The sequence below is a fragment of the Pseudomonas sp. USHLN015 genome, from assembly GCF_037153275.1.
GTDB lineage: Bacteria > Pseudomonadota > Gammaproteobacteria > Pseudomonadales > Pseudomonadaceae > Metapseudomonas > Metapseudomonas tohonis.
Window position 1 is genome coordinate 1 of sequence record NZ_JBBCKP010000006.1, and the last position, 225,794, is coordinate 225,794.

Here is a 225,794-nt window from a genome sequence, read left to right on the forward strand (position 1 = left end):
TGTTCCTGGTCAGCCTGATCAAGCAGGGCCTGACCGGCAAGGACGCCGACGCCGCCCTGGGCCGCGCCGGCATCACCGTGAACAAGAACGCCGTGCCCAACGACCCGCAATCGCCCTTCGTCACCTCCGCGTGCGCATCGGCACCCCGGCCATCACCACCCGTGGCTTCAAGGAAGAGCAGAGCGTCGCGCTGGCCGGCTGGATCTGCGACATCCTCGACCACCTCGGCGACGCCGATGTCGAGGCCCAGGTCGCCAGGCAGGTGGCGGGCCTCTGCGCCGATTTCCCCGTCTATCGCGGCTGATCCCGGCCCGGACGCAAGGCGGCCCCAGGGCCGCCTTTTTCATGCCCCGTGCGCAACGCCGGGCACCTCTCGACAGCCGCGCATCCATGAGGGAGACTCAACTTCCTTCCGCCCGCCACGAATTTCATTCATAGAGCCGCCATCATGCTGGAACTGCGCCATCTCAAGACCCTGCACGCCCTGCGCGAAGCCGACAGCCTGGTGGAGGCCGCCGAGCGCCTGCACCTCACCCAGTCGGCCCTCTCCCACCAGTTCAAGGAGCTGGAGGAGCGCCTCGGCATGCAGCTGTTCGTGCGCAAGACCAAGCCGGTGCGCTTCACCAGCGCCGGCCTGCGCCTGCTGCAACTGGCCGACTCGCTGCTGCCACAGCTGCGTGCCGCCGAGCGCGACATCGCGCGGCTGGCCGGCGGCACTGCCGGTCGCCTGCACATGGCCATCGAATGCCACAGCTGCTTCCAGTGGCTGATGCCGACCATCGACCAGTTCCGCGACGCCTGGCCGGAAGTGGAGCTGGACCTGGCCTCGGGCTTCTCCTTCGCCCCGCTGCCGGCCCTGGCCCGGGGCGACCTCGACCTGGTGGTGACCGCCGACCCCATCGACCTGCCCGGCATCACCTACGTGCCGTTGTTCACCTATGAGGCCCTGCTGGCCGTGGCCAACCAGCACCCTCTCGCGAGCAGGCCCCACGTGGTGCCCGAGGACCTGGAGACGGAAACCCTGATCACCTACCCGGTGGAACGCGACCGCCTGGACATCTTCACCCGCTTCCTCGAACCCGCCGACATCGAACCCGCCCAGGTGCGCACCTCGGAACTCACGGTGATGATGATGCAGCTGGTCGCCAGCGGCCGTGGCGTGTGCTGCCTGCCCAACTGGGCCCTGCACGAATACAGCTCGCGCGGCTACGTCACCGCCAAGCGCCTCGGCGAGAAATCCCTCTACGCCACCCTCCATGCCGCCATCCGCTCGGACATGCTCGACGCCCCCTTCATGCGCGACTTCCTCCTCACCGCCAAGGACACCTCCTTCGCCACCCTCGAAGGCGTCAGCGCCGCACGCTAAAGCCCCCGTTGGGCGAGCTCATTCGCCCAACGTTGCGGCACCTACCCACCCAACCTGTGGGAGCGAATTCATTCGCGAAGGAGCCGCAGGCTTCACCCGCCCCTCCCCCACAAGCACAACCCTGTAGGGGCGACTTCAGTCGCCAAGCGGTGCACAGCACCGCCACAAGCTTCGCGAGCAGAGCTCGCTCCTACCAAGTGGCACTTGCCAGTCCTGTGGGAGCGAATTCATTCGCGAAGGAGCCGTAGGCTTCACCCGCCCCACCCCCACAAGCACAACCCTGTAGGGGCGACTTCAGTCGCCAAGCGGTGCACAGCACCGCCACAAGCTTCGCGAGCAGAGCTCGCTCCTACCAAGTGGCACTTGCCAGTCCTGTGGGAGCGAATTCATTCGCGATGGCCCTCTCCAGCGCCAAGAACCGACAGGCAATCCTCCGGCCTGCTTTCGCGAATGAATTCGCTCCCACGACATCCCCGGCCTGCCCGTAGCCCGGGCTTCAGCCCGGGGAGGCAACAGCCGCTCAGAACAACGCCAGGCTGTAGCTCAGGATCACCCGATTCTCGTCCACGCCCCGGCCCACGCTGGTGCGGTAGACGGAATTGCGCCAGGTCAGCCCCAGATCCTTGAGCGGGCCGCTCTGCACCACATACTTGATGTCGGTGTCGCGCTCCCATCCGTCCACCGAGCGACCGTCACCCAGTTCACCATCCCGGGCCTTGAAATAGCGGGTCATCAGCGACAGGCCCGGCACGCCAAGGGCAGCGAAGTCGCAGTCGTAGCGCAGTTGCCAGGAGCGCTCGCCACGCTCGGCGAAGTCGTAGTACTGGCCGAAGTTCACCAGGTAGGCATCAGCCCCCTGTACATAGGGGAAGGCGGTACGGCCACTCATGCGCTGCAGACCCAGGCCCAGTGCATGGCCATCGTGGCGACGGTAGGTGATCAGGCCACCGACCGAGCGGTTGTCGATCTCGCGGCGCCAGCCGGTGCCGGCATCGCGGCTGTCGAACAGGCGCAGGTCCAGCTCCAGGCGGTCCTCGCCCAGGGGCACGCGGCCCTTGAGGCCGAAGAAGTCCTGGCGGTAGATGTCCTCCAGTTCGGCATGGTGGTAGCTCAGCGTCCAGCCGGGGCGTGCCTCCCAATCGAAGCCGGCCAGATCCAGATGCCCGGCACGGGGCCCGGCGGTGAAGCGCTTGTTGCGGTTGTACAGGGCCAGGTCGCTGCGCCCGCCCTCGTTGCGCTGGCTCACCTCGTCCAGCCGCGCCAGGGTGAAGCCCAGGCCCTCCCATTCGCGGGATTCCACCAGGCCGCCATGGAAGGTCTGCGGGAACAGCCGGCCATTGTTCGGCTGCAGGGTGGGCAGCCTGGGCACCAGGGCGCCGAGTTTCAGTTCGCTGCGCGAGACCCGGGCCTTGAGGGTGCCGTCGATCCGGCCGTAGTCATCGGCGGCGCGGCCATCGTCCTGCACCGCCAGCAACCCGGTGCCGGCGCGGCCCTTGCCGGAATCCAGCTTCAGCCCCAGGCGCCCCATGGCGTCGAGGCCGAAACCGACGGTGCCTGTGGTGTAGCCGGAGCGGTAGTCGAGGAGGAAGCCCTGGGCCCATTCCTCGTGCAGCGAGTCGCCCGCGCCCTCACGGAAATCGCGGTTCATATAGAAGTTGCGCATCTGCAGAGTGGCGCTGGAGCCCTCGATGAAACCATCGGCGGCCAGGGCCCAGGGGGCCGCGCCGCCCAGCAGCAGGGCAATAAGTGCAGCGGGGTGTTTCTTGTTGTTATGCATGGTGCTCTCCAAGGCTCGGGCGCGCCGGCTGGCGCGCCCTCCATCACGAAGCGCTCAGGTGCGCTCCAGGACCACGGCCACGCCCTGGCCCCGCCCCACACAGAGGCTGACCACGGCGTAGCGCAGGTTCTTGCGTTGCAGGGTGCGGCAGGCGGTCAGCGCCAGGCGCGCGCGAAGCAGTCATCACCGGCATCAGCAGGCCGCCGGCCAGGTCATCCGGGCGGACCTGGGCCAGGGCACCGCCGTGGCGGCCGAAAGGCGTGCGCAGGCCGCCATAGATATAGGCATCGAGCATCAGCGTTCTCCCTGGAAAGATGCATCGGTATGCAGGAGGGACAGGCCCAGCCGCGCGCGACGGCGCAGCCAGGGGCTGGGGCGGTAGCGCGGATCACCGCTGAGGGCATGCAGGCGCTGGAGGATCGACAGCACCCGCGCCGGCCCCAAGTGGTCGCCCCAGGCCAGCGGGCCCTGTGGATAACCGAGGCCCAGGCGCACGGCCAGGTCGATATCGGTGGGTGCGGCGATGCCTTGCTGGGCGATGTCGCAGGCCAGGTTGACGATGCCGGCCAGGGTGCGCTGGACCACGAAGCCCGCGCTGTCGCGGATCACCGTGACCCTGGCGCCATCGGCCGCGAACAACGCCCGCGCGGCTCCAAGGCAGTCCGCCCGGGTGGCGGGCGTTGGCATCAGGCAGCGGTGCGAGGCCAGCTCCGCCAGGGCGTCGAAGGCCACCACGCGCGTGGGGTCGAGCTCGAAGCGCAGCGCCGCCTCGGTGGCATCCAGGCCCAGGGGCGCGAGCAGGCAGAGCGCTTCGGCGGAAGGCCGCGCGCCCTCCTCCAGCTCCGCGCCCAGTCCGCTCAGCCAGGGGCGCAATATCGCGGCGTCGAAGCCCTCGTCCAGCCCCAGCCACACCGGCATCCGCGGGCCGATGGCGCACGGTTGCGGAACCGGCTCGGCAACCGCCGGATAGCGATGGAAACCATGCCCGCTCTTGCGTCCCAGATAGCCGGCGGCCAGGCGCTGGCGCAGCAGCGGGTGCGGGCGGTAGCGCGGTTCCTCGTAGAACTGCCGGTAGATGGATTCCATCACCGGCACGCCGACATCCAGCCCCACCAGGTCCATCAGCTCGAAAGGCCCCATGGGGAAACCCGCGCCATCGCGCAACAAGGCGTCCACCTCGGCGGGCCCCGTCACGCCCTCGGCGAGGATGCGCAACGCTTCGGTGCCATAGGCACGGCCCGCGTGGTTGACCAGGAAGCCCGGCGAGTCCTGCGCCCGCACCGGCTCGTGCCCCAGCTGCCGCACCAGCGCCAGCAGGCGTTCGACGACGGTCCCACGGGTCGCCAGGCCGGGGATGACCTCCACCAGGCGCATGCGCGGCACGGGGTTGAAGAAGTGCAGCCCGGCGACCCGCCCGGGGTCGTCGCAGGCCGAGGCGATGGCGGTGATCGACAGCGACGAAGTGTTGCTGGCGAGAATCGCCTCGCCCTCCAGCAGCGCCTCCAACTGGCGGAACAGCGCCTGCTTGGCGGCCAGGTCCTCGACTATCGCCTCGACCACCAACTGGCAGCCGACCAGGCCCTGCAGCGTTTCCACCGGCCGCAGTGCCGCCCTGGACTGCTCCAGCTGCGTGTCGCTGACCCGGCCCTTGTCCCGCTGTTTCTCCAGCGCGGCGACGATGCGCTCCCGGGCCTGTGCCGAGGCGCCAGGGCGTGCGTCATGCAGGCGCACCTGCAAGCCCGCGCTGGCCGCCAGCTGGGCGATGCCCTGGCCCATGGCGCCGCAGCCGACCACACCGAGCCGGGTGATCTCGAACCCGTTCATCGGCCCCGGTACTCCGGCTCGCGCTTCTCGAGAAAGGCGCGCATGCCCTCCTTCTGGTCATGGCTGTCGAACAGCAACTGGAACGCCTGGCGCTCGAGCAGCAACGCGCTTTCCAGGGGCAGGTCGGCGCCATCACGGACCACCGCCTTGATCTGCGCCACGGCCAGCGCCGGCAGGCGGGCGATCTCCCCGGCCAGCGCCAGCGCGCGGGGCAGTGCGTCCTCCTCCGCCACCTCGCTGGCCAGGCCCATCGCCAGGGCCTCCTCGGCCCCCACCAGGCAGCCGGTCAGCAGCAGGCGCAGGGCCTGGTACTTGCCCACCGCGCGCACCAGGCGCTGGGTGCCGCCGGCGCCGGGCATGATGCCCAGGCGCACCTCGGGCTGGCCGAAGCGCGCCGTGGCGCCGGCGACGATCAGGTCGGCATGCAGGGCCAGCTCGCAGCCGCCACCCAGGGCCAGGCCGTTGACCGCCGCGATGATCGGCTTGCGGCATTGCGCCAGGGCCTGCCAGTAGCGCTCCACGCGCCGTTGCTGGACCTGCAGCGGGCCGGCTTCCACCAGTTCGCCGAGGTCCGCTCCGGCGGCGAACACGGTGGGGCCGCCGCTGATGACGATGACCCGCACCGACGGGTCCTCGTCCAGCCCCTGCACCGTCTCGGCCAGGGTGCGACGCAACGCCAGGTCCAGGGCATTGCGCAGCGCCGGTCGATCGAGGGTGAGCAGGACGATGCCGGCGCCGGGGTGTTCGAGCCGCAGCGGCGGCTCCGGGCAAAAGCGTTCTTCATGGACCGTCATGACGATCTCCGTTGTGTCCTGTCTGCGGGGAAGCGGGAGGTGCGTCAGCCGCGCACGATCCCGCGTTGGATCAGGTCGTCGACCTGACCGGCGTCCAGGCCGAGGCCCTCGAGCAGCTCGCGGCTGTGCTGGCCCAGGCCCGGTGGCGGGCTGCGGTACTGCGCCGGGGTGCGCGAAAGCTTCACCGGCGAGGCGACACCGCGGTAATCACCCAGCTCCACCAGCATTTCCCGGTGGCGGGTGTGCGGATGGGCGATGGCCTGGTCCACAGTCACCACCGCGCCGCAAGGCACGCCCAGGCGGATCAGCGCCTCGGTCAGGGACGGGCCGTCGTGGCTGGCGAGATGGCCTTCGAGTGCCGTCTTCAGCGCCTGGCGGTGCACCGAGCGACTGCCGTTGTCGGCGAAGCGCGGGTCGTCCAGCAGGGCCTCGGCGCCCAGGTGCTCGCAGAGCCGGGCGAACTGGCGGTCGTTGCCCACGGCGAGGAAGATCGGCTCGCCGCCGGTGCGGTAGCTGTCGTAGGGGGCGATGTTGGGGTGGGCGTTGCCGCTGCGCGGGGTCACCCGGCCCGAGCCGAAGTAGTTGGGCAGGTGCGGGTGCAGGAGCGACAGGCCGCAGTCGTAGAGGGTGATGTCCACGGACTGCCCGCGCCCGCTGCGCTGCCGCTCGTGCAGCGCGAGGAGGATGCCGGCCAGGGCGTTGAGCCCGGTGGCCATGTCCACCACCGGCAGGCCGACCCGCAGCGGCCCGCCGTCGGCCTCGCCGTTCACGCTCATCAGGCCGGCCATGGCCTGGATCGCCGCGTCGTAGCCGGGCAGCCCGCCGAGCGGGCCGTCGGCGCCGAAGCCGGAGACCGCGCAGTGGATCAGCCGGGGAAAGCGCTCGGCCAGCACCTCGGCATAGCCGATGCCCCAGCGCTCCAGGGTGCCGGGCTTGAAGTTCTCCAGCAGCACGTCGGCGCCTTCCAGCAGGCGCAGCAGCAGCTGGCGGCCCTCGGGCTGGGCGAGGTCCACCACCAGTCCCTTCTTGTTGCGGTTGATGCCACGGAAATAGGAAGCCGTGTCGCCCTCGAAGGGCGGGCCCCAGCCCCGGGTCTCGTCACCGGCCGGGGGTTCCAGCTTGATCACCTCGGCGCCGTGGTCGGCCAGGGCCTGGGAGCAGTAGGGGCCACCCAGGACGCGGCTGAGGTCGAGAACGCGGATGCCGTGCAAGGCGCCCCGAGGGGCTGTCGTTGTGGTCATGGTCAGGGCTCCGCGATCAGTGGGGCAGCAGGCGCAGGGCGTCGTCCAGGCTAAGCGGGCCTTCGGCCAGCAGGGCCGGCAGCAGCGCATCGCCGGCATCCGCCTCGGCCGCCAGGGGGTCGCGGGGCAGCACGCGGTGGCGCAGCACCAGCAAGGCCAGGGCCAGGCGCCGGTGGTTGGGGGCCAGGCGCGCGCCCTCCCAGGCCAGGGCGATGGCCGTGGCGATGTGATAGAGCGCGCTGCCGGCCTGGCGCACCTGCTGGTGGCGGCGGGCCTCGGCGACCTCGGCCATCAGCGCGACGGCCTTGTCCAGGCTGCTGCGCAGCAGCGCATCGGCGGCGGCAGGCAGGGCCGCCTCATCGAGCAGGCCGCGCAGGTGGCGGGCCAGGGGCTCCAGGGCGCCTTCGCGGGTCACGGCGCGGGCGATGTCCAGCGCCACGATGTTGCTGGTGCCCTCCCAGATCGAGCCCAGGTGGGCGTCGCGCACCAGGCGGGCGTCGCTCCATTCCTCGATGTAGCCGACGCCACCGCGCACCTCCATGGCGTCGCCGGTGGCACGGCGGGCATCACGGCAGGCGCGGAACTTGATCAGCGGGGTGAGGATGCGCACGCACTGCTGCGCCTCGCGGTCGCCGGCATCGGCACGGGGCAGCAGGGTGGCGATCTGCATGAACAGGGAACGCGCCTGCTCGGCGGGCAGCATCAGCTTGAGCAACTGGCGCTGCATCAGCGGCATGTCCACCAGGCGCTTGCCGAAGGCCTGGCGCTGGCGGGCGACGAACAGCGCCTCGTTGAGCCCCCGGCGCATCAGCCCGGCGGCCCGCACGCCGTTGGACAGGCGCGACATGTTGACCATGTCGGCCATCTGCTGGAAGCCGCGTCCGACCTCGCCGATCAGGTAGGCGGTGGCGCCTTCCAGGGTGATCTCGCCGCTGGCCATGGAGCGGGTGCCGAGCTTGTCCTTCAGGCGCACGATGCGGTACGCGTTGCGGCTGCCATCGGGCCGGTGCCTGGGCAGCAGGAACAGGCTGACGCCTGCCATGCCCTCGGGGGCGTCCTCGGGCCGGGCGAGCACCATGGCGAGGTCGGCGTCGGGGTTGGAGCAGAACCACTTGTCGCCGTGCAGGGTCCAGGCCCCGTCCTTCTGCCGCGCCACGGTGCGGATGCGCGCCACGTCGGAGCCGGCGGCCTGCTCGGTCATGAACATGGCGCCCTGGTAGAGGCTGTCGAAGTCCCGCGAGGTGAGGCTCGGCAGGTAGCGCTCCACCAGCTCCGGTGCGCCGTACTTGCGCAGGGTGCGAGTGAGGGAGTCGGTCATGCTCACCGGGCAGCAGAGGCCGAACTCGGCCTGCACGAACAGGTAGGTCAGCGCGTACTTGACCAGCGGCGGCGGGCCGTCGGCCACGTGGCTCATGGAGGCCAGGCCCAGCTCGGCGTAGGCCACCCGCTCCAGGGCCACGTAGTCAGGGTGCTTGAGGATGCGCTGGCGGTCCTCGCCGCGCCGGGTGCGGCTGGCCAGCACCGGCGGGTTCTTGTCCGCCGAGAGCGCCAGGGTGTCCAGCTCGCCGCCGGCGCGTGCGCCAAGCGCCTGCAGGCGCGGCAGCCAGGGCGCCAGGACCGCCGGCGGCAGGTAGAGGGACAGCAGGCGGGCGAGCTCGGGGTCGACGTCGAACAGGTTCATCCCACTGCTGTCGGGGATGTTCAGTTCATCGATGACGGGGCGTTCGATCAGGGCGTTCATGGCGTCACTCCTTCGTGTCGTGCGCCGAGACTAAGAAGCCCTACGATAAGTATCCAATAGAATAAAAAGCCCATACGATAAGAAAATCATATCGTTGAAGGGAGCACCGGATGGACCTCAAGCAGCTTCGCTACTTCATCGCCGTCGCCGAGGAACTGCACTTCGGCCGCGCCGCCGCGCGCCTGTTCATCTCCCAGCCGGCGCTCTCCTTCGACATCAAGAAGCTGGAGGAGCAGTTGGGCGTGCAACTGCTGGCGCGCACCAACAAATCGGTGAAGCTCACCGCCCCCGGCCAGGTGCTGCTGGAGGAGGCCCGCAGCCTGCTGCAACAGGCCGAGCAGGCTCGGCGCCTGACGTTGCGCTCGGCCCAGGGTGCGCTGGGCCGGCTGCGCGTGGGGTTCGTCAGCTCGATGCTCTATCGCGGCCTGCCGGCGGCGGTGAGCGGCTTCGAGGCGGAGCACCCGGGCATGGAGGTGGTGCTGCAGGAGATGAACAGCGCCGAGCAGGCCCTGGCGCTGCAGCGCGGGCAGATCGACATCGGCTTCATCCATCGCGGCCCCCTGGCGGCAGGGCTGCGCTCCGAGGCCCTGCTGGCCGAACCCTTCCTCTGCTGCCTGCCGCCCGGGCATCCCCTGGCGGGTGCTGAGCGCATCGACCTGGCCGAACTGCGCGACGATCCGTTCATCCTCTTCCCGCGACCGGCGGCGCCGCACTACCACGACCTGATCATCGCCTGCTGCGTGGGGGCCGGCTTCAGCCCGCAGATCCGCCACGAGGCCCGGCTGTGGCAGACCATCGTCGCCATGGTGGCGCAGGGCATGGGCGTCGCGCTGTTGCCGGCGTCCCTGTGCCGCGCCTGGCCGGGTGTCGTCGGCGTCCCCCTGCAGCAGGAAGGCGCACTGTCGGAAATCCATGCCCTGCTCGGCGAGGAGAACGCCCCCGAGGCGGCACACGCCTTCCTCGCACGCCTGCAACGGCAACTGGCAGGCGACGATACGGATTCCGTTATCGCGCCATAAGAACAAACGACTATTGATTTGCCGCCCGCGCTCCTAGACTCCGGCTCGACTCGAGTCTCAAGCCATGCGCCAGCCCGCCCCGCCACGCCCCTTGCCTCTGTCGGCGGGGTGGCCGCTGGTTCGCCAGATAAAAACAACAAGAGAGGTGGAGTCCATGAACCACGCCCTGCACCCGGACGAACGGGAACAGCATCGCAAGGCCCGCAAGGCGGGCATCGCTTCCTTCATCGGCACCACCATCGAGTGGTACGACTTCTACATCTACGGCCTGGCCGCCGCACTGGTCTTCGGCAAGGTGTTCTTCCCCGCCGACATGGACCCGGGCGTCGCCACCCTGCTGTCCTTCGCCACGCTCTGGTCCGGCTTCATCGCCCGGCCCCTGGGCGGCATCATCTTCGGCCACCTGGGCGACCGCATCGGCCGCAAGACCACCCTGGTGATCACCCTGGTGATGATGGGCCTGGCCACCACCGGCATCGGCCTGCTGCCCACCTATGCGCAGATCGGCGTCTGGGCGCCGGTGACGCTGGTGTGCCTGCGGGTGCTGCAGGGCATCGCCGTCGGCGGCGAGTGGGGTGGCGCCATCCTCATCGCCAGCGAGAGCGCGCCCAAGGGCAAGGGCATCCTCTACGCCGCCTTCGCCCAGCAGGGCTCGCCCACCGGCAACCTGCTGGCGACCCTGGCCTTCTTCGCCCTGAGCAGCCTGCCGATGCCGGACTTCCTGCAATGGGGCTGGCGCATTCCCTTCCTGCTTTCGGCGGCGCTGGTGATCGTCGGCATGGTGATCCGCCTGACCCTGGAAGAGTCGGCGGACATGCAGCGGCTGATGCGCGAGAAGAAGACCGCCAAGCTGCCGATCCTCGAAGTGCTGCGCAAGCACTGGCTGGTGGTGCTGCTGGGCGCGGGGACGCTGCCGGTGATCCACGTCACCTACTTCAAGAGCACCTTCGCCCTGTCCTGGGCCACCAAGACCCTGGGCTACAGCCAGAGCACCTTCCTCAGCATCATCGTCATCGCGCTGGTGGTGCAGTTCATCAGCCAGCCCATCGGCGCGCTGCTGACCACCCGCATCGACATGCGCAAGGCGGTGGCGATCATGGTGCTGCCGGAGTTCATCCTGATGCCGGCGATGTTCTTCGCCGTGGAGACCAACGTGTACTGGATCGCCGCCGTCGGCATGTGCCTGGCGACCATCCCCCACGCCATGTTCTACGGCGCCATCGGCGGCATCCTGGCCCGCGCCTTCCCCACCCGGGTGCGCTACTCCGGCCTGTCGCTGGCCTACCAGCTGTGCTCCCTGCTGGTGGGCGGCGGCACCCCGCTGCTGGCCCAGTGGATCCTCAATTCCACCGGCAGCATCGTCGGCGTGGCCATCGCCTCGGCGTTCTATGCGGTGGTGTCGCTGGTCTGCACCCTGGCCCTGCTGCGCATCACCGGCCACCACGCCAGCGAACTCTCCACCGCCGAGCGGGACAATGGCGAACCGGATGCCCAGGCCGAGCCCCGCAGCACCATCGGCCAGACCAACCCGGCCTGACTCTCCCCCCAAACCCGCGTGCACGCCACGCGGGTTGCACCCGCCCTGCAGCGGCACAGACCCGTGTAGGGGCGAATTCATTCGCCCAGCAGTGCGCAGCACTGCCAGAAGCTTCGCGAGCAGAGCTCGCTCCTACAACAACCCGCACGCCCCTACAACGATCCCCGGCCGCCCACCCGTAGCCCGGGCTTCAGCCCGGGACCGCGCGGCCCATGCGCCGCTCGTGCTCGATCAGCCAGCGCTTGCGCCACAGCCCACCGCCGTAGCCGGTGAGGGAGCCGTCGGAGCCGATGATGCGGTGGCAGGGGATGACGATGGCGATCTGGTTGGTGCCGTTGGCACGGGCGACGGCGCGTACCGACGAGGGCGAGCCGATGGCGCGGGCCAGGTCGGCGTAGCTGCAGGTGACGCCGAAGGGAATCTCGCGCAGGGCCTGCCACACACTGCGGGTGAAGGCCGAGGCGCCCATGGCCAGCGGCGTGGCGAAGACCACCGGCTCGCCGGCGAAGTAGCGCGAGAGCTCCGCCTCGATCTGGTCGATGGGGGCGAAGCGGCCGAAGCCGATGCGGGTGCCGGTGAGCTTCTGCAGGTTCTTCAGCTCGTTGGCCAGCGCCGGCCGGTCGAAGAACTCCAGCAGGTGCAGGGACTGCGCATCCGCCACGGCCAGCATCACGCCAAGGGGCGTTTCCAGCCAGTCGGCCTTGAGCAGCTCACGCCCGCGCAGGTGCGACGGCGGTTCGCCCAGCAGGCGGGTGAAGGCGCTGCGGAAGCCGCTGTCGGAGTCGAAGCTGGCGGTCACCTGGGCGTCCACCACCCGTGCCCCGGCGGACAGCTGCGCCAGGCCCTGGCCGATGCGGCGCAGGCGGGCCATTTCCAGGAAGGTCACGCCGAAATGGCGCTTGAAGGCACGGCGCACCGTGGAGGGGTCGTGGCCGAGGGCGACGAGGTCGCCTTCCAGCCAGCGCCTCTCCTGGTCCTGCTCCAGCAGCGCGACCAGCTCCTTGACCAGCGGCTCCCGGGCGCCCACCTGGTCCAGCGGGCGGCAGCGCAGGCAGGGCCGGAAACCCGCCTCGACACAGGCCTTGATGCTGCCGAAGAACACCGAGTTCTCCCGCTTGGGCTTGCGCGCGGCGCAGGTCAGGCGGCAGAACACCCCGGTGCTCTTGACCCCGACGAAGGCAAAGCCCTCATAGGCCGGGTCGCGCTCCAGCAGCGCCTGGTAGAGGGTCTCGTCATCGGGTAGCGAATCGAACAGCGGGGCATCCATGGCCGGCTCCGGAACCGTGGGAAAAAGAGCGCCCACTTTATGCCAGGAAACCGTCCTTTGCCGCCTCGGATCGGGCGTCCATTCCACGGGGCGAGCGAGCAGGATACCCGCCCTCCCCGACGCGGCCGTCAGGCCTCTTCGAAGTGCAACTCCGGCGGCTGGCGACGGAAGCCGCCGGTGAGCCAGGCGAGGTAGATCACCCCCAGGGCCAGCCAGGACAGGCCGAGGATGATCGCCAGGTGGTCGAGGCTGATCATCAGCCACAGGGTGGAGACCATGCCGATCAGCGGGCAGACCACGAACAGCAGCGCCTCGCGCGGGCCGCGCCGATCGCTGCGCAGCCAGTAGTGGAAGATCACCGAGAGGTTCACCAGGCTGAAGGCCAGGAAGGCGCCGAAGTTGATGAAGGAGGTGGAGGTGGTCACGTCCATCTTCAGCGCCAGCAGGGCCACCACGCCGCACAGCACGATGCTGCCCACCGGGGTGCCGAAGCGTTCGCTGAGGCGGCCGAACAGGGATTGCGGCAGCACGCCGTCGCGGCCCATGGCGAACAGCAGGCGCGAGGCGCTGGCCTGGGCGGAGAGGCCCGAGGTGAACTGGCCGACGATCAGGCCGATGAGGAACACCGAGACGAACACATCGCCGCCGATGTTGCGGGCGATCTCGTAGGCCGCCGAGTCCGCGCTCTGGAACTCGATGGACGGGTGCGCCAGCTGCACGAAGTAGGAGGTGGCGATGAAGATCAGCCCGCCGATCAGGGTGATCAGCAGGATCGCTTTGGGAATGGTCCGGCGCGGGTCACGGGTCTCTTCGGTGAGGGTGCTCACCGCATCGAAGCCGAGGAAGGAGTAGCAGGCGATGGCCGCGCCACTCATCACCAGCGGCAGGTTCAGGCCCTCGCCGACGAAGGGCGCCAGGGACCACAGCGGCTTGCTCGCATCGCCCAGCACGTAGTGCACGCAGAGCGCGACGAAGGCCAGCAGCACCAGGAACTGCACCAGCATCAGCGCGCCGTTGACGGTCTTGGCCAGCTTGAGCCCGACCACGTTGATGGCCGTGGTGACGCCGATGAAGGCCAGCACCCAGAGCGCCTGGGGCACGTCGGGGAAGGCCGAGTGCAGGTAGGCCGCGCCGATCAGCCAGATGGCCATGGGCAGGAACAGGTAGTCCAGCAGCACCGCCCAGCCGGCGAGGAAGCCCAGCTTGGGGCTGATGGATTTGCGCACGTAGGTGTAGGCCGAGCCGGCCACCGGGAAGGCGGCGGCCATCCGCGCGTAGCTCAGCGCGGTGAACAGCATGGCCAGGGACGCGGCCACGTAGGCGGCGGGCACCAGGCCCTGGGTGACGTCGGCGAGGATGCCGAAGGTGCCGAGGACGATGATCGGGGTCATGTACGCGATGCCGAACAGCACCACGGACCCCAGCGACAGGGTGCGCTGAAGACGAGCCATTACTGCTACTCCGAATTGTTGATTGTTATGGCAGAGCCGAAGTCGGCGAAGGTGGAGCGACCGCGTCCCTGGGGATGCGGCTACGCGGGCGCCTCGGGGGCGCCCGTCGAATCGGGATCAGGGGATCAGCAGCTCGCGGCGGCCGTCGGCGTGCTCGCGCATCTCGCCCGGCAGCACCATGCGGCGGTCGTCGAGGTAGCGGTAGTCGCTGCGGGCGGCGGCGATCTGGCCGAGGTCCAGCTCGATGATCTGCCGGCACTCCTCGCGCCCGGCCTCCAGCAGCAGGCGGCCGAAGGGGTCGACCACGGCGCTGCCACCGGCGAATACCAGGTCGCCATCCCCCTCGCCCACGCGGTTCACCATCACGGCGAAGGCCTGGTTCTCCATGGCGCGGCCCATGATGGCGGTGCGGTGGGTGGGGCCGTAGGGGTCCATGTTGCCGTTGGTGACGATGATCAGCTCGGCGCCGAGCTGACCGAGGGCGCGGGCGCTCTCGGGGAACTCGATGTCGAAGCAGATCAGCAGGCCCACGCGCACGCCCTTGTACAGGCAGGTGGCGTAGCGGTCGCCGGGGGTGAAGATGCCGCGGTCGGAGGCCCACAGGTGGGTCTTGCGGTACGTCAGGGCGATGCCTTCGGGGGTGATCAGCAGCGTGGTGTTGTAGTAGGTGCCGGCGTCGTTCTCGGCGATGCCGATGGCCACGGCGACGTCGCGCTCGCGGACGGCGCGCTGCACGGCCTGGACGGTGGGGCCATCCAGCGGTTCGGCGACGGCGGCGATGTTCTCGGCGGTGGGGAAGCCCATCAGGTGGGTCTCCGGGAACACCACCAGGTCGGTGTCGGTGGCGCAGGCGGCGATGGCTTCCAGGGCGCGGGCGAGGTTGTGGGCGGTATCGCCGTCACGACCGGCCAACTGGACGAGTTCGACCTTCATGGGGACTCCTGTTTCTTGTCGTTGCACGAGACCTGCTGGCGCAAACCGGTCAGAATGCGCGCTGCGTCGGTCCCGGTGTTCGCGCAGTATGGAACCGCCGGCGCCTTCGGTGAAATCACGCCCGCGTGGTAACCCATCAGGGGTAGAAGCATGACGTTGAGCCTGCAGGACATCGCCTGGCACCGCTCGGTGGGGCAACTGATCGAGTCGCTGGACGCCCCGGGTTTCTGGGTGGCGCTGGTGCGCACCCTCGGCCAGTACGTGCCCCATGACAGTTGGGTGGCGCTGCTGTTCAGCGAAGGCCGGCCCCTGGTGTGCGCCGAATGCCCCGGCGAGGACGGCGAGCCGGACCTGCTGTTCCAGGACTACCTGGACGGCCTCTACCTGCTGGACCCCTTCTACATCCACAGCCGCGAAAGCAACCGTGGCGGCCTGCTGCGCCTGGCCGACGTGGCGCCGGAATGCTTCGAGCAGACCGACTACTACCAGCGCTACCACCGACTCAACGTGGTGACCGACGAGTTGCAGTTCAACGTGCCGCTAGAGGGCGGGCGCACCCTGTGCCTGTCCCTCGGCTCGCGCCAGGCCTTCACCCCCGAGCAGATCGCCCTGCTGAGCCTGGTGGAACCCTGGGTGGTGGGGCTGATGCGCCAGCGCCTGGCCTTCGAGGCCGAACGCCTGGCCAGCACCCCGCAACCGGCGCCGAACTGGGAGGTGCAGCTGGACCAGGTGGGCCAGCAGGTGGAAAGCGCCCTCACCGCCCGCGAGCTGGAGGTCGCCCGGCTGATGCTCAGCGGCTGCTCCAGCAAGGAAGTGGCGCGCAAGCTGGCCATCTCGGCGGAGACGGTGAAGGTCCACCGCAAGCACATCTACGCCAAGCTTGGGATCAAGTCGCAGTCGGAGCTGTTCTCGCTGTTCCTCAAGGCGCAGCGGGGGTAAACCGCAGGAGCGAGGGGAGCGCTGCGCGCTCCTTGGCGAATGAATTCGCCCCTACAGATACCGTGCCCCGTGGGAGCGAATTCATTCGCGATCAAGCCAGGCGCCACCAAGCTTCGCGGTTGAAACCGCTCCCACAAACAGCGTCGGCGGCCCTTGCCGGGCGTAGGGTGGACCGCGCTTCATCGGTCCACCGTCGGGGCCAACCGCAACACGGATGGTGGACGTAAAAGCGACGTCCACCCAACCCGGCTACAGACATCGTGCCCTGTGGGAGCGACTTCATTCGCGGCCAAGCCAGGCGCCACCAAACTTCGCGGTTGAAACCGCTCCCACAGGGAGCAGGCACAGTCCCCGTAGGATGGGATGAGCTCGGCGAATCCCATGCGGCCAGCACGGGCTACCCGGGCTGAAGCCCGGGCTACGGGGCCTTAGCGGAGTTTTTCCAGCATCTGGTAGTACCACATGCCCACGGCGAGCATCGGGTTGCCGAACACGTCGCCCATGGGGACCTTGATGTGCGAGCAGTCGGCGAAGGTGTCGTAGTGGCCGAGGCTGCCGGTCATGGCCTGGGCCATGATCTCGCCCATGATGTGGGTGGTGGCGATGCCGTGGCCGGAATAGCCCTGGCAGTACCAGACGTTGGGCGAGAGCTTGCCCAGCTGCGGGATGCGGTTGATGACGATGCCCATGGCGCAGCTCCACTGGTAATCGATCTCGATGCCCTTGAGCGCGGGGAAGGTGCGTTCGATGGCCGGGCGCAGCTCGCCGGCGATGTCCCGCGAGTCACGCCCGGAGTAGTTGGCGCCACCGCCCAGCAGCAGGCGCTTGTCGGCGGTGAGGCGGTAGTAGTCGAGCACGAAGCGGCAGTCGTAGACGGCCAGGTCCTGGGGGTTGATGCGCTCCGCCAGCTCGCCCAGCGGGCGGGTGGTGACGATGCCGCCCATGGCCGGGAATATCATGCCCTTGAGCTTCTTCGGTTCCAGCTTGTGGTAGACGTCGCCGGCCAGCAGCACCTGGCGGGCGTTGATGCGGCCCTGGGCGGTGACCACCGCCGGGCGCTCGCCGTGGATGATCTCCAGCACCTCGGAGTGCTCGAAGATCATCGCCCCCAGGCTCTCGGCCGCGCGGGCCTCGCCGATGCACAGGTTGAGCGGGTGCAGGTGCATGTTGCGGGTGTTCTTCAGCGCGCCCAGGTACAGGTCGCTCTCCAGGTGCTGGCGCACGCCGGCGGCGTCGAGCAGGGTCACGTCGTCGCCCATGCCCCGGCGCTGGGCCTCCTCGAAGGATTCGCGCAGCTCGTCGATATGGGCGGGCTTCATCGCCGCATGCAGGTGGCCGTGCTTGAGGTCGCAGGCGATGCCGTACTTCTCCACCCGGCTCTTGATGATCGCGTGGCCGCGCCAGCGCAGGTGCCAGATGAAGTCGTCCACCTCCGCCCCCAGGCGCTTGCGCATCTGCTTGCGCATGGCGCCGTCGCCCGAGAGGCTGCCGGTGACCTGGCCGCCGTTGCGGCCGGTGGCGCCCCAGCCGATCTTCTTCGCTTCCACCAGGGCGACCTTGAGGCCGCGCTCGGCCAGCTCGACGGCGGTGGCGACACCGGTGAAGCCGCCGCCGATGATCACCACGTCGGCCTCCACCGTGCCCTGCAGGGTGGGGTAGTCGGTTTCGGCATTGAGGGTGGCGGTGTAGTAGGAGGCGCAGCGCTCGGCGCTGGGCGTGGTCTTCAGTGCGACGTTCATCTTGGTTTCCTGCGAGGCCCTCGGGGGCCCTCTCCGTACGAATCTGTTTACCGGGCCCCTGCACTCGCAGGGACGACGGGCCGGGCGCTGCCGCGGGATCAGGCCTGGTTCAGGTACCAGCGCCAGTCCTGCTCGCCGACCTCGGCCATGAACTGGCGGTACTCGGCGCGCTTCACCGCGAGGTAGACGCCGAGGAACTCCGCGCCCAGGGCCTCGCGGGCCCAGCCGGAGTTCTCCAGGGCCTGCAGCGCGGTCAGCCAGTCGGTCGGCAGCAGCTCCTTGGCCTGTGCATAACCGTTGCCCTCGATCGGTTCGCCCGGGTCGATCTCGTCGCGGATGCCGCGATGGATGGCGGCGAGGATGGCGGCCGCCGCGAGGTAGGGGTTGGCGTCGGCACCGCAGATGCGGTGTTCGATGTGGCGGGTATAGGCCGGGCCACCGGGCACGCGCAGGCTGACGGTGCGGTTGTCCACACCCCAGGTCGGCGCCAGGGGCGCGTAGCTGTTGGCCTGGAAGCGGCGGTAGGAGTTGGCGTTGGGGCAGAACAGCAGCAGCGAATCGAGCAGCGAGGCAAGCATGCCGCCCACGGCCAGGCGCAGTTGCGGGGTGCCGGCCGGGTCTTCGCTGGCGAACAGGTTGCGGCCCTCGGCGTCGGCCAGGCTGACATGCATGTGCATGCCGGTGCCGGCCAGGTGATCGAAGGGCTTGGCCATGAAGCAGGCCTGCATGCCATGGGCATTGGCCACGCCCTTGACCAGGCGCTTGTAGCGCACGGCCTGGTCCATGGCCTCCAGCGCGTCACCGTGTTCCAGGGTGATCTCCACCTGGCCGGGCGCGTATTCGGAAATGGCGGTGCGGGCGGGAATGCCCTGGGCCTTGCAGGCGGCATAGAGGTCGGCGAGGAAAGGCTCGATCTGTTCCAGCTCGCGCAGGCCGTAGACCTGGGTGGTGCGCGGGCGACGACCGTCGCCGTCCAGCGCCGGTTGCGGGCGGCCCTGGGCATCGGGCTTCTGGTCCAGCAGGTAGAACTCCAGCTCACAGGCCATCACGGGGTGGAAGCCGTCGGCCTTGAGGCGCTCGATCACCTCGATCAGCACGTGGCGCGGGTCGGCGATGGCGGCGGGCATGCCTTCGCTCGGGTGCATGCTGACCTGCACGGCGGCGGTGGGCATGCGACGCCAGGGCAGGCGCACCAGGCTGCCGGCCAGCGGGTAGGCGCGGCAGTCGATGTCGCCCACGTCCCAGACCAGGCCGGAGTTCTCCACATCGTCGCCATTGAGGGTGAGGCCGAGAATGGTGCTCGGCAGCGGCCGGCCGCTCTTGTACACGGCGAGCAGCTCGTCACGGTGCAGCAGCTTGCCCCGTGGCACGCCATTGGCGTCGAGGATGAACAGCTCGAAGGCGTCGATATCGGGGTTCTGGTCGAGAAAGTCTCGGGCTTCCTGCTCTGTGGCGAATTTCATCTGGCTCTCTTCAGCGCCGCATCGGGCGCACGTGATGATCCCGGGCAAGGCCATGCAAACACTGTGCAGGCGTGCGTTCGGGAGCGGGTCGTCGCGTGACGGACGGCGGCCAGGGGAGTGGCCGGTCCGGAATCAGAAGGGAGCAGCGTCCGGCGGGCGCGCGTGGCGGCAGTGCCAGAGGGCCCAGAAGGCCAGTTCGAGGGGAAGGGAGACGCTGGGCTGGCCCGGCCACCGACGCTCGCACCCAATACCGTGCCCCGCCGGTGCGGCGAGGGGCTCGGAGGGTGCGATCAGCGACGGGGGAAAACCCATTGAAAGAGGCCTGGATATGGAATGGCACGAGCCTCGCACGCCACGATGGGTGCTTAAAATCCAGTTTTTTCTATCTTTGGTTAATCAGGTGCTAAACAAATGAACGGCGGGATTCGCGGAGGCCCGGTGCACGTGTGGGAGCGGTTGCAACCGCGAAAACCCAGGCACCGAGCCCGATCGCGAATGAATTCGCCCCCACGAAAGAGCAGGCGGGACTCAGTCGTCGTCCTGCGCGCCCTTCATGGATTCGTAGACCTCCACGGCGTCGATCTGCAGCTCGTCAGCCAGCTCCAGCACGCGGGCCACGTCCTGCTTGTAGACCAGCACGGCCTGGAGGACGTCGTCTTCCATCGGGTCGCTGAAGCCCACCAGAACGTAGCCGCCCTTTTCCGGGTAGAGAGCGCTGAGCTGGACCTGGATGCGGTGCATGGCACGCAGCGGGTCGACCTTCTTCAGCTGCTTGGGCTGGATGTTGAAGCTCACCTCGGGACCGAAGGAGGCGATGATCTGCGCCAGCAGGTCCGGGTAGTCGTCGGCATGGAAGAGCACGGTCTCCGGCAGGCTGCCGACCACCACCCATTCGCCCAGGGGGATGGTGAAGCTGTCGTCGTAGTTGATGTCCGGGTTGGCGGCGAGGAAGGCCTCGGGATCGGCATAGGCCTGGGCGGCTTCGTCGGCGATCTTGTCGATTTCCTCATCCGACATGCAGCCCGAGCTGATTTTGGTGATGAGTTCGATCAGCTGCGTTTTCATCTGGAAAGGGTCCTGCGGGTGGGAAACAAGGCGTGAAGGATATAGGCAAGTCACCTTGCCGGCCATGCGAGCCCGGCTCGTCGCGCCCACAAAAAAGCCCGTCGCGAGGACGGGCTCTTGTGCAGCGGTCGCGGATCAGGCGCGCAGCTTGCCGCGCCAGTCCATCAGGCTGCGCCACAGGCAGACGCCGACGAAGTAGGCCGAGGACAGGCCCCAGAGGGCGACCATCATGGACTTCAGGTCAGGGTACTGGATGATCAGGAACATGCTGCTGAGCATCCACACGAAGGTCACGGTGATGTTCAGCGGCATCAGCTTGCGCACGCGGAAGGGGTGCAGGAACTTCAGCTTGGTCAGCGTCAGCGCGGCCAGCACGCAGATGATCGCGAAGCTCGCCACCGGCGGCAGGTCGATCAAGTACAGGTACAGCGCCACCACGTTCCAGGCGGCCGGGAAGCCGACGAAGTAGTTGTCGCTGCTCTTCATGTTCAGGTTGCAGAAGCAGAACAGCGACGACACCAGGATCAGGCTCACGGTGGGCAGCACGGTGTAGTCGGGCAGCGGCACGTAGCGGTAGATGAAGAGCGCGGGGATGAATACGTAGGTCAGGTAGTCGATGACCAGGTCGAGGGTGGAACCATCGAAGTTCGGCAGCATGGTGCTGGTCTGGACCTTGCGCGCGAAGCTGCCGTCCAGGCCGTCCACCAGCAGGGCGGCGCCGAGCCAGAGCAGGCAGTCGCGGGGCTGGTTGTCGAACAGAGCGAGGATGGCCATCAGGGCCAGTACCACGCCGGTGGCGGTCACGCCATGAGCGGACCAGGCCTTGGCCTTGTTGACCGTATTGATTTGAGTGGACACGTGCGTCTCTATTCCGCTGAGTGGGTGACGATAATCCGTAGACAACTGGATTTTCTTACGCGTTCATCAGATAACACTGACGAAGATGCGCACAATGCCGAAAATTCTACTCGTTGCGCTACTAATTCGCTGCTAGGCCATTCACAAGCGACGGCGATTTCCTCTGCCAAGCGCCCCGTTCCTTCCAGCCGCACGGCTCTGCAATGGGCTTCGGGCCCGGTGGCACCGCTTATCGTATCGGTCCACGTCCGTCCCCGTCGGCTTGCATCGGCCGCCGACGCGCTGCACCCTAGCGACCTTTCCCACAGCCCCCGCTACCGGCATGAACCAGGCCCCCGACCCTTCGCGCTGCCCGCTCTGCGGCCTGACCAACGACTGCGCCGAATCATCCGCCAGCGGCCAGCCCTGCTGGTGCTTGCACACCCCGATCGACCCCGAGGCGTTGCGCCGCATCCCGCTGGACGCCCAGGGCAAGGCCTGCCTCTGCCCCCGCTGCGCCGGCCTGCTGACGCCCGAAGAGCCGACCTGATGCGCCTCGACCGCCTGCTCGGCAACCTTCCCGACCTCAACCGCCAGGCCGCGCGCCTGCAACTGGCCACCGGGCACGTGCGGGTCAACGGCGTCGTGGCCACCGACGGCAGCCTCGAAGTGCGGGTGTTCGACCGCGTCACCCTCGACGAACGCGAAGTGCAGCCCGGCAAGCCGGCGCGCTACTTCATGCTGCACAAGCCCGCCGGCTGGGTCAGTGCCACCGAGCACCCCGAACACCCCACGGTGCTCGACCTGCTCGAGGAGCCCGACAAGCACGAGCTGCACCTGGGCGGGCGCCTCGACCTCACCACAACCGGGCTGCTGCTGATCACCAACGATGGCCTCTGGTCGCGCCGCCTCACCCTGCCGCAGACCAAGCAGCCCAAGGTCTACTACGTGGAAACCGAGCAGGAGATCGACCCGGCCTGCATCGACGCCTTCGCCCAGGGCCTCTACTTCGCCTACGAGGACCTCACCACCCGCCCCGCGCAGCTGGAGATCCTCGCCCCCCGCGCAGCGCGGCTGACCTTGCACGAAGGCCGCTACCACCAGGTCAAGCGCATGTTCGGCCACTTCCGGAACAAGGTGCTGCGCCTGCACCGCGAGAGCATGGGCGCCCTGCCCCTCGACCCGGCCCTGCAACCCGGGCAGTACCGCGCCCTGACGACGGAAGAGATCGCCCTCTTCTGAGCGCACACGGCCGGCCGCCAGCGAACTGCAACGCCCACCGCGCCAACGGCTCGGAACGTGACCGGAAACGGTGCTCCGGCGGCCGGGCGCGTAACAGAGCGGCAGCCTTTTCTTCGCAACCCGACGGGCTGCACGGAAAAAGTGCCGATTCGTGCTTGCGGGGGTCATGGGTGTCTGCTTGAATTCAAACCGTAGGTCAGAGTGTGACCAATGAGTCATTCCAGCCTTCCAAGCGATCCGCAACACCCCGGCCTCACCCGCCGACATAGGTTTCCTGCCTGGTCAAAGTGCACTTCCGGCCCCTGCAAAGGGCGCTGGCAGCCCCGCTCTTTTTCGACCTAAGTTATTGAAAAATAAATAATTCCAAAAAAACCGCCTGACATTCTCTTGTCATCTCCAGGCGTTTATCTGACTGCCCGAATGCTCCGCGAACGAAGCTCCTCGCCTCGTCCGCACGACCCACTTGCGCCAGGAGGAAACGACATGAGGGCACAGACCCAGGTCGTCACGATCGACAGGAAGTACAAGGTACACACGGAGTTCTACGGCAACCCTCAAGCCAGCCGCACGATCATTCTGGTCAACGGCTCGCTGGCCACCACAGCCTCGTTCGCGCAAACGGTGAAGTACCTGCAACCGCAGTTCAACGTGGTGCTCTACGACCAGCCCTACGCCGGCCGCTCCAAGCCCCACAACGACCACAGCCGGCCGATCACCAAGGAAACCGAGGCGGAGATCCTCCTCGAACTCATCGAGCACTACCAGGCGGACTACCTCTCGTCCTTCTCCTGGGGCGGCGTCGCCACCCTGCTCGCCCTCGGCCAGAGCCCAGCGCGGATCAAGAAGGCGGTGATCAACTCCTTCTCGCCGATCCTCAACGAGCCGATGCTCGACTACATGAAGAACGGCATGAACTACCTGCAGGCCGTGGATCGCGAGAACGTCGGCGCCCTGGTCAACGACACCATCGGCCGCTACCTGCCGACGCTGTTCAAGCGTTTCAACCACAAGCACGTCGCCAGCCTCGACGAGCACGAATACCGCCAGATGCACTTCCACATCCGCCAGGTGCTGTCGCTGGACGCCAACTGCTACGTCGATTGCCTCAAGGCGGTGGATATCCCGCTGCTGTTCATCAACGGCGAGCACGATGTCTACACATCCCCCAAGGACGCCAGGCTGTTCGCCGAGCACGTGCGTGATTGCCAGTTCGCCACCATCCGCAACGCCGGCCACTTCATCGACATCGAACACAAGGCCGGCTGGCTGCAGACCCAGCAGGTGTTGCTGGGCTTCCTCAACGCCCCCGCCAGCACCCAGCAACCACGTCACCTGCAACCGCAGCCCACCCAGGCGATGGCCGTCTGACCGCCCCGCGCAGGCCCCCGCAACGGGGGCTTCCACCACCCGTCGTCGAGAAGAGGCGTGCATCAAGTGCATGACCGGGCTTCATTTCGGCCAAGGCTTCTGGTAAAAAGGCGGCCTTGAAAGCGGGCGTCGTATAATGGCATTACCTGAGCTTCCCAAGCTCATGACGAGGGTTCGATTCCCTTCGCCCGCTCCAGACATAGAAAGGCCCGCAGTCTCATCGAGATGCGGGCCTTTTGCTTTCCAGCTCCCGTAGGTTGGCGCCGAGCGCAGCGAGGCCCAACGGCTCATTGGCATAATCTGCCAATCCTCCATACAGTGGCCCACTCCCCCTCTTGGAGTCGATGCCATGCCTACCCGAAACGTGGTGCTCAGCGACCACCAGCACGAATTTGTCGAACGCCTGGTGCAATCCGGTCGCTATCAGAACGCGAGCGAGGTGGTGCGCGAAGGGCTGCGCCTTATCGAGGAGCGTGAGCGCCTGGAAGCAGCCAAGCTCGATGTGCTCCAGCAGGCGGCCCGTAAAGGTCGGGAAGATATCGCGGCGGGTCGTTACCTGGATGTGGAAGATGCCCAGCTCGAAGACATCATCGGCCAGCTTGGCCAGCAGGCCGCTCGACGCAAGCAAGACTGATGGCCCGGTACCGTTTATCCAAAGCCGCGCAAGCCGACATCCTCGACATTTTGGCCTGGACGGACGAGCAGTTCGGCGAGATTGCACGCCAGCGCTATCAGGCCCTGATCGTTGCCGGCCTGCGTGATGTCGCATCAGCCCCGAACCAGGCCGGCAGCGCGGAACGACCGGAGCTCGGCGACGGCGTTCGCTCCTGGCATCTACGACTGAGTCGCGAACGGGGCCGCACAGCGTCGGGCATCGTGCGCAATCCCCGGCACTTCCTTATCTACCGGCAAGAGGCGGACAGGATCGTGATCGACCGGGTTCTACACGATGTGATGGAGCTCTCGCGTCACCTGCCTGTCGAGTAGGCTGGCTGATATCCCCATGTTGGGCTTCGCACGCTCAGCACCAACCTACGGTGATCACCGTGCGCAGCCCGCCCTTCACTCCGGCGCCGCCCCCGCCCTCGCCTTCCGCCCTTCCAGCTTGGTCCGGTACATCGCGTTGTCCGCATGCAGCATCAGCGCCTCGGCGGTGGTGCCGTCCTGGGGGTAGATGCTCAGGCCGATGCTGGCGCCGATCTCCAGGGGGCGGCCCTTGATGGCTACGGGGTCGGCCAGGGCGATGAGGATCTTGTGCACGATGGCGCTGGCGGCCGCGGCGATGTCCGGGCCCTGGATCAGTACCACGAATTCGTCGCCGCCCAGCCGGGCGACCAAGTCGCCACTGCGTACGGCGCCGCGCAGGCGCCGGGCGACGACGATCAGCACTTCATCGCCCACCGAGTGGCCCATGTCGTCGTTGATCTTCTTGAAGTCGTCGAGGTCGATGAACAGCACCGCCAGCTCGTCGCCGCCTTCGCCCACGGTGCAGATGGCGCGCTGCAACTGCTGGAAGAACTGCCGCCGGTTGGGCAGGTCGGTGAGCGAGTCGTGGTCGGCCAGGTGCCGCAGCTCCTGCTGGTTGCGGCTCATCATTTCCATGTGCGACTTCAGTTCGCGCCGCATCAGGTCGAAGCCGCGGGCCAGCACGCCGATCTCGTCCTTGCGGGCGATGGGCAGCGCGACGTCGTGCATGTGCTCGGTCTGGAAGCTGCGCGCCGCGTGGCTGAGCATCTGCAGCGGCCGGGTCAGGGCGCGGGAGAAGAGCACCGCCAGCACCAGGGCCAGCACGCTGAACACCAGCACCATCTGGATGATGCTGCGCCCCAGTGAGCGCCCGCTGCCGAGCACGTCCTCCAGCGGGCGCGACAGGCCGAGCACGACGAACTGCTCCTCCCCGTTGAGGCCGAACGGCTTGCGCACGAAGGCCATGATCTTGCCCTCGGCCCGGGTCGGCGCATCCAGGCCGTTGACCAGCACGCTGGGTGCCTGGCGGCTCAGCAGCTGCTGGGTATCGGCAAAGCTGTCCTGGATGAGGATGCGCCGCCCCTTGTCGAATCCGAAGGCCATCGCCGGTACGGGGTGCACGAGGAAGTCGCCCCACTGGTTGGCCAGGTACAGCTGGTGCCCCTGCGGCAGGTCCGCCTCCAGCTGTTCGAGGAAGCGCTTGAGGTCGACGTTGATGACCACCACCCCCTGCACCACCCCGTCCTTTCCGGCCACGGGCGTGGCCACGCGCAGGGTCGGGGCGCCGTCGGCCGAATGGGCGCCGCGCTCGTGGTTGACCGTGATGGGCGCGAGGTACACCTGCCCCGGCTTGAGCAGCAGCGTTTCGAACACGTAGGGGAAATGGCCCTTCTCCTGCAGCAGCAAGCCGTCCACCTCGATCATTCGCTGGCCGTCGCGATCGAAGCGGATCACCTCGATGCCATGGTCCTGGCGGCTGATCAGGCGCACCTGGGAATACTGCGGATGCAGGCGCATCACCGTGGCGAAGACACCGGCCAGGTGCGGCTTGGCACCGGTATCGCCCGGTTGCGAACCGAGGCTGGCGACCAACGCGCTGGAAGGCATGTCGGCCAGGGTCAGGGCGTCCGCGTCGATGTCGCTCAGCAACGAGGACAGGCGCTGGCCGAGCAGCTCGGTGGAGGTCAGCAGGTTGCCTTCGGCCTCCTTGACCAGCAGCGCCTGGTTGGCCGAATAGGAGAAATAGCCGGTGATCCCCGAGGAGAGGATGCCGATGCAGGCGAGCAGGATCGACAGCTTGACGGTCAGGCCCATGCGCATGGCTAGAACCTCTCCTCCCGGTCACCGGACACGATGCGGCTCCACAGCGCCTCGCGGCGCCCCACGTCCTCAACCGGCTGCAGCCAGATGAGCCGCGCATCCCCGGCCGGCTCCGTGGGCACCTCACTGGTGTTGGCCAGGCCCTGCCGCTCGCTCAGCAGCCTGCCAACCCGGGGTTCGAGCATGTAGTCGATCCAGGCCAGTGCCAGTTCGCGATTGGTGGCGGTGCGCGTCATGGCCCAGCAGTCCAGCCAGGCGATGGCCCCCTCGTCGGGGATCACATAGCCCACGTCGGCCCCCGCCTGGCGCAGCTGCGTCACCTGCTGCATGCCGTAGTTGGCGAACAGCAGCGCCGCCTTGTGTCGCAGGAAGAGGTCGGTCGCCTCCTCCGGCAGGCTGTAGTACGCCAGCAGGTTGCGGCGCAGGGCCACCAGTTGCCCGGTCACCCGGCGGAAGTCATCGGCCCGCAGGTGGAAGGGGTCGGCCAGCCCCAGCGTCAACGCGGTGAAGGAGAAGTTGTGCTGCGCGCTGTTGAAGGCCAGCACCTTGCCCTGGTAGCGCGGGTTCCACATCTCCGCCATCGAGCGCGGCGGCACCGGCACCTGCTGGCGGTCGTAGATCAGCCCCATCGCCGCGTAGGTGAAAGGGACCGCATACACCTGCCCTTCGCGGATCAGCCCTTCGATGGATTCAAGGTCCTGGAAGCGCGGCAACTGATGGCGGGTGTTGGGCAGGCGGGCGAGGTCCAGCGGTTGCAGCATGCCGTTGTGGTAGTAGCGCTGGATCTCGGCGGTGTTGGCGGCGAGCACGTCGAACAGCTCGCCGTCCTGCGCGTGCAGCTTGTCCCAGAGCGATTCGTCGGAATCCACCAGGGTCACCACCACCTTCACCTGGTGCTGCTGCTCGAACGTCTTCACCACATCCGCATCGGCGTAGCCCGGCCAGGCCAGCACGTGCAATACCTCACCGTCCGCCGCCGAGGCCGGCAACGTGGTGCACAAGGCACAAAGAACCCAGAACCAACAGAGTCCGCGCATATCCCCGCCCTGGACGGAATTCGAAGGATGAAACGATTCCGAAGCATGAATCGACAGCACCCGCCCAGGCGTCCTCGCACCGGAACGGGAGTTGCCCCTCGAACCTGACAAAACCGGGCGACCGGCCTGCTCGCCCTGGCCGGATTGGAACCGTCGCTTCGGATTACTCCACAGCATAGCGATGGCGCATGGCGTTTTGCTGGGAGATATGGCCAAAAGCCGCCATCGGCACGGAGGATCGGACAAACGGAGAGCAACGACACCCCAGCAGCACCGTGCAGGTCGCATCCCGGCCCTGTGATCGCCATGACGGGGCACGAGGATCGGGCAACGATGGGACGTCCGTACCCGCTTCATGCCCGGCGGCACAGGCGCACAGGCTGGCGATTCCTCTGCCACCGACTTGGTGGCTAAATAGGCCCCCTGTGAACGCCACCGACCAGGCCGCGCGTCCAACCCGTCGCACACGCATTGAAACGAGGACCGTCATGAAAACCGGTTTTGCACGCCTCATCTCCTCCCAGCCCCAGCAGCGCCCGGGGGTGGACGCATGATCGAAGTCACCGAAGTCCCCATTGCCGAGCTGCGCGCCGCGCTCGAATCCGGCCGTACCACAGCCGTCGAACTGGTCCAGGCCTACTTCGCCCGCATCGACGCCTACGACGGGCAGGACACCGCCACCGCCCTCAACGCCGTGGTCGTGCGCAACCCCGAGGCCCTGGAAGAGGCGCGCGCCTCCGACGCCCGTCGTGCCAAGGGCGAAACCCTCGGCCCGCTGGACGGCATCCCCTACACCGCCAAGGACAGCTACCTGGTGAAAGGCCTCACCGCCGCCTCCGGCAGCCCGGCCTTCGCCGAACTGGTCGCCCAGCGCGACGCCTTCACCATCGAACGCCTGCGCGCCGCCGGAGCCATCTGCCTGGGCAAGACCAACATGCCGCCCATGGCCAATGGCGGCATGCAGCGTGGGGTCTACGGCCGGGCGGAAAGCCCCTATAACGCCGCCTACCTCACCGCGCCCTTCGCCTCCGGCTCCTCCAACGGCGCCGGCACCGCCACGGCCGCGAGCTTCGCCGCCTTCGGCCTGGCCGAGGAGACCTGGTCGAGCGGCCGCGGCCCCGCCTCCAACAACGGCCTGTGCGCCTACACGCCGTCTCGCGGGGTGATCTCCGTGCGCGGCAACTGGCCGCTGACGCCGACCATGGACGTCGTCGTGCCCTACGCCCGCACCATGGCGGACCTGCTCGAAGTGCTCGACGTGGTGGTCGCCGATGATGCCGACACCCGTGGCGACCTGTGGCGCCTGCAGCCCTGGGTGCCGATCCCCGCCGCCTCCAGCGTGCGCCCCGCCTCCTACCTGGAGCTGGCGGCGAAGCCCGAGGCGCTGGCCGGCAAGCGCCTCGGCGTGCCGCGCATGTTCATCAACGCCGACCCGGAGGCGGGCACCAGCGAAGCCCCCGGCATCGGCGGCCCGACCGGCCAGCGCATCAACACCCGCGCCTCGGTGATCGACCTGTGGAACGCCGCCCGCCAGGCCCTCGAAGCCGCCGGCGCCGAGGTGATCGAGGTCGACTTCCCCCTGGTCTCCAACTGCGAGGGCGACCGCCCCGGCGCACCCACCGTGTTCAACCGCGGGCTGGTGTCCAGGGAGTTCCTCCACCACGAGCTCTGGGACCTCTCCGCCTGGGCCTTCGACGACTTCCTCCGCGCCAACGGCGACCCCAGGCTCAACCGCCTGGTGGACGTCGACGGGCCGAAGATCTTCCCCCACGACCCTGGCACCCTGCCCAACCGCGAGGGCGACCTGGCGGCGGGCATGGACGAATACGTGAAGATGGCCGAGCGCGGCATCACGCCGTGGGACCAGATCCCCACCCTGCCCGACGGCCTGCGCGGCCTGGAGCAGACCCGCCGCATCGACCTCGAAGAATGGATGGACCGCCTGGGGCTCGACGCCGTGCTGTTCCCCACCGTCGCCGATGTGGGCCCGGCCGACGCCGACGTGAACCCTGACTCCGCCGACATCGCCTGGAGCAACGGCGTCTGGGTCGCCAACGGCAACCTCGCCATCCGCCACCTGGGCGTGCCCACGGTCACCGTACCCATGGGCGTGATGGCCGACATCGGCATGCCCGTCGGCCTGACCTTCGCCGGTCGCGCCTACGACGACTCGACGCTGCTGCGCCTCGCCTCGGCCTACGAGGCCACCGGCAGCAAACGCCTGGTTCCGCCGCGCACCCCGCCGCTGGCCCGCAACTGATGGAACGGCGGGATCGGGCTGCACGCACCGATCCCGCCCCTCATCGCGAAGGCACTTGCCCCAGGCCCGGCCCTGGAGTACCAATCAGGTCCGCCACGGGGATACGCACATGGACTTACTGGATCGCTACAAGGGATGCCTGCTCGGCCTGGCCAGCGGTGACGCCGTCGGCACCACCCTCGAATTCTTCCCGCCCGGCACCTTCAAGCCCATCGCCGACATGAACGGCGGTGGCCCCTTCGCCCTGGCGCCGGGCCAATGGACCGACGACACCTCGATGGCCCTCTGCCTCGCCGAAAGCCTGCTGGAGAAGAACGGCTTCGACGCCGCCGACCAGATGACCCGCTACCTCAACTGGTGGCAATGGGGCTACTGGAGCTCCACCGGGCAATGCTTCGACATCGGCACCACCATCCGCGAGGCGCTGACCCGCTTCCAGCAAACCGGCGATCCCCTCGCCGGCTCCAGCGAACCGGACACCGCCGGCAACGGCTCGCTGATGCGCCTCGCCCCGGTGGTGATGTACTACTTCCCCCGCCAGGAGGACGTCGCCCACTTCGCCCAGCAGAGTTCGCGCACCACCCACGGCGCCGCCGAAGCCATCGAAGCCTGCAAGCTCCTGGCCCAGGTCATCGCCAATGCCCTGGCCGGCAAGTCCCGCGACCAACTGCTCGACGCCTCCCCCGTCCTCTACCTGCAACCGGCCATCCGCGACCTGGCCGAGGGCAGCTTCATCGGCAAGCCTCGCGAGCAGATACGCGGCACGGGCTATTGCGTCGCCTCGCTGGAAGCCGCGCTCTGGTGCTTCTGGTCCACCGACTCCTTCGAAGCCGCCGTGCTCGAAGCCGCCAACCTGGGTGACGACGCCGACACCACCGCCGCCATCGTCGGCCAGGTCGCCGGCGCCTATTACGGCAAGCCCGGCATCCCGGCCAGGTGGCTCGGCAAGCTGCACCAGGGGGATGAGATCGAGAAGATTGCAGAAGGGTTGTATCGGGCGGCGATCAGCCGCGCTTAGGAGCGCTCAGCGTCCAGCCGACCATGGCTGTGGTAGTTGATGAAGTCGTACATGGCCGGGCTGAGTTCTTCCTGCGCAACGACACGCCAGAACCGCTTCTCTCCCAGCACAGGTACAAGCCGCTTGATGAGTTCCTGCGCAGCGTTGTGGTTGCCTTTGTGCAACCAGTGCACGAGAAGGCTTTCGCTTTCCTGCCTGGAAAGCCTCGCCCCCTGAACCAACAGGAGCGTAAAGCGGAAATTCAACGGCCAAAGCTGTTTGAGGAATTCCAGTTTTTCCGTACTGGGCAGCTCCGCCAACCAGCGCCGGACATGCTTGTCCGTCGCTGCATTTCTTTTCGCCACCTGTTCCGGTGTGTAAAGAGGCTCGTTCAAATGCATCTCCTTGGGCACAACGGAGTGAGGCTGTCCTATTTCCTGGACTCAGGGCAAGCCATGGAATCCCCCGGCTTGAGCACGAACGTCGGATAGGCCTCGAAATCATCGCCATTGCTGAAGGTGGTGGTCTGGGTCTCGTAGCCCCGGCTCTTCACGCACCAGTTCCAGAAGAACTCCTGCGCGCCGTGGATCACGAAGAACTCGAGGCGGAAATCCTTCACCTTGTAGAAGGTCGCGAGGCCCGCCGGGTCGGTCATCGCCGTCGCCCTGAACTGCTCACGGCCGTATGGATAGGCGCTGCTGATCAACACCACCTCCGCCGACTCCAGCGGCTGGCCCTGCTCGTTGTGCACCTGTGCCTCGGCATAGGGCTGGAGGGTCTTGTAGACGGGGACGCAGGCGCAGAGGGTGGTGAAAGCGATGGCTGTAAGCAGGCTTTTCATCCACTTAAGATCCATTCGAAGGCGTACCTTTGACACAGCGTTCCAAAGTAATAACAGTCGTCCGACGAGAAAAATGAGCTAGCGATGTACTTAGTAGAAATAAACCAAAACCGCCCCGACTTCAGGGTATTCATCGACCTGCTCTACGGTGCGAGGCGCAATGTCGATACGGATGGCGACGCCAACCCCGTCTACAGCCGAACCTGGACGCATCTCTACCTGGCGGATCGCGAGAGCGACGCCCCTCCAGTGGATATCTCTGAACTGGAAGGGCGACCCGGCGTCTACGTGGTGGAGTCTGAGTCCGAGCGCCTCATGCAGCTATGTGCGCTTTACCTGTTCATGAAATGCGGTAGCTCGCTGGTCCAGAACTCACACGCGCTTACGGTTGATGAAATCTCGGCACTCAAGGCTCGGTATAGCTTGGAGTTATCCCGAGCGGACGCAGCGTTGTGGCATGCCTCATCTGCTGATCTCCCATACCCAAACAGTAGATAACCATGCGCTGGCTCACGATTCCGGCATCGGCCCTTTTCGGCATCAGTTGTCTACAAGGCTCTGACTTTCTTCAGTAAGGCGAAACTGCGTGCACAGTTCGTCCGCTCCCTTGGCGAGACTTGGAGCTGCTGTGGTGGGCTCAAGCCCACCCTACGGCTGTGTCATCACGACGCCGCTTCCTTCGTCCCCTTCCCGTTGCGCTCCCGCCATTGATCCATCACGCGCTTGGCATTTTCCGCGCAGTCCATGCCTTCGGGCTTGCCCTCGATGCTGGCGATGGTCTGCAAGAGGCGTTCGCGGCTTTGCGCCAGGCGCTGCTGGACGATCTCTATCTCCGTGACCTTGGCCCGCAGGCCTGCCAGCAGGCGGTCATGGTCACCGATGCGCAGGTCGGCGCCGGGCATCAGGCTGCGCATCTCCTCCAGGCTGAAGCCCGCCTGTTGGCCGCAGCCGATGATTTCCAGCACGTGCAGGGTCTCTTCCGGGTAGTCGCGGTAGCCATTGCCCAGGCGCTGGGCGCGGATCAGCCCGCTGGCCTCGTAGAAGCGGATGCGCGAGGCGGCGAGGCCGCTGCGCTTGGCGAGTTCGCCGATTTTCATTTTCCGGGTGCTCCTCTATTGACCTTGAAGTTGACTTTAACCTTAGCCTTTGCGACGACACAGCCCCCGCCGCGCGCCGCTCAAACCCGAGCCGACGACCGGCCCCCACCCGGAGAGCCCCATGTCGCCCTTCCAGCCCCTGCAACTGCCCAATGGCACCGCCATCCCCAACCGCATCGCCAAGGCGGCGATGGAGGAAAACCTCGCCCACCCGGACCAGACCCCATCCGACGAGCTGCTGCGTCTCTACCGCGCCTGGGCGGAGGGCGGCGCCGGCCTGCTGCTGACCGGCAACGTGATGGTGGACGCCCGCGCCATGACCGGCCCCGGCGGCGTGGTGCTGGAGGAAGGCCAGAAGCTGGAGCGCTTCCGCGAATGGGCGCGCATCGGCCGTGCCCAGGGCGCGCAGTTCTGGATGCAGATCAACCACCCCGGCCGGCAGATGCAGGCCAACCTCGGCCAGCCCACGGTCGCCCCCTCCGCCGTGGCGCTGGAGATGGGCGGACTGTCGAAGATGTTCCCGGTGCCCAAGCCGCTGGACGAGGCGGAGATCGCCGCGCTGATCCAGCGCTTCGCCCGCACCGCGGTGCTCGCCGAGCAGGCCGGCTTCACCGGCGTGCAGGTCCACGCCGCCCACGGTTACCTGCTGAGCCAGTTCCTCTCGCCCCTGAGCAACCGCCGCGAAGACCGCTGGGGCGGCTCGCTGGAGAACCGCGCGCGCTTCCTGCTGGAGGTGGTGAAGGCGGTGCGTGCCCAGGTTTCGCCCGGTTTCTGCGTGACGGTGAAACTCAACTCGGCTGACTTCCAGCGCGGCGGCTTCGAGCCGAGCGACGCGCGCCAGGTGGTGCTCTGGCTCAATGAACTGGACGTCGACCTGGTGGAGCTTTCCGGCGGCAGCTACGAGGCGCCGGCCATGCAGGGCGACGCCCGTGACGGCCGCACCCTCGCCCGTGAAGCCTATTTCCTCGAGTTCGCCCAGGAGATCGCCGCCATCGCGCGCATGCCGGTGATGGTCACCGGCGGCATCCGCCGGCTGCCGGTGGTGGAACAGGTGCTCGCCAGCGGCGTGGCCATGGCCGGCATCGGCACCGCCCTGGCCGTCGACCCCGCCCTGCCCCGCCGCTGGCGCAACGGCGAGACGAGGGCCAGCGCCGAACTGCCGCCGATCCGCTGGAAGCGCAAGGCCCTGGCCGCGCTGGCCTACATGGCCCTGGTGAAACTCCAGATGCGCCGGCTGGCCGCCGGCAGCCAGCCGGACCCGAACGCATCGCCACTCAAGGCGCTGCTGAACGAGCAATGGAAAACCCTGGGCCGCACGCGCCAGTACAAGAAGCAGATGAGCAAGCGCGCCTGATCGCCGGTCAGTGGGCCCCCGCGTTCGCGAGGGTGACGGAGCGAGTGAGGAAGTTTGCAGAACCTGTCATTCCTGCGAACGCGAGGGTCCACTGAATGATTCGTGGCGCGGGCAGTGCGTAGGGTGGAGGTCGCTTGCGACCTCCACCGGCGCTGCCACGTCGGGCCTTGCGGGTGGGCGGGTTGCGGCGAGAAAGGTGCGGAAGCCGAGTTCGACGCCGGTGCGCAGCGCCTCGGGGTCCAGTTGGCCGTGCCGTTCTTCCAGGCGCCGCAGGAAGCCGGGCCAGAGTGGCAGGCCGTCACCGTGGCCCAGGTAGCACAGTGCGGTGGCGGCGCCCGGCCAGCCGGCCTGGCGGACTCGGCTGGCGAGCAGGCGGGAGCCGAGGCGCGAGCCTTCGAGCACATAGGCCAGGCCCCAGAGCGTGCCGGCGTCCGCCGTCAGCACCACGGCGGCGGTTTCCGGGATGGGCAGGTGCAAGGCTTGCAGGTCGCGGCACAGGGCTTCGCGGCGGCGGCGTTGCGGCCAGTCGTCCAGCAGCCGCTCGATGCCCGCCGCCTCCATGGCCGGTTCCAGCGCCAGGAGGGCGCGGGCGTGGGCCTGGAGAAAATCGCCATAGCCGCTGCGGCTTTCCAGGCAGAAGGCCGAATAGGCGCAATCGACCCGCGCGTGCCAATGGGCGCCCGCGTCCCGCAGGAACTGGCGAAGGCTCATGCGACGTGACGCTTCAGGGCGGCGCTGAGCTTGGTGGCCAGCTCGTCGTCACGGAAGGGCTTTTGCACGATCACGCTGTCGCTCACGTCCAGGTCGTCCAGTTCGGCGTAGCCGGTGATGTACAGCACCGGCAGCGCCGGGTAGCGCTGCCGGGCCTGGCGCGCGAGCTCGGCACCGTTGAGGCTGGGCATGGCGAAGTCGGTCAGCAGCAGGTCGACGCCCTCGTCGAGCAGTTCCAGCGCGCGGGCACCGCTTTGCGCTTCGCGCACCCGGTAGCCGAGCGCATCGAGCAGGGAGGCGGTCACTTCGCGCACGTTGTCATCGTCGTCCACGAGCAGGATGGTGCGCTGCGGCCCCTCCAGCGGCGGCTCGGCAGGCAGATGCAGCTCGGCCGGCGCCTCGCCGGCATCCGTCTGGATGCAGGGCAGGAAGACCTTGACCGTGGTGCCCTGCCCCTCGCAGGTCTCGATGCTGACGCCGCCGCCGGACTGCTTGGCGAAGCCGAACACCTGGGCCAGGCCGAGCCCGGAACCCTTGCCCACCTCCTTGGTGGTGAAGAACGGCTCGAAGGCCTTGGCCAGCACCTCATCGCCCATGCCACTGCCCGTATCGGTGATCGCCAGCACCACGTAGGGGCCGGGCTCAGGATCTTCCGGGCGTTGCGGCGCCTGGCTGACGACCTGGTTGGAGGTGCTCAGGCGCAGGGTGCCGCCGGCGGGCATCGCATCGCGTGCGTTGATCGCCAGGTTGAGGATGATCATCTCGGTCTGGGTCGGGTCGACCAGCGCGCGCCACAGGTCGGGCGCGGTATCGGTGTCGATCCAGATGGAGCCGCCGAGGGTGCGCTGCAGCATGTCGAGCAGGCCGCGCACCGTGTCGTTGAGGTTCACCTCCACCGGTTCCAGACGCTGGCGCCGGGCGAAAGCGAGCAACTGGCCGGTGAGCTTGGCACCCCGCTCGCCGGCCTCCTTGATGTTCTGCAGGCGGCCCTGGGAGCGCTCGAAGTTGCCGCGCGCCAGGTCACGTTCGAGGAAGGTAGTGCTGGCCAGGATCACCGTCAGCAGGTTGTTGAAGTCATGGGCCACGCCGGCGGTGAGCTGGCCGACCGCTTCCAGGCGCTGCAGCTGCTGCAGCGCCGCCTCGACGCGCTCGCGCTCGCGGATCTGCTCGCGAAGCTGGGCGTTGGCGCTGGCCAGCTCGTCCATCACCGCGCGCTCGCTGGTGATGTCGCGCACGGCGGCGTACATCAGCCCTTCGTCGGGAACGATGGTCCAGGACAGCCAGCGGTACTCCCCGTCCTTGTGGCGCATGCGGTTGACGAAACGCGTGGAGACGTTGCCGTTGGCGATGCTCTCGGCCTCGCGCAGGGTGGCGTCGATGTCGTCCGGGTGGATCAGTTGCCAGAGCTGCACGCGGGTCAGCTGCTGGCGGGTGAGCCCGAGGGTTTCCTCCCAGGCCGGGTTGAGGGCGATGGGCGTCATGTCGAAGCGCAGCACCGCCAGCAGCTCGCGGGACAGCTCCCAGGTGCGGTCGCGCTCGCGGGTGCGCCGCTCGACACGCTCGCCGAGCATCTCGTTGAGGCGTTGCAGGGCTTCGGTGGCGTACTTCTGCTCGCTGATGTCCTGCAGCACGCCGATGAAGCGCACGCAGCGGCCTTCCTCGAAGAAGGCGCGGCCGCTGGTCTGCACCCAGCGCTCGCGGCCGCCGGGCAGCTGCAGGCGGTATTCGGCCTGGTAGTCGTTGCCGCTGTCGTTGGACAGCGCCTCGTTCATCCGGCGCTCCAGCAGCGGCCGGTCCTTCGGGTGGCAGCGATCGAGGAAGGTGCGCAGGCTGATCTCGGCATCCTGCGGCAGTTCGTAGAGCGCCTTGCAGCGCTCGTCCCAGATCACCCGGTCATCCTCGGGCTGGTAGTCCCACATGCCCATGCGTGCCGAGTCGATGGCCAGGCGCGCACGCACCTCGACCTCCATCAGCGCCTCTTCGGCCATGAGCCGGCGCTTGCGCTCGTGCACCTCGGCGAGCGCGCGGGTCACCGCCTTGGGCAGCAGGCTGAGGTTCTGCTTGAGCACATAGTCGATGGCGCCCTGGCGCATCATCTCCACCGCGTGCTCTTCGCCGAAGACGCCGGAGAGGAAGATGAATGGCGTTTTCGGGGCCAGGCGCCGCGCCACTTCCAGGGCCTGGGCGCCCGAGGAACCGGGGAGGATGAAGTCGCAGAGGATCAGGTCGTACTGGGTGCGCAGCAGCGCTTCCTCGACGCCCCGATGGTTGTAGACCAGGGTGGACTCCACCAGCAGGCCGCTACGCTCCAGGGTCAGCAGGGCCAACTCGGCATCGCGCGAACTGTCTTCGACTAACAGCAGGTTCAAAGGCTTTTGCGGCATGGACAGTCGTCGTCATTCCCTGTTGCCCGGCGATCGGCGGCCGGGGCGTGGCTGTGGTCGCGGCTCAGGAGCCCGGGCGGCGCTGGAGGCGCAGCGAGCCGGGCGGCGGTTCGTTGAGCACGGCCCAGAAGATGCCCAGGTCGGAGATCGCCGCGACGAATTCCTTGAATTCGACCGGCTTCACCACATAGGCGTTCACTCCCAGCTCGTAGGCGCGCTGCAGGTCGGGCTCCTCCCGCGAGGAGGTGAGCATGACGATGGGGATGCTGCGCAGCTCAGGGGTGTCGCGCACGGCCTTGAGAACCTCCAGGCCGTCGATCTTCGGCAGCTTGAGGTCCAGCAGCATCACCGCCGGGTTGCCGTCGGCGCGCTGGGCGTGCTCGTTGCGGCGGAACAGGTAATCCAGCGCCTCGGCACCGTCGCGCAGGACGATCACGTCGTTGGCCAGCTGGCTGCGTTCCAGGGCCACGAGGGTCAGCTCAAGGTCCCGGGGGTTGTCTTCGATCAGCAGGATGGGTTTGAGCATCATCGATCCTCATGCATTCCTTGACGGTACTTCCAGCCCACGCAGGGGCAGTGAGAAAAAGAAAGTGGCGCCTTCGTCGACCCGGCCTTCGGCCCACACACGGCCATCGTGGCGCTCGATGATGCGACGCACGCTGGCCAGGCCGATGCCGGTGCCTTCGAACTCCTCCATGCGGTGCAGGCGCTGGAACACACCGAACAGCTTGCCGGCGTATTCCATGTCGAAGCCCACGCCGTTGTCGCTCACGGCGACAATCACCTCGTCGCCCTCGAACCGCGCGCTCACCTCGATGATCGCGGGGTTGCGGTCGCGGCTGTACTTGACGGCGTTGGCCAGCAGGTTGCGCATCGCCAGGTGAAGGAATGCGGCGTCGGCGATTATCACCGGCAGGCCGTCCATTCGCCATTCGATTCGGCGCCCTTCCACGTCCGGTGCCATCTCGTTGCGGATGGCTTCCACCAGCGCCTGCAGGTCGACATCGGAGAAGCGCAGCGCCGCACGGCCCATCTGCGAGAAGCTCAGCAGGTTGTCCACCAGGGTGCCGGCGAAACGCGCCGACTCGCCGATGTGATCGAGAAAACGCAGGCCACGTTCCGACAGCCGCCCGCCCTCGAACTCCCCCAGCAGCTCGGCGTAGCCGGCGATGTGCCGCAGCGGGGCGCGCAGGTCGTGGGAAACGCTGTAGGAGAAGGCTTCCAGCTCCTTGTTGGATTTCTTCAGCTCGCCCGCCAGCTGCGCCATCTCCTCGGCCTTGCGCAGGACGATGCCGAGCACCGCCGAACGCAGTTCGGTCACACCCTCGATCTCCAGCGGATCCCAGGGCGCGCAGAAGCCCTTCACCGTTTCCTGCCAACGCTCGAAGCTGTTGCGGGGGTTGAGCGCGCCCCCCGGGCCGATGCTTTTCTCCGGCCTGCCCGCCCATTCGACGGTGCGCACCTGCTCGGGGCGGAACCACAGCAGGTAGTGGGAATGGATCTTCGAGATGGCCACCGCCAGCACGCCACCTGCGTGCGCGGCCAGCTCGGGGAGCTCGTCGATGTCGCGGCCGACGTTGTCGGTGTGGAACACCTCCGGTCCGCCGCGCTTGGCCAGCCAGTGCACCAGGGCGTTGACCTGCGCACGAGGCGGTGTCTGCCCCACCAGGTCGCAGTCGGCCGCGGAAATGATCGCCGCGCCACTGGCCCGGGCGAAGTCGAGCAGGGCATCGGGCAGGGCCAGCAGGCCGGCGGCAACGCTGTCGCGATCAGCCATGGCCGAAAGCAGGCGCACGATGTGCTGGCGCAGGCCGAGCAGGCGCTGGGTCTGGCCGTGTGCCTCGCGGGTCTCGATCTGCAGCGACAGCACGCTGCCCAGCAGCTCGCAGGCGGTGCGCGTCTGGAAGCCTACCGCGCGAGGCCGCTCGTCATGGCAGGAGATCAGGCCCCAGAGCTGGCCGCGCACGACGATGGAAATCGACATCGACGCCAGGGTGCCCATGTTGCGCATGTACTGCAGGTGCACCGGGGAGACGCTGCGCAGGGCCGAGAAGCTGAGATCAAGCGGCTTGCCGCTCAGCGGGTTGTCCTGGGGTCGCAGGGGCGAAGGCCGGTAGTTGGCGTCCTCGATCACGCGGATGCGGTTGGCGCAATAGAGCGCACGGGCCTGCTGGGGGATGTCCGAGGCGGGGAAGCACAGGCCGAGGTAGCGCGGGTAGCCGGGGTCGGCCTCCTCCGCCAGCACCAGGCCGTTGCCTTCGGCGTCGAAGGAATAGGCCTTGACCCGGCCGAAACCGGTGACGCGCTTGACCTCCTCCACCGCGCGCCGGCAGAGCGCCTCGACGCTGTCGGACTCCTGCAGGCGGCTGATGAAGCTGCGCACCAGCGGGTAGAAATTGCCGTAGGCGGTGACTATGTCGCTGACCGGCTCGAACTCCGCGATCAACACGCCGTCCCAGCGGTGCGCCATCATCGCGATCGGCTGGCCCGCACGGCTGCCGATGGCGAAATGCACGTCGCCGACATGGAAGGGATTGGTCTCGTCGTCCGCCAGGGTGGCCAGGCGTGCCAGCAACGGCGGCACATCCGCCAGCAACTCATCGAGGTGGCGGCCGAGCAGGTCCTCGACCGCCAGCCCCAACCACTCGCGCACATTCTCGCTGGCCTGCACGACGCGGCCAGCGGCCTCGTCGAACACCAGCATGAAGCCGTGCGGCTGGATGCTGCCGGGGATGTGGATGGGCTCCCGGGCGCAGTTCTCGCTCGCGTTGGCCAAGGCCTCGTCGCTGTCGCTGGTTATCAAGAACGATCTCCTTCGATGCACCACTGCCGACCCTCGCAAGGGTGAGCGCCGAATATTCGGCACCCTGCAGCCACGCATTCCATTGATGTCAGGGAGGCGAAACCGCCGGTGTCTGCCATCGACCAGGTCGACGGCCAGCGGGATTGATCGCCTCGCTTATCATGAAGGATTGAACGCCTGGAACGTGAAAAATTCCCAAAAACTCATTCGCTTCCAGCGACGGAAGGTCAGCGGTACCGCCGATCACCGGGGACCGGCGGCCGCTGCAATCAGCCTGCGACGGCGCGACGGCCAGCCATGCGCTCCAGCTTGCGACGCTCGACCAGGGTCTTGGCGGCGGTCATCTGGATCGGGCCGCCGGTGAAGGTCGGCAGGTCACGGCTCAGCCAGATGTTGCCTTCGCCTTTCCAGGTCACCTCGCCGGAGGCCAGCTTCATCTCGCGCATCACATCGCGAATCAGCCCGCGCACGCGCTCCTTGCAGAACACGGCATCGCTCTGGATGGCCTTGCTCATGGTCGTCTCGCCCTGCTTGCCGAGGGTGAGCAGCAGCATGCCGTCGGGCCGGGGGCGGATGGAAACCTCGTAGCCGGGGAATGCGTCGAAGAATTCTTTGATGGCGATCTGCATTGTTCTGCTCCCTGATATTTTTCTTTGAGCTCTTCCCATTGCACCCGCTGTGCCAGTTGAGCCATACGAAAAAAATCATACAAATCAGATAGTTGAATCTTATAGCCATCAAAGTGCTACTTGCATATTGCACGATGCCACCGACCGAGCCTTGCAATCTGCACTGAACTTTTGGAGGGGCAGCCACGTTTCGCTCGAACCAGCGGCCGAGAACGCGGTCGTCCCTTGCGCTGGCAGGAGGGGGAAGCGGTGCCCAGGTGAGCGCCGCCGTTGCGTCATTCGACGGGGTACAGCCTTCTCGCCGCACCGGGCGAATGGCCGAACCAGCGGCGGAAGGCGCGGTGGAACGTGCTCACATCCTTGAAACCCAAGGCCTCGCTGATCGCCTGCAGCGGCACGCCGTCACGCACCTGCTGCAGGGCCAGGCGACTGCGCTCCTGCTCCAGCAGCGCGGTGAAGCTGGTGCCCTGCTCGCGCAGACGCCGGTAGAGTGTCGGCCGGCTGAGGTGCAGGGCGGCGCAGAGCGCCTCGATGCCCGGGCCGCTGACGAGATCGGCGCGGATCATCAGGCGTACGCGCTCGGCCAGGTCGCCCTCGGCCCGCAGCTGCTCCAGGGCCGCCTGCGCACGCGCCTCCAGCAACGCCTTGAGGTAGGGGTTGGCGCTGCGGACCGGGCTGGCCACCTGCTCGCGCGACAGGTACACGCGGTTCGCCACGCAGCCGAACTGCACGGCGGTGCCGAACGCCTCGGCGAAGTGCGCGGCATGGGCCGGACGCGGACAGGCGAATTCGACCCGCTGCGGCACGAAGTCCTCCCCGGCCAGCTCCCGCCCCCAGCGCACCAGCGCCGCCAGGCTGCGCTCCACCGCCGCCTGTGGATAACCGCGCCCGGCGACGAACTCCAGTTCGAGGCACAGGCCGCCCTGTGCATCGCGTGCGCTCCAGCGTTCGGACGGGTTCATCAGCACGCCATGGCGCAGGAAGGTCGACAGCGCCTCGCCCACCGATGCGCACTGGAACAGCAGGCTGGCCAGCAGGCCACGCCGCTCGGGGTTGAAGGCCTGCCCGATCAGCAGGCCGACCTGCGGCAACGCCGAGGTGCTCGCCGCCAACTGCCACAACCCCAGCAACAGGCCCTCGTCCAGGCGCTGCTCCTGCAACGGCGCGGCAGGATCGCAACGCTCCAGCAGCACCTCGCGGGACAGGCCGGCCACCACCAGCTGCGCCGCCTTGACGGCGCCCAGTTGCAGCAGCAGGTCATGCAGGTCGAGCACCGCCAGGGCGGAGACGCGGGTTGGGCTCATGGCAGGCATTCCTTTTTCCTGAACGGACAGTAACCGCTCAACCGCAGGCACCGCCAGCGGCTGCGGTCGAGCGCCTCACGCCGCCTCGGCACGTATCGCGGCCTGCACCCGGGGCCGCTCTGAGATGCGCGCACGGAAGGCCGCGAGCGCCGGCCAGTGCGCCAGGTCGATGGCGAAGAAATCCACCCAGCCGAGCACGGTGAACAGGTAGGCGTCGGCCACGCCGAAGCGGTTGCCCAGCAGGTAGTCGGCCTGGCCCAGCGTGGCTTCCAGGTAGTCGAAGCGCTTGAACAGACGCGCGCGGAAGATCGCCTTCACCTCCTCCGGGATCGCCGCGTTGAACAGCGGGCTCATGCCGGCGTGGATTTCCCCGGAGATGAAGTTCAGCCACTCCTGCAGGCGCACCCGCTGCAGCGTGCCGTTGGCCGGCGCGAGCCCCGCCTCCGGGCGCAGGTCGGCCAGGTACTGGACGATGGCGGTGCCTTCGGTGAGCACCTCGCCATTGTCCAGCTCCAGCGCGGCGACATAGCCCTTGGGGTTGATGGCGAGGAAGTCGTCGCCGTGCTCGGTGAGCTTGGTGCGGTTATCCACACGGACCGCCTCGAACGGCAGGCCCAGCTCCAGCAGCACGATATGCGGCGACAGCGAACAGGTACGGGGGGCGTAGTACAGCTTCATGGCGACTCCTTGCTCAGGCCACCTCCACGATGGAGGCGCGGCAGGAGTATCGACGCAGCGGTTCTCTTTTTGAAGAAGGGAGAAATCTGTAGCTTAGGTACACAAAATATACCTGGAGCCCCCATGAAGAAGAACGTATCCGGCTGCTCGGTCGAGGAAGCCATGCACCTGCTCGGCGGGCGCTGGCGCCTGCTGCTGGTGTCCTACCTGCTGGATGGCCCCAAGCGCTTCAACGACCTGCGCCGCGACATCCCGCACATCTCCCAGCGCATGCTCACCCTCGACCTTCGCGCCCTCGAAGAAGCCGGCATGGTGCTGCGCACCGTCTACCCGGAAGTGCCGGTGCGGGTGCAATACCAGCTCACCGAAGACGGCCAGCGCCTGCGCAAGGTGGTGGAGGTGATCAAGGAATTCGGCCTCTGGCTCAAGGCCCGGCACACGACCGACGCCCCCCAACCGTAGGGTGGACGACGCTTCACCCGTCCACCATTCGCGCCCTCATGCTGCACAGGTTGTAGCCCGGCTTCAGCCCGGGGATGCAGGCAACTCTGCTCCCGGGCTGAAGCCCGGGCTACGCGGCCACAAGCATTCGTACCCACATGAAGCACCGCTGGTGGAGGTGAAGAGCGACCTCCACCCTACACACAGACCAGTTCCGTGCGGGGGATCAGTTCTTCACCCAGTTCTCGAAGCGCTGCTCCAGCTCGCCGTGGGCGGCCCAGAACTTCACGCTCATCGGCAGGGCGCCGCTGATGTTCTGCGGGGCGGTGGGCAGGGTGGCGGCGATGGCGGGGTCGATCATGGCGATCGCCTTGTTGTTCACCGGGGCGTAGGAGATGCCCTCGGCGAAGGCCTTCTGCCGCTCCGGCTGGGTGGTGAAGGTGACGAAGGTCCTGGCCAGGTCGCCCTTCCACGAGCCCTTGGGCAGGGCCCAGTAGTCGAAGTCGTAGATGCTGCCGGTCCAGACCATGGCCAGGGAGCGGGTTTCCTTCTGCGCGGTGGCGATACGGCCGTTGTAGGCGGCGCTCATGGCCACCTTGCCGTCCTGCAGGGCGCGCACCGGTTCGGCGCCGGCCTTCCACCAGAGGACGCTGGACTTGATCTCGTCGAGCTTGCGGAAGGCGCGTTCGACCCCGGCCGGGGTGTCCAGCACCTGGTAGACGTCCTGCGGTGCGACGCCGTCGGCCATCAGGGCGAACTCCAGGTTGTACTTGGCGCCATGGCGCAGGCCGCGCTTGCCCGGGTACTTGCGCAGGTCCCAGAAATCGCCCCAGCCGGTGGGTGCGTTCTTGATCTTCGCCGAATCGTAGGCGAGCACCGTGGACCAGACGAAGATACCGACGCCGCAGGGCTGGAGCGTGCCGGGCACGAAGTCGGCGGGGTTGCCAAGCAGGGCCGGGTCGAGCTTCTCGAACAGCCCCTCCTCGCAGCCGCGGGCCAGTTCCGGTGCTTCCATCTCCACCACGTCCCAGGTCACGTGGCTGAGTTCGACCATGTGCTTGAGCTTGTCGAGGTCGCCGTTGTACGAGCCGTGCACCACGGCGTTGCCGGTGCTCGCCTTGAAGGGCTTGAAGAAGGCCTCCTTCTGCACATCCTTGTTGGCGCCACCGAAGGTGATCACGGTGACGAAGTCCGCCGAGGCGGGCAGGCTGGCGCAGGCCAGGAGAAGACCGAGGGCACGTCGTACAGCAACATCCATGGAGCATTCCTTATTGTCGATTGGCGGTGTGGCCACGGGTCGACCGTGGCGCTGCCCGGATTCTCACAGTGCCCCTTGGTTGCCAGGTGCGCGGCAGCGACATGACGCTGCCTCCCACCGCCCCTGGCAGGCACCGGGTCCGGATCTGCCGCACAGTCTGAACGCAACGCGCGTCACACATATTGCTTTCCGTCACAGTGGCGATCGCTTCACAGGCTCTGGGACGAGCGTTTCAGGTTATCGGGGACGGCCGTTTCACCCGCGCGGACGATTGCAACCGAACGCCATGTCGATTGAAACCAGGCGCCATGCCCTCCCGGCCCGGGCGGCCCTAGCATCGGGTCATCACCCCATGAGGAGTTGCCGCATGTCCCGCCACCGCATCGAATCCCTCGGCGCCCTGCGCACGCTGATCGCCGAACCGCCCGCCCTGATGAAGAAGCGCCTGCAACCGGTGATCGACCCCCACTGCCTGACGCTCATCCGCAACGCCAGTGTCTGCGCCGTCGGCCTGGCCGGTGCCGACAGCGACATCGCCTTCCTCGACCTGCAGAGTACGCCGGTGATCCTGGCCGAAGGCAAGCGCATCCGGCTGGCCTGGCCCGCCGCCCTGCCCCTGAAGGAGTACGGGGCCTCCAGGGCCTGCAGCCTGCTCTTCATCCTGCCGGGCATCGGCTTCGCCCTGCGTGCCAACGGTCGCGGCCAGCCGCTGCGGGAAAAGGCCGGCACCTGCCTGGAGTTCGAGGCCGACGCCCTGTTCCTGCATTGCTCGCGGGCCATGGTGCGCGCGGACTTCTGGACCGCGCGGGAAGACCCGGGCGGCTGGCCGGCGGAACGCGGCGAAGGGGCGTTGTCACAGGCCGCGCGGGCCTTCCTCGCCCGCTCGCCCTACCTGCTGATGCTGACCCGCAACGCCGAGGGGGCCACCGAGCTCTCGCCCCGGGGCGACCCGGAAGGCTTCATCGGGCTCATCGACCCGCAGCGGCTGCTGATCCCCGAACGCCCGGGCAACAAGGTGGCGGTGTCGCTCAGCAACATCCTCGCCTGCGACGAACTGAAGCTGGCCTTCCTGCTGCCGGGCTCGGCAACGGTGCTCAGCGTCACCGGCCGCGCGCAGGTGAGCGCCGACCCGCAGCTGCTCGGCCCGCTCTCGGTGAACGGCAAGGCCCCGGTGCTGGGCACCCTGGTGGAGGTGGAGCGCTTCGCCTTCGTCGAGGCGCCCGAGCTGGTCGACGCCGGCCTGTGGCGCGCGGAAACCCACCTGGCGCCGACGGCCATCCCCTCCTTCCCGAAGATGCTCGCCGAGCACATGAACGGCACCGGCCTGCTGGGCAAGGCCACCACCCTGGTGGTGGATGCGGTGGTCAGGCACGACCTCAAGCACCTCTATTGACGGGCCTTCCAGCCGCCCGACGCGTCATGTCGCCTTATTGGACATATCCATGCACCTGACCTATACCCAAGGCTCCCTCCCGTCAGGTGCATCGCCATGAAGCGCTCCATCGACCACGTCCGCTGGGACCTCGCCCAGCGCTACCGGCTCATCGAAACCGTGGCCTGGTGGGAAGGCCGGCTGACCACCAACCACCTGATGCAGAGCTTCGGCATCAGCCGCCAGCAGGCCTCCAAGGACATCAACGCCTACCTCAACGAGCACGCGCCGAAGAACCTGGTCTACGACAAGCACCTCAAGGGCTACAAACCCGGCAAGGGCTTCCGCCCGCTGTTCATCGACGGCAGCGCCAGCGCCTATTTGCACCTGCTGGACCAGAACCGCGAGCGCTCGCCGCACATCGAGGGCCTGGCCCTGGCCTACGCCCACACCGAGGTGCTGCGGGTGCCGGACCGCAGCATCCGCCCCGAGGTGTTGCGCCCCATCCTCCAGGCCTGCCGCGAAGGCCTGCGCCTGGAAACCGAGTACGTATCCCTGGCCCACCCGGAATCGGAGATCCGCGTCATCGCCCCGCACACCCTGGTGTTCACCGGCATGCGTTGGCATGTGCGCGCCTACTGCGAGAAGAACCGCGACTACCGCGACTTCGTGCTCAGCCGCTTCCGTGGCGAGCCGGACCTGATGGACGAGTCCGCCCAGGGCCGCGACGCGGACGAAGGCTGGATGACGGCGGTGGAGGTGATCCTCGCCCCCGATGGACGGCTGAAGCCCGCGCAGCAGGCGATCATCGAGGCGGACTACGGCATGCAGGACGGCCAGTTGGTCATCCACAGCCGCGGCGCCCTGGTGCAATACGTGCTGCAGCGCTACCAGATCGATCCGAACAAGGTGCAGGCCAAGCCGGTGGCGCAACAGATCGTGGTCGCCAACCTGGAAGAACTCGGCCGCTGGCTCTACAGCTGAGCATTCTTTCCCGGGCTGAAGCCCGGGGGGCACCCTCTAGCCTGGGCTTCAGCCCAGGGCCTTCCCCTGCACAGCCAACAGCCCGGAATAAAGCTCAGGCCGCCGGTCGCCATGCACATCGTTGCGGGCGCTGATGCGCTTGTCCCGCGCAGCGCCCAGGTCCAGCTCCGCCAGCAGCAGTTGCTCGCCCCCCTCGCCCGCCGGCCCGGCTTGTGGATAACCGTCGGCATCGACGATCACCGAGCCCTCCACCCAGTCCACGCCCCGCTCATGGCCGTGGCGATCGCAGGCGGCGATGGTCATCCGGTTCACCGCCGCATCGGCCTGCACCCGCACCACTTCCCCAGGGCGCTCGGCGACCGGGCGCGGGCCCCGTGGCCAGTTCACCGGCGCACAGAGCAACTGGGCACCGGCCAGCGCGGGCAGGCGCACCCATTCGGGGAACTCGAGGTCGTAGCAGATCATCACCGCGAGGCGCCCGAAGGCCGTGTCCACCACCGGGGGCGGGGCATCGCCGGGCGTGAAGATCGCCTTCTCGCCATCCCACAGGTGCGCCTTGCGGTACACCGCGCGCACCCCGCTGGCATCCACCAGCGCCGCGCTGTTGGCCAGGGTGCCGTCATCGCGCAATTCGCAGAAGCCGCCCACCAGCACGATGCCCAGCTCGGCGGCCAGGGCCGTCCACAGCGTGATGCCGGGGCCGTCCAGCGGCTCGGCCAGGGCCCGGGCCTCGGCAGGGTCGCGGAACAGGTAACCGCTCTGCACCAGCTCCGGCAGCACCACCACCTGCGCGCCCAGGCTCGCCGCCCGGCGGGTGACGCGCTCGACGAGCGCACGGTTGAACGCCAGCTCGCCAATGCGCGGGGCGACCTGGCAGCAGGCCACGTTAACCTTCATCGTCGTCATGCCAGCGGCCCTCCTCGCTCCAGTTGTTGCTGATCCGCTTCCGCCAACCGGCGCTCGGCGGCCAGGTCCAGCTTCCGGGCCAGCAGCCAGTAGCTCAGGCCGGACACCGGCAGGCCCACCGCGAAGGCGATGTCCGCACCGCCCAGGGCGGCCGTGGCGGGGCCGGTCCAGAAACCCAGCGCCATGAACGGCACCATCGCCAGCAGCCCGAGCCCATAGGCCAGCAGCCCGGCGACCGACCAGCCGCGATAGAGGCCCTGCGGGTTGAAGATCTCGCTGATCGCGTAGTGCCCGCGCCGCACCAGGTAGAAGTCCACCAGGTTGACCGCCGTCCAGGGCACCAGGAAGTACAGCATCAGCAGGACGAAGGTGTTGAAGCTGCCCAGGTAGCTCTCGGGGATCAGCCGCGCCACCACCAGCACGATGAGGGCGATCACGCCGATGCCGGCCACCCGCAGGCGCAAGGTCGGCTTCACCCGGGCGAAGGCGTCGATGGCGCTGAGGCTGGTGAGCATCGCGCCATAGCAGTTCACCGCCATGATGCCCACCAGTGCCGGCACGGCGATGAGCACGGTGAAGGTGCCGAAGCCCGCGAACAGCCGGTTGCCGATCTCGCGGATGCTGCCGATGGCGTCCGGCGCCGGCAGGGCCGAGGCGATGAAGGCCCCCAGGGACATCAGCCACAGCGCCGAGCCGCCGGCGCCGAGATAGGTCCAGAAGATCACCCGGCGCGGCGGCGTATCGTGGGGCAGGTAGCGCGAATAGTCCGAGACGTACACCGAGTAGCTGATCTGGTAGCCGGCCGCCGCCGAGAGCTGCACCAGGAACGCGCTCCAGGAGAACCCCGCCGGCGCCAGGGCCGCATCGGCCTGCAGCTCGGTGACGGCGAAGAGGGTGAGCACGCCGAACACCGCGATCATCAGGTAGGTCAGCCAGCGCTGCACGGTGTGCAGCAGGTCGTGCCCGACGATCGCCAGCAGCACCGCCAGGCCCACCAGCAGCACGTACCAGGGCATGCGCGCGCCGAGCAGCACGGTGTTGATCGCATCGGTGGCGAGGATGACGTTGAACACGTTGAAACCGATGTACACGCCGACCACCGCGATGAAGGGCACCACCGCGCCGCGCAGGCCGAACTGCGCCCGCGACTGGATCATCTGCGGCAGCCCCATGCGCGGCCCCTGGTTGGCGTGGAAGGCCATGAAGAAGGTGCCGATAGCTACGCCTATGAGGATCGCCAGCATCGACGGCAAGGCCCCCAGCCCCAGGGCCGGCCCGGTGAAACCGGTGACCAGGGTGGTGAGCACGAAATTGCCGGTGAACCAGAACGGCCCCTGGTGCCAGACCTTGCCGTGGCGCTCGCTGCGCGGCACGTAGTCGATGGAGCGCACCTCGATCTTAGGGCGCGGTGCTTGGGTGTGCGGGGTGTTGTCCATGTGAATGCCTCATCCGGAACGTGAAGGCGCAACGCCGGGTGGCGCGCGGTGAAGGTCACGGGTTGCGGATCAGGCAGGCGGGATGTCGCAGGAGATGGGCAGGTGGTCCATGGGGTGCCTCGGCTTGTTGTAGTCGTTATGGCGCCGACTCTAGCCAAGGGTGACGCGGGGAAACATATGACAAATCAAATACTTGGTTGATGAATCTGGCAACTATCGTGGTGGCCGGCCCGGAGCGCCACGGCGGCGCCCCGGGCCTGCGTTCAGCCTTGCTGGCTTTCCATGTAGCGGATCAGCAACGCCTCCAGCGCCTCGTCCATCTGCTGCCTGTAAGCGTCGAAGCCATCACGGGCGAAGTCATCCAGCTTGCGGCTCAGCCCCAGCGCTTCCTCCTTGCTGGCGAACTGTGTCTCCACGGCCCGGTAGATGGCGAAGGTGAAGTTGCCGGCCAGGTCCTCCAGGTCGCCATTGGCGATGTTCATGCCCATGCGCCGGCAAGTGAGCTGGAAGTCCTTCATCTGTTCGGATTCGGCGACCTGCTCCATGGGTCGGGCCACGCTGCGCAGGGTCTTGCGTCCACCTTCCACGCCCTGCTGCACATAAGGAACGATCAGCGCGCTGAGCAGAGGGTAGAGCAGCTCGGCGGTCTGGTCCTCGTCGAAGCCGGCCTGCTCGCGCAGCATGTGGCTCATCGAGGCAATGGCGTAGCCTAGCCCCAACAGCGTGGTTTCGTCACTGGCCAGTGCCGCCTGCTCGTTGCCGCTCAACGCCTCGCCCAGGGCACGGGCGACGAAGCGCGGCACCTGCATGGCGCCGGCCAGCACGCCCATGCCGAACTGAATGGTATGGAACTGCTCCAGCCCTTGCTGGAATTCCTCGCTGTCGCGTTGCCGGGCGCTGGCGCTGCGGGCGTGGGCCTGGAACTGCTCGAGGTACTGCTGCCCCTCCTCCAGCTTCTGGTTGAACAGCGAAGAGCGCTGGATCGGTGTCGGTTCGCTGCGCCTGGCGAAGCTGGACAGGCTCTTCGCCGAGCCGGGGCTCGCCGGCTCCGGCGCCTCCAGCAGTTCGCCCTGCAGTTCCGGGCCAATGACGCGGTCGATGATCTTGTCGCGGTTGCTGATCATGAACTGCACGAACACCTGCTCCCTCAGCGCCAGGCGCACCACGCTCGGCAGGAAGGCATAGAGGTACACCGCGAACTTCTCAATGTTCTCGTCGTTGCGCAGGGCGGCGAGGGAAGCTTCGCCGGTCTTTTCCTTGAGTAGCGGGATGATCTTCGATTTGTTCTGCTCGATGGCGTTGGCGATGAAGCCGAACAACTTCTCGCTGGCCCTGGAGTCCTTGCCCTTGGCGTCCTCCGCCACGACCTCCGGCTGCGCCTCGGCCAGGGCCTGCACCGCCGGCACCGACATGCTCTGCTCCACCTCGCTGGACAGCTGCACCTGCTGCTCGACGGCGGGCGCGGCCACGCTCACCGGTGCCGCAACCGCCTTGGCCGCCGGCGCGGGCTGATCGGCAAGCTGGCCCTGCAAGTCCTGCAGGCAGTCGTTGATGGTGTCGAAGAAGTCCCCCAGCTCGGCCTCGCCCAGTTGGGTCAGTTGGGCGATCTCGCGCTGGTTGACGAAGACCTTGCGCTTGCTGATGGCGATGCCGGTGAGGAATTTCCAGAAGAACAGGCGCGGCGAATCCATCATCATCTTCATGGCGATCCGCGTATCGCCGATCAGCATCCCCTCCTTGGCGCCACCGAACAGGGTGTCGTCGACCAGCACGATCACCTCGTCCGCCGTCATGCCGTTGCCATAGGACGCCAGGGCCGCCTGCAGCTTCTTCGGCGGAATGTTCGGCGCTACGAAGACCTTGTCGGACTCGATACGCAAGGCGCACTCGCGCACGTAACCGATCAGCACCGCCAACTGCTCGGCCGGCAATTCCCCGGTGGCCTTCGGCGCTGCCTCCACCGGCGCGGCAAGCGGCTTGCCGGGCGCATCGGCCTGCCCGCCCAGCCACTCGGCCAGCACCTCGAAGCAAGCGGTCAGGTCACGCTTGTCGGGCATGTTGAATTTCAGCACGTCACGGCCGTTGACGAAGGCGCGCTGGTCGCGGGACTGGACCAGCTTGATCTCGATGAACAGGTACTCGGTGGGCTCCGCGAAGGGCTCGCGGAAGAGGAGACGGTCGGAACAGATCAGGCAGCCATCCTTGCCGCTGCCGAACATGGTGTTGTCGATCAGGGCCACGACCTCACGCGGATCACCCCTGAACTTGAATGCCTCGATGGCGTTGCTCAGCAGCTTGGGAGGAATCCCCGGGGCCAGGTGGATGCGGCTGCAACTGCTGAAATTCTTCTGCCGGTAGAACTCGACCAACGACATACAACGTCTCCTTCAGGTCCTTGAAGCCCACGTTTCCCGTGGGCATCGACAACGCCCGCCAGGCACTCGCCATCCCGTAAAGCCCGAGATAGAGCGCCCGAAATCTTGATTCAGAAATGCACAAGAACATCAGACTGCCTGGATGGCCATCATCGCGACATTATCCGTTAGTCCCCTGGCGGGTAAAGCATTGTCAGGTTTGGCTGATGACACTCCATAGCGACATGTAGCCAGCCGCGAGTCTTTTCTTACATGTCCATTTCGTTGTCATATGGCCTCATCACCACACCACCGACGCAAAGGGAATTGCCATGAGCGTGATCATCGAGAGCCAGCCATTGCAGCCCCTGGAGCCCGTGCTCCGCACCTGGGTCGAATGCGTCAGGCAGTACGTCGCCGTCTGGGGCGGTGAGGACCTGCCCTACTGGTACAACGAGCAGTCCAACGTCAGCGTGCTCTGTGGCGCTGCCTGGCGCGCGGGCTGGACCGCGCTGGAGGAATACCAGGTGGGCAGGATCGGTGACGAGGCCGAATACGGCGCGGGGCGCAACGACCTGTATATCGCCAACGACGAGCACGGTTTCTGCATCGAAGCCAAGGTGGCCTACCTGGAAATCACCGACCTGACCGCTGCGGGCACCTTGCTGGCGGCCCGCTGCGCACTGGCGACAGCCGATGCGCGCTCGGCGGATATCGAGGGCCACAAGGTCGGTGCGGTTTTCGCCATCCCCTATCGCCAGGGCGCGCAGGCGAGCCAGGAAGAACAGCAGGCCTTCATCGACTGGCTGGAGGAAAAGCACTTCGCCGCGCTTGCCTGGGTGCAGCCGGACACGGAGCCGAACCTGCGCAGTCACGACGACAGGCACTACCCACTGGCGGCCCTGGTGCTGCTGAACGCCTGATCCAGCGTCGGTGGAGCGGGATGCGGAGGGCCGCAACGGCGCAGCCCTCCGCGAAGCCGTCAGTAGCCTTCCATGAACAGCACGGCTTCCAGTTCACGCAGGGTGTACTTGCCGTCCTCACCGTTGAGCGCGGAGAGAATCCGCTTCGACAGCAGGTTGGCGTCCAGCTGCGCCTGCCAGGAGGTGTAGGCGTTCTTCCAGTAGCTGCGGGTAGCGCGCGGGCGGGAGCCACCCCGGCCGGCCACGGTACCCAGGGCCGGGTACTGCTGCTTGAAGTCGGCCAGCTCGCCGTCGTCCAGCACCGCTTCGGCAATGGACACCAGGGCGGTGGCGACCCGCGAATCGAAGATCACGAAGTCGTCCGGGTAGAAGATCGCGTAGAGCTTGGTCCAGGCGCTGTTCATCGCTGCGGGGCTGGAAGGCTTTTGCTTCCGGGCTTCACCGAGGTTATGCACAACCACGGCGGCGTCCTGGGTGGGTAGCTTCACCCCGCCCCAGTCGCAGATGTCCTGGAACAGCGCCAACACAGCGGCAGCGTTGCCGGCGAGGTTGACGCTCAGGGCGCGGGCACGGCCGACGAAGGCATTCAGGGTCGTCGCGGTGGCGAGGTAATCGACGCTTGGGCTCGGCCAGAAGTAGCTGCCAAGCCGCGCAGCGAAACCTTCTACCGGCTGGGCAGGGTGCAACGCGCGGCGACGGCGGTCGAAGATCTGGAACGGCACCTGCGCCAGGTAATCGGCGAAGCGGGCTTCGGCAGGGCCACCTGCGGCAACGACCGGAGTCGGGGCCGAAGCCTGCTCCTCATGCCTCAGCAGCTCCTCGCCCTCCTCCAGCGCCAGCACGCGGTACAGCCCACGGGCGACCTTGCGATAACGCGGCGTCTCGCCGCGCTTGACCCAGTAGCCGCTGTCCTCGGCTCGGTTGGCCATCTCGGTGGTGATGTGGCTTTCGCTGAAGAACTCGAAGCCGACGCGGAAGCGCTCCACCTTCTCCTCGCCATCGAGCACCTCGACACGGCGCTCGTCTCCCAGCAGGTCGGTCGCCCGCAGTTCCATGGCCAGGCGGCCGTTGACGATCTCCAGAACGATCGAATCATGCAGCGTCATATTCCCTCCCCTTGCTCCATCGAAAACCGCACCCGACACCGGGCACGAAAGAATTCCAGCCTCCCGCTCACCCCACCCACAACCCGGCATTCTCGTCCGCGTCGTCCAGCGTCTTCATCTCGCGGGCCAGGCTGCTGCCCATGCGCAGGGCGTGGTCGCGCCAGAGGCGGTAAAGATATCGCTGCGGGTCGTGAAACCTGAAGCCACCGGCGAAGAAATGCGCCAGTCGCTCGGCCGCCACCATGCAGCCCTGTGCGGCGGCCACCTGCAGCCACCAGGTGCCCTGCATCGCGTCCACGCAGCCGACCTCCTCGTCCAGCAACAGGCAGCCCAGGGCGAGCGCCGCCTCACCATCTCCCCCGCTGGCCGCGCGCCGGTACCACTCGGCAGCGCGGACCGGGTCGGCGCAGCCCTCCCGCGCCCGCTCTTCCAGCAGGCCGCCCAGCGCCCGCGCCGCCTGGATCACGCCGCGCTCCCAGGCCAGTTCGTAGTAATCGGCCGCCAGCGCCAGGCCGACCGTCACGCCCTTGCCGTAGCAGTACTGCTCGCCCAGGTTGAACAGCGCCTGGTCCGAGCCCAGGGCCACGGCGAGCTTGAACAGGCGATGGGCCTTGCCCGGGTCGGCCGGCAACCAGCGCCCGTTCAGCCAGAGCCAGCCGAGGTCGTTGAGCGCGTCCGCGTCCTCGGCCAGCGCCTGTTGCCTCAGTCGGGCGTAGTGGCTGCGCGCGGCGTCGACACCCTCGCAGTCGCTCAGCAGGTCGTTCACCCCCGAGGCCGCCAGGCCGATGCCGGCATAGAAGCGCAGCAGGCCGTCCGGCGTCTCGATCGCCAGGCGCCCGGCCGGGGGCAGCAGGTATTCCAGCAGGCTGATGACGCGGGCGGAGCTCGACATGCTCGGTTCCTGATTCGGTTTCATCGTCCGTGCCACTAGGCAGCACGTTTTCCATGGCGCTAGTATCCACGGCCGAACGACAACCTATGTCGCACGAGGACGCCACCGATGCCCGCCCGATCCCCACGCCCGAACGCCGTCGTCACCCTGGAGCGCCGCAACCGGGTGCTGGCCGAAATCGCCGCCACCGAAAAGCCGGGCCTCGATGCGGCGACCCTGCACGAGCGGCTGCAACAGCAGTGCGCCGTCAGCCTGCGCACCGTGCAACGTGACCTGGAGCTGCTGGCGGCCGACGGCGCCATCGCCTCCGACAACAACCATGCGCAGCCACGCTGGAGCCTGGCCAAGGGCGCGCGCCTGCCCGCCGCCAGGGTGCAGGCCAAGCCGCTGGACAGCCACGAGCTGAAGTCCGCGCGGGTGGCGCTGAGCATCGTCACCCTCTACGAACAGGCCAGCCACCTGCTGCACCGCGCCGCACTGGACGACCTGCACGAGCAGTACCTGCGCTCGCGGGAGGTGCTCGACAAGTTCCAGCGCCACGAGGGGCGCTGGCTGGGCAAGGTGGTGAGCGGCTCGCAACAACTGCAGTTGCGCCAGGCGCCGATCGACGAAACCGTGCTGCGGGAAATCCAGCTGGCGCTGCTGGAGGGCTACCCGCTGGAGGCGCTCTACTACTCGCGGCGTAGCGCCAGCGAACAGCACATGCAGCTCAATCCCCTTGGCCTGTCCTACCGGGATTCGAGCATCTACCTGATCTGCACCAAGGTCGGCGAGACCAGGGTGCGCACTCTGCCACTGCAGCGCTTTCGCAGCGTCACGCCGAAGAAATCCCGCAGCGTCCAGATACCGCCAGGCTTCGATCTGCAAGCCCACGCACGCCAGGAAACCCTGCTCGAGCCCGAGCCGATCCTTCTGAAGCTGCGCATCAACGCTGCGCTGCGGGAGCGCCTGGACGCCACCGAGACCCCACTGGCCGATGATCAGCGCCTCTCGCCCCTGGAGAATGGGTGGTGGCTGCTGGAATGCGAGATGGCCCATACCCGCGAGTTGCAATGGTGGATCCTCGCCCACGGCGCCACGGTGGAGGTGCTGGAACCGGCCGCGCTGCGCCAGGCCATCGCCCAGTGCGCGCGGGAGATGGCAGGCTTCTACGCCGACACCTGACGACACAGGCTGTCGCGCGGTCCCCCTAGGCTGGGCTCCTCATCACCGAGGAGATCGCTTCCATGCACAGCTATTCCGCCTTCCTGCAACGCGTCCAGCCGGGCGCCGGCCCGCGCGCCAACTTCAGCCTCATCGTCCAGGCGGTGAGTTCGGACATGGCGCGCATCACCGCCGAGGCCCAGTACCCGGGCTACAAGTGCATCAACGCGCCGACGCGACAGCGCTGAGCCCCCTCGTGGCCGGAGACTATCTCTACCACTGCTACAACAGCGATTGCGCCGTGCCGGCCCAGGCCTGCGGCGTGATCGCCCGCCACCACTACAGCGACTGTTTCGATATCGCCCGCCATGCCCTGCGCATGAGCCGTGGTGCGTACCTGGAACAAGCGCTGGCGGGGCTGGATGGCGCGCTGTGCTGGCACGGGCACCGCCCGGTGGTGCTGTTGGTGGAGGCGGGGGCGCAGATGACCCTGGGCGACTACCGCCGGGCCTGGTGCTGGCTGGAGGAGCGCCTGGTGGCGCAGGTGCAGCGGCGCGTGGCGCTGAGGCTGGAGAGCATGCACAGGGAATTCAGACTGTGGCTGTTCGAGCCCGGATACCCGCCTTACGGTGGCGAGACGACGGCAGGCCGAGAGTTGCAAGGCCCCGCCGTGATATCGTTGCGCCTTTCGCTTTACCAGTTCCGGAGCGGTACATGAAGTTCATCCACCAGCGCGAACACCTCAACGAAGGCGACATCGTGGTCATCGAGTGCTCGCAGGTCTGCAATATCCGCCTGATGAGCGACGCGAACTTTCGCAGTTTCAAGAATGGTGGGCGCCACACCTACCACGGCGGCGCCTTCGACAAGTTCCCGGCGCGCATCACCGTGCCCAGCACCGGCTACTGGAACATCACCCTCGATGCGGTGACGCGCCGGGCCATCAGCGTGACGCGCAAGCCGACCTTCACCCACAAGATCAAGTTCGTGCGCCGCTCGCCTTCCGACATGGCCTGACGGCCGCCTCAACCGCGCAGGCCGCGCTCGGCCGGGCCGTAGGCCAGCCAGGCGAGGCCCAGCATGGCGCCCAGCACCAGGGCGCTGCTGGCGAGGTTTTCCACAATCAGTTCGATCGACAACATGTCCGGGCTCCCCAGAAGTTGATTCGGCATCTGGGGTGTCACGCTATGTCGTGTTTGTTTACATGTCCATGTGTCAACTTTTCGCACGTAAACAAATGGAGCGGGTGCGAGGGAAGCCAGGCGTAAAAGCGGGCGAATGAATTCGCCCCAACAGGCACCACACACGGACCGTAGGATGGCGTAGAGCGCAGCGAAACCCATCACCGGCCTTGCACCCGCCCCGTAGGGGCGACTTCAGTCGCCAAGCAGCCCGCAGGGCTGCCACAGCGGTGCCCCCCGGCGGCCTCGCACGGTGGATGAAAAGAGCGTCATCCGCCCTAACCCCTGCTCAGATACGTAGCCCGGGAGCCCATCAAGACCGCCACCGCCGGCCTACACCTTCGGCTGGTGGCAGGTGACGCAATGGATGCCGCCACCGCCCGCGGCGACCGCGTCGATGTTGATCTGCACCACCTTGCGCCCCGGGTAGAGCCGGGTGAGCAGGTCGCGGCAGAAGGCATCGGCGCTGGCATCACCGAACTGCGGGGCGATCACCGCGCCGTTGACCGGGTAGTAGTTGATGTAGCCGGGGGCGAAGTCCGGGTTGTCGCGGGTGAAGCGGTTGTTGCGCAGGGTGCGGGGTGGCGGCAGGGTGTGGACCTGCAGCTTGCGCCCGTCGGCGTCGGTGGCCTTGTTGAGGATCTCCAGGTGCTTGCGGGTCACCGCGTAGTCGTAGGACTGCGGGTCGTTGTCGAGGTTGGCGATCACCACCCCGGGCTTGACGAAGCGCGCGTAGAAGTCGACGTGGGCGTCGGTGATGTCCTTGCCCTTGATGCCGGGCAGCCAGATGATCTTGCGCAGGCCGAGGTTGCTCATAAGCTCGGCCTCCACCTGCGCCTTGCTCATGCCGGGGTTGCGGTTGCCGTTGATCCAGCAGCTCTCGGTCATGATGCCGGTGCCGGCGCCATCCACCTCGATGCCGCCGCCCTCGCCGGTGAGCTGGCTGGCGATGTAGCTGGCGTCGGCGTCGTAGCTCACTTCCCCCGCCACCTCGCCGTCCTTGGCGTGCTGCTGCTTGTTGCCCCAGCCGTTGAAGTTGAAGTCCACCAGGCCCAGGCCGCCCTGCCCGTCCACCACGAAGGTGCCGCCGATGTCGCGCATCCACACGTCGTCCAGGGGCATCTCGACGAAGCGGGTGTTGCGCGTGCCGCACTTCTGCCTGGCCAGGCTCGCCTGGCCGGGGCGGTGCAGCACCACCACCGGCTCGTAGGTGGCGATGGTGCGGGCGATCAGGCCGATGCAGTCCTGCACGTCGGCGGTGAAGTCCTCCCAGATGGCGGCCTGGGCGCCGAAGCTGACGTAGCTGCAGGCGTGCACGCCGTTCTCGTCCGGCATGCGCCAGGCGCCGCCCCGCAGGGCCGCCTGGGCGCGCACCGGCGAGATTCCGAGCCCGAGGCTGGTGACCGCGCCGAGGCCGGCGATGGCGGTGAGTTGCTTGATGAAGTCACGACGCGAAGGCATGGCAGTGCTCCAGGGCGCGGGGCGCCGGTTCAGTGGGTGGAGGTCTTGAACTTGGTCCAGGCACGCATGCGGGCCCGCATGTCGCGCTGGGGGATGTCGCGCCCGGGGATCAGCCGTGCATAGGCGGCATCGTCGACGTAGATGTCCGGGTTGCCGCGCATGTCGGCATCCACCATCGGCCGCGCCTTGGCGCTGGAGGTGGGGTAGCCGGTGAAGTTGCTGATGGCGGCCATGTTTTCCGGGCGCATCACGAAGTTGATGAAGGCATAGGCGTACTCCGGGTGCCGCGCATCCACGGGGATGGCCATGGTGTCCATCCACACCGTGGTGCCCTCGCGGGGGATGCGGTACTGGAAGTCCACCGGCTTGCCCGCCGCTGCCGCCGCGCGCTGCGACTGGGTGACGTCGCCGCTGTAGCCCAGGGACAGGCAGAGGTTGCCGTTGACCAGGTCGGTGACCGGCTGCGACTGGAACTTGCGGATGTACGGCTTGATCGCGCTTAGCAGCCCGGTGGCGGCCGCCAGGTCCTCGGCCTTGGCGCTGCGCGGGTCGCGGCCGAGGTAGTTGAGGACCACGGCGAGTACCTCGTCGGGCGAGTCGATCACCGAGATGCCGCAGTCGGCGAAGCGCGCGGCCAGCTCCGGCTTGAACAGCAGGTCGAGGCTGTTCACCGGCGCGTCGGCCTGGCGCTGGGCGATCATCGCGGCGTTGTAGGTGATGCCGATGGTGCCCCAGGTGTAGGGCACCACGGCGTGGCGCGAGTAGGGGTAGCGGATCTGCAGGCGCTTGAGGCCGGGCTCGATGTCATCCAGGCCGGTGAGCTTGTTCTCGTCGAGCTTCTGCAGGGCGCCGGCACGCATCAGCCGCTCGGCCACGGTGTCGCCGGGGAAGACCAGGTCATAGCCGCTGTTGCCGGCCATCAGCTTGGCTTCCAGGGTCTCGCTGCCGTCCATCACGTCGTAGACGACCTGGATGCCGGTCTCGGCGGTGAAGCGGCTGAGGGTGTCCTCGGCGAAGTAGTCCGCCCAGTTGTACAGGCGCAGGATCTTCTCCTCGGCCTGGGCACTGCCGGCCAGGCAGGCCAGGGCGGCGGCGGTGACCAACAGCGATCGGAAGGCACGCATGCTCAGGCTCCTCGGGTGTTCTGCCAGGTGACGTGGGTGCGCAGGCCGTCGAGGCCGAGCATCGGGCCGTACATCTCCGGGCGGCGGTCGCGGTAGATGCCCCAGGCGAGGCGTTCCTCGGCCATGGCGTCGAGGTCCAGCGTCTGCAACAGCACCGTGGTGCCTTCGCGGTCGGCGTCGGCCAGCAACGTGCCCTTGTGGTCGCAGATGAAGGAGGAGCCGTAGAAGCTCATCTGCAATTCCGGGTCCGTGGTCGCCACCTCGCGGCCGACGCGGTTGGCCGCCACCACCGGGAGGAGGTTGGCGGCGGCGTGGCCGCGCATGGTCATCTGCCAGTGGTCGCGCGAATCCAGGCCCTGGGCGCCGGGTTCGGAGCCGATGGCGGTGGGGAACAACAGCACCTCGGCACCCTGCAAGGCCAGGCAGCGCGCGGTCTCGGGGAACCACTGGTCCCAGCATATCCCCACGCCGAGGCGGCCGTGGGCGGTGTCCCAGACGCGGAAACCGGTGTCGCCGGGGCTGAAGTATTCCTTCTCCTGGTAGCCGATGGCGTTGGGGATGTGGGTCTTGCGGTAGACGCCCAGCAGGCGTCCGTCGGCATCGGCCATGGCCAGGGAATTGAAGAAGGCGTTGCCGGCACGCTCGAACCAGCTCAGCGGCAGGACCACGCCCAGCTCCCCGGCGAGGTCGGCGAAGCGCGCCAGCACCTGGCTCTGCGCGTATTCCTCGGCCAGCGCCAGGTGCCGGTGGTTCTGCTCGATGCAGAAGTAGGGGGTGGCGAACAGCTCCTGCAGCAGGATCACCTGGGCGCCCCGGGCGGCGGCCTCGCGGACCAGGCGCTCGGCCTGGTCGAGGTTGCGCGCGAGGTTCCAGCTGCAGGGCATCTGGGTGGTGGCGACGGTCAGCTTGGCCATCTCACACCCCCTTGAGCGGCCAGGCCGGCTGCTGCTGGGTGATGCAGTGCACCCCGCCGCCGCCGTGGGCCAGCTGGTTGATGCGCACCGGCACCACGTCGCGGCCGGGGAAGGCCAGGCGCAGGGTGGCGGCGGCCTCGTCGTCGGCGTCGATGCCGTAGGCCGGCATGATGATGGCGCCGTTGGCGATGTAGAAGTTGGTGTAGGAGGCGCAGAACACTTCGGCCTCGGTGTCCACCGCGTCGCTGGCCTCGAACAGTTCGAGCATCTCGAAATGGCGGCCACGGGCGTCGGTGGCCAGCTCCAGGGCACGGCGGTTCTCCCGCACCACCTCGGCGTAGACCGAGCCCAGGTCACGGGTGGCATCCACCAGCAACGCGCCGGGGCGGGCGAAAGCGCAAACGCCGTCGACGTGGCCGTCGGTCATGTCGCCGGTGACGTGGTCCGGGTCGCCCGGCAGCCAGATGGTCTTCTGCACCCCCAGCAGGCGGGTGAAGATCGCCTCCACCTCGGCCTTGCTGATGCCCGCGTTGCGGTTGGCGTTGAGCAGCACCGACTCGGTGGTGATCAGGGTGCCGTCGCCGTCGACGTGGATGGCGCCGCCCTCGTTGCTCAACGCGGTGCCGAAGCACTCCAGCCCCAGGTGGTTGAGCACGCGGCGCGCCAGGCCTTCATCCAGGTCATGGGCCGACTTGCCGCCCCAGGCGTTGAAGCGCCAGCTGACGCCCGCCACGCCCAGTTGCGGGTGGCAGACGAAGCTCGGGCCGGAATCGCGGCACCAGCTGTCGTCGACCGCCAGCGGCAGCAGCTCGACGCCCGGGCCGCAGAGGGCGCGGGCACGCTCCACGGCGCTCGGGTCCACCACCATCTTCACCGGCTCGAAGCGGGCGATGGCGTTGGCGACGCGGGCGAAGTCCTCCTGCACCGCAGCCAGGGTCACGCCCCAGCCGGCTTCCCAGAGCGGCTGGTTGTGCGGCCAGACCATCCAGGTGGCGGCGTGGTGGGACCATTCGGCGGGCATGACCCAGCCGCTCTGCTGCGCGTGTTGCTGCTGCATGACGATTGCCTTCAGTTAAGTTTTAGTTATCACTGAAAACCGCGACCGCGGTAATGGAAGCCATGCTAGGCCTGTGAAATAGGCGCAACAAACGATAGATTTTCCACATTTATGATCAGACAGGCTTATCAGAAATGCTCAAGCACTGGCCCCCGCTGAACGCCCTGCGCGGCTTCGAAGCCGCTGCCCGCCTCGGCAGCTTCCACAAGGCCGCCGAAGAGCTGCACCTCACCCAGTCGGCCATCAGCCAGCAGATCCGCAGCCTCGAAGGCTTCCTCGAGCAGCCGCTGTTCCACCGCAACGGCCGCAGCGTCGCCCTCACCGATGCCGGGCACGACCTGCTCGGCACCACCCAGGCGCTGCTGCAGCAACTGGCCGTGGGCATCCGTCGGCTGGACCAGTACCGCAAGCCCAACCAACTGGTGGTCAACACCAGCCCGGCCTTCGCCCGCCACTGGCTGGTGCCGCGCCTGGGCGGCTTCCGCCAGCAGCACCCGGAAGTGGACCTGTGGCTGTTCACCACCGACGAGCCACCGGATATGGCCACCCAGACCATCGACATCGCCGTGCGCGACGACATCACCGCCCAGGCCGAATGCAGCTTCCGCGTGCTCCACGCCGATCGCCTCTACCCCGCCTGCCACCCGGCGCTGCTGGCCACCCCGGCGGCGCAGCGCACCACCCTGCACGGCGAGCGGGAGATGGACTGGAGCCACTGGGCGCTGGAAGCGGGTATCGACGTCGGCCAGCAGAGCAGCGGGCTCAACTTCTCCGACCCCGGCCTACTGCTGGACGCCGCCTGCGACGGCCTCGGCATCGCCCTGGTCAGCCGCCTGCTGGCGCGCAAGGCGCGCGCCGAGAAGCGCCTGCAACCCTTGGTGGAGCAGACCATCCGCGGCCCCAACTGGGCCTGGCTGATCCACCGCGACAGCGAACCCAGCCCGCTGACCCGCAGCTTCGGCGACTGGCTGCTGGAACAGCTGGAGGACGATGTGGAATCGATGGGCTAGACGACCCTCCGTCGGACGGAAACATTTTCTTGCATCTGCAGTTGCGGGTTTTGCCCCTCTCGTCCGTCCTGAATGTAACGCCCCCTCGATTTCGAGATGCCGTTTCCCTGGTTGCACCCGCCAGCCCCCTTGGGCCGGTGGGTGCCTTTCCATGGGCCGGGCGTGACCGTACCCGTGACCGGCCGAGGCCGGAGCCCCTGATTCCGCTACCCAGATCGTTGCCCAATGTCGAAGAAGTCCCGTTCGAAAACCTGGTTCCTGGTCCACAGCTGGCTGGCGTTGCCCATCTGGTTCTTCGTGTTCCTGGTATGCATCACCGGCACCCTCGCGGTGCTCAGCGAGGAGATCGTCTGGCTCGCCAATCCCGATGTGCGCGCCACCGCGCCCACGGATGACGCCCGGCCGCTGGGCTACGACCAGATACTTGCCGCCATCGAGAAGCAGGACCCCAGCGCCGATGTGGAATGGCTGGCCATGCCGGAGGAGCGTCACTTCGCCCTGACCGCCGCGGTGACCTACCCCGACACCCGCACCGCGACCCTGTACGTGAACCCCTACACGGGCCAGGTCCAGGGCAGCAGCCCGCTGTTCGACTTCCGCCAGTTCACCCGCGCCCTGCACGGCTGGTGGCTGGTGCCCTTCACCAACGGTTACAGCTGGGGCTGGTACCTGGTGTCGCTGCTGGGCCTGCCGATGCTCGCCTCGCTGGTCACCGGGCTGGTGGTCTACAAGCGCTTCTGGCGCGGCTTCCTCAAGCCGACGCTGCGCTTCAACCAGGGCGCCAGGATTTTCTGGGGCGACTTCCATCGCCTGTCGGGCATCTGGTCGATCTGGTTCATCGCGGTGATCTCCATCACCGGCGTGTGGTTCCTGATCCGCGCCATCCTCGCCGACACGCATGTCTCCATCTCCAGCGCCGGGCTGCCTACGCTGATCCCGCGTGACGAAGTCCCCCTGGTGCAACCCGGCCAGCCGGTGCCGCGCGTGAGCATGGACCAGGCGGTGGCCACCGCCACGCGGACCATTCCCGGCTTCGAGGTGAGCTTCGTGATGTTCTCCCCGGACGCCTACACGCCGATGGAAGTGGGCGGCCGGGGCTGGTACCCGCTGATGTACCAGACCGCCGAGCTCAACCCCTATACGGGTGAACTGGTGGGCTCGCGCCTGCTCGCCGACCGCACGCCGCTGGAGTTCGTCACTGAATCCATGCGCCCGCTGCACACCGGTGACTTCGGCGGCATCTGGGTGAAGATGATCTGGTTCGTCTTCGGCCTGCTGCTGAGCATGATGGTGCTCAGCGGCCTGCTCATCTGGAGCAAGCGCACGGTGATCGCCACCGCCAAGGCGATGAAACGCCACCCCCGCCCGACACCCGTCACCCCCGCCCTGGAAGCGACCGAATGAGCAACGCAGCCCTGATTCCCGAGTCCCGCCTCAAGCGCCAGTGGCTGAAGTGGCGCTTCCACCTCAGCGCGCTGCTGGTGCTGGTGCCCCTGGGCTTCATGCCCGCCTACTTCCATGACGTCAGCCTCGACCGTGGCCTGCAGGGCCTGGGCGAGCGGGTGATCGGCCAGTACCCGGTCGGCCCCTGGACCGCGCGCATCGCCGAATGGGAGTTGCACGACCCGCAGCGCGACGGTAAGGCCGGCTACATGAAGGAGATCACCCTCGCCTTCTGCGCCGACTGCATCGACCAGGTGAAAGCCGCCTACCTGCGCATCGGCAAGCCACGCAGCCTGCGCGCCGCCGGCGCGCTGCTCTCCGGCAGCCCCTACCGCCTGTTCGCCGAGGTGCGCATCCCGCCGGGCACCACCGCCGACGATGCCCTGTGGCTGACGGTGGAGGGCTGGGACGGCAGCGTCCACCAGGCCTCCATCCCCCTGAAGGACGTCTCGCCGTCGATGATCGAATGGCTGACCCGCAATGGAGACAAGCTGTGAAGCCCCTTTTCCCCGCCCTGCTGGCGAGCGCCCTGGCACTCGCCGCCCCCGTCGCCCTCGCCCACAACGCCTTCGTCGAGTGCGAGGCCGTCGATGACGGCCTGATCCGCTGCACCGGCGGCCTCTCCGACGGCAGCGCCGCCCCGGGCGTGACCCTGGACGTGATCGGCTACGACGAGCGCGTGCTGGTCAACGGCCAGCTCGGCGACGACTCGCGCTTCACCTTCCCCCGCCCGAACGGCGAGTTCTACGTCCTCCTCGACCTCGGCGCCGGCCACACCGCCGAGCTGGACTACAAGCAGATCAAGAGGCTCTGAGGCCGCGTAAACGCTGGGCTGAAGCGGAGCGCCGCCCGGCCGACTCGGTGCCCACCGGCGGCACCGCTGGTGGATGAAAAGAGCGCCATCCACCCTACCCACGGCCCAACTCAGCACGCGCCAGCCGTAAGGGGGACGACGCTTCACCCGTCCACCAAGCGTGCCCACCGGCGACACCGCTGGTGGATGAAAAGAGCGCCATCCTCCCTACCCACGGACCAACTCCGTGCGCGCCAGCCGTAGGGTGGACGACGCTCCACCCGTCCACCAAGCGAACTCACCGGCGGCACCGCTGGTGGAGGTAAAGAGCGACCTCCACCCTACGCACAGCGTCACGCCGTAGCCCGGGCTCCGCCCCGGGGCCTGGTCGGCTGTGATCAATACTCCCAGCGCAACGAAGCGGTCAGGCTGCGCGGCTCGCCGTAGAGGTCGCTGTAGACGCTGGTGCTCGCGTAGTACGCCTTGTCGAACAGGTTGTCGACGTTGAGCGTGCCGGTGAAGTGCTCGTCGAAGCGGTAGCGCGCCAGCAGGTCCACCAGGGCGTAGCTGCCCTGCTTGGCTTGCAGGGTGGTGCCGGGGATCACCTGGGTATTGCCGTAGCGGGTCGCGCTTTCCCAGCGCACGCCACCGCCGAGGGTGAGGCGGTTCAGGTCCCCGGTCAGGTCGTAGGTGCTGAACAGCTTCACGTTGTTCCGGGGGAAACCGACGTTCACGTCCACGCCCTGCGGGTAGTAGGTGTTCACGTGGCTGTATGCCGCCTGCACCTGCCAGCCCGGCAGCAGCTCGCCGGCGACTTCCAGCTCCAGCCCCTTGATCTTGATGTTCGCGGGGCGCACCAGCTCGTTGTCGAAAGCGTCGTACAGCCCGGTGCCGACGGCGTAGTTGCTCAGCTTGGACTCGAACAGCGCGGCGCTGAGATTGAGCCGGCCGTCGTAATACTCGCCCTTGGCCCCGACCTCGTAGCTCTCGCCCTCGGTGGGGTCCATGAAGGTGCCTTCGAGGGTCCGGCTCGATTGCGGCTTGTAGATGCTGGTGTAGCTGGCATAGACCGAGTGGTTGTCGTCCAGGTCGTAGACCAGGCCGGCATAGGGAGTGACTTCGCCGTGCTCGCGCTTCTTCAGGGAGGTCGGATCGTAGCCGTAGTAGGCGGAGCTCTGGTCGACCTTGAAGTAGCTCAGGCGGCTGCCGAGGATCAGCGACAGGCCATCGGTGAGCGTGAAGCGGGCCGTGCTGTACGCCGCATACTGGCGCTGGCTGTACTCCAGATCGCCAATGCGGTTGAACGGCGGCTTGGAGATGTCGCCACGCCATTGGTAGACGTCGGGAATGGCCGGGTTCCAGCCGCTGCCACTGCGATCCACCCACAGCGGGTAGGCTCCGGTGTTGCTGCGGTAGCGCATGGCGCTGGCACCGACCACCAGCTCGTGCTCGCGGCCGAACAGGCTGAAGGGGCCGGATGCGTATGCGTCCACCGAGTTCTGCTCGGGCTTGCTCGGCCACTTGGCGAAATACAGGTTGGTGCCCGCGCCGGTCTGCTGGTCGGGGTAACCGTTGCTGCTGAACCAGCCGTACTCGACGTCGTTGTCGTCACGGACGTTGGTGACGGCGACCTTGGCCATCCAGGCGTTGTCGAAGCGATGCTCGTAGGTGCCGAAGATCGAGGTGCGCTGGCGATCCGCGTGGCTCCAGTCGGCGGCCGAGTTGAAGGAGCGCTTGAAGTCGGTGCGCTGGCCATTGCTGTAGAACGCCGGGAAGCCGAAGTAGCCGCAGGCATCGCAGTTGCGCACCTGGTAGTCGATGCCGAAGCTGACGGTATCGCGCTCGCCGAGGTCCGCCTCGACGACGCCATAGGCCACCCGACGCTCGGTGCTGAGGCGATCGGTGAAGGAATTGGCGGTCTGGTAGGCGGCCACCAACCGGCCGCGCAACGTGCCCTCCTGATTCATCGGGCCCGACACGTCGAACTCGGAGCGGTAGTTGTCCCAGGAGCCGGCGCTGCCCTGGATCGAGGCCGCGAACTCGCGGGTCGGGCGCTTGCGCACCATGTTGATGGTGGCGGACGGCTGGCCGATGCCGCTGAGCAGGCCCGTTGCGCCGCGCACGATCTCGACCCGGTCATACACCGCCATGTCGTTGGACTGGCTGCTCATCGAGGGCTCGAACACCGTCGGGATGCCATCGACCTGGAAGTTCTCGATCTTCATGCCACGGGAAAAGATGCCCACCTCCTCGTCGGAGGAGTTGCTCTTTTTCTTGTAGAGCACGCCCGGGGCCTGGGTGAGGACGTCTTCCAGGCTGACCATCTTCTGGTCGCGGATGCGCTGGCTGGTGATCACGCTGACCGACTGCGGCGTCTCGCGCAGGGACAGCGGCAGCTTGGTCGCGGTGCGGGTCGAACCGGTGGTGTAGGAGCCGGTGCCCTCGGTGGTATCGCCCAGCAACGAGGAGGAGATGGTCGTCGCCCCCAGCTCCAGGGCGCCTTCGGCTGGCGCCGGGATCAATGACAGCGTGCCGCTGGCGGTCACCACCAGCGACAACCCACTCCCCGCCAGCGCCTGCTGCACCGCCTGCTCCGCCGTGAACTGCCCGTGCACCGCCGGGGCCCGCTTGCCGCTGATCAGCGCCGGGTCGGCCGAGAGGGTGCGGCCGCTCTCGCGGGAGATGCGCGCCAGGGTCTCGCCCAGCGGGCCGGTGGGAATGTCATAGCTGCGCACGGCAACCTGGCTGCTGCCGGATTCGGCCTGGGCCACGAGTGGCTGGCCAGCGCTGGCGAACGCGATCGCCAGGGCCAGCAGGCCAGGGCGCAGAAGGGGGGACGACATGTGGGGCTCCTTGTTCCGTGTGTCGGGTTTGCCCTATCCATGTCCAACGAGCCGGGGAAACCCCTCATCGTTCCTGAGAATTTTTTCCATTTGTTGGCGAGGCGGTTTCAGTGGGTCCCCGCGTTCGCGGGGATGACGGTGCCTGCGTGCACACAGGCGGCACTGCCGGTGGATGAAAAGAGCGCCATCCACGCTACGCACGGCGCCAATCCGTGAACGCGGGCACGATGCGCGATCAGGCGCGGTCGATCAGCGTCAGCCAGGGCCCGAAGCGACGCACACGCACCGGCATGGTCTCGGCCAGGGATTGCAGGGTGGCGCCGCTGTCGTCCAGAGGGAACACACCGAACACCCGCACCTGCGCGGCCTCCGGGCTGATGCGCAGCAGGCCGCGATGGTAGGGGCGCAGCGCCTCGACCAGGTGCCCCAGGGGCTCGTCATCGACTTCCACGCGCCCGTCCACCCAGGCCGCTCGGGTCAGCAGGCTGGCGCTGGCGGGCTGGATGCCGGCGGCCCCGAACCAGGCCGCGTGGCCTTCACCCAGCTCGCCCTGGCGCCCGTCGAGGCAGTCGATGCGCACGCTGTGCTCCTGCACGCAGACCAGGCTGCGCGCCTCTTCCTGGCGGACCAGGAAGCGCGTGCCCAACGCCCGTACTTCGCCCTGGGCGGTGGCGATGATGAAGGGCCGCGCAGCATCGGCGGCTACCGTCACCAGCACCTCGCCCTCACGCAGGCGCAGCAACCGGCGCGAGCCATCGAAGCGGATATCCACCGCGCTGCGGGCATTGAGGACCAGGCGGCTGCCGTCAGCCAGTCGCAGCGTGCGGCGCTCGCCGGTGGCGGTGTGCACATCGGCGGTGAGGCCGGTCAACGGGGTCACGCGGTTGACCAGCGCAGCACTGCCAGCCCCCAGCACCAGCAACGCCAGGCCGCCGCGCAGGAGCTTGCGCCGCTGCGGCGAATCAGGGGCGGAGAGCGCACGGCTGGCGGCCTGCAACTGCCCCGGGCTGCGCCCTTCGGCGCCCTGCAGGTCGGCCAGCGGCTGTTGCAGCAGGCCGCTGACCCGTTGCCAGGCGAGCAGGTGGGCCGGGTCGTCGGCCAGCCAGCGCTTGAAGTCCTGGCGGTCGTGGTTGGTCACGCGGCCGGGGTCCAGGCGCAGCATCCAGTCGATCGCGGTGCGGGTGTGCGGGTCGAGTTCGGCGTGGCTCATGGCAGCTCCGGGTGGGCGCTGAGGCAATGCACGAAGGCACGGCGCAGGTCGCGTTCGACCGTGGCCAGGGACACCCCCAGGAGGTCGGCTATCGCCTGCTGCGGCAAGCCTTCGAGACGGTTGAGCAGGAAGGCGCGGCGCACCCGCTGCGGCAAGCCGTCGAGCAGCCGGTCGATGGTGTCGAGGGCCTCGCTCACCAGGGCGATGTCCTCCTCCGAGGGGGCGAAGCGCTCGGGCAACTCCGCGAGGGCCTCCAGGTACGCGCGCTCCACCTTGCGCCGCCGCCAGAAGCTGGACAGCAGGCGCCGGGCCAGTGTGCCGAGGAAGGCGCGCGGCTCCTCCAACTGCCCCAGCTGGCGCGAGGCCATGGCCCGCATGAAGGTGTCCTGGGTCAGGTCGGCGGCATCCTGCGGGCAGCGCAGCTGGCGATACAGCCAGGCGCGCAGCCAGCGGTGGTTCTCGCTGTAGAGCGTCGCCAGGGAAGCGTTGAGGTCCGGAGATGTGGCCACGTGGGAAGATCCCGGGATCAAATAAGAATAAGTCGCATTATTGTTGATTGCCGCCCCAACTGGCAATGCCCACGAATGGACAGAAGCCGCAATCATCCTGCGCCTTGTCGACCGTACGAATTGCCAGCGGGGACCTGTAAGACTAATATGCGAATCCTTCTCATCTGCATTCATCCCGCCCTGCCCTGACGGTACCCAACAGATGTCGACCTTCGACGAGTCCTACCAACGCCAGGTGCAGCACTATTACGTCGAGCACCACGGCTGGATACGCGCCTGGCTGCAACGCAAGCTGGGCAATGCCTGCGACGCCGCCGACCTCGCCCACGATGTGTTCCTGCGCCTGCTGAGCAGGCCGCGCCGGTTCGACAGCGACACCCACGCCCGCGCCTACCTCAGCGCCATGTCCCGCCATGTGTGTGTGGACTTCTGGCGGCGCCAGCAGGTGGAACGTGCCTGGGCGGAGGTACTGGCCGGCCAGCCCGAAGCGGTGGCACCTTCCGAGGAGCACCGCGCTCTGGTGCTGGAGGCGCTGCAGCAGGTACACAGCATGCTCGCCAGCCTGCCGCCAAAGGTCGCCGAGGCCTTTCTCCTGGCCCAGGTCCAGGGCCTGGGCTACCGCGCCATCGCCGAGCGGCTGGGGGTTTCCGAGCGCACCGTCACCAGCTACATGGCCCAGGCGATGCTGCAGTGCCTGCTGCTGGAAGCCGAGCTCGACGAGGTACTGGCCCCGTGACCCCGCTCAAACCCGACCACGCCATCCTGCAGCAGGCCGCCCACTGGTACGCCGAGCTCAGCGCCGAGGCGGCCGACGAAGGCACCCGCGCCGCCTGGCTGCAATGGCATGGGCAGAGCGAGATGCATCGCCAGGCCTGGCTCTACGTCGAGCGCATCAGCCAGCGCTTCGCCCCGCTGCAAGGCGACGGCGAGCTGACCCTGCAAACGCTCAAGGGCGCCCGCCGCGCCCAGCAGTCGCGGCGCCAGGCACTGCGCACCCTGGCCGTCCTCTGCGGCGGCAGCCTGCTCGGCTGGGCCGGCTGGCGCGGCACCCCGCTGCCGGGACTGGTGGCGAGCTGGCGCGCCGACTACCGCAGCGCCACCGGCGAGGTGCGCGAATTCACCCTGGACGACGGCAGCCGCGTCTGGCTCAACAGCGCCAGTGCCCTGGGCGTCGACCTGCAAGCCGACCTGCGTCTGCTGCGCCTGGTGGCCGGCGAGGTACTGATCGACACCCATCACGACAGCCGCCCCTTCGTCATCACCACCGCCGAAGGCCGCCTGCGCGCACTGGGTACGCGCTTCAGCGTGCAACAGCAGGAAGGCCGCACGCGCCTCAACGTCTTCGAGGGCGCGGTGGAAGTGCGCAACGCCTCCGGCGAGCTGCGCGTCGCCCAGGCTGGCGAGCAACTGGCCTTCGACGCCCAGGCCATCGGCACCCTGCAACCCGCCAGCCAGGGCCGGCAGAGCTGGAGCCAGGGCATCCTGCTGGCCAGCGACATGCCGCTGTCGGCCTTCGTCGAAGAACTGGCCAGCCACCGTCACGGCCACCTCGGCGTGGCCCCGTCGGTCGCCCACCTGCGGGTGACCGGCACCTTCCCCCTGCATGACGGCGACCAGGCCCTGGCGATGCTCGAGGACGTCCTGCCGATCCGCATCCGCCGCACCCTGCCCTGGTGGCAGTCCGTGGAAGCGCGCTGACCGCAGGATTCGAAAAAATTTCGCATTCGCGTTTCCGGTTTTTCCTTCTCATCCGAATTAGCTGGTGACAACGGCTTTGTGCCCCCTCCAACGACAAGGAAAAGACATGTCACCGCGCCTCTCCCGTTTCCCGCTGCGCCCCCTCTCGCTGGCCACTGCGCTGGCCCTCGCCGCCGCCCTCCCCACCACGCCGGTGATCGCCTCCGAGCAGGTGCAGGACCAGCAGTTCGACATTCCCGCCGGCCCCCTGGCCGACCAGCTCAACCACTTCGCCGTGCAGGCCGGCATCTACCTGGCCGCCGACGGCGCCCTCACTGCGGGCAAGCAGAGCCCGGCACTGCGAGGGCGCTACAGCGTGGAGCAGGCACTGGGCATCCTCCTCCGCGACAGCGACCTGCAGGCCCTGCGCACCGGTGCCGGCCGCTACCAGTTGCAGCCGCGCAGCGAAGACGGCGGCCTGCAACTGGACGCCACGCGCATCCAGGGCAGCAGCTACCAGGAAAACGCCTGGGGACCGGTGCAGGGCTACGTCGCCACCCGTAGCGGCACCGGCACCAAGACCGACACGCCGCTGCTGGAAATCCCCCAGACCATCAACGTCATCACCGCCGACGAAATCAAGGCGCGCGGTGCGCAGAGCGTCACCGAAGCCCTGCGCTATACCGCCGGCATGACCGGCGGCGGCTTCTCCGACCGGGTGAAGATCTTCGACGAGCCCACCTCGCGCGGTTACCTGCCGACCCCGCTCTACCTCGACGGCCTGCACCTGCCCTACGGCGGCGGCAGCACTGGCGGAGCCCTGCAGATCGAGCCCTACTCGCTGGAACGCATCGAAGTGATGAAGGGCCCCTCCTCGGTGCTCTACGGCCAGAACCAGCCCGGTGGCATGATCAACATGGTCAGCAAGCGCCCCACCGCCACGCCGTTGCACCAGATCCAGCTCGGCACCGGCAGCTACGACCGCAAGAGCGCGGCCTTCGACCTGGGCGGCCCGCTGGACGAACAGGGCCGGTTCCTCTATCGCCTCACCGGCCTGGCCAACCACGCCAACTCGGAGATCGACTACGTCGAGCAGAAGCGCCTGTTCATCGCCCCGAGCCTGACCTGGCTGGCCAGCGACGACACCACCCTGACGCTTTACGCACAACTGCAGAAGGACAAGGGCGTGCCCGAGGCCCAGGGCCTGCCCAGCGAAGGCACGGTGTTCGCCAACCCCAACGGGCGCATCGACCGCGACCGTTTTCTCGGCGAGCCCGCCGTCAACGACTACCACCGCACGCAATACGCCCTGGGCTACGAGCTGAGCCACCGCCTCGACGACGTCTGGACGCTCAGGCAGAACACCCGCTACGCCTACGTCGACGACCACTACACCGCGCCGCTGCACGGCTACCGCTTCGTCGCCAACCCGGTCACCGGCGCCAACGACAAGCGCTACCAGACTCGCTACGGCGTCGACTGGGCGCAGAAGAACAAGGTCCTCGGCGTGGATAACATCGCCCAGGCACAGTTCGACACCGGCGCCGCCGGCCACACCCTGCTCATCGGCCTGGACTACTACCACTTCAACTCGAAGTTCGACGGCCAGTACGACTACAACCCGCCGATCATCGATCTGTTCGACCCGGTCTACGGCCAGCCGCTGAGGTTCGGCAACCGCTACACCTGGGACAACACCATCACCCAGACCGGCCTCTACATGCAGGACCAGATCAAGCTGGACCAGTGGATCCTCACACTCGGCGGGCGCTACGACTGGGCCGAGACCGACAACCGCGCACCGCTGCGAGGCACCCACAGCAACGTCAAGGACGAAGCCTTCACCGGTCGCGCCGGCCTCACCTACCTGTTCGACAATGGCCTGGCGCCCTATGTCAGCTACTCGGAATCCTTCCTCCCGCAGACCGGCACCGACGCCACCAGCAAGCCTTTCGAGCCCTCCACCGGCAAGCAGTACGAAGCGGGCGTGAAGTACCAGCCCAGCGGGCAGGAAAGTTTCATCCAGCTCTCGGTCTACGAGCTGGAGCAGGAAAACATCCTCACCACCGACCTCGCCAACCCCGGCTTCAACGCCCAGACCGGAGCCATCCGTTCCCAGGGCATCGAGCTGGAAGGCAAGGCCGCGCTCACCGAAAACCTCAACCTGATCGCCTCGGTCTCGCGCAACGACATCGAGTACACCAAGGACAACGACGGCCGCAAAGGCCGCCACCCGGCCAGCAACCCGCCGCTGACCGCCTCGCTCTGGAGCGACTACCGCTACATAGGCGACGGCCCGCTGTCAGGCCTCGGCGCCGGACTCGGGGCCCGCTACGTGCGCGGCAGCTATGGCGACGACTACGAAGGCTCGTTCCAGATCCCGTCCTACACCGTCTACGACGCGGCCGTGACCTATGACTTCGAGCACTCGGCGCTGCGCCTGAAGGGCGTGAAGCTCGCGGTGAACGTCGAGAACCTCACCGACAAGACCTACGTGGCCAGCTGCCGCAGCATCTGGGACTGCTACTACGGCCAGGGCCGTACCGTGGTCTCCAGCCTCAGCTACGACTGGTAAACGCCCGGCACACAACGTGACCGGCGCCACAGCCGGCCACCTGACAAGCGCACGGCGGCGTGATTTCATAGGCGCCCGCCCTCCCCGGGCGGCGCCTATCGACTCTCCAAGGGACTGGAACCGCCATGCCATTGCTCGCCCTGCTCGTCATCGCCTGCCAGGTCACCTGCGGCCTTCATGTCGTCCGCAGCGGGCAGGAGCGCTACTGGCTGTACCTGATCATCGCGCTGCCGGGCCTGGGCTGCCTGATCTACTTCCTCGGCATCATGCTCCCCGACCTGCTCGGCAGCCGCACCGGGCGGCGCACCGTCAACCGCCTGCACGACAAGCTCGACCCCGAGCGCCACCTGCGCACCCTGCGTGACGAACTGGACCTGCGCGACACTCGCGAAACCCGCGTGCAACTGGCCGAAGAACTGCTGCGCCTGGGCCAGGCCGCAGACGCCGCCAGCCACTACCAGGCCGCCCTGCGCGGCATCCACGCGCACGCGCCGGACATCCTCCTCGGCCTCGCCCAGGCGCAGTTCGCCGAGGGCGACGCGCAGGCCTGCCGCGACACCCTCGACCGGTTGATCGAACACAACCCCGACTACCGCTCCGCCGACGGCCACCTGCTCTACGCCCGCGCCCTGGAAGCCCTGGGCGACACCATGAAGGCGGAAGAGGAATACCGCGCGCTGTCGAGCTACTACGCCGGCCCCGAGGCCAACTACCGCTACGCCCTGATGCTGCGCCAGCTGGGCCGCCAGCGCGAAGCGCGCGAGCTGCTGGAACAGATCCAGAACTACGCCCGCCGCTCCCCCAGGCACTACCGCAACCTGCACGGCGAATGGCTCGACCTGAGCCGCGATGCGCTGCGCGAGATGCAGTCCTGAGGGTCACGCAACAGCGTTTCACCCCGCGATCCCCATCGCCCGCTCATCCCCGCTTTTGATTACCATGCGGTGCTTTGCGCATCCCACCGCCCTTTGACCCGTCGAGGCACCGCATGAAATTCACCCCCATGTCCGTGGCGCGGAAGCTCAAGTTCTACCAACTGGTGGTGTTCGACCAGGTGCTGCAGAGCGGCTCGCTGCTGCGCGCGGCCCAGGCGCTGAACCTGACCCAGCCGGCGGTGACCAAGATCATCCACGAGCTGGAGTCCTACTTCGACGCGCCACTGCTGATTCGTGGAAACCGTGGGGTCACCGCCACCGAACTGGGCGAGCTGGTGGTGCGCCGAGCCAAATCGCTTCTGGCCGAACTGCGCTCGCTGACCGACGAGGTCAACGCCTTCCAGGAGGGCACCTCCGGGCATGTCATGGTCGGCACCCTGATCTCCGCATCCAGCTCGTTGCTGCCGCGCGCCATGCAACTGCTCAAGCAACGCGCCCCCAGCGTGCTGGTGTCCCTGCGCGTGGGGCAGATGGACCAGTTGTTCCCGGCCCTGGCGGTGGGCGAGGTGGACCTGGTAGTGGGCCGCGTCCCGGACGACTGGGGCTGGCGCAACGAGTCGCCGATGCTGGAAGTGGAAGTGCTCTACGGCGAAGCCCTGTGCGTGGTCGCCGGCGCCCAGCACCCGCTGCTGGGGCGCTCGCCGGTGAGCCTGGCGGACCTGCACGACTACCCCTGGGTGCTGCCGACCCGCGACTCGCTGCTGCGCCGCACCGCTGACCGACTGTTCGCCGAAGCGGACCTGAACACCCCGGCCAACGTGGTCGAATCCCTGTCGATCCTCACCAACATCAGCCTCATGCAGGATCAGCAAACCGTCGCCCTGATGCCCTTCGAGGCCACCCGCCAATTCGCCGACGCCGGCATGCTGCGCGCCTTCGACCTGGGCACCCCGCTGCAATTCGGCGACATCGGCTACTTCCATGCCGCCAACCGCGACCTCGGCCCCGCTGCCCGCCTGTTCCGCGAATGCCTGGAACAGGCCAGCCGCGAGCATGACCAGGGTGCGCCGGCCTGATCGTGGCGGCGGCTTTCGTAGGATGGCGTAGAGCGAAGCGAAACCCATGGGATGGGGTGCACCGGACTCCATCGATGGCACCGAGCCAGGGCAGCCCTGCGGGCTGCTGGGCGAATGAATTCGCCCCTACGGTCCTGCCGCACCGGTGTGCCGTGATCGGGGCTGGCCAGCTATTCCAAAGCAGAATAGTCAACCTCAAGGCTTTCATTATTCCCTTATAGGCGCCTTCCCTAGACTCCTCCGAAATCCAAGAATCGGAGGCTGTCGTGTCCACTCCCCTGCCCTTGCTGCGCCATTTCATCGCGGGCGAATTCGTCGCCAGTGACAAGACCTTCCCCAATGTTTCGCCCATCGACGGGCGCGTCCTGAGCCAGGTCTGCGAAGCCGACGCCTGCCAGGTGGAACGCGCCGTCGCTGCCGCCAAGGCCGCGCAGGAAGGGCCCTGGGCCGACTTCAGCCCGAGCCAGCGTGCCGACATGCTGATGCGCATCGCCGATGGCATCGAACGCCGCTTCGAGGAATTCGTCGCCGCCGAAGTGGCCGACACCGGGCGCCCGGTGCAGCAGGCGCGCACCCTGGACATCGCCCGGGGTGTGCACAACTTCCGCACCTTCGCCGAACTGGTGCGCCAGGCCGGCAGCGAGTTCTTCGAGATGCGCGCCGCCGACGGCAGCGAGGTGTTCAGCTACACCGTGCGCAAGCCCCACGGCGTGGTGGCGATCATCTCGCCGTGGAACCTGCCGATGCTGCTGCTCACCTGGAAGGTCGCCCCGGCCCTGGCCTGCGGCAACTCGGTGGTGGTCAAGCCGTCGGAAGATTCGCCCTCCAGCGCCAGCCTGCTGGCCGAGGTGATGCAGGAAGCCGGGCTGCCCGCCGGCGTGTTCAACCTGGTGCACGGCTTCGGCCCGAACTCCGCCGGGGAATTCCTCACCCGCAACCCGGACGTCGACGCCATCACCTTCACCGGTGAATCGCGCACCGGCGCCACCATCATGAAAGCCGCCGCCGAGGGCGTGCGCGACGTGTCCTTCGAGCTGGGCGGCAAGAACGCCGCGGTGGTCTTCGCCGACTGCGATTTCGACGCGGCGGTGGCCGGCGTGCTGCGCTCCAGCTTCACCAATTCCGGCCAGGTCTGCCTGTGCTCGGAGCGGGTCTATGTCGAGCGGCCGATCTACGAGCGCTTCGTCGCCGCCATGAAGGACGGCGCCGAGAAGCTGAAGATCGGCTACCCCGACGAAGACGGCGTCAACATGGGCTCGCTGATCTCCCACAAGCACCGCGACAAGGTGCTGGGCTACTTCGAACTGGCTCGCAGCGAAGGCGCCGTCGAAGTCACCGGTGGCGGCGTGCCGGTGTTCGGCGACGAGCGCGACAACGGCGCCTACGTGCAGCCGACCATCTGGACCGGCCTCGGCGACGACGCCCGCTGCGTACGTGAAGAGGTGTTCGGCCCGGTCTGCCACATCGCCCCCTTCGACAGCGAGGACGAGGTGGTGCGCCGCGTCAACGACTCCGCCTACGGCCTGGCCACCGCGCTGTGGACCCGTGACCTGAAGCGCGCGCACAAGGTGTCGCGGCGCTTCCGCGTGGGCATGGTGTGGGTCAACACCTGGTTTCTCCGCGACCTGCGCACGCCCTTCGGCGGCGCGCGGCTGTCCGGCCTAGGCCGCGAGGGCGGCCGCCACTCCCTGGATTTCTACTCCGAGATCACCACCATCTGCGTCAACGCCTGAGCGGGAGCCCCACCATGCATGCAGCACTCATCGAAGCAGCCAGCCGCCTGCGCCAGGCGGAACGCAGCGGTAAGCCCTGCGCCCCGGTGCGCGACCTGATCGCCAGCACCCTGGCCGACGACCCGACCCAGGACCCGGTCGCCCTCGCCTACGCCGTCCAGCGCTACAACACCCTGGCCGCCATCGACGCCGGCCTGCGCCCGGTGGGCCACAAGATCGGCCTGACCTCCCACGCCGTGCAGAAGCAGCTGGGTGTCGACCAGCCGGACTTCGGCCTGCTGTTCGCCGAGCGGGCCCGTGGCGACGGCCAGCCCATCGCCTGGGACGATACCCTGCAACCCAAGGTTGAAGCGGAGATCGCCCTGGTGCTGGAACACGACCTGTGCTTCGAGCGCCACACCGTGGCCGACCTGATCCGCGCCACCGCCTTCGCCTTGCCGGCCATCGAAGTGGTCGGCAGCCGCATCGCAAACTGGGACATCCGCCTGGTGGACACCATCGCCGACAACGCCTCCTCCGGCCTGTTCGTGCTCGGCAGCCGCCCGGTGACCCTGGACAAGCTGGACCTGGTGCGCTGCGGCATGAGCATGACCCTGCGCGGCGAACCGGTGTCGGTGGGCGCCGGTGCGGCGTGCATGGACAACCCGCTGAACGCCGCGCTATGGCTGGCCGACACCATGGTCCGCCACGGTGCACCGCTGCGTGCCGGCGACATCCTCCTCACCGGTGCGCTGGGGCCGATGGTCGCCGTGCAGCCGGGCGACAGCTTCACCGCGCACATCCAGGGCCTGGGCAGCGTCACCGCCGCCTTCGCTGCCGCGCACTGACCGGAGCCCCCATGAACAGACAGAAACTCAAGGCCGCGATCATCGGCTCGGGCAACATCGGCACCGACCTGATGATCAAGATCCTGCGCAACGCCCAGCACCTGGAAATCGCCGCCATGGTCGGCATCGATCCGGCCTCCGACGGCCTGGCCCGTGCCGCCCGACTGGGCGTCGCCACCACCCACGAGGGCGTCGAGGGCCTGACCCGCCTGCCGCAATTCGCCGAGATCGACTTCGTCTTCGACGCCACCAGCGCCACCGCCCATGTGCAGAACGACGCCTACCTGCGCCACGTGAAGCCCGGCATCCGCCTGATCGACCTGACCCCGGCGGCCATCGGCCCCTACTGCGTGCCGGTGGTCAACCTGGAGCAGAACCTCCAGCAAGCCAACGTCAACATGGTCACCTGCGGTGGCCAGGCCACCATCCCGATGGTCGCCGCGGTGTCCCGCGTGGCCCGCGTGCACTACGCCGAGATCATCGCCTCCATCGCCAGCAAATCTGCCGGCCCCGGCACCCGCGCCAACATCGACGAGTTCACCGAGACCACCTCCAAGGCCATCGAAGTGATAGGCGGCGCGGCCAAGGGCAAGGCGATCATCATCATGAACCCGGCCGAGCCGCCGCTGATCATGCGCGACACCGTCTACGTGCTCAGCGAAGCCGTGGACCCGGAGCACGTCGCCGCCTCAATCGAAGAAATGGTCGCCGCCGTGCAGGCCTATGTGCCGGGCTACCGCCTCAAGCAGCGGGTGCAGTTCGAGGTGATCCCCGAGTCGGCACCGCTGACCATCCCCGGCCACGGCCGCTTCAGCGGGTTGAAGACCTCGGTGTTCCTCGAAGTGGAGGGCGCCGCCCATTACCTGCCGAGCTACGCCGGCAACCTCGACATCATGACCTCCGCCGCGCTGGCCACCGCCGAACGCATGGCGCAGTCGCTGCTGAACCGCTGAGGAGCCCGCCATGACCGCCACCTCCGGCAACAAGCTGTACATCTCCGACGTGACCCTGCGCGACGGCATGCACGCCATCCGCCACCAGTACTCGCTGGAGCAGGTGCAGACCATCGCCCGCGCCCTGGACCAGGCCCGCGTCGACTCCATCGAGATCGCCCACGGCGACGGCCTGCAGGGCTCGTCCTTCAACTACGGCTTCGGCGCCCACACCGACCTGGAGTGGATCGAAGCCGCCGCCGACGTGTTGCAGCACGCGCGCATCGCCACCCTGCTGCTGCCCGGCATCGGCACGGTTCATGACCTCAAGGCCGCCCACGCCGCCGGCGCCCGGGTCGTCCGCGTGGCCACCCACTGCACCGAGGCGGATGTCTCGCGCCAGCACATCGAATACGCCCGCCAGCTGGGCATGGACACCGTCGGCTTCCTGATGATGAGCCACATGCAGACGCCCGACGGCCTCGCCCGCCAGGCCAAGCTCATGGAAAGCTACGGCGCCACCTGCATCTACGTGGTCGACTCCGGCGGCGCCATGGGCATGCAGGACATCCGCGAGCGCTTCCGCGCACTGAAGGCCGTGCTCGACCCGGCCACCGCCACCGGCATCCACGCCCACCACAACCTCTCCCTCGGCGTGGCCAACTCCATCGCCGCCGTCGAGGAGGGCTGCAACCGCATCGACGCCAGCCTGGCCGGCATGGGCGCCGGCGCCGGCAACGCGCCGCTGGAGGTGTTCATCGCCGCCGCCGAGCGCCTGGGCTGGAACCACGGCACCGACCTGCTGGCGCTGATGGACGCCGCCGACGACATCGTCCGCCCGCTGCAGGACCGCCCCGTGCGCGTGGACCGCGAAACCCTCGCCCTGGGCTATGCCGGCGTGTACTCCAGCTTCCTGCGCCACGCCGAGGTGGCCGCCGCCCGCTACGGGCTGAAGACAGTGGACATCCTCGTCGAGCTGGGCCAGCGCCGCATGGTCGGCGGCCAGGAAGACATGATCGTCGACGTCGCCCTCGACCTTCTCGCCCGCCGCCAGGAGCCGCGCCCATGAGCACCGATATCGCCCGCATCGCCACCGCCCTCGACCGCGCCGCCCGCCAGGCCGAGCCGCTTGCGCAGTTCAGCACCAGCAGCCCGTTCAGCCTCGACGAGGCCTACCTGATCCAGCGCGCCTCCATGGCCCGCCGCTACGCCGATGGCGAACGCATGGTCGGGGTGAAGCTGGGCTTCACCAGCCGCGCCAAGATGATCCAGATGGGCGTCGACAGCCTGATCTGGGGTTGGCTCACCGACGCCATGCTGGAAGAGGACGGCGGCGTGGTGGACCTGGCCCGCTTCATCCATCCGCGCGCCGAGCCGGAGGTGTGCTTCGTCACCCGCCGCGCGATCGAGCGCCCGCTGACCCAGCTGGAGGCGGCCGACTACCTGGAGGCCGTGGCCCCGGCCATCGAGATCATCGATTCGCGCTACCAGGCCTTCAAGTTCAGCCTGGAGGACGTGGTGGCCGACAACTGCTCCTCGTCCGGCCTGGTGGTCGGCGCCTGGTCGCGAGACTTCGCCGGGCTTGCCAACGCCGGCGTGCTGATGCGCATCGACGGCCGCTTGGTGCAGGCCGGCTCCACCGCCTCGATCCTCGGCCACCCGCTGCGCAGCCTGGTGCAGGCCTCGCAACTGCTGGCCCGCGCCGAGATCGTCCTGCCCGCCGGCAGCCTGATCATGGCCGGCGCCGCCACTGCCGCCGAGGCCCTGGCCCCCGGCGCCCACATCAGCGTGGAAATCGCCGGCTACGGCGAATGCGGCTTCACCTGCGGCACCGCCCGCGACTCGCAACAAGGAACCCGAGCATGAGCGACAACCGATCCACAGTCGTGGCCGGCAAGGCCACCCCGCGCGGGCGCTTCCCGCACATCAAGCGCGCCGGCGACTTCCTCTACGTATCCGGCACCAGCTCGCGGCGCCCGGACAACAGCTTCGAGGGCGTGGAGGTGGACGCCATGGGCACCACCAACCTGGATATCCGCGCCCAGACGCGCGCGGTGATCGAGAACATCCGCGACATCCTCGCCAGCGAAAATGCGACCTTGCAGAACCTGGTGGAGATCAGCACCTTCCTGGTCGACATGAACGACTTCGGCCCATACAACCAGGTCTACGCCGAGTACTTCGACGAGAGCGGCCCGACCCGCACCACCGTTGCCGTGCACCAGTTGCCGCACCCGCACCTGCGCATCGAAATCAAGGCCGTGGCCTACGCCCCGCTCAATCGCTGAGAACAACAAGATGGACAAACACCACTTCAGCCCGCCGCTCAACTTCAACCGCTGGATCGACGAGCACGCGCACCTGCTCAAACCGCCCGTGGGCAACCAGCAGGTGTGGCAGGACGCCGACTTCATGATCACGGTGGTCGGTGGCCCGAACCAGCGCACCGACTTCCACGACGACCCGGTGGAAGAGTTCTTCTACCAGTTCAAGGGCAACGCCTACCTGAACATCTGGGACCGTGGCCGCTACGAGCGCATCGACCTGCGCGAGGGCGACATCTACCTGATGGCGCCCCACGTCATCCATTCCCCGCAGCGCCCCGAGCCCGGCAGCCTGTGCCTGGTGATCGAGCGCCAGCGCCCCGCCGGCCTGCACGACGCACTGCAATGGTCCTGCGCCCACTGCGGCACGCTGATCAAACGCTACGAGATGCAGTTGCAAAGCATCGTCAACGACCTGCCCCCGGTGTACGAGCAGTTCTACGCCACCAGCGACGCCGAGCGCCGCTGCGGCGAATGCGGCGAGATCCACCCCGGCCGTGACTGGCAGACCTGGCACCGGACCCTGGAGGCGGCAGCCCGAGCATGAAAATCGATATCCACTCGCACTTCTTCCCCGCCATCACCCGCGAGGAAGCCGCGCGCCTCAACCCCGAGCGTGCGCCCTGGCTGCACAGCGAAGGCCGCAGCGGCCAGATCATGGTCGGCGACAAGCCCTTCCGCCCGGTGCACGACGTGCTCTGGGACCCGGCCCGGCGCATCGAGCACCTCGACGAGCAGGGCCTGGACATCCAGGTCATGTGCGCCACCCCGGTGATGTTCGCCTACGACGCGCCCATCGAACGCGCCCTGCCCTGGGCCCAGTTGATGAACGACCGCGCGCTGGAAATGACCGCCCGCGCGCCGGACCGCCTCAAGGTGCTGGCCCAGGTGCCGCTGCAGGACATCGACGCCGCCTGCCGCGAGGCCAGCCGCGCCAAGGCCGCCGGCCACGTGGGCGTGCAGATCGGCAACCACGTGGGCAACCACGACCTGGACCACGACAACCTGGTGACCTTCCTCAGCCATTGCGCCCACGACAACATCCCGGTGCTGGTGCACCCCTGGGACATGATGGGCGGCGAGCGCATGCGCAAATGGATGCTGCCCTGGCTGGTGGCGATGCCGGCGGAAACCCAGCTGGGCATCCTCTCGCTGATCCTCTCCGGCGCCTTCGAGCGCATCCCCGAGTCGCTGCGCATCTGCTTCGCCCATGGCGGCGGCGGTTTCGCCTTCCTCCTCGGCCGCGTCGACAACGCCTGGCGCCACCGCGACATCGTCCGCGAGGACTGCCCGCAACTGCCCTCGAGCTACGTGAAGCGCTTCTTCGTCGACTCCGCCGTGTTCGACCCGCGCGCCCTGCAACTGCTGGTGGACGTGATGGGCCCGGACCGGGTGATGCTCGGCTCCGACTCGCCCTTCCCCCTGGGCGAACAGCGCATCGGCTCCGGTGTGCTCGAACACCCCGGCCTCGACGCCAGCGACAAGGCACGCATCTGCGCCGGCAACGCCCGGGAGTTCTTCGGCATCTGACCGCAACACCTCATCACGCCTCCTTCTCAGGCCCTGGTCCGCATAGTCGGACCGGGGCTTTTTTGTGAGCGTGGTTTCCGTAGGGCGGGTGAAACCCGCGACACCCCGCACCGCCTGTGCAGCATGGGTTTCGCTTCGCTCTACCCATCCTACGAACTGCATCCCGATCAGCCCCGGGGTTGAACCGGACGCGAACTCGAACCGTAGGATGGCGTAGAGCGCAGCGAAACCCATCACCACCAAGCCCCAACCACGGCCCCTCGGCTCGGCCCCGCGTACCACCAATCGGCCTTGCCGGCGGGCATCGTGCGTCCACAGGCATCGCATGGTTTCGCTCCGCTCGCGGAACACCATCCGGCCCATCCTGCAAACAGGTGAGGTCCGATCGCGAATGAATTCGCTCCCACAGGAGCGGCGGCGCTGCGCGTCGCTTGGCGACTGAAGTCGCCCCTACGAAAACCGCCCAGCATCACCGTCATTCCCGCGAACGCGGGGTTCCATTCGGCGGGCCCGACGCCCGGGCAATAAAAAACCCGCGACAGCGTCCTGTCGCGGGTGGGGGTGTATCGAGCCGGGGCTAGAACTTGAAGCGCACGCCGAGTTGCATGCCTTCGGGGTTTTCGTCGGCGAGCGGGCTTTCCAGGTTCCAGCTGATGGGGTAACGCACATCCGAGTCGCGCTTGTGGTGGATGTAGGCGTAGACGCCGTAGAGGTCGATGTTCTCGTCGTAGTTGTAGATGTAGCCGAGGTTGACGCCGGCGGCGTCGCTGAGGGCTTCGTCCTTGCGGTCGTCCTTGTAGATCAGGCTGACGGCGACGTTGTGCTTGTTGCCGAAGTTGTGCCGCAGGCCGAGCTGCAGGTCGCTGCCGTTGGATTCGAAATCCACCCAGGGCGCATAGGCGTAGTAGCCGGTGTAGCGGTGGTAGACGGCGGTGAGGTCGGTCTTGCCCATGCTGTACACCGCCGTCAGGTAGAGGTCGGTGGCGTACTCCATGCTGTCCTTGTCCCAGAGGTTGCGCTGGTACTTGCGGTCCAGGGCGCCGGAGAAGTACCAGGGGCTGTCGGCCCAGTAGTCCAGCGCCACGCTGTAGACGCGGCCGTCGCGGCTGCCGTCCTTCTCGCCCTGGGTGGCCATGCCGCGGAACTCGAAGCCCTCGATGCGCGGGCTGATGTACATCAGCGAGCGGTCTTCACGCCAGGGCGCATAGAACACGCTGACGTTGTTGATCAGGCTGTATTCGTTGCCGAACAGCGGGTCGGCGTAGCCGTAGGCGTTGGCCGAGGGCGTGTCCTGCCGCCCGGCGCTGAGGGTGCCCCAGCGCTTGGAGATGATCTGGGCGTAGGCTTCGCGCTTGCCCATGTCGTCATCGGAATGGGGGTTGTACATCGCCTCGTAGACGCCCTTCACCGAGAGGTCGTCGGTGAGTGCCTGGTCCGCCTTGAACTGGATGCGGTTGGCGCTGAGACCGGCACCGGTGACCCGCTCCACGGTATCCCCCCCTGAGGTGGCCACCTCGTAGGTGACGTCGATGATCCCGGATATCTCGATTCCCGCGAAGGCGTGCCCGCTCACAAGCGGAAGTGCGAGTAGAAGTTTGCGCATGGGTTGCTCCGATCGAACAGGGTGAGCACGCGGCGGCCATCTCCCCGCCGCCGCGCGCTCCATTTTTCTTATTGGGTTTTGTTGTTATGGAGCCGCAGGTTCAGTCCCTGGACGGCCAGGGTTTCTTCGGTGCATCGAAGCTCGGCGTGCCCAGCAGCGGCGTCGACAATGCGTAGAAGCCGTGGTTGGTGAAGACCCAGATCAGGTTGCGGTCGTACTCGGTGTAGGCGCTGTGGGTCAGGTTGCCGACGGCGTAGCTGGCCACGTTCCTGGTGTCGAAGGGCGGCACGAAGTAGGCGCCGATGGTGGGCTTGGCCGGGTCACGCACGTCGAACACCTGCACGCCGGCGTTGTAGAACGCGTACGGCAGGATGCCCTCGCGGGAGACGCCGGGCTGGGTGTAGTAGCCGGTGCGCTTGGGCCCGAAGCTGCCCTTGCGCTGGCAGAAGTCGGTGAAGGCGGCATCGGCCGGCGGCGTCGGGCGTGGCAGCACGTGCTTGATGGCGGGCTTGGCCGGGTTGCTCACGTCCACCGCGTAGATGTCCTTGTAGGCCTCGTAGCAGTCCTCGGACAGCGGGTAGCCGCTGAAGTACACGAGCCCGGTCTTCTCCACCTGGGAGACGTCGATGTTGTCGCCCTCGGTGCCGGCCACGCTGACCGGGAAGTCCACGTGCCCGACCACCTTCATCGCCTTCGAGTCGGTGATGTCGACGACGTAGAGGCCCATGCCGCCCATGGCCGCGTAGCCGTACTTGCCGCCCTGCTCCACCGGCCTGGGAATGAACAGCGACATGCGCGCGCCCATCCAGGAGGCGCGGTTGCCGGCGCGCGGGTTGGCCTTGAACACGGCTTCGTGCTCGGGGTCGCCGACGATCTGGCCGGGCACGGTGAGCACGTCCAGCAGCTTGGGATCGGCGGGGTTGGACATGTCCCAGGACTGGTAGCCGGCGTTGTACAGGTCGTTGGGGTATTCGGTGAGGGCGTACTTGTCGCTGGGCGCGGCCGCCACGTACATCACGTCGCCGCCGAAGTAGGCCGGGATGTCACGCACGCCGGAGCCTTCCTGCTCGCCGATGGGCGCGTTGGGGTGCTCGATGTCGGTGGTGCGGGTGGCGATCAGCTTCCAGTCCGCCGGCAGCGGGCCGTTCATCTCGTAGACCTTGAAGCCCTTGAGGTGCTTGGACTTGCGGATGGCCTCGACCTTGTCCGGCTCGCGGTACTTGTCTTCCAGCACGCCGAAGCGACGCACCTCGAAGGACTGCACCATGATGTTCTTGCCCAGCTTCTTGTTCCACTGGATGGAGGCCGCGCCGAACATGTCGTCCGCCGGGTAGGGGTTCTGCTCCTCGCCCGGGCCGTTCGGGCCCCAGGTCTCGCCCCGGGTGAGCAGCAGCTTCACGTCCTTGGGATGGGTGATGTCGAAGATCTTCAGGCTGCGGCGCACGTACTGGTACAGGTAACGCTTGCCGTCGAAGTCGACGATGTTCTGCCAGGTGTGGAAGGGCTCGACCACGATGGGGTAATAGGCCTCCACCTTCATGTTCTTGATGTAGGACTTGCTGTCCCAGTAGTCGAGCTGGCCGGCGAAGGGCTGGCCGCCGTGGGAGAAGGGCGTGGCCGCCGGGTGGGTGAAGACGCCCGTCTTCTTGTCCAGGCCGTAGCTGCCCGGCGCCGGTTCCGGCGGGGTCCTGTCCGGCGAGAGCTCGGTCTGCCGCTTCACATAGGGGTCGACGATGTTGATCGGGCCGTGTTCCTCGGCACGGGCATAGCCGCCCAGCAATATGCCGACGATCACGGACGCCGCCACGCCAGTCTGGATGAATGGAACGCGAGCCTTGGTAGGGAGCAGCCTTGTTTTCATTGTTCACTCCGTCAGTTGTGCCCAGGTGGGCAGTGCTTGCCATTGCAGAAATCGCTGTATGTGAAGCGCCCGGCCAGGTAGGGCGGCCGGTCAGAACAGGTCGATGGGGTAGTCGGTGATCAGGCGGAAGTCATCGAGATCGCCCGAGCCCTGGTCGCGGTCGGCGCGGTGCCAGGCCTGGCGCGCGCGCAGGCTCAGGCCCTTGGCCGGCCCGGCCTGGACCACGTAGCGCAGCTCCAGGTTGGTTTCGCGGTGCTCGCCGTTGGCGCCGTAGCGACCGGCGTAGGGGCTGCCGGCGGGAATGTGGCTGCCATCGATGCCCCAGCCGCGCACATGGCGGGCCATCAGCGACAGGCCGGGCACGCCGTAGCGCTCCAGCGCCAGGTCGTAGCGCACTTGCCAGGAGCGCTCATTGGGGCCGTTGAAGTCGGCGAACTGGGCGGCGTTGGGCAGGTAGATCGAAGCCCCCTGGTCACGCCCGTTGCGGCCATTGCGGTCGTTGTCGCCAACACCCAGGTAGTCGAACGGCGTATCGCCGCCCACCCGTTGCAGCCCCAGCAGCCAGCGGTGCGCGCCACAGTGCAGCCAGGCGGCGGCGCCCAGGGTGGTGTTGTCGATCTCGCCGGCCCGTGCCTGGCCGCTGTCGGTGGTGCGGTAGAGGGTCAGCGCCAGGCCCAATTCGCGGTCGCCGGGCAATGCGTGGCGGCCGTCGAGGTTGGCGTAGTACTGGTTCCAGATGTCCTTGAAGCGCGCGCCATAGAGGCTGACGCCCAGGCCCGGGCCCACCTGGTAGCGGCCGCCGAGGTAGTCGGCGCTGGGGGTGGTGACGCCCGCCATCACCGCCCAGAGGTCGCCGTCGCCATTGGTGGTCACCGGGCTGGTGGACGAGGTGAAGTGCCCGGCCTGCAGGTCGAGCCCCTCGATCTCCTGGCTGACCAGGGAAATGCCGGTGGCGGTCTGCGGCACGATGCGGAAGTGGCTGACGCCGAACACCGGGGTGTCGGGGCGCTGCTCGCCGAGCTTCAGCACGCTGCGCGAGTAGCGCAGCTTCAGTGCGGCGCCGGCCTTGGCGTATTCGTCGGCGGGCTGGCCGTCGTCATGCACCGGCAGGTTGCCGGTGCCGGTCTTGTCCGCCGGCGCATCGAGCTTCAGCCCGAGGTAGGCGAAGCCGTCGAGGCCGACTCCGACCGTGCCTTCGGTGAAGCCGGAGGCGTACTGGGCGACGAAGCCCTGGGTCCAGTCGCGGGCGTCGCGGCGGCCATCTTCCTTGCTGCGGTTGAAGTAGGAGTTGCGCAGCAACAGGGTCGCCTGGCTGCCGGCGACGAAGCCCGGCGCCGGCTCGCTCGCGGCAAGGGCGGGCGGGCAGGCACAGGCGGCCAGCAGGAATGCCGGGAGGGTTCTGCGCAACATGGTTCGAGCCTCGTGAATTCTTGTTGTTCTTCGCGGCACGCCCTATCCCGGGGCGCGCGCAGGCACCGACCCACGGCGGGTGGGCGCTGTTGCCATCAGGGGGTGCGGGCCGTCCCTGGCCCGGGGATCAACGCTGGATCGGCAGCGGCTTGGGCGCGTCGCCTTCGAGCGGCGCCCGTTGCCGGAAGCGCAGGGCGTAGATCAGCAGGATCACCGCGAGGAACGGCAGGCCGCACAGCAGGGTGGGCGCGAACGCCTCGGTGAACAGCGTGGTGACCATCAGCGCCAGCATCAACAGCAGGCCGGCGAGGCTGGTCCAGGGGTAGCCCCAGAGCTTGAACGCCAGGGGCTGACCGCCCTGGCGGCGACGGAAGAACAGGTGGGTGAGGAAGATGCCCGCCCAGGTGAACATCGCGCCGAACATGGCGATCGACATCATCAGGGTGAAGGCCTTCTCCGGGTACGCCAGGTACAGCAGGGTGGCCAGGGCGATGCCCACCGAGGACAGCAGCAGCGCCGGCAGCGGTACGCCCTTGCCGCTCAGGGTGCCGAACACCTTGGGTGCCTGGCCGGCCCGGGACAGGCTGAACATCAGGCGGGTGGTGATGTACAGCTGGCTGTTCATCGCCGACAGCGCCGCGATCAGGATCACCGCGTTGAACACCGCGCCCGCATAGGGCACGCCGGTGGCCTCCATCACCGTGACGAAGGGGCTCTGGCCGCCGTTGTTCTGACCCCAGGGCACGATGGCCAGGACCAGGGCGATGGTCAGCAGGTAGAACACCACCAGGCGTACCACGGTGATGCGGAAGGCACGGGTCACCGCGCTTTGCGGGTCCTTCGCCTCACCGGCGGCGACAGCGATCATCTCGATGCTGAGGTAGCTGAAGAAGGCCACGATCACCGCCACCCAGGTGCCCCACAGGCCGTTGGGGAAGAAGCCGCGGTCGTTGCTGTAGTTGGCGAAGCCGATGGCGGAATCCGCCGGCGCGCCGTAGACCACCCAGGCGCCGAGCAGGATGAAGACCACGATGGCGCACAGCTTGAGCAGCGAGAACACGTACTCGATGGCGCCGAACACCTTGACGCTGAAGGCGTTGGCCAGGATCAGCGCCACCGAGAAGGCCACCATCCAGTAGCCGCCCGGCACTTCGGGGTACCAGTACTTCATGTACATCGCCGCAGCGGTGATCTCGGTGCCCACCGCAAACACGATGGACGACCAGTAGGCGTAGCGGATGGCGAAGCCGAAGCCGGGTGACACGTAGAACTCGGCGAAGGAACCGAACGAGCCCGAAGTGGGGTGGCGCACGGTCATTTCCGCCAGGCAGCCCATCAGCAGCAGGGCGATCAGCGCGCCGATGCCATAGCTGACCAGCACGCTGGGCCCGGCGAAGCCGATGGCGAAACCACTGCCGAGGAACAGGCCGGTGCCAATGGCGCCACCGATGGCGATCATCGACAGCTGCCCGCTGGTGAGGCTCTGCCTGAGGCCTTTTTCCCGGTCTACCAATTGTTCGAATGAGCTTGTTGTTTTTGTCATCGCATTCTTGCTCCAGGGTTTGGCGGGAAGTCAGGTCACCGATTTACGGGCCAGGAACTCCGGGCGGTCCCATTCTTTTCGTTCGAGGATTTCACGCAGTGCCGCCACGCATTCCCAGACGTCCTGGTAACGCGTGTAGAGGGGGGTGAAGCCGAAGCGCAGGATGTCCGGCGCGCGGAAGTCGCCGACGATGCCGCGGGCGATCAGCGCCTGCATCACCGGGTAGGCGTCGGCGTGGGCCAGGGACACCTGGCTGCCGCGCTGCTCGGCGTCGCGCGGGGTGCGCAGTTCGATGCCCAGGCCTTGCAGCTCCTGGTCGCAGAGCCGGATGAACAGGTCGCACAGGGCCACGCTCTTGGTGCGCAGGGCCTGCATGTCGACGTCTTCGAACACCTCCAGCGCCGCCTCCAGGGCCAGCACGCCGAGCTGCGGGGCGGTGCCCACCAGCATGCGGTCGATGGTGGCGTGGGGCGCGTAGTCGTGGCTGAAGTCGAAGGGTTTGGCGTGGCCGTGCCAGCCGGTCAGCGGCTGGCGCACCTGGGCGATGTGGCGCTCGGCAACGAACACGAAGGCCGGCGCACCGGGGCCGCCATTGAGGTACTTGTAGCCGCAGCCCACGGCGAAGTCGGCGTTGGCGCCGTTCAGCTCGATGGGCATGGCGCCGGCCGAGTGGCACAGGTCCCACACCACCAGGGCGCCGACTTCATGGGCGCGGGCGGTGATGGCGGCCATGTCGTAGCGGCGGCCGGATTTGAAGTTCACGTGGGTCAGGGACAGGATCGCCACGCTCTCGTCGAGGGCGTCGAGCACCGCGTCCGGCTCGACGCAGCGGAGCTCGCAGCCGGTCAGCTCGGCCACGCCATCGGCGATGTAGACGTCGGTGGGGAAGTTGCCGCGCTCGGCCAGGATCACCTTGCGCGAGGGCTGCATGCGGGTGGCGGCGACCAGCACCTTGAACAGGTTGATGGAGGTGGAGTCGGCCACTATCACCTCATGGGCCTGGGCACCGATCAGCCGGGCGATCTTGCCGCCGGTGCGCTGCGGGGCCGGGTACCAGTCGGCGTCGTTCCAGGAGCGGATCAGGCCATGGGCCCATTCCTCGCGCATCACCCGGTCGATGCGCGCCGGCACATGGGCCGGCATCGCGCCCAGGGAGTTGCCGTCGAGGTAGATCTCATTGGGCGGGAGGTCGAAACGGGCGCGGAATTCACTCATTCCGTCCTCGTTGTCGAGGCGCACGAAATCATCGCGGGTTAGGGGGGCGCTGCTGGACATGGCGATTCCTTGACTGCTTGTTCTTATCGGTTGCCACAGGTGCCGGCGCGGGTCCGGGGCACCTGTTCGCATTGGAGTGAGCGGATGCTACCCCTCAGTGGCCATTACCCGAAAATAGAAATGCCCGAAGCAACTATTCCGAGCCGTTATAGCCAAAGGCTACGGCTGGCACGCTGGAAAACACCCTCGACTGCACCTGTTCAAAGCCCATCCGGGCAGCTAGCGTGGAGCGCTCGCCTCACTGCCCCGGGGAACTCATGGATCCGGAGTCGCTGCACATCCTGCTCGTCGTAATGGCCGCGATCGGCGTCCATCTCGGCGTGCGCTGGTACATCGTCCGCGCACTGGCGCCGGAGGAAGAGCCCGGCAGCGAGGACGACTGGCTGGCCTGACGCGCCGCCTGCTCCGTATTTCAGGTCCGTATCTGGCGCTGTTTCCTGCGTCGCGCCGCTCCCATAGTGACCAGCCCTCGACTCGTCACTCGGAAGGCGTCGCCATGCTGCGCGGGATGTTCCACCTGCTTTCGTTCCTGCTCCTGGGCTCGGCCCTCAATCACTTCCTCTTCCCGCTGTTGCCGGGGCCGGTGCTCGGCCTGCTCCTGTTGCTGGTGTTCCTGGTGATCCGTGGCGAAGTGCCGGCGGCACTGGGGGATGCCAGCGGCCATCTGCTCAAGTACTTGCCGTTGCTGCTGGTGCCGCCGGCGGTGGGGATCATGCTGCACGTCGAGACCATCGGCCGGGACTTCCGGGCCATCGCCGCCGCGTTGGTGGGCTCCCTGCTGGTGGGCATCCCGCTGACCGGCTGGCTGATGCAGGCGTTGGTCCGCCGCAGCCGCGAGGGTCACCCGTCATGAGCGCCGCGCTGCTGCCCGGCGTCAGCGACCACCCGCTGTTCCACCTCGCCCTGACCCTGGGCGCCTACCAGCTGGCGCTGCTGCTGTTCGAGAAGACCCGCTCGGTACTGGCACAGCCGGTGCTGGTGGCGACCCTGCTGGTGGTCGCCGCCCTGCTCGCCTGCGGCATCGACTACGCCACCTACCGCAGCGCCTCGAGCATGCTCTGGCTGCTGCTGGGCCCGGCGACCGTCGCCCTGGCGGTGCCGCTGTACCTGAACCTGCCGCGCATCCGCCAGCTGTTCTGGCCGGTGCTCATCGCGCTGGCCGTGGGCGGCACGGTGACGCTGGCGCTGACCCTGCTGCTGGCCCACCTGCTCGGCGCCGGCCACGCGATGCTGATGACCCTGGCGCCGAAGTCGGTGACCTCGCCCATCGCCATCCTGGTGGCCGAGCAACTGGGCGGCAGCGCCTCCCTCACAGCCGTCTTCGTGATGATCACCGGCGTGCTCGGCGCGGCCCTGGGCCCGGCCCTGTTGCGCCTGGCGCGGGTCACCCACCCCGCCGCGCGCGGTCTCGCCCTCGGCCTCAGCGCCCACGCCGTGGGCACCGCCCAGGCGCTGCAGGAAAGCAGCGAGACGGGCGCCTTCGCGGCCCTCGCCATGAGCCTGGCGGGCGTGGCGACCGCGGTGCTGTTGCCGGTGTTGTTGGGGTGAGGTGCCGGGCTGCACAGGCCAGGATCAATAGGCGCAGAAATCCGCGTTCGTAGAACGTGGATCTACTTTTGGCTCCACGGGAAGCACAGCCAGACCTCGGAGCATGCAGCCGCTGCTCACTCCACACGTAGGGTGTGCTGCGCGCACCTAGGCTTCACCGGAGGCACCGAGCGGCGGTGCGCACGGCACACCTTACGGCACGAGTTCGTCCTTCAGAGACAGAGCCGATGACTCATGACCACGCCCTAAGGACGTGGTTGCCCAAGCCCAATGGAAGACGACGCGCCGGATCAGTTCGGCGTGGCGACCATCTGCTGCTTGCGCGCGCTGTCCTTCTGCTGGCGGTAGGCCTTGGCCGCGACGGGGATGGGGCCGCTCTTGCCGGTTTCCACCCAGCGGCGCATGCGCGTGGCATCGGCGAAGTGGGTGTACTTGCCGAAGGCGTCGAGCAGCACCATGGCCACCTGCTGGTTGCCCATGCGGGTGCGCATCACCAGGCAATGGCCGGCCTCGTCGGTGAAGCCGGTCTTGGTCAGCTCGATGTTCCAGTCGGCCTTGCGGGTCAGGTGGTTGGTATTGCTGAAGCCCAGGCTGTAGCGCGGCTTGACGAAGGTGATGGTCTTTTCCTTGGTGGTGCTGAGCTCGCTGAGCAGCGGGTACTTGCGGCTCTCGACCAGCAGTTGCACCAGGTCGCGGGCGGTGGAGACGTTGTTCAGCGACAGGCCGGTGGGCTCCACGTAGCGGGTGTGCTTCATGCCCAGGGCGCGGGCCTTGGCGTTCATCGCGGCGATGAAGGCGCCATAGCCGCCCGGGTAGTGGTGGGCCAGGGTAGCGGCGGCGCGGTTCTCGGAGGACATCAGCGTCATCAGCAGCATGTCGTGGCGGGTGGCCTGGCTACCCAGGCGCACGCGCGAGTACACGCCCTTCATTTCCCTGGTCTGGCTGATGTCCACGTCGATGACTTCGCTCATCGACTGCTTGGCATCGAGCACCACCAGGGCGGTCATCAGCTTGGTGACCGAGGCGATGGGCACCACCAGGTCGGGGTTGTTGGAATAGATGACCTTGTTGGTCTTCAGGTCCAGCAGCATGGCGCTGCCGGAAGCGAGTTGCAGCTGCGCCGGGTCGCGCAGGGGCGAGGGGTTCTGGGCGTTGGCGGGGCTGGCCAGCGCCAGGCTGGTGCAGAGGAACAGGGCCTTGAAAAGCGAGGTTCGGATTTTCACGTGACGGACTACCGGATGAAGATTGGAATGAAGATCGCCGTTGCGAACTGGTCGACATTATAGAGAACAAAAAGCCCGCCAATTCAGCCCCCGGCGCTCGCCCGCAGGCTTTTTTTCGCAGCCTGTTCGCGTCGAGAGGGGCAAGCGAAACGGGGGGTCGGGGCAGAGGTGCCACCGGGAGAAAACGATCGCGAATGGATTCGCTCCCACAGGAGCGGCAGGGACATGACCAATGTGTAGGGTGGATGGCGCTTTTTTCATCCACCAGCGACGCCCGGCATGACTCGGTTGGTGGACCGATGACGCGGGTTGCGGGTACATCCGCGACAGGCCGGCGGCCCGGCATCGCGAATGAATTCGCTCCCAGGGACAACGACGGATCACTCCCGCCGGTAGTACTGCGTGGTGCCCTGCCCCGGCACCCGCTCGATGATCAGGCCGTTGGGGTATTCGGTGGTCTGGCGGATGCCGCCCCGCTGCTGGATGTCCTGGCTGCTGTAGCCGGAGCTGCTGCGGGTGGAGTTGATGTCGCTGGGCACGCGCTGACCGCCGTACACGTCGTAGCTCTGGCTGCGCTGGTAGGTGTCGACGCTGCCGCTGGCGCCGGGGCTGACGTAGGTCTTGGGGATGACGCGGATGGTCTGCTGCCCGTTCGGTTCGGCGGCCAGCGCGGATATCGCTCCGCTCGCCACCAGGGCAAGCAGCGCACAACGGAAGAGCTTCATGGCCTTACCTCGCAGAGGGTTGTGTGCCGATGATACGTCCGTTGGGCAACCGCTCCAGGGCTTGGGTTCGGGGCCATGGCGGGTTTCGGATCAATGGTGGGAAAGGCACGCTGGCCGGAATCCTTGGCCAAGGCTGAAGCCCAAGCTACGCCCTGGCTCCAGTCACCCCATTGGACTAGAGCCTTTCATAGACCACTTCAAAGCCAGCCCCCAGCTCCTCTTGGATAACCGCGAGCAGAGCCTCGGCGGCATCGTCAAATTCCCTGGACTCGACCGCGTCCCAAGGGCTTGGATCTGTTGGAGAGCCCCAGGCCAGAGCTGTGTCGTGCCAGCGTGTCATCTCGCCTAGACGCTCAAGGGTAGCGGCGCTCAATGGAAGCCTCTCTTCGATTGATCCCACCGAAAATTCTGCTAACGCAGCCTCATTCCCGCACCACAATGCGCCGCCTCCCCACTCAAACATCAAACGTATGCGAAACCGTTCGGCCATATGTCTTCCGGACATCCAGTGAAAAAGCCATATCGGGGGTTAGCTACTCAGAAACTCATTATTGTCTTTTTGACTATCTGCTTTGAGCCTGACGGGCAACTTGGAGCCAATAGTCATTGACCCTGAATCACGGCTGCTGGCCGATAACTGCCAGTCGCGAGCAGCAGAGTCATCAGCTGTTGGTTTGATTCACCCGCGCGATCCATCCGGCGAACCACTGCCACACCCTTGCCCTCCCACTCCCTCCTCCCTATCCTCCCCCAGCCACGGTAAAACCCGTGGCCGGGTTTGACAGCCCGATGCAAAGGCGCGATTGCGCCGCAAGGTGCATGCGAAGAACGGCGAACGTTCTTTGCAGGCTCTTGCTCGCATGCAGTTTTCCACTGCATGGCTCTATGGCAGATCGCGTGGGGAGACCCTCGGGTCTGCCGGCTCCTTTGCCCGGTCTGTCAACCCTGCGCGATCTGCCACCCTTCGAATGACAGCGAATGGTGGCAGCTGATGAACTCAGCAAAGGACTATTCGCCATGAAAAACGCTTTCACCCCCCTCGTTTTCTATCACCACCACCAACGCCTGCGCGCCGTGATGGTCGACAACCAGCCCTGGTTCGTCGCCCATGATTTCGCGCAGTTGATCGGCCTCGCCGATGCCCTCCCCTTGCTCCCGGCCCTGGAGCCTCACCAGCAGCAAACCCTCGCCCTCTGCTACACCGACGGCTTCCATGAAGAGGTGGTGGTGATCAGCGATATCGGCGCCTATCGGGCGCTGTTCCAGTTCGGCACGCCCAGGCACGGCAATGTGGGCCGCTGGGTGAACGAGGTGCTGGTGCCGACGCTGCATGACTATCACCGCACGCCCGATGCGGCACCCATTCGCGAAACGCTGATCTACGAGGGCCGGCAGTTGGGTGTAGTGCGCTGGCAAGGTGAGTTGTGGGTGGCCTGGCGGGATTTGCCGCTGTTCATGGCCGGCGGCCAGGAGGTGTCGGTATGAGCCAGGAGGTGGCAGAACGCCGGCTGCGGCAGTGGGTGGATCGGATGGAGTCTCGGTTGAACACCGTGCATGTGATCGCCGAGATCATCCGGGACAACGCAGGCCTGCGCGAGGGCATCCCAGGGCCCTACCTGGATGAGGTCGGCGAAGGCGCCTTGATGGATGCGATGGTGGACCTGTGCCGCAGCAACCAGCAGGAGTTCTGGCAATTGATGAAGCTGGAGCAGCTGGCGCTGTGGAAGAGCTGACCTGAGCCGGGCCCCTCCCGGCGTCGGGAGGGGCCTTTGGGGCAACGGGGTTGCCCCTGGGCGATTGAAATCGCCCCTAGGGTTTATGCCGGGTGGATCGTGAGGGTGGGAGGTCTCTCGCAAATGAACTCGCTCAGGCGGTGGGCAGCCCAAGTCCAGCAGGCCTTTAGCGAGGAGCGCCCTGGCGATGCGTTGAACGCATGCGCCTGGCACGGCCAAGGTCGTCGAGCCGCTTGACCGTCGAAGGCCGCGAAGCCCTGTAGCGCCCCCGACAGCTCATGGCGATGGACGACTCGAACTGCGCCTTGCCGGCCATTTCCCGGCCGCAGGCAGCAACGTCGTCGCCATCCGCACGCTCCAGCCGGTTGCGGTAGGCGCGTTCAAGGCACCGCCGTTCGACCGTGCCCTCCCCCAGTCTGCCGAAGCTCCAGGCCGTCCCGCCGATGCTGGAGCACGCCATGGACAGCGCTCCGGCTGTCCTCCCGCCAGGCGGCCCGCAGGCCTAGGCCATCACCCTCGACCCGCCGCTCGCGCCACCCGCCACGGCCTCCTTGCACCTGCTCCTGAAATGCCCTCCCCTGTCGCCCGGCCCGATCAGCCCGCCGGCTAGAAACCGCTTCACAAACCCGGGCACGCCTTCGTCCTGCTTGCTTCGACCGGTCTGGCAAGGACTGCCAGTGCAGCACCTCCGCCCCCGGCGTTTAGAAGGATCACGGAATGATTATGGCGAGCAACCTGGACGCGAGCCTGGAGCAAGGCACGCAGAGGACACTGCTATGGAAATTTCTCATCGACCACGAACCGCTGATGCGCAAGCGCTGCCAGCAATTGACGCGCAACCCGCAGGACGCCGAGGACGCGCTCAGCGAGTTGCGCCTGCGCCTGTTCACCCTGCTCTTGCGCGAACCGGGGCGGCTGGACGGCATCGACAATGTGCCGGCCTGGCTGCGCCGGGTGGCCAGCAACCATTGCATCGACCGGCTGCGCAGCACGCCGCTCACCTGCAACCTGGACTGGCTCGACCAGCAACTGCACGACAACGCGGCCTGGCAGCCGCACCAGTTGGGCCCGGAGCGCCAGGCCTGCCTGCAGGAGGCGGTGGAGGTGCTGGACAAGGCGCTGAACCGGCTGCCGCCCAACCTCGGCCAGGCCCTGGAACAGCACTGCATCTGCGGTGTGGAGTACGTGGAACTGGCGAGCCTGCTGCACGTCAGCGAACCCAACCTGCGCAAGCGCGTGCAACTGGCACGCCGGCAATTGCGCGATTGGCTTGGCGCCCTGTGCGAGGCGGGTAACGAAGGCTGAGCCGCTGGACGGGAGGCCCGCCCCAAGGGGCGGGCCGAACGATCAGAAGTTGCCGATCGGGTAGGCGGTATTGAGGAACCAGAGGCCACCGATCTGGTTGACGTAGCCGCCGATGGTGAAGGGAGTGCCCGCCTCACCGACGCAGTAGCCCGCCGCCGCCACCGAGGGAGCCGAAGGGCCGGTAAAGAAGTTGGCGCCGGCGCCCGGGCCGATGGCCTGGAACGGGTGGGTGTAGGCGTAGCGGATCGATTCGATCACCTCCTGCTGGCTGCAGCTGTCGGGGTAGAAGGTCGAGGCACCGGGCGGGGGCGCCTTCAAGACCATGGCCCCGGCGCCATTGACGATCTGCACCCCCAGCCCGCGATAGCGATAGGGAGCGGGATGCGCCGCGCCGGGCTGCACGAAGAACTGCTGCCCGGCGGTGATCTGCGCGGCGAAGGGCGCCATCGGCCCCACGCCCACCCGTGGGTCGTGGCTGTTGGGCCGCGAGTGGAAGCCCACCGCGTTCCCCGCGCCGTTGATCTCGCCGCAGAAGATGTGGCGCTGGTTGATCTGCGGGTTCATCCGGCTGTTGGCGAGCCCCGCGCCCATCTGCACCGGCAGCGGGTTGACCCCGGGAGCACCGGGCGCGCAGTTGATCTGGGCGAGCGCCGGCACGCTGCAGCAGGCGGCCAGCAACCCCAGGGGCAGGGTGTTCTTGAAGCATTCCATGGCGAATCTCCTTCATCTGTCTGGGCGGTAGGTGCCCAGCAGCAATGACGGGAGGCCGCCGCATCCGTGACGCCGGACCGCCGCACGGCGCCAGCGCAATGCAGCGTTCACAGGCCGGCGGATGGGCCGTCATGGAAACAGGCCCGGACAGGTGTCGGGGCCGTAACGGAACCAAGGAGAAAGGAACCATGACCACTTTCAACGTGAACTTCGCCGTGGACGACATGGAGGGCAAGACCGTGCTGGTCTTCCTCAAGCCGCAGAACCCGCAGCGCGACTACCGGGTCCACGCCTGGCAGGTGCTCACCGGGTCGGCCGGCGCCACGGAGTCCTTCGACTACGAGGCGGAGATCGAGACGGACGTGACCAGTCTCGGCGAGAAGGCCGGCAACCAGATCATCTCCGGGCGCCGCGCCATCCTGCCCGGCCAACTGCTGCAGGCAGTCAGCCCCAGCGGCCTGTCGCCGCAGCTGGAACCGGCGTCCACTTCGCTGGCGCTGGAGAAGCTGACGCCCCAGCAGTGCGGCGTGATCAACAAGACCAACCCGTACACCCAGTTCGACAGCAACTGGTACGTCAACGGCCGCCCGGTGGTGACCATGCCCAAGGTGGACTCGCGCATGACCGTGAGCTTCGAGTACGAGCCCAACTTCTACTTCATGGTCGCCACCCCGCCCATGATCGGGCAGACCTACATCGTGCAGAACTTCTCGGACATGACCCGCTACGTGGCACCCATCACCGCCACCGAGGTGGACGTGACCCTGACCCGCCCGAACGGCCTGTGGACCTTCGACTTCCTCGCCCGCTGACCCGCGCGCAATCCGCAGCAAAGGAGCCCCCGGCGAGCGATCGCCGGGGGCTTTTGGTTAAAACGGCTTCCGGGCTGAAGCCCGGGCTACGGCGCTCACAATTACTCGGCAAAACGGTTATTCCTGTTCCATTATCAACGCCTGCAACGGCATTCGCTGGGGCATCCAGGGAACCAAGGAGACAGGGACCATGACCAGATTCAACGTGAATTTCGCCGTCGATGACATGGAGGGCAAGGCCGTGCTGGTCTTCCTCAAGCCGCAGAACCCGCAGCGCGACTACCGCATCCACGCCTGGCAGGTGCTCGACGGCGCGGCCGGGTCGACCGAGTCGTTCGACTACGAGCCACAGATCGAAACCGACGTTTCCAGCTATGGAGAGAGGGCCAGCAGCCTGATCGTTTCCGAGCGCAGGGCCGTCATGCCGGGTAACTTGTTGCAGGCCGTCTGCCCGAGCAACCTGTCGCCGCATCTGGAACCCGCTCCCCGTTCGTTGGCCGAGGAAAAGCTCACCCCTCAGCAGTGCGGCGTGATCAACAAGACCAACCCCTTCATCCAGTTCGACAGCAACTGGTACGTCAACGGCCGCCCGGTGGTAACGATGCCCAAGGTGGACTCGCGCATGACCGTAACTTTCGAGTACGAACCCAACTTCTACTTCCTGGTGGCCCCGCCGCCTATGATGGGGCAGACCTACATCGTTCAGAACTTCTCGGACATGACCCAATACGTGGTGCCCATCCCTGCCACCGAAGTGGACGTTACCCTCATCCGCCCGAACGGGCTGTGGACCTTCGACTTCCTCGCCCGCTGACCCGCGCGCAATCCGCAGCAAAGGAGCCCCCGGCGAGCGATCGCCGGGGGCTTTTTCGTCGGGCAGGCTCCCGGGCTGAAGCCCGGGCTACGATGCGCACAATTACTCGGCAAAGTGGCCGTTCCTGCTCCATCATCAACGCCAGCCCAGGCAGGGGCCGGGGCGACGACGGAACCAAGGAGACAGGGACCATGATCAATTTCAACGTGCATTTCGATGTAGAGGACATGGAGGGGAAAACCGTTCTGGTCTTCCTCAAGCCGCAGAACCCTCAGCGCGACTACGACATCCATGCCTGGCGGGTGCTGACCGGTTCGGCGGGGTCCACGGAGCAATTCAGCTACGAGGACCAGATCGAGACCGATCTCTCCAGCTCGGGCGATACCCCGGATGAGCAGATCATCTCCGCACGCGTGGCCGTCCAGCCCGGCCAGTTGCTGCAGGCGGTCAGCCCCGGCGGGCTTTCTCCGCGCCTGCAACCGGCACCGACATCGCTGGCGCAGCAAAAGCTCACCCCGCAGCAGTGCGGCGTGATCAACCAGACCAACCCCTTCATCCAGTTCACCTGCAACTGGTATGTCGGCGGCCATCCGGTGGTGAGCATGCCCAAGGTGGACCTGAACATGACGGTGAGCTTCGAGATGGTGCCGGGCCAGTTCTACTTCATGGTGGCCTCCGCACCGCTGGCGGGGCAGACCTATATCGTTCAGAACTTCTCGGACATGACCCAGTACGTGGCGCCCATCACCGCCACCGAAGTGGACGTGAACCTCACCCGCCCTGGCGGCTTGTGGACCTTCGAATTCAGCGCCAGCTGAAGCGGCCCGGCGAGCGATCGCGGGGCTTGCCGGTTGCATCTGTGAACGGCCATCAATCGGCAATGGGGCGGGGACTGGCCCATGATCAGTGCCCGCCCCGTGAAGGGGCTCGATGGACATGGGAAGCAGGGATATGAAATACCAAATCGAGATCCGCAATGAGAGCCCGCTGGACAAGGATTTTATGTTCTTCCAGAAAATCCCCCACGGGCAGAACGACCCTCTGAGCACCGCCTGGAAGGTGATCAACGAAACGCGGCCCACCCTCAGGGAGATCGACTACCGTATCGACTTCAATATCCATCCGTCCTACAACCCCGGCAAAGTGCCTGTGCTCGCACCGGTGGACGGGACACCGTGGGTGATCTCGTTCCAGCCGGAGAACGGTATGCCGACGTTGCCGGAACAGGACGCGGAGGGGAAAGAGAGCAGCGACTGACCCGGGCGGGAGAAACGAAAAAGCCCCTGGCGATCACTCGCCAGGGGCTTTTCATTGCCGCTTAGGTCAGAGCGGCTTGCCGCGGTTGCCGTGGGCGGCGACGAAGCCCTGGATGGTCTTCAGGTCGTTGGCCAGGACGGTGCAGCGTTCCTCGCGCTGGAACAGGTCGGCGAGGTGCGGCGGCAGGGCCGGGACCGCTTCGATGCCGGCCTTCTCCACCGCTTCCGGGAACTTGACCGGGTGCGCGGTGCCGAGGGTGACCATGGGGATGGACGGGCTGCGGCGGCATTCACGCGCGGCGCGGACGCCGATGGCGGTGTGCGGGTCCAGCAGCTCGCCACATTCCGCGTAGACCTCGGCGATGGTTTCGCAGGTCTGCTCGTCGGTGACGGCGAGGGAGTCGAACAGCTTGCGCGCTTCGGTCCAGCGGTCTTGCTCGACGCTGAAGCCGCCGCCCTGGCGGAAGGTGTCCATCAGGCCGGCGATGGCGGCGCCGTTGCGGCCGTGCAGGTCGAACAGCAGGCGCTCGAAGTTGGACGAGACCATGATGTCCATGGAGGGCGACAGGGTCGGGTGCAGGGTGTCCTTGACGTACTGGTTGCCGCTCATGAAGCGGTGCAGGATGTCGTTGCGGTTGGTGGCGACGATCAGTTGGCTGATCGGCAGGCCCATGTTGCGCGCCAGGTAGCCGGCGAAGATGTCGCCGAAGTTGCCGGTGGGCACGGAGAAGGCCACGGAGCGGGCCGGGCCACCGAGCTGCAGGGCCGCGTGGAAGTAGTAGACGATCTGGGCCATGATCCGCGCCCAGTTGATCGAGTTGACCGCGACCAGGCGGGTGCCCTTGAGGAAGCCCTGGTCGGCGAAGCTCGCCTTGACCATCTCCTGGCAGTCGTCGAAGTTGCCTTCCACGGCGATGTTGTGGATGTTCTCGCCGAGGATGGTGGTCATCTGCCGGCGCTGCACCTCGGACACACGGTTGTGCGGGTGCATGATGAAGATGTCGACGTGCTCGCAGGCCTTGCAGCCTTCGATGGCGGCCGAACCGGTGTCACCGGAGGTGGCGCCCATGATCACGACGCGCTCGCCGCGCTTGGACAGCACGTGGTCGAGCAGGCGGCCCAGCAGCTGCAGGGCGAAATCCTTGAAGGCCAGGGTCGGGCCGTGGAACAGCTCCAGCACCCATTCGTTGCCGTTCAGCTGGCGCAGCGGCGCCACGGCATTGTGGGCGAAGACGCCGTAGGTCTCCTCGAGGATCTTCTTGAAGTCGGCGTCATTGATGCTGCCGGCAACGAACGGGCGCATCACGCGGAAGGCCAGCTCGTGGTACGGCAGGCCGGACCAGGAGGCGATCTCCTCGACGGTGAAGCGCGGCAGGTTTTCCGGTACGTAGAGGCCGCCGTCGGTGGCGAGGCCGGCCAGCAGCACGTCTTCGAAGTTCAGGGCCGGGGCCTGGCCGCGGGTACTGATATAGCGCATGGGTACAAACCTTCGGTTTGAGCGGCAAGCTGCAAGTTTCAAGCTGCAAGCGGTACGCCCACTTGCGGCTTATGGCTTGGAGCTTCCCGCTCCAAATTAATTGAGCTGTTCGACGCGGATGCGGACTACGCTGCCGGCCACGTCGTCGAGGGCTTCCAGTGCGGCGATGGCGTCGTTAACGCGCGCTTCGACGACCCGGTGGGTAACCAGGATCATCGGCACCAGTCCGTCCTGCTCTTCGACTTCCTTCTGCATGATGGATTCGATGTTGATGCCGCGCTCGGACAGGATGGTGGCCACCTGGGCCAGTACGCCCGGGTGGTCCTTGGCCTGGATGCGCAGGTAGTAGGCGCTCTCGCAGGCGTCGATCGGGAGGATCGGGTGGTCGGACAGCGAATCCGGCTGGAAGGCCAGGTGCGGTACGTGGTTCTCCGGGTCGGCGGTCAGCGCGCGGACCACGTCGACCACGTCGGCGACCACGGCGGAGGCGGTGGGCTCCATGCCGGCGCCGGGGCCGTAGTAGAGGGTGCTGCCGGCGGCGTCGCCGTTGACCATGACGGCGTTCATCACGCCGTTGACGTTGGCGATGAGGCGGTCGGCCGGGATCAGGGTCGGGTGCACGCGCAGCTCGATGCCCTTGTCGGTACGACGGGCCACGCCCAGGTGCTTGATGCGGTAGCCCAGGGCCTCGGCGTAGTTGACGTCGGCGCTGGTGAGCCTGGAGATGCCTTCGGTGTAGGCCTTGTCGAACTGCAGCGGGATGCCGAAGGCGATGGAGGCGAGGATGGTCAGCTTGTGGGCGGCATCGATGCCTTCGACGTCGAAGGTCGGGTCGGCTTCGGCGTAGCCCAGCGCTTGCGCTTCCTTGAGCACGTCGTCGAAGGCACGGCCCTTCTCGCGCATCTCGGTGAGGATGAAGTTGCCGGTGCCGTTGATGATGCCGGCCAGCCAGTTGATGCGGTTGGCGGACAGGCCCTCGCGGATCGCCTTGATCACCGGGATGCCACCGGCGACAGCGGCCTCGAAGGCGACGATGACGCCCTTCTCACGGGCCTTGGCGAAGATCTCGTTGCCGTGCACGGCGATCAGCGCCTTGTTGGCGGTGACCACGTGCTTGCCGTTGTCGATGGCCTTGAGCACCAGGTCGCGGGCCAGGGTGTAGCCACCGATCAGTTCGATGACGATGTCGATTTCCGGGTTGTCGACCAGCTCGAAGATGTCTGCGGTGATGGGGGTGGTACCGGTTTCACACTTCGGATTGGGGCGACGGGCGGCAATCTGGGCAACCTCGATTCCGCGCCCGGCACGGCGGGCGATCTCCTCGGCGTTGCGTTTGAGTACGTTGAAGGTGCCGCCACCGACGGTCCCCAGGCCACAGATGCCTACTTTTACCGGCTTCACGCTGAACTCCCCATCTTCACTGCGAAAAACGGCCGGGCATGGTCCCGGCCGTGGAAAAGAGCCGCACTTTACGAAGCGGCTGATTTTTGGTCAATCGATGTGATGCGCGCCGGGAGCCCGAGTTACTTGGCTTCCAGGGCGATCTTGGCCAGCTGCGGAGCCGGTTGGTAGCCCGGGATCATCTGGCCGTTGCCGAGGACGATGGCCGGCGTGCCGTTGACGCCGATCATCTGGCCCAGCTCGAACTGCTTGGCCACCGGGTTGTTGCAGGTGGCGGCAGGGAGTTCCTCGCGGGACTTGGCCTTGTTCATCGCGGCCTGGCGGTCCTTGCTGCACCAGACGCTGACCAGGCTGTTGTAGCCGTGGCTGCCGATGCCCTGGCGCGGGAAGGCGACGTAGCGCACCTCGATGCCGCGGCGGTTGAGCTCGGGCACTTCGCTGTGCAGTTTCTGGCAGTAGCCGCAATCGGTGTCGGTGAACACGGTGATGTGCGCCTTGGCCGGCTCCTTGGGCGCGAAGACCACCATCTCGCTCTCGGGGATGGCGTTGATCTCCTTGGCGATGGAGCGGCTTTCGGACTGCTCGGTGAGGTTCACCGGCTTGCCGTCCTTCACATGATAGAGGTAGCCCTGCATCAGGTACTGGCCGTCGGCGCTGGTGTAGAGCATGCGACCGCCCTTGAGTTGCACCTGGTAGATGCCGCTCATGGGGCTTTCACCGATGGATTCGATGGGCAGGCCCAGCTCGAGGCCGTCGAGGGTCTTGCGGATGGCCTGGTCCGGATCGTCGGCAAGGCTGAAGGTGCTGACCAGGCCAAGGGCCATGGCTGCGAAAAGTCGGGTCACGCGCATGGTTACTCCTGTGGAGCGGCGACATTCGGGCGGATGCCGAAGATTATCACAGAAGCCCCGCGGCACCGCGCCAGAGAGCCGAACGGAGGTACGGCGGGGATGTCCGGTGCGCGCAGGGGGCCAATCGGGCGGGACGCGCGGCTCAGCCACGAGGATGGTGCTGGGCGTGCAGGTCCTTGAGCCGCGCCTGGGCGATGTGGGTGTAGATCTGCGTGGTGGACAGGTCGGTGTGCCCCAGCAGCATCTGCACCACGCGCAGGTCGGCGCCGTGGTTGAGCAGGTGGGTGGCGAAGGCGTGGCGCAGGGTGTGGGGCGACAGCGACTTGGCGATACCGGCGACCTTGGCCTGGTGCTTGATGCGGTACCAGAAGGTCTGCCGGGTCATCTGCTCGCCACGCTGGCTGGGGAAGAGCACGTCGCTGGGCTTGCCGTCGAGCAGGAAGGGCCGCGACTCGCGGACGTAGCGCTCGATCCAGGCGATGGCTTCCTCGCCCAGCGGGACCAGGCGTTCCTTGCTGCCCTTGCCGAAGACCTTGACCACGCCCTGGCGCAGGTTGACCTGCTCCAGGGTCAGCCCCACCAGCTCGCTGACCCGCAGGCCGCAGGCATAGAGGACCTCGAGCATGGCGCGATCGCGCAGGCCGATGGGGTCGTCCAGCTCCGGGGCATCCAGCAGCGCTTCGACGTCGGCCTCGGACAGCGACTTGGGCAGCGGCCGCCCGAGCAGCGGCAGGTCCACCTGCAGGGTTGGGTCCTCGGCTATCAGGCCCTCGGCCAGGAGAAAACGATAGAAGCCACGCGCACCGGAGAGGAAGCGTGCGGTGGAGCGCGCCTTGTAGCCCTGTTCGAGGCGCCAGGCCAGGTGGTCGAGGATCAGGTCGCGACCGGCGTGCTGCAGGCTGGCTCCGCGCTCCACCGCCCAGGCGTTGAAGTGCGCCAGGTCGCTGCGGTAGGCGGAACGGGTATGGGGCGAGAGGCCTTTTTCCAGCCACAGGGCGTCGAGGAAACGGTCGATCAGGGGGTGGTCGAGGGCAGGCATGGCGGAACGCTGACGGGATGAACGGCGTCTAGTCTTCCACAAGCGTCCCGCCCTTCACCAGCGACAAGGAGTCCTGATGGACGAAACCGCAATCCTCCTCGCCCTCGGCGGCATCGGCCTGGCCGCCCTCGGCAGCCAGTGGCTGGCCTGGCGCCTGCGCCTGCCGGCCATTCTCTTCCTGCTGCTTTCGGGCATTCTCGCCGGGCCGGTGCTGGGGGTGCTGGACCCGCAGGCGCTGTTCGGCCCGCTGCTGTTCCCCCTCACCTCCCTGGCAGTGGCGCTGATCCTCTTCGAAGGCAGCCTGACGCTGCACCTCTCCGAGTGGAAGGAAATCGGCACCGTGGTGCGCCGCATGGTCACCCTGGGCGCGCTGGTGACCTGGGCGGTGATCGCGCTGGCAACGCACCTGCTGCTGGGCTTCGCCTGGGACCTGGCGCTGCTGTTCGGCTCGCTGACGCTGGTCACCGGGCCGACGGTGATCGTGCCGATGCTTCGCGTGGTGCGCCCGCGCAGCTCCATCGCCAACATCCTGCGCTGGGAAGGCATCGTCATCGACCCCATCGGCGCGCTGCTGGCGGTGGTGGTGTTCAGCTTCATCGTCAGCCGCGACCAGGGCGGCTGGAGCCAGAGCCTGGCGACCTTCGCCAGCGTGATCGCCTGCGGCTGCCTGCTCGGTGCATTCGGCGGCTGGGCCTTCGGTACGGTGCTGCGGCGCCACTGGCTGCCCGAGTACCTGCAGAACCTCGCGGCCCTGGCCGCAGTGCTGGGCGTGTTCATCGGCGCCAACCTGCTGGTGCACGAATCCGGCCTGCTGGCGGTGACGGTGATGGGCATGGGCCTGGCCAACATGCGCGGAGTGGATATCAAGCCGATCCTGCACTTCAAGGAGAACCTCAGCGTGCTGCTGATCTCCGGGCTGTTCATCCTCCTCGCCGCGCGCCTCGACCTGGCGGCGCTGATCGCCCTGGGGCCGGCGACGCTGGTGCTGCTGGCGGTGATCCAGTTCATCGCGCGGCCGCTGAACGTGGCGCTCTGCACCCTCGGCTCGCCCCTGGGCTGGCGCGAGCGCGCGCTGCTGGCCTGGATCGCGCCGCGGGGAATCGTCGCCGCGGCGGTGTCGGCGATCTTCGCCCTGCGCCTGCAGCAGCACGGCAATGACCAGGCCCACCTGCTGGTGCCGCTGACCTTCCTGGTGATCATCGGCACCGTGGTGCTGCAGAGCGCCACGGCCCGCCCGCTGGCGCGCCTGCTGAAGGTCGCGGAGCCGGCCCCGGCGGGCTTCCTCATCATCGGCGCCAACCCCGTGGCACGGGAGATCGGCAAGGCGCTGCAGCAACTGGGCAGCCGCGTGCTGCTCACCGATTCCAGCTGGGAGAACATCCGCGCCGCACGCATGGACAACCTGCCCACCTATTTCGGCAACCCCACCTCGCAGCACGCCGACGCGCACCTCGACCTGGTCGGGCTTGGCCACCTGCTGGCGCTCTCCCCTTCCAGCGAGATGAACGCCCTGGCCTGCATGCGCTTCCGTCACGACTTCCCCGCCCTGCGCCGCTTCACGCTGCCCAGCGGCGCGGAGAGCCGGCGCACCGACAAGCACCGGGCCAGCGACCAGGTGCGCGGGCGGCCGCTGGGCTCGCCGGCACTGAGCTACCCGCAGTTCGCCAGCAAGCTCAGCCGGGGCGCGGAGATCCGCACGACCACCCTGACCACGAGCTTCGACTGGAACGCCTACCGGGCCCTGAACGGCGACCAGGCGGTGCTGCTGCTGGCCCGTGACCCGCGCGGCTGGGTGCACCTGGCGAGCGCGGAGGCGCCCCTGAAACCGGAGGCCGGCTGGAGCCTGGTGGCGCTGGTCGAGAAAGACGGCCAGGCGGCTGCGAGGCACGGCGAGGAGGCTACGTCCTAGGCACATGGACAGGCGGTCATGTAAGCCTATCCTTTGTTTGGTGACAGCCTCTTCCTACGGGAGGATGATTTCACCTTGCCACCACTCCCCCACCGGTCACACCCATGTCGAATCAGCAGAAATCACGCCTTGGCCAGATCCTGGTCAACAAGGGACTGATCACCAGCCAGCAGTTGGACGCTGCCATCAAACTCCAGCTGACCAGCAACAAGCGTCTCGGCGAGGTGCTGATCGAACAGGGCCTGCTGAGCCGCCGGCAACTCGACCGGGCCTTGAAGAAACAGAGCAATCTGCGCCTCGCCGCGACCCTGGTAGCAGCGCTGATGAGCCCCTTCCAGATGGCCAGCGCCGACATCCAGCAGACACCCAGCGCCATCAGCCAGCAGCACACACCCAAGGGCCTGCGCCCGCTGAGCGACGCCGAGATGAGCGATGTGAGCGCCCAGGGCCTGGATGAGGTGCTGCAGGGTCTGTTCGTGCAGGCCGAAGGCGGTGACGGCATCGCCACGGTGAAGGCCTTGAGCCGCCTGGTGATGCCGGTGCTCGACAGCCTGGAAGCCGAAACCTCGATGAAGGACGTGGTCTACGACACCCGCCACATGCGCTCGACCGTCAACCCCGACGGCTCGATCAACGTGCGCCTGCCCAGCTCCATCGGCGAGCTGCGCTTCGACAATGTGCGGGTCGCCGGCGCACCTCAGGGCCAGAGCTTCGGCAGCCTGACCCTGAGCAACATCGACCTCTCCCAGGCCTCGCTGAAGATCGCCCTGCGGCACTGATGGCCAGGCCCGCGACCCGGCGGGCAGGGCCTGCACCGGGTCAGGCGGCGGCTTCGGCGGCTGATGCCACCTCCGGCAGTACCGGCACCGGGCGCTTCTGGTCGTCGATGGCGACGAAGCTGAACACGCCGGTGATGGCTTTCTCGCGGCCGTTCTCGTACATGCTCTCGACGAACACCTCGACCTCCACCTTGAGGCTGGTGTTGCCCACCTTCACCACGCGCCCGACCAGCTCGACGATGGAGCCGGCGGGAATGGGGTGCTTGAAATCGATGCGATCGGTGGAAACCGTCACCAGCGGCAGGCGGCAGAAGCGCGTCGCGCAGATGAAGGACACCTCGTCCATCCAGGCCAGCGCCGTGCCGCCGAACAGGGTGTTGTGGTGGTTGGTGGTCGGCGGGAACACCGCCTTGGTCACGCGGCTTTCGGACAAGGCTGTGCGCCGGGCGATTTCTTGCTCTCTCGGGGTCATGCCACTACTACCTGAATGAAACCCAATGTGGCTGCCACCCGTGCGGTGTCTGTTGTCGTTGTTGTGCGCGGTCGGACGGGCAGATCGGTTCCCGATGGCCGCAGTTGACGGTCATTTCGTGGGAAAAGCCGTGGGTCGTGCCCCTGCGGCGGCGCGATTATTCCACAGCCCGCTCCACCCCGCAGCCTCACCTCTCGTACTCCGCGCCAGGGCGAAAGGGCCTTTCGCGCCTCGCTCACCGCTCCCTTACCGGAAAGGCAACGCCCCTGGATGCCGGCGACCCCAGAGCCCTGCCCATCGGCCTTCAGAGCATCCCTTGTAGGAACCATGCGCAACCACCTGGGGACATTTCCCAAGCAGCATTTGCGGTGGCTCCAGCGTGAGCGGAATGGGCTATTTTCCGCTGCCACCGCAGTTCGACCCGGCGGTTCCCGCAACCCCGCCAATAAGGAAGCCCCATGCACAGAACGCGACTCGCCCGCACGCTGCCAGGCGTCCTCGTCGGCGTGCTCCTCGCCGGGCTGACAGCGAACCTCCCGGCCGGGGAACAACTCCCCCTCCTCGGCCGCCCCCTGGCCACCGATGCCAAGGCCGAACTGGATCTCGAGGACTGGCGCTGGTTGCGGGACAAGCGCGAGCTGCGCCTGGGCATCGGCAACGACCTGCCGCCGTTCGACATCACCACCAGCGGGCGGGATTTCGAGGGCCTCACCGCCGATGTCGCCGGGGTCATCGCCGACAAGCTCGGCATCGACATCAAGGTATTGCGCTACTCCAGCCGGGAAGAGGCACTGCGGGCCCTGGAAGAGGGCCGTGTCGACCTGCTCAGCGCCTCCAACTCGTTCGAGACGAACAACCGCCAGTTGCTGCTCAGCGACACCTACGCACCCGACCAGCCGGTGCTGGTCAGCCGCGACGACGAGCGCCGGCCGCTGTCACCGGGATTGGTGGGCATGCACCTGGTGATGTCCGCCGACTACCAGCCGGTGGAGCGGATCCGCGCCCACTATCCGCTGGCGCGGGTCAGCACCGCGGTCGACCCCCGCTCCGCCCTGCGCGCGGTGGCCCTGGGCCGCGCCGATCTGTACCTGGGCGACCTGGTGGTGGCGAACTACCTGCTCAACCAGAGCCAGGCCGGCCCCCTGCGACTCGCCGGCTATAGCAAGATGCCCAGCGGCGGGTTCGGCTTCGCCATGCGCAATGACCAGCCGGAACTGCGCAAGGTGGTGAACGCCGCGCTGGCCAGCATCCCGCCGGAACGCCAGAGCGAACTGCTCAAGCGCTGGAGCGGTGGCAACGGCCCGCTGCTGTCGGACGCAAGCCTGGTGTTCACCCAGCAGGAGCAGCGCTGGCTGCTGCAGCATCCGGTGCTGCGCATCGCCACCTTCGGCAACCTGTCGCCCGTGAGCTTCTTCGACAGCGATGGCAACTACCACGGCATCACCGCCGACGTGCTGGACCAGGTGCGCATGCGCACCGGGCTGCGCTTCGAGATCATCCGCACCAGCAGCCAGAAGGAGATGATCGAGAAGCTCAGGTCCGGCGAGGCCGACCTGATAGGCGCACTGAACCCGGCGATCGAGAACGTGCAGGGGCTGGCCTTCACACGTCCCTACATGAACGCGGGACTGGTCATCGTGAGCCGCCGCGACAACGTCGATTCGGCGGAGCTGGAATCGCTGGACGGCAAGCGCATCGCAACGCCCCGCGACCCGCGACTGCACCAATGGCTCCACGAGCACTACCCCCGTGCCGTACCCGTGGAGCTGGACTCGATGCATGAGGCGCTGACGCTAACGGCCGAGGGCAAAGTCGATGCCAGCATCATTCCGGGCACCGTGGCCGAGCATCTGGTGCAGCGCTTCTTCGACGAGCAGCTGTGGATATCCGACGTGGTGCCGCAGTTGCTCGAAGCCACCGCCTTCGCGCTCAGGCGCGGTGACCTGGAGCTGCTGTCGGTACTGGACAAGACGCTGGTCAACATCCCACCGGACGAACTGGGGGTACTGGTCAACCAGCGCTGGCGCTCCACGGTGGAGGTGGCCAGGCCGACCTGGCGCGACTACGAGCGGCTCATCTACCAGGTGGGGGGCGTGGTCGGGCTGCTGCTGAGTGTGTCGCTGGTCTGGAACATCTACCTGCGTCGCCAGATGCAGCTGAGGGCGGCCGCCGAGCATGCGCTGAACGACCAGTTGCAGTTGATGGAGACCCTGATCAACGGGACCCCGCACCCCATCTATGTACGCGATCGCGACAACCGCCTCCTGTTGTGCAACGACAACTACCTGGCAGCACTCTCCATCGACCGCGAAAAGGCGATCGGAGCGCTGCCGCTGGAGGGCATCTTCGACGACGACGGTTGCACCCCGCATCTGCTGGAGGACTACCGTCGCGTGATGGAAAGCGGAGAAAGCCTGCAAGCCGACCGCCGGCTGAAGCATCCAGACGGGCCATTCAGCATCTTTCACTGGATCGAGCCCTTCCGCGACTCCCGGGGCATCATCCGGGGCGTGGTCGCCGGCTGGATCGACATAACCGAACGCCTGCGCCTGGTGGCCGACCTGCAGGAGGCGAAGGAACGTGCCGATGAAGCCAGCCGCGCCAAGAGCACGTTCCTCGCGACCATGAGCCATGAGATTCGCACGCCGATGAACGCGGTGATCGGCATGCTCGAACTGGCCTTGCAGCGCGCCGACCAGGGGCAGTTGGACCGCCCGGCCATCGAGATCGCCCACGACTCGGCCAATGGCCTGCTGGAGCTGATCGGCAACATCCTCGACATCGCCCGCATCGAATCCGGTCGCCTGACACTCAGCCCAGTTCGCTGCAACCTGCGCGAACAGGTGGAGGACGTGGTACGCGTCTTCGACGGCCTGGCTCGGCAGAAGAACCTCTCCCTGGAACTGGAGTTCGACCCGAGGGCTTGCGTCGAGGTACTGCTGGACCCGGTGCGTTTCAAGCAGGTGCTCTCCAACCTGGTGAGCAACGCCATCAAGTTCACCGAGCGCGGCCGGGTAGGCCTGCGGATATCCGGACAGCCCTGCCAGGACAAACGCCTGGAGCTGACCGTGCAGGTTGAGGACAGCGGCCCGGGCATCGAGCCGGATGAGCTTGCTCAGCTGTTCCAGCCCTTCAGCCAGGGGCGCCACCAGGGCACCAATACATTGGGCGGAACCGGACTGGGGCTGGTCATCAGCCGGACACTCTGCGAAATGATGGGCGGCAGCATCGACATGTCCAGCAAGCCCGGCAAAGGCACCTGCGTGACGGTGCAACTGACCCTGCAGGTGCTCACCCCCCTGCCCCGCATCGACATGCCATCGGTTGCACGGATCACCGCTCCCGAGCGACGCCTCGACATCCTGGTGGTGGACGATCACCCGGCCAACCGCGAGTTGCTCAAGCAGCAATTGCTCTTTCTCGGCCACCGGGTCTGCGACGCCCAGGATGGCGCCGGCGGGCTGGAGCTCTGGCAACGGCAGCGCTTCGACCTTGTGATCAGCGATTGCAACATGCCGGTCATGAACGGCTACGACCTGGCCCGCGCGGTGCGCCAGCAGGAACGGCGCGACGCGCTGGCACCCTGCCGCTTCATCGGCTACACCGCCAACGCACAGAACGAGGAACACGAGCGATGCCGCCAGGCGGGCATGGATGCCTGCCTGTTCAAGCCCATCAGCCTGGCTGACCTGGCCGCCCTGCTGGCCGGCATGGAGCCGCAGGCCAAGGTTCCCGAACCCTTGCCCTCTCCCTGCGACCTGCGGGAGTTCGAGTACCTGGCCGGCCGCGACCCGGCGCTGCGCACCCGCCTGCTGGACACGCTGCTGCGCAGCAACCAGAGCGATCTGGCGTTGATGCGGGACTTCATCGACAAGGGCGACAGGCCGGCGATCGCAGAGGTGGCGCACAAGATCAAGGGGGCCGCGAAGATCGTCCAGGCACATCCCCTGATCAGCCATTGCGAGGCACTGGAAGCCTTGTGCGAAAACCACGCGAGCGATGACGCGCTGGCCGCGCAGTTCACCGAGCTGCAATTCGAGCTGGAACGCCTGGAATGCTGCCTGGCGGAAGTCATGGACAACGCTTGAGCCCCGAACCGCAACCCAGGGCAGGCGTGATCGGGCGCAGGCTCGGACGGCACGCCTGGCTGCCCTCGCACAGCAGAGGCTCGACGGGCGAGCCGACTTTCCCGCGCCCAATGAAAAGCCCGCCGCGGTTTCCCGGGGCGGGCTTCTGAGGGAAGCGGTACTTAGACCAGCTTCTCCTTGATGCGAGCTGCCTTGCCGGACAGGTCGCGGAGGTAGTACAGCTTGGCCTTGCGCACGTCACCGCGGCGCTTGACGCTCAGGCTGTCGACCAGCGGGGAGTAGGTCTGGAAGGTACGCTCTACGCCAACGCCGTTGGAGATCTTGCGCACGGTGAAAGCACTGTTCAGGCCGCGGTTGCGCTTGGCGATGACAACACCTTCGAAGGCCTGCAGACGCTGACGGTCGCCTTCCTTCACTTTCACTTGCACGATCACGGTGTCGCCGGGGGCGAAAGCCGGGATCTCTTTGTTCATTTGTTCAGCTTCGAGTTGCTGAATGATCTTGTTGGTCATCGCTGCGCTCCTAAGACAAGCCGCCGGCCTGCCATCGATACGTTAACTATCGTCCCGCTGGCGGATGTATTCCGCCAACAGCTTCTTCTCTTCTCCAGAAAGCGAGCGGCTATCCAGAAGATCGGCACGACGTTCCCAGGTCCGACCAAGGGACTGCTGCAAACGCCAACGCCGGATGTGTTCGTGGTTGCCACTGAGCAACACATCGGGAACACGTTTGTCCGCATACACCTCGGGTCGGGTGTAGTGCGGGCAATCGAGGAGACCGTCCGTGAAGGAGTCTTCCTCTGCGGAGTCCGCATGGCCCAGCGCGCCGGGCAACAACCGCGTCACCGCGTCGATCAGCACCATTGCCGGCAGCTCACCGCCGGACAATACGTAGTCGCCGATCGACCATTCCTCGTCGACGTGCTCTTCGATGAAGCGCTCGTCGATACCTTCGTAGCGACCGGCGATCAGAATCAGGGATTCCGACTGGACCAGTTCGCGCACGGCCTCCTGCTTGAGCTGCCGGCCCTGCGGCGAAAGGTAGATCACCTTCGCCTGCTCCCCTGCCGATGCCTTGGCTGCTGCCAGGGCCCGCTCGAGGGGCTGTATCTTCATCACCATCCCCGGGCCACCGCCGAAGGGCCGGTCGTCCACCGTCTGGTGGCGGTCCTCGGTGAAGGTCCGCGGGTTCCAGCAGGTCAGCTTGAGCAGACCCTGCTTTACCGCTCGGCTGGTGATGCCGTATTCGCTGATGGCGGCGAACATCTCCGGAAAGATGCTGATGACCTCGACCTGCATGCTTTTCATGTCATGCAGCTCAGAAGTCAGCGTCCCAGTCCACCCGCATCTCGCCTGTTTCCAGGTCGATCGCCAGCACGCATTGCTCCGTATAGGGCAACAGGCGCTCACGGTCATCGAGGCTGCCGGTGCAGGGCTTGACCACCATCACATCGTTGGCGCCGGTCTCCAGCAGATGATCGACCTTGCCGAGCAGTTGCCCTTGCTGGTCGATGACCTTGAGACCTTCCAACTGATGCCAGTAGTACTCGTCATCGCTGAGTTCCGGCAGCTCGCTACGGGGCACGCAAATGTCGAAGCCCGCGTAAGTACGAGCGACTTCGCGATCATCGAGACCCTTCAGCTTTGCCACCAGGACCTTGCCATGCAAGCGTCCACTGGCCAATTCGACCTGCTTTACCTCGTTGTCACGCCTGAGCGTCCAACGGCGGTAATCGAGCACGTTATCCAGCGGGTCGGTAAAGGAATACACCTTCACCTCGCCACGTACGCCATGCACCGAGAAAATCTTGCCGAGAACAATAAGATCCTCGGCCTGTGCCGGCGTCGTGCTCATAAAGTTGCTTAGGCAGCAGCCTTGGCAGCTTCCTTCAGCAGCTGAGCAACGCGCTCAGACGGCTGGGCGCCCTGGCTCAGCCAGTAGGTGGCGCGCTCCTGGTTCACGGAGAGCTTCACTTCAGCACCCGAGGCGACCGGGTTGAAGAAGCCGATACGCTCTACGAAGCGACCGTCGCGCGCATTGCGGCTGTTGGTCACGGTCAGGTGGTAGAAGGGGCGCTTCTTGGAGCCGCCACGAGCAAGACGGATGGTTACCATTGAACTTCGTTCCTATAGTCGGTGCTTTTCAAGCTGTGCACACACATGGGCCATGGGCCCGAAAGGCCGCATATTCTAAGGATTATCCGGCCGATTGCAAATCTCTTTTGCGAGCCACCTGTCGGTGGCCGCTGCAAGCCACAGGTTTCAGGCCACCAGGCGCTCATGAGCTGCCCGTCGGCCATCGCCTGGCGCGCCTTTCAATCACATCTTCGGCATGCCGCCGCCGGGGAACATGCCGCCCATGCCGCGCATCATCTTGGCCATGCCGCCCTTGGCGGTGACCTTCTTCATCATCTTCTGCATCTGCTTGTGCTGCTTGATGAGGCGGCCGACATCCTGCACCTGGGTGCCGGAGCCGAGCGCGATGCGGCGCTTGCGCGAGCCACTGATGACTTCCGGGTCGCGGCGCTCGGCGGGGGTCATCGAGTTGATGATGGCCTCCATCTGCTTGAACTGCTTCTCCGCCGCGCCCTGGGCGTTGCCCATCTGCGCCAGGTTGACGCCCCCGAGCATCGGCAGCTTGTCCATGAGGCCGCCCAGGCCGCCCATGTTCTTCATCTGCTGCAGCTGGTCACGGAAGTCCTCGAGGTCGAAGCCCTTGCCCTTCTTGATCTTCTTCGCGAGCTTCTCGGCCTTGTCGCGATCCATGTTCTGCTCGGCCTGCTCGATCAGGCTGAGCACGTCACCCATGCCGAGGATGCGCGAGGCGATGCGGTCCGGATGGAAGGGATCGAGCGCTTCGCTCTTCTCGCCCATGCCGAGGAACTTGATCGGCTTGCCGGTGATAGCGCGCACCGACAGCGCGGCACCGCCACGGGCGTCACCGTCGACCTTGGTCAGCACGACACCGGTCAGCGGCAGCGCCTCGCCGAAGGCCTTGGCGGTGTTGGCGGCGTCCTGGCCGGTCATGGCGTCGACCACGAACAGCGTCTCGACGGGCTTGATCGCGGCATGCAGCGCCTGGATCTCGGCCATCATCTCGCCGTCGATGTGCAGGCGACCGGCGGTGTCCACCAGCACCACGTCGATGAATTTCAGCTTGGCCTCGCGGATCGCCGCCTCGGCGATGTCCACCGGCTTCTGGCTGATGTCGGAGGGGAAGAAGGTCACGCCGATATCGGCGGCCAGGGTTTCCAGCTGTTTGATCGCCGCGGGACGGTAGACGTCGGCCGAGACCACCAGCACGGACTTCTTCTTGCGCTCCTTGAGGAAGCGCGCCAGCTTGCCGACGGTGGTGGTCTTGCCCGCGCCCTGCAGGCCGGCCATGAGCACGACGGCGGGCGGCGCGGCGGCCAGGGACAGGTCCTCGTTGGCCGCGCCCATCAGCTCGATCAGCTCGGCCTGGACGATCTTCACGAAAGCCTGGCCCGGCGTCAGGCTCTTCGACACCTCGGTGCCGACGGCGCGCTCCTTGACCTTGTTGACGAAGTCCTTGACCACCGGCAGGGCGACGTCGGCCTCGAGCAGGGCCATGCGGACTTCGCGCAGGGTGTCCTTGATGTTGTCCTCGGTCAGCTTGGCCTTGCCGGTGACATGGCGCAGCGTCTGTGAGAGGCGGTCTGTAAGATTTTCGAACATGCACGTTCCTTTCAGGTTCGTCCGAACCGAGGGTGAGCTTGCGGCAAGCGGCGGATTATAGCGAAGTGCGGGCTGCGCCGACACCGCCTGCGGTCTTTCGTGAGCGCCCCCATCTGTGCCACACTCAGCGCCTTTCGGGCTTGCCTTACAAGGACTTATGCACCCTCTGCTGCCCAGCCTCCTGGCTGCCTTCCTCTACGCGGGCGCCACCACCTACCAGGGCCTGCGCCTTCGCCAGCGCGCCGCGCCGGACAAACGCCTGCTCGTGTCGCTCGGCGCCCTGGCACTCGTCGCCCACGCGTTCAGCCTATATATCCAGCTGATCACACCGGTGGGCCTGACCCTCGACTTCTTCAACGCCGCCAGCCTGATCGCCGCCGCCGTGATCCTCCTCACACTGCTGGCCATCTCGCGGATACCGGTGGAGAACCTGCTCCTGCTGCTTCTACCACTGGGGCTGCTGACGGTGCTCCTGGCCGCCTTCGCCCCCTCCGGGACGGTGCAGGCGATCGATGAGGAGCCCGGCATCCTGGCGCACATCCTGCTGTCGATCCTGGCCTACGGCATGCTCACCATCGCCGTGTTCCAGTCGCTGCTGCTGCTGCTCCAGGACCACCAGCTCAAGCACAAGCATCCCTCCGGGCTGATCCGCAACTTCCCGGCGCTGCAGACGATGGAGAGCCTGCTGTTCGGCTTCCTCTGGGCCGGCTGGGCCCTGCTGTCGCTGTCGCTGATCTCCGGCTGGCTGTTCGTCGAGAACCTGTTCGCCCAGCACCTGGCCCACAAGACCATCCTGTCGTGCATCGCCTGGGTGGTATTCGCCGTGCTGCTGTGGGGCCGCCACCAGTTGGGCTGGCGCGGACACAAGGCCATCCGCTGGACCCTGGCGGGCTTCTGCCTGCTGATGCTCGCCTACTTCGGCAGCAAGCTGGTCCGCGAATTCATCCTGCACATCTGAGATGCCCATCGACGGATTCACCGCCGGCCTGCTGCTCGGGCTGTTGCTCGCCTGCCTCGCCGGCTCGGTGCTGGCCTGGAGCCTGTCGCGCCGGCGCCGCCAGCCGGTGCAGGTCGACCCCGAAGCAACGCCACGCCTGCCCTCCACGCTGACCGAGGCCCTGCAACGCGTCACCATCGCCGCGATCATGGTCCCGCGCAGCGAGATCCAGGGCGTCGACATCAGCCAGCCGCCGGAGCGCATCCTCGAGCAGTTGCGCACCGCCACCCACACGCGCCTGCCGGTGTACCGCGAGGACATCAATCAGATCGAGGGCATCCTGCATATCCGCCAGGTCGCCCGCCTGCTGCCCCAGGACGGTGTCAGCGCCGAAGACCTGCTGGCGGCCTGCCGCGAGACCTACTTCGTGCCGGAAAGCACCCCGCTGCTCACGCAGCTGGTGAACTTCCAGAAGGAACAACGCCGCGTCGGCATCGTGGTCGACGAATACGGCGACGTGATCGGCCTGGTCAGCCTGGAGGACATCTTCCAGGAGCTGATCGGCGAGTTCGGCAGCCTCGACGACCTCGCGCCCAACCCGGCGATCCACCCCCAGGAGGACGGCCGCTTCGAGCTGGACGGCTCCCTGCACCTGCGCGAGCTCAACCGCGTGCTCGGCTGGCACCTGCCCTGCGAGGGGCCCAAGACCCTCAATGGCCTGATCACCGAAGCCCTGGAGCAGATTCCCGACGCCAGCGTGTGCCTGAAGATCGGCCCCTACCGCCTGGAGATCCTGCAGTCCGGCGAGAACCGCGTGCAGCGCGTGCTGGCCTGGCGCGCCTGAGCCTCCCACGGCCCTGGCCGAGGCCCCTTGCCGTGGTTTTCCAGCGCTTTCTATAATCCGCCCGGGCCCACCCCGCCCATCCGGCCGCCGCGGCTACCCGCCCACGCGCCACCGGCCAGCCAGCCTGGCCGCCTGAGAACCACCTGCCACGGCCCCACAGGCCCGTCCGCAGCCCGCAAGGCCCCTGATCCGGCGACCCGCCGTATCACCCCCTTCCCTCAGCACAACACGACAGCCACGAGATTACGTCGGGCCGTGATGGCCGCGACGACCGACAGGGGACCAACAGATGACCACCGCCACCTTGAGCGACAGCGCAGGCGCGCCAGCGGCCAATTCGCCAGCCCGCGTCGCCACCGCCAGCTTCATCGGCACCGCCATCGAGTTCTACGACTTCTATATCTACGCCACGGCTGCGGCCCTGGTGATCGGCCCGGTGTTCTTCCCGCAGACATCCGGCACCGCACAGATGCTCTCGGCCTTCCTCGCCCGGCCACTGGGTTCGGCGCTGTTCGGCCACTTCGGCGACCGTATCGGGCGCAAGTCGACGCTGGTGGCCTCGCTGCTGCTGATGGGCGCCTCCACCACGCTGATCGGCGTACTGCCGGGCTACGACGCCATCGGTGCCTGGGCACCGATCCTGCTGTGCCTGTTGCGCTTCGGCCAGGGCCTGGGCCTGGGCGGTGAATGGGGCGGCGCAGCCCTGCTGGCCACCGAGAACGCCCCGCCCGGCAAGCGCGCCTGGTTCGGCATGTTCCCGCAACTCGGCCCGTCGATCGGCTTCCTCGCCGCCAATGGCCTGTTCCTCACCCTGGCCCTGAGCCTGAGCGACGAGCAGTTCCGCGCCTGGGGCTGGCGCATCCCCTTCCTGCTCAGCGCCGTATTGGTGCTGGTCGGCCTCTACGTGCGCCTGAAGCTGGCGGAGACGCCCGTCTTCGCCAAGGCCATGGCCCAGCAGGAGCGGGTGAAGATGCCGGTGATCGAAGCCTTCGGCAGCCACTGGCGCCCGATCGTCCTCGGCGCCCTGGCGATGGTGGTGTGCTACGCGCTGTTCTACATCTCCACCGTGTTCTCCCTCAGCCACGGCGTCGCCAGCCTCGGCTACAGCCGCGAAAGCTTCCTCGGCATGCTCTGCTTCGCGGTGCTGTTCATGGCGGCGGCCACCCCGCTCTCGGCCTGGCTGAGCGACCGCTTCGGGCGCAGGCCGGTGCTGATCGTGGGCTGCTCGCTGGCGATCCTCTCCGGCTTCGCCATGCAGCCACTGCTGACCCAGGGCTCGACCTTCTCGGTCACCCTGTTCCTCAGCATCGAACTGTTCCTGATGGGCGTGACCTTCGCCCCGATGGGGGCGCTGCTGCCGGAGCTGTTCCCCACCCACGTGCGCTACACCGGTGCCTCGGCGGCGTACAACCTCGGCGGCATCGTCGGGGCGTCGGTCGCGCCCTTCTTCGCCCAGAAGCTGGTGGCCATGGGCGGGCTCTCCTGGGTCGGCGGCTATGTATCGGCTGCGGCGGCGCTCAGCCTGCTGGCGGTGCTGTGCCTCAAGGAAACCCGCGACGGCGACCTCGGCGCGGTGCGCTGAAACCTCAGGCTCCTGCCGCTTCCTCGAGGAGTCGGCAGTCGGCCCGCCCCACCCTCCCCGCCCGCACGATCCACTCTGCCAGCAAACCGCCCCAGACACGACAGCCCAGCTGCGAGGGGTGGTAGCCGTCCATGGCCAGGAAATCCGCCTGCATGGCGATGGACGCGGCACAATGCTCGGCGTCCAGTTCCTCGGCCAGCGTGCGCACCTGCTCATCGAGCAGCCGCGCGCGCCAGCCCAGCAGGCGACGCAGCAGCCAGGGCAAGGCGCTGAAGTGCTGCAGCGGCGGGACGGCTGCGAACACCACCTGGGTGCCGCGCTCGATGAAGGGTGACGCCAGCCGCCGCAGGGACTCGCGCCAGTCGCGGGTGGAGCTGAAGTGGGTGGTGTCGTTGACGCCGAAGACCAGCAGCAGCAGGTCCACGGGCTCGTTCCGCACCTGCGGCAGCAGGCGCTCGCAGGCCTCGCCCGCAGTAATGCCGTTCTCGCCACAGGCACGCCAGGCGACGGGGCGCTGCAACTGCTGTGAAAGAGCGGTCGCCAGTTGCCCCGGCAATGCCAGTTGCAGGCAGGAGACACCGACACCAGCAACCGTGGATTCGCCGATCAGCAAAACGCGCAGGGGCTCGCCCGGATAGTCCGCGCCCGCCAGCCCGTGGTCAGGACCGGCGGCGGGAGACAGGCGCAGGGCGGTGCGCCTGGTATACAGGGCCTGGGGCAGTACCAGGGGCATCAGCGCCAGCGCCGATGCCCACCAGAGCAACCCGGCCCCTCGGCTCACAGCTTGACGTCGACGGCCTGGGCCGCGCGGGTCGCCTTGGCGCGGGCCAGGTCGGTGGACTCGTCTCGGGCCAGGGCCACGCCGAGGCGGCGCTGACCATCCACCGCCGGTTTGCCGAACAGGCGCAGAGCGGTGTCAGGCTCGGCGAGGGCGGCCGAGAGGTTGCCGAAGCTCATCTCGGTGGACTTGCCTTCCACCAGGATCACCGCCGAGGCGGACGGGCCCGACTGGCGGATCACCGGGATCGGCAGGCCGAGGATGGCACGGGCGTGCAGGGCGAACTCGGAGAGTTCCTGGGAGATCAGGGTGACCAGGCCGGTGTCGTGCGGGCGCGGCGACACTTCGCTGAACCATACCTGGTCCCCCTTGATGAACAGCTCCACGCCGAACAGCCCGCGACCACCGAGTGCCTCGGTCACGGCCTTGGCCACGCGCTCGGACTCGGCCAGGGCCTTGGGGCTCATCGCCTGGGGCTGCCAGGACTCGTGGTAGTCGCCCTTCACCTGGCGGTGGCCGATGGGTGCGCAGAAGGTGGTACCCCCGACGTGGCGCACGGTGAGCAGGGTGATTTCGTATTCGAAGTCGATGAAGCCCTCGACTATCACGCGGCCCTTGCCGGCACGGCCGCCTTCCTGGGCGTAGTCCCAGGCGTACTGCAGGTCGTCGTCGCTCTTGAGCACCGACTGGCCCTTGCCGGAGGAACTCATGATCGGCTTGACCACGCAGGGGTAGCCGACGCTGGCGACGGCGGCGCGGTAGTCCTCGAAGGTGTCGGCGAAGTGGTAGGGCGAGGTCGGCAGGCCCAGTTCCTCGGCCGCCAGGCGGCGGATGCCCTCGCGGTTCATGGTCAGCTGCGCGGCGCGGGCGGTGGGGATCACGGTGTAGCCTTCGGCCTCCAGCTCCACCAGGGTCGCGGTGGCGATGGCCTCGATCTCCGGCACGATGTAGTGCGGCTTCTCCAGCTCGATGACCCGGCGCAGGGCCTCGCCGTCGAGCATGCTGATGACGTGGCTGCGATGGGCGACCTGCATGGCCGGCGCGTTCTCGTAGCGATCGACGGCGATCACCTCGACGCCCAGGCGCTGCAGCTCGATCACCACTTCCTTGCCCAGCTCGCCAGAGCCGCAAAGCAGTACACGGGTCGCGCTCGGCGACAGCGGGGTTCCAATACGGGGCATCGGTGTTTCCTCGAAAGATGAAAGGTATTCACGCGGCCGGCGACCGAGGGCCGACGGCTTCTTCAATGGGGCTGGATCAGGAACTGGCCACCGGCCCGCGCGCGCTCCATGCAGCGCACCAGCACCTCGCGGCGCTCGGTGTTGTCCATGCGGCCCCAGCGGGTGATCTCCTCGACGCTGCGTTGGCAGCCGGTGCAGATGTCGTCATCGTCCAGCGCGCAGACATGCACGCAGGGCGAGGCGACGGGGCGTTCGCGTTCCATCAGTCTTCCTGTTCGACCAGTTCCCGTGCATAACGCTGGGCGTTGTGCACGTAGTGAGCGGCGCTGCCCTCGAGCATCTTCTTCTGCTGCTCGGTCAGCTCGCGGACTATTTTACCGGGCGAGCCCATCACCAGCGAGCCGTCTGGGATTTCCTTGCCCTCGGGGATCAGGGCGTTGGCGCCGATGATGCAGTACTTGCCGATCCTGGCACCGTTGAGGATCACCGCGTTGATGCCGATGAGGCTGTAGTCGCCGACGGTGCAGCCGTGGAGCATGGCGTTGTGGCCGATGGTGACGCCTTTGCCGATGTTCAGCGGGAAGCCCATGTCGGTGTGCATGACGGTGCCGTCCTGCACGTTGCTGTTCTCGCCGATATGGATGAGTTCGTTATCACCACGCAGCACGGCGCCGAACCAGACACTGGCTCCGGCATCCAGGCGGACCTTGCCGATCACCGCTGCGTCGGGGGCGATCCAGCTCTCGGGATGGGTTTCGACACGGGCATTGCCCAGGCGGTATTTCATCAGGCGCTCCTCGAAACGGGGCTCAGTTGAGTTTGACGAAGGTAGCCGGCGGCTCGCGCATCTCGATGCCGGCATCGAAGACCAGGTTGACCAGCTCCACCACCATGATCGCGGTGAGGCCCCAGATCTTGTACTGGCCGAACTGGTAGCTGGGCACGTACCAGCTCTGGCCGAGGTAGTCGATGCGGTGGGTCATCTCGCGCGGGTCGCTGCGGAAGAACTCCAGGGGCACGCTGAAGACCGAGTCGATCTCGCCGTCGTTGGCCTTGTACTCCACGTAGTCGGGCACGAAGCCGACGTAGGGCGTGACCTGGATGCCATGGCGCGAGACCAGGGTACTGAGCGGGCCGATGACCTCGACCAGGCCGGGCGGCAGGCCGATCTCCTCCTCCGCCTCGCGCAGGGCGGTGTGGATCAGGTCGCGGTCCTCGGGGTCGCGACGGCCACCTGGGAAGGCCACCTCGCCACCGTGGGTGGACAGGCCGCTGGCGCGCAGGGTGAGCACCAGCTCGGGTTCGGCGCTGCGGGTGATGGGCACCAGCACCGCCGCCTCGGGGAAGGAGCGGTCGGTCACCAGCGTCTTCGGGGAATAGCTCCGCACGCGGCGGTGCAGGTCATCCAACATGGATATTCTCGGCTTTTATTCTGCCGGGCATCATGGCACGAACCCGCAGGCCACCCAACCCCCGAGCCGACGTTCGCAGCCCCCGTCCCGCTTGCCGTGGGGCCCCCAGCCGCGCCAAGATTGCGCCCTCGACCCCGAGGATTCCCGATGAAGTTCTGCAGCCAGTGCGGCGGCCCCGTGATCCAGCGCATCCCCGAAGGCGACAACCGCCTGCGCCATGTCTGCGAGCTATGCCACACCATTCATTACCTGAACCCGCGCATCGTCGCCGGCTGCGTGCCGGTCTGGGGCGAGCAGGTGCTGCTGTGCCGCCGCGCCATCGAGCCGCGCAAGGGCTACTGGACCCTGCCCGCCGGCTTCATGGAGAACGGCGAGACCATGGAACAGGCCGCCGCGCGTGAAACCGCCGAGGAAGCCTGCGCACGGGTACGCGACCTGCAGCTGTACACCCTGTTCGACCTGCCGCACATCAGCCAGGTCTACACCTTCTTCCTCGCCCAGCTGGTCGACCTGGACTTCGCCGCCGGCGAGGAAAGCCTCGAAGTGAAGCTGTTCCACGAACGTGACATCCCTTGGTCCGAGCTGGCTTTTCCGACTGTCGGACGTACCTTAGAATGCTACTTCGCCGACCGTATCGAGCAGGTCTATCCGGTCCGCAACGAGCCGTTGGCACCCTTGCTGGCCTACTACAAGAAAGCCTGAACGCACTGCCGAATTCGAACACTCTGGGGATGCTGTAGAAATGCGCTGGTTGCTCCTTGCCTTCATCTTTTGCTTTACCTCCCTGTCCCACGCCAGCGCCGCCCCCAGCCTCGAAGGCAAGGGCATCGACAAGGTGCTGGTGGTCAAATCCGAGCGCAAGTTGTTGCTGATGAACCGCGGCAACATCCTCAAGAGCTACCGCATCTCCCTGGGCAAGCAGCCCAAGGGGCCGAAATTGCGCGAAGGCGACCAGCGCACGCCCGAGGGCTTCTACTGGATCGACTGGCGCAAGACCAGCGACAAGTACAACCTGGCGATGCACATCTCCTACCCCAATGCCCGCGACTCCCTGCAGGCGCGCCAGAAGGGTGTGCCGGCCGGGGGCATGATCATGATCCACGGCACCCCGCTGGACGAGGAATACCCCGAGTGGTACTTCCACACCCTGGACTGGACCGAGGGCTGCATCGCCATGAAGAACGCCGACATGCGCGAGATATGGAACCTGGTGAAGGACGGCACGCTGATCGAGATCCGCCCCTGAGGGACCGAACGGCAGGCATGAAAAGGCGCCCCAGGGCGCCTTTTTTCATTCAGTGGTTCCCCGCGTGGGAGGATGGCGGGGAACAGCCCCGCACGCCGCGAGGGTGGGCGACTCAGAACACCAGGTCGGACAGGCGCCAGACCTCATAGGCCGGCGTCTCGTAGGGATGCGCCTGCTTGAGGGCGCGCACGGCATCGTGGATCAGCTCGTCGGCGACGACCATCTCCACCTTCCACTCGGACACATGCTCCACCCGGCCCACCTCGCCGATGAAGGGGTCGGCTTCGGCCAGGGGACGGAACTGGCCCTGGCCCAGGCTCTGCCAGCAGCAACTGTCATAGGCACCGATTCGGCCACCACCCGCCGCGAAGACCGCTTTCTTGACCGGCTCGAGATGGGACTCCGGAACGTAGAAGCACAGCTTGTACATCAATCACTCCACAGGCAATTACAGGCTGGACGCTAGTGGCCAGATGATGCCATCGGAAGATGGCACTTCGCCAATACTTTGTCGCGACCAGCGTCACGATACCGGCATTCGACTGGCTACCGGTCGAAGTGTTCAGCGCCGCCATAGAGCAGTTGGCCATAAGCGGGGCCGGCCTGAGCGCCCCGAGCGGAGCGCGATGGAGCCGGGACGAGCCAGGCTTGCGGTCAGCCGCCCTGCCAGAACCGACGCCACTTGTCCTTCAGCGAAGGCGCGGCGCGGGCGTGGCTGCCGTCGCAATACGGCAAGCGTTGCGACAGGCCGCAGCGGCAGAGGATGAGCAGTTGCTGGCGTTCGATGTGAAGCGAGAGGCCCTGCCGGCAGTCGCCTGGGCAATCGGGAAGCCGGGGCGAGTGCCCGCAGCGGCAAAGCAGGAGGGTGGCGCCGGGTTCGACCCGGCGCACCTCCGGTAGCGAAGCGCCCTCCCCCGTATCCGGAAGCGGGCGCTCGCCGGCGTCGTCAGTCGACCCAGACGCGGGCATTGCGGAACATGCGCAGCCAGCCGCCGTCTTCCTGCCACTCGTCAGGGCGCCAGGAGTTCTGCACGGCACGGAACACGCGTTCCGGGTGCGGCATTATGATGGTCACGCGACCATCGCGGCTGGTGAGGCCGGTGATGCCACGGGGCGAGCCGTTCGGGTTGGCCGGATAGCTCTCGGTGACCTTGCCGTGGTTGTCGACGAAGCGCATGGCCACGCAACCGGACAGGTCGGCTTCCAGCAGGGCTTCCTCGCTCTCGAACTCGGCATGGCCTTCGCCGTGGGCGATGGCGATGGGCATGCGCGAGCCGGCCATGCCGCGCAGGAAGATCGACGCCGACTCCTGCACCTGGACCATGGCCACGCGGGCCTCGAACTGCTCGGAGCGGTTGCGCACGAAGTGCGGCCAGAACTCGCTGCCCGGGATCAGCTCGTGCAGGTTGGACATCATCTGGCAACCGTTGCACACGCCGAGGGCGAAGCTGTCCTTGCGCTCGAAGAAGGCCTGGAAGCCGTCACGGGCACGGGCGTTGAACAGCACCGACTTGGCCCAGCCCTCACCGGCACCGAGCACGTCGCCGTAGGAGAAGCCGCCGCAGGCCACCAGGCCCTTGAACTCTTCCAGGCTGACGCGGCCGGCGAGGATGTCGCTCATGTGCACATCGATGGCGGCGAAGCCGGCACGGTCGAAGGCGGCCGCCATCTCGACCTGGCCGTTGACGCCCTGCTCACGCAGCACGGCGACCTTGGGACGCGCGCCCTTCTTTATATAGGGAGCGGCGATGTCCTGGTTGACATCGAAGCTGAGCTTCACCGACAGGCCGGGGTTGTCTTCGTCCAGCAGGACGTCGAACTCCTGGTCGGCACAGGCGGCGTTGTCGCGCAGGCGCTGGATCTGGTAGCTGGTCTCGGTCCACTGGCGCTGCAGCATGCGGCGCTCACCGGCGAACACCGGCTCGCCGTTGAAGGCGATGGCGACATCGGCACCATTGACCGGCTGGCCGATGACGGCCACGCAGTCGCCCAGGCCGGCGGCGCTGAACTGGGCCAGCACTTCCGCGGTGGCGCCCTGCTGGACCTGGATGACCGCACCCAGCTCTTCGTTGAACAGCACGGCCGCCAGCTCGTCGGCGGAATCGGCCAGGGCATCGAGTTGCAGGTCGAGACCGCAATGACCGGCGAAGGCCATTTCCAGCACGGTGGTCAGCAGGCCGCCGTCGGAACGGTCGTGGTAGGCCAGCAGCAGGCCGTCCTGGTTCAGGCCCTGGATCACGGCGAAGAAGGCCTTGAGGTCTTCGGCATCGTCGACGTCCGGAACGGCCTGGCCGAGCTTGGCGTAGGTCTGGGCGAGGATCGAGCCGCCCATGCGGTTCTGGCCACGGCCAAGGTCGACCAGGATCAGGTCGGTCTCGCCCTTGTCCAGGCGCAGTTGCGGGTTGAGGGTGCGGCGTACGTCCTGCACCGGGGCGAAGCCGGAGATCACCAGGGACAGCGGCGAGGTCACGGACTTGTCCACGCCCTCGTCCTGCCAGCGGGTCTTCATGGACATGGAGTCCTTGCCCACCGGGATGGTGATGCCCAGCGCCGGGCACAGCTCCATGCCCACGGCCTTGACCGTGTCGTACAGGCGCGCGTCCTCGCCCGGGTGGCCAGCGGCGGCCATCCAGTTGGCGGACAGGCGGATGTCGGAAATCTTCTCGATGCGTGCCGCCGCCAGGTTGGTGATGGTCTCGCCGACCGCCATGCGGCCCGAGGCCGGGGCGTCCAGCAGGGCCAGCGGGGTGCGCTCGCCCATGGCCATCGCCTCGCCGGTGTAGACGTCGAAGCTGGTGGCGGTGACGGCGCAGTCGGCCACCGGTACCTGCCACGGGCCGACCATCTGGTCGCGAGCCACGAGGCCGGTGATGGTGCGGTCGCCGATGGTGATCAGGAAGCTCTTGCTGGCCACGGCCGGGTGGTGCAGCACACGGCTGACCGCGTCGGCCATGTCGACACGGGCGGCGTCGAAGTCATCGCCCTGCTCGGCTTCGCGGGTCACGCTGCGGTGCATGCGCGGCGGCTTGCCCAGCAGGACGTTGAGCGGCATGTCCACCGGCTTGTTGCCGAAGTGGCTGTCGGCGACGGTCAGGTGCGGCTCCTCGATGGCCTCGCCGACCACCGCGAAGGGGCAGCGCTCGCGTTCGCAGATGGCCTTGAAGCGCTCGAAGTCGGCGGCGTCCACCGACATCACGTAGCGTTCCTGGGACTCGTTGCACCAGATTTCCAGCGGGCTCATGCCCGGCTCGTCGTTGGGCACGGCGCGCAGTTCGAAACGGCCGCCGCGGCCACCGTCGTTGATCAGTTCCGGCAGGGCGTTGGAAATGCCGCCGGCACCCACGTCATGGATGAACTTGATGGGGTTCTCGGCACCCAGCTGCCAGCAGCGGTCGATCACTTCCTGGCAACGGCGCTCCATTTCCGGGTTGTCGCGCTGCACGGAGGCGAAGTCCAGGTCGGCGGAACTGGCACCGGTGGCCATGGAGGAAGCGGCACCACCGCCCAGGCCGATGAGCATGGCCGGGCCACCGAGGACGATCAGCTTGGCGCCGACCGAGATCTCGCCTTTCTGCACGTGCTCGGCGCGGATGTTGCCCATGCCGCCGGCGAGCATGATCGGCTTGTGGTAGCCGCGCACTTCTTCACCGTGGGGGGTGTCGATGGCCTGTTCGAAGGTACGGAAGTAGCCGTTCAGCGCGGGACGGCCGAACTCGTTGTTGAACGCGGCGCCGCCCAGCGGGCCCTCGATCATGATGTCCAGCGCGGTGACGATGCGCTCGGGCTTGCCATAGGGCTTCTCCCAGGGCTGCTCGAATCCGGGGATCTGCAGGTTGGAGACGGTGAAGCCGGTCAGGCCCGCCTTGGGCTTGGCGCCCCGGCCGGTGGCACCTTCGTCGCGGATCTCGCCGCCGGAGCCGGTGGAAGCACCGGGGAAGGGAGCGATGGCGGTCGGGTGGTTGTGGGTCTCCACCTTCATCAGGATGTGCACCGGCTCCTCGGTCGCGCCGTACTGGCGGGTTTCCGGGTTGGGGAAGAAGCGCCCGGCGGTGAAGCCCTCGATGACCGACGCGTTGTCCTTGTAGGCGGACAGCACGCCTTCGCGGTTCATCTCGTAGGTGTTCTTGATCATGCCGAACAGGCTCTTCTCCTGCGCCTGGCCGTCGATGTCCCAGCTGGCGTTGAAGATCTTGTGGCGGCAGTGCTCGGAGTTGGCCTGGGCGAACATCATCAGCTCGACGTCATGGGGGTTGCGCCCCATCTCGTTGAAGCTCTTCACCAGGTAGTCGATCTCGTCGTCGGCCAGGGCCAGGCCCAGCTCGACGTTGGCGCGGGCCAGGGCATCGCGGCCGCCGCCGAGGATGTCGACCACGGTCAGCGCCTTGGGCTGCGCGTGGCTGAACAGGCCCGAGGCCTCTTCCAGGGCGCCCAGCACCAGTTGGGTCATGCGGTCATGCAGCGCGCTGGCGATCAGTTGCGCCTCGGCGTCGGAGAACTGGCCGGCGACGTAGTAGGCGATGCCGCGCTCGATGCGCTCGATCTTGGCCAGGCCGCAGTTGCGGGCGATGTCGGTGGCCTTGCTCGACCAGGGCGAGATGGTGCCCAAGCGCGGCAGCACCAGGAACAGGCGGCCGGACGGCTCCTGCACCGGGACGCTGGGCCCGTACTTGAGCAGGCGCGCCAGGACCTTTTCCTCGTCGGCGGTAAGAACGCCGGTGACTTCGGCAAAGTGGGCGAACTCGGCGTAAAGACCGGTGACGGCGGGAACCTTCTGGGTCAGTTGCTCGAGCAGTTTGCCGTGGCGAAAGGCGGAAAGGGCGGGGGCACCGCGCAGGATCAACATCTTCTGGACAGCCTCTGGGAAGGGGTGTGCTTAGAGGCCGTGCATTCTAGCGCAAAGCGCCTGGTTCCGGCACCCGTGCCGTACCGCTCGAAGCGGCCTTCCGAGGAGCGGCAGGGCGAGCGCGCACCGGCCGCAAACGCCCACCCCCGGGGGCCTGCAGCTAGCAGAGAAGATTTCCACTGTCGAGATATGGCAAGGATCGGGGTTTGCGTATACTGCGCCGATGTTCACCCCACCCGTGTTCCGCAAGCGTCGTGCCTTCTGGCTATTGGCGACCGGAATCCTCCTGCTGCTCGGAGGCTGCAAACAGCCGTCCACCCTCGAGCGCATTCAGGAGGAGGGTGTGCTACGCGTGGTCACCCGCAACAGCCCGGCCACCTATTTCCAGGACCGCAACGGCGAAACCGGCTTCGAGTACGAACTGGTGAAACGCTTCGCCGACGACCTGGGCGTCGAGCTGCAGATCGAGACGGCCGACAACCTCGACGACCTCTTCGCCCGCCTCGGCCAGGCCAATGGCCCGGTGCTCGCCGCCGCCGGCCTCGTCGCCAGCGATGCGCGCCAGCACGAGTCGCGCTTCTCCCACCCGTACCTGGAAGTCACGCCGCAGGTCATCTACCGCAATGGCGAGCGCCGCCCCACCCGCCCGGAAGACCTCGTCGGCCAGCGCATCCTGGTGCTCAAGGGCAGCAGCCATGCCGAGCAACTGGCCGCGCTCAAGGTGCAGTACCCGGAGCTGAAGTACGAGGAATCCGACGAAGTGGAGATCGTCGACCTGCTGCGCATGGTCGACGAAGGGCAGATCGACCTGACCCTGGTGGACTCCAACGAGCTGGCGATGAACCAGGTGTACTTCCCCAACGTGCGCGTCGCCTTCGACCTGGGCGATGCCAGCAACCTGGCCTGGGCCGTCGCGCCCGGCGAGGACGACAGCCTGCTCGACGAGGTCAACGGCTTCCTCGACAAGGCCAAGGAAAACGGCACCCTGCAGCGCCTCAAGGATCGCTACTACGGCCATGTCGACGTGCTCGGCTACGTCGGCGCCTACACCTTCGCCAAGCACCTGCAGCAGCGCCTGCCCAAGTACGAGCAGCACTTCCGCCAGGCCTCCCAGGACAACCAGGTGGACTGGCGCCTGCTGGCCGCCATCGGCTACCAGGAATCCCTCTGGCAACCGACCGCCACCTCCAAGACCGGCGTGCGCGGCCTGATGATGCTGACCCAGGACACCGCCAAGGCCATGGGCGTGGCCAACCGCCTGGACCCCAAGCAGAGCATCGTCGGCGGCAGCAAGTACTTCGGCATGATCAAGCAGGGGCTGGCCGATGAGCTGGTGGAGCCGGACCGCACCTGGTTCGCCCTGGCCGCCTACAACATCGGCATCGCCCACCTGGGGGACGCGCGCAAGCTGGCCGAGGCCGAGGGCCTGAACCCGAACAAGTGGCTGGACGTGAAGCAGATGCTGCCGCGCCTGTCGCAGAAACAGTGGTACCGCAAGACCCGCTACGGCTATGCCCGTGGCGGCGAGACCGTGCACTTCGTGCAGAACATCCGCCGCTACTACGACATCCTCACCTGGGTGACCCAGCCGCAGATGGAAGGCTCGCAGGTGGCCGAGAGCAACCTGCACGTCCCCGGCATCGACAAGCGCAAACCCAGCGAAGACACCCCGCCGCTCTGAAAGCGCACGACCCGTCCTTCAGCCCTTCAGCGAACGCCGCGCCCTGAAGAACTCGCTGAGGATCGCGCCGCACTCCCCCGCCAGCACCCCGCCCTCCACCAGCACCCGGTGGTTGAGGAAGTCCTGGGTGAAGAACTGGCCCCGGCTGATCGCCACGCCCGCCTTGGGCTCGGTGGCGCCATAGACCACGCGCGCCACGCGTGAATGGACGATGAGCCCGGCGCACATGCTGCAGGGCTCCAGGGTCACGTACAGCGTACTGCCCACCAGCCGGTAGTTTTCCAGCGCCAGCGCCGCATCTCGGATGGCGACCATCTCGGCGTGGGCACTGGGGTCGTGCCGTGAGATCGGGCAGTTGAAACCGCGCCCGATCACCCGGCCGTCCTGCACCAGCACCGCGCCGACCGGCACCTCGCCCAGGGCCGCGCCCTCTGCGGCGAGCGCCAGGGCCTCGCGCATGAAGTCCTCGTCACGGCTGCGGTCGACGATCATCGGCTGGCGCATCTCAGGCCACCTCGATCGCGGCCATCAGGCCGGTCTCCATGTGGTCGATGACGTGGCAGTGGAACATCCACACGCCGGGGTTATCGGCCACCAGGGCGATGCGCGCGGTCTCGTTCTTGCCCAGCAGGTAGGTGTCGGTGAAGTAGGGGACGATGTCCTTGCGGTCCGAGCCGATCACCTTGAAAGCCATGCCGTGCAGGTGGATCGGGTGCAGGTACTGGGCCATGTTGCGCAGCTCGAAGATGTAGTGGCCGCCCTTCTTCAACGTGGCGATGGGGCGATCGGCGCAGGTCTTGTCCTGGATGTCCCAGGCCTTGCCGTTGATCTGCCAGTAGTTGCTCGGCCGGCCGGCGGCGCTGGTCAGGGTCGCCGCCCACTCGAACTTGAAGCTGAGGGTCTCGGCCTTCTCCAGGTCCGGCTCCGGCACCGGGTTGGCCGGCAGCGCGGGCGGCCAGTCGCCGGCCGGCTCCTGGCTCGCCACGCTCTTGAGCGTCGCCAGGCGCAGCGGCCCGTTGCGCAGCGGTAGTTCCTGGCCGGCGGCGGGCACCTTGAGCGCCAGCTCGATGCGCATGCCCGGGCCGAGCCAGTACTCCTTGCCCAGCTCGCGCGGTGCGATGGGGTGGCCGTCCAGGGAATAGATGCGCACCTCCGCGCCCGGCATGTTCAGCCGGTAGGTGATGGTGCTGTCGAGGTTCAGCACGCGCAGGCGCACCACCTGCCCGGCGGGCAGCTCCAGGGTCGGTGCCGGCGTGCCGTTGATGGTGGTCAGGCGCCCACGGGTGCCTTCGCGAGCCGCCTCGCGGGGCACGCTGAACTGGGTGAAGGCGCCCTCCTCGTCCACGTGCCAGGTCTTCAGGCTGAGCACGCGCTCGTGACGGAAGCCGCTGGGCTCGCGCTCCTCGACGATCAACGGGCCGACCAGGCCGCGCCCCAGCTGCTCGGCGCTGGACAGGTGCGGGTGGTACCAGAAGCTGCCGGCGTCATCGGTGCGGAAGCGGTAGTCGAAGTATTCGCCCGGCAGCACCGGCAGCTGCGAGACATAGGGCACGCCGTCCATCTCCAGGGGCAGGCGGATGCCGTGCCAGTGGATGGTGGTGGGCTCGTCGAGCTTGTTGATGAAGCGCACGCGCAGCCAGTCGCCCTGGCGTGAACGCAGCTCCACGCCCGGCGCCTGGCCGCCGTAGGCCCAGGCCGGGGTGACGTGGCCGGACACCAGTTCGAGGTCCAGCGGCGCGGCGATCAGCTCGTAGTCGTGGGTCTTGGCATCGAGGTTGCGGCCCAGCCAGTAGCGGGTGCCGCCGGCGCCGAGGCCGACCACGCCGAGGCCGACCAGGCCGCCGAGAATCTGTCTGCGGGTGAATGACACGGAATCCAGGCTCCTGTGAGTAATGCTTCGCGGGGCCATCAGGCGGTGCGTTGTCGCTCTGCGGCGACAGGAAGGGCCGGCCTGCATGGGCCGGCTCACGGGTGGCACATTCTGGCACAGCCCCCTTGCATCAGGGCAGCGCCGGGCCGTGGCCAGATGCCACAGCCGCCTAGCGGTTGCGCCCCAGGTAGGCGCGGGTGGTCAGCAGGTACACCGGCAGCCCGGACACCAGCACGATCAGCGCGGCATAGGGCGCGGCGGCGGCGTACTCCAGGTTGGCGGTGTGCGACCACACGGCGGTGGCCAGGGTGTCCAGGCCGGTGGGGCCGAGGATCAGGGTGGCCGTCAGCTCCTTCATGCAGTCGAGGAACACCAGCACGAAGCCGGCACCGATGGCCGGGAAGATGATCGGCAGGGTCACCCGGAAGAAGGCCCTGAGCGGCGTCTGCCCAAGGGTGCGCGCGGCCTCCTCCAGCTGCGGCGAGGCTTTCTCCAGCGCCACGCGGATCGGCGACTGGGCCATGGGCATGAACAGCAGGGCATAGGCCACCAGCAGCAGCAGCGTGGTCTGGTAGAGCGCCGGCGCATAACCCAGGGCGAAGAACACCAGGGACAGCGCGATCACCAGCCCCGGCAATGCGTGCAACAGGAAAGGCAGGCGCTCGGCCAGGCGCGCGAGGCGCCCGTGGTAGCGCACCACCACCAGCCCCACCGGCAATGCCAGCAGGCAACTGATCAGCGCGCCGCCGAAGGACAGGTAGAGCGACGAACCCAGGGTGCGCAGGATATCCATCAGCGGGAAAGCGGCCGAGCTGCCCTCGTGGATCCAGAAGCCGAGCATGGCCAGCGGCGTGCCCGAGCCGACCACTACCAGCACCACCAGCAGCGCCTGGATCGGCCAGTCCCACAGGCCCAGGCGCACCGGCGCGGTACGCCGCGCCACGCCTTGCCCGGTACGGGCGAAACCGCGCCCGCGCAGGCGCAGCTCCATGCCCATCATCAGCATGCACAGGGCCAGCAGCAGCGCCGAGAGCATCGCCGCGTTGGCGTTGCTGAATTCCAGCTCGAACTGCTGGTAGATGGCCGTGGTGAAGGTCTGGTAGCGCATGATCGACGGCGCGCCGAATTCCACCAGCATGTGCAGCGCCACCAGCAGCCCGGTGCCCATCAGGGTCGGGCGCAACAGCGGCAGGGTGACCCGCCAGAACACCTGGCGCCGGGTGTAGCCGAGCATGCGCGCGGACTCCTCCAGCGCCGGGTCGAGGTTACGCAGGGTCGCCACCACCGGCAGGTAGATCAACGGGTACTTGGACAGGATCATCACCAGCGCCGTGCCGCCGAGGCCTTCGAACACCGGGCTGATGGAAATCCACGAGAAGCCGGCGACGAAGGCCGGGATCGCGAACGGCAGGCACAGCAGCACGTTCCACTGGCGACGCCAGCGCAGGTCGCTGCGTTCCACCAGCCAGGCCAGGGCCAGGCCGAGCAGCACGCAACCGGCGGTCACCAGCACCATCAGTTTCATGGTGTTGGCCAGCAGGTGGAACACGAAGGGGCGCCACAGCAGCTGCCAGGCGGTGTGCCAGCCGGATTCCCAGCTGCGCACGGCGACGTAGAACAGGGGCAGCGCGGCGACCAGCAGCAAAGCCAGGACCGGCACCTGCAGCCAGATGGGCGGGGTGCGGCGACGGCGGCCGAAGGGTTTCGACGTGGAGGCCGCCAGGGCCGGGTCCAGGACTTCGGATTGCATCAGTTCAGCCCGACCTCGCGCTCCAGTTCCAGGGCGTCCTCGGCCAGGCCGATGTCGGCGGCGGTGAGCTTGGGCGGGCGCAGCTGGTCATAGGGCTTGAGCAGCGGGTCGGCCGGCACCTTCTGGTTCACCGGGTACTCGGCGGACTGGCTGAGGATGGCCTTCTGGCCCTCTTCGCTGAGCATGAAGGCGACGAACTGCTGGGCCTCCTTCGGGTGCTTGCTGGCCTTCACCACCGCCACGCCGGACACGCTGGCCAGGCCACCGGCATCGCCGTCGGCGAAGTAGTGCAGCTTGCTCTTGAGCTCGCCCTTCTCCTTCTTCAGGGCCATCCAGTAGTAGCTGTTGATCAGTGCGGCGGCGACTTCGCCATTCTCCACCGCCTTCATGGCGATGACGTTGTTGGTGTAGGTGGAGCCGAAGGCCTTGAGGCCGGTCAACCACTCCTCGGCCTTCTCGCGGCCCTGGAGCTTGATGATCGCGGCCACCTGGCCGAGGAACTCACCGCTGCTGGGCACGAAGGCGATCTTGCCGCTCCACTCAGGGTCGGCCACCTCGAGCACGCTCTGCGGCAGGGGCTGGTCGCCCAGCTCCTCGGGGTTGTAGGCCAGCACGCGCACGCGCGAGGTGACGCCGATCCAGTTGCCGGCGGGGTCGGCGAACTGCGGCTCGACCTGCTTCAGGGCGCTGTCGTCCACCTTGGCCAGCAGGCCCTGGCCCGCCAGCTTGATCAGCGGCGGCGCCTCTTCGGTGTAGATGATGTCGGCGGGCGAGCGCTCGCCTTCCTCGGCGATCTGGTTGGCCAACTGGCCACCACCGCCCTTGCGGATGCGCACCTGGATGCCGGTGGCTTTGGTGAAGGCCTCGGCGACGGCCTTGCCGGTCGCTTCGTGCTGCCCGTTGTACAGAGTCAGGGTCACTGCGTCGTCGGCCCGGGCCACCATGGGCAGCAGCAGGCCGAGGGACAGAACACCCGCGCAGCAGGCGCGGGCCAACGCAGTTACGAGACGTGCCGACATAAGCCACTCCTATCAACTCAGCAATAATCGGAAACGATTATACGGACCAACTGCGCTTCATTCTCAAGAAAAGGCTGCGACAGGTTGCTGCGGCAGATGAGAGGAAGCCGGGGCAGATATGAAAAAGGCGCGGACCGCATGCGGTCCGCGCCTCCGACGCTTGCCTTCAGGCGCGCGCCGTCATTCCCACTCGATGGTCGCCGGTGGCTTGCTCGACACGTCGTAGGTGACGCGGGAGATGCCTTCGATCTCGTTGATGATGCGGTTGGAGACCTTCTCCAGCAGCTCGTAGGGCAGGTGCGCCCAGCGCGCGGTCATGAAGTCGATGGTTTCCACGGCACGCAGGGCGACGACCCAGGCGTAGCGACGGCCGTCACCGACCACGCCGACCGATTTCACCGGCTGGAACACCACGAAGGCCTGGCTGGTCTTGTGGTACCAGTCGAAGGCACGCAGCTCCTCGATGAAGATGTGGTCTGCGCGGCGCAGCAGGTCGGCGTACTCCTTCTTCACCTCGCCGAGGATGCGCACGCCCAGGCCCGGGCCCGGGAACGGGTGGCGGTAGACCATGTCGTAGGGCAGGCCCAGTTCGAGGCCGATCTTGCGCACCTCGTCCTTGAACAGCTCGCGCAGCGGCTCGACCAGCTCGAACTGCATGTCTTCCGGCAGGCCGCCGACGTTGTGGTGGGACTTGATCACGTGGGCCTTGCCGGTCTTGGCGCCAGCCGACTCGATCACGTCGGGGTAGATGGTGCCCTGGGCGAGGAACTTCACGTCCTTGAGCTTGGTGGCTTCCTCGTCGAACACCTGGATGAAGGTGCGACCGATGATCTTGCGCTTCTCTTCCGGGTCGGAGACACCGGCCAGGCGGCCCAGGAACAGTTCCTCGGCGTTGGCGCGGATCACCTTGACGCCCATGTTCTCGGCGAACATGGCCATCACCTGGTCACCCTCGTGCAGGCGCAGCAGGCCGTTGTCGACGAAGACGCAGGTCAGCTGGTCGCCGATGGCCTTGTGCAGCAGGGCCGCGACCACGGAGGAGTCGACACCGCCGGACAGGCCCAGCAGCACCTTGTTGCTGCCCACCTGGGCGCGCACGGTGGCGATGGCGTCGTTGACGATATTGGAGGGGGTCCACAGGGCTTCGCAGCCGCAGATCTCCAGCACGAAGCGGGAGAGGATGCGACCGCCCTGCTTGGTGTGGGTCACTTCCGGGTGGAACTGCACGCCGTAGTAGGCGCGGCTGTCATCGGCCATGGCGGCGATCGGGCAGCTCGGGGTGCTGGCGAGGATGTGGAAACCCTCGGGCATGGCGGTGACCTTGTCGCCGTGGCTCATCCACACATCGAGGCCGAGCACGCCGTCAGCGTCGACGTGATCTTCGATGCCGTCAAGCAGGCGGGCCTTGCCGACCACGTCGACACGGGCGTAGCCGAATTCACGCAGGTCGGAACCCTGGACCTTGCCGCCGAGCTGCTCGGCCATGGTCTGCATGCCGTAGCAGATGCCGAACAGCGGGACGTCGAGATCGAACACCGCCTGCGGGGCGCGCGGGCTGTTGGCCTCGTGCACCGACTCCGGGCCGCCGGCGAGGATGATGCCCTTCGGCGCGAAGGCGCGGATGGCATCGTTTTCCATGTCGAACGGGTGGATCTCGCAATACACGCCGATCTCGCGCACGCGGCGGGCGATCAGCTGGGTGTACTGGGAGCCGAAGTCGAGGATCAGGATGCGGTGGGCGTGGATATCTTGATTAGCCATGAGCTTTCCTTCGGAAAGAGCTTGAAGCTGAAAGCCAGAAGCTGGAAGTGCAGGGCGAAAGTCATGCTTCCGTCCTCCAGCTTCCAGCTTCCAGCACCTGTTACGCGGCCCCTTAACCTACGCGGTAGTTGGGCGCCTCTTTGGTGATCTGCACGTCATGCACATGGGACTCGGCCATGCCGGCACCGGTGATGCGCACGAACTCCGGCTTGGTGCGCATCTCCTCGATGGTGGCGCAGCCGGTGTAGCCCATGGAGGCGCGCAGGCCGCCCATCAGCTGGTGGACGATCGCGGACATGGCGCCCTTGTAGGGCACGCGGCCTTCGATGCCTTCCGGGACGAGCTTCTCGGCACCGGCCGAGGAGTCCTGGAAGTAGCGATCGGAAGAGCCCTGGGCCTGGGCCATCGCACCCAGCGAACCCATGCCGCGGTAGGCCTTGTAGGAACGGCCCTGGAACAGCTCGACCTCGCCCGGTGCCTCTTCGGTACCGGCCAGCATGGAGCCGATCATCACGGCCGAGGCGCCGGCAACGATGGCCTTGGACAGGTCGCCGGAGAAGCGGATGCCGCCGTCGGCGATCAGCGGGACGCCGGTGCCGGCCAGGGCGGCGGCGACGTTGGCGACCGCGGAGATCTGCGGCACGCCGACGCCGGCGACGATGCGGGTGGTGCAGATGGAGCCCGGGCCGATGCCGACCTTGACCGCATCGGCGCCCGCTTCGGCCAGGGCCTTGGCGGCTTCGCCGGTGGCGATGTTGCCGCCGATCACCTGGACTTCGGGGAAGGTCTGCTTGACCCAGCGGACGCGGTCGATCACGCCCTTGGAGTGGCCGTGGGCGGTGTCGACGATGATCACGTCGACGCCGGCGTTGACCAGCGCGGTGACGCGGTCACCGGTATCGGCGCCGGTACCGACGGCAGCGCCGACGCGCAGGCGACCCTGGTCGTCCTTGCTGGCCAGCGGGTAGGCCTTGGCTTTCTCGATGTCCTTGACGGTCATCATGCCCTTCAGGCTGAAGGCGTCGTCGACGATCAGGACCTTCTCGATGCGGTGCTTGTGCAGCAGCTCGCGGACGGTGTTCTTGTCGGCGCCCTCCTTGACGGTGACGAGGCGCTCCTTCGGCGTCATCACCTCGCGGACGCGGGCGTCCAGGCGGTTCTCGAAGCGCACGTCGCGGGAGGTGACGATGCCCACCAGGTCACCGTTGGACAGCACCGGCACGCCGGAGATGTTGTGCTGGCGGGTCAGCTCGAACAGGTCGCGCACGGTGGCGTCGGCCTCGATGGTGATCGGGTCCTTGACCACGCCGGCCTCGAACTTCTTCACCTTGCGGACCTCGGCGGCCTGCTGCTCGATGGTCATGTTCTTGTGGATGATGCCGATGCCGCCTTCCTGCGCCATGGCGATGGCCAGGCGGGCTTCGGTCACGGTGTCCATCGCGGCGGACAGCAGGGGGATGTTCAGTTCGATGCCGCGCGTCAGGCGGGTCTTGAGGCTGACGTCCTTCGGCAGGACCTCGGAATACCCCGGGATCAGGAGTACGTCGTCGAAGGTGAGGGCTTCTTGGCTGATGCGCAGCATGGCGGGGCTCCCAGGCGGGAAAATTGGAAGCGCGGCATTATATCTCAGCTGTGATGGCGCGCTCAATGCGGCTGTAGCACCGTCGAGCGCTGCCCGGGTACTTTTTTTGCAGGGCCTGGTTTTGCCGCGAGCCGGCTCCCCGCAACGGGAGCCGGCGGCGCTCATGCCGCCAGGTAACGCCACACCAGCGCCACGCCGCTGCACAGCACCAACCAGGTGACCAGGCGCACGAAGGCCTCGCGGGAGAGACGCAGGGTCAGGCGCCGCCCTGTCCACAGCCCCAGCGCCATGGCCGGCAACAGGCACAGGGCGAGCAGCAGGATCTGCCGGTCGGCGTAGAGCCCCGCGATGACGAACAACCCCAGGCGCACCAGGGTGCTGCAGCCGATCAACGCGCTCTGGGTGGCCCGGATCTGCTCCTTGGCCTGCAGGCGGCCGCTCAGGTAGAGCGCATAAAGGAAGCCGCCACTGCCGAACAGCGCCCCGAAGGTGCCGCCGAAGACGCCGAAAGGCACCACCCAGAAGGGCTTCATCGGAGCCTGCCGCACCGGCTGCAGGAACAGCGACCAGATGGCATAGGCGCAGACGAACAGGCCGAACAGCAGCATCAGCAGTTCGGCATCCAGGTTCACCAGCCCGTAGGCACCGATGGCGCAGCCCAGCGCCATGCAGGGCAGCAACCGGCGCAGCTCGGTGCCGGCCACCGCGCGCCGGGCCGACAGCCAGCTACCGGCGGAGGCGACGAAATCCAGCAGCACCAGCAGCGGGATGATCCGCGCCATGGGCAGGCTGCCCACCAGCAGCGGCCCGGCCACCAGCGCCGTGCCGAAGCCGGCGATACCGAACACCACGTAGGCCAGGGCGATGGCGCCGGCGATCAACAACCAGTCGGTCGGCGAGAACGGCAGGAGGGCGAACAGGCTTGCGAAACTCATGGAACGGCGCTCGGCAGGGGAAGGCCTCCAATCTAGCGAGCGCAGCGGGCACGGGACCAATACAATCCACGCCCTCACCCCATCTCCAAAAAGCATGGCAGGAGCCTCCGTGATCTCATTACGACAACTGCGCACCTTCATCGCGATCGTCGAGAGCGGCAGCTTCAGCCGTGCCGCAGAACGCCTGTTCATCGCCCAGTCGGCCCTCAGCCGGCAGATGCGCGAGCTGGAGACCCACCTGGCCACCCCCTTGCTGGAGCGCGGCCCCCGCCAGGTCGAGCTGACACCGGCAGGGCGCGCCTTCCACCCATTGGCGCAACGGCTGCTGCAGGACCTGGAAGCCGCCGGCAACCTGGCCCGCCAGGTCGGCCAGGGCCAGCACGGCACCCTGCGCCTCAGCCATTCCAGCTCGGTCCCCCTGGCCGCACCGCTGCAGGCGCCCCTGCGCAGCTACCTGGACCTGCACCCGGGGGTGAACCTGGAAATCGTCCAGCAATCCTCCGAGCAACAGCTGGCCGACCTGCAGGAAGGCCGCCTGGATGTCTGCCTGCTGCGCCTGCCGGTGCTGCGCCAGTACCCCGGCCTCGCCCTGCAGCCGCTGTACCGCGAAGCCCTGCTGATCGCCGTCGCCGCCGACCATCCGCTGGCCGCCGAGGAACGCCCGGTCGCCCTCGCCCGCCTGGCGGACGAACCCTTCGTCTCGGTGCCGCACATGCAGCGCGGCGGCCTGAGCTACCGCGCCGCCGAGCTGTGCCTGCGCCAGGGCTTCTTCCCCCGCGCGGCCCGCGCCGTATCGCGCAAGACCAGCCAGCTGCAGCTGATCGAAGCCGGTATCGGCGTCGCCCTGGTACCGGCCTCGATGCGCGCCATCGCCCCGGCCGGGGTGCGCTTCCTGGCCCTGGCCGAGGCCGATTGCGACAGCGAGGTGGCCCTGGCCTGGCGCCATGGCGATAGCCCCCTGAGCCTGGGCCTGGTGGAACACTTCCGCCTGCAACTGGGCGAAGCCGATCCGTCGCCTCGAGGTTGACGGCGGCAGGCCGACGGTTAAGCTGCGCGGCCCCCGATCCATCGGAGCACCCCGTGGAAACCCGTCAGCTGATCCTCGTCCCGCAGATCTCCAGCGTGCCCGGCCATCACGCCCTGGCAGGCCGCATGCTGCGCTGGCTGGTCCGCCAGGACGTGGTCGAAGCCCTGCCCAGTGCCTTCGCTCGCGGCGGCAACCGCATGGTCCACGCCCTCGCGCCGGGGGCCCGCAAGGTCGCCGAACACCCCGGGCACGTGCCCCTGGGCCAGCCACGCACCGGCCTGGAGATCGTCGACAAGCGCTGCATCTATACCCCTGCGCGCGGTTTTCTCGGCGAGGCCGGCTGCCCGGACTGCCGCCGCGAGATCGGCGAGCCGCTGTTCGAAAGCCTGGAGAACTGGTGGCCGGGCGAGACCGACAACTTCACCTGCCCCGAATGTGGCTTCGAGGACGACATCAACGGCTTCCTCTTCCTCCAGCCCTGTGGCTTCTCCAACCTGGCGTTCATCTTCAATGGCTGCACCGAGGCCGGCTTCGATCGCGCCTTCCTCGCCGCCTTCGCCGATCGCCTCGGCTACCCCGTGCGCGTGGTGCGGGTGGAAGACTGAACCGCGCGCATTGAGCGCGGGCCTTCGCCGCCCGTATCATGCCGCCCATGTTCAAAGACCCCTTCCAACGGCTCGGCCTCGACCGCGAGGTGCTGACCGTCAGCCAGCTCAACCAGCGTGCCCGCCACCTGCTGGAGGACGTGTTCCCCCAGGTCTGGGTGGAAGGCGAGATCTCCAACCTGGCCAAGCCCGCTTCCGGCCACCTCTACTTCACCCTCAAGGACAGCCAGGCCCAGGTGCGCTGCGCGCTGTTCCGGCAGAACGCCGCCAAGGTGCGCCAGGCGCTGCGTGACGGCCTGGCGGTGAAGGTACGCGGCAAGGTCTCGCTGTTCGAGGGCCGTGGCGACTACCAGTTGATCGCCGACGCCGTGGAGCCCGCCGGCGACGGCGCCCTGCGCCTGGCCTTCGAGGCACTGAAGGAAAAGCTCGCCGCCGAGGGCCTGTTCGACGCCGGATCCAAGCGCCCGCTGCCCGTCCACCCGCAACGCATCGGCATCGTCAGCTCGCCCACGGGCGCTGTGATCCGCGACATCATCAGCGTGTTCCGCCGCCGCGCCCCGCAGGTGGAACTGACCCTGGTGCCCACCGCCGTGCAGGGCCGCGAGGCCACCGCGCAGATCGTCCGCGCCATCGAGCGGGCCGATGCCCAGGGCTTCGACGCGCTGATCCTCGCCCGTGGCGGCGGCTCGCTGGAAGACCTCTGGTGCTTCAACGAGGAAGCCGTGGCCCGCGCCGTGGCGGCCTGCCGTACCCCCATCGTCAGCGCCGTGGGTCACGAGACGGACGTCTCCATCGCCGACTTCGTCGCCGACGTCCGCGCGCCCACGCCCTCCGCTGCCGCCGAACTCCTGGCCCCGGACTCCAGCAACCTGCGCCAGCGCCTGGAGAGCCTGCAGCGACGCCTGGTGCTGCGCATGCAGCAACAGATCGCCCATCACCACCTGCGCGTCGATGGCCTGGCCCGTCGCCTGCGCCACCCGGGCGAGCGCCTGCGCCAGCAGGCCCAGCGCCTCGACGACCTGGAAATGCGCCTGCAGCGCGCCCTCGACCGCCAGCTGAGCACCCGTAGGGAACGCTTCGCGCGCCTGGAGACGCGCCTGGCCGCGCAACACCCCGGCCGCGCCCTGAGCCTGTTGCGCCAGCGCCTGGATAGCCTCGCCGCGCGCCTGCCCCGTGCGATGCAGGAAGGCCTCAAGGAACGCCGCCTGCAGCTGCAGAGCCAGGTGCAGACGCTCAATGTGGTCAGCCCGCTGGCGACCCTCGGCCGGGGCTACAGCATCCTGCTCGACGAGCGTGGCCAGGCCATCCGCAACGCCGCCCAGACCCGCCCCGGCCAGCGTCTCAAGGCCTGGCTGGGTGAGGGCGAGCTCGACGTGCGGGTCGAAGACAACCACCTCACCCCGGTCACCCTCTCCCTGCTGGATTGACAGATGCGCCTGCTGCTCGCCCTGCTCCTCGCCGTCACCCTCCCCGCCCAGGCCGAAGGCTTCATCAGCCGCCTGCTGAACAAACCGGTGCCCGGCGGCGTCGCCGTGGTGCAGCTGGGCCAGGGCGCCCAGGCGCCGACGGCGCGCTTCCAGGACAAGCCGGTGCTGGTGGTCAAGGAGGAAGGCCGCGACTGGATCGCCATCGTCGGCATCCCGCTCGGCACCCCGGCCGGCACCCAGCAGGTGAAGGTGAACGATGGCCGCAGCCTGGCCTTCAGCGTCGGCAAGAAGCATTACAAGGAACAGCGCATCACCTTGAAGAACACCCGCCAGGTGAACCCACTGCCCGAGGACCTCAAGCGCATCGACCGCGAACTGGCCGAGCAGACCCGCGCCTACCGCAGCTTCACCCCGGGCACGCCGAGCAACCTGCTGTTCGACAAGCCGGTGAACGGGCCGCTCTCCAGCCCCTTCGGCCTGCGCCGGTTCTTCAATGGCGAGGAACGCAACCCGCATTCGGGCCTGGACTTCGCCGTGGGTGCCGGCACACCGATCAAGGCCCCGGCGGCAGGCAAGGTGGTGCTCATCGGCGACTACTTCTTCAACGGCAAGACGGTGTTCGTCGACCACGGCCAGGGGCTGATCAGCATGTTCTGCCACATGTCGAAGGTGGACGTGAAACTCGGCCAGCAGCTGCCGCGCGGCGGCGTGGTCGGGCGTGTCGGTGCCACCGGCCGGGCCACAGGGCCGCACATGCACTGGAACGTCAGCCTCAACGACGTACGCGTCGACCCGGCCATCTTCATCGGGGCCTTCAAGCCCTGACGACGGGCACGGGGCGACCCGAGCCCGGCGCCGCCATACAACTCCCCTTACAGACGCCGCCTGGGCCGTGCGGCGCATTTTTGCTAAGGTCCGCCAGCTCCGGAGGCCCGCCTCAACGGCCGGCCCGATCACACCGCTGACATGGAGCCGCATATGCCCCACGAGCTGGCAACCTGGATGGACTGGCTGAACGGCCACCCCGAACTCCTCACCCTCTGCGCCTCCACCCTGCTGGTGCTGGGCGCGTGGCTGGCCAACTGGATGGTCAAGCGCATCCTCGTGCGCGGGCTCTATCGCCTGGTCGCCACCGGTCTGAACGGCGGTGCGAAGCTGCAGGACCACGGCCTGATCAAGCGCCTGGCCAACGTCGTGCCGGCCCTGGTGCTGGCCAGCGGGGTCAAGGTCATCCCGGGCCTGCCGACGTCCCTGGTGACGGTGGTCACCAATGTCTGCGCCGCCTTCATCATCCTCACCCTCGCGCTGGCCCTGAGCGCGGTGCTGGATATCGTCAACGGCCTCTACCAGCGCCGCCCCGACGCCCACCTGCGGCCGATCAAGGGCTACCTGCAGGTGCTGAAGATCGCCGTGTTCGCCATCGCCGCCATCCTCATGGTGGCCAGCCTGATCGACCGCTCGCCGCTGATCCTGCTCTCCGGCCTCGGCGCCATGGCCGCGGTGCTGATGCTGATCTTCCAGGACACCCTGCTATCGCTGGTGGCCAGCGTGCAGATCACCTCCAACGACATCATCCGCGTCGGTGACTGGGTGGAGATGCCGCAGCTCAACGCCGATGGTGATGTGATCGACATCGCCCTGCACACGGTGAAGGTGCAGAACTGGGACAAGACCATCACCACCATCCCCACCAAGCGCTTCATCACCGACTCGTTCAAGAACTGGCGCGGCATGCAGGAATCCGGCGGCCGGCGCATCAAGCGCAGCCTGTTCCTCGACCAGAACAGCGTGCACTTCCTCGATGCCGACGACCTGGCCCGGCTGCACCGCTTCCGCCTGCTCGACGGCTACCTCAAGGCCAAGGAGAGCGAGCTGCTCAGCTGGAACGCGCAACTGGACGAGTCCAGCCGCCTGCCGATCAACAGCCGCCAGTTGACCAACATCGGCACCTTCCGCGCCTACGTGGAGAACTACCTGCGCCACAGCGGCGACATCCGCCAGGACATGACCCTGCTGGTGCGGCAGATGGCGCCCACTGCCGACGGCCTGCCGCTGGAGCTCTACTGCTTCACCAGCACCACCGCCTGGGCGCGCTACGAGGCCATCCAGTCGGACATCTTCGACCACCTGCTGGCAATCCTCCCGGAGTTCGGCCTGCGCGTGTTCCAACACCCGAGCGGAGCCGACATGCGCGAGCTGCGGCTGCCCGCACAATCGCCACAGGCCACGCCCGCCGCAGCCTTCGACCACTCGTCGGGCTGAAACCGCAGCGGCATCAAGAAGCCAGTACGCCCGCCGATGCAGTGTCGATACCGGAATTTCCGGTAGTGCGAGCGAGAGACAGGATGCTGACGGTCAATACCAACATCGCCTCCTCGTTCACGCGAAGACAGTTGAGCACCACGGACAATGCACTGGGCAAGACCTTGCAGCGCCTGTCGACCGGCCAGCGCATCAACAGCGCCAAGGACGACGCCGCCGGCCTGCAGATCTCCAATGCCCTGACGTCCCAGGTGCGCGGGCTCAACGTCGCCACGCGGAACGCGAATGACGGCATGTCGATGCTGCAGGTGGGGGAAGGTGCGCTGCAAAGCGTGACGTCCGCGCTGCAGCGCATCCGCACGCTCGGCCTGCAGGCCATGAACGGCTCCAACTCCGAGACCGACCGCGCCGCACTGAACCAGGAGGCGCAGAAGCTCCTGGAGGAGATCAACCGGGTCAACGAGACCACCACCTTCGGTGGCCGCAAGATCTTCAGCCAGGACAGCGGCTCGCAGCTGGGCAAGCTCGACGAGCGCGCGGTGCTCAATTCGCTCAAGGGCTTCTGGATCAGCGAGGGCGAGCAGCGCGTCTTCGACGCCTACGGGATCAAGGCCGACGGCGCCACGCTGAAGATCACCCTGAGCAACGACCCGTCCAGCACCACCCTGGCCTCGGTCGCAGGTTCCCCCGGCGCCGGTGGCAAGTACTACAACCAGGTGCTCGACGTGAACATGGCCTACTTCGATGGGTCGAGCCTGCCCAACGGCGGCAACAACCCCGGCCAGTACACCGACCGCGTCCTCGCCCACGAGATGACCCACGCGGTGATGGGCCGGGCGATGAACTTCAACGCCCTGCCCGGCTGGTTCAAGGAAGGCACGGCGGAGGCGGTGCAGGGTGCCGACGAGCGCCTGCGCAGCGACATCGCCGCCAGCAGCATCGGCGCGGTGGTCGGCGCCTTCGGCGGCATCGGCAGCAGCGCCGGGTATTCCGCCTCCTACGCCGCGGTGCGCTACATGCACGCGGAGATCAAGGCCGCCGGCGGCAACGGCATCAAGGACGTGATGCAGTACCTGGCCGGCCACGCCAACTCCACCCTCGACGACGCCCTGGCCAACGCCAGCCATGGCGCCTTCGCCAGCGCCGCCGACTTCGGCACCCAGTTCTCCGCCAATGGCGCGGCCTTCATCGCCGGGATGGACCTGACCAACGAGGACACCGGCGCCATTGGCGGCTTCGATGCCGACGGCGGCGATGTGCTCACCGCCGAGGACGTGTTGCCCAACCGCGGCACCGGTACGCCCGGCTCCCTGGGCTTCAAGCTGGAAGAGCCCAAGCTGTTCGATGCCAACGCCACCGGTGGAGGCGTGCAGACCTCGCTGCAGGTCGGCGCCAACGCCTGGGAAACCATCGACATCGGCCTCGCCTCCTTCAACACCGGGGCGATGGCGCTGAACAACGTCAACCTGATCAAGACCCCGGGCCTCGCGGTGATGGACATCGACGACGCCCTCGCCTACGTGGACCGCCAGCGTGCGTACATGGGCGCCATCCAGAACCGCCTGGACAACACGGTCAGCAACCTGCAGAACATCTCCGAGAACGCCAGCGCCAGCCGCTCGCGCATCACCGATGCCGACTTCGCCGCCGAATCGGCCACCCTCGCCTCGAAGCAGATCCTCCGGCAGGCAGCGCAGAGCATGCTGGTGCAGGCCAACCAGATGCCCCAGGCCGTACTCTCGCTCCTGGGCTGACGCGCAATTCCCGCTACATTTCGCCGCTACCCGAGCAAAAAACCATCGCTCAGATCCGACCAACGCACGAAATCACCAATTTTCCGACAAGCCTTGCCATATTCAACCCAAGCCAATAGGGTTGTCGGCATGAAAACCGCTCACACCCTCATCCTCCTGCGTCAACACGCCTGCCTACGCCTGGTCAGCCCACGACTGCGTAGCTGAATCGCGACGCCCCGCTCCACCCCGCATTTCATTTGGCCGGCCGCCGTCATCAGGCCCATCAGAACAAGGATTGCCCCATGAGCATGCTCAAAGACCCGTCTCGCAAATACCGCGCCTTCCCCGCCATCAACCTGCCCGACCGCACCTGGCCGTCGAAGACCATCACCGAGGTGCCGATCTGGTGCAGCTCCGACCTGCGCGACGGCAACCAGTCGCTGATCGAGCCGATGGACGCGCAGAAGAAGATGCGTTTCTTCAAGACCCTGGTGCAGGTGGGCCTGAAGGAAATCGAAGTGGCCTTCCCCTCCGCCTCGCAGACCGACTTCGACTTCGTCCGCGAACTGATCGAGAACGGCCATATCCCTGATGACGTGACCATCCAGGTGCTGACCCAGGCCCGCGAAGACCTGATCACCCGCACCTTCGAATCCCTGAAGGGCGCGAAGAAGGCCATCGTCCACGTCTACAACGCCACCGCGCCGTCCTTCCGCCGCATCGTCTTCAACCAGGACCGCCAGGGCGTGATCGACATCGCCACCGGCGCCGCCCGCCTGATCAAGCAGCTCGCCGCCAGGCAGCCCGAAACCCAGTGGACGTTCCAGTACTCGCCGGAAATCTTCAGCTCCACCGAGCAGGACTTCTCCCTGGAGGTGTGCAACGCGGTGATCGACGTCTGGGAACCGACCCCGGCCAACAAGATCATCCTCAACCTGCCCGCCACCGTTGAGTGCGCCACGCCGAACGTCTACGCCGACCAGATCGAATGGTTCGGCCGCCACATCAACAAGCGCGACAGCGTGATCATCAGCCTGCACACCCACAACGACCGTGGCACCGGCGTGGCCGCCACCGAGTTGGGCCTGATGGCTGGCGCCGACCGCGTCGAAGGCTGCCTGTTCGGCAACGGCGAGCGCACCGGCAACGTCGACCTGGTGACCCTGGCGCTGAACATGTACACCCAGGGCCTGCACCCGAAGCTGGACTTCTCCGACATCGACGCCGTGCGCAAGGTGGTCGAGGAGTGCAACCAGCTGCCGGTCCATCCGCGCCACCCCTACGTGGGTGACCTGGTGCACACCGCCTTCTCCGGCTCCCACCAGGACGCCATCCGCAAGGGCTTCGCCCAGCAGCAGGACGGCGCGCTCTGGGAAGTGCCCTACCTGCCGATCGACCCGGCCGATATCGGCCGCAGCTACGAGGCGGTCATCCGCGTCAACAGTCAGTCGGGCAAGGGCGGCATCACCTTCCTCCTGGAGCAGGAGTACGGCATCAGCCTGCCACGCCGCATGCAGATCGAGTTCAGCCAGGTGGTGCAGCGCGAGACCGATCGCCTCGGCCTCGAAATGACCGCCGAGCAGATCTACAAGCTGCTCGACAGCGAGTACCTGCAGGCCACCACGCCCTACACCCTGAAAGGCCATCGCCTGCAGGAAGAGAACGGCACCAGCGCGGTGGACATCGAAGTCCAGGTCAAGGGCGAGACCCAGCACCTGCGCGGCATGGGCAAGGGTCCGCTGGAGGCCCTGGTGGCCAGCCTGCCGGTGAAGGTGGAGATCATGGACTACTCCGAGCACGCCATCGGTGGCGGCGCCAACGCCAAGGCCGCCGCCTATATCGAGCTGCGCCTGGAAGGGGGCCGCGCGCTGCACGGCATCGGCATCGACGAGAACATCACCACCGCCAGCTTCCGGGCCTTGTTCAGCGCCCTCAACCGCGCCCTGAGCCAGACCGAAGCCGAAGCGGCCTGAGGCTCGCTACGAAAAGAAAACCCCGCCTCGGCGGGGTTTTCCTTTTGTGGCAGGACGAGCGTCGGCTACCCCTGCTGCTGCCAGTGGCAGCGGCCCCAGGCGCACATCGCCTCCAGCACCGGCTGCAGGCTCGCGCCGTGCTCGGTGAGGCGGTACTCCACACGCGGCGGCACCTCGGCGAACACGGTGCGCGAGAGCACGCCGTCATGCTCCAGCTCGCGCAGCTGCTGGGTCAGCATCTTCTCGGTGATGCCCGGTACGCGGCGCTTGAGCTCGGAGAAGCGCAGCGCCTCCTTCATCAGGTGATAAACCAGCAGCGACTTCCACTTGCCGCCGATCACGTCCAGCGTCACCTCCACCGGCGTGTTGTAGACCTTGTCGCCCGAAACCAGGCGCTTGGTTTCGGTGGTGATCGGCTCGTGCTCGCTCATATTGCTTACCCATCAGTAAGTGACTGCCGGAATCGTACGTACTTGTCAGCCAGATTGCCACCGGCATAATCGACCGCCACATTCATGCCGAATGCAGCCGATGGAGATCGAACCGATGACCACACGCAACCTGTTCCAGCCCACCCGCCTGGGCAGCCTCGAGCTTCCCAACGCGGTGGTGATGGCGCCCCTCACCCGCCAGCGCAGCCTGCAACCCGGCAACATCCCCAGCGAACTCAACGCCACCTATTACGCCCAGCGCGCCAGCGCCGGCCTGATCATCAGCGAGGCCACCCAGGTCTGCCCCGAAGGCCAGGGCTACGCCTGGACTCCCGGCATCCACAGCGCCGAGCAGGTCGAGGGCTGGAAGAAGGTCACCCGTGCGGTGCACGACGAGGGCGGCCGCATCGTCCTGCAACTCTGGCACGTGGGGCGCATCTCCCACCCACTGCTGCAGCCGGGCGGCGTCGATCCCGTCGCCCCGTCCGCCATCCAGGCCAAGGCCGACTGCTATGTGCAGGAAGCCGATGGCAGCCACCACCGCGAGCCCACCGCCAAGCCGCGCGCCCTGGCGCTCGATGAAATTCCCGGCGTGGTCGCCGCCTACGCCCAGGGTGCGGCCAACGCCCTGCGAGCCGGCTTCGACGGCGTCGAAGTGCACGCGGCCAACGGCTACCTGCTGGACCAGTTCCTCTGCTCCGGCAGCAACCAGCGCACCGATGCCTACGGCGGCTCCGCGGCCAACCGCGCGCGCCTGGTACTGCAGGTGGTCGATGCCGTGATCGCCACCACCGGCGACAGCGGCCGCGTGGGCGTGCGCATCTCGCCGATGGGCACCTTCGGCGACATCAGCGACGCCAACCCGCGCGAGACCTTCGGCTACCTGGTGGAGCAACTGAACAGCCGCAACCTCGCCTACCTGCACATCAACAAGCCGGACTGGCTGGGCGGCACCTTCGAGGGCTTCGACGACCTGCTGCGCGAACTGCGCGACCGCTACCAGGGCAGGATCATCCTCGCCGGCGGCCTGGACAGCGGCAGTGCCGAGCAGGCCCTGGCCAGCGGCCTCGCCGATGCCGTGGCCTTCGGCCGGCCCTACATCGCCAACCCCGACCTGGTCGAGCGCTTGCGCCAGGGCGCCGCTCTCAACCAGCCGGACGCCAACACCTTCTACGGCGGCGCCGAAGCCGGCTATACCGACTACCCGACGCTGGGGTGACGGGCGCAGGAACGAAAACGCCGGGCATCGCCCGGCGTTTTTCATGGCAGCGGCTCAGACGAGCCCGAACAGCAGCAGGATCGGCACCAGGGCGACGATGAACGCCAGCATGAACAGCAGGCCGATCCCCACGCTCCGCCACAACGAGAAGAACGCGCCACTGGCGGCCTTGTGCCGATCCAGTTGCGTGCCGAACAACTGCCGCGCATAGGCGTTCATCGCCATCACCTGGACCACGCCGAAGACGATGGCGGGGACGTTCTCCGGCAACAGTGCACCGGCGACGATTATCGCGATGAAGAAGCCGATCGAGACGGCCCACAGCTTCCCGGTCTCGCCACCCCGGCCCATGGCCTTGAGGTTGGCGGCGGTGACATAGGCCCCGGCCAGTGGCGTGCCGAAGAAGGTGGCCAGGCCGACGCCAGGGATGCTGTAGAGGCGCAGGTGCTCGCTGCCGGTCTTCGGTGCGAGCAACTCGGCGGTGGGGGTCTGGAAGGGGTTTTCGGCTTCCGTGCTCATGTCGGGCTCCTTGAGGCAACGCAGAAGAGAGAGGCAGGACCGCCATGATACGGAGCCGCCCGGCAACCGGCGACCCCGCATGAACGACGGCCAGCAGCAGCCGGCCGCCAGGTCCGTCAGTTGCAGGCGCCCTCGTCGCGCCAGACCTTGCCGCTACCGTCCGCGCCGGTGAACTCGGGCTTGCCCGGCTCGGAGCCGCGGTTCCACCAGCGTGCGGTATAGAGACGGCCCCCGTGGGTCGCCTCGCTACCTTCCCAGTAGGCCTCGCCAGCGCTCCACGGCTTGGCGCAGCTGGTACCCGGCTGCTCGCTGGCCTGGGCGCCGACCTTCACATCGTGGGTGCGCGTGGCCTCTTTCTGCCCGTTGCCCAGGGTCAGGGTGAAGCGGTAGGACACATCCTTGTCCTGCGTCGGCGCCACGAACGTCAGGTTGGCACCGCTCGCCTTGAAGGGAACCTGCGGGCTCACCCCCCAGCGATAGGTCAACGGCAGGCCGGCCGGATCGGTCGAGGCGGCGGCACTCAGGCGGACCTCGCTGCCCGCAACGGCAGTAGAAGGCCCGGAGATGTGCGCCACGGGCGGCAGCACGGCTGGAGGGGTGGAAGGCGTCTCGTTGCTGGCACCACTGCAGGCCCCCAGGTCCCGCCAGACCTTGCCGCTGCCATCCGGCCCGGTAGACGCCGGGTTACCCGGCTCGCTACCCCGGGTCCACCAGCGCGCCTCATAAGCGCGCCCCTTCCTCTGCACCTTGCTGCCCGACACGTAGTCGGAGGTCGCGCTCCACTCGGGATGGCAGGTCGGTGAACTCGCGATGCCGGCCTTCACCAGCACCGGATGGGTCTTGCGCACCGTGTGCTTGCCGTTGCTCACAGCCAGCTCGAAGGTGTAGCGGGTGTCCCTGTCGAGCGCCGGTGCCTTGAAAGAGACCCGTGGGCCGTCATAGGTGAAGTCCAGCCTGGGCGAGGCCGACCAGGTGTAGCTGAGCACGCTGCCTTGCGGGTCGCTGGAGGCGGAGGCATCCAGCCGGACCGTGTCGCCGGCGCTGGCGGATGCCGGGCCGGCGATCTGGGCTACCGGCGGCAAGAAGGTGGCGACCGGTTTCAGGCTGGCCAGCTTGACCAGGTTGTCTGCGCTGAACTGGCCCTCGGCCAACAGGGTCCAGTCGCCGTCGGGCCGGTCGCTGGCATGCACTTCGTAATCCTTGATATTGCCGTGGAGGCCGTTGGCCTGGCGCGGCAGGTAATGCAGCTGGGAAAAGCGCTCGCGCGCGCCAAGATCGATGACGAAGTCGTACGGATAGCGCTCCTTGGACGAGGAATACCAGTAGGTACCGGTCCCCCCGTCGATGGCGTTCTCAGGCTTGTAGCCCTTGGACGAGATCACCCGCCATTGCTCGCGGGGCAACGAGCGCCCATCGGCCCTGGCCAGGTGGAGCTCGGCGATGCTGGCGGCGTTGCCCCCCTCTATCGCCGACTTGGCGACCAGACGCAGGTAACGCGCCTCGACCGTGTCCTGCTGCCTCGCGAACGCATGGCCCTCGAGAACCTGGTCGGTCGCCGTACGGTTGTCCTGCACCCTCATGGCCAGGTACCAGCGCCCGGGCCTTGGGTCCTTGACGCCCAGGGCCACGCCAGCCGCCATGATCGAACGCTCGTCGAACTGCGTGGCGGTCGGCTGCTGGCCATAACGGAGGTAGAGCTGGATGCGACCGTGTATCTCGTGATCCGCACCATGGTTGGCGGTGAACGCCAGGCGCTCGGTACCTGCCGGCACATCGATGGGGAAGTGCCGCCATTCGTTCCTGCCGAGCGTGACGCGCTCTTCCAGGAACCGGGTGGCACGCTCGGTTTCCAGAGGCACCACCGAGGGGCTGTAGGCGGACATGCGCGCGCTGTTCTCACGCCAGAGGCGGGCGACGTCGGCCATTTCCGGATGCCCCAGGGGCACGCCCTGCCGATCCCTCAGATCCGGGTTGGAGAAGTAGTTGACCTGGTTGCCGCACATGATGGTCCCGACACGACCGTTGTGATAGCCGTAGTGGTGGCCATCGCCTTCCGGGCAGTGGTTGGCACCGATGTTGTGCCCGACTTCGTGGCGGAACGTGGTGGGCGAGGTGATCACGTTGATGGAGTAGCGGCCCCGGATGTTGCCCCAACCCAGCATGGTGTCCTCGCCCGGGATGCCTCTGAAGAAGCCGGTGACCAGGTCGGGCCCGTACTGGCGCATGCCGTCGGCGAACAGCGCGTTCAGCTTGTGGAGCGTTTCCCGGGTGATGGCATGTTCGCCGTCGATCACCTGGGTGCCCACGAGGCGGAGGCGCACGCCCTCGACCCTGGAGTTCTTCAGCGCCAGGTTGACCGAGGCGATCTGCGCCAGTGCATAGGCCTCGTGGTCGCCGATGTACTCGACGGCATTGCGCGAGAACCCGGCCAGGACGTCGACGACGACCTCCCCCTCGGCGTTGCGATCGATCAGGAAGCTGCGAGCCCCTGAAAAGGACTCCACTGCCTGGGGCAGGTCGGCGTCCGCATCCTCGACGTAGTCACGCGAGGCAGGGGGATGGGTGTGACTTGCGTCGTGGCGCGTGAGGGTCTGCCTTCCCGACGCGTCACCCCGGATGACGATGTTGGACTCGGGCAGCAGGGCCACGAAACTGCCGTCCTCGCGGGCGACCACGATGACGTCATCGACGGCCTGGAGTGCACGCGCGCCCGAGCCGGAGAATGCCCCACCGGTGTAGACCTTCAGGTCACCGAATGCCTCGGCGCCATCCAGGGCCAGGCCGGACAGGCTGAGCCCCGTGACACTGCGCAGCTGTTCGGTGCCACTGGGCGTAACGGCGCTCAAGGCCCGCACGGACGTGAGGCTGGGAAGTTCGATGAAATGCCCCGTCTGGGTGCCCAGCACGTGAGCGGCGGGAGCGTCGGTCGGGGAATGGCCCGAGTGGGCCTGGGCGGACAGGGGCAATAGAGCCGCCAGGCCAAGGCTGGCGATCCAGGTGCGAGTGGAACGACTGAGTGGATTCAAGCGGAACGTCGGCATGGAAAAATCCTGGTCAGCAGCAAGCCCCTGCGAATGCTTCACAGTGCAGCGAGCCAAGGGATTGATGGAGCGTGTTGTTGCCGGCGCGGCCATGCTAGGGGCAAGGCACGGGGAAAGGAAAAAAACGCAGCGCAATTCAGACGCGTCCTAGGCTCCGGACAAAGAGCAGACGGCGTCGAGGAGAGTTTGGAGCCGATCCATTGGCTGGGCTGCTAGGAGGTGACCCCCACCGGCAGCCGGCAGGGGCGCAGAAGGTTCGGACGCAGGAGCGGAACCCGGTGCCTCCGGGTTCCGGATGAGCGGGGGAATCAGGGGAGCAGTGCGAAGCCGTCCGCATCCAGGTGCGCGGGGAAGCGCTCGCGGTAACCGGCCAGGCCGCCGGCGGCGAGGGAAACCCGGAACACGCCGTCCCGCGCGCCGGCATCGAGCAGCGTCTCGCCCTGGAAGTCCAGGACCTGGCTGTCTCCACTGTAGGGGTGGCCCTTGCCGTCCTCACCCACGCGGTTCACCGCCGCCACGTAGCAGAGGTTCTCGATGGCGCGCGCCGGCAGCAGGCGATTCCAGTGATGGCGACGCGCGGCGGGCCAGTTGGCGGTATAGAGCAACAGGTCGGTGTCGTGGGGATCACGGCTCCAGACCGGGAAGCGCAGGTCGTAGCAGACCAGCGGGCGCACCCGCCAGCCCTTGACCTCGAACAGCGCCTGGGCCTCGCCCGGCGTGTAGTGCTTGTGCTCGCCGGCCATGCGGAACAGATGGCGCTTGTCGTAGTGCAGCATCTCGCCGTCGGGGCGCGCCCAGAGCAGGCGGTTGCGGTGGCTGCCGTCGGCGGCGCGGATGATCACGCTGCCGGTCACCACCGCGTCGAGACGGCGGGCCTGCTCACGCAGCCAGGCGTAGCTGGGGCCCTCCTCCTCTTCGGCGAGGGCGGCCGACTCCATGGAGAAACCGGTGGTGAACATCTCCGGCAGCACGATCAGGTCGGCGCCACGGGCTTGCTCCAGCAGGGTCTCGAAGTGCCTGTGGTTGGCGTCGGCGTCGTGCCAGGCCAGGGTGGTCTGCACCAGGGCCAGCTGCAGGTCGGGCAATGAACTCAGATCGCGCATAGCTTCTCCGCTGCCTGGCGCAGCGTCTCCTCTCGTTTGGCGAAGCAGAAGCGCACCAGGCGCAGGTCGCGCGGGGCGCTCTGGTAGAACACCGACACGGGAATGGCGGCCACGCCGTGTTCACGGGTCAGCCATTGGGCCATGGCCACATCGTCCAGCTCGGGGCGGATGGCGCTGTAGTCGACCAGTTGGAAATAGGTACCGGCGGCGCGGGTGAAACCGAAGCGCGATCCACCCAGCAGGTCGCAGAACAGGTCGCGCTTGGCCTGGTAGAAACCGGGCAGCTCGGTGAGGTGCTCGGGGTGGTCGGCCATGAAGTCGGCCAGTGCCCACTGCAACGGCGTGACGCCGCAGAAGTTGACGTACTGGTGCACCTTGCGCAGCTCGGCGGAGAGGGCCGGCGGCGCGACCACGTAGCCGGTCTTCCAGCCGGTGACGTGATAGGTCTTGCCGAAGGAGCTGACCACGAAGGCGCGGGCATACAGCTCGTCGTGGGACAGCACGCTCACATGGGCCTGGCCGTCGAACACCAGGTGTTCGTAGACCTCGTCGCTGACCAGGTAGATGTCGCGCCCACGGATCAGCGCCGCCAACTGGTCCAGTTCGGCCCGGGAGATCAGCGCGCCGCTGGGGTTGTGCGGGCTGTTGAGGATGATCATCCGGGTGCGCTCGCTGAGCGCGTCGGTCATGCGCTGCCAGTCGATGGCGAAGCCCGGCAGGGCCAGGGGCACATGCACGCAACGGCCGCCGGCCAGCTCCACCGAAGGCTCGTAGCTGTCATAGCAGGGGTCGAGGACGATGACCTCGTCACCGGCGCGCACCACGGCCTGGATCGCGCAGAAGATCGCCTCGGTGGCGCCGGGGGTGACCGTGACCTCGCTATCGACATCCACCTGGCGGCCATAGAAGGCCCGGACCTTGGCCGCCACCTGCTGGCGCAGCGCGGGGAGGCCGGTCATGGGAGCGTACTGGTTGTGGCCGGCACCGATATGGCGGGCCACCGCGTCGCAGAGTGCGGCGGGCGCGGAGAAATCCGGGAAGCCCTGGGACAGGTTGATGGCGCCGGTTTCGGCGGCGAGCTGGGACATGCGGGTGAAGATGGTGGTGCCGACGTTGGGCAACTTGCTGGCGATCATTTCTTCAGGCTGCTGGCGACTGGGGATGGCGCTAGCTTAAGGCCTGGCGGGCTCACGACCAAGATGGAAGCAGGCGTTGCGGCAGGGTGCCGACGGCCACCGCCTGGAACGAAAGAGGGCGCCCATGGGCGCCCTCTTGCGGTTGCACGGGAATCAGCGTTTGTCGCGACGCTTCTTCTCGGCCTTCTTGTGGTGCGACATGAGGCGGCGCTTCTTGTTCACCTGGCGGTCGGTCAGGGTGTTCTTCTTGCCTTCGAAGGGGTTGTCGCCCCCCTTGTACTCGATGCGGATCGGCGTACCCACCAGCTTCAGCACGCGCCGGTAGGTGTTCTCCAGGTAGCGCGAGTAGGACTTGGGGACCGACTCGACCTGGTTGCCGTGGATCACGATCAGCGGCGGGTTGGCACCACCGAGGTGGGCATAGCGCAGCTTGATGCGGCGACCGTTGACCAAAGGCGGCTGGTGCTCCTGCACCGCGCCTTCGAGGATCTGGGTCAGGCGGCTGGTGGGCCAGCGGGTGATGGCGGACTTGAAGGAGGCCTGAACCGACTTGTACAGGTTGCCCACACCGGTGCCATGCAGCGCGGAGATGAAGTGGATGTCGGCGAAGTCGACGAAGAACAGCCGGCGCTCCAGCTCGGTCTTCACGTAGTCGCGCTCGCCCGACTCCATGCCGTCCCACTTGTTCAGGGCGATGACCAGTGCGCGACCGGTTTCCAGTACGAAGCCCAGCAGGTTGAGGTCGTGCTCGACCACGCCTTCGCGGGCATCCATGACGAAGATCACCACGTTGGCGTCCTGGATCGCCTGCAGCGTCTTGACCACGGAGAACTTCTCCACGGCCTCGAAGATCTTGCCGCGACGGCGCACGCCGGCGGTGTCGATCAGGGTGTATTTCTCTTCGTTGCGCTCGAAGGGAATGTAGATGCTGTCGCGCGTGGTGCCGGCCTGGTCATAGACGATGACCCGCTCCTCGCCGAGCATGCGGTTGACCAGCGTCGACTTGCCGACGTTGGGGCGACCGATGATGGCGATCTTGATCCCGTCCTTCTCGCTCGGCCCGGGAATGCGGCTCTGCTCCTCGCCTTCGGCGACGTCCTCGGCCTGCGCGGCGGCGTCTTCCTCGACCGCATCGTCGCGGGGGAAGTCACCCAGGGCTTCCTGCAGCATCTGGCTGATGCCGCGGCCATGGGCGGCGGCGATGGGCAGGGCGTCGCCCAGGCCCAGCGGGCTGAACTCGGCGCGGGCGAGATCGGGGTCGATGGTGTCGACCTTGTTCGCCACCAGGTAGGTCTTCTTGTTGCGCTTGCGCAGGTGTTCCGCGATCGACTGGTCGGCGGCGCTCATGCCGGCGCGGGAGTCGACCATGAACAGCACCGCATCGGCCTCTTCGATGGCCTGCAGGGACTGTTCGGCCATCTTCGCGTCGATGCCCTGCTCGTCACCCGAGATACCGCCGGTATCGATGACGATGAAGGTGCGGCCGTTCCACTTCGCCTCACCGTACTGGCGATCACGGGTCAGACCGGCATACTCCGCGACGATGGCGTCGCGGGTCTTGGTCAGGCGGTTGAACAGGGTGGACTTGCCGACGTTCGGGCGGCCCACCAGGGCAATTACGGGAACCATGAGGCTCTCCACTATTCGTTATTTCAGAAAACACAACGGCCGCTGCCGTCGGACGGCAGCGGCCGGACACTATTTTTCAGCTTAGCGGATGGTCAGCGCGACCAGCTTCCCGCCATTGCCGAAGGCGTACAGCATGTCGCCGATCACCAGCGGACGCGCACGCAGGCCGTCGCCGTCGATCTTCTCGCGGCCGACGAAGTGGCCATCCACCTGGCTGAGCAGGTGCAGGTAGCCTTCGAAGTCGCCGACAGCCACGTAGCTGGAGAACACTTCCGGCGCCGAGAGCTGGCGACGGGCCAGGGAGTCGTTGCTCCACAGCGCCGAGGACGAACGCTCGTCGATGCCTTCGACGGTGCCGCTGGCCTGGCTCACGTAGACGTTGCCGAAGCCCTGGGCGACGCCCACGTAGCTGGAAGCCTCGCGCTGCCAGAGCACGCGGCCGCTGTCCAGGTCGAGGCCGGCGACGCGACCCTGGTAGGTGGCGACGTACAGGGTGCCGCCGGACAGCAGCAGGCCACCGTCGATGTCGACCACGCGATCCAGCTCGGAGCGGCCTTGCGGCACGGCCACGCGCTGTTCCCACACCGGCAGGCCACGCTGCACGTCCACGGCGATGACCTTGCCGGAGGACAGGCCGGCCACGGCCAGGCGGTTGGTCACGATCGGCGCGCCTGTGCCACGCAGCGTCAGCACGGCCGGGGTGTTCTCGTAGATCCAGCGCTGGTTGCCGGTCGCGGCATCGAAGCCGAACAGGGTGTCGTTCTGGGTCTGCACCACCACCACGTCACCGTTGGTGGCCGGCGGGGCGAGGACTTCGCCGTTGACCCGGGCACGCCATTTTTCTTCGCCGTTGCTGGCGTCGAGGGCGATCACCTCACCTTTCAGGGTGCCGACCAGCACCAGGCCGTAGCCCGCGCCGACCGCGCCGGACACCGGCAGGTCCAACTCCTGCTCCCACAGCTTGTCGCCGCTCATGCGGTCGATGGCGACCACCAGGCCTTCGACGTCACCGGCATAGATCACGTCGCCGTCGACGGCGGGAACCAGCATGTTGTAGGACTCGCCCTGGCCTTCGCCGATGGAGCGGCTCCAGACTTCCTTGAGCTGAACTTCCTCGGTGATGTCGGGCAGTTCGGCAGGCGGCAGTTCCTTCTTGCTATTGCTGCTGCAACCCGCGGCCAGAACGGCCAGGGCCAGCAGTGCGGCAAATTTCCAGCGCATCACGTCACGCATCCCCTTTGGCCAGGTCGTCGAGCTTCATCTGCAAGCCACCGACCGCTGCGTCTTCCGTCAGCGCGGCCTTGGCCTTCTCATAGGCGGCATGCGCCTCGTCGGAACGACCCAGTTGTACCAGCAGGTCGCCTTTCAATTCTTCACGGCTGGCCAGGAAGGCCTTGCCGGCATCGCCCTCGAGCAGCTTCAGGGCGTCGTCGACCTTGCCCTGGGCGGCCAGGACACGGGCCAGGCGCTGGCGCGCCAGCTCACCGAGGGTGGCGTCGGCAGGCTTGTCCACCACGGCCTTGAGTTCGGCCGCGGCGTCATCGAGCTTGCCGGATTCGACCGCCACCTTGGCGACGAACAGGCTGCCGTACTGGGCGTAGTGGGTGCCGCCGAAGTCGGTCTTCAGCTTGGTGGCCAGCTCGGCGACCTTGCCGGCATCGGGCTTGCCGGACGGGTTGAGCGCGGTCTCCAGCAATTGCTGGTAGACCTGGGACGCGCCCTGGGCCTGGTTGGTCTGGTGCTTCTGCCAGGCCTGCCAACCGAAGACCACCACCAGCGCGAGGGCGCCGCCGGTGAGCAGGGGCTTGCCATTGCGCTGCCACCAATCCTTGATCGCCGCCAGCTCTTCATCTTCGGTACGCGTGCTCACCCCAATACTCCTATGTTCTAAAGGCTCAAGCCTGATCGATGCAGGCCGCCAGGCGCTCTGCGAGAGCGTCCCAGGCGATGTTCTGTTGTTCGCTGTCGTCGCGCAGGGGTTTGAAACCTACCACGCGGTTGGCCAGTTCGTCCTCACCCAGGATCAGGGCGAAGCGCGCGCCGCTCTTGTCGGCTTTCTTGAACTGGCTCTTGAAGCTGCCGGCACCGGAATTGACCAGCATGCGCAGGCCGGGAACGGCATCGCGCAGTTGCTCGGCCAGGGCCAGGGCGGCGAGCTCGGCGGGTTCGCCGAAGGCGCAGATGTATGCATGCGCGGGAGCGCTGAGCTCGGCCGGGACCAGGTCCAGGGTTTCCAGCAGCAGCACCAGGCGCTCGACGCCCATGGCGAAGCCGACACCCGGGGTCGGCTTGCCACCGAACTGGGTGATCAGGCCGTCATAGCGGCCACCGCCGCAGACGGTGCCCTGGGAGCCGAGCTTGTCGGTGACCCACTCGAAGGCGGTGCGGCTGTAGTAGTCCAGGCCGCGGACCAGCTTCTGGTTGATCTCGTAGCGGATGCCGACCGCGTCGAGGCGCGCCTTGAGCCCCTCGAAGTGGGCCACGGATTCGGCGTCCAGGTAGTCGTGCAGGCGCGGGGCGTCGACCAGCAGGGCTTGGGTTTCCGGCACCTTGCTGTCGAGGATGCGCAGCGGGTTGGTGGTCATGCGCCGCTGGCTGTCTTCGTCGAGACGGTCGAAACGCTCCTGCAGGTAGGCCACCAGGGCGTCGCGATAGGCGACACGGGCCTCGCTGGAGCCCAGGCTGTTGAGCTGCAGGGTCACGGCGTCGCCGAGACCGAGCTTCTTCCACAGGCGCCAGGTGAGCACGATCAGCTCGGCATCGATGTCCGGACCGGGCAGGTTGAAGACTTCCACGCCGATCTGGTGGAACTGGCGGTAGCGGCCTTTCTGCGGTTTCTCGTAGCGGAACATCGGGCCCGCGTACCACAGCTTCTGCACCTGGCCGCCGCCGGTCATGCCGTGCTCCAGCACGGCACGCACGCAACCCGCGGTGCCTTCAGGGCGCAGGGTCAGGGACTCTTCGTTGCGGTCGAGGAAGGTGTACATCTCCTTGTCGACCACATCGGTGCCCTCGCCGATGCCGCGGGCGAAGAGTTCGGTGAACTCGAGGATCGGCAGGCGGATCTCGCGGTAGCCGTAGCTGTCCAGCAGGTCTGCCAGGGTGCGTTCCAGGTAACGCCAGGCAGGGGTCTGCTCCGGCAGGATGTCGTTCATGCCACGAATGGCTTGCAGCGTCTTGCTCACTCGGAATCCTTATCAGCTGCGGGCGATGACGGCCGCATCAGCTTCGACCTTTTCGGCCGCTTTGCGGCGGATCAGCTTTTCCAGCTCTTCCACCAGGTTGTCATTGTTCAGCTTCTGCGCCGGCTTGCCGTCGATGTAGATGAGGTTGTTCGGCGTGCCGCCGGTCAGCCCCACATGGGCTTCCTTGGCTTCGCCGGGCCCGTTCACCACGCAGCCGATCACGGCGACGTCCAGCGGGACCAGCAGGTCCTCGAGGCGGCCTTCCAGCTCGTTCATGGTCTTGACCACGTCGAAGTTCTGCCGCGAGCAGCTCGGGCAGGCGATGAAGTTGATGCCACGGGAACGCAGGCGCAGGGACTTGAGGATGTCGTAGCCGACCTTGATCTCTTCCACCGGGTCGGCGGCCAGCGAGATGCGGATGGTATCGCCGATCCCGTCGGCGAGCAGCATGCCCAGGCCCACGGCGGATTTCACCGTGCCGGAGCGCAGGCCGCCAGCTTCGGTGATGCCCAGGTGCAGCGGCTGGACGATCTGGGTGGCCAGCAGGCGGTAGGCTTCCACCGCCATGAACACATCGGAGGCCTTGACGCTGACCTTGAAGTCCTGGAAGTCCAGGCGGTCCAGATGCTCGACATGGCGCAGCGCGGACTCCACCAGGGCTTGCGGGGTGGGCTCGCCGTACTTCTTCTGCAGGTCCTTTTCCAGCGAGCCGGCGTTGACGCCGATGCGGATCGGGATGCCACGGTCACGGGCGGCATCGACCACGGCACGCACGCGGTCTTCACGGCCGATGTTGCCCGGGTTGATGCGCAGGCAGTCGACGCCCAGCTCCGCCACGCGCAGGGCGATGGTGTAGTCGAAGTGGATGTCGGCGACCAGGGGAACGCGGACCTGCTGCTTGATCTTGCCGAAGGCCTCGGCGGCCTCCATGTCCGGCACCGAGACGCGCACGATATCGGCACCCGCCTCTTCCAGCCGGCGGATCTGGCCGACGGTGGCGGCGACGTCGCAGGTATCGGTATTGGTCATGCTCTGGACGGCGATCGGGGCGTCGCCGCCCACGGGCACGGAGCCGACCCAGATCTTGCGGGACTGGCGGCGTTTGATCGGGGATTCGCAATGCATGGCTTATTGCCCCAGTTTCAGGCGAGCGGTCTCACCGTGGGTGTAGGGCGCCACATCGACGGCCTGGCCGTTGTAGCTGACCTGGGCGCCACGGGCGTAACCCAGGCGCAGCTCGAACGGCGGCCTGCCGGCCAGCTCGACCGATTCGCCGCTGCGCTTGAGGGCGCTGAGCAGGACCTTGCCATCGGCATCGGTCACCTGGGTCCAGCAATTGGCGACGAACTGGATGCGCACCAGGCCCTGCCCGGCGGCAGCAACCACCGGAGCCTGCGCAGGTGCGGCAGGCGCGGTGGCGGCAGGAGCCGTGGGCGCGGCAGGCGCTACGGGAGCGGCCGGAGTGGTGGCCGTGGCGACGCTCGGTGCAACGGGGGCGCTGGTGGCCGGCGCACTGGACTGGGGCAGGGCCTGGACCGGCGCGGTGGAGGCGGCGGACGGAGGCGTGCCTTCCGGCTGCGCGGCGACCTCGGGGGAGAGTTCGCCCGGGGCGCCCTCCTCGCCCTGCTGGGCCTCGACGACCGCCTGGTCCTCGGGTTCGTCCAGCGGGTGGATCTGGGTGGTGCCGTCGGCGCTCTCGACCTCGACGTGCTCCATGCTGATGTCGGCGGTTTCACCGCTGCGGCGCTCGGCCTGGTCCTGCCACCAGAGGAAGCCGATGACGCCGAGGACCAGCAGGATGGCGAAGCTGACGAAGCGCAGGACGCTCTGCGACAGGCGCACGGGCTCCTCGATGCGACCCAGGCTGTGGACGTTGCTGCCGGTGGCGTCGGTGCCGGTATAGAGGTCGAAGTCGGTCACCAGGCGCGCCTGGTCCATGCCCAGCAGCTTGGCGTAGGCACGGATGTAGCCCCGGGCGAAGGTGTGGCCGGGCAACTGGTCGAAAGAGCCCGCTTCGAGCTGGCGCAGGGCCTGTTCGGTCAGGTTCAGCTGTCGCGCGACCTCGGCAAGGCTCAGGTCCTTGCTTTCACGCGCCTGACGCAGGGTCTCGCCTGGGTTGGCACGGGTCGCCGCGGCAATTTCGGGTTGCGACGCTTTCATCTTTGCTCCGACAGGTATTGCTGGTATTCCGGCGTGCCGGGATAGAGTCGTTTGAGTTGCAGGCCCAGGCTCGCCGCCTGGTCGCGGTCATCGAACACGGTGGCCAGACGGGTGCCGAGCAGAAGGCTGCGGGCAGTCTGGGGGGCGATCTTGCTGTAGCGGTCGTAGTAGTCGCGCGCCGGAACGTACTGCTTCTCGGCATAGGACAGGTCCGCCATCTCCAGCAGCGCTACCGGCTGCTGGCGGTTGAGACGCAGGGACTTGTCGAAGTGCTGCTTGGCCAGGTCCGGGCGGTTCATCCGCAGGGCGGTCAGGCCAAGGTTCTCGAATACGCGGGAGCGCTCGGGGTAGAGGCTGTCTTCGGCAGCCTGTTCGAAGCGCTTGTAGGCTTCCTCGTAGCGCTTCTGCTCGTAGAGGAAACCACCGTAGTTGTTGAGGATGCGCGAATCGGTGCGCGAGGACAGGGCCTTGCGGAAATGCTCGTCGGCGAGCTTGGGTTCCATTTCGGTCTGGAACACCAGGGCCAGCGCGGCGTTGGCGTCGGCGCTGGAGGAGTCGAGTTCCAGGGCCTTGCGCAGGGGCACCTTGGCGCGCTCGGCGGCACCCTGGGACAGGTAGCCGATACCCAGCTGGATGTAGGCATCGCGGGCCTTGTCGCGGCCTTCCGCGGTCTTCATCGGGTCAACGGAGCCAGTGGACACACAGCCCACCAGGCTGGCGAAAACGAGAAGCAGCGCGGGGCGCAAGGTCATGGATGTCCTCTCTTCAGTTTCGGTTGGCAGCGTTCTGCGGTGCGTCGCCATCGCCATTGAGCTGGCGCACGGCGATGTAGCGCTCGCTGCGACGGGTACGATCCTGGACCTGGCCGACCAACTGGCCGCAGGCGGCATCGATGTCATCGCCGCGCGTGGTGCGCACGGTGACGTTGTGCCCGGCCTTGTGGAGCATGTCCTGGAAGCGACGAATGGCATTATTGCTCGGTCGCTCGTACCCCGAGAAAGGGAAGGGATTAAACGGAATCAGGTTGATCTTGCAAGGAAAATCCTTGAGGAGTGCGATCATCTGCTCAGCGTGGGCCGGCTGATCGTTCACATCCTTGAGCAGGGTGTATTCGATGGTCAGGAAACGCTTCTCGCCCAGGCGGGAGATGTAGCGGTTGCAGGCCTCGAGCACCACCGCCAGGGGGTACTTCTTGTTGATCGGCACCAGTTGGTTGCGCAACTCGTCGTTCGGTGCGTGCAGCGACAGCGCCAGGGACACGTCGGTGACTTCGGCGAGCTTGTCGATCATCGGCGCGACGCCGGAGGTGGACAGGGTCACCTTGCGCTTGGAAATGCCGTAGCCGAGGTCGTCCATCATGATGTTCATGGCGGCGACCACGTTGTCGAAGTTCAGCAGCGGCTCGCCCATGCCCATCATCACCACGTTGGTGATGGCGCGGTCGATCTTGGCCGGGACGGTCCCGAAGGACTTGTTGGCGATCCAGACCTGGCCGATGACTTCGGCCGCGGTGAGGTCGCTGTTGAAACCCTGCTTGCCGGTGGAGCAGAAGCTGCAGTCCAGCGCGCAGCCCGCCTGGGAGGAGACGCAGAGGGTGCCGCGCCCGCCTTGCGGGATGTACACGGTCTCGACGCAGCTGCCGGACGCCACGCGCACCACCCACTTGCGGGTGCCGTCGCTGGAGATGTCCTGGCTGACGATCTCGGGACCGCGAATCTCGGCAGAGGCCTTGAGCTTGTCGCGCAAGGCCTTGCCGATATTGCTCATGGCGTCGAAGTCATCGACGCCAAAGTGGTGAATCCATTTCATCACCTGTCCGGCACGGAAACGCTTCTCCCCGATGGATTCGAAGAAGCTCTCCAGTTGCGGCTGGGTCAGGCCCAGCAGGTTAACTTTACCGGTGGATTCAGTCATGGCTTCACCCTCGTGCCTTCGCTATCAGCGAATACGAGCGCACACCTCGGTGGCGGCGAAGAAGTAGGCGATCTCGCGAGCAGCGGAAGCCTCGGAGTCGGAACCGTGTACGGCGTTTTCGTCGATGGAGACGGCGAAGTCGGCGCGGATGGTGCCGGCGTCGGCTTTCTTCGGGTCGGTAGCGCCCATCAGTTCACGGTTCTTGGCGATGGCGCCTTCGCCTTCCAGCACCTGCACGACGACCGGGCCGGAGGTCATGAAGGAAACCAGATCCTTGAAGAAGGGACGCTCTTTGTGCTCGGCGTAGAAGCCACCGGCTTCGCGCTCGGAGAGCTGGACCATCTTGGCGGCAACGACGCTCAGGCCGGCTTTTTCGAAACGGGTGACGATCTCGCCAACCACGTTCTTGGCAACGGCATCGGGCTTGATGATGGACAGGGTACGTTCAACGGCCATGTGAAACTCCAGAAATCAGGATTAAAGCGAAAAATTAAACCCGCGAATTATACGCGGGTTCCTGTTAAATGCGTAGGGTCAGCAGACCTGGCTTCAGTCGGCTTCTTCGATCCAGGCCGCCTGGATGGCTTCGAGGACCTTCTCGCCGCCACGCTGGCTGTCGTCATCGAACTCCGGCAGGCTCACGACCCAGTTATGCAGGTCGACGAAGTTGACGTAGCGCGGGTCAACCTCGGGCTTGCTCTCGGCCAGCTGGATGGCGATCTCCAGAACATCGACCCATTTGAGACTCATGCTCGTTCCTCAGTGCTTTTCAGAAACCTGGTTGAGAGTGTACTTGGGAATCTCCACGACGAGATCGACCTCGCCCACGACCGCCTGGCAGGACAGTCGCGACTCGGCTTCCAGGCCCCAGGCCTTGTCCAGCATATCGTCCTCGAGCTCGTCGGACGCCTCGAGGGAGTTGAAACCCTCGCGCACCACGACGTGGCAGGTGGTGCAGGCGCAGGACATCTCGCAGGCATGCTCGATCTCCAGGCCGTTGCGCATGGCCGCGGCGATGATGGTTTCGCCCGGCTGGGCCTCGACCACCATCCCCTCAGGGCAGTGCTCGGCGTTGGGCAGAAATACGATCTGCGGCATCAGTCATTCCTCGATTTCATTCAGTCGGCGGCCCGCCAGGGCGGCCTTGACGCTGGCATCCATGCGCCGGGCCGCGAAGGCGTCGGTCACCTGGGTCAGCCGCTTGGTTTGCTGTTCGATGGCAGCGCCGTCGGTACCCGCCAACAGACCCTGCAGCTGCTCCAGCTGGTAGTCGATGGCGATGCGCTCCTCGGCACTGAGCAATGCGTCGCCATCAGCCTGCAGCGCCGCCTGCACGGCTTCGATCAGGCGCTGGGCGTCGACCTGCTGCTCGCGCAGGGCGCGGGCGGCCTTGTCGTCACCGGCGTACTGGAAGGAGTCCTGCAGCATGCGGGTGATTTCGCCATCGGTCAGGCCGTAGGACGGCTTCACCTGGATGCTCGCCTCGACACCGGAGGAGGTCTCGCTGGCGGTCACGCCCAGCAGGCCATCGGCGTCCACCTGGAAGGTCACGCGGATCTTCGCGGCGCCAGCCACCATGGGCGGGATGCCACGCAATTCGAAACGGGCCAGGGACCGGCAGTCCTTGATCAGCTCGCGCTCACCCTGGAGCACGTGGATCATCATGGCGGTCTGGCCGTCCTTGTAGGTGGTGAACTCCTGGGCACGGGCGACGGGAATGGTGGTGTTGCGCGGAATCACCTTCTCCATCAGGCCACCCATGGTTTCGAGCCCAAGGGACAGCGGGATCACGTCCAGCAGCAGCAACTCTTCGCCGCGCTTGTTACCCGCCAGGGTGTCCGCCTGCACGGCGGCGCCGATGGCGACGACCTGGTCGGGATCGATGTCGGTCAGGGGCTGACGGGAAAAAAGCTCGCCGACCGCCTCGCGCACCCGCGGCACACGGGTGGAACCCCCCACCATGACCACCGCCTCGACCTCGTCGAGCTCGATGCCGGCATCGCGCACGGCACGGCGACACGCCTTGAGGCTGCGAGCCACCATGGGCTCGATGAGTTCATCGAAGCGGGCACGGGTCAGCAGGCCCGACCACTGCGCATAGCGCACCTCGACCGCATCGGCAGAGGTCAGCGCTTCCTTGGCGGCGCAAGCGGCCTCCAGCAGGCTGCGCTGGGCGCCCGGATCCAGGTCGGCGGAAAGGCCGGCCTGCTCGACGATCCACCCCGCCAGGGCATGGTCGAAATCGTCCCCGCCCAGGGCGCTGTCGCCACCGGTGGCCATGACTTCGAAGACGCCACGGGTCAGGCGCAGGATGGAGATATCGAAGGTACCGCCACCCAGGTCATAGATGGCCACGACGCCTTCGGCCTGCTTGTCCAGCCCGTAGGCCACGGCAGCGGCAGTGGGCTCGTTGAGCAGACGCAGGACATTCAGGCCGGCGAGGCGCGCGGCATCCTTGGTGGCCTGGCGCTGGGCATCGTCGAAATAGGCGGGAACGGTGATCACCGCACCGACCAGCTCGCCACCCAGAGTGGCTTCGGCTCGCCGGCGCAAGGCACGGAGGATTTCAGCGGAGACCTCCACAGGGCTCTTGGCACCCTGCACGGTCTCGATGAAAGGCATGTGCGACTCGCCGGTGGTGAAGCGATAGGGGAGCTGCTCGCCCAGTTGCTTCACATCCTCGAGGCCGCGCCCCATGAAGCGCTTGACCGACAGGACGGTGTTGAGGGGATCGGCCGATGCGGCGTCCTTGGCCGAGCGGCCGACCTCGACGCGATCGGCGTGATAGCGCACGGCGGACGGCATGATGACCTGGCCGTCGGCATCGGCGAGCGGCGCGGAAACGCCACTGCGAACGGCGGCTACCAGGGAATTCGTGGTGCCCAGGTCGATACCCACCGCCAGGCGGCGCTGGTGCGGTTTGGGGCTCTGTCCGGGTTCGGCGATCTGCAGTAGGGCCATGCTTGTCTGTTTTTCAGGCACACCACCGTCCATGCGGCGATGCGCGGGTTAGTCGTCGAGGCGCTCTTCCAATTGGCGCACTTCGTGAGTCAGCTTGTCGAGGAACTGCATCCGGCGCACCAGGCGCTCGGCTTCCTCGCGACGGGCATCGTCGCTCCAGCAGGCGGAGAAAGCCTGGTCCAGATCGGCCTGGGCCAGCTTGAGTCGCCGCTTGAAGGTCGCTACACCGGGCAGGTCCGCGCTGTCCTGCAACTCCTCGAGCTCTTCCCGCCAATGCATCTGCTGCAGCAGGAAATCGGGGTCCTTGACGGTCGCCTCGAGTGGCAGCTCGTGCCCACGGACGGCCAGCAGGTAGCGCGCCCGACGGGGCGCACTCTTCAGCGTCTGGTAGGCCTCGTTCAATTGCGCCGCGTGCTCCACCGCCAGGCGCTGCTCACGCTCGGGGGCGTCGACGAAGCGATCCGGGTGAGCATTGCGCGCCAGCTCGCGATAGCGAGACGCCAATTGGTCGAGATCGAGGTCGAAGCCGGGCTTCAGGTCGAACAATGCGAAATGACAGGGGGTACCCACGGAACGCCTCAGACGTTGAAGCTCTCGCCGCAACCACACTCGCCGCGAACGTTAGGGTTGTTGAACTTGAACCCCTCGTTGAGGCCTTCCCGGACGAAGTCCAGCTCGGTGCCGTCGAGGTAGGCCAGGCTCTTCGGGTCGATGATCACCTTCACGCCGAAGCTTTCAAAGACCATGTCCTCGCCCGCCAACTCATCGACGAACTCCAGGACATAGGCCAGGCCGGAACAACCCGTGGTGCGGACACCCAGGCGGATACCTTCACCCTTGCCGCGCCCCTCTAGGGAGCGGCGCACGTGATCGGCGGCGGAAGCGGTCATGCTGATGGCCATAGCGACTCCTTACTCGGTCGAGCGGTTAGAGCAGACCCTTCTTCTGCTTGTAGTCCTGGACAGCCGCCTTGATGGCGTCCTCGGCCAGGACCGAGCAGTGGATCTTCACCGGCGGCAGCGCCAGTTCTTCGGCAATGGTGGTGTTCTTGATCGCAGCGGCTTCGTCCAGGGTCTTGCCCTTCATCCACTCGGTGGCGAGGGAGCTGGAGGCGATGGCCGAACCGCAGCCGTAGGTCTTGAACTTGGCGTCTTCGATGACGCCCTGCTCGTTGACCTTGATCTGCAGGCGCATCACGTCGCCGCACGCCGGAGCTCCGACCATGCCGGTACCGACATCGGGATCTTCAGCGTCGAGCTTGCCGACGTTGCGCGGGTTTTCGTAGTGGTCGATGACCTTTTCGCTGTATGCCATGGTGCTTATTCCTCACTCATCAGGGGTGGCGTCAGTGCGCCTGCCATTCGACCGTCGAGAGGTCGACGCCCTCTTTGTACATATCCCACAGCGGGGACAATTCACGGAGCTTGTCTACGGCTTCACGGACCTTGCTGGCGGCGTAATCCACTTCTTCTTCGGTGGTGAAGCGGCCAAAGGTGAAACGGATGGAGCTGTGCGCCAACTCGTCGTTGCGGCCCAGTGCGCGCAGCACGTAGGACGGCTCGAGAGAGGCGGAGGTGCAGGCCGAGCCCGAGGAGACCGCGAGGTCCTTGAGGGCCATGATCAGCGATTCGCCTTCGACGTAGTTGAAGCTGATGTTCAGGTTGTGCGGCACGCGGGAGGTGGCGCTACCGTTGAGGTAGAGCTCTTCCATGCCATCCACGGCAGCCCAGAAGCGGTCCGCCAGCGCCTTGATGCGCTGGTTCTCGGAGGCCATTTCCTGCTTGGCGATGTGGAAGGCTTCACCCATGCCGACGATCTGGTGGGTGGCGAGGGTGCCGGAACGCATGCCGCGCTCATGACCACCACCGTGCATCAGGGCCTCCAGGCGCACGCGCGGCTTGCGGCGTACGTAGAGGGCACCGATCCCCTTGGGACCGTAGGTCTTGTGGGCGGAGAAGGACATCAGGTCGACCTTCAGCTTGTCCAGGTCTATCTCGACCTTGCCGGTGGACTGGGCCGCGTCGACATGGAACAGGATGCCGCGGGCACGGGTCAGTTCGCCGATGGCCGCGATGTCGTTGATAGTGCCGATCTCGTTGTTCACGTGCATCACCGACACCAGGATGGTGTCTTCGCGCAGGGCCGCTTCGACCATGGCGGGAGTGATCAGGCCATCTTCGCCCGGCTCGATGTAGGTGACTTCGAAGCCTTCGCGCTCGAGTTGGCGAGTAGTATCCAGGACCGCCTTGTGCTCGATCTTGGAGGTGACGATGTGCTTGCCCTTGGTGTGGTAGAAGTGCGCCACACCCTTGATGGCCAGGTTGTCGGACTCGGTGGCACCGGAGGTCCAGACGATCTCGCGCGGGTCGGCATTGACCAGTTCGGCCACCTGGCGACGGGCGTTCTCGACCGCTTCCTCGGCCCTCCAGCCGAACACGTGGGAACGCGAGGCCGGGTTGCCGAAGTTGCCATCGACCAACAGGCAGTCGCTCATCTTCTGCGCAACCCGCGGGTCCACTGGCGTCGTGGCGGAGTAGTCCAGGTAAATCGGCAATTTCATCGGTTATCTCCTATCAGGCGGGCGCCCTGCTCATTCGATGGCGGACACTTCAATCTTTTCTGAACGCGGCATCCTGCCTCCGAGGCGGCGCTGGTCATGGCGCTCGTTCTGGCGCTGGGCCACCTCTTGGACTTCATTGCGGGCGACGATGTCGCTCAGGCTGATGCTGCTGAGGAACTCGTGGATCTGCATGCTCAGGTCATCCCACAGGTGGTGGGTCAGGCAGGCGCCTCCGGAAGAGTCGCAATTGCCCTGCCCCTGGCAGCGCGTGACGTCGACCGACTCGTTGACGGCATCGATGACCTGGGCCACGTAGATGCTGCCCACATCGCGGGACAACTGGTAGCCGCCACCCGGACCACGAACACTGCTGACCAGGTTGCCACGGCGCAACTTGGCGAAAAGCTGTTCGAGATAGGAAAGGGAGATGCCCTGACGCTCGGAAATATCAGCCAGAGAAACCGGACCTTGCTGCGAATGCAAAGCCAGGTCGAGCATGGCTGTGACGGCGTAGCGGCCTTTGGTGGTCAAGCGCATGGGGATTCCACGGTTCGCTGATTTGCCAGCGAGTATGCTATTCCCGACTATTCAAGTCAACTATAAGACCTATCAAAATAGTCGGATTTAGCAGATACAGGGGCGCGCATGATATCAGAAACGCACCACCACGCCTATCAGGCCGCTGGCGGGCGCGCTTCGTCCTTCACCCCCTCGAAGTCCTCCTCCCGGAGCTCCGGCAAGGCAGTGGCGCAGTAGTCGCTCCCCAACGCGGTGAGCGCCCTGCACATACCCTCGAGCCGCTCGTCCACCGCGTGGACATGGTCGAGCAACTGACCGATCGCGCGCGCCACGGGGTCCGGCATGTCCTGGCCGACACCATAGGCATCGAACCCGAACTTCTCGGCAATCGCCTGGCGCTTCGCTGTCTTCTCGGGATCTTCCTTGACGATGATCCGCCCCGGAATCCCCACGGCGGTGGCCCCCGCAGGCACCGCCTTGGTCACCACGGCATTGGAGCCGATCTTGGCACCGGCCCCGACCGTGAACGGACCGAGCACCTTGGCTCCCGCCCCGACCACCACGCCATCCTCCAGCGTCGGATGGCGCTTGCCGGCATTCCAGCTGGTGCCGCCCAGCGTCACCCCCTGGTAGAGCGTCACGTCGTTGCCGATCTCGGCGGTCTCGCCGATGACGATGCCCATGCCGTGGTCGATGAAGAAGCGCCGGCCGATACGCGCCCCCGGGTGGATCTCGATGCCGGTCATCCAGCGGCCGAAGTTCGACACCAGTCGCGCCAGCCACTTCCAGCCGGCCAGCCACAGGGCATGCGCCAGCCGGTGCAGCCAGATGGCGTGCAGGCCGGGGTAACAGGTGAGCACCTCGAAGGCAGTGCGCGCAGCTGGATCACGGTGGAATACGCTCTGAATGTCTTCTCGCATGCGTTCGAACATCACTTCTCTCTCCGCTTCTGGATCTCTCCACGCGCCGCCTTCTGGGTTTCCGTCAGGATGCCGCGCAGGATATTCATCTCGAGCTTGCTGATCGCACTGCGCCCATAAAGGCGGCGCAGCCGGGACATCAGGTGGCGAGGCCGCTCAGGATCGAGGAAGCCGATCTCCACCAGGGTGCGCTCGAGGTGGCCGAAGAACAGCTCCAGCTCATCCACCGTCACCGGCTGGAGGTTTTCCTCGGCAGTCAGCTCGACCTTCTCCATCTTGGTCGGCTTGCCCTGTACGGCGAGCCACGCCATGCGCGCCTCGTAGGTCAGCACCTGGACGGCAGCCGCCAGGTTTAGCGAGCCGAACGTGGGATCGGACGGGATGTGAACATGGAACTGACAGCGCTGCAGCTCTTCATTGGTCAGGCCGGCGTATTCGCGACCGAACACCAGCGCCACCTCGGAACCGCCCTCGACCTGCTCGACACAGCTCGTCCCGCACTCACGGGGATCGAGCAACGGCCAGGGGATATGACGATCACGCGCACTGGTGCCGTAGACCAGGCTGCAGCCGATCAACGCCTCTTCCAGGGTCGCAACGACCTGCGCGGACTCGAGGATGTCATCGGCCCCGGAGGCACGCGCCCAGGCTTCCTGGTGCGGGAATTGCTCGGGCGCGACCAGTACCAGGCGCGACAACCCCATGTTCTTCATGGCACGCGCCGCCCCACCGATATTGCCGGGGTGGCTGGTGCCGACCAGGACCACGCGAATGTTTTGCAGCAAGGCGCTGGCTCCAAACCTAGACTTCAGGGCGTGAAATCTTACAGAAGCACTTGGTCAAACGCCATGAAACCGCCGGCCTGCACTTCATGAACCACGCTTTTCTGTTAGTATGTCCGGCTTTCTTTAACGACCCAGGTGACTCCCCCATGCAGCCTATGCTGAATATCGCCCTGCGCGCCGCTCGCAGCGCCGGTGAATTGATCTTCCGCTCCATCGAGCGCCTGGACGTGATTTCGGTGAACGAGAAGGACGCCAAGGACTACGTCACCGAGGTCGACCGCGCCGCCGAAGAAACCATCATCCAGGCCCTGCGCAAGGCCTATCCGACCCACAGCATCCTCGGCGAAGAAGGCGGCTCCATCGCCGGCACCGGCGAAGGCGCCGACTACCAGTGGATCATCGACCCGCTGGACGGCACCACCAACTTCATCCGCGGCGTACCGCACTTCGCCGTGAGCATCGCCTGCAAATACAAGGGTCGTTTGGAACACGCCGTGGTACTCGATCCGGTGCGCCAGGAAGAGTTCACCGCCAGCCGCGGCCGTGGCGCCGCCCTCAATGGCCGCCGCCTGCGCGTCAGCCCGCGTAAGAGCCTGGAAGGCGCCCTCCTGGGCACCGGCTTCCCCTTCCGCGACAGCCAGCTGGACAACCTCGACAACTACCTGAACATGTTCCGCAGCCTGGTCGGCCAGACCGCCGGCATCCGCCGCGCCGGCTCCGCCAGCCTGGACCTGGCCTATGTCGCCGCTGGCCGCTTCGATGCCTTCTGGGAATTCGGCCTGTCGGAGTGGGACATGGCCGCTGGCGCCCTGCTGGTGCAGGAAGCGGGCGGCCTGGTGAGCGACTTCACCGGTGCCCACGACTTCCTCGAGAAAGGCCACATCGTCGCGGGCAACACCAAGTGCTTCAAGGCCGTGCTGACTGCCATCCAGCCGCACCTGCCGCCGTCACTGAAGCGCTGATACGCTCGCGTTACGAAGAACCCGGCCTGGCGCCGGGTTTTTCATGCCCACGAAAAAGGCGCCCGGAGGCGCCTTCTTCATTTCATCCGGCGATCACTGCTGGATGCCAGCCTGACGCTGGGTCAGCACCAGACGACCTTCCTTGGTGACCGGAATCTGCGCACCCGGATCATGATCCATGCGCACCTGGTTCACCTTGCCATCCAACTGGTATTGCACGTCGTAGGCGACGACCTTCTCGTTGGTCTCCTGGACGGTGTTGCAACGGGTTTCGGTGGTGGTGTAGGTGTCGCTGTTCTGCATGTGTTCCTGCACCTTGTTGCCGGCATAGCCACCACCCACGGCACCTGCGACCGTAGCGATCTTCTTGCCGTTGCCACCGCCGATCTGGTTGCCCAGCAGGCCACCCGCTACCGCACCCAGTACGGTACCGGCGATCTGGTGCTGGTCCTGGACCGGCTTCTGCCGGGTCACGGCGACGTCCTTGCAGACCTCACGCGGGGTCTTGAAGGTTTCCTTGACCGGCTGCACCGCGAGCACCTCGGCATATTCGGGGCCATTACCCACAAGACTGTAGGTAGCGACAGCGCCACCGGCGGTTACACCGACCGCACCCAAAACGGCGCCGACGAGCATCGACTTGTTCACATGGACCTCCTGGTTCATCAACCGGCGCATCTGCGCCCTACTCCCTGCCTTGGAGTACAGACTTTTTCCCGAGTTCCCGTAGGCCCTATCCGACAACAGCGAGTGGGACGACCATCACAAGCCTGCCGCAACTCGGGCTCCGGGAATGAAAAAGCCCGCAGAAGCGGGCTTTTCCAATCGAGCCTCAGGGCTCAGGGACGGTCATCCGCCTCGGCGGTCACGGCCGGAGGAATCAGGTCCTCCGAGCTCAGGCCCAGCCAGATCAGCACCGGGGCACTGATGTAGATCGAGGAATAGGTACCCACGACCACACCCACCAGCAGTGCGACCGCGAAGCCGTGCAGGCTGTCGCCACCGAACACCAGCAGCGCGACCAGGGCCAGCGCGGTGGAGGTCGAGGTGGCGATGGTACGCAACAGTGTCTGGGTGCACGAGACGTCGATGTTCTCGATCAGGTCGGCCTTGCGCAGTACGCGGAAGTTCTCGCGGATACGGTCGAAGATGATGATGGTGTCGTTCAGCGAGTAACCGATCATCGCCAGCACCGCCGCCAGCACGGTAAGGTCGAACGGCAGCTGGAAGAACGCGAGGATGCCGAGGGTGACGATCACGTCGTGCACCAGGGAGGCGACCGCGCCGACGCCGAACTTCCACTGGAAGCGGAAGGCCAGGTACAGGAGGATGCCGCCAAGCGCGAGCAGCATGGCGAGACCACCCTGGTCACGCAGTTCTTCGCCCACCTGCGGGCCGACGAACTCGACACGCTTGACCACGAACTGACTCTCGGCGTCGATCTTGCGCAGGGACGCGGCGACCTGGTTACCCAGCTGGGGGTCTTCACCCGCCAGGCGCACCAGCACATCGGTGCTCGCACCAAAGCTCTGCACAACGGCATCGCGGTAGCCGGCCTGACCCAGCTCTTCCTTGATCAGCTCAAGGTTGGCGGGCTTCTCGTAAGCCAGCTCGATCAGGGTGCCGCCGGTGAAGTCCAAACCGAAGTTCAGGCCCTTCATGAACAGCGCACCGATACCGACAAGGCTGATGACGACGGTGACGGCGAACGCAAAATTGCGGATCGCCATGAAGCGGATGGTTGACTTGATCATGGCTGCCTCAGATCCACAGTTTCTTGAAGTTACGGCCACCGAAGATCAGGTTGACCAGACCACGGGTGAACATGATCGCGGTGAACATCGAGGTGACGATACCCAGCGACATGGTGACGGCGAAGCCCTTGATCGGGCCGGTGCCCAGCGCGAAGAGGATGCCGCCCACCAGCAGGGTGGTCAGGTTGGAGTCGATGATCGCCGCATAGGCACGGTCGAAGCCCTCGTGGATGGCACGCTGCACGGACATGCCATTGGCCAGCTCCTCGCGTATCCGCGAGTAGATCAGCACGTTGGCGTCCACCGCCATGCCCAGGGTCAGCACGATACCCGCGATGCCCGGCAGGGTGAGGGTCGCGCCGATCGCGGACATCAGCCCCACCAGCAGGGCCAGGTTGAAGGCCAGGGCAACGGTCGCCAGCACGCCGAAGAAACGGTAGATGGCGATGATGAACAGCGAGACGAAGATCATCGCCCACTCGGTGGACTCGATACCCTTGACGATGTTCTCGGCACCCAGGCTCGGGCCGATGGTGCGCTCTTCGGCGAAGTACATCGGCGCGGCCAGGCCGCCGGCGCGCAGCAGCAGGGCCAGTTCGGAGGACTCGCCCTGGCCGTTCAGGCCGGTGATGCGGAACTGGCTGCCCAGTGGCGACTGGATGGTCGCCAGGCTGATGATCTTCTTCTCTTCCTTGAAGCTCTGGATTGCAACTTCCTGCTCGACACCGTCGACCACCTGCTTGGCGTAGCGGGTCAACGGACGCTGCTCGATGAAGATCACCGCCATGCTGCGACCGACGTTGTTGCGGGTGGCGCGGTTCATCAGTTCGCCACCGTGGCCATCCAGACGGATGTTCACTTGCGGACGGCCATTCTCGTCGTAGCTGGCCTGGGCATCGGTGACCTGGTCACCGGTGATGATCAGGCTGCGCTCCAGCGGCACGGGCGGACGCCCCGGCTCACGGAATTCGAAGGACTCGGTGCTGGCCTTGCTGGCATCGGGTGCGGCGGCGAGGCGGAATTCGAGGTTGGCGGTCTTGCCCAGGATGCGCTTGGCTTCGGCAGTGTCCTGCACGCCCGGCAGCTCGACCACGATGCGGTTGGCGCCCTGGCGCTGCACCAGCGGCTCGGAGACGCCCAGCTCGTTCACACGGTTGCGGACGGTGGTCAGGTTCTGCTTGATCGAGTATTCGCGGATCTCGGTCAGCTTGGCCTGGGTCAGGGTCAGGCTCATCACCTGCTGGTCGCCACGCTCGGCGGTCTTGAGATCGAAATCGGTGAAGGACTTGCGGATCAGCGACTGGGCCTTTTCCAGCGACTCCTGGTCGCTGAAGCCAAGCTGGAAGCCATTGTCGATGCCCGGCAGGCTGCGATAGCGCACGCGCTCCTTGCGCAGCAGGGTGCGGACTTCGCCCTCGTAGATCTTCACGCGGGCGGATACGGCTTTCTCCATGTCCACTTCCAGCAGGAAGTGAACGCCACCGGAGAGGTCGAGGCCGAGCTTCATCGGCGTCGCATGCACGCTGCGCAGCCAGTCCGGCGTGGTCGGTGCCAAGTTGAGCGCGACCACGTAGTCGTCCCCCAGAACCTTGCGCACGACATCCTTGGCCGGCAGTTGATCGCCCAGCTTCGTCAGGCGCAGCAGGCCGCCGCGCTCGCTGACGCTAGCACTTTTCACCTCGATCCCGGCCTGCTTGAGAGCAGCCACGGAGCGGTCGAGATCGCCCTGCTGGATTTTCAGCGCCGTACTGTTGCCGGATACCTGGATGGCCGGGTCATCGGGGTAGAGGTTGGGAGCGGAATAAACCAGGCCGAGGGCGAGAACCGCCAGGATCAGCAGATATTTCCACAGAGGGTATTTGTTGAGCATGACACCGCCCGTTATGACGCGGGGCGCCTTAGGCGCCCCGTGAATGGTGAAGAACGAATCGTTAGATGGCTTTCAGCGTGCCTTTCGGCAGCGTGGACGCGATGGCGACCTTCTGGATCTTCAGTTCGACGGTATCGGAAACCTCGATGACCACGAAGTCATCGGAAACCTTGACCACCTTGCCCGCAATACCGCCGGAGGTGACCACTTCGTCGCCCTTCTGCAAGTTGCCCAGCAGGTTCTTGTGTTCCTTGGCGCGCTTGGACTGGGGACGCCAGATCATCAGGTAGAAGATGACCAGGAAACCAATCAGGAAAACCCACTCAAAGCCGGTGCCGGCGGGACCAGCGGCGGCTGCCGGGGCAGCGGCGTCGGCATAGGCGGCGGGAATCAGAAAGCTCATGTAGCACTCCTGTTGCGAAAATACGAAGAATGTTCAGCTCTATATATGCGGCGTTATCAGTCCAGGGGCGGTGTCGGTAGTCCGCGCCGGGCATAGAAGGCATCGACAAAGGCGGCCAATTTACCCTGTTGGATTGCCTCGCGCAAACCAGCCATAAGGCGCTGGTAATGCCGCAAGTTGTGGATTGTATTCAACATGCTGCCGAGCATTTCGCCGCATTTGTCCAGATGGTGCAGATAGGCCCTGGAGAAATGTTTGCAGGTGTAACAGTCGCAGCTCGGATCCAGCGGAGAATCATCGTGCTTGTGCACCGAGTTGCGGATCTTCAGCACCCCGGTCTCGACGAAAAGGTGGCCGTTGCGCGCGTTGCGGGTGGGCATCACGCAGTCGAACATATCGACGCCGCGCCGCACGCCCTCCACCAGGTCCTCCGGCTTGCCGACACCCATCAGGTAGCGCGGCTTGTCGGCCGGCATCTGCGCCGGCAGGTAGTCGAGTACACGGATCATTTCTTCCTTGGGCTCCCCCACCGACAGCCCGCCGATGGCCAGGCCGTCGAAGCCGATCCGGTCCAGCCCCTCGAGCGAACGCATGCGCAACTCTTCATGCATGCCGCCCTGGACGATGCCGAACAGCGCGGCGGTGCTTTCGCCGTGGGCGGCCTTGGAACGGCCGGCCCAGCGCAGCGACAGCTCCATGGAGCGCCTGGCCACGTCGAAATCCGCCGGATAGGGCGTGCATTCGTCGAAGATCATCACGATGTCGGAACCGAGGTCGCGCTGCACCTGCATCGACTCCTCGGGCCCCATGAATACCTTGGCGCCGTCGACTGGGGAGGCGAAGGTCACGCCCTCCTCCTTGATCTTGCGCATCGCGCCCAGGCTGAACACCTGGAAACCGCCCGAGTCGGTGAGGATCGGGCCCTGCCACTGCATGAAGTCGTGCAGGTCGCCGTGACGCTTGATCACTTCCATGCCCGGACGCAGCCAGAGGTGGAAGGTGTTGCCGAGGATGATCTGCGCGCCGATGGCCTCGATGTCGCGCGGCAACATGCCCTTCACCGTCCCATAGGTACCCACCGGCATGAAGGCCGGCGTCTCGACCACGCCACGGGGGAAGGTCAGGCGGCCACGACGGGCCTTGCCTTCGGTGGCCAGCAATTCGAAGGTCATGCGGCAAGTGCGTGTCATGCTTGGTCCTCGGGCCCGCGCGGTGCGGGGTTGCGGGTGATGAACATGGCATCACCGTAACTGAAGAAGCGATAGCCCTGCTCGACCGCCGCCGCGTAGGCGGCCATGGTCTCCGGGTAGCCGGCGAAGGCGGACACCAGCATCAGCAGGGTGGATTCGGGAAGATGGAAATTGGTCACCAGGGCATCCACCACATGGAACGGCTTGCCCGGGTAGATGAAGATGTCGGTATCGCCACTGAAGGGCTTGAGCGTACCGTCGCGCGCGGCGCTTTCCAGCGAACGCACGCTGGTAGTGCCTACGGCGATCACCCGCCCCCCTCGCGCACGGCAGGCGGCCACTGCATCCACGACCTCCTGGTCGACCTGGAGCCACTCGCGATGCATGTGGTGCTCTTCGATACGCTCGACACGAACCGGCTGGAAGGTGCCGGCGCCGACGTGCAGTGTGACGAAGGCCGTCTCGACGCCCTTGGCCGCGATGGACTCCAGCAGCGCCTCATCGAAATGCAGCCCGGCCGTGGGCGCCGCAACGGCACCGGCATGGCGTGCATAAACCGTCTGGTAGCGCTCGCGATCGGCATCCTCGTCCGGCCTGTCTATATAAGGAGGCAATGGCATGTGCCCGAGGCGATCGAGCAGGGGCAGCACCTCTTCGGCGAAGCCCAGCTCGAACAGCGCATCGTGCCGCGCGAGCATGGTCGCCTCGGCGCCACCGTCGATGAGGAGGGTCGAACCCGGCTTGGGCGACTTGCTCGAACGCACATGGGCGAGCACGCGGTGGCTGTCCAGCACGCGCTCCACGAGGATTTCCAGCTTGCCGCCTGACGCTTTCTGGCCGAACAGGCGCGCCGGGATGACCCGGGTGTTGTTGAACACCATCAGGTCTCCGGGGCGCAGGTAGCCCAGCAGGTCGGCGAACCCCTTGTGGGCCAGCTCGCCGGTGGGGCCGTCCAGCACCAGCAGGCGGCTGGCGCGGCGCTCGCTCAGGGGATGGCGGGCGATGAGGTGCTCGGGGAGCTCGAAGTGGAAGTCGGCAACGCGCATGGTGGGGGTCGTCTCGCAGGGGCGCGAATATTAACGGAAATGCGGAAATCTGACCACGCGGGCGGATTGACCCGCCTCGGTCGCCTCCCTATACTGCGCCGCCATCGTGCCCCGGTGGCGGAATCGGTAGACGCGGCGGATTCAAAATCCGTTTCTGGCGACAGAGTGAGAGTTCGAGTCTCTCCCGGGGCACCACGACTCCAGCAAGCCCTCGTACTCGACGAGCTTGCAGCCCTCCGCAACAGCTTTTCATCCTCCTGTTGCGTCCTTTTTCCAGATGCAGTGCATCAGCATTGGAAATCTTCCCAAACCCCGCCTAGCATTGAGCTTTCGGGGGGTTGGCAATTCAAAGAAAGTTAGCGTAGAGTGTGCGCACTGTGTTTGCATGGGTCGCTGTTGAATCGTGACCTGGTGCAGTAGATCCTACAGATCCGCTACATCCCGCTCGACTTCTCTTACTCTCTGCAACCAGTTCCAGCCCTCTATGCTTTAAGAAAAGCAAGAGGCTGTCATCAACTCTAGTTTCAAGGAAATAAGACATGTCGAATCGTCAAAACGGCACCGTTAAGTGGTTCAACGACGAGAAGGGTTTTGGTTTCATCACCCCCGAAAGCGGTCCGGATCTGTTCGTGCACTTCCGCGCAATCGAAGGTAACGGCTTCAAGAGCCTGAAAGAAGGCCAGAAAGTCAGCTTCGTCGCTGTGCAAGGTCAAAAAGGCATGCAGGCCGACCAGGTTCAAGTCCTGGGCTAAGCCTCCTGCTTGAAAGAACCCCTGATGGAAACATCAGGGGTTTTTTTATGCCCGTGATTCCGTAGGCCCCAGCCTTTAGAATGTCGCAACCCCACGTTTGCAAGGGCTTTCCATGCCGAACCCGAAACTGCGCCCCGAAGGCGACTTCCCCGTCGCCGGGCCGATCCGTCGCTTCGCCGCGATCTTCTATGACTTCCTTCTCTGCGTGGCCCTGATGATGGTGGTCACCCTCTTCTACCAGCAGGCGATACTGCGCGCGATCTTCGGCGGCGATCGCCTGCGACAGATGGCCGAGCAGGGCGCGCTGATCGGCGACCCCGTACTCTCCAGCCTGCTGTTCCTCAGCCTGTTCGCCTTCTTCAGCAAGTTCTGGATGCGCGGCGGCCAGACCCTCGGCATGCAGGTCTGGGGCGTGCGCATCCAGAACCGCGACGGCTCGGCCATCAGCCTGTGGCAGGCGCTGTTGCGCTTCGTGGTCGCCATCGGTTCCTGGCTGTGCTTCGGCCTCGGTTTCCTGTGGATGATCGTCGACAAGCAGAAACGCAGCTGGCACGACATGTACTCCGACAGCCAGGTGGTGCAGCTGCCGAAGAACATCCACAAGAAGTAGCGCCACCCGAATCGCACCCAAGAAAAAGCCGGCTCGCAGCCGGCTTTTTCGTACCCGGGGGACCTACCCCGCGCGCCTGAGCAGCAGCACGCCAGCCAGCGCGCAGATCCCCGCCGGGATCAGCACCGCCAGCAGCGGCGAGAACCCGAACACCAGGCTGGATGGCCCGAGCAGGTCCTGGCTGATGCGCACCACGAAGCCGATCACCACGCCGGTGAACACGCGCTGCCCCAGCGTCACCGAGCGCAGCGGGCCGAAGATGAAGGAGATCGCCATCAGCACCAGCGCGCCGGTGACCAGCGGCTGCAGCACCTTGGTCCAGAACGCCAGCCAGTAGCGGCCATTGTTCAGCCCCTGGTCCGCCAGGTAGTGGGTGTAACGCCAGAGCCCGGTGATCGACAGCGCCTCAGGCTCCATCGCCACGGTGCCCAGCAGTTGCGGGCTCAGCTCGATGTCCCAGCGCTCGTTCGGCGACTCGATCACCTCGGTGTGGTCGCCACGGAAGTAGGTCGTGGAAACGTCTTCCAGCTGCCAGTGATCGGTCTGGTACATGGCGCGACGGGCGAAGCTCGCCGACTGCATGCGGCGCTCGCCATCGAAGTCATAGCGGGTCACGCCATAGAGCACGCCATTGGGCTGCACGGCGTTGATGTGCACGTACTGGTTGCCCTGGCGATGCCACTGGCCGCGCTTCGCGCTCTGCGCCTCGCCGCCGCCCTGCGCCAGCGCACGATTGCCCTGAGCCAGGTTCTCGCTCCACGGCGCGACGTATTCACCGATCAGCACGCCCACCAGCATCAACACCAGCAGCGGCTTCATCACCGCCCAGACGATGCGCCCGATGGAGACGCCAGCCGCCCGCATGATGGTCAGCTCGCTGCTGCTGGCAAGGCCGCCGAGGCCGATCAGGCTGCCGATCAGCGCCGCCATCGGCAGCATCTCGTAGATGCGCCGCGGCGTGGTCATGAGTACATAGACGGCCGCCTCCATGACCCCATAGGAGCCGTCGACGTCGCCCAGCTCGTCGATGAAGGCGAACAGCAGCGCCAGCCCGACTATCACCCCCAGCACCGCGAGGATGCCGAAGAACACGCTGGTGCCGATATAACGATCCAACCTAACCATGGGCCACCTCACGGGCATCACGACGAGCTGCCCACTTCAGCCGCAACGGCTCCCAGTAAAGCAATGACAGGCCGACCAGCAGGAACATCCCGTGCACCCACCAGAGGCCGAGCGCCATGGGGATCTTGCCCTTGTCCAGCTGGCCGCGCGCAGCGATCAGCAGGGACAGGTAGGCCATATAAAGGAGGATCGCCGGCAGCAGCTTGAGGAAGCGGCCCTGGCGCGGATTGACCCGCGACAGCGGCACCGCCAGCAGGGTCACCACGAACACCAGCAGCGGGATGGAAATGCGCCACTGCAGCTCGGCCTGGTAACGCGGGTTGTCGCTGCCGATCAGCTCGGACGTCGGGATCGCCTCGCGCTCGCCGATCTCACCGCTGATCTCCGGCTTGGGCAGGAGGATGCCGTAGGTCTCGTACTTGATCGCGCGATAGTCGGCCTTGCCCGGGTTGCCGTCGTAGCGGTAGCCGTTCTCCAGGATCAGGTAGCGACTGCCATCCTCGTGGATGACCTGGCGGCCCTTCTCCGCCACCAGCACGCCGATGCCGCGCTCCTTGTTGTTCTGCGACAGGCGCTTCTCGGAGATGAACACCCCGCCCAGCTCGCCACGATCGGCCGACAGGCTCTCGGTGTAGGTCACCCGCGTACCGTTCTTCATGGTCTGGAAGCGGCCGGGCACCAGCGTGTCGAACTCGGTCAGCGCGTCCTGCTCGTTGAGGATCCGCGCCACCTGCGCCACGCCCTGCGGCGCCAGGCCCAGGCTCAGCCAGGCGACCAGCAGCGCCACCAGGGTGGCCGGCGCCAGGCTGTAGGCCATCAGGCGCTGCTGGCTCATGCCGGTGGCGGCGAGCACGGTCATCTCGCTGTCCAGGTAGAGCCGGCCGTACGCCAGGAGGAAGCCCAGGAACAGGCCCAGCGGCAGGATCAGCTCGAGGAAGCCCGGCAGGCGGAACCCCATGATCAAAAACAGCACCCCCGGGTCCAGGACGCCTTGCGCGGCCTGGGCCAGGTACTTGATGAAGCGACCACTCATGATGATCACCAGCAGCACCGCACTCACGGCGCTGAGGGTGACCAGGACTTCACGGGACAGATAACGGAAGACAATCAAACCAGACACTCCAGGGTTGTCAGGCTCAGGCGGCTACGCTCAAACTAGCCGCTTTGTGGCCAGCCCGCCGAACCGGCGGACCACTGAAAAATGGCCGGCATTATATCCTGCAATCCCGACTCTTTGTCTTGGGGACATACGTCATGGAATTCCTCGTCAAAAGCGCTCGCCCGGAAACCCTGAAAACCGCCACCCTGGTCGTCGCCGTCGGCGAAGGCCGCAAACTGGGTGCCGCTGCCAGCGCACTGGATGGCGCCACCGGTGGCGCCATCGCCGCCCTGCTCAAGCGTGGCGACCTGGCCGGCAAGGTCGGCCAGACCCTGCTGCTGCACAGCCTGCCCAACCTCAAGGCCGAACGCGTGCTGCTGGTAGGCGTGGGCAAGGAGCGCGAACTCGGCGACCGCCAGTTCCGCAAGGTGGTCGCCGCCGTCAACGCCGTGCTCAAGGGCCTCGGCGGCAGCGATGCGGTACTGGCCCTGGGCGAACTCGCCGTGAAGGGCCGTGACGCCTATGGCAAGGCGCGCCTGCTGGTGGAGACCCTGGCCGACGGCACCTACCGCTTCGATCGCTTCAAGAGCACCAAGGCCGATGCGCCGGTCCTGAAGAAGATCACCCTGCTGGCCGAGAAGGCCGAGCTCGCCGACGTCGAGCGTGGCAGCGCCCATGCCCGGGCCATCGCCACCGGCATGGCCTTCACCAAGGACCTCGGCAACCTGCCGCCGAACCTCTGCCACCCCAGCTTCCTCGCCGAGGAAGCCAAGGCCCTGGCCAAGGCCCACAAGAACCTCAAGGTCGAGGTGCTGGACGAGAAGAAGCTCAAGGAGCTCGGCGCCGGTGCCTTCCTCGCCGTCGCCCAGGGCAGCGACCAGCCGCCGCGGATGATCGTGCTCCACTACCAGGGCGGCAAGAAGGACGATAAACCCTACGCCCTGGTCGGCAAGGGCATCACCTTCGACACCGGCGGCATCAGCATCAAGCCCGCCGCCGGGATGGACGAGATGAAGTACGACATGTGCGGCGCCGCCAGCGTGCTCGGCACCTTCCGTGCCCTGGTCGAGCTGCAGCTGCCGATCAACGTCGTCGGCCTGCTGGCCTGCGCCGAGAACATGCCCAGCGGCGGCGCCACCCGCCCCGGCGACATCGTCACCACCATGAGCGGCCAGACCGTCGAGATCCTCAACACCGACGCCGAAGGCCGCCTGGTGCTGTGCGACACCCTCACCTACGCCGAGCGCTTCAAGCCCCAGGCGGTGATCGACGTCGCCACCCTCACCGGCGCCTGCATCGTCGCCCTGGGCAGCAACGTCTCCGGCCTGATGGGCAACAACGAGACCCTGGTGAAGCAGATCCTCAAGGCTGGCGAATACGCCGACGACCGCGCCTGGCAACTGCCGCTGTTCGACGAATACCAGGAGCAGCTCGACAGCCCCTTCGCCGACATCGCCAACATCGGCGGCCCCAAGGCCGGCACCATCACCGCCGGCTGCTTCCTGTCGCGCTTCGCCAAGAAATTCCACTGGGCCCACCTCGACATCGCCGGCACCGCCTGGGTCAGCGGCGGCAAGGACAAGGGCGCCACCGGTCGTCCGGTGCCCCTGCTCACCCAGTACCTGCTGGACCGCGTGTAAACTGCCGCACCGCCCGGCGGCGCAGGCCGCCGGGCACCCGCCTCACCTCAGGAACACCCAGCCATGACCCGCGTCGAGTTCTACGTCCTTTCCTCCAGCACCCCGGCGGACCGCCTGCGCGCCGCCTGCCAACTGGCGAGCAAGGCCTGGCGCCACGGCCTGCCGGTGTTCGTGCGCTGCGCCGACAAGGCCCAGGGCGCCGAGCTGGACGACCTGCTGTGGCGCTTCAAGGCCGAGACCTTCATCCCCCACGGCCTGCACGAAGACGACCCGCAGGCACCGGTGGTGATCGGCGGCGACGAGCAGCCCGAGGCCGCCCTGGGCCTGCTGATCAACCTCGACGCCAGCCTCTCGCCGCACCTCGAGCGTTTCAGCCGCATCATCGAGATCGTCAACCAGGAGCCGGCTCTGCTGGCCGCCTGCCGTGAGAATTTCCGTACCTACCGCCAGCGCGGCTATGATCCAAAGCGAGTCGAACTCTAAGCACGCCCCATGGACAACTCCAGACCGCCGCAAAAGCCCGCACACCTGCTGGACGACCTCGAATCGATCCGCGCCCTGCTCGACGAACACACCAGCAGCGAGCCGCCCCTGCTCACCGAGTCCGTCGACCCGGACAGCATCCCCCTGCTCTCCGAGATCGTCGAAGCGCCGCCCTTCGAGCTGCCCCCACGGGGCAACGAGCCCATCGCACCCAGCCCGGCCCCGGCCCCGGCCCCGGCCCCCAGCGTGCAGCCCACGCCCCCGCCGCGTGCCGAGCAGCCGGCGCAGACGCCCCTGCAGGGCGCCCTGCAACGCAGCGCCGAAGCCGCCAGCGCCCAGGAATTCAGCCGCCTGGACACCGAGCTGCGCGCCGCCGCGCAACTCATCCTGCAAGACGTCATCGACGACTTCGTCCCGCAGATAGAAGCCGAGCTCAAGCGCCGCCTCAGCGCCCGCCTGACCCGCCTCCTGCCCCAGCCGCCCCGCCGCGGCTGAGTCGCACGCCACTCGCCCCCTGCCCCGCTGCCCGCGCTTGGGGCTTGTAGCCGCAGCCGCTATACTCGGCGGCTTTCCGATCAGTTGCCGACACGGTCCCGCCGCACAATGGACAAGACCTACCAGCCCCACGCCATCGAATCCTCCTGGTACCAGACCTGGGAGAAGAACAACTACTTCGCCCCGCAAGGTTCCGGCGAGCCCTACACCATCATGATCCCGCCGCCGAACGTCACCGGCAGCCTGCACATGGGTCATGGCTTCAACAACGCCATCATGGACGCGCTGATCCGCTTCCGCCGCATGCAGGGTCGCAACACCCTTTGGCAGCCGGGCACCGACCACGCCGGCATCGCCACCCAGATGGTGGTGGAGCGCCAGCTGGCCGCCCAGGGCGTCGACCGCCACGACCTCGGCCGCGAGAAGTTCCTCGAGAAGGTCTGGGAGTGGAAGGAACAGTCCGGCGGCACCATCACCCGCCAGATCCGTCGCCTCGGCTCCTCCGTCGACTGGTCGCGCGAGCGCTTCACCATGGACGACGGCCTCTCCGAAGCGGTCAAGGAAGCCTTCGTACGCCTGCACGACGACGGCCTGATCTACCGCGGCAAGCGCCTGGTCAACTGGGACACCAAGTTCCACACCGCCATCTCCGACCTCGAAGTGGAAAGCCACGACGAGAAGGGCCACCTGTGGAACCTGCGCTACCCGCTGGCCGACGGCCTGAAGACCGCCGACGGCAAGGACCACCTGGTGGTCGCCACCACCCGCCCGGAAACCCTGCTGGGCGACAGCGCCGTCGCCGTGCACCCGGAAGACGAGCGCTACAAGGCCCTGATCGGCAAGTTCGTCGTCCTGCCCCTGGTCGGCCGCCGCATCCCCATCGTCGCCGATGACTACTGCGACCCCGAGTTCGGCACCGGCTGCGTGAAGATCACCCCGGCCCACGACTTCAACGACTACGAAGTCGGCAAGCGCCACGACCTGCCGCTGATCAACATCTTCGACAAGAACGCCGCCGTGCTCGCCACCGCCCAGGTGTTCCACCTCGACGGCAGCGTCAACGACGCCTTCGACGGCAGCCTGCCCGCCGCCTACGCCGGCCTCGACCGCTTCGAGGCGCGCAAGCGCATCGTCGCCGACATCGAAGCCCTCGGCCTGCTGGAGAAGATCGACGACCACGCCCTCAAGGTGCCCAAGGGCGACCGTTCCGGCACCGTCATCGAGCCCTGGCTGACCGACCAGTGGTACGTCTCCACCAAGCCGCTGGCCGAGAAGGCCATCGCCGTGGTCGAGAGCGGCGAGATCCAGTTCGTGCCCAAGCAGTACGAGAACATGTACTTCAGCTGGATGCGCGACATCCAGGACTGGTGCATCAGCCGCCAGCTCTGGTGGGGCCATCGCATCCCCGCCTGGTACGACGAAGCCGGCAACGTCTACGTCGGCCGCGACGAGGCCGAGGTACGCGCCAAGCACAACCTGGGCGACACCGCCCTGCGCCAGGACGATGACGTCCTCGACACCTGGTTCAGCTCGGGCCTGTGGACCTTCTCCACCCTGGGCTGGCCGGAACAGACCGACTTCCTCAAGACCTTCCACCCCACCGACGTGCTGGTCACCGGCTTCGACATCATCTTCTTCTGGGTCGCCCGGATGATCATGCTGTCCACCCACCTGACCGGGCAGATCCCGTTCAAGACCGTGTACGTCCACGGCCTGGTGCGCGACGGCCAGGGCCAGAAGATGTCCAAGTCCAAAGGCAACGTCCTCGACCCGCTGGACATCGTCGACGGCATCACCCTCGACGCGCTGCTGGAGAAACGCACCAGCGGCATGATGCAGCCCAAGCTGGCCGAGAAGATCGCCAAGCAGACCCGCGCCGAGTTCCCCGACGGCATCAACAGCTTCGGCACCGACGCCTTGCGCTTCACCTTCTGCTCGCTGGCCTCCACCGGCCGCGACATCAAGTTCGACATGGGCCGCGTCGAGGGCTACCGCAACTTCTGCAACAAGCTGTGGAACGCCGCCAACTTCGTCACCGAGAACACCGATGGCCAGGACACCGGCGTCAACGGTGAAGCCGTCGAGCTGTCCTCCGTCGACCGCTGGATCATCTCCCAGCTGCAGCGCACCGAAGCCGAAGTCACCCGCCACCTCGACGCCTTCCGCTTCGACCTCGCCACCCAGGCCCTCTACGAGTTCGTCTGGGACGAGTACTGCTCCTGGTACCTCGAGCTGGTCAAGCCGGTGCTGTGGGACGAGAACGCCCCGATCGAGCGCCAGCGTGGCACCCGCCGCACCCTGGTGCGCGTGCTGGAGGTCATCCTGCGCCTGGCCCACCCGTTCATGCCCTTCATCACCGAAGAGATCTGGCAGCGCATCAAGGCCCAGGCCGGCGTCAGCGGCGACACCCTGATGCTGCAACCCTGGCCGGTGGCCAACGAGGCCCGCATCGACGCCGCCGCCGAAGACGACATCGAATGGGTCAAGACCCTGATGCTCGGCGTGCGCCAGATCCGCGGCGAGATGAAGATCTCCATGGCCAAGCGCATCGACGTGGTCCTGGCCAACGCCAATGCCGAAGACCTGCGCCGCCTCGCCGACAACGGCCCGCTGCTGAACAAGCTGGCCAAGTTCGAATCGGTCCGCGTCCTCGAAGCCGGCGAAGAAGCCCCCATGTCCGCCACCGCCCTGGTCGGTGACATGCAGGTGCTGGTGCCCATGGCCGGCCTGATCGACAAGGAGGCCGAACTGGCGCGCCTGGACAAGGAAATCCAGCGCCTGGACGGCGAAGTGAAGCGCGTCGGCGGCAAGCTCGCCAACGAAGGCTTCGTCGCCAAGGCCCCGGCCGAGGTGCTCGACAAGGAGCGCGCCAAGCTCGCCGAGGCCGAACAGGCCCTGGCCAAGCTGGCCGAGCAGCGCGAGAAAATCGCCAACCTGTAAGCCCCCACCCCAAGGCCCGCCACCCGGCGGGCCTTGTTCTTTCATAGGGAAATGGAAGACATGCCCATCGAACTGCGTTTCGAATCCCACCTCGCGGTCAGCCCCGGCCAGGCCTGGAGCTGGATCACCGACGTCGACCGCCTGCGCGAGGAAATGCGCCCCTGGCTGCGCATGAGCGTGCCCGCCGGCGTCCGCAACCTCGAAGACCTCGCCGTCCAGCCCGGCCAAGCGCTGTTCACCAGCCACCTCTGGCTGTTCGGCGTCCTGCCGCTGGGCACCTCGCGACTGACCCTGCGCGAACTCACCCCCGGCGTCGGCTTCGTCGAGGAGTCCCCCATGACCGGCATGCGCCTGTGGCGCCACGAACGCCGCCTGGAACACAGCGCCAGCGGCACCCGGGTCATCGACCAGCTCACCGTCGCGCCCCTGTTCGGCACCCCGTTGGTCCGGCTGTTCCTGCGCCTGTTCTTCGCCAACCGCCACCGCGTCCTGCGCCGTCGCGCGCCCTGACCCCGGAGCCCCCCATGGAAACCAGCAAGACCAAGACCAGCTTCTACCGCCGCCTCTACGTCGCCTGGCTGATCGACAGCGGCACCGCCGCCAGCGTCCCCGCCCTGATGGACGCCACCGGCATGCCCCGCCGCACCGCCCAGGACACCCTCGCCGCCCTCGCCGACCTGGACATCGACTGCCAGTTCCAGCAGGACGCAGGCGCCCGCAACAACGCCGGCCACTACGTGATCCGCGACTGGGGCGCCATCGACAAGACCTGGATCGCCGCCAACCTGCAGCAGATCAAGGCCACCCTCGGCTACCCCTGACAGAATCCCGCCGTAAACGGTCGTAGCCCGGGCTTCAGCCCGGAAACCCCTCCGGGTTGAAGTCCGGGCTACGGTGCAAAGGCCACACCCCATCCAGGAGCCCCCCGCCATGACCCCGCAACTCATCTGGGTACTCGGCCTGCTGCTGGTGGTCGTCACCCTCTTCGTGCGCAACCGCCCGCGCATGGACGCCGTCGCCCTGCTGGCCCTCGTGGCCCTGGTGCTCAGCGGCGTGCTCGGCACCGAACAGGCCCTGGCCGGCTTCAGCGACCCCAGCGTCGTGTTGATCGCCGCGCTCTTCGTCATCGGCGACGGCCTGGTGCGCACCGGCATCGCCTACCGCCTGGGCGACGCGCTGGTGGCCCGCGCCGGTAGCAGCGAAACCCGCCTGCTGGTGCTGCTCATGCTCAGCGTCGCCGGGCTCGGCTCGGTGATGAGCTCCACCGGCGTGGTCGCCATCTTCATCCCGGTCGTGCTCGGCGTCGCCGCGCGGCTGAAGATCCCACCGGCGCGGCTGATGATGCCGCTGGCCTTCGCCGGCCTCATCAGCGGCATGCTCACCCTGGTGGCCACGCCGCCGAACATGGTGGTGCACAGCGAACTGCGCCGCGCCGGCTTTGACGGCTTCGGCTTCTTCGGCCCCACGCCCATCGGCCTCGCCGTGCTGGTCCTGGGCGTGCTCTACATGCTCGCCGCCAGCCGCTGGCTCGGCCGCGCAGGCGGTGACGGCACCACCACGGCGCCGCGCCTGACCCTCGCCGACCTGGCCGGCGCCTACCACCTCAGCGAGCGCGAAAGACGCCTGCGGGTACGCGCCGACTCGCCGCTCGCGCGGCAGGCCCTGAACGAGCTCGAGCTGCGCCGCGAGTACGGCATCAACGTCATCGCCGTCGAGCGCCAGCGCAAGTTCCGCACCCTGCTGCTCATGGCCACCGGCAACACCCAGCTGGAACCCGGCGACGTGCTGCTGGTGGACCTCGCCAGCCCGGCCATCGGCCTGCTCGGCGCCTACCACGCACTCGGCCTGGAGCCTATGCCGCTCAATGCCTCCTACTACAGCCTGCACGCCCACCAGCTGGGCCTGGCCGAAGTCGCGCTGCCGCCCGAGTCGGAGCTGCCGGGCAAGACCATCCAGGAACTGGGCTTCCGCAGCCGCCACCGCCTCAACGTCGTCGGCCTGCGTCGCCATGGCCGCCCCCTCGATGGCGTGCTGGTGGACGAGAAGCTCAAGGGCTCCGACACCCTGCTGGTGGCGGGCGAATGGAAGGACATCCACCGCCTGCAGGCCCAGGGCCGCGACTTCCTGGTGCTGAGCCTGCCCGCCGAGGTGGACGAGGTGGCGCCCACCGCGCACAAGGCACCCCACGCCCTGCTCAGCCTGGCGGTGATGGTGATCCTGATGGTCAGCGGCCTGGTGCCCAACGTCATGGCCGCGCTGGTGGGTTGCCTGCTGATGGGCGCCTTCCGCTGCATCGACCTGGACAGCGCCTACCGCGCCATCCACTGGCCCACCCTGATCCTCATCGTCGGCATGCTGCCCTTCGCCCACGCCCTGCAGCAGACCGGCGGCATCGACCTCGCCGTACAGGGCCTGGTGGCGTTGCTGGGCGATGCCGCACCGCGCCTGGTGATCGCCGCGCTGTTCGTACTCACCGCAGTGATCGGCCTGTTCATCTCCAACACCGCCACCGCCGTGCTCATGGCGCCGGTGGCCATCGCCACCGCCCAGCAGCTCGGCGTCTCGCCGCAGCCCTTCGCCATGACCGTGGCCCTGGCCGCCTCCGCCGCCTTCATGACGCCCATCTCCTCGCCGGTGAACACCCTGGTGCTCGGCCCCGGCCAGTACCGCTTCGGTGACTTCGTCCGCGTCGGCGTGCCCTTCACCCTGCTGGTTATGGCCGTCACCGTGCTCCTGGTGCCCTGGCTCCTGCCCTTCTGACCGGTCGCCGGCGGCGGCTGGCCAAACCCGCCCGGTTGTGAATAATGCGCCCCTGCCCCTCCACCCCGGACCTTCGCCATGCCCAGCAAACCGCCCAGCAAGACCGCACCGGCCAAGCCGTCCGACGGGGGCAAGGCGCCACTGCACCCGCGCAATCGCCACCAGGGCCGCTACGACTTCCCCGCGCTGATCGAAGGCAGCCCCGAGCTGGGTGCGTTCGTCATCACCAACCCCTACGGCAAGCCGAGCATCGACTTCGCCAACCCCGAGGCGGTGAAGGTCTTCAACCGCGCGCTGCTCAAGCAGTTCTACGGCATCCGCCAGTGGGACATCCCCGCCGGCTACCTGTGCCCGCCCATCCCCGGGCGCGCCGACTACCTGCACCACCTGGCCGACCTGCTCGGCGCCGCCCACGACGGCGTGATTCCCAGGGGCCCCGCCCTGCGCGGGCTGGACATCGGCGTCGGCGCCAACTGCATCTACCCGCTGATCGGCCACCACGACTACGGCTGGCGCTTCGTCGGTGCCGACATCGACCCGCAGTCCCTGGACTCCGCCACCGCCATCCTTGCCGCCAACCCGCAATACGAGGGCGCCATCGAACTGCGCCGCCAGGAAAACCCGCAGCACATCTTCCAGGGCCTGGTGCAAGCCGACGAGCGCTTCGACTTCACCCTGTGCAACCCGCCCTTCCACGCCTCCCTCGACGAAGCCCGCAGCGGCAGCACGCGCAAATGGAAGAGCCTCGGCAAGCAGGACCCCAGCCGCACGCTGCCGGTGCTCAACTTCGGCGGCCAGTCCAACGAACTGCATTGCGAAGGCGGTGAAGCCGCCTTCATCGCGCGCATGGCCGAGGAAAGCGCCGCCTTCGGCCAGCAGGTGTTCTGGTTCAGCACCCTGGTGTCCAAGATCGGCAACGTCACGCCGCTGCAAGAGCGCCTCAAGGCCCTCGGTGCCACCGACATCCGCGTCGTGCACATGGCCCAGGGCCAGAAGCAGAGCCGCTTCGTCGCCTGGACCTACCTCCAGAAGAACCAGCGCCGCGCCTGGCGCAAGGAACGCTGGCCCGCCTGACCAACACTCGCCCTTGCAGGGGCGAATTCATTCGCCAAGGAGCGCGCAGCGCTCCCCGCGACGCCCCTCTTGGGCGTTACCGGCCACACCGACGGTGGACCGATGAAGCGCGGTCCACCCTACGCACGGCTACGCCTCACAAGGCACCTCGGCCAACGCCTCCACCTCATGGGTGCGCACCTTGCCCAGCAGCATGAACACCAGCACCGCCGTCAGCCCGGTGATCGCCGCCAGCACCTGCAACAGGGTACGGAACGCCGCGTCATAACCCGGCTGCAATGCCGCCCTGTCCACCCCGAGCAGCGCCGCCGCCCGGGCCAGGTCGCCCATGGCCGCATGCCCGGCGGCACCGATGACCTGGGCCGACGACGCGCCCGATGCCGGTAGCGCCGCGACGACCAGTGCCGCCAGCAGCGCACCGACCAGCGCGATGGCCACGCCGTCGCCGGACACCCGCACGGTGTTGAAGATGCCCGTGGCCATGCCCGCCCGCTCCTTCTCCACCACGCTCACCGCCAGCCCGTCCATCAGCCCCCAGGGCAGGCCGATGCCCACGCCCACCAGCAGCATCGGCAGCAGCAGCGCCTGCGGCCCGGACACCAGCGCCAGGCTCATCCACAACAGCCCGAGCGCGTTCAGCGCCAGGCCCAGCGCCGACAGCAGCCCGGCGGTGAACCAGCGCGACAGCAGCGCCGCCAGCATCGGCACCACCAGCAAGGGCGCCGACAGCGCGATCATCAGTTGCCCGGCCTGCACCGCGCTCAGGCCATCGGCACCGATGAAGCGCCCCGGCAGCAGCACGATCAGCACCACGAAGGCGAAGGCCGGCGACGCGCCCAGCAGCTGCACCCCGGCGAATTGCGCGCGACGGAACAGGCCCAGCTCCAGCATCGGCCGGGCCACGCGCCGCTCGATCACCACGAAGGCCACCAGCAACGCCAGACTGCCCCACAGCGAGACCTGCACCAGCGGGTGCGACCAGCCGTGCTCCGGCGCCAGCAGGGTGCCGCAGGTGAACAGCGTGAGCATCGCGGTGAAGCTGATCGCCCCCGGCCAGTCCAGGCCCTGGGCGTTGGGGTCGCGGCTTTCGCGGGCGCAGATCGAGACCAGCAGTGCGCCGGCGACGCCGATCAGGGCTGGCAGCAGGAACACCATGCGCCAGCCCAGGCTGTCGCTCAGCAGGCCGGCCAGCAAGGGGCCGAACGCCAGCCCCAGGCCGAAGGTGGTGCCCAGCAGGCTGAACACCCGGGTGCGGATCGGGCCGTGGAACTCCTGGGCCAGCGCAGCCATGGCCCCGGCGAAGGCGGCGGAACCGCCGAGGCCCTGGAGCACACGCAGCAGGTCGAACACCAGCACCGTGGGCGCGAGGGGGATCACCAGGGTCACCGCCGCGAACAGCCCCAGGCCCACCCGCCACACGCGCTTGCGTCCATGGATGTCGGCCAGGCTGCCGGCCGCCATCATCGCGCTGCCGTAGGCGAGGATGTAGCCGTTGGTGATCCAGCCGAGTTCCGCCGCCGAGCCACCCAGGGCCTGGCTGATGGCCGGCAGCACCACCGCCGGGCCGGTGAAGCACAGCGGGATCAGCACCGCCGTCAGGCAGGCGGCCAGCAGCAGCCAGCGGCGTGCGCCGGCGGTAAGGGATGAGTCGGTCATGTCGAAGGCTCCGCAAGAAAAGTCGGAGCAGGCTACGGCGGCGGGAATTACGGAAAAACAGGCTAGTATTCCGCACTTAACGGAATCCTGAGTCCGCAATCGGAAACCCCATGGAAAGCCTCAACCGCCTCGCCCTCTTCGTCCAGGTCACCGAAAGCCAGAGCTTCGTCGCCGCCGGTCGCGTGCTGGGCATCTCCGCCTCGGCGGTGGGCAAGGGCATCGCCCGCCTGGAACAGCACCTGGGCGTCCGCCTGTTCCACCGCAACACCCGCAGCATCAACCTCACGGTGGAAGGCGCGCTGTTCCTCGAACGCTGCCGGCGCATCCTCGGCGAGCTGGAGGCAGCCGAGCACGAGCTGTCGCAGAACACCCAGGAGCCCAGCGGTCGCCTGCGGGTCAGCCTGCCTTTGGTGCTGGGCCTGTTCCCGGTGGTGCTGCCAGCCTTCATGCGCCGCTATCCCGGCATCGAACTGGACCTGGACTTCAGCGACCGCCTGGTGGACGTGATCGAGGAAGGCTTCGACGTGGTGGTGCGCAGCGGCATCCCCGAGGACTCGCGCCTGCGTGCCCGCCAGCTCGGGGCCTTCCACCTGCAACTGGTGGGCTCCCCCGCCTACTTCGCCGCCCATGGCACGCCACGGGTGCCGGCCGACCTGGAGCAGCACGCCTGCCTGCACTACAAGTTCCCCAGCACCGGCAAACTGCAGAAATGGCCCCTGCTGCTCTCACCCGGCGAAAGCGAGCCCCAGTTGCCCACCACCCTGGTGTGCAACCACGCCGACACGCTGATCCGCGTCGCCAGCGAAGGCATGGGCATCACCTGCCTGCCCGACTTCGCCATCCGCGACGCCCTGGCCAGCGGCCAGTTGCAGACGGTGCTCGAAGACCGCAACCAGCATGCCGGCCACTTCCGCGCCCTGTGGCCCTGCTACAAGCAGATGCCCGCCAAGCTGCGGGTGTTCGTCGACTTCCTCACCGAGCACCTGTTCCTCGACCAGAGCCAGGCGTGAGCGCGGCAAACCGCTCTCTGTAGGGGCGACTTCAGTCGCCAGGGAGCGCGCAGCGGTCCCATCACCGCATGGGTTTAGCTGCGCTCGCGGAACGCCGCCCGACCCATCCTACAAGGCGAAGCGCGCATCCAGTCGGCTGTAGCCCATGCCCACGCCCTTGTGCACCTTGAGCTGCACCGGGATGCGCTCCTTGAGCGCTTCGACGTGGCTGATCACACCGATCATCTTGCCGCTGGCGTTTAGCGCGTCCAGGGCATCGAGGGCCACTTCCAGGGTCTCGCCGTCGAGGGTGCCGAAGCCCTCGTCGAGGAACAGCGAATCGATGCTGGTCTTGTGGCTGACCAGGTCGGACAGCGCCAGCGCCAGCGCCAGGCTCACCAGGAAGCTTTCGCCGCCAGACAGGGTGCGGCAGTCCCGGGCGGCATCGGCCTGCCAGGTGTCCACCACTTCCAGCTCCAGCTCGCCCAGGGCGCGGCGGCGCAACTGGTAACGGCCGTGCAGGCGCTCCAGCTGCTGGTTGGCCAGGTGGATCAGGTGATCCAGGGTCAGCCCCTGGGCGAAGCGGCGGTACTTGGCGCCGTCGGCCGAACCGATCAGCCCGTTGAGCCGTTGCCAGAGATCACAGGCGCCTTCCTGGGCGGCGATCTCGGCGAACAGCGCCTGCTGGTTCTGCCGGCGCTGCTCGTCGCCAGAGAGCTGTCCACGCACCTCGCCCTGGCGCTCGGCCAGCGCACGCAGTTCCCGTTGCAGCACCTGCAGGCGCTCGTCCAGCTCGGCCAGGGCCAGTTCGGTCCGTGGCGTCGCCTGCAACTCCGCCAGGCTCTGCCGGGCGGAGGCCTCCAGGGCCTGGGCTTCGGTCCAGGCCTTCTCCAGGCGCGCCTTGAGCGCCAGTAGCTGGCTGCGTGCGTCCTCGTCCAGCAGCGCGGCGAGGTACTGCACCTCATCGGCGAAGGGGCTCTGCGCCAACGCCTGTTCCCAGGCGGCACGCTGGGCGTCGAGCGAGGCACGCGCGGCCTCCAGTTGCTCGACCAGGCTGTGCTCGCGCCCGCCCAGGGCCTGGCTGCGTTCCTGGGCCAGCGCCAGGCGCTGCTCGGCCTGCTCCAGGGCGGCGGTGGGGTTATCCACAGGGGCCAGGGGCTCGCCATCGGCCTGGCCGAGCGCGCTCCAACGCTGCTGCCAGCGGTCGGCAGCGCCCTGGGCCGCGTGCAGCTCCGCCAGGAGCACCTGTTCGTCCCGCTCCAGCCGCTGTTGCCGGGCCTGGGCCTCGCGCCAGGTGCGTGCCTCCGCCTCGCGCTCATCCAGCCAGCCCTCGCTGTCCTCGGGCAGGGCATGGCCGAACTCGGCCAGGGCCGCGCCCAGCTCGGCGTCCTGGCGGGCCTGCTGCATCTGGAGCTGGCCCAGTTGCCCGGTGTTCTCCGCTTCGCGGCGGCGCAACGCGTCCTGTTCCTGAAGGGCCAGGGCGTGCCCCTGGGCGGCTTCCAGCTGCTGGCGCTGCGCCTGCTCGCGCTGGGCACGGGCGCCTTCGAGGGCCTGCTTGAGGCCATCCAGTTCCCCCAGGCTGCGTTGCAGGGCGGCGAGCTCCGCCTGTTGCTGCGCCTGGGCCTCCGCCAACGCCTGGGCATCGGCCAGGGGCCGGCCCAATGCCGCGCAGTGCTGCTGCCACTGCGCCTGCACCTGATGCAATTCGTCCTGTAGGCGTTGCGCCTCCTGCTGCCGCTGGCGCAGTTGCGCCTCCAGCGCGGCCAGCTCGTCACGCAGGGCTTCGCCGCGCTCGCGCACCTGGTCCTGTTCGGCACGCTTGGCCTGCAGCGCGGCCTGGGTGTCGGAGACATCCAGCGCTCGGTAGGCCTCGATCGCCGGGTGTTCATGGGAGCCGCACAGCGGGCAGGCTTCCCCCGGCTGCAGGGCGGCGCGGTGGGCTTCGAGCTTGAGGATGCGCTGCTCCTGCTCCAGCAGCTTTTCCTTGTCCTGGATCTGTTGCTTGAGGTCGGTGAACTGCAAGCGCAGAGCGTCCCGCGCCGCCGCCTTCTCCACCTGCGCACGGTCGTCGGTTTCGATGCCGCCCCGTGCGTCGGCCAGTTGCCGCTCCAGGCGCGTGCGGGTGTCCGCCAGTTGCTGCAGGCGGGCGAGTTGGTGGCCCTGGTCGCTGAGGCGCTGCCAGCGCTCGCGCAGGGCGGCTTCGGATTGGCCGGCCAGCAGCGCATCGAGCGCGGCCTGGGGTTGCGCTTCGCCGTCGCGGGCGCGCTCCAGGCGCTGCTCGCTTTCACCCAGCGCGGCCTGCAAGCGGGCGATGCGTTGCGCCAAGTGCTCCGCGTCCTGGCGTTCCTGCTGCTGGCGCGCCAGCGACTGGGCGATGGCCTGCGCCAGGTTGCGACGCGCGCCGAGCTGCTCGCGCCAGGCGCCCAGGCGCTCGCCGAGCAGGCCGTGTTGCGGATTGGCCGCCAGTTGCGCCTCCACCTGCCGGCGCTGATCGGCCAAGGCATCGCGCCGTTCGGCAAGGGCCTTCGCCCGCTGCTGGCTGTAGCCACGCGCCTGCCACAGGCCGTCGGCCACCTCGCGCTCGGCCTGGGCCTTCTGTTCGCGCATCTGGGCCAGGGCCGTGGTGGCCTCCGTGACCGCCTGCCCGGCCCGCTGCCAATCGCGGTGCTGCGGGCGCAGGCGCTCGGCCGGCTCGCTGGCGGCCAGGCGCTGCAGCTGCGGGCCGGCCTGCTCCAGCGCCTGCCGGGCATCCTGGCCCTGCTGCACGGCGGCGAGCTGGCGCGCCTCGGCGCCGGCCAGGGCTTCACGCCACTGGCGCTGGCGCTGCAGGCTGTCCTGCTGGCCGAGCAGTGCCGCTTCACGATCGGTGAGTTCGGTGAGTTCGTCCTGCAACTGCTGGCGCCGCTCCTCGCCCAGCAACTCGACGCCCTCAGCCCGCGCGCGCAGCTGGCCCAGGGCGGCTTCGGCCCCCTTGGTGCGCTGGTAGACGCGCTGGGAGATCAGCCCATACACCTCGGTGCCGGTCAGCTCCTCCAGCAGCGCGGCGCGATCGTTAGCACTGGCTTCGAGGAAGGCGGCGAACCCGCCCTGGGCCAGCAGCATGGACTTGGTGAAGCGCTCGAAATCCAGCCCGGTGAGGCTTTCGGTCTGGCGCAGCTTGTCGTTGATCTTGTCGGTGAGGATCTCGCCATCGGCGATGCGCGCCAGCTCCACCTTCGGCGCCTGCAGGCCGCCATCGACCTTGTCGCGGGCACGGCGCTGGCTCCAGAAGGCGCGGTAGCCCACACCCTTCACCTCGAACTCCACCTCGGCCAGGCAGTCGGCGGTGTGGCGGGTCATCAGCTCGTTGACCGTGGCGGAGACGCTGCTCATGCGCGGGGTGCGGTGATAGAGCGCCAGGCAGATGGCGTCCAGCAGCGTGGTCTTGCCGGCACCGGTGGGGCCGGTGATGGCGAACAGGCCGTTGCCGGCGAAGGGCTCGCCGGTGAAGTCGATCTTCCACTCGCCCTTGAGGGAGTTGAGGTTCTTCAGGCGCAGGCTGAGGATTTTCATGCAGAAGCCGCCAGGGGATGGGAGCGGCATTCTGGCATTCTCCGCCCGCCCTTGCAGGCCCGGCGGCGATAGCGGGTCCGCCCCGGCGTTCAGTTGCGCTCGCTGCGGACCTCTTCCAGAACGCCACGGTGCAGGTCCCGCAGGCGCCGGGCCTGGTCCTCGTCCAGCTGCTCCAGCTCCAGGCGGCGTACGAACACGTCCTCGGCGCTGAGCTCGTCCAGCGTTTCGCGTGCGGCGCCCAGCAGGGCCGGAGCCAGGCCGGCACGCTCGCGGCGCAGGCGCAGCACCTCCACCGGCAGGCCTTCGCACAGGGCGGCGACGCGGCCTTGCAGGTCGCTCAGGTAGTCGTCCGTGCTCACCTGCACCTCCAGCCAGACGGGCCGCTCGGGCGTGCCCCGGCGGGCCTGCTCGGCGATGGCGCCGGCCAGCTCGGCCAGGGCGCCCCGCACGCTGGCCAGGGGCTGGAAACAGGGCACCGGCAAGGGTGTAACGCTGCGCAGGCCCTCGCCATCCACCTCCACCAACAGCACTTCCTTGGCCTGGCCGGCCTCGTCGAAGGACAGCGGGATGGGCGAGCCGCTGTAGCGGATGTGCTCCAGGCCGCCGACCTTCTGCGGCCTGTGGATATGCCCCAGGGCGATATAGGCGGCGGGCGGGAAGGCGCTGGTGGGGAAGGCCTCCAGGGCGCCGACATAGATTTCCCGCACCGACTCGCTGGCGCTGGCACCGACCGTGGTCAGGTGGCCGGTGGCGAGGATCGGCAAGCCGCCGCCCAGCGCGTCGCGGCGCTGCTCGGCCAGCGCGAACAGCTGGGCGTAGTGGGCCTGGATCGCCTGCTGCAGGGACAGCTGCTTGTCCGCCGCGCTCTGCCCGGCCTGGCTCTGCAACACGTCGCGGGCCCGCACGAAGGGGATGGCGCAAAGCACCGCACCCGGCTCGCCATCACGGCCGTGCAGCACCAGAACCTGGTCCTGCGGGTCGGCGGCGACGCCCGGCACCACGCGCGTGCCCAGGGCCGCCAGCAAGGCCTGGCTTTCGCCGAGCATGGCGGGCGAGTCATGGTTGCCGCCCAGCACCACCAGTTGCGCACCAGCATCACGCAGGTCGATGACGAAGCGGTTGTACTGCTCGCGGGCGTAGCTGGGCGGCGCGCCGGTGTCGAACACGTCGCCCGCCACCAGCACCGCGTCCACCCGGTGCTCGCGCACCTGCTCCAGCAGCCAGGCGCAGAAGGCCTGGTGCTCGGCCTGGCGGGTCTTGCCCATGAAATGCTGGCCGAGATGCCAGTCGGAGCTGTGCAGGATGCGCATCGGGTCTGTCACTTGTCGCGGGGAACGGGAAGGCGGCCACCTTGTCATTTACCGGCACCGGGAGGCAACCGCCGCTGCGCCAGTGGCTATCCTTCCCCTCAATTCCCCGCCCCAAGGACTCCCATGCCAAGGTTCCTGAAAGACCTGAAGATCATGCTGCTGGCCAACCTCTGGACCGTGCCCGTGGTGGCCGCGCTGGTGGGCGCGGTGTTCTATTTCGTCGCCCCGCCGCCGCCCATGCACGCGACCCTGGCCACCGGCGGCGCCAACGGCGGCTACGCGCTGTTCGCCGAGAAGCTCAAGGAGGAACTGGCGCACCAGGGCTTCACCCTGGAGCTGGTGCCCAGCGGCGGCTCCCTGGACAACCTCGGCAAGCTGCAGCGCGGCGAGGTGCAGATGGCCCTGGTGCAGAGCGGCCAGGAGCTGACCCTGCCGGCGCGTGAGCGCGAACGCCTGCACGGCCTCGGGGTGATGTACCAGGAGCCGCTGTGGCTGTTCAAACGCAAGGACGTGGACATCGACGCCATGGGCGACCTGCTGCAGCTGCGGGTCGCCATCGGCACGCCCAACAGCGGCACCCGCGCCATCGCCGCGGCGCTGCTGCAGGCCAACCGGATCGAGCCGGAGGGCTACCCGCAGGCCTGGCAGGCATTCAGCGGCACCCGCGCCGCCGACGCGCTGATCGCCGGCGAGCTGGACGCGGCCTTCTTCGTCGGCCCGGCGGAGAACGCCGTGGTGCAGCGCCTGGCCGCACGCAGCGAGGTGGACCTGGTGAGCCTGCGCCGCAGCGCCGCCTACCGCGCGCGCCTGCCCTACCTGACAAAGCTTGAAGTGGGCGAAGGCCTGCTCAACCTCGCCAGCAACAGCCCCTCGCGGGACATCCTCACCCTGGGCCCGGTGGCGACCCTGGTGGCCAACGACGAATTCCACCCCTCGCTGACCCCGCTGATCCTCGAAGCCGCCCGCGAGGTGATGAAAAACGGCAGCCTGCTAGACCCCGCCGGCCGCTACCCCGCCGCCCAGCCGATGACCCTCTCGACGCTGGACGAGGCGGCCTACTACTACAAGAACGGCCTGCCGATCCTGCAACGCTACCTGCCCTTCCGCATCGCCTCCCTGGCGGACCGCTACATCATCCTGCTGATCCCGCTGCTGGTGGTGATGTTCCCGCTGTTCAAGGCCGTGGGCCCGGTGTACCGCTGGCGCATCCGCGCGCGCATCTACCGCTGGTACAAGTACCTGCGTGAGATCGACCGCAAGCTGGACGCCGGCACCCTGCGCGAGGAGCTGGACGGCGAGATCGGCAAGCTGGAGGAACTGGAGGACCAACTGGCCAAGGTGGACGTGCCGCTCTCCTACTCCAACGAGCTGTACGACCTGCACGTGCACCTGCGCTACGTGATCGAGCGGCTCCAGGCGCTGAAGGCCAGGAGCCGCGATGGCGAGACCTGAACGGGACCTCAGAAGCGCAGTTGCAGGTAGCGCAGCGGCGCCAGCCAGGCCGGGGTCGCCGGGCCGAAGGCCAGGACCTTCGCCAGGTGCCGGCGCAGGCACCAGTAGGAGCCGTGCTCGCTGCCCTTGGCCACCGCGCGCGCGGTGCGGAAGTGCGCCACGGCAACGCTGCTGCCGCCTTCCCGCGAGGCGGCGGTGAAGCCTTCCAGCAGGTGCTGCATGCAGCGGAAGAAGGGCCGCGGCTGCGCCCCCTGCAGGCGCTCCAGCCAGCCTTCCACGGCCTCCAGGTCACCGGCCATGGCCGCATCGACGCCCAGCCAGACCATGGCGTCGTGGTTCTGCGGGTCGCGCTCCAGGGACAGCCGCGACACCGCTGCCGCACGCCCATCCAGCTCGCGCGCACGCAGGCCCAGCGCCAGGTTGTCCAGGCCCCAGGCCGGCGCCTGCGGGTTCCGCTCCCAGTCCGAGAGCCAGTCGAACATCAGCTCGTAGCGCTCCTGGTTGACCATCGCGTAACTGGCCATGCCCCAGATCACCCCGTCGCTGCGGATCGCCTCGCGGCTGGCCTCAAGCGCGTCCACCAGCAGCCGGCTGGCGTTCTTGCGGTTGGCCAGCAGCTCCAGCATGGCGTGCTTGCCGGCATGCTGCGGATCGTTTTCCAGCAGGCGCAGGAAACCCTTCCAAAGCGAGCCCGGCATCCAGCGGCCGTCTTCGCGTCGCAGCCAGTACAAGGCGGCGGCGTAATGCAGGGAGCCGTCGGCGACACCCGCCTCGAGGTTTTCCCACAGCAGCGTGTCCTTGTCCGGTTGGCCGAGGATCTTCAGCACTTCCGACCAGGCCTCGACCACGCCGCCGTCACGGCACAGCGGATGCAGCACACGACGCTTGAGCGCCTCGTCGGCCCGAGGCACGGCGAAGCGCAGGGCGCGGATCAGCACGGAGGATTGGCTGGACGCCTCCAGCAGCCGCTCCAGCACCTCGCGCGTGGCCTCGACCGTGCCGTGCTCGAGCAGCAGGTCGAACGCGTGCAGGCCGGCGAAGGTGTAGCAGGCGTCCAGCTCGTAGGCACGGAGGAAGGACGGCAGCGCCTCCTCGCCCTTGCCATCGAGCCACAGGGCGTGGCCGAGGAAGCCATGGGCGATGGCCTGCCGGGGTTCCAGGCGCACCATCTCGCGGGCCGACTCCACGTAGGCGGCATAGTCGCCGGCGTCGTCCTGCCAGTCGGCCAGGGTGCGCCAGCCATCGAAGAAGGCCGGCTGGCGCTCCAGCAGCTGGCGCAGCTCGGCCAGGGCGCTGGGCAGGTCCTTTTCCTCGCGCGTGGCGCGGGGGCCGAACAGGGCCAGGTCGGGGGGTGTCGCACCGCCCCAGCAGGGCGCATCCAGCAGCTGGCGCAGTTCGTCGAAGCGCCCCGCGGCCAGCAGCCCCTCGGCCAGCTGGGTGTTGGCGCTGCGGTGGCGTGGGCTCAGTCCCAGGGCCTGGCGCAATGCCGGCTCCCTGGCCTCGAAGCCCTCTTCCTGCTCGGCCAGCGCCAGCCAGGCGTCGGCGTCGCCGGCGCGCAGGCGGGTCAGTTCACGGGCCAGTTCCAGGGGGCGCGCGGGCGTCTCCAGGGCGGCGCTGTAGCGGCGCAACTGGTTCCATACCCAGCCGTTGCCGGGCTCCTCACGCAGCACCTTTTCCGCCTCGATGGCCCCTTCGCCCGGGTTGTCGCGCTCGCCCAGCACGTAGCCCAGGTAGGCACGCAGCTCGGTGTTGTCGGGGGTGCGGGCGAGCACGCTGCGCAGCAACTGCTCGGCCTCCTCCAGGTCGGCGCCCTCGTCGAGCAGGCTCTCGACGTAGAGGCGCACGCTGCGTGTCCACAGCGGGTTGATGCGGAAGCTCTCGCGCAGGGTCTCGCGGCACTCGGCGTACTGCTTCTGGCTGCTTTGCAGCTGGGCGCGCTCCAGGGCCAGGCGCGGCATCAGCGGGAAGCGCTCGATGGCCGATTGCAGCAGGTTCTCGGCCTGCTCCGGGTGGCCCATCTCGGCCTGCTGGGCGGCGACCACCACCCACAGTTGCCAGAGGTCGGCACGCTGTTGCAGGGCCTCGCTCAACTGCTCCAGCAGCACCTGCGGCTCCAGCAGCCTGCGCGCCTGCTCCGGGTAGGCCAGCCAGCCGTCGCCGAAGGTGACCTGGGCCACCAGCTGGCGGTGGACGAAGTCGAGATCGTCAAGGACCTCGCCCTGGGTGGTGCAGGTTTCCAGCAGCATGTTGCTGGCGTAGTCATTGTCGGCGGAGCGTTCCAGCGCCTCGCGGAAGGCGGCGCGGGCAGCCTCGCGCTGGCCACCCTGGAGCAGCACGAAGCCACGCGTGGAATAGCTGCTGGAGCTGCGCGGGTCGGTGCGCCGAGCCTGCTCGCAGAACTCCAGGGCCTCTTCGTGGCGGCCGAGGCGCGCCAGGGTCACGGCCAGTTCGCGGATCGCCCAGGCGTACTCCGGGTGGCTGGCCAGCAGGCGCCGCAGGGCGACCTCGGCGTCTTCCAGGGACCGCCGCTGGGCACGTTCCACCGCCAGCTCGGCGATGCCGCAGTGGTGGGGAAAGCGTTCGGCCAGCGCCTCGACATAGGCGTCCACCGCCTCTTCGCCGGCGCTCTGGCGCAGCAGTTGCACCTGCATGCGGTGCAGGCTCATGTTCAGCGGGTCCAGCTCCACCGCCTCGCGGCACCAGGCCAGGGCGCGCTGGGTGTCGCCATCGCTGCGCTGGCTGTGCAGCACGGCGGCGCGCAGCCAGGTGCCCCGGCGGCTCACCGGCTCGGCGCGGCGCAGCATGGCCTCGTTCAGCTCCAGCTCGCCGTGGCGACCGTAGAAGTCGGCGAGGTTGAGCAGCAGCGCCGGGTCCTGGGGGCGGCGCTCCAGGGCCTGCTCGAGGATCTGCCGGCATTGCAGCGGATCGGACAGCTCCTCGATGAACTCGCAGAGGGTCAGGGTCGGGCCGGCGGCCAGGGCGCCGAGGCGCGCCTGGCGCTGGCGCAGGAACTCCAGGCCCGCTTCGGTGCGGCCCAGGCAGCGCAGGGCACGGAAGTACTGGCTGCTGTAGCCCTCGTTGGTGTCGTGCAGGCACGCGGCGATGCGGTACAGCTCGCAGGCCTGCTCGCGGCTGCCTTCGTTCCAGCGCAGGCTGGCCAGCTCGTTCCAGGCCTGGGCATGCCCCGGCGCCTGGCGCAGGGCGCGGCCCAGCAGGTGGCGCGCGGTATCCAGCTGGCTGCCGTCCTCCACCAGGAGGCTGGTGTAGCGCACCAGGATGCCGGCGTCGCTCCAGCGCGCCTGGCAATGGCCGGCCAGCCAGTCCAGCTGCTGTTCGCGGGCGTGCAGGTGGGCCAGGGAGGTGGATTTGGACAGGATCAGGTTGGCATCGTCGGGGAAGCGCTCCAGCAGCGCTTCGGTGGCCTCCAGCACCTGCGCCTCGCGCCCGTCGTACCAGCCCAGGGTGCGCTGGCCCTGGAGCGTCAGGCGGTGCCCCGGCGCCTGCTCGCGCAGGGCCTCGAACGCGGCCAGGGCCTCTTCGCGGTCATGCACCTCCAGGGCGCTGACCAGGCGGTAGTAGAGGTCCCAGGTCGCATGCTCCGGCAGCTCCAGGCCGTCCAGCCGATGGGCTTCCTCGGGCGGCAGCAGGAGCAGGCCGCGTGGCCCCGACGCGCGCTGGGCCTGGTACAGGCCTTCGGCGATGCTCTCGCCGAACTGCGCCTGGCCGGGGTCGCGGATCAGCACGGTGCCACGGGGCTCGTCGTAGCCGACCACCGCCTGCAGGTGGCCGCTGCCGGTGTATTGCAGGGACAGGGTGAAGGGCAGGCCGCGATCGATCAGCGCGCGGCTGGTGGCCCAATCGACGGTGAACTCGCGCACCAGCCAGCCGTTGCGCTCGGCCCAGGCGCGCTCGGCCTGGTAGGAGGTGCCGTCGTAGCAGATCTCCTCGGCCACCTCCAGGTGCGCCACGGGGCGGCCCCAGTAGGTGGAGAGCGCGGTCAGGGTGGCGGGGACGCAGGTCATGTGGTGCTGGCGGACGAAGGTGACCGGCAGCAGGACGCGACCGCCCTTCGGTTCCGCCAGGCGCTCGGCGACCATCGTGTAGAAGGGGCTCTGCGCCTCCTGGGCCAGGGCCCGGCCCTGCTCGTGGTCGCCACGCAGGCAGGCGATGTCGCAACGCCGGCCGGCGTACCAGCCGCGCATGCCCTTCTCCAGCAGCAGCGCCAGCTCCAGGGAGCGCTCGATCAGGCGCTCGGCCTCGTCCAGTTCCTCACGCTCGATCAGCAGGTCGATCAGCTGCGCGCAGAGCCCGGCGCTCTCCATCCGCCCGGTGGCGTCCAGCAGGCGGGTACGGGCGGCCTCCTCGCGCCCCAGCTGCAGTTCGAGCTGGGCGGCCTGCAGGGTCGCGGAGCGGAAGTCGGGGAGCAGCGCCAGGGCGTCCTCGCAAAGCTCCAGCGCCTCGGCGTAGCGGTCTTCCTGCTCCAGGCTGTAGGAGCGCTCCACCAGCAGCCAGGGATCGTTGGTGCCCAGTCGCATGGCCGCGTCGTGCAGCTCGGCGCTGCGGCCGAAGTCACGCAGCAGCGCCCGCAGGTAGCCCTGGAACGACAGCCATTCGGCGCGCAGGCCGGGCTCTTCCGGCAACCAGTCGGAAAAGCGCTGGAGGAATTCCCAGGCGCGGTACTGGCCACGGCGCGCCAGCAGGAAGCGGGCGTAGCGCAGGCGCGCCTCGGCGGCCTCCGGGTAGCGGCGGTAGCCCAGCCAGGCGAGGGCATCGCCCAGGCGCGGGGCACCGAGTTGCGCAACCAGGCGCGAGGCCAGCGCCATGGCGGCGGCACCGCGCCAGTGGCGGTAGTCGCCGAGTTCGGTGGCCCTGGCGTGGGCCCGGAGGAACAGGCCGCGGTCGGCCAGCGCCTCGAGGGCGTGGATGGACTCGGCGTCGACCGTGGGCAGGGGCGTATCGAGGATCAGGCTGGACATCGGAACCATCCTTGGTCATTGCAGCGGGAATGGCGTCACTTTAGGGATGCGCGGGCCCGGCAACAAGCGATCGGGTCACAAGGTCCCTCATCCCGGCCGAGGCTGAGGTAAACTCTGCGGCCTGCCGGGCGAGCCACCCGCGCGCCCTTATCCACAGCTTCACAGGTACGCCCATGCCGATCCGCCACTGCATCGTCCACCTCATCGACAAGAAGCCCGATGGCAGCGCCGCCGTGCTCCATGCACGCGACAGCGAGCTGGGCGAATCCAAGGCCATCGAGAACCTGCTGGCCGATCTCAACGAGAGCTACAACGCCAAGCAGGGCAAGGCCTGGGGCCTGTTCCACGAGGAGTCCGGCGCCTACCCCTTCAGCGGCTGGCTCAAGGACTACATGGAGGGCGGTCGCGACTTCACCGCCTTCAGCCGCGAGGCGGTGGCGCACCTGCAGAAGCTGATGGAGGAGTCCAACCTCTCCACCGGCGGCCACGTGCTCTTCGCCCATTACCAGCAGGGCATGACCGACTACCTGGCCATCGCCCTGCTGCACCACAGCGAAGGCGTCACCGTCACCGACGCGCTGGACCTGGCGCCGGCCCGCCACCTGGACCTGGGCCAGTTGCACCTGGCCGCCCGGATCAACATTTCCGAGTGGCGCAACAACGCGCAATCCAAGCAGTACATCTCCTTCATCAAGGGCAAGAACGGCAAGAAGGTCTCGGACTACTTCCGCGATTTCATCGGCTGCCAGGAAGGCGTCGACGCGCCGAGCGAGACCCGCACCCTGCTCAAGGCCTTCAGCGACTTCGTCGAGCACGAGGACTTCGCCGAGGAGCAGGCCCGCGAGAAGACCAAGACCCTGGTGGACTACGCCAGCACCCAGGCCAAGCTGGGCGAGCCGATCACCCTGCAGGAGCTGTCCGGGCTGATCGACGAGGACCGCCCGCGCGCCTTCTACGAGCACATCCGCAACAAGGACTACGGCCTGTCGCCGGAAATCCCGCCGGACAAGCGCACCCTCAGCCAGTTCCAGCGCTTCACCGGCCGCGCCGAGGGCCTGTCGATCAGCTTCGAGGCCCACCTGCTGGGCTCGAAGATCGAGTACGACGAGGGCCGCGACATGCTGATCATCCGCCAGGTCCCGACCCAGCTGAAGGACCAGCTCAAGCGCCGCAAGGACTGAAGTCCGCCGTAACGAAAAAGCCCGGCCAAATGCCGGGCTTTTTTGTGCGCCTGCGGATCAGCGCGCCTCGATACGGAAGCCGACACGCGGGAAGTGCACGTGCACCACGCCGGCACGCTCGTCCTCGCGACGCAGGATCAGCTCCTCGCGGCCGGCGAACACCAGCTCGCCCTCCACCGGGTCGACGCCGTAGTCGGTGGCGGCGATGGCCACCTTCTGCCCGGCGGTGAAGCCGTTGGCGTCGAAGAAGGGCTCGTCCGGCAGCGCTACCGGCTCTACGGCGCGGGCGATCTCGATGGCCTCGGCGGCGCTCAGCTCGCTGGAGGCACCATGGCCGAAGCCGAGCACCCGGCCCAGCCAGGCGGCGACCGCCGGGTAGTCGTCCACCAGCGGCGCGGTGATCGGGGTGGCCTTGAGGAACCACAGGCAGTGGGCCAGGGAGAAGTCGGCCACGCTCGGCTCGCCGAACAGGAAGTCACCCTCCTCGCGGGCCAGTTGCTGCTCCAGGCGCGCCATGAAGGTCGGCCAGTTGTGCTTGGCCACCTCGGCGGGCAGCCGCGTGGTGGTGCCGCCGCTGAACAGCCCGGCGCGGTCGGCGATGAAGGCCTTGATCGCCTCGGGCGGCAGCTTGCCGAAGCGCACGGCGATGGATTCGGGCTGGAACACCAGGCTCACCGCGTGCTGGAAGATCACCGAATCCACCCAGTGGCAGAAGCTCGCCACGTTGAATTCCAGGCCCGGCGGGATCAGCGCCGGCACGGCCTTCTCCGCTTCGAGGCGGCGGGCGATCAGCGCGGTGTCGCAATAGATGTCGGCGCCGATCTGCAGCACCGGGGTCTTGCGGTAGCCTCCGGTCAGGGGCATCAGGTCCGGCTTGGGCATCAGCGGCGGAATGTGCACCGAACGCCAGGACAGCTGCTTGAAGCCCAGCAGCAGGCGGGCCTTCTCGGCGAAGGGGGACGTCGGGTAGTGGTGCAGGATCAACTCGTGCATGTCGGGCTCCTTATCGTTCTTGTCAGGGTGGGCAGCTTAGCCGCCCTCGGGTTCAGGGCCTATCCAGCGGCGCTGATACCACGCCATCAGCAGCCGCTATATAGGCTGCGGCCAAGGCTTCCTTGGCGGACTTGCGCAAGCCTTCGCGGTACAGGCCTCGATAGAGACCACCGCCTGGGCCGGGCGGGAATGGAAGAAACGCGCGCCCAGGTTCAGCCAGCCTCAATTGGCATCCGAAAGCTCGCGCAACGCGGCAGTAGCCAAAAATCCAGACCGTGAGGCGTAGCGGGCATCTTTACCCACGCGCTCATCAATCCGCCGCAGAAGATTCTCCGGCAGGGTGGCATTGAAGCGAACGGCCTTGCCTAAATACGGAGTCACGTCGAACTCGACCACCGCCCAAACGCCACCGGCAAATTCAGGGTTGCCGATGTGGACGTCGATTTGCTGCGCGTGAGGCAGGGCCTCGCCATCCGCCACCAAGCCTTCGAAGTGAAGGGCAAGCGCCTCCTTCACGTTCTCCAGCGCCTGGGCCACGGTAGCGCCCGCAGAGAAGCAACCCGGCACGTCCGGCACGGTAACGCCGTAGTCAGAATCAGGATCCTTGTGCAGAACGAGGGGAAATTTCATGGTGTTTACACTCCGTGTGTGTTGCGAAACAACGGATTCAAAGGAGCCCGGCTTGTTTCAGGATGCTGCGTACCGTCCCTATGGGTAGATCGCTCCTGGGGTGTGGGACCGTGACCCGTCCCGGTTTACTCGGGTGTTTGAACTGATGGTGACTGCCTTTCACATCCACCTCATACCACCCATCCTCCTTGATTTTCTCTATCACCTCACGGCTGCGCATCGCGCTCCTCCCTTACGCGAATAGTGTGTACCGTACACACTAAGTATAGGGCGCGCAATGAATGAGCACGCCCCTACTTACGACGTGATCTGCGACTTCGTCCCACTCGGGCGATACCGCCACGGGCCTGCGGGACGCCGGCCTATCCGGGGCTCGGGGCCGCTGCCGGCACGCCATCAACGGCCGCTATATAGGCTGCGGCCAAGGCTTCCTTGGCGGACTTGCGCAAGAGCTTGATGGCGCGCTCGCGGCGCAGGGCATCGCCCTTGCCGGCGCAGGCCTCGATGTAGACCAGCGCCTGGGCCGGGCTGGAATGGAAGAAACGCGCGCCCTTGCCGCTCTGGTGCTGGGCGAAACGGCGCTGCGGGTCGTCGCTGATGCCGCAGTAGAGCGCGCCGTTGGCGGCACGCACCAGGTAGACGAACCAGGGACGCGGTGGAGCCTCGCTCATGCCCAGGCCACCGTGCGCATGCGCTGGCAGTAATCGACCAGGCGCGGGTACTCGCGGGCCAGGCGGTTGAGCGGGGTTTCCAGGGTGCACTGCACCAGGTTGGCCAGCAGCCCGTAGGCCGAGGCATCGGCGCTGCAGGGGCGCGCACCGCCGAAGAAGGTGTCGTCGCCGAGCAGGTCGGTGAGGCCTTGCAGGTCCTCGCGGGCGAACACCAGCAGTTCTTCCCGATCATGCCGGCCGAGGCCCTGGGCCAACAGGTCGCGGCGGACCTTGCGACGCACCAGCGGCGGCACCAGGCGCCCGGCCAGCGGGCCGAGGTTGCCGAAGAAGGCCTGGCGGGTCTGCGCCCAGCCCTCCTCCTCCAGCCAGCGGAAATACACCAGCAGCCAGTAGAGGTGTTCGTCGCAGAGGCGGGTGACGGCCAGGGCGCGACCACGGCCGGCGTCGTCGAGGTGCTCGTCCAGCTGCAGGTGCAGGCGTTCGGTGAGCACCCGCTGGATGATCGCGGTATCGGCGATCAGCTCGCCGTCGAAGTCGATGTAGGGCAGCTTGCCCTTGGGGCCGCGCCGGGGGTCCATCAGGGTCTGCGCCTGGTACTGCACCCGTGCCAGGCGCAGGAAGGTCTCCAGCTTGAGGCAGAAGGGGCTGGCATTGGGCACGTCGAACCCGGCGGGGAACTGGAACAGCCTGATCATGATGGGCACCGGCGAGAGAGTCGCCGGCGAGCTTAGGCAATATTGCGCGGCGCAGCCACCAGCCAATGGCCGGCAGCGGGTTCAGCGTTGCGCACGAAATGCCGCCAGGCCTCGGGCCGCCTGCTGGCGGATGGCGTTCTGCACCGGCGGCAGCCAGCCCAGCAGCAGGCCCTTGGCGCCCAGCGCCTGGCGGGCCCAGCGCCACAGGTCGAAGCTGTCGCGGTGCTCGACGATCAGGCCGTCCTCGAAGCGGAAGCGCGCCTCGATGCGGTTGACCACGGTGCGCCCGGTCTGGCTGAAGAGGTAGGTGGCGACCCAGCGCGCGCGGCCCTCGCGGTCATCGGCCTCGATGCCATCGAACGTCAGCGAGAAGGCCTGGGCGCGGCTGGCCAGCATGCGCCACATGTCGGCGGCCTCGCTGCCGCGCAGGTCGGTGAACACCGGGTCGGCGAAGCGTACGTCGGCGGCGTAGCAGGCGGCCATGGTCTCGGCGTCCAGGACCTGGAAGGCGCGGTAGAAGCGTTCGATGAGGGCGGCGTTGGGATGGCTCATGGCGAGGCTCGTGGCGATTGGGGTGAGGAGAGTATCGACGGCTTTCCGCCGGGCGGCGATTGGCTGCATCGCCAACTTTGTGGCAATAATCGCCACCCTTTACGGAGACCCACCCGATGATCCGCATCGCCTTGCTGGTCTGCCCACAGACGGTCTGCTCCAGCCTGGCCATGGCCGACGACGCCTTCCGCCTGGCCAACACCCTGGCCGGTGAGGCGCTGTTCGAGGTGCTGCGGGTCAGCCGCGATGGCCAGCCGGTGGACCTGGGCATGGCCAGCATCCGCGTCGACGGCGACCTGGCCCTGGCCGCCGGGGCCCGCCTGGTGATGCTGCCCGCCACCGGCAGCGCGGTGGAGTGCAGCATCGCCGGCAACACGGAACTCCTGGCCTGGCTGGCGCAGCGCCCGGCCACCCAGCAGGTGGCCAGCCTGTGCAGCAGCGCCTTCCTGCTCGGCGCCGCCGGCCTGCTCGACGGCCGTCGTGCCACCACCCATTGGGCGCTGGCCGGCGCCTTCCGCCAGCGCTTCCCGCAGGTGCGCCTGCAACCCGATGAGTTGCTCACCGAGGACGGCAACCTGTTCTGCTCCGGTGGTGCCCAGGCCGGGCTCGACCTGTGCCTGCACCTGATTGCCTGGCACGGCGGCGACTGGCTGGCGCAGCGGGTGGCCGGTACGCTGGTGTTCGACCGCGAGCGTGGCCGCCAGTCACGCTTCACCCCGCTGCTGCCGGACGTGCCGGGAGACGCGCAGCTCGGCCCGCTGCTGGCCTGGCTGCAACGCCACCACGCCGAGCCCATCGACCTCAAGGGCCTGGCCGAACGCGCGCACTGCTCCACCCGCACCCTGCTGCGGCGCTTTCGCACCGCCACCGGCCTGACGCCGAACGACTACGTGCAGCGCCTGCGCATCGCCGCCGCCCAGTCCGCCCTGCGCAACCCCTCGCGCTCGCTGGAGCAGGTGGCGCAACAGGTGGGCTACGCCGACCGCGCCACCTTCGCCAAGCTGTTCAAGCAGCTGTGCGGGGAGACGCCGGGGGCGTTCCGCCGGCGCTTGCGCGAGCAGCCGTAGCCTCACGCGTTCGCACACCTGGGCGACTGAAGTCGCTCCTACAGGTCATGCAGCAACGTCCGGGCCGTAGGAGCGAGCTCTGCTCGCGAAGCTTTATATGCCTGGTACGTTGCCTCGCTCCTCGGTACGGCAGCCTGCGATCAGTGCAATACCGTAGCCCGTGCTTCAGCGCGGGAACGGCGTGGCCGGCATTCCCGGACTGAAGTCCGGGCTACGGGCTCGATTTCTCGCATCGATGCACGCACGGCTTTTCGTAGGATGTGTCGGGCGGCGTTCCGCGAGCGGAGCGAAACCCATGCTGTGAATGCGTCAGGAGTCCATCAATGCCCGGAAAGCACCGGCTTGAACTTCTGAGTGGAATCCACAACGGCCAATGCAGACATCGCCATTGAAATCACCCCGTCGGACATGAAAAAGGGGCCCGAAGGCCCCTTTCGTCATGCGCTGGCGATCAGTGCAGGATCTGCCCGAGGAACAGCTTGGTGCGCTCGTTCTGCGGGTTGTCGAAGAACGCGTTGGGTTCGTTCTGCTCGACGATCTCGCCCTTGTCCATGAAGATCACCCGGTCCGCCACGGTGCGGGCGAAGCCCATCTCATGGGTCACGCAGAGCATGGTCATGCCGTCCTGGGCCAGACCGACCATGGTGTCGAGCACTTCCTTCACCATCTCGGGGTCGAGGGCGGAGGTGGGTTCGTCGAACAGCATGATCTTCGGCTTCATGCACAGGGCACGGGCGATGGCCACGCGCTGCTGCTGGCCGCCGGAGAGCTGGCCGGGGAACTTGTTGGCCTGCTCGGGGATGCGCACGCGCTCCAGGTAGTGCATGGCGATTTCCTCGGCCTTGCGCTTGGGCAGCTTGCGCACCCACATGGGCGCCAGGGTGCAGTTCTGCAGCACGGTGAGGTGCGGGAACAGGTTGAAGTGCTGGAACACCATGCCCACTTCGCGGCGGATCGCCTCGATCTGCTTGAGGTCGTTGGTCAGCTCGGTGCCGTCGACGATGATCCGCCCCTGCTGGTGTTCTTCCAGGCGGTTGATGCAGCGGATGGTGGTCGACTTGCCGGAGCCGGACGGGCCGCAGAGGACGATGCGCTCGCCCTGCTTGACGTTCAGGTTGATGTCCTTGAGCACGTGGAACTGCCCGTACCACTTGTTCACGCCCTGCAGCTGGATGATCGGCGCAGCGGCGTCTTTCTGGATGGCTTCACTCATTCGAATCTCTCTCCTAACGCTTGTGCCCGGTGTTCAGCTTCTGTTCGAGGCGCATGGAATAGCGCGACATGCTGAAGCAGAAGATCCAATAGACCAGGGCGGCGAATACGTAGCCTTCGGTGGACATGCCCAGCCATTTCGGGTCGGTGGTCGCCTGCTTGATGCTGTTGAGCAGGTCGAACAGGCCGATGATGATCACCAGGCTGGTGTCCTTGAACAGGGCGATGAAGGTGTTGACGATGCCGGGGATGACCATCTTCAGGGCCTGCGGCAGGATCACCAGCGCGGTGCTGCGCCAGTAGCCCAGGCCGAGGCCGGCGGCGGCTTCGTACTGGCCCTTGGGGATGGCCTGCAGGCCACCACGGACCACTTCGGCGATATAGGCCGCCTCGAAGAAGATCACCATCACCAGGGCGCGCAGCAGCTTGTCGAGGTTCATGCCCTCGGGCAGGAACAGCGGCAGCATCACCGAGGACATGAACAGCACGGTGATCAGCGGCACGCCGCGCCAGAACTCGATGAAGGTCACGCAGATGACCTTGATCGCCGGCAGCTTCGAACGCCGTCCGAGCGCCAGCAGGATGCCCAGCGGCAACGCACCGGCGATGCCCACGTAGGCGATCACCAGGGTCAGCATCAGGCCGCCCCAGCGGCTGGTCGACACTTCCTGCAGCCCCAGCCCGCCATGCAGCAGCCAGAAGGCCAGCAGCGGGTAGAGGATCAGGAAGCCGATGCCGTAGAAGGCCTTGTGCGGGGTGCGCTTGAGGAACAGCGGCGCCACGCCGATGATCGCCAGCCACACGGTGACATCCACGCGCCAGCGCAGCTCGCTGGGGTAGAAGCCGTACATGAACTGGCCGAAGCGCTGCTGCACGAAGACCCAGCAGGCGCCCTCGCCGGTGCAGTCGGCACGGGTGGTGCCGGTCCAGGTGGCGTGGATGAAGGCCCAGTTGAGGATGGGCGGGATGATCAGCCACAGCAGGTACAGCGACAGTGCGGTGAGCACCACGTGCAGCGGGCTGGCGAACAGGTTGTGACGCAGCCAGGCGACCGGGCCCACCACTGTGCTGGGTGGCGGCTGGTCGGGCTTGAAGGTATGCGATGTCATGTCAGTGCCCTCACCGCTCGATCAGCGCGATGCGCTTGTTGTACCAGTTCATCAGCAGGGAAATGCTGATGCTGATGGCCAGGTAGACGCTCATGGTGATCGCCATGACCTCGATGGCCTGGCCGGTCTGGTTGAGCGTGGTACCGGCGAACAGCGAGACCATGTCCGGGTAGCCGATGCCGGCGGCCAGGGACGAGTTCTTCGCCAGGTTCAGGTACTGGCTGGTGAGCGGCGGGATGATCACCCGCAGGGCCTGCGGCACGATGACCAGGCGCAGCGTCTGCCCGGGGCGGATGCCCAGGGAGTGCGCCGCCTCGGTCTGGCCGTGGCTGACCGACTGGATGCCGGCGCGCACCGTCTCGCCTATGAAGGCGGCGGTGTAGATCGACAGCGCCAGCATCAGGGCGATCAGCTCGGGGATGACCACCCAGCCACCCCGGAAGTTGAAGCCGGTGAGTTGCGGCACTTCCCAGTGGAAGGGGCTGCCCAGCACCAGGGCCGAGAGGCCGGGCACCAGCACCAGGATGGCGATGGAGCTCAGCAGCACGGGGAAGCGCTGGCCGGTCTCGTGGCGACGCGCACGGGCCCAGCGCCACAGCACGACGATGGCCACCACCGACAGCGCGACGGCGATCAGGAAGGGCCAGAAGCCCTCGGCCATGTTCGGCGACGGCATGTACAGGCCGCGGTTGTTGATGAAGAAGGTGTCGCCGAAGTTCATGCTCTGCCGCGGGCCCGGCATGGGCAGCATCACGGCGAAGTACCAGAAGAAGATCTGCAGCAGCGGCGGGATGTTGCGGAAGGTCTCGATGTAGACCGTCGCCAGCTTGCGGATCAGCCAGTTGGGCGACAGCCGCGCGACACCGAGGATGAAGCCGAGGATGGTCGCCAGGATGATGCCGACCACGGTCACCAGCAGCGTGTTGAGCAGGCCGATGAAGAAGACGCGACCGTAGGTGTCGCTTTCCTTGTAGTCGATCAGGTGCTGGGAGATGCCGAAGCCGGCGCTCTGGTCGAGGAAGCCGAAGCCGGAGATGATCCCGCGCTTCTCGAGGTTGACCTGGGTGTTGTGGAAGAGGAACCAGCCGAACGCCACGACGGCGACTACGGCGATGATCTGGAATAGCCACGCGCGCGTCTGCGGGTCGGTCAGGACCGATCCACGGACACGCGGGGCTTGGGAAGTTTTCTCATGACAGCCCTCGTCGGTTGGAACTGGACGCTACCGCCCGCATCCGCGGGCGGCAGCGTGGTGGGTCAGCGCACCGGCGGTGCGTACTGCAGACCACCCTTGTTCCACAGGGCGTTGAGACCGCGTTCGATCTTCAGCTCGCTGCCGGCACCGACGTTGCGATCGAAGATCTCGGCATAGTTGCCGACCTGCTTGACGATCTGCACGGCCCAGTCTTTGGGCAGCTTCAGATCCTTGCCGAAGTCACCCTCGGCACCCAGCAGGCGAGCCACGTCCGGGTTCTTGGTGGACTTGGCGGTTTCCACGACGTTCTTCGAGTCGACGCCGAGCTCTTCAGCGTTCAGCTGGGCGAACAGGCTCCAGCGCACGATGTCGAACCACTCCTCGTCACCCTGGCGAACGGCTGGGCCGAGGGGTTCCTTGGAGATGACTTCCGGCAGCACCACGTACTCGTCCGGCGCGGCCAGCTTGATGCGCTGGGCGTAGAGCTGCGACTGGTCGGAGGTCAGCACGTCGCAACGGCCCGATTCCAGCGACTTCGCGCTCTCGTCGGAGGTGTCATAGGTGATGGGGGTGTACTTCAGGCCGTTGGCGCGGAAGTAGTCGGCCAGGTTCAGCTCGGTGGTGGTGCCGGCCTGGATGCAGACGGTGGCGCCATCGAGTTCCTTGGCGCTGGAGACGCCGAGCTTCTTGTTCACCAAAAAGCCCTGGCCGTCGTAGTAGGTCACGCCGGTGAAGTTCAGGCCCATCGCCGCGTCGCGGGAGCTGGTCCAAGTGGTGTTGCGGGAGAGGATGTCCACTTCGCCGGACTGCAGCGCGGTGAAACGCTCCTTGGCGGTGAGCGGGCTGAACTTGACCTTGCTCGCATCACCGAACACGGCCGCCGCTACGGCGCGGCAGATGTCGACGTCGATACCTTTGTATTCGCCCTTGGAGTCGGCGTAGGAAAAGCCCGGGAGGCCGTCACTGATGCCGCACTGCACGTAGCCTTTCTTCTTGACCGCATCCAGGGTGGCGCCCGCCTGAGCGAAGCCGCTTACACCGAGAACAGCTGCCGCAGTCAGCACAGCCAGGGTGGATTTCACCATCTTCATCAAAACCTCCAGTTGCTTTTTTTTGTGTTGGAGTCTCGGTCCTACCGCCGTACCCTCGTGAGGCAGGTTCAACCGCGCGAAACGACGGTCAACCGGGGAATCGGACCTAAGGAGGAAGTCTAGTTGGCGCTGCTCCGCGCGCCACCGGCCTCCCTCCTCGCCCATTGGTCGAATGGGCTGGAGACGGATTTTCGACCACCGTCACGTCGGGAACGTGCCACCGGTCGTTTGCAAGGCGCCGACCTGGATCGACGCCCAACCCGTTGAACGCCCCGCGAAGTGTTACCGCTGCGCAGGCCGCTTATTAAGTCTGCAGCTGTTTAGCAATCCCCGTACCAGCACAGTGCCTGTATGACGGTTCCGACAGGTCAATAGGGAAAGTTTTGTTGGTGCGACATATTTTTCACAGATAGACCACATCACCGCCCGGCGCCAGCACCGTTTTGGTGCGAACGCCCCAGATTGGAGCCACACATGAGTAATCCGTTGATTCTGGAGCCCACACAAGCAGCCGATGCGTGCGTCATCTGGTTGCACGGCCTGGGGGCGGACCGCTATGACTTCCTGCCGGTGGCCGAGGCGCTGCAGGAACTGCTGGCCACCACCCGCTTCATCATGCCCCAGGCCCCCACCCGCGCCGTGACCATCAATGGCGGCTACGCCATGCCCTCCTGGTACGACATCCTCGCCATGAGCCCCGCACGGGCCATCGACCAGGCGCAGCTGGAGCAATCGGCACAGAGCGTGATCGCGCTGATCGAGGCCCAGCGCGACGCCGGCATCGACCCGGCGCGCATCGTCCTCGCCGGCTTCTCCCAGGGCGGCGCCGTGGTGCTGCACACCGGCCTGCTGCGCTGGGAAGGCCCCCTCGGCGGGGTGCTGGCGCTTTCCACCTACGCACCGACCTTCGGCGACACCCTGGCGCTGTCGGATACAAAACTACAACTGCCGGTTTTCAGCCTGCATGGCACCTTCGACGACGTGGTGCCGCTGGCCATGGGCCGCGCCGCACACGACAAGCTCGCCGCCGCCGGCGTTCCGGTGCAGTGGCAGGACTACCCGATGGGCCACGAAGTGCTGCCGGAGGAAATCCGCGATATCGGCGCCTGGCTGAGCGCACGACTGGCCCGTTGACCCGTCAACCCACAACAAGAATTGGCCATGACCCAGACTCCCGTACCGCCCATCACCTCCCTGCGCGACATCGAGCTGATCGAGCAGGTCTCGCTGCAGCAACGCGGCATGCCGGACAGCACCTATGAACTGATCCGCCAGAGCGCCCGGCGCGCCCCGGACGCCATCGCCATGACCTTCCTCATGCAGGGCACGGCCGATGAGGCGCCCTGGCAGCTGAGCTACGGCGAGCTGCTGGCGCAGGTCACGCGCACCGCGAACGCCTTCCACCGCCTGGGCGTGCGGCCCGGCAAGGCGGTGTCGTTCCTGCTGCCCAACCTGCCGCACACCCACTTCACCCTGTGGGGCGGCGAGGCGGCGGGCATCGTCAACGCCATCAACCCGCTGCTCGACCCCGAGCACATCGCCGAACTGGTGCGCGCCGCCGATTCCGAGGTGCTGGTGACCCTGGCGCCCTTCCCCGGCACCGACCTGTGGGACAAGGTCGCCGGCCTGCGCGACGAGCTGCCGGGCCTCAAGGCCATCGTCACGGTCGATCTGGCCAACTACCTGCCCGAGCCCCAGCGCAGCGGCCTCAAGGCCCAGCGCGGCGCCCTGCCGGAAGGGGTGCTGGACTTCGACGAGTTGATCGCCGGCTGCCCCGCCGACCACCTGGAAAGCGGCCGGGTCATCTCCCCCGACGACATCGCCTCCTATTTCCACACCGGCGGCACCACCGGCACGCCGAAACTCGCGCCGCACAGCCACCGCAACGAGGTGGCGATGGCGATGATCCTCGCCTACACCATCAACCTCGGCCCGGACGACGTGACCCTCTGCGGCCTGCCGCTGTTCCACGTCAACGGCGTGATGGTCACCGGCCTCGCCCCCTTCTTCAGTGGCGCGCAGGTCCTGCTGGCCACGCCCCAGGGCTACCGCAACACCGCGCTGATCCACAACTTCTGGACGATCATCGAGCGCTACCGGGTGAGCTTCTTCAGCGGCGTGCCGACCATCTATGCCGGACTTTTGCAGGTGCCCAGCGACGGCCACGATCTCTCCAGCCTGCGCTACGCCCTGTGCGGCGCGGCGCCGATGCCGGTGGAGCTGATCCGCCAGTTCGAAGCCAAGACCGGCCTCACCCTGATCGAGGGCTACGGCCTCACCGAGGGCACCTGCGGCAGCTGCGGCAACCCCAGCGCGGGCGAACGCCGGCCGGGCTCCATCGGCCTGCGCATGCCCTACTGCGAAGTGGCGATCAAGGTGCTCGACGAACAGGGCGCCTTCCTCCGCGATGCGCGGGCCAACGAGATCGGCAACGTCTGCCTGCGCGGCATCACCGTGTTCAAGGGCTACCTGCAGGCTGGCAAGAACGCCGGCATCTGGGTGGATGGCGACTGGTTCAACACCGGCGACCTGGGCCGCATGGACGCCGACGGCTACATCTGGCTCACCGGCCGCAGCAAGGACCTGATCATCCGTGGCGGCCACAACATCGACCCGCAGATGATCGAGGAAGCCCTCCACGGCCACCCCGCCGTGGCCATGGCCGCCGCCGTCGGCAAGCCCGACGAGAAAGCCGGCGAGCTGCCGGTGGTCTACGTCCAGCTCAAGCCCGGCCAGCAGGCCAGCGAGGCCGAGCTGCTGGCCCACGCCGCCGACCACGTGCCGGAGCGCGCGGCGGTGCCCAAGGATGTGTGGATCATTGACGCGCTGCCGGTCACGGCGGTGGGCAAGACCTTCAAGCCGACCCTGCGCCACGACGCCATCCGCCGGGTCTTCGAGCAGGTGCTGGCGCCGCTGGCACCCGGCCTCAGCGTCGAGGTGCGTGCCGACGACCGCCACGGCCAGCTCGCCCATATCCGCGTGCCCGACCTGCATGACCAGCGCCGCTCCGCCCTGGAGCAACGGCTGGCCGGTTTCGCCGTGCGCTACGAGCTGCACCAGGAGTCCTGAAGCCTCACGCCCCCGGCGCGCAGCCGGGGGCAAAATCCCCCGCGAGGCCCGTCCCAGGGCCTCTGCCGGTCCGCCAGAGCGAGACCACATCCGCATAAATGCACATTGTCCGACACGATTGCCCGGGAATGTGACGCTGCTACTGTTTCCAAACCACTGGTCGGCCTACCTTGCGCCAAGCATTGAAAGCCGTTGGGGGCGGGCATAAGGTCGATGACGGTTTTCAACGCAAAGACATGGAGTGTTTTGCGATGCCAGCTCACCAAGTTGCTACCCCAGGTCAGATGTAGCCCATGAAGAATGCGCACTGGCAGGCCGATCCACAGCTGCTCGGACGTCAGCGACTGTTCCAGAACGTCGCGGCCAACAACCTGCAGCAGATCCTGCAGGAGTTCGCCGCCTGCGACCTGGAAAAGGGCGAAGTCCTGCTCTCCCCCTTCAACCGCAACCAGTACCTGTACCTTCTGCTCGACGGCCAGCTGCAGGTCTACCTGGGTTCGCTCGACAACCAGCCGATGTCCACCCTGGAAGCCGGTGATTGCGCGGGCGAGATCAGCTTCATCGACAACGACCACCCTTCCGCCTACGTGGTCGCCACGCGCCCCAGCACCGTCCTGCGCCTGCACCGCGAGGCGCTGTCCAAGCTGTTCCAGCAGTCGCCGCAGATGATGCAGAACCTCCTGGAGCTGCTCTGCGAGCGCGTGCGCACCGGCAACCGGATCATTCTCGACACCGAGCAGAACGCCAACGTCGACACCCTCACCGGCCTCTACAACCGGCGCTGGCTGGAACACATCTACGAGCGCGAGAGCACCCGCTGTGCCTTCAATGGCCATCCCATGTGCCTGCTGATGCTCGATGTCGACCATTTCAAGGCCTACAACGACCGCCACGGCCACCTGGCCGGCGACTACGCCCTGTGCCTGGTGGCCCACACCCTGCGCAACCAGCTGCGGCCCAAGGACAGCATGGCCCGCTTCGGCGGCGAGGAATTCGTCATCCTGCTGCCCGAGATCGCCGTGGAGGAGGCCCGCAACATCGGCGAAAGGCTGCGCATGAGCCTGGAGCAGGTGCCCTCCTTCTATTCACCGGTGGGGATACTGCCCGGCGTCACGGTTTCCATCGGCCTGACCCAGATGCAGCCCAAGGACGACCTGCAGGACCTCATCGCCCGCGCCGACGCCGCCCTCTATAAGGCCAAGTTGCAGGGACGTAACTGCCTTAACGGCTAAGCCCTGCTGCAGCGCGGCGAGGGCCTTGCTAGAGTTCCGGGCCACTACAACAACGAAGCCCGGAAGCTCCCTCAATGCGCAAACTCCTGATCCTGCTGGTACTGATCGTGATCGGCCTGGCGGTGTTCTTCACCTTGCCCAGCGTGCTCGACCGGCGGATGAACAGCGTCGAGTCCCCCGCCCCATACCCGGCCAGCGAGGCCGCCAACAAACTGCACGAGAAACTGTTCATCGCCGACCTGCACGACGATGCCCTGCTCTGGCAGCGCGACCTGCTGGAACGCCACGACTTCGGCCACAGCGACCTGCCGCGCCTGCTCGAAGGCAAGGTCGCGCTGCAGGTGTTCTCCACCGTCACCAAGACCCCGCGTGGCATCAACTACGACAGGAACGACGCCGACAGCGACAACATCACCGTGCTCGCCATGGCCCAGCGCTGGCCGCCACGCACCTGGAGCAGCCTGCTGGAACGCGCGCTGTACCAGGGCGAGAAGCTCGCCGCGGCGGCCAGAGGCAGCGACGGCAAGCTGGTGCAGGTGCGCACCCGCGCCGACCTCGAGACCTTCATCGCCGCCTGGAAGAAGGACCCGAACCGCGTCGCCGCGATCCTCGCCACCGAAGGCCTGCACCCGCTGGAAGGCAAGATCGAGAACGTCGACCGCCTGTATGACGCGGGCTTCCGCATCACCGGGCTGACCCACTTCTTCGACAACGAGATCGGTGGCTCCGCGCACGGAATGGAGAAAGGCGGCCTGACCCGCTTCGGCCGCCGCGTGGTCGCCCACCTGGAAGAGAAGAAGATGATCATCGACCTGGCCCACGCCTCGCGCGCGCTGATCGACGACGTACTGGAGATGGCCGAGCGCCCGGTACTGGTTTCCCACGGCGGCGTCGAAGGCACCTGCCCCGGCCCGCGCAACCTCAGCGACGACCACGTCAGGCGCATCGCCGCCACCGGCGGGGTGATCGGCATCGGCTACTGGGAAACCGCCGTCTGCGACACCTCGGTCAAGGCCATCGTCAAGGCCATCCGCTACACCAGCGACCTCGTGGGCGTCGACCACGTCGCCCTGGGTTCTGACTTCGACGGCACCATCCATGCGCCCTTCGACACCACCGGCCTGCCCCAGCTGACCCAGGGCCTGCAGGAAGCCGGCTACAGCGAGAGCGATATCGCCAAGATCATGGGCGGCAACGTCCAGCGCCTGCTCCTGGCGAGCCTGCCCACCGAGTGACGTCCCACGCGCCGCCCCCAGGGGCGGCGCCTCCCTGTAGCCCCGAAAGGCCCGGAACAGAGCGGCTGCCCACGACAATCCGCCAGGGCACTTCGCCGCGATGACATCTTGCTTTACACTGGCGCCCGTTCATTCCTTAACCAATCGACGAGATGACCGTGCTCAAAGCACTCAAAAAAATCTTTGGCAAGGGCGAAGAGCCCGTCTCCGGCGTCGCCCCGACCGCCCCGGCCACCCAGGCCCCGACTCGCACCGAGAGCGAGAAACGCCCCGCCCAGCCCAAGAAGGCGCCGCGCGCCCCGGCTGAAAAACCCTCCACCCCCGCCGCTGCCGAGCCGGCCCCCCGCGCCGAGAAGAAGCCCCGCAGCGACAAGCCCCGGACAGACAAGCCGCGCCGCGAGCGCCCGGCCAAACCGGTGGACACCTGGAAGCTGGAAGACTTCGTGGTGGAGCCGATGGAAGGCAAGACCCGCTTCCACGACTTCAAGCTGGCACCAACCCTGATGCACGCCATCCACGACCTGGGCTTCCCCTACTGCACGCCGATCCAGGCGGGCGTACTGGGCTTCACCCTCAAGGGCCAGGACGCCATCGGCCGCGCCCAGACCGGTACCGGCAAGACCGCTGCCTTCCTGATCTCGATCATCACCCAGCTGCTGCAGACCCCGCCGCCGAAAGAGCGCTACATGGGCGAGCCCCGTGCGCTGATCATCGCGCCGACCCGCGAGCTGGTGGTGCAGATCGCCAAGGACGCCCAGGCCCTGACCAAGTACACCGGCCTGAACGTCATGAGCTTCGTCGGCGGCATGGACTTCGACAAGCAGCTCAAGCAGCTGGAGTCGCGCTTCTGCGACATCCTCGTGGCCACCCCCGGCCGCCTGCTGGACTTCAACCAGCGCGGCGACGTGCACCTGGACATGGTCGAGGTGATGGTGCTGGACGAAGCCGACCGCATGCTCGACATGGGCTTCATCCCGCAGGTCCGCCAGATCATCCGCCAGACCCCGCCCAAGGGCGAGCGCCAGACCCTGCTGTTCTCGGCCACCTTCACCGATGACGTGATGAACCTCGCCAAGCAGTGGACCGTTGAACCGGCCATCGTCGAGATCGAGCCGGAGAACGTCGCCAGCGACACCGTCGAGCAGCACGTCTACGCCGTCGCCGGCAGCGACAAGTACAAGCTGCTCTACAACCTGGTCGCCCAGAACAACTGGGAACGGGTGATGGTCTTCGCCAACCGCAAGGACGAGGTGCGCCGCATCGAGGAACGCCTGACCAAGGACGGCATCAGCGCCGCCCAGATGTCCGGCGACGTGCCCCAGCACAAGCGCATCAAGACCCTGGAAGGCTTCCGCGAAGGCAAGATCCGCGTACTGGTCGCCACCGACGTCGCCGGCCGCGGCATCCACGTCGACGCCATCAGCCACGTGATCAACTTCACCCTGCCGGAAGACCCGGACGACTACGTGCACCGCATCGGCCGTACCGGCCGTGCCGGCACCAGCGGCACCTCCATCAGCTTCGCCGGCGAGGACGATGCCTTCGCCCTGCCGCCGATCGAGGAACTGCTGGGTCGCAAGATCAACTGCGAAACCCCGCCCGCCGAGCTGCTCAAGCCGGTACCGCGCAAGCACTGATCGCAACGGTCGCGCACAGAAAAGGCGAAGCCCCCAGGCTTCGCCTTTTTCATTTCCACCCCACACATCAGCAGGCACAGGCCGAGCGGGGCGTAGGGTGGGCGCAGGGTGGGCCGGGCGGCGCTCCGCTTCAGCCCACCGCCTCTCCTTTCCCCCAAGACAACCTTCCCCCTCGCAGAAAGAACTTCACCCAGGCGCCATTTCCTTGCGCCCTGTCGCCCGCCCCTTGCCGATCAAGACAATAAATTCCAATATGGACAAATTGTTTATATCGGAGCCCCACCATGTCCAGCGTCCTTCCCCTGGTCGTCCCTTCTGCCGAAGCCGAACGCCTGCTGCAACGTATCGACGTGCAGGACGCCCTGCGCCGCATGTTCCTCGACCTCGCCGCCGGTGACGCGGTGCAACCGGCGCAGCAACTGGTGGAATTCCCCGGTGGCGGCGACTTCATCAACTACCTCGGCGTGCTGGCCCGCGAGCAGGTCTACGGGGTCAAGACCTCGCCCTACCTGCCGCGCCCGGATGGCGCCATGGTCACCGCCTGGACCCTGCTGATGTCCATGGCCAGCGGCCAGCCGCTGATGCTCTGCGACGCCGCCGCCCTGACCACCGAACGCACCGCCGCCACCACCGCCGTGGCGGTCGATGCCCTGGCCCCGGCCGGCGTCACGCAGCTGGCGGTGATCGGCAGCGGCGCCGTGGCCCGCGCGCATATCCGTCATTGCCTGGCCCTGCGCCCCTGGCAGCAGGTGCGCGTGTACTCACCACGCCTCCAGCCCGACAGCGAGCGTGCCGAAGGCCTGCGTGCCCTCGACCCGCGCGTGGAAGTCTGCGCCACCCAGGACGCCGCGCTGGCCGACGCCGAGGTGATCCTGCTGTGCACCTCGTCCGCCGCCCCGGTGCTGGACCCACGCCAGCTCGGCCGCGCCACGCTGGTCACCTCCATCAGCACCAACGCCCCGCGCGCCCATGAAGTGCCGCCCCAGGCCCTGGCGGAAATGGACGTCTATTGCGACTACCGCGCCACCACGCCCGGCAGCGCCGGCGAGATGCGCATCGCTGCCGAACAGCACGGCTGGAACCTCGACGCACTGCGCGGCGACCTGCCCGAACTGCTCGCCGACCGCGCACCGCGCCCCGACTACAGGCGTCCGGTATTCTTCCGCTCCATCGGCCTCGGCCTCGAAGACGTCGCCCTGGCCAACGCGCTCTATCACCTCAAGTGCGAGGAATCGGCATGAACCAGGTGGACTTCATCATCATCGGTGCGGGCATCGCCGGCGCCTCCACCGGCTACTGGCTGTCCCGCCAGGGCAAGGTCGCCGTGCTGGAGCGCGAGGAGCACCCCGGCTACCACTCCACCGGCCGCTCCGCCGCGCTCTACACCGTCGCCTACGGTACGCCCCAGGTGCGCGCCCTGACCGGCGCCAGCCGGGCCTTCTTCGACAACCCGCCGCAAGGCTTCAGCGAGCACCCCATCCTCACGCCCCGGGGCGAGATGGTGGTGGACTTCAGCGACGACCCGGATGAATTGCGCCGCCAGTTCGACAGCGCCCGCGAAAGCGTTCCCGAGGTGCAACTGCTGGACGCCGACCAGGCCTGCGCCCTGGTGCCCGTGCTGCGCCGGGAA

202 protein-coding genes, 2 tRNA genes and 4 pseudogenes (1 of these 208 running past the window's edge) are annotated in these 225,794 nt (G+C 67.2%); 89 read left to right on the forward strand and 119 right to left on the reverse strand.

The annotated features are described in order from the left end of the window. Positions 1 to 304: pseudogene (gene glyA / locus WFQ67_RS13120) on the forward strand (serine hydroxymethyltransferase); the annotation flags it as partial. A gap of 144 nt (positions 305 to 448) precedes the next feature. Further along, entirely contained in the window at positions 449 to 1,366 is a 918-nt protein-coding gene (gene metR / locus WFQ67_RS13125; protein WP_213626007.1) for a transcriptional regulator MetR, read from the forward strand. Between the two features lie 520 nt (positions 1,367 to 1,886). Here metR and WFQ67_RS13130 read toward each other — a convergent pair. The 7 genes and pseudogenes from WFQ67_RS13130 to WFQ67_RS13160 form a co-directional block, all read right to left on the reverse strand. Continuing rightward, positions 1,887 to 3,143, reverse strand: a complete 1,257-nt coding sequence (locus WFQ67_RS13130; RefSeq protein WP_213626008.1) for an OprD family porin — start codon at positions 3,141 to 3,143, stop codon at positions 1,887 to 1,889. Between the two features lie 54 nt (positions 3,144 to 3,197). Then, complete coding sequence (locus WFQ67_RS13135; protein WP_213630659.1) at positions 3,198 to 3,323, reverse strand: hypothetical protein; 126 nt, start codon at positions 3,321 to 3,323, stop codon at positions 3,198 to 3,200. A gap of 13 nt (positions 3,324 to 3,336) precedes the next feature. Beyond that, positions 3,337 to 3,438 (reverse strand): annotated as a pseudogene (locus WFQ67_RS13140) (hypothetical protein); the annotation flags it as partial. After that, on the reverse strand, positions 3,438 to 4,967 hold the full coding sequence (locus tag WFQ67_RS13145; RefSeq protein WP_337057118.1) for a 3-hydroxyacyl-CoA dehydrogenase: 1,530 nt from the start codon (positions 4,965 to 4,967) through the stop codon (positions 3,438 to 3,440). The gene WFQ67_RS13145 and the pseudogene WFQ67_RS13140, both read right to left, overlap by 1 nt. Further along, on the reverse strand, positions 4,964 to 5,761 hold the full coding sequence (locus WFQ67_RS13150) for an enoyl-CoA hydratase-related protein (protein ID WP_337057119.1): 798 nt from the start codon (positions 5,759 to 5,761) through the stop codon (positions 4,964 to 4,966). The genes WFQ67_RS13145 and WFQ67_RS13150 overlap by 4 nt, the downstream gene beginning before the upstream one ends. Before the next feature lie 44 nt (positions 5,762 to 5,805). Beyond that, positions 5,806 to 7,002, reverse strand: coding sequence for a CaiB/BaiF CoA transferase family protein (locus WFQ67_RS13155; RefSeq protein WP_337057120.1), 1,197 nt, complete (start codon positions 7,000 to 7,002; stop codon positions 5,806 to 5,808). A 16-nt stretch (positions 7,003 to 7,018) separates the two neighbouring features. Then, on the reverse strand, positions 7,019 to 8,743 hold the full coding sequence (locus WFQ67_RS13160; RefSeq protein ID WP_337057121.1) for an acyl-CoA dehydrogenase family protein: 1,725 nt from the start codon (positions 8,741 to 8,743) through the stop codon (positions 7,019 to 7,021). A 110-nt stretch (positions 8,744 to 8,853) separates the two neighbouring features. Here WFQ67_RS13160 and WFQ67_RS13165 point away from each other — a divergent pair, with 110 nt between their 5' ends. Further along, positions 8,854 to 9,762, forward strand: a complete 909-nt coding sequence (locus tag WFQ67_RS13165; protein ID WP_285960941.1) for a LysR family transcriptional regulator — start codon at positions 8,854 to 8,856, stop codon at positions 9,760 to 9,762. A gap of 154 nt (positions 9,763 to 9,916) precedes the next feature. After that, complete coding sequence (locus WFQ67_RS13170; RefSeq protein ID WP_337057123.1) at positions 9,917 to 11,299, forward strand: MFS transporter; 1,383 nt, start codon at positions 9,917 to 9,919, stop codon at positions 11,297 to 11,299. A gap of 190 nt (positions 11,300 to 11,489) precedes the next feature. On the opposite strand, the gene WFQ67_RS13175 is transcribed toward WFQ67_RS13170, so the two are convergent. The 3 genes from WFQ67_RS13175 to WFQ67_RS13185 all read right to left on the reverse strand — a co-directional run bounded on the left by WFQ67_RS13175 (position 11,490) and on the right by WFQ67_RS13185 (position 14,950). Next, complete coding sequence (locus WFQ67_RS13175; protein ID WP_213626015.1) at positions 11,490 to 12,566, reverse strand: bifunctional transcriptional activator/DNA repair enzyme AdaA; 1,077 nt, start codon at positions 12,564 to 12,566, stop codon at positions 11,490 to 11,492. Between the two features lie 128 nt (positions 12,567 to 12,694). Beyond that, positions 12,695 to 14,017 carry an APC family permease gene (locus tag WFQ67_RS13180; protein WP_337057124.1) on the reverse strand — a complete coding sequence of 441 codons (1,323 nt, stop codon included), beginning with the start codon at positions 14,015 to 14,017 and terminating at the stop codon, positions 12,695 to 12,697. Positions 14,018 to 14,134: 117 nt separating this feature from the next. Beyond that, positions 14,135 to 14,950 carry a carbon-nitrogen hydrolase family protein gene (locus tag WFQ67_RS13185; protein WP_337057125.1) on the reverse strand — a complete coding sequence of 272 codons (816 nt, stop codon included), beginning with the start codon at positions 14,948 to 14,950 and terminating at the stop codon, positions 14,135 to 14,137. Positions 14,951 to 15,100: 150 nt separating this feature from the next. Here WFQ67_RS13185 and WFQ67_RS13190 point away from each other — a divergent pair, with 150 nt between their 5' ends. Then, the gene (locus WFQ67_RS13190; protein WP_213626018.1) at positions 15,101 to 15,889 is read left to right on the forward strand and encodes a helix-turn-helix transcriptional regulator; all 789 of its coding nucleotides are present in this window, start codon (positions 15,101 to 15,103) and stop codon (positions 15,887 to 15,889) included. Between the two features lie 428 nt (positions 15,890 to 16,317). Here WFQ67_RS13190 and WFQ67_RS13195 read toward each other — a convergent pair whose 3' ends face one another. From WFQ67_RS13195 to pcsA, 4 genes are all read right to left on the reverse strand, one after another. Beyond that, positions 16,318 to 17,628, reverse strand: a complete 1,311-nt coding sequence (locus WFQ67_RS13195; protein ID WP_173173078.1) for an NAD(P)/FAD-dependent oxidoreductase — start codon at positions 17,626 to 17,628, stop codon at positions 16,318 to 16,320. 98 nt (positions 17,629 to 17,726) lie between these two features. Next, complete coding sequence (locus tag WFQ67_RS13200) at positions 17,727 to 19,091, reverse strand: glutamine synthetase family protein (protein WP_337057127.1); 1,365 nt, start codon at positions 19,089 to 19,091, stop codon at positions 17,727 to 17,729. A 528-nt stretch (positions 19,092 to 19,619) separates the two neighbouring features. After that, positions 19,620 to 20,156 carry a hypothetical protein gene (locus tag WFQ67_RS13205; RefSeq protein ID WP_337057128.1) on the reverse strand — a complete coding sequence of 179 codons (537 nt, stop codon included), beginning with the start codon at positions 20,154 to 20,156 and terminating at the stop codon, positions 19,620 to 19,622. A 135-nt stretch (positions 20,157 to 20,291) separates the two neighbouring features. Further along, the gene (gene pcsA, locus WFQ67_RS13210) at positions 20,292 to 21,014 is read right to left on the reverse strand and encodes a phosphatidylcholine synthase (RefSeq protein WP_213626020.1); all 723 of its coding nucleotides are present in this window, start codon (positions 21,012 to 21,014) and stop codon (positions 20,292 to 20,294) included. A 322-nt stretch (positions 21,015 to 21,336) separates the two neighbouring features. On the opposite strand from pcsA, the gene WFQ67_RS13215 reads away from it, so the two are divergent. From WFQ67_RS13215 to WFQ67_RS13240, 6 genes are all read left to right on the forward strand, one after another. Continuing rightward, the gene (locus tag WFQ67_RS13215) at positions 21,337 to 21,543 is read left to right on the forward strand and encodes a cysteine-rich CWC family protein (protein ID WP_337057129.1); all 207 of its coding nucleotides are present in this window, start codon (positions 21,337 to 21,339) and stop codon (positions 21,541 to 21,543) included. Then, the gene (locus WFQ67_RS13220; protein ID WP_285960935.1) at positions 21,543 to 22,235 is read left to right on the forward strand and encodes a pseudouridine synthase; all 693 of its coding nucleotides are present in this window, start codon (positions 21,543 to 21,545) and stop codon (positions 22,233 to 22,235) included. The genes WFQ67_RS13215 and WFQ67_RS13220 overlap by 1 nt, the downstream gene beginning before the upstream one ends. Positions 22,236 to 22,718: 483 nt before the next feature. After that, entirely contained in the window at positions 22,719 to 23,603 is an 885-nt protein-coding gene (locus WFQ67_RS13225) for an alpha/beta fold hydrolase (RefSeq protein ID WP_213626023.1), read from the forward strand. A gap of 122 nt (positions 23,604 to 23,725) precedes the next feature. Further along, positions 23,726 to 23,799: transfer RNA gene (locus tag WFQ67_RS13230), tRNA-Gly, on the forward strand. A 153-nt stretch (positions 23,800 to 23,952) separates the two neighbouring features. Further along, positions 23,953 to 24,237, forward strand: a complete 285-nt coding sequence (locus WFQ67_RS13235) for a type II toxin-antitoxin system ParD family antitoxin (protein ID WP_337057130.1) — start codon at positions 23,953 to 23,955, stop codon at positions 24,235 to 24,237. Further along, positions 24,237 to 24,590, forward strand: a complete 354-nt coding sequence (locus WFQ67_RS13240) for a type II toxin-antitoxin system RelE/ParE family toxin (protein WP_337057131.1) — start codon at positions 24,237 to 24,239, stop codon at positions 24,588 to 24,590. Before WFQ67_RS13235 ends, WFQ67_RS13240 begins: the two co-directional genes overlap by 1 nt. 75 nt (positions 24,591 to 24,665) lie before the next feature. Here the strand turns inward: WFQ67_RS13240 and WFQ67_RS13245 are convergent, their stop codons facing one another. After that, entirely contained in the window at positions 24,666 to 26,390 is a 1,725-nt protein-coding gene (locus tag WFQ67_RS13245) for a diguanylate cyclase domain-containing protein (RefSeq protein WP_337057132.1), read from the reverse strand. Positions 26,391 to 26,392: 2 nt separating this feature from the next. Then, on the reverse strand, positions 26,393 to 27,343 hold the full coding sequence (locus WFQ67_RS13250) for an extracellular solute-binding protein (RefSeq protein WP_263150954.1): 951 nt from the start codon (positions 27,341 to 27,343) through the stop codon (positions 26,393 to 26,395). Positions 27,344 to 27,977: 634 nt separating this feature from the next. Between WFQ67_RS13250 and WFQ67_RS13255 the strand changes: the two genes are divergently transcribed. Together WFQ67_RS13255 and WFQ67_RS13260 are read left to right on the forward strand one after the other, a co-directional pair. Continuing rightward, the gene (locus WFQ67_RS13255; protein WP_337057133.1) at positions 27,978 to 29,687 is read left to right on the forward strand and encodes an amidase; all 1,710 of its coding nucleotides are present in this window, start codon (positions 27,978 to 27,980) and stop codon (positions 29,685 to 29,687) included. A 109-nt stretch (positions 29,688 to 29,796) separates the two neighbouring features. Next, positions 29,797 to 30,705, forward strand: coding sequence for an ADP-ribosylglycohydrolase family protein (locus tag WFQ67_RS13260; RefSeq protein WP_337057134.1), 909 nt, complete (start codon positions 29,797 to 29,799; stop codon positions 30,703 to 30,705). Here the strand turns inward: WFQ67_RS13260 and WFQ67_RS13265 are convergent. Together WFQ67_RS13265 and WFQ67_RS13270 are read right to left on the reverse strand one after the other, a co-directional pair. Further along, positions 30,702 to 31,079 carry a hypothetical protein gene (locus WFQ67_RS13265; protein ID WP_263150957.1) on the reverse strand — a complete coding sequence of 126 codons (378 nt, stop codon included), beginning with the start codon at positions 31,077 to 31,079 and terminating at the stop codon, positions 30,702 to 30,704. The two genes, WFQ67_RS13260 and WFQ67_RS13265, sit on opposite strands and share 4 nt — an antisense overlap. A gap of 35 nt (positions 31,080 to 31,114) precedes the next feature. After that, the gene (locus tag WFQ67_RS13270) at positions 31,115 to 31,525 is read right to left on the reverse strand and encodes a hypothetical protein (RefSeq protein ID WP_337057136.1); all 411 of its coding nucleotides are present in this window, start codon (positions 31,523 to 31,525) and stop codon (positions 31,115 to 31,117) included. Between the two features lie 84 nt (positions 31,526 to 31,609). Between WFQ67_RS13270 and WFQ67_RS13275 the strand changes: the two genes are divergently transcribed. After that, positions 31,610 to 32,023, forward strand: a complete 414-nt coding sequence (locus WFQ67_RS13275) for a hypothetical protein (RefSeq protein WP_337057137.1) — start codon at positions 31,610 to 31,612, stop codon at positions 32,021 to 32,023. 164 nt (positions 32,024 to 32,187) lie between these two features. Here the strand turns inward: WFQ67_RS13275 and WFQ67_RS13280 are convergent, their stop codons facing one another. Continuing rightward, the gene (locus WFQ67_RS13280; RefSeq protein WP_213626031.1) at positions 32,188 to 32,622 is read right to left on the reverse strand and encodes a MerR family transcriptional regulator; all 435 of its coding nucleotides are present in this window, start codon (positions 32,620 to 32,622) and stop codon (positions 32,188 to 32,190) included. Between the two features lie 121 nt (positions 32,623 to 32,743). Between WFQ67_RS13280 and WFQ67_RS13285 the strand changes: the two genes are divergently transcribed. Next, positions 32,744 to 33,976: an NADH:flavin oxidoreductase/NADH oxidase family protein gene (locus WFQ67_RS13285; protein ID WP_337057138.1), complete on the forward strand. Its 1,233-nt coding sequence runs from the start codon at positions 32,744 to 32,746 to the stop codon at positions 33,974 to 33,976. A 66-nt stretch (positions 33,977 to 34,042) separates the two neighbouring features. Here the strand turns inward: WFQ67_RS13285 and WFQ67_RS13290 are convergent, their stop codons facing one another. From WFQ67_RS13290 to gstA, 7 genes are all read right to left on the reverse strand, one after another. Beyond that, positions 34,043 to 34,687 carry a biliverdin-producing heme oxygenase gene (locus tag WFQ67_RS13290; RefSeq protein ID WP_337057139.1) on the reverse strand — a complete coding sequence of 215 codons (645 nt, stop codon included), beginning with the start codon at positions 34,685 to 34,687 and terminating at the stop codon, positions 34,043 to 34,045. Then, positions 34,684 to 37,071, reverse strand: a complete 2,388-nt coding sequence (locus tag WFQ67_RS13295; RefSeq protein WP_337057140.1) for a response regulator — start codon at positions 37,069 to 37,071, stop codon at positions 34,684 to 34,686. Before WFQ67_RS13295 ends, WFQ67_RS13290 begins: the two co-directional genes overlap by 4 nt. A 64-nt stretch (positions 37,072 to 37,135) precedes the next feature. Continuing rightward, positions 37,136 to 37,597 carry a response regulator gene (locus WFQ67_RS13300; RefSeq protein ID WP_213626035.1) on the reverse strand — a complete coding sequence of 154 codons (462 nt, stop codon included), beginning with the start codon at positions 37,595 to 37,597 and terminating at the stop codon, positions 37,136 to 37,138. Positions 37,598 to 37,606: 9 nt separating this feature from the next. Next, a complete protein-coding gene (locus tag WFQ67_RS13305; RefSeq protein WP_337057141.1) occupies positions 37,607 to 39,874 on the reverse strand; it encodes an ATP-binding protein in 2,268 nt (755 codons plus the stop codon). Between the two features lie 269 nt (positions 39,875 to 40,143). Next, complete coding sequence (locus tag WFQ67_RS13310; protein ID WP_213626037.1) at positions 40,144 to 40,503, reverse strand: DUF3509 domain-containing protein; 360 nt, start codon at positions 40,501 to 40,503, stop codon at positions 40,144 to 40,146. A gap of 275 nt (positions 40,504 to 40,778) precedes the next feature. Further along, the gene (locus WFQ67_RS13315; protein ID WP_337057142.1) at positions 40,779 to 41,807 is read right to left on the reverse strand and encodes an AraC family transcriptional regulator ligand-binding domain-containing protein; all 1,029 of its coding nucleotides are present in this window, start codon (positions 41,805 to 41,807) and stop codon (positions 40,779 to 40,781) included. A 75-nt stretch (positions 41,808 to 41,882) separates the two neighbouring features. Then, positions 41,883 to 42,485, reverse strand: coding sequence for a glutathione transferase GstA (gene gstA, locus WFQ67_RS13320; protein WP_213626039.1), 603 nt, complete (start codon positions 42,483 to 42,485; stop codon positions 41,883 to 41,885). 123 nt (positions 42,486 to 42,608) lie between these two features. Here gstA and WFQ67_RS13325 point away from each other — a divergent pair, with 123 nt between their 5' ends. Then, entirely contained in the window at positions 42,609 to 42,947 is a 339-nt protein-coding gene (locus WFQ67_RS13325; RefSeq protein ID WP_213626040.1) for a winged helix-turn-helix transcriptional regulator, read from the forward strand. 205 nt (positions 42,948 to 43,152) lie between these two features. Here the strand turns inward: WFQ67_RS13325 and WFQ67_RS13330 are convergent, their stop codons facing one another. After that, positions 43,153 to 44,184, reverse strand: a complete 1,032-nt coding sequence (locus WFQ67_RS13330; protein ID WP_337057144.1) for an ABC transporter substrate-binding protein — start codon at positions 44,182 to 44,184, stop codon at positions 43,153 to 43,155. A 367-nt stretch (positions 44,185 to 44,551) separates the two neighbouring features. Between WFQ67_RS13330 and WFQ67_RS13335 the strand changes: the two genes are divergently transcribed. Next, a complete protein-coding gene (locus WFQ67_RS13335; RefSeq protein WP_337057145.1) occupies positions 44,552 to 45,577 on the forward strand; it encodes a pyridoxamine 5'-phosphate oxidase family protein in 1,026 nt (341 codons plus the stop codon). 90 nt (positions 45,578 to 45,667) lie between these two features. Beyond that, complete coding sequence (locus WFQ67_RS13340; RefSeq protein WP_213630663.1) at positions 45,668 to 46,540, forward strand: helix-turn-helix transcriptional regulator; 873 nt, start codon at positions 45,668 to 45,670, stop codon at positions 46,538 to 46,540. A gap of 48 nt (positions 46,541 to 46,588) precedes the next feature. Here the strand turns inward: WFQ67_RS13340 and WFQ67_RS13345 are convergent, their stop codons facing one another. The 3 genes from WFQ67_RS13345 to WFQ67_RS13355 form a co-directional block, all read right to left on the reverse strand. Next, positions 46,589 to 47,446, reverse strand: a complete 858-nt coding sequence (locus tag WFQ67_RS13345; RefSeq protein ID WP_213626043.1) for a nitrilase family protein — start codon at positions 47,444 to 47,446, stop codon at positions 46,589 to 46,591. Then, positions 47,443 to 48,882: a purine-cytosine permease family protein gene (locus WFQ67_RS13350; RefSeq protein WP_337057146.1), complete on the reverse strand. Its 1,440-nt coding sequence runs from the start codon at positions 48,880 to 48,882 to the stop codon at positions 47,443 to 47,445. The genes WFQ67_RS13345 and WFQ67_RS13350 overlap by 4 nt, the downstream gene beginning before the upstream one ends. A gap of 263 nt (positions 48,883 to 49,145) precedes the next feature. Next, positions 49,146 to 51,257 carry a hypothetical protein gene (locus WFQ67_RS13355; protein WP_337057147.1) on the reverse strand — a complete coding sequence of 704 codons (2,112 nt, stop codon included), beginning with the start codon at positions 51,255 to 51,257 and terminating at the stop codon, positions 49,146 to 49,148. 311 nt (positions 51,258 to 51,568) lie between these two features. On the opposite strand from WFQ67_RS13355, the gene WFQ67_RS13360 reads away from it, so the two are divergent. Beyond that, positions 51,569 to 52,159 (forward strand): hypothetical protein, encoded by a 591-nt coding sequence (locus tag WFQ67_RS13360; protein ID WP_213626046.1) that lies wholly within the window; start codon positions 51,569 to 51,571, stop codon positions 52,157 to 52,159. A gap of 59 nt (positions 52,160 to 52,218) precedes the next feature. On the opposite strand, the gene WFQ67_RS13365 is transcribed toward WFQ67_RS13360, so the two are convergent. Both WFQ67_RS13365 and WFQ67_RS13370 read right to left on the reverse strand, forming a co-directional pair. Beyond that, positions 52,219 to 53,265: a hypothetical protein gene (locus tag WFQ67_RS13365; RefSeq protein ID WP_213626047.1), complete on the reverse strand. Its 1,047-nt coding sequence runs from the start codon at positions 53,263 to 53,265 to the stop codon at positions 52,219 to 52,221. A gap of 67 nt (positions 53,266 to 53,332) precedes the next feature. Further along, positions 53,333 to 54,157, reverse strand: a complete 825-nt coding sequence (locus tag WFQ67_RS13370) for a tetratricopeptide repeat protein (RefSeq protein WP_337057148.1) — start codon at positions 54,155 to 54,157, stop codon at positions 53,333 to 53,335. Between the two features lie 108 nt (positions 54,158 to 54,265). Here WFQ67_RS13370 and WFQ67_RS13375 point away from each other — a divergent pair, with 108 nt between their 5' ends. From WFQ67_RS13375 to WFQ67_RS13390, 3 genes and pseudogenes are all read left to right on the forward strand, one after another. Beyond that, positions 54,266 to 55,321, forward strand: a complete 1,056-nt coding sequence (locus tag WFQ67_RS13375) for a helix-turn-helix transcriptional regulator (RefSeq protein WP_337057149.1) — start codon at positions 54,266 to 54,268, stop codon at positions 55,319 to 55,321. Between the two features lie 62 nt (positions 55,322 to 55,383). After that, complete coding sequence (locus WFQ67_RS13380; RefSeq protein WP_164488215.1) at positions 55,384 to 55,548, forward strand: hypothetical protein; 165 nt, start codon at positions 55,384 to 55,386, stop codon at positions 55,546 to 55,548. A gap of 407 nt (positions 55,549 to 55,955) precedes the next feature. Further along, positions 55,956 to 56,317: pseudogene (locus WFQ67_RS13390) on the forward strand (DUF1883 domain-containing protein). A 497-nt stretch (positions 56,318 to 56,814) separates the two neighbouring features. Here the strand turns inward: WFQ67_RS13390 and WFQ67_RS13395 are convergent. The 4 genes from WFQ67_RS13395 to WFQ67_RS13410 are packed head-to-tail and all read right to left on the reverse strand — an operon-like array spanning position 56,815 to position 61,037. After that, complete coding sequence (locus WFQ67_RS13395) at positions 56,815 to 57,942, reverse strand: agmatine deiminase family protein (RefSeq protein WP_337057153.1); 1,128 nt, start codon at positions 57,940 to 57,942, stop codon at positions 56,815 to 56,817. A gap of 29 nt (positions 57,943 to 57,971) precedes the next feature. Next, positions 57,972 to 59,066 carry an extracellular solute-binding protein gene (locus WFQ67_RS13400; RefSeq protein WP_337057155.1) on the reverse strand — a complete coding sequence of 365 codons (1,095 nt, stop codon included), beginning with the start codon at positions 59,064 to 59,066 and terminating at the stop codon, positions 57,972 to 57,974. Positions 59,067 to 59,068: 2 nt separating this feature from the next. Continuing rightward, a complete protein-coding gene (gene aguB, locus WFQ67_RS13405) occupies positions 59,069 to 59,980 on the reverse strand; it encodes an N-carbamoylputrescine amidase (protein ID WP_337057156.1) in 912 nt (303 codons plus the stop codon). A gap of 1 nt (position 59,981) precedes the next feature. Next, the gene (locus WFQ67_RS13410; RefSeq protein WP_337057157.1) at positions 59,982 to 61,037 is read right to left on the reverse strand and encodes an agmatine deiminase family protein; all 1,056 of its coding nucleotides are present in this window, start codon (positions 61,035 to 61,037) and stop codon (positions 59,982 to 59,984) included. Between the two features lie 134 nt (positions 61,038 to 61,171). On the opposite strand from WFQ67_RS13410, the gene WFQ67_RS13415 reads away from it, so the two are divergent. The 4 genes from WFQ67_RS13415 to WFQ67_RS13430 all read left to right on the forward strand — a co-directional run bounded on the left by WFQ67_RS13415 (position 61,172) and on the right by WFQ67_RS13430 (position 64,304). Continuing rightward, a complete protein-coding gene (locus tag WFQ67_RS13415) occupies positions 61,172 to 62,047 on the forward strand; it encodes a LysR substrate-binding domain-containing protein (RefSeq protein WP_213626055.1) in 876 nt (291 codons plus the stop codon). Between the two features lie 225 nt (positions 62,048 to 62,272). Further along, positions 62,273 to 63,451 (forward strand): PepSY-associated TM helix domain-containing protein, encoded by a 1,179-nt coding sequence (locus WFQ67_RS13420; RefSeq protein WP_337057158.1) that lies wholly within the window; start codon positions 62,273 to 62,275, stop codon positions 63,449 to 63,451. Continuing rightward, positions 63,448 to 63,987, forward strand: a complete 540-nt coding sequence (locus tag WFQ67_RS13425) for a thiamine pyrophosphate-binding protein (RefSeq protein ID WP_337057159.1) — start codon at positions 63,448 to 63,450, stop codon at positions 63,985 to 63,987. The genes WFQ67_RS13420 and WFQ67_RS13425 overlap by 4 nt, the downstream gene beginning before the upstream one ends. After that, positions 63,957 to 64,304, forward strand: coding sequence for a hypothetical protein (locus WFQ67_RS13430; RefSeq protein ID WP_442969589.1), 348 nt, complete (start codon positions 63,957 to 63,959; stop codon positions 64,302 to 64,304). Before WFQ67_RS13425 ends, WFQ67_RS13430 begins: the two co-directional genes overlap by 31 nt. Positions 64,305 to 64,681: 377 nt before the next feature. Here the strand turns inward: WFQ67_RS13430 and WFQ67_RS13435 are convergent, their stop codons facing one another. The 3 genes from WFQ67_RS13435 to WFQ67_RS13445 all read right to left on the reverse strand — a co-directional run bounded on the left by WFQ67_RS13435 (position 64,682) and on the right by WFQ67_RS13445 (position 68,845). Continuing rightward, complete coding sequence (locus WFQ67_RS13435; protein WP_337057162.1) at positions 64,682 to 67,126, reverse strand: TonB-dependent siderophore receptor; 2,445 nt, start codon at positions 67,124 to 67,126, stop codon at positions 64,682 to 64,684. Positions 67,127 to 67,361: 235 nt separating this feature from the next. Beyond that, on the reverse strand, positions 67,362 to 68,336 hold the full coding sequence (locus WFQ67_RS13440; RefSeq protein ID WP_337057163.1) for a FecR family protein: 975 nt from the start codon (positions 68,334 to 68,336) through the stop codon (positions 67,362 to 67,364). Next, entirely contained in the window at positions 68,333 to 68,845 is a 513-nt protein-coding gene (locus tag WFQ67_RS13445; protein WP_337057164.1) for a sigma-70 family RNA polymerase sigma factor, read from the reverse strand. The genes WFQ67_RS13440 and WFQ67_RS13445 overlap by 4 nt, the downstream gene beginning before the upstream one ends. Before the next feature lie 202 nt (positions 68,846 to 69,047). Between WFQ67_RS13445 and WFQ67_RS13450 the strand changes: the two genes are divergently transcribed. From WFQ67_RS13450 to WFQ67_RS13510, 13 genes are all read left to right on the forward strand, one after another. Beyond that, positions 69,048 to 69,581, forward strand: a complete 534-nt coding sequence (locus WFQ67_RS13450; RefSeq protein ID WP_337057166.1) for a sigma-70 family RNA polymerase sigma factor — start codon at positions 69,048 to 69,050, stop codon at positions 69,579 to 69,581. After that, a complete protein-coding gene (locus WFQ67_RS13455; RefSeq protein WP_244862936.1) occupies positions 69,578 to 70,543 on the forward strand; it encodes a FecR domain-containing protein in 966 nt (321 codons plus the stop codon). Before WFQ67_RS13450 ends, WFQ67_RS13455 begins: the two co-directional genes overlap by 4 nt. A 106-nt stretch (positions 70,544 to 70,649) precedes the next feature. After that, positions 70,650 to 73,097: a TonB-dependent siderophore receptor gene (locus WFQ67_RS13460; protein WP_337057167.1), complete on the forward strand. Its 2,448-nt coding sequence runs from the start codon at positions 70,650 to 70,652 to the stop codon at positions 73,095 to 73,097. A 125-nt stretch (positions 73,098 to 73,222) separates the two neighbouring features. Continuing rightward, positions 73,223 to 73,972, forward strand: coding sequence for a tetratricopeptide repeat protein (locus tag WFQ67_RS13465; protein WP_337057168.1), 750 nt, complete (start codon positions 73,223 to 73,225; stop codon positions 73,970 to 73,972). Between the two features lie 113 nt (positions 73,973 to 74,085). Continuing rightward, a complete protein-coding gene (locus WFQ67_RS13470; protein ID WP_213626065.1) occupies positions 74,086 to 75,048 on the forward strand; it encodes a LysR substrate-binding domain-containing protein in 963 nt (320 codons plus the stop codon). Between the two features lie 266 nt (positions 75,049 to 75,314). Continuing rightward, positions 75,315 to 76,781, forward strand: a complete 1,467-nt coding sequence (locus WFQ67_RS13475; protein ID WP_442969590.1) for a 2-hydroxymuconic semialdehyde dehydrogenase — start codon at positions 75,315 to 75,317, stop codon at positions 76,779 to 76,781. A gap of 14 nt (positions 76,782 to 76,795) precedes the next feature. Then, positions 76,796 to 77,608, forward strand: coding sequence for a fumarylacetoacetate hydrolase family protein (locus WFQ67_RS13480; RefSeq protein WP_213626066.1), 813 nt, complete (start codon positions 76,796 to 76,798; stop codon positions 77,606 to 77,608). Positions 77,609 to 77,619: 11 nt separating this feature from the next. After that, complete coding sequence (locus WFQ67_RS13485; protein ID WP_213626067.1) at positions 77,620 to 78,561, forward strand: acetaldehyde dehydrogenase (acetylating); 942 nt, start codon at positions 77,620 to 77,622, stop codon at positions 78,559 to 78,561. A gap of 10 nt (positions 78,562 to 78,571) precedes the next feature. Beyond that, entirely contained in the window at positions 78,572 to 79,609 is a 1,038-nt protein-coding gene (gene dmpG / locus WFQ67_RS13490; protein WP_337057170.1) for a 4-hydroxy-2-oxovalerate aldolase, read from the forward strand. Beyond that, a complete protein-coding gene (locus WFQ67_RS13495; protein WP_337057171.1) occupies positions 79,606 to 80,406 on the forward strand; it encodes a 2-keto-4-pentenoate hydratase in 801 nt (266 codons plus the stop codon). Before dmpG ends, WFQ67_RS13495 begins: the two co-directional genes overlap by 4 nt. Further along, positions 80,403 to 80,828 (forward strand): RidA family protein, encoded by a 426-nt coding sequence (locus WFQ67_RS13500; protein ID WP_021218023.1) that lies wholly within the window; start codon positions 80,403 to 80,405, stop codon positions 80,826 to 80,828. The genes WFQ67_RS13495 and WFQ67_RS13500 overlap by 4 nt, the downstream gene beginning before the upstream one ends. Positions 80,829 to 80,838: 10 nt before the next feature. Next, entirely contained in the window at positions 80,839 to 81,411 is a 573-nt protein-coding gene (locus tag WFQ67_RS13505; protein WP_337057173.1) for a 3-hydroxyanthranilate 3,4-dioxygenase, read from the forward strand. Then, positions 81,408 to 82,394, forward strand: a complete 987-nt coding sequence (locus WFQ67_RS13510; RefSeq protein ID WP_337057174.1) for an amidohydrolase family protein — start codon at positions 81,408 to 81,410, stop codon at positions 82,392 to 82,394. The genes WFQ67_RS13505 and WFQ67_RS13510 overlap by 4 nt, the downstream gene beginning before the upstream one ends. Before the next feature lie 577 nt (positions 82,395 to 82,971). On the opposite strand, the gene WFQ67_RS13515 is transcribed toward WFQ67_RS13510, so the two are convergent. The 5 genes from WFQ67_RS13515 to kynU form a co-directional block, all read right to left on the reverse strand. Continuing rightward, a complete protein-coding gene (locus WFQ67_RS13515) occupies positions 82,972 to 83,997 on the reverse strand; it encodes a porin (RefSeq protein ID WP_213626073.1) in 1,026 nt (341 codons plus the stop codon). A 100-nt stretch (positions 83,998 to 84,097) separates the two neighbouring features. Continuing rightward, positions 84,098 to 85,858 carry a hypothetical protein gene (locus WFQ67_RS13520; protein ID WP_213626074.1) on the reverse strand — a complete coding sequence of 587 codons (1,761 nt, stop codon included), beginning with the start codon at positions 85,856 to 85,858 and terminating at the stop codon, positions 84,098 to 84,100. Between the two features lie 90 nt (positions 85,859 to 85,948). Further along, positions 85,949 to 87,268, reverse strand: a complete 1,320-nt coding sequence (locus WFQ67_RS13525; RefSeq protein WP_337057175.1) for an OprD family porin — start codon at positions 87,266 to 87,268, stop codon at positions 85,949 to 85,951. Positions 87,269 to 87,395: 127 nt separating this feature from the next. Beyond that, entirely contained in the window at positions 87,396 to 88,811 is a 1,416-nt protein-coding gene (locus tag WFQ67_RS13530; RefSeq protein ID WP_337057176.1) for an amino acid permease, read from the reverse strand. Positions 88,812 to 88,841: 30 nt separating this feature from the next. Further along, positions 88,842 to 90,086: a kynureninase gene (kynU, locus tag WFQ67_RS13535; RefSeq protein ID WP_337057177.1), complete on the reverse strand. Its 1,245-nt coding sequence runs from the start codon at positions 90,084 to 90,086 to the stop codon at positions 88,842 to 88,844. A gap of 257 nt (positions 90,087 to 90,343) precedes the next feature. Between kynU and WFQ67_RS13540 the strand changes: the two genes are divergently transcribed. From WFQ67_RS13540 to WFQ67_RS13550, 3 genes are all read left to right on the forward strand, one after another. Next, positions 90,344 to 90,478, forward strand: a complete 135-nt coding sequence (locus tag WFQ67_RS13540; protein WP_280527440.1) for a hypothetical protein — start codon at positions 90,344 to 90,346, stop codon at positions 90,476 to 90,478. Positions 90,479 to 90,582: 104 nt separating this feature from the next. Then, on the forward strand, positions 90,583 to 90,939 hold the full coding sequence (locus WFQ67_RS13545; RefSeq protein WP_337057178.1) for a CidA/LrgA family protein: 357 nt from the start codon (positions 90,583 to 90,585) through the stop codon (positions 90,937 to 90,939). Further along, positions 90,936 to 91,634 (forward strand): LrgB family protein, encoded by a 699-nt coding sequence (locus WFQ67_RS13550; protein ID WP_213626079.1) that lies wholly within the window; start codon positions 90,936 to 90,938, stop codon positions 91,632 to 91,634. The genes WFQ67_RS13545 and WFQ67_RS13550 overlap by 4 nt, the downstream gene beginning before the upstream one ends. A 290-nt stretch (positions 91,635 to 91,924) precedes the next feature. On the opposite strand, the gene pbpG is transcribed toward WFQ67_RS13550, so the two are convergent. Further along, positions 91,925 to 92,857 (reverse strand): D-alanyl-D-alanine endopeptidase, encoded by a 933-nt coding sequence (gene pbpG, locus WFQ67_RS13555; RefSeq protein WP_213626080.1) that lies wholly within the window; start codon positions 92,855 to 92,857, stop codon positions 91,925 to 91,927. 380 nt (positions 92,858 to 93,237) lie between these two features. Next, positions 93,238 to 93,582, reverse strand: a complete 345-nt coding sequence (locus tag WFQ67_RS13560; RefSeq protein WP_337057180.1) for a hypothetical protein — start codon at positions 93,580 to 93,582, stop codon at positions 93,238 to 93,240. Between the two features lie 1,017 nt (positions 93,583 to 94,599). Between WFQ67_RS13560 and WFQ67_RS13565 the strand changes: the two genes are divergently transcribed. Further along, entirely contained in the window at positions 94,600 to 95,067 is a 468-nt protein-coding gene (locus WFQ67_RS13565; protein ID WP_213626082.1) for a BRO-N domain-containing protein, read from the forward strand. A 56-nt stretch (positions 95,068 to 95,123) separates the two neighbouring features. After that, complete coding sequence (locus WFQ67_RS13570; RefSeq protein ID WP_337057181.1) at positions 95,124 to 95,315, forward strand: hypothetical protein; 192 nt, start codon at positions 95,124 to 95,126, stop codon at positions 95,313 to 95,315. Between the two features lie 166 nt (positions 95,316 to 95,481). On the opposite strand, the gene WFQ67_RS13575 is transcribed toward WFQ67_RS13570, so the two are convergent. After that, a complete protein-coding gene (locus WFQ67_RS13575) occupies positions 95,482 to 95,775 on the reverse strand; it encodes a hypothetical protein (protein WP_337057182.1) in 294 nt (97 codons plus the stop codon). Between the two features lie 257 nt (positions 95,776 to 96,032). Between WFQ67_RS13575 and WFQ67_RS13580 the strand changes: the two genes are divergently transcribed. Continuing rightward, positions 96,033 to 96,620 carry an RNA polymerase sigma factor gene (locus WFQ67_RS13580; RefSeq protein WP_213626084.1) on the forward strand — a complete coding sequence of 196 codons (588 nt, stop codon included), beginning with the start codon at positions 96,033 to 96,035 and terminating at the stop codon, positions 96,618 to 96,620. Between the two features lie 42 nt (positions 96,621 to 96,662). Here the strand turns inward: WFQ67_RS13580 and WFQ67_RS13585 are convergent, their stop codons facing one another. After that, positions 96,663 to 97,331, reverse strand: coding sequence for an EndoU domain-containing protein (locus WFQ67_RS13585; RefSeq protein WP_337057184.1), 669 nt, complete (start codon positions 97,329 to 97,331; stop codon positions 96,663 to 96,665). A 188-nt stretch (positions 97,332 to 97,519) separates the two neighbouring features. Here WFQ67_RS13585 and WFQ67_RS13590 point away from each other — a divergent pair, with 188 nt between their 5' ends. From WFQ67_RS13590 to WFQ67_RS13605, 4 genes are all read left to right on the forward strand, one after another. Further along, positions 97,520 to 98,143: a hypothetical protein gene (locus tag WFQ67_RS13590; protein ID WP_337057185.1), complete on the forward strand. Its 624-nt coding sequence runs from the start codon at positions 97,520 to 97,522 to the stop codon at positions 98,141 to 98,143. A 190-nt stretch (positions 98,144 to 98,333) separates the two neighbouring features. Next, positions 98,334 to 98,957 (forward strand): hypothetical protein, encoded by a 624-nt coding sequence (locus tag WFQ67_RS13595; RefSeq protein WP_213626087.1) that lies wholly within the window; start codon positions 98,334 to 98,336, stop codon positions 98,955 to 98,957. Positions 98,958 to 99,148: 191 nt separating this feature from the next. Beyond that, complete coding sequence (locus tag WFQ67_RS13600) at positions 99,149 to 99,775, forward strand: hypothetical protein (protein ID WP_337057186.1); 627 nt, start codon at positions 99,149 to 99,151, stop codon at positions 99,773 to 99,775. Positions 99,776 to 99,908: 133 nt separating this feature from the next. Next, on the forward strand, positions 99,909 to 100,214 hold the full coding sequence (locus tag WFQ67_RS13605; RefSeq protein ID WP_213626089.1) for a hypothetical protein: 306 nt from the start codon (positions 99,909 to 99,911) through the stop codon (positions 100,212 to 100,214). A 66-nt stretch (positions 100,215 to 100,280) separates the two neighbouring features. On the opposite strand, the gene thrC is transcribed toward WFQ67_RS13605, so the two are convergent. The 4 genes from thrC to xerD all read right to left on the reverse strand — a co-directional run bounded on the left by thrC (position 100,281) and on the right by xerD (position 104,981). Next, positions 100,281 to 101,690 (reverse strand): threonine synthase, encoded by a 1,410-nt coding sequence (gene thrC / locus WFQ67_RS13610; RefSeq protein ID WP_337057187.1) that lies wholly within the window; start codon positions 101,688 to 101,690, stop codon positions 100,281 to 100,283. 96 nt (positions 101,691 to 101,786) lie between these two features. Continuing rightward, a complete protein-coding gene (locus WFQ67_RS13615; RefSeq protein ID WP_173172979.1) occupies positions 101,787 to 103,091 on the reverse strand; it encodes a homoserine dehydrogenase in 1,305 nt (434 codons plus the stop codon). A 122-nt stretch (positions 103,092 to 103,213) separates the two neighbouring features. Beyond that, positions 103,214 to 103,942 carry a thioredoxin fold domain-containing protein gene (locus WFQ67_RS13620; protein ID WP_111263577.1) on the reverse strand — a complete coding sequence of 243 codons (729 nt, stop codon included), beginning with the start codon at positions 103,940 to 103,942 and terminating at the stop codon, positions 103,214 to 103,216. Between the two features lie 142 nt (positions 103,943 to 104,084). Then, positions 104,085 to 104,981, reverse strand: coding sequence for a site-specific tyrosine recombinase XerD (xerD, locus tag WFQ67_RS13625; RefSeq protein WP_173172977.1), 897 nt, complete (start codon positions 104,979 to 104,981; stop codon positions 104,085 to 104,087). Between the two features lie 76 nt (positions 104,982 to 105,057). Between xerD and WFQ67_RS13630 the strand changes: the two genes are divergently transcribed. Continuing rightward, entirely contained in the window at positions 105,058 to 106,890 is a 1,833-nt protein-coding gene (locus tag WFQ67_RS13630; RefSeq protein WP_213626091.1) for a cation:proton antiporter, read from the forward strand. 104 nt (positions 106,891 to 106,994) lie between these two features. After that, positions 106,995 to 107,669 carry a hypothetical protein gene (locus WFQ67_RS13635; RefSeq protein ID WP_213626092.1) on the forward strand — a complete coding sequence of 225 codons (675 nt, stop codon included), beginning with the start codon at positions 106,995 to 106,997 and terminating at the stop codon, positions 107,667 to 107,669. A 40-nt stretch (positions 107,670 to 107,709) separates the two neighbouring features. Here the strand turns inward: WFQ67_RS13635 and WFQ67_RS13640 are convergent, their stop codons facing one another. After that, positions 107,710 to 108,141 carry an acyl-CoA thioesterase gene (locus WFQ67_RS13640; RefSeq protein ID WP_173172971.1) on the reverse strand — a complete coding sequence of 144 codons (432 nt, stop codon included), beginning with the start codon at positions 108,139 to 108,141 and terminating at the stop codon, positions 107,710 to 107,712. A gap of 458 nt (positions 108,142 to 108,599) precedes the next feature. On the opposite strand from WFQ67_RS13640, the gene WFQ67_RS13645 reads away from it, so the two are divergent. Next, positions 108,600 to 112,229, forward strand: a complete 3,630-nt coding sequence (locus WFQ67_RS13645; RefSeq protein WP_337057190.1) for a transporter substrate-binding domain-containing protein — start codon at positions 108,600 to 108,602, stop codon at positions 112,227 to 112,229. Between the two features lie 161 nt (positions 112,230 to 112,390). Here the strand turns inward: WFQ67_RS13645 and rplS are convergent, their stop codons facing one another. From rplS to ffh, 5 genes are all read right to left on the reverse strand, one after another. Continuing rightward, entirely contained in the window at positions 112,391 to 112,741 is a 351-nt protein-coding gene (rplS, locus tag WFQ67_RS13650) for a 50S ribosomal protein L19 (RefSeq protein ID WP_111263571.1), read from the reverse strand. A 42-nt stretch (positions 112,742 to 112,783) separates the two neighbouring features. Further along, positions 112,784 to 113,536 carry a tRNA (guanosine(37)-N1)-methyltransferase TrmD gene (trmD, locus tag WFQ67_RS13655; RefSeq protein ID WP_213626095.1) on the reverse strand — a complete coding sequence of 251 codons (753 nt, stop codon included), beginning with the start codon at positions 113,534 to 113,536 and terminating at the stop codon, positions 112,784 to 112,786. Positions 113,537 to 113,546: 10 nt separating this feature from the next. Beyond that, entirely contained in the window at positions 113,547 to 114,083 is a 537-nt protein-coding gene (rimM, locus tag WFQ67_RS13660; RefSeq protein ID WP_111263570.1) for a ribosome maturation factor RimM, read from the reverse strand. Positions 114,084 to 114,091: 8 nt separating this feature from the next. Beyond that, positions 114,092 to 114,343, reverse strand: a complete 252-nt coding sequence (rpsP, locus tag WFQ67_RS13665) for a 30S ribosomal protein S16 (RefSeq protein ID WP_021220791.1) — start codon at positions 114,341 to 114,343, stop codon at positions 114,092 to 114,094. Between the two features lie 204 nt (positions 114,344 to 114,547). Next, the gene (ffh, locus tag WFQ67_RS13670) at positions 114,548 to 115,924 is read right to left on the reverse strand and encodes a signal recognition particle protein (RefSeq protein ID WP_111263568.1); all 1,377 of its coding nucleotides are present in this window, start codon (positions 115,922 to 115,924) and stop codon (positions 114,548 to 114,550) included. A gap of 157 nt (positions 115,925 to 116,081) precedes the next feature. Between ffh and WFQ67_RS13675 the strand changes: the two genes are divergently transcribed. The 3 genes and pseudogenes from WFQ67_RS13675 (at position 116,082) to WFQ67_RS13685 (ending at position 119,287) form a co-directional block, all read left to right on the forward strand. Then, positions 116,082 to 116,882 (forward strand): cytochrome C assembly family protein, encoded by an 801-nt coding sequence (locus tag WFQ67_RS13675; RefSeq protein WP_213626096.1) that lies wholly within the window; start codon positions 116,082 to 116,084, stop codon positions 116,880 to 116,882. Between the two features lie 160 nt (positions 116,883 to 117,042). Then, positions 117,043 to 117,705: pseudogene (locus WFQ67_RS13680) on the forward strand (transporter associated domain-containing protein); the annotation flags it as partial. A 289-nt stretch (positions 117,706 to 117,994) separates the two neighbouring features. Next, entirely contained in the window at positions 117,995 to 119,287 is a 1,293-nt protein-coding gene (locus WFQ67_RS13685; protein WP_337057193.1) for an MFS transporter, read from the forward strand. 4 nt (positions 119,288 to 119,291) lie between these two features. Here WFQ67_RS13685 and WFQ67_RS13690 read toward each other — a convergent pair whose 3' ends face one another. The 5 genes from WFQ67_RS13690 to WFQ67_RS13710 form a co-directional block, all read right to left on the reverse strand. Beyond that, on the reverse strand, positions 119,292 to 120,068 hold the full coding sequence (locus tag WFQ67_RS13690; RefSeq protein WP_213626099.1) for an SGNH/GDSL hydrolase family protein: 777 nt from the start codon (positions 120,066 to 120,068) through the stop codon (positions 119,292 to 119,294). Beyond that, positions 120,065 to 121,246: a formate-dependent phosphoribosylglycinamide formyltransferase gene (purT, locus tag WFQ67_RS13695; RefSeq protein ID WP_213626100.1), complete on the reverse strand. Its 1,182-nt coding sequence runs from the start codon at positions 121,244 to 121,246 to the stop codon at positions 120,065 to 120,067. The genes WFQ67_RS13690 and purT overlap by 4 nt, the downstream gene beginning before the upstream one ends. Positions 121,247 to 121,308: 62 nt before the next feature. Further along, a complete protein-coding gene (locus WFQ67_RS13700; RefSeq protein WP_213626101.1) occupies positions 121,309 to 121,509 on the reverse strand; it encodes a DUF1289 domain-containing protein in 201 nt (66 codons plus the stop codon). Then, a complete protein-coding gene (locus WFQ67_RS13705; protein WP_173172946.1) occupies positions 121,509 to 122,033 on the reverse strand; it encodes a gamma carbonic anhydrase family protein in 525 nt (174 codons plus the stop codon). The genes WFQ67_RS13700 and WFQ67_RS13705 overlap by 1 nt, the downstream gene beginning before the upstream one ends. A gap of 22 nt (positions 122,034 to 122,055) precedes the next feature. Continuing rightward, the gene (locus WFQ67_RS13710) at positions 122,056 to 122,658 is read right to left on the reverse strand and encodes a CoA pyrophosphatase (RefSeq protein WP_173172944.1); all 603 of its coding nucleotides are present in this window, start codon (positions 122,656 to 122,658) and stop codon (positions 122,056 to 122,058) included. A 147-nt stretch (positions 122,659 to 122,805) separates the two neighbouring features. On the opposite strand from WFQ67_RS13710, the gene WFQ67_RS13715 reads away from it, so the two are divergent. Both WFQ67_RS13715 and WFQ67_RS13720 read left to right on the forward strand, forming a co-directional pair. Next, positions 122,806 to 123,360, forward strand: coding sequence for an NUDIX hydrolase (locus WFQ67_RS13715; protein WP_173172942.1), 555 nt, complete (start codon positions 122,806 to 122,808; stop codon positions 123,358 to 123,360). A 40-nt stretch (positions 123,361 to 123,400) separates the two neighbouring features. Further along, positions 123,401 to 123,904, forward strand: coding sequence for a L,D-transpeptidase family protein (locus WFQ67_RS13720; protein WP_213626102.1), 504 nt, complete (start codon positions 123,401 to 123,403; stop codon positions 123,902 to 123,904). 112 nt (positions 123,905 to 124,016) lie between these two features. Here the strand turns inward: WFQ67_RS13720 and WFQ67_RS13725 are convergent, their stop codons facing one another. The 3 genes from WFQ67_RS13725 to purL form a co-directional block, all read right to left on the reverse strand. Continuing rightward, positions 124,017 to 124,334 (reverse strand): Nif3-like dinuclear metal center hexameric protein, encoded by a 318-nt coding sequence (locus WFQ67_RS13725; protein WP_111263558.1) that lies wholly within the window; start codon positions 124,332 to 124,334, stop codon positions 124,017 to 124,019. Between the two features lie 224 nt (positions 124,335 to 124,558). Next, positions 124,559 to 124,873, reverse strand: a complete 315-nt coding sequence (locus WFQ67_RS13730) for a CDGSH iron-sulfur domain-containing protein (protein WP_213626104.1) — start codon at positions 124,871 to 124,873, stop codon at positions 124,559 to 124,561. Then, entirely contained in the window at positions 124,851 to 128,747 is a 3,897-nt protein-coding gene (gene purL, locus WFQ67_RS13735; RefSeq protein ID WP_337057194.1) for a phosphoribosylformylglycinamidine synthase, read from the reverse strand. Before purL ends, WFQ67_RS13730 begins: the two co-directional genes overlap by 23 nt. A gap of 223 nt (positions 128,748 to 128,970) precedes the next feature. Here purL and mltF point away from each other — a divergent pair, with 223 nt between their 5' ends. Beyond that, positions 128,971 to 130,428 (forward strand): membrane-bound lytic murein transglycosylase MltF, encoded by a 1,458-nt coding sequence (gene mltF / locus WFQ67_RS13740; RefSeq protein WP_213626106.1) that lies wholly within the window; start codon positions 128,971 to 128,973, stop codon positions 130,426 to 130,428. Positions 130,429 to 130,446: 18 nt separating this feature from the next. Here the strand turns inward: mltF and tadA are convergent, their stop codons facing one another. The 7 genes from tadA to WFQ67_RS13775 form a co-directional block, all read right to left on the reverse strand. Continuing rightward, positions 130,447 to 130,932, reverse strand: coding sequence for a tRNA adenosine(34) deaminase TadA (tadA, locus tag WFQ67_RS13745; protein WP_213626107.1), 486 nt, complete (start codon positions 130,930 to 130,932; stop codon positions 130,447 to 130,449). A gap of 1 nt (position 130,933) precedes the next feature. Beyond that, positions 130,934 to 132,298, reverse strand: a complete 1,365-nt coding sequence (locus tag WFQ67_RS13750; protein WP_173172930.1) for a multicopper oxidase family protein — start codon at positions 132,296 to 132,298, stop codon at positions 130,934 to 130,936. 169 nt (positions 132,299 to 132,467) lie between these two features. Further along, positions 132,468 to 134,048, reverse strand: a complete 1,581-nt coding sequence (locus WFQ67_RS13755) for an ABC transporter permease (RefSeq protein WP_337057196.1) — start codon at positions 134,046 to 134,048, stop codon at positions 132,468 to 132,470. After that, entirely contained in the window at positions 134,048 to 135,067 is a 1,020-nt protein-coding gene (locus tag WFQ67_RS13760; protein WP_213626109.1) for an extracellular solute-binding protein, read from the reverse strand. The genes WFQ67_RS13755 and WFQ67_RS13760 overlap by 1 nt, the downstream gene beginning before the upstream one ends. Positions 135,068 to 135,247: 180 nt before the next feature. Beyond that, complete coding sequence (guaA, locus tag WFQ67_RS13765; protein WP_337057197.1) at positions 135,248 to 136,828, reverse strand: glutamine-hydrolyzing GMP synthase; 1,581 nt, start codon at positions 136,826 to 136,828, stop codon at positions 135,248 to 135,250. Between the two features lie 112 nt (positions 136,829 to 136,940). Then, positions 136,941 to 138,410 (reverse strand): IMP dehydrogenase, encoded by a 1,470-nt coding sequence (guaB, locus tag WFQ67_RS13770; protein WP_111263549.1) that lies wholly within the window; start codon positions 138,408 to 138,410, stop codon positions 136,941 to 136,943. Positions 138,411 to 138,571: 161 nt separating this feature from the next. Continuing rightward, positions 138,572 to 139,345 carry a sulfite exporter TauE/SafE family protein gene (locus WFQ67_RS13775; RefSeq protein WP_263151038.1) on the reverse strand — a complete coding sequence of 258 codons (774 nt, stop codon included), beginning with the start codon at positions 139,343 to 139,345 and terminating at the stop codon, positions 138,572 to 138,574. A 109-nt stretch (positions 139,346 to 139,454) separates the two neighbouring features. On the opposite strand from WFQ67_RS13775, the gene WFQ67_RS13780 reads away from it, so the two are divergent. The 7 genes from WFQ67_RS13780 (at position 139,455) to leuA (ending at position 148,375) form a co-directional block, all read left to right on the forward strand. Next, positions 139,455 to 140,372, forward strand: a complete 918-nt coding sequence (locus tag WFQ67_RS13780; RefSeq protein WP_337057198.1) for a LysR family transcriptional regulator — start codon at positions 139,455 to 139,457, stop codon at positions 140,370 to 140,372. Between the two features lie 53 nt (positions 140,373 to 140,425). Continuing rightward, positions 140,426 to 140,977: a sugar ABC transporter ATPase gene (locus WFQ67_RS13785; protein ID WP_173172919.1), complete on the forward strand. Its 552-nt coding sequence runs from the start codon at positions 140,426 to 140,428 to the stop codon at positions 140,975 to 140,977. Between the two features lie 47 nt (positions 140,978 to 141,024). After that, positions 141,025 to 142,404, forward strand: coding sequence for an exodeoxyribonuclease VII large subunit (gene xseA / locus WFQ67_RS13790; protein ID WP_337057199.1), 1,380 nt, complete (start codon positions 141,025 to 141,027; stop codon positions 142,402 to 142,404). 3 nt (positions 142,405 to 142,407) lie between these two features. After that, positions 142,408 to 143,229 (forward strand): peptidoglycan DD-metalloendopeptidase family protein, encoded by an 822-nt coding sequence (locus WFQ67_RS13795; protein ID WP_337057201.1) that lies wholly within the window; start codon positions 142,408 to 142,410, stop codon positions 143,227 to 143,229. Positions 143,230 to 143,382: 153 nt separating this feature from the next. After that, positions 143,383 to 144,666 (forward strand): mechanosensitive ion channel family protein, encoded by a 1,284-nt coding sequence (locus WFQ67_RS13800; protein WP_337057203.1) that lies wholly within the window; start codon positions 143,383 to 143,385, stop codon positions 144,664 to 144,666. A gap of 83 nt (positions 144,667 to 144,749) precedes the next feature. Beyond that, positions 144,750 to 146,420: a flagellinolysin gene (locus WFQ67_RS13805; protein ID WP_337057204.1), complete on the forward strand. Its 1,671-nt coding sequence runs from the start codon at positions 144,750 to 144,752 to the stop codon at positions 146,418 to 146,420. A 284-nt stretch (positions 146,421 to 146,704) separates the two neighbouring features. Further along, the gene (gene leuA, locus WFQ67_RS13810; RefSeq protein ID WP_213626118.1) at positions 146,705 to 148,375 is read left to right on the forward strand and encodes a 2-isopropylmalate synthase; all 1,671 of its coding nucleotides are present in this window, start codon (positions 146,705 to 146,707) and stop codon (positions 148,373 to 148,375) included. Between the two features lie 65 nt (positions 148,376 to 148,440). Here leuA and WFQ67_RS13815 read toward each other — a convergent pair whose 3' ends face one another. After that, positions 148,441 to 148,806 (reverse strand): winged helix-turn-helix transcriptional regulator, encoded by a 366-nt coding sequence (locus tag WFQ67_RS13815; protein WP_111263286.1) that lies wholly within the window; start codon positions 148,804 to 148,806, stop codon positions 148,441 to 148,443. A 115-nt stretch (positions 148,807 to 148,921) separates the two neighbouring features. On the opposite strand from WFQ67_RS13815, the gene WFQ67_RS13820 reads away from it, so the two are divergent. Beyond that, positions 148,922 to 150,025 (forward strand): alkene reductase, encoded by a 1,104-nt coding sequence (locus tag WFQ67_RS13820; RefSeq protein WP_337057205.1) that lies wholly within the window; start codon positions 148,922 to 148,924, stop codon positions 150,023 to 150,025. A gap of 54 nt (positions 150,026 to 150,079) precedes the next feature. Here WFQ67_RS13820 and WFQ67_RS13825 read toward each other — a convergent pair whose 3' ends face one another. The 23 genes from WFQ67_RS13825 to trmJ form a co-directional block, all read right to left on the reverse strand. After that, complete coding sequence (locus tag WFQ67_RS13825) at positions 150,080 to 150,544, reverse strand: hypothetical protein (protein WP_337057206.1); 465 nt, start codon at positions 150,542 to 150,544, stop codon at positions 150,080 to 150,082. A gap of 116 nt (positions 150,545 to 150,660) precedes the next feature. Then, positions 150,661 to 153,585: a discoidin domain-containing protein gene (locus WFQ67_RS13830; protein WP_337057207.1), complete on the reverse strand. Its 2,925-nt coding sequence runs from the start codon at positions 153,583 to 153,585 to the stop codon at positions 150,661 to 150,663. A 308-nt stretch (positions 153,586 to 153,893) separates the two neighbouring features. Then, positions 153,894 to 154,688: an amidohydrolase gene (locus WFQ67_RS13835; protein WP_213626122.1), complete on the reverse strand. Its 795-nt coding sequence runs from the start codon at positions 154,686 to 154,688 to the stop codon at positions 153,894 to 153,896. Further along, positions 154,676 to 155,824, reverse strand: coding sequence for a pyridoxal phosphate-dependent aminotransferase (locus tag WFQ67_RS13840; RefSeq protein ID WP_337057208.1), 1,149 nt, complete (start codon positions 155,822 to 155,824; stop codon positions 154,676 to 154,678). The genes WFQ67_RS13835 and WFQ67_RS13840 overlap by 13 nt, the downstream gene beginning before the upstream one ends. A 153-nt stretch (positions 155,825 to 155,977) precedes the next feature. Continuing rightward, positions 155,978 to 157,453, reverse strand: a complete 1,476-nt coding sequence (gene der, locus WFQ67_RS13845; protein WP_111263280.1) for a ribosome biogenesis GTPase Der — start codon at positions 157,451 to 157,453, stop codon at positions 155,978 to 155,980. A gap of 81 nt (positions 157,454 to 157,534) precedes the next feature. Next, a complete protein-coding gene (gene bamB, locus WFQ67_RS13850) occupies positions 157,535 to 158,686 on the reverse strand; it encodes an outer membrane protein assembly factor BamB (protein ID WP_111263279.1) in 1,152 nt (383 codons plus the stop codon). After that, positions 158,679 to 159,323: a YfgM family protein gene (locus WFQ67_RS13855; protein WP_173172890.1), complete on the reverse strand. Its 645-nt coding sequence runs from the start codon at positions 159,321 to 159,323 to the stop codon at positions 158,679 to 158,681. The genes bamB and WFQ67_RS13855 overlap by 8 nt, the downstream gene beginning before the upstream one ends. A 25-nt stretch (positions 159,324 to 159,348) precedes the next feature. After that, positions 159,349 to 160,638 carry a histidine--tRNA ligase gene (gene hisS, locus WFQ67_RS13860; protein ID WP_173172888.1) on the reverse strand — a complete coding sequence of 430 codons (1,290 nt, stop codon included), beginning with the start codon at positions 160,636 to 160,638 and terminating at the stop codon, positions 159,349 to 159,351. 12 nt (positions 160,639 to 160,650) lie between these two features. Then, the gene (gene ispG, locus WFQ67_RS13865; RefSeq protein WP_173172886.1) at positions 160,651 to 161,763 is read right to left on the reverse strand and encodes a flavodoxin-dependent (E)-4-hydroxy-3-methylbut-2-enyl-diphosphate synthase; all 1,113 of its coding nucleotides are present in this window, start codon (positions 161,761 to 161,763) and stop codon (positions 160,651 to 160,653) included. Positions 161,764 to 161,766: 3 nt separating this feature from the next. Continuing rightward, entirely contained in the window at positions 161,767 to 162,798 is a 1,032-nt protein-coding gene (locus WFQ67_RS13870) for a RodZ family helix-turn-helix domain-containing protein (RefSeq protein WP_337057211.1), read from the reverse strand. Then, on the reverse strand, positions 162,795 to 163,550 hold the full coding sequence (gene pilW / locus WFQ67_RS13875; RefSeq protein WP_173172882.1) for a type IV pilus biogenesis/stability protein PilW: 756 nt from the start codon (positions 163,548 to 163,550) through the stop codon (positions 162,795 to 162,797). Before pilW ends, WFQ67_RS13870 begins: the two co-directional genes overlap by 4 nt. Before the next feature lie 13 nt (positions 163,551 to 163,563). Continuing rightward, complete coding sequence (gene rlmN / locus WFQ67_RS13880) at positions 163,564 to 164,712, reverse strand: 23S rRNA (adenine(2503)-C(2))-methyltransferase RlmN (RefSeq protein WP_173172880.1); 1,149 nt, start codon at positions 164,710 to 164,712, stop codon at positions 163,564 to 163,566. A 24-nt stretch (positions 164,713 to 164,736) separates the two neighbouring features. Continuing rightward, complete coding sequence (gene ndk / locus WFQ67_RS13885) at positions 164,737 to 165,168, reverse strand: nucleoside-diphosphate kinase (RefSeq protein WP_111263272.1); 432 nt, start codon at positions 165,166 to 165,168, stop codon at positions 164,737 to 164,739. 93 nt (positions 165,169 to 165,261) lie between these two features. Then, positions 165,262 to 165,462 carry a Fe-S cluster assembly protein IscX gene (gene iscX / locus WFQ67_RS13890; RefSeq protein WP_111263271.1) on the reverse strand — a complete coding sequence of 67 codons (201 nt, stop codon included), beginning with the start codon at positions 165,460 to 165,462 and terminating at the stop codon, positions 165,262 to 165,264. A gap of 9 nt (positions 165,463 to 165,471) precedes the next feature. Further along, positions 165,472 to 165,810 (reverse strand): ISC system 2Fe-2S type ferredoxin, encoded by a 339-nt coding sequence (gene fdx / locus WFQ67_RS13895; RefSeq protein ID WP_111263270.1) that lies wholly within the window; start codon positions 165,808 to 165,810, stop codon positions 165,472 to 165,474. Between the two features lie 3 nt (positions 165,811 to 165,813). Then, positions 165,814 to 167,673 (reverse strand): Fe-S protein assembly chaperone HscA, encoded by a 1,860-nt coding sequence (gene hscA, locus WFQ67_RS13900; RefSeq protein WP_337057214.1) that lies wholly within the window; start codon positions 167,671 to 167,673, stop codon positions 165,814 to 165,816. A 48-nt stretch (positions 167,674 to 167,721) separates the two neighbouring features. After that, complete coding sequence (hscB, locus tag WFQ67_RS13905) at positions 167,722 to 168,243, reverse strand: co-chaperone HscB (protein ID WP_337057215.1); 522 nt, start codon at positions 168,241 to 168,243, stop codon at positions 167,722 to 167,724. 8 nt (positions 168,244 to 168,251) lie between these two features. Next, positions 168,252 to 168,575 carry an iron-sulfur cluster assembly protein IscA gene (gene iscA, locus WFQ67_RS13910; protein ID WP_111263267.1) on the reverse strand — a complete coding sequence of 108 codons (324 nt, stop codon included), beginning with the start codon at positions 168,573 to 168,575 and terminating at the stop codon, positions 168,252 to 168,254. A gap of 25 nt (positions 168,576 to 168,600) precedes the next feature. Continuing rightward, positions 168,601 to 168,987 (reverse strand): Fe-S cluster assembly scaffold IscU, encoded by a 387-nt coding sequence (gene iscU, locus WFQ67_RS13915; protein ID WP_021220845.1) that lies wholly within the window; start codon positions 168,985 to 168,987, stop codon positions 168,601 to 168,603. 31 nt (positions 168,988 to 169,018) lie between these two features. Further along, the gene (locus tag WFQ67_RS13920) at positions 169,019 to 170,233 is read right to left on the reverse strand and encodes an IscS subfamily cysteine desulfurase (RefSeq protein ID WP_111263266.1); all 1,215 of its coding nucleotides are present in this window, start codon (positions 170,231 to 170,233) and stop codon (positions 169,019 to 169,021) included. Between the two features lie 30 nt (positions 170,234 to 170,263). Then, positions 170,264 to 170,770, reverse strand: a complete 507-nt coding sequence (gene iscR / locus WFQ67_RS13925; RefSeq protein WP_111263265.1) for a Fe-S cluster assembly transcriptional regulator IscR — start codon at positions 170,768 to 170,770, stop codon at positions 170,264 to 170,266. Between the two features lie 137 nt (positions 170,771 to 170,907). Continuing rightward, positions 170,908 to 171,684, reverse strand: coding sequence for a serine O-acetyltransferase (gene cysE, locus WFQ67_RS13930; RefSeq protein WP_337057216.1), 777 nt, complete (start codon positions 171,682 to 171,684; stop codon positions 170,908 to 170,910). After that, positions 171,684 to 172,457, reverse strand: coding sequence for a tRNA (cytosine(32)/uridine(32)-2'-O)-methyltransferase TrmJ (gene trmJ / locus WFQ67_RS13935; RefSeq protein ID WP_213626129.1), 774 nt, complete (start codon positions 172,455 to 172,457; stop codon positions 171,684 to 171,686). Before trmJ ends, cysE begins: the two co-directional genes overlap by 1 nt. Positions 172,458 to 172,603: 146 nt before the next feature. Here trmJ and suhB point away from each other — a divergent pair, with 146 nt between their 5' ends. Continuing rightward, positions 172,604 to 173,419 (forward strand): type III secretion system regulator SuhB, encoded by an 816-nt coding sequence (gene suhB, locus WFQ67_RS13940; protein ID WP_173172866.1) that lies wholly within the window; start codon positions 172,604 to 172,606, stop codon positions 173,417 to 173,419. Positions 173,420 to 173,512: 93 nt separating this feature from the next. Here the strand turns inward: suhB and WFQ67_RS13945 are convergent, their stop codons facing one another. The 6 genes from WFQ67_RS13945 to queA all read right to left on the reverse strand — a co-directional run bounded on the left by WFQ67_RS13945 (position 173,513) and on the right by queA (position 179,682). Continuing rightward, a complete protein-coding gene (locus WFQ67_RS13945; protein WP_111263297.1) occupies positions 173,513 to 174,067 on the reverse strand; it encodes a glycine zipper 2TM domain-containing protein in 555 nt (184 codons plus the stop codon). A gap of 191 nt (positions 174,068 to 174,258) precedes the next feature. After that, positions 174,259 to 175,170, reverse strand: a complete 912-nt coding sequence (secF, locus tag WFQ67_RS13950; RefSeq protein WP_213630669.1) for a protein translocase subunit SecF — start codon at positions 175,168 to 175,170, stop codon at positions 174,259 to 174,261. A 10-nt stretch (positions 175,171 to 175,180) separates the two neighbouring features. Further along, positions 175,181 to 177,043, reverse strand: a complete 1,863-nt coding sequence (gene secD, locus WFQ67_RS13955) for a protein translocase subunit SecD (protein WP_213626130.1) — start codon at positions 177,041 to 177,043, stop codon at positions 175,181 to 175,183. 61 nt (positions 177,044 to 177,104) lie between these two features. Then, complete coding sequence (yajC, locus tag WFQ67_RS13960; RefSeq protein ID WP_337057217.1) at positions 177,105 to 177,446, reverse strand: preprotein translocase subunit YajC; 342 nt, start codon at positions 177,444 to 177,446, stop codon at positions 177,105 to 177,107. 56 nt (positions 177,447 to 177,502) lie between these two features. Further along, positions 177,503 to 178,618: a tRNA guanosine(34) transglycosylase Tgt gene (tgt, locus tag WFQ67_RS13965; RefSeq protein WP_173173118.1), complete on the reverse strand. Its 1,116-nt coding sequence runs from the start codon at positions 178,616 to 178,618 to the stop codon at positions 177,503 to 177,505. A 14-nt stretch (positions 178,619 to 178,632) separates the two neighbouring features. Further along, positions 178,633 to 179,682, reverse strand: coding sequence for a tRNA preQ1(34) S-adenosylmethionine ribosyltransferase-isomerase QueA (gene queA / locus WFQ67_RS13970; protein ID WP_213626131.1), 1,050 nt, complete (start codon positions 179,680 to 179,682; stop codon positions 178,633 to 178,635). Between the two features lie 108 nt (positions 179,683 to 179,790). Here queA and WFQ67_RS13975 point away from each other — a divergent pair. The 3 genes from WFQ67_RS13975 to WFQ67_RS13985 all read left to right on the forward strand — a co-directional run bounded on the left by WFQ67_RS13975 (position 179,791) and on the right by WFQ67_RS13985 (position 181,044). After that, positions 179,791 to 179,877: transfer RNA gene (locus tag WFQ67_RS13975), tRNA-Leu, on the forward strand. A 344-nt stretch (positions 179,878 to 180,221) separates the two neighbouring features. Beyond that, positions 180,222 to 180,434, forward strand: coding sequence for a cold-shock protein (locus WFQ67_RS13980; RefSeq protein ID WP_003459665.1), 213 nt, complete (start codon positions 180,222 to 180,224; stop codon positions 180,432 to 180,434). A gap of 112 nt (positions 180,435 to 180,546) precedes the next feature. Next, positions 180,547 to 181,044, forward strand: a complete 498-nt coding sequence (locus tag WFQ67_RS13985) for an RDD family protein (protein WP_337057218.1) — start codon at positions 180,547 to 180,549, stop codon at positions 181,042 to 181,044. 63 nt (positions 181,045 to 181,107) lie between these two features. On the opposite strand, the gene lptG is transcribed toward WFQ67_RS13985, so the two are convergent. Continuing rightward, positions 181,108 to 182,169, reverse strand: a complete 1,062-nt coding sequence (lptG, locus tag WFQ67_RS13990) for an LPS export ABC transporter permease LptG (RefSeq protein ID WP_111263255.1) — start codon at positions 182,167 to 182,169, stop codon at positions 181,108 to 181,110. After that, positions 182,162 to 183,280: an LPS export ABC transporter permease LptF gene (gene lptF / locus WFQ67_RS13995; RefSeq protein ID WP_173172856.1), complete on the reverse strand. Its 1,119-nt coding sequence runs from the start codon at positions 183,278 to 183,280 to the stop codon at positions 182,162 to 182,164. The genes lptG and lptF overlap by 8 nt, the downstream gene beginning before the upstream one ends. Positions 183,281 to 183,423: 143 nt before the next feature. On the opposite strand from lptF, the gene WFQ67_RS14000 reads away from it, so the two are divergent. The 8 genes from WFQ67_RS14000 to rlmF all read left to right on the forward strand — a co-directional run bounded on the left by WFQ67_RS14000 (position 183,424) and on the right by rlmF (position 192,660). Further along, the gene (locus WFQ67_RS14000) at positions 183,424 to 184,908 is read left to right on the forward strand and encodes a leucyl aminopeptidase (RefSeq protein WP_213626133.1); all 1,485 of its coding nucleotides are present in this window, start codon (positions 183,424 to 183,426) and stop codon (positions 184,906 to 184,908) included. A gap of 63 nt (positions 184,909 to 184,971) precedes the next feature. Then, complete coding sequence (locus WFQ67_RS14005; protein WP_337057219.1) at positions 184,972 to 185,391, forward strand: DNA polymerase III subunit chi; 420 nt, start codon at positions 184,972 to 184,974, stop codon at positions 185,389 to 185,391. A 9-nt stretch (positions 185,392 to 185,400) separates the two neighbouring features. Then, positions 185,401 to 185,886 carry a DNA polymerase III subunit chi gene (locus WFQ67_RS14010; protein ID WP_337057221.1) on the forward strand — a complete coding sequence of 162 codons (486 nt, stop codon included), beginning with the start codon at positions 185,401 to 185,403 and terminating at the stop codon, positions 185,884 to 185,886. A 108-nt stretch (positions 185,887 to 185,994) separates the two neighbouring features. Then, complete coding sequence (locus WFQ67_RS14015) at positions 185,995 to 188,826, forward strand: valine--tRNA ligase (RefSeq protein ID WP_337057222.1); 2,832 nt, start codon at positions 185,995 to 185,997, stop codon at positions 188,824 to 188,826. Positions 188,827 to 188,886: 60 nt separating this feature from the next. Next, positions 188,887 to 189,336 (forward strand): hypothetical protein, encoded by a 450-nt coding sequence (locus WFQ67_RS14020; RefSeq protein WP_337057224.1) that lies wholly within the window; start codon positions 188,887 to 188,889, stop codon positions 189,334 to 189,336. A gap of 14 nt (positions 189,337 to 189,350) precedes the next feature. After that, positions 189,351 to 189,647, forward strand: coding sequence for a winged helix-turn-helix domain-containing protein (locus tag WFQ67_RS14025; RefSeq protein WP_173172843.1), 297 nt, complete (start codon positions 189,351 to 189,353; stop codon positions 189,645 to 189,647). A gap of 109 nt (positions 189,648 to 189,756) precedes the next feature. Further along, a complete protein-coding gene (locus WFQ67_RS14030; protein ID WP_337057225.1) occupies positions 189,757 to 191,586 on the forward strand; it encodes an SLC13 family permease in 1,830 nt (609 codons plus the stop codon). A gap of 78 nt (positions 191,587 to 191,664) precedes the next feature. Further along, positions 191,665 to 192,660: a 23S rRNA (adenine(1618)-N(6))-methyltransferase RlmF gene (rlmF, locus tag WFQ67_RS14035; RefSeq protein WP_213626139.1), complete on the forward strand. Its 996-nt coding sequence runs from the start codon at positions 191,665 to 191,667 to the stop codon at positions 192,658 to 192,660. 129 nt (positions 192,661 to 192,789) lie between these two features. On the opposite strand, the gene WFQ67_RS14040 is transcribed toward rlmF, so the two are convergent. After that, positions 192,790 to 194,316, reverse strand: a complete 1,527-nt coding sequence (locus WFQ67_RS14040; protein ID WP_271103905.1) for an MFS transporter — start codon at positions 194,314 to 194,316, stop codon at positions 192,790 to 192,792. A gap of 110 nt (positions 194,317 to 194,426) precedes the next feature. On the opposite strand from WFQ67_RS14040, the gene WFQ67_RS14045 reads away from it, so the two are divergent. Further along, positions 194,427 to 195,326 carry a LysR family transcriptional regulator gene (locus WFQ67_RS14045; protein ID WP_337057226.1) on the forward strand — a complete coding sequence of 300 codons (900 nt, stop codon included), beginning with the start codon at positions 194,427 to 194,429 and terminating at the stop codon, positions 195,324 to 195,326. Positions 195,327 to 195,434: 108 nt separating this feature from the next. On the opposite strand, the gene WFQ67_RS14050 is transcribed toward WFQ67_RS14045, so the two are convergent. Then, entirely contained in the window at positions 195,435 to 198,857 is a 3,423-nt protein-coding gene (locus tag WFQ67_RS14050) for an AAA family ATPase (RefSeq protein WP_337057227.1), read from the reverse strand. Positions 198,858 to 198,946: 89 nt separating this feature from the next. Further along, positions 198,947 to 200,167 carry an exonuclease subunit SbcD gene (sbcD, locus tag WFQ67_RS14055; protein ID WP_213626141.1) on the reverse strand — a complete coding sequence of 407 codons (1,221 nt, stop codon included), beginning with the start codon at positions 200,165 to 200,167 and terminating at the stop codon, positions 198,947 to 198,949. Positions 200,168 to 200,290: 123 nt separating this feature from the next. Between sbcD and WFQ67_RS14060 the strand changes: the two genes are divergently transcribed. Then, entirely contained in the window at positions 200,291 to 201,619 is a 1,329-nt protein-coding gene (locus tag WFQ67_RS14060) for a TAXI family TRAP transporter solute-binding subunit (RefSeq protein WP_337057228.1), read from the forward strand. Positions 201,620 to 201,627: 8 nt separating this feature from the next. On the opposite strand, the gene WFQ67_RS14065 is transcribed toward WFQ67_RS14060, so the two are convergent. Next, positions 201,628 to 206,595, reverse strand: coding sequence for a tetratricopeptide repeat protein (locus WFQ67_RS14065; RefSeq protein ID WP_337057229.1), 4,968 nt, complete (start codon positions 206,593 to 206,595; stop codon positions 201,628 to 201,630). Positions 206,596 to 206,768: 173 nt separating this feature from the next. Between WFQ67_RS14065 and yejK the strand changes: the two genes are divergently transcribed. After that, positions 206,769 to 207,776 carry a nucleoid-associated protein YejK gene (gene yejK / locus WFQ67_RS14070; RefSeq protein WP_173172825.1) on the forward strand — a complete coding sequence of 336 codons (1,008 nt, stop codon included), beginning with the start codon at positions 206,769 to 206,771 and terminating at the stop codon, positions 207,774 to 207,776. A gap of 57 nt (positions 207,777 to 207,833) precedes the next feature. Here the strand turns inward: yejK and WFQ67_RS14075 are convergent, their stop codons facing one another. The 6 genes from WFQ67_RS14075 to WFQ67_RS14100 all read right to left on the reverse strand — a co-directional run bounded on the left by WFQ67_RS14075 (position 207,834) and on the right by WFQ67_RS14100 (position 211,317). Continuing rightward, positions 207,834 to 208,769, reverse strand: a complete 936-nt coding sequence (locus WFQ67_RS14075; protein ID WP_337057230.1) for a glutathione S-transferase family protein — start codon at positions 208,767 to 208,769, stop codon at positions 207,834 to 207,836. A 222-nt stretch (positions 208,770 to 208,991) separates the two neighbouring features. Next, complete coding sequence (locus tag WFQ67_RS14080; RefSeq protein WP_337057232.1) at positions 208,992 to 209,399, reverse strand: type II toxin-antitoxin system HicB family antitoxin; 408 nt, start codon at positions 209,397 to 209,399, stop codon at positions 208,992 to 208,994. Positions 209,400 to 209,436: 37 nt separating this feature from the next. After that, positions 209,437 to 209,619: a type II toxin-antitoxin system HicA family toxin gene (locus WFQ67_RS14085; RefSeq protein WP_263151077.1), complete on the reverse strand. Its 183-nt coding sequence runs from the start codon at positions 209,617 to 209,619 to the stop codon at positions 209,437 to 209,439. Positions 209,620 to 209,761: 142 nt separating this feature from the next. Continuing rightward, on the reverse strand, positions 209,762 to 210,070 hold the full coding sequence (locus WFQ67_RS14090; RefSeq protein ID WP_337057233.1) for a GIY-YIG nuclease family protein: 309 nt from the start codon (positions 210,068 to 210,070) through the stop codon (positions 209,762 to 209,764). After that, entirely contained in the window at positions 210,067 to 210,765 is a 699-nt protein-coding gene (locus WFQ67_RS14095) for a glutathione S-transferase family protein (protein ID WP_213626146.1), read from the reverse strand. Before WFQ67_RS14095 ends, WFQ67_RS14090 begins: the two co-directional genes overlap by 4 nt. Before the next feature lie 81 nt (positions 210,766 to 210,846). Further along, a complete protein-coding gene (locus WFQ67_RS14100; protein WP_337057234.1) occupies positions 210,847 to 211,317 on the reverse strand; it encodes a nuclear transport factor 2 family protein in 471 nt (156 codons plus the stop codon). A 116-nt stretch (positions 211,318 to 211,433) separates the two neighbouring features. Between WFQ67_RS14100 and WFQ67_RS14105 the strand changes: the two genes are divergently transcribed. Then, complete coding sequence (locus WFQ67_RS14105) at positions 211,434 to 212,384, forward strand: GlxA family transcriptional regulator (protein WP_337057236.1); 951 nt, start codon at positions 211,434 to 211,436, stop codon at positions 212,382 to 212,384. Positions 212,385 to 212,835: 451 nt separating this feature from the next. Here the strand turns inward: WFQ67_RS14105 and WFQ67_RS14110 are convergent, their stop codons facing one another. The 4 genes from WFQ67_RS14110 to WFQ67_RS14125 all read right to left on the reverse strand — a co-directional run bounded on the left by WFQ67_RS14110 (position 212,836) and on the right by WFQ67_RS14125 (position 216,991). After that, complete coding sequence (locus tag WFQ67_RS14110; RefSeq protein ID WP_111263764.1) at positions 212,836 to 213,597, reverse strand: amino acid ABC transporter ATP-binding protein; 762 nt, start codon at positions 213,595 to 213,597, stop codon at positions 212,836 to 212,838. Between the two features lie 13 nt (positions 213,598 to 213,610). Further along, positions 213,611 to 214,705 carry an amino acid ABC transporter permease gene (locus tag WFQ67_RS14115; RefSeq protein WP_173172815.1) on the reverse strand — a complete coding sequence of 365 codons (1,095 nt, stop codon included), beginning with the start codon at positions 214,703 to 214,705 and terminating at the stop codon, positions 213,611 to 213,613. A 10-nt stretch (positions 214,706 to 214,715) separates the two neighbouring features. Continuing rightward, positions 214,716 to 215,858 (reverse strand): amino acid ABC transporter permease, encoded by a 1,143-nt coding sequence (locus WFQ67_RS14120; RefSeq protein ID WP_337057362.1) that lies wholly within the window; start codon positions 215,856 to 215,858, stop codon positions 214,716 to 214,718. A gap of 104 nt (positions 215,859 to 215,962) precedes the next feature. After that, positions 215,963 to 216,991, reverse strand: coding sequence for an amino acid ABC transporter substrate-binding protein (locus WFQ67_RS14125; RefSeq protein ID WP_111263767.1), 1,029 nt, complete (start codon positions 216,989 to 216,991; stop codon positions 215,963 to 215,965). Between the two features lie 474 nt (positions 216,992 to 217,465). Here WFQ67_RS14125 and WFQ67_RS14130 point away from each other — a divergent pair, with 474 nt between their 5' ends. The 7 genes from WFQ67_RS14130 to WFQ67_RS14160 form a co-directional block, all read left to right on the forward strand. After that, on the forward strand, positions 217,466 to 218,125 hold the full coding sequence (locus tag WFQ67_RS14130) for an alpha/beta hydrolase (protein ID WP_213626150.1): 660 nt from the start codon (positions 217,466 to 217,468) through the stop codon (positions 218,123 to 218,125). Positions 218,126 to 218,152: 27 nt separating this feature from the next. Beyond that, positions 218,153 to 220,060, forward strand: a complete 1,908-nt coding sequence (locus tag WFQ67_RS14135; RefSeq protein ID WP_337057238.1) for an acyl-CoA synthetase — start codon at positions 218,153 to 218,155, stop codon at positions 220,058 to 220,060. Between the two features lie 293 nt (positions 220,061 to 220,353). Then, positions 220,354 to 221,292: a GGDEF domain-containing protein gene (locus tag WFQ67_RS14140; protein WP_111263770.1), complete on the forward strand. Its 939-nt coding sequence runs from the start codon at positions 220,354 to 220,356 to the stop codon at positions 221,290 to 221,292. A gap of 74 nt (positions 221,293 to 221,366) precedes the next feature. After that, positions 221,367 to 222,527: a dipeptidase gene (locus tag WFQ67_RS14145; RefSeq protein ID WP_337057240.1), complete on the forward strand. Its 1,161-nt coding sequence runs from the start codon at positions 221,367 to 221,369 to the stop codon at positions 222,525 to 222,527. A 158-nt stretch (positions 222,528 to 222,685) separates the two neighbouring features. Then, positions 222,686 to 224,164, forward strand: a complete 1,479-nt coding sequence (rhlB, locus tag WFQ67_RS14150; protein ID WP_213626153.1) for an ATP-dependent RNA helicase RhlB — start codon at positions 222,686 to 222,688, stop codon at positions 224,162 to 224,164. Positions 224,165 to 224,448: 284 nt separating this feature from the next. Then, on the forward strand, positions 224,449 to 225,405 hold the full coding sequence (locus WFQ67_RS14155) for an ornithine cyclodeaminase family protein (protein ID WP_337057241.1): 957 nt from the start codon (positions 224,449 to 224,451) through the stop codon (positions 225,403 to 225,405). Further along, positions 225,402 to 225,794, forward strand: the 5' portion of a protein-coding gene (locus WFQ67_RS14160; protein WP_337057242.1) for an NAD(P)/FAD-dependent oxidoreductase. 732 nt of this gene lie beyond the right edge of the window; the window shows 393 of its 1,125 coding nt (coding positions 1-393); the start codon lies at positions 225,402 to 225,404; its stop codon lies off the right edge, out of view. Before WFQ67_RS14155 ends, WFQ67_RS14160 begins: the two co-directional genes overlap by 4 nt.

Excerpts from the sequence above, each read along its gene's own strand:
- metR (WP_213626007.1), top strand. The coding sequence starts at position 449 with ATGCTGGAACTGCGCCATCTCAAGACCCTGCACGCCCTGCGCGAAGCC.
- WFQ67_RS13130 (WP_213626008.1), bottom strand. The coding sequence starts at position 3,143 with ATGCATAACAACAAGAAACACCCCGCTGCACTTATTGCCCTGCTGCTG.
- WFQ67_RS13145 (WP_337057118.1), bottom strand. The coding sequence starts at position 4,967 with ATGAACGGGTTCGAGATCACCCGGCTCGGTGTGGTCGGCTGCGGCGCC.
- WFQ67_RS13150 (WP_337057119.1), bottom strand. The coding sequence starts at position 5,761 with ATGACGGTCCATGAAGAACGCTTTTGCCCGGAGCCGCCGCTGCGGCTC.
- WFQ67_RS13155 (WP_337057120.1), bottom strand. The coding sequence starts at position 7,002 with ATGACCACAACGACAGCCCCTCGGGGCGCCTTGCACGGCATCCGCGTT.
- WFQ67_RS13160 (WP_337057121.1), bottom strand. The coding sequence starts at position 8,743 with ATGAACGCCCTGATCGAACGCCCCGTCATCGATGAACTGAACATCCCC.
- WFQ67_RS13165 (WP_285960941.1), top strand. The coding sequence starts at position 8,854 with ATGGACCTCAAGCAGCTTCGCTACTTCATCGCCGTCGCCGAGGAACTG.
- WFQ67_RS13170 (WP_337057123.1), top strand. The coding sequence starts at position 9,917 with ATGAACCACGCCCTGCACCCGGACGAACGGGAACAGCATCGCAAGGCC.
- WFQ67_RS13175 (WP_213626015.1), bottom strand. The coding sequence starts at position 12,566 with ATGGATGCCCCGCTGTTCGATTCGCTACCCGATGACGAGACCCTCTAC.
- WFQ67_RS13180 (WP_337057124.1), bottom strand. The coding sequence starts at position 14,017 with ATGGCTCGTCTTCAGCGCACCCTGTCGCTGGGGTCCGTGGTGCTGTTC.
- WFQ67_RS13185 (WP_337057125.1), bottom strand. The coding sequence starts at position 14,950 with ATGAAGGTCGAACTCGTCCAGTTGGCCGGTCGTGACGGCGATACCGCC.
- WFQ67_RS13190 (WP_213626018.1), top strand. The coding sequence starts at position 15,101 with ATGACGTTGAGCCTGCAGGACATCGCCTGGCACCGCTCGGTGGGGCAA.
- WFQ67_RS13195 (WP_173173078.1), bottom strand. The coding sequence starts at position 17,628 with ATGAACGTCGCACTGAAGACCACGCCCAGCGCCGAGCGCTGCGCCTCC.
- WFQ67_RS13200 (WP_337057127.1), bottom strand. The coding sequence starts at position 19,091 with ATGAAATTCGCCACAGAGCAGGAAGCCCGAGACTTTCTCGACCAGAAC.
- WFQ67_RS13205 (WP_337057128.1), bottom strand. The coding sequence starts at position 20,156 with ATGAAAACGCAGCTGATCGAACTCATCACCAAAATCAGCTCGGGCTGC.
- WFQ67_RS13215 (WP_337057129.1), top strand. The coding sequence starts at position 21,337 with ATGAACCAGGCCCCCGACCCTTCGCGCTGCCCGCTCTGCGGCCTGACC.
- WFQ67_RS13220 (WP_285960935.1), top strand. The coding sequence starts at position 21,543 with ATGCGCCTCGACCGCCTGCTCGGCAACCTTCCCGACCTCAACCGCCAG.
- WFQ67_RS13225 (WP_213626023.1), top strand. The coding sequence starts at position 22,719 with ATGAGGGCACAGACCCAGGTCGTCACGATCGACAGGAAGTACAAGGTA.
- WFQ67_RS13235 (WP_337057130.1), top strand. The coding sequence starts at position 23,953 with ATGCCTACCCGAAACGTGGTGCTCAGCGACCACCAGCACGAATTTGTC.
- WFQ67_RS13240 (WP_337057131.1), top strand. The coding sequence starts at position 24,237 with ATGGCCCGGTACCGTTTATCCAAAGCCGCGCAAGCCGACATCCTCGAC.
- WFQ67_RS13245 (WP_337057132.1), bottom strand. The coding sequence starts at position 26,390 with ATGCGCATGGGCCTGACCGTCAAGCTGTCGATCCTGCTCGCCTGCATC.
- WFQ67_RS13255 (WP_337057133.1), top strand. The coding sequence starts at position 27,978 with ATGATCGAAGTCACCGAAGTCCCCATTGCCGAGCTGCGCGCCGCGCTC.
- WFQ67_RS13260 (WP_337057134.1), top strand. The coding sequence starts at position 29,797 with ATGGACTTACTGGATCGCTACAAGGGATGCCTGCTCGGCCTGGCCAGC.
- WFQ67_RS13270 (WP_337057136.1), bottom strand. The coding sequence starts at position 31,525 with ATGAAAAGCCTGCTTACAGCCATCGCTTTCACCACCCTCTGCGCCTGC.
- WFQ67_RS13275 (WP_337057137.1), top strand. The coding sequence starts at position 31,610 with ATGTACTTAGTAGAAATAAACCAAAACCGCCCCGACTTCAGGGTATTC.
- WFQ67_RS13280 (WP_213626031.1), bottom strand. The coding sequence starts at position 32,622 with ATGAAAATCGGCGAACTCGCCAAGCGCAGCGGCCTCGCCGCCTCGCGC.
- WFQ67_RS13285 (WP_337057138.1), top strand. The coding sequence starts at position 32,744 with ATGTCGCCCTTCCAGCCCCTGCAACTGCCCAATGGCACCGCCATCCCC.
- WFQ67_RS13290 (WP_337057139.1), bottom strand. The coding sequence starts at position 34,687 with ATGAGCCTTCGCCAGTTCCTGCGGGACGCGGGCGCCCATTGGCACGCG.
- WFQ67_RS13295 (WP_337057140.1), bottom strand. The coding sequence starts at position 37,071 with ATGCCGCAAAAGCCTTTGAACCTGCTGTTAGTCGAAGACAGTTCGCGC.
- WFQ67_RS13300 (WP_213626035.1), bottom strand. The coding sequence starts at position 37,597 with ATGCTCAAACCCATCCTGCTGATCGAAGACAACCCCCGGGACCTTGAG.
- WFQ67_RS13310 (WP_213626037.1), bottom strand. The coding sequence starts at position 40,503 with ATGCAGATCGCCATCAAAGAATTCTTCGACGCATTCCCCGGCTACGAG.
- WFQ67_RS13315 (WP_337057142.1), bottom strand. The coding sequence starts at position 41,807 with ATGAGCCCAACCCGCGTCTCCGCCCTGGCGGTGCTCGACCTGCATGAC.
- gstA (WP_213626039.1), bottom strand. The coding sequence starts at position 42,485 with ATGAAGCTGTACTACGCCCCCCGTACCTGTTCGCTGTCGCCGCATATC.
- WFQ67_RS13325 (WP_213626040.1), top strand. The coding sequence starts at position 42,609 with ATGAAGAAGAACGTATCCGGCTGCTCGGTCGAGGAAGCCATGCACCTG.
- WFQ67_RS13330 (WP_337057144.1), bottom strand. The coding sequence starts at position 44,184 with ATGGATGTTGCTGTACGACGTGCCCTCGGTCTTCTCCTGGCCTGCGCC.
- WFQ67_RS13335 (WP_337057145.1), top strand. The coding sequence starts at position 44,552 with ATGTCCCGCCACCGCATCGAATCCCTCGGCGCCCTGCGCACGCTGATC.
- WFQ67_RS13345 (WP_213626043.1), bottom strand. The coding sequence starts at position 47,446 with ATGACGACGATGAAGGTTAACGTGGCCTGCTGCCAGGTCGCCCCGCGC.
- WFQ67_RS13350 (WP_337057146.1), bottom strand. The coding sequence starts at position 48,882 with ATGGACAACACCCCGCACACCCAAGCACCGCGCCCTAAGATCGAGGTG.
- WFQ67_RS13355 (WP_337057147.1), bottom strand. The coding sequence starts at position 51,257 with ATGTCGTTGGTCGAGTTCTACCGGCAGAAGAATTTCAGCAGTTGCAGC.
- WFQ67_RS13360 (WP_213626046.1), top strand. The coding sequence starts at position 51,569 with ATGAGCGTGATCATCGAGAGCCAGCCATTGCAGCCCCTGGAGCCCGTG.
- WFQ67_RS13365 (WP_213626047.1), bottom strand. The coding sequence starts at position 53,265 with ATGACGCTGCATGATTCGATCGTTCTGGAGATCGTCAACGGCCGCCTG.
- WFQ67_RS13370 (WP_337057148.1), bottom strand. The coding sequence starts at position 54,157 with ATGTCGAGCTCCGCCCGCGTCATCAGCCTGCTGGAATACCTGCTGCCC.
- WFQ67_RS13375 (WP_337057149.1), top strand. The coding sequence starts at position 54,266 with ATGCCCGCCCGATCCCCACGCCCGAACGCCGTCGTCACCCTGGAGCGC.
- WFQ67_RS13380 (WP_164488215.1), top strand. The coding sequence starts at position 55,384 with ATGCACAGCTATTCCGCCTTCCTGCAACGCGTCCAGCCGGGCGCCGGC.
- WFQ67_RS13395 (WP_337057153.1), bottom strand. The coding sequence starts at position 57,942 with ATGCCTTCGCGTCGTGACTTCATCAAGCAACTCACCGCCATCGCCGGC.
- WFQ67_RS13400 (WP_337057155.1), bottom strand. The coding sequence starts at position 59,066 with ATGCGTGCCTTCCGATCGCTGTTGGTCACCGCCGCCGCCCTGGCCTGC.
- aguB (WP_337057156.1), bottom strand. The coding sequence starts at position 59,980 with ATGGCCAAGCTGACCGTCGCCACCACCCAGATGCCCTGCAGCTGGAAC.
- WFQ67_RS13410 (WP_337057157.1), bottom strand. The coding sequence starts at position 61,037 with ATGCAGCAGCAACACGCGCAGCAGAGCGGCTGGGTCATGCCCGCCGAA.
- WFQ67_RS13415 (WP_213626055.1), top strand. The coding sequence starts at position 61,172 with ATGCTCAAGCACTGGCCCCCGCTGAACGCCCTGCGCGGCTTCGAAGCC.
- WFQ67_RS13420 (WP_337057158.1), top strand. The coding sequence starts at position 62,273 with ATGTCGAAGAAGTCCCGTTCGAAAACCTGGTTCCTGGTCCACAGCTGG.
- WFQ67_RS13425 (WP_337057159.1), top strand. The coding sequence starts at position 63,448 with ATGAGCAACGCAGCCCTGATTCCCGAGTCCCGCCTCAAGCGCCAGTGG.
- WFQ67_RS13430 (WP_442969589.1), top strand. The coding sequence starts at position 63,957 with ATGGCTGACCCGCAATGGAGACAAGCTGTGAAGCCCCTTTTCCCCGCC.
- WFQ67_RS13435 (WP_337057162.1), bottom strand. The coding sequence starts at position 67,126 with ATGTCGTCCCCCCTTCTGCGCCCTGGCCTGCTGGCCCTGGCGATCGCG.
- WFQ67_RS13440 (WP_337057163.1), bottom strand. The coding sequence starts at position 68,336 with ATGAGCCACGCCGAACTCGACCCGCACACCCGCACCGCGATCGACTGG.
- WFQ67_RS13450 (WP_337057166.1), top strand. The coding sequence starts at position 69,048 with ATGTCGACCTTCGACGAGTCCTACCAACGCCAGGTGCAGCACTATTAC.
- WFQ67_RS13460 (WP_337057167.1), top strand. The coding sequence starts at position 70,650 with ATGTCACCGCGCCTCTCCCGTTTCCCGCTGCGCCCCCTCTCGCTGGCC.
- WFQ67_RS13465 (WP_337057168.1), top strand. The coding sequence starts at position 73,223 with ATGCCATTGCTCGCCCTGCTCGTCATCGCCTGCCAGGTCACCTGCGGC.
- WFQ67_RS13470 (WP_213626065.1), top strand. The coding sequence starts at position 74,086 with ATGAAATTCACCCCCATGTCCGTGGCGCGGAAGCTCAAGTTCTACCAA.
- WFQ67_RS13480 (WP_213626066.1), top strand. The coding sequence starts at position 76,796 with ATGCATGCAGCACTCATCGAAGCAGCCAGCCGCCTGCGCCAGGCGGAA.
- WFQ67_RS13485 (WP_213626067.1), top strand. The coding sequence starts at position 77,620 with ATGAACAGACAGAAACTCAAGGCCGCGATCATCGGCTCGGGCAACATC.
- dmpG (WP_337057170.1), top strand. The coding sequence starts at position 78,572 with ATGACCGCCACCTCCGGCAACAAGCTGTACATCTCCGACGTGACCCTG.
- WFQ67_RS13495 (WP_337057171.1), top strand. The coding sequence starts at position 79,606 with ATGAGCACCGATATCGCCCGCATCGCCACCGCCCTCGACCGCGCCGCC.
- WFQ67_RS13500 (WP_021218023.1), top strand. The coding sequence starts at position 80,403 with ATGAGCGACAACCGATCCACAGTCGTGGCCGGCAAGGCCACCCCGCGC.
- WFQ67_RS13505 (WP_337057173.1), top strand. The coding sequence starts at position 80,839 with ATGGACAAACACCACTTCAGCCCGCCGCTCAACTTCAACCGCTGGATC.
- WFQ67_RS13510 (WP_337057174.1), top strand. The coding sequence starts at position 81,408 with ATGAAAATCGATATCCACTCGCACTTCTTCCCCGCCATCACCCGCGAG.
- WFQ67_RS13515 (WP_213626073.1), bottom strand. The coding sequence starts at position 83,997 with ATGCGCAAACTTCTACTCGCACTTCCGCTTGTGAGCGGGCACGCCTTC.
- WFQ67_RS13520 (WP_213626074.1), bottom strand. The coding sequence starts at position 85,858 with ATGAAAACAAGGCTGCTCCCTACCAAGGCTCGCGTTCCATTCATCCAG.
- WFQ67_RS13525 (WP_337057175.1), bottom strand. The coding sequence starts at position 87,268 with ATGTTGCGCAGAACCCTCCCGGCATTCCTGCTGGCCGCCTGTGCCTGC.
- WFQ67_RS13530 (WP_337057176.1), bottom strand. The coding sequence starts at position 88,811 with ATGACAAAAACAACAAGCTCATTCGAACAATTGGTAGACCGGGAAAAA.
- kynU (WP_337057177.1), bottom strand. The coding sequence starts at position 90,086 with ATGTCCAGCAGCGCCCCCCTAACCCGCGATGATTTCGTGCGCCTCGAC.
- WFQ67_RS13540 (WP_280527440.1), top strand. The coding sequence starts at position 90,344 with ATGGATCCGGAGTCGCTGCACATCCTGCTCGTCGTAATGGCCGCGATC.
- WFQ67_RS13545 (WP_337057178.1), top strand. The coding sequence starts at position 90,583 with ATGCTGCGCGGGATGTTCCACCTGCTTTCGTTCCTGCTCCTGGGCTCG.
- WFQ67_RS13550 (WP_213626079.1), top strand. The coding sequence starts at position 90,936 with ATGAGCGCCGCGCTGCTGCCCGGCGTCAGCGACCACCCGCTGTTCCAC.
- WFQ67_RS13560 (WP_337057180.1), bottom strand. The coding sequence starts at position 93,582 with ATGAAGCTCTTCCGTTGTGCGCTGCTTGCCCTGGTGGCGAGCGGAGCG.
- WFQ67_RS13565 (WP_213626082.1), top strand. The coding sequence starts at position 94,600 with ATGAAAAACGCTTTCACCCCCCTCGTTTTCTATCACCACCACCAACGC.
- WFQ67_RS13575 (WP_337057182.1), bottom strand. The coding sequence starts at position 95,775 with ATGGCGTGCTCCAGCATCGGCGGGACGGCCTGGAGCTTCGGCAGACTG.
- WFQ67_RS13580 (WP_213626084.1), top strand. The coding sequence starts at position 96,033 with ATGATTATGGCGAGCAACCTGGACGCGAGCCTGGAGCAAGGCACGCAG.
- WFQ67_RS13585 (WP_337057184.1), bottom strand. The coding sequence starts at position 97,331 with ATGGAATGCTTCAAGAACACCCTGCCCCTGGGGTTGCTGGCCGCCTGC.
- WFQ67_RS13590 (WP_337057185.1), top strand. The coding sequence starts at position 97,520 with ATGACCACTTTCAACGTGAACTTCGCCGTGGACGACATGGAGGGCAAG.
- WFQ67_RS13595 (WP_213626087.1), top strand. The coding sequence starts at position 98,334 with ATGACCAGATTCAACGTGAATTTCGCCGTCGATGACATGGAGGGCAAG.
- WFQ67_RS13600 (WP_337057186.1), top strand. The coding sequence starts at position 99,149 with ATGATCAATTTCAACGTGCATTTCGATGTAGAGGACATGGAGGGGAAA.
- WFQ67_RS13605 (WP_213626089.1), top strand. The coding sequence starts at position 99,909 with ATGAAATACCAAATCGAGATCCGCAATGAGAGCCCGCTGGACAAGGAT.
- thrC (WP_337057187.1), bottom strand. The coding sequence starts at position 101,690 with ATGCGCTATATCAGTACCCGCGGCCAGGCCCCGGCCCTGAACTTCGAA.
- WFQ67_RS13620 (WP_111263577.1), bottom strand. The coding sequence starts at position 103,942 with ATGCGCGTGACCCGACTTTTCGCAGCCATGGCCCTTGGCCTGGTCAGC.
- xerD (WP_173172977.1), bottom strand. The coding sequence starts at position 104,981 with ATGCCTGCCCTCGACCACCCCCTGATCGACCGTTTCCTCGACGCCCTG.
- WFQ67_RS13630 (WP_213626091.1), top strand. The coding sequence starts at position 105,058 with ATGGACGAAACCGCAATCCTCCTCGCCCTCGGCGGCATCGGCCTGGCC.
- WFQ67_RS13635 (WP_213626092.1), top strand. The coding sequence starts at position 106,995 with ATGTCGAATCAGCAGAAATCACGCCTTGGCCAGATCCTGGTCAACAAG.
- WFQ67_RS13640 (WP_173172971.1), bottom strand. The coding sequence starts at position 108,141 with ATGACCCCGAGAGAGCAAGAAATCGCCCGGCGCACAGCCTTGTCCGAA.
- WFQ67_RS13645 (WP_337057190.1), top strand. The coding sequence starts at position 108,600 with ATGCACAGAACGCGACTCGCCCGCACGCTGCCAGGCGTCCTCGTCGGC.
- rplS (WP_111263571.1), bottom strand. The coding sequence starts at position 112,741 with ATGACCAACAAGATCATTCAGCAACTCGAAGCTGAACAAATGAACAAA.
- trmD (WP_213626095.1), bottom strand. The coding sequence starts at position 113,536 with ATGAAAAGCATGCAGGTCGAGGTCATCAGCATCTTTCCGGAGATGTTC.
- rimM (WP_111263570.1), bottom strand. The coding sequence starts at position 114,083 with ATGAGCACGACGCCGGCACAGGCCGAGGATCTTATTGTTCTCGGCAAG.
- rpsP (WP_021220791.1), bottom strand. The coding sequence starts at position 114,343 with ATGGTAACCATCCGTCTTGCTCGTGGCGGCTCCAAGAAGCGCCCCTTC.
- ffh (WP_111263568.1), bottom strand. The coding sequence starts at position 115,924 with ATGTTCGAAAATCTTACAGACCGCCTCTCACAGACGCTGCGCCATGTC.
- WFQ67_RS13675 (WP_213626096.1), top strand. The coding sequence starts at position 116,082 with ATGCACCCTCTGCTGCCCAGCCTCCTGGCTGCCTTCCTCTACGCGGGC.
- WFQ67_RS13685 (WP_337057193.1), top strand. The coding sequence starts at position 117,995 with ATGACCACCGCCACCTTGAGCGACAGCGCAGGCGCGCCAGCGGCCAAT.
- purT (WP_213626100.1), bottom strand. The coding sequence starts at position 121,246 with ATGCCCCGTATTGGAACCCCGCTGTCGCCGAGCGCGACCCGTGTACTG.
- WFQ67_RS13700 (WP_213626101.1), bottom strand. The coding sequence starts at position 121,509 with ATGGAACGCGAACGCCCCGTCGCCTCGCCCTGCGTGCATGTCTGCGCG.
- WFQ67_RS13705 (WP_173172946.1), bottom strand. The coding sequence starts at position 122,033 with ATGAAATACCGCCTGGGCAATGCCCGTGTCGAAACCCATCCCGAGAGC.
- WFQ67_RS13710 (WP_173172944.1), bottom strand. The coding sequence starts at position 122,658 with ATGTTGGATGACCTGCACCGCCGCGTGCGGAGCTATTCCCCGAAGACG.
- WFQ67_RS13715 (WP_173172942.1), top strand. The coding sequence starts at position 122,806 with ATGAAGTTCTGCAGCCAGTGCGGCGGCCCCGTGATCCAGCGCATCCCC.
- WFQ67_RS13720 (WP_213626102.1), top strand. The coding sequence starts at position 123,401 with ATGCGCTGGTTGCTCCTTGCCTTCATCTTTTGCTTTACCTCCCTGTCC.
- WFQ67_RS13725 (WP_111263558.1), bottom strand. The coding sequence starts at position 124,334 with ATGTACAAGCTGTGCTTCTACGTTCCGGAGTCCCATCTCGAGCCGGTC.
- WFQ67_RS13730 (WP_213626104.1), bottom strand. The coding sequence starts at position 124,873 with ATGCCCGCGTCTGGGTCGACTGACGACGCCGGCGAGCGCCCGCTTCCG.
- purL (WP_337057194.1), bottom strand. The coding sequence starts at position 128,747 with ATGTTGATCCTGCGCGGTGCCCCCGCCCTTTCCGCCTTTCGCCACGGC.
- mltF (WP_213626106.1), top strand. The coding sequence starts at position 128,971 with ATGTTCACCCCACCCGTGTTCCGCAAGCGTCGTGCCTTCTGGCTATTG.
- tadA (WP_213626107.1), bottom strand. The coding sequence starts at position 130,932 with ATGCGCCAGCCGATGATCGTCGACCGCAGCCGTGACGAGGACTTCATG.
- WFQ67_RS13755 (WP_337057196.1), bottom strand. The coding sequence starts at position 134,048 with ATGCAATCCGAAGTCCTGGACCCGGCCCTGGCGGCCTCCACGTCGAAA.
- WFQ67_RS13760 (WP_213626109.1), bottom strand. The coding sequence starts at position 135,067 with ATGTCGGCACGTCTCGTAACTGCGTTGGCCCGCGCCTGCTGCGCGGGT.
- guaA (WP_337057197.1), bottom strand. The coding sequence starts at position 136,828 with ATGGCTAATCAAGATATCCACGCCCACCGCATCCTGATCCTCGACTTC.
- guaB (WP_111263549.1), bottom strand. The coding sequence starts at position 138,410 with ATGCTGCGCATCAGCCAAGAAGCCCTCACCTTCGACGACGTACTCCTG.
- WFQ67_RS13775 (WP_263151038.1), bottom strand. The coding sequence starts at position 139,345 with ATGAGTTTCGCAAGCCTGTTCGCCCTCCTGCCGTTCTCGCCGACCGAC.
- xseA (WP_337057199.1), top strand. The coding sequence starts at position 141,025 with ATGTTCAAAGACCCCTTCCAACGGCTCGGCCTCGACCGCGAGGTGCTG.
- WFQ67_RS13795 (WP_337057201.1), top strand. The coding sequence starts at position 142,408 with ATGCGCCTGCTGCTCGCCCTGCTCCTCGCCGTCACCCTCCCCGCCCAG.
- WFQ67_RS13800 (WP_337057203.1), top strand. The coding sequence starts at position 143,383 with ATGCCCCACGAGCTGGCAACCTGGATGGACTGGCTGAACGGCCACCCC.
- WFQ67_RS13805 (WP_337057204.1), top strand. The coding sequence starts at position 144,750 with ATGCTGACGGTCAATACCAACATCGCCTCCTCGTTCACGCGAAGACAG.
- leuA (WP_213626118.1), top strand. The coding sequence starts at position 146,705 with ATGAGCATGCTCAAAGACCCGTCTCGCAAATACCGCGCCTTCCCCGCC.
- WFQ67_RS13815 (WP_111263286.1), bottom strand. The coding sequence starts at position 148,806 with ATGAGCGAGCACGAGCCGATCACCACCGAAACCAAGCGCCTGGTTTCG.
- WFQ67_RS13820 (WP_337057205.1), top strand. The coding sequence starts at position 148,922 with ATGACCACACGCAACCTGTTCCAGCCCACCCGCCTGGGCAGCCTCGAG.
- WFQ67_RS13825 (WP_337057206.1), bottom strand. The coding sequence starts at position 150,544 with ATGAGCACGGAAGCCGAAAACCCCTTCCAGACCCCCACCGCCGAGTTG.
- WFQ67_RS13830 (WP_337057207.1), bottom strand. The coding sequence starts at position 153,585 with ATGCCGACGTTCCGCTTGAATCCACTCAGTCGTTCCACTCGCACCTGG.
- WFQ67_RS13835 (WP_213626122.1), bottom strand. The coding sequence starts at position 154,688 with ATGCGCGATCTGAGTTCATTGCCCGACCTGCAGCTGGCCCTGGTGCAG.
- WFQ67_RS13840 (WP_337057208.1), bottom strand. The coding sequence starts at position 155,824 with ATGATCGCCAGCAAGTTGCCCAACGTCGGCACCACCATCTTCACCCGC.
- der (WP_111263280.1), bottom strand. The coding sequence starts at position 157,453 with ATGGTTCCCGTAATTGCCCTGGTGGGCCGCCCGAACGTCGGCAAGTCC.
- bamB (WP_111263279.1), bottom strand. The coding sequence starts at position 158,686 with ATGCGTGACGTGATGCGCTGGAAATTTGCCGCACTGCTGGCCCTGGCC.
- ispG (WP_173172886.1), bottom strand. The coding sequence starts at position 161,763 with ATGCATTGCGAATCCCCGATCAAACGCCGCCAGTCCCGCAAGATCTGG.
- WFQ67_RS13870 (WP_337057211.1), bottom strand. The coding sequence starts at position 162,798 with ATGAAAGCGTCGCAACCCGAAATTGCCGCGGCGACCCGTGCCAACCCA.
- pilW (WP_173172882.1), bottom strand. The coding sequence starts at position 163,550 with ATGACCTTGCGCCCCGCGCTGCTTCTCGTTTTCGCCAGCCTGGTGGGC.
- rlmN (WP_173172880.1), bottom strand. The coding sequence starts at position 164,712 with ATGACTGAATCCACCGGTAAAGTTAACCTGCTGGGCCTGACCCAGCCG.
- ndk (WP_111263272.1), bottom strand. The coding sequence starts at position 165,168 with ATGGCCGTTGAACGTACCCTGTCCATCATCAAGCCCGATGCCGTTGCC.
- iscX (WP_111263271.1), bottom strand. The coding sequence starts at position 165,462 with ATGAGTCTCAAATGGGTCGATGTTCTGGAGATCGCCATCCAGCTGGCC.
- fdx (WP_111263270.1), bottom strand. The coding sequence starts at position 165,810 with ATGCCGCAGATCGTATTTCTGCCCAACGCCGAGCACTGCCCTGAGGGG.
- hscA (WP_337057214.1), bottom strand. The coding sequence starts at position 167,673 with ATGGCCCTACTGCAGATCGCCGAACCCGGACAGAGCCCCAAACCGCAC.
- iscA (WP_111263267.1), bottom strand. The coding sequence starts at position 168,575 with ATGGCCATCAGCATGACCGCTTCCGCCGCCGATCACGTGCGCCGCTCC.
- iscU (WP_021220845.1), bottom strand. The coding sequence starts at position 168,987 with ATGGCATACAGCGAAAAGGTCATCGACCACTACGAAAACCCGCGCAAC.
- WFQ67_RS13920 (WP_111263266.1), bottom strand. The coding sequence starts at position 170,233 with ATGAAATTGCCGATTTACCTGGACTACTCCGCCACGACGCCAGTGGAC.
- iscR (WP_111263265.1), bottom strand. The coding sequence starts at position 170,770 with ATGCGCTTGACCACCAAAGGCCGCTACGCCGTCACAGCCATGCTCGAC.
- cysE (WP_337057216.1), bottom strand. The coding sequence starts at position 171,684 with ATGTTCGAACGCATGCGAGAAGACATTCAGAGCGTATTCCACCGTGAT.
- suhB (WP_173172866.1), top strand. The coding sequence starts at position 172,604 with ATGCAGCCTATGCTGAATATCGCCCTGCGCGCCGCTCGCAGCGCCGGT.
- secD (WP_213626130.1), bottom strand. The coding sequence starts at position 177,043 with ATGCTCAACAAATACCCTCTGTGGAAATATCTGCTGATCCTGGCGGTT.
- yajC (WP_337057217.1), bottom strand. The coding sequence starts at position 177,446 with ATGAGCTTTCTGATTCCCGCCGCCTATGCCGACGCCGCTGCCCCGGCA.
- tgt (WP_173173118.1), bottom strand. The coding sequence starts at position 178,618 with ATGACCTTCGAATTGCTGGCCACCGAAGGCAAGGCCCGTCGTGGCCGC.
- queA (WP_213626131.1), bottom strand. The coding sequence starts at position 179,682 with ATGCGCGTTGCCGACTTCCACTTCGAGCTCCCCGAGCACCTCATCGCC.
- WFQ67_RS13980 (WP_003459665.1), top strand. The coding sequence starts at position 180,222 with ATGTCGAATCGTCAAAACGGCACCGTTAAGTGGTTCAACGACGAGAAG.
- WFQ67_RS13985 (WP_337057218.1), top strand. The coding sequence starts at position 180,547 with ATGCCGAACCCGAAACTGCGCCCCGAAGGCGACTTCCCCGTCGCCGGG.
- lptG (WP_111263255.1), bottom strand. The coding sequence starts at position 182,169 with ATGGTTAGGTTGGATCGTTATATCGGCACCAGCGTGTTCTTCGGCATC.
- WFQ67_RS14000 (WP_213626133.1), top strand. The coding sequence starts at position 183,424 with ATGGAATTCCTCGTCAAAAGCGCTCGCCCGGAAACCCTGAAAACCGCC.
- WFQ67_RS14005 (WP_337057219.1), top strand. The coding sequence starts at position 184,972 with ATGACCCGCGTCGAGTTCTACGTCCTTTCCTCCAGCACCCCGGCGGAC.
- WFQ67_RS14010 (WP_337057221.1), top strand. The coding sequence starts at position 185,401 with ATGGACAACTCCAGACCGCCGCAAAAGCCCGCACACCTGCTGGACGAC.
- WFQ67_RS14015 (WP_337057222.1), top strand. The coding sequence starts at position 185,995 with ATGGACAAGACCTACCAGCCCCACGCCATCGAATCCTCCTGGTACCAG.
- WFQ67_RS14020 (WP_337057224.1), top strand. The coding sequence starts at position 188,887 with ATGCCCATCGAACTGCGTTTCGAATCCCACCTCGCGGTCAGCCCCGGC.
- WFQ67_RS14025 (WP_173172843.1), top strand. The coding sequence starts at position 189,351 with ATGGAAACCAGCAAGACCAAGACCAGCTTCTACCGCCGCCTCTACGTC.
- WFQ67_RS14030 (WP_337057225.1), top strand. The coding sequence starts at position 189,757 with ATGACCCCGCAACTCATCTGGGTACTCGGCCTGCTGCTGGTGGTCGTC.
- rlmF (WP_213626139.1), top strand. The coding sequence starts at position 191,665 with ATGCCCAGCAAACCGCCCAGCAAGACCGCACCGGCCAAGCCGTCCGAC.
- WFQ67_RS14040 (WP_271103905.1), bottom strand. The coding sequence starts at position 194,316 with ATGACCGACTCATCCCTTACCGCCGGCGCACGCCGCTGGCTGCTGCTG.
- WFQ67_RS14045 (WP_337057226.1), top strand. The coding sequence starts at position 194,427 with ATGGAAAGCCTCAACCGCCTCGCCCTCTTCGTCCAGGTCACCGAAAGC.
- WFQ67_RS14050 (WP_337057227.1), bottom strand. The coding sequence starts at position 198,857 with ATGAAAATCCTCAGCCTGCGCCTGAAGAACCTCAACTCCCTCAAGGGC.
- sbcD (WP_213626141.1), bottom strand. The coding sequence starts at position 200,167 with ATGCGCATCCTGCACAGCTCCGACTGGCATCTCGGCCAGCATTTCATG.
- WFQ67_RS14060 (WP_337057228.1), top strand. The coding sequence starts at position 200,291 with ATGCCAAGGTTCCTGAAAGACCTGAAGATCATGCTGCTGGCCAACCTC.
- WFQ67_RS14065 (WP_337057229.1), bottom strand. The coding sequence starts at position 206,595 with ATGTCCAGCCTGATCCTCGATACGCCCCTGCCCACGGTCGACGCCGAG.
- yejK (WP_173172825.1), top strand. The coding sequence starts at position 206,769 with ATGCCGATCCGCCACTGCATCGTCCACCTCATCGACAAGAAGCCCGAT.
- WFQ67_RS14075 (WP_337057230.1), bottom strand. The coding sequence starts at position 208,769 with ATGCACGAGTTGATCCTGCACCACTACCCGACGTCCCCCTTCGCCGAG.
- WFQ67_RS14080 (WP_337057232.1), bottom strand. The coding sequence starts at position 209,399 with ATGAAATTTCCCCTCGTTCTGCACAAGGATCCTGATTCTGACTACGGC.
- WFQ67_RS14085 (WP_263151077.1), bottom strand. The coding sequence starts at position 209,619 with ATGCGCAGCCGTGAGGTGATAGAGAAAATCAAGGAGGATGGGTGGTAT.
- WFQ67_RS14090 (WP_337057233.1), bottom strand. The coding sequence starts at position 210,070 with ATGAGCGAGGCTCCACCGCGTCCCTGGTTCGTCTACCTGGTGCGTGCC.
- WFQ67_RS14095 (WP_213626146.1), bottom strand. The coding sequence starts at position 210,765 with ATGATCAGGCTGTTCCAGTTCCCCGCCGGGTTCGACGTGCCCAATGCC.
- WFQ67_RS14100 (WP_337057234.1), bottom strand. The coding sequence starts at position 211,317 with ATGAGCCATCCCAACGCCGCCCTCATCGAACGCTTCTACCGCGCCTTC.
- WFQ67_RS14105 (WP_337057236.1), top strand. The coding sequence starts at position 211,434 with ATGATCCGCATCGCCTTGCTGGTCTGCCCACAGACGGTCTGCTCCAGC.
- WFQ67_RS14110 (WP_111263764.1), bottom strand. The coding sequence starts at position 213,597 with ATGAGTGAAGCCATCCAGAAAGACGCCGCTGCGCCGATCATCCAGCTG.
- WFQ67_RS14115 (WP_173172815.1), bottom strand. The coding sequence starts at position 214,705 with ATGACATCGCATACCTTCAAGCCCGACCAGCCGCCACCCAGCACAGTG.
- WFQ67_RS14125 (WP_111263767.1), bottom strand. The coding sequence starts at position 216,991 with ATGAAGATGGTGAAATCCACCCTGGCTGTGCTGACTGCGGCAGCTGTT.
- WFQ67_RS14130 (WP_213626150.1), top strand. The coding sequence starts at position 217,466 with ATGAGTAATCCGTTGATTCTGGAGCCCACACAAGCAGCCGATGCGTGC.
- WFQ67_RS14135 (WP_337057238.1), top strand. The coding sequence starts at position 218,153 with ATGACCCAGACTCCCGTACCGCCCATCACCTCCCTGCGCGACATCGAG.
- WFQ67_RS14140 (WP_111263770.1), top strand. The coding sequence starts at position 220,354 with ATGAAGAATGCGCACTGGCAGGCCGATCCACAGCTGCTCGGACGTCAG.
- WFQ67_RS14145 (WP_337057240.1), top strand. The coding sequence starts at position 221,367 with ATGCGCAAACTCCTGATCCTGCTGGTACTGATCGTGATCGGCCTGGCG.
- WFQ67_RS14155 (WP_337057241.1), top strand. The coding sequence starts at position 224,449 with ATGTCCAGCGTCCTTCCCCTGGTCGTCCCTTCTGCCGAAGCCGAACGC.